Source organism: Dyadobacter sediminis (genome assembly GCF_005860765.1).
GTDB lineage: Bacteria > Bacteroidota > Bacteroidia > Cytophagales > Spirosomataceae > Dyadobacter > Dyadobacter sediminis.
Genome location: NZ_VCEI01000025.1, coordinates 865,070 through 1,095,755, shown reverse-complemented (window position 1 = coordinate 1,095,755; position 230,686 = coordinate 865,070). Strand labels below are relative to the sequence as shown.

At 46.4% G+C, this 230,686-nt stretch carries 179 protein-coding genes and 1 riboswitch (1 of these 180 only partly in view); of the genes, 91 read left to right on the top strand and 88 right to left on the bottom strand.

Annotation, left to right across the window (positions count from 1 at the left end; genetic code table 11):
- The first annotated feature begins 201 nt into the window (after positions 1-201).
- Together FEM55_RS16725 and FEM55_RS16720 are read left to right on the top strand one after the other, a co-directional pair.
- Positions 202-1,839, top strand: coding sequence for a carboxylesterase/lipase family protein (locus FEM55_RS16725; protein WP_138282473.1), 1,638 nt, complete (start codon positions 202-204; stop codon positions 1,837-1,839).
- A 368-nt stretch (positions 1,840-2,207) separates the two neighbouring features.
- Complete coding sequence (locus FEM55_RS16720) at positions 2,208-2,837, top strand: HAD family hydrolase (protein ID WP_138282472.1); 630 nt, start codon at positions 2,208-2,210, stop codon at positions 2,835-2,837.
- A 284-nt stretch (positions 2,838-3,121) separates the two neighbouring features.
- Here FEM55_RS16720 and FEM55_RS16715 read toward each other — a convergent pair whose 3' ends face one another.
- Positions 3,122-3,595: a hypothetical protein gene (locus tag FEM55_RS16715; protein ID WP_138282471.1), complete on the bottom strand. Its 474-nt coding sequence runs from the start codon at positions 3,593-3,595 to the stop codon at positions 3,122-3,124.
- 634 nt (positions 3,596-4,229) lie between these two features.
- On the opposite strand from FEM55_RS16715, the gene FEM55_RS16710 reads away from it, so the two are divergent.
- On the top strand, positions 4,230-5,522 hold the full coding sequence (locus tag FEM55_RS16710; protein ID WP_138282470.1) for an amidohydrolase/deacetylase family metallohydrolase: 1,293 nt from the start codon (positions 4,230-4,232) through the stop codon (positions 5,520-5,522).
- A gap of 279 nt (positions 5,523-5,801) precedes the next feature.
- On the opposite strand, the gene FEM55_RS16705 is transcribed toward FEM55_RS16710, so the two are convergent.
- From FEM55_RS16705 to FEM55_RS16695, 3 genes are read right to left on the bottom strand one after another with little or no spacing between them, the layout of a single operon-like run.
- Positions 5,802-8,057 carry a xanthine dehydrogenase family protein molybdopterin-binding subunit gene (locus FEM55_RS16705; RefSeq protein ID WP_138282469.1) on the bottom strand — a complete coding sequence of 752 codons (2,256 nt, stop codon included), beginning with the start codon at positions 8,055-8,057 and terminating at the stop codon, positions 5,802-5,804.
- A gap of 31 nt (positions 8,058-8,088) precedes the next feature.
- Positions 8,089-9,072 (bottom strand): FAD binding domain-containing protein, encoded by a 984-nt coding sequence (locus FEM55_RS16700; RefSeq protein WP_138282468.1) that lies wholly within the window; start codon positions 9,070-9,072, stop codon positions 8,089-8,091.
- A complete protein-coding gene (locus FEM55_RS16695) occupies positions 9,069-9,707 on the bottom strand; it encodes a (2Fe-2S)-binding protein (protein WP_138282467.1) in 639 nt (212 codons plus the stop codon). Before FEM55_RS16695 ends, FEM55_RS16700 begins: the two co-directional genes overlap by 4 nt.
- Before the next feature lie 271 nt (positions 9,708-9,978).
- Between FEM55_RS16695 and FEM55_RS16690 the strand changes: the two genes are divergently transcribed.
- The 4 genes from FEM55_RS16690 (at position 9,979) to FEM55_RS16675 (ending at position 13,041) form a co-directional block, all read left to right on the top strand.
- A complete protein-coding gene (locus FEM55_RS16690; protein WP_212748318.1) occupies positions 9,979-10,401 on the top strand; it encodes a hypothetical protein in 423 nt (140 codons plus the stop codon).
- 299 nt (positions 10,402-10,700) lie between these two features.
- Entirely contained in the window at positions 10,701-11,951 is a 1,251-nt protein-coding gene (locus FEM55_RS16685) for a GAF domain-containing sensor histidine kinase (protein ID WP_138282466.1), read from the top strand.
- Between the two features lie 251 nt (positions 11,952-12,202).
- Positions 12,203-12,646 carry a hypothetical protein gene (locus FEM55_RS16680; protein WP_138282465.1) on the top strand — a complete coding sequence of 148 codons (444 nt, stop codon included), beginning with the start codon at positions 12,203-12,205 and terminating at the stop codon, positions 12,644-12,646.
- 164 nt (positions 12,647-12,810) lie between these two features.
- Positions 12,811-13,041: a hypothetical protein gene (locus FEM55_RS16675; RefSeq protein ID WP_138282464.1), complete on the top strand. Its 231-nt coding sequence runs from the start codon at positions 12,811-12,813 to the stop codon at positions 13,039-13,041.
- Between the two features lie 38 nt (positions 13,042-13,079).
- On the opposite strand, the gene mscL is transcribed toward FEM55_RS16675, so the two are convergent.
- The 6 genes from mscL to FEM55_RS25010 all read right to left on the bottom strand — a co-directional run bounded on the left by mscL (position 13,080) and on the right by FEM55_RS25010 (position 19,381).
- On the bottom strand, positions 13,080-13,514 hold the full coding sequence (gene mscL, locus FEM55_RS16670) for a large conductance mechanosensitive channel protein MscL (protein WP_138282463.1): 435 nt from the start codon (positions 13,512-13,514) through the stop codon (positions 13,080-13,082).
- 262 nt (positions 13,515-13,776) lie between these two features.
- A complete protein-coding gene (locus FEM55_RS16665; RefSeq protein ID WP_229209306.1) occupies positions 13,777-14,598 on the bottom strand; it encodes a transglutaminase domain-containing protein in 822 nt (273 codons plus the stop codon).
- A gap of 421 nt (positions 14,599-15,019) precedes the next feature.
- Positions 15,020-16,582 carry an ADP-ribosylglycohydrolase family protein gene (locus FEM55_RS16660; RefSeq protein ID WP_138282461.1) on the bottom strand — a complete coding sequence of 521 codons (1,563 nt, stop codon included), beginning with the start codon at positions 16,580-16,582 and terminating at the stop codon, positions 15,020-15,022.
- Between the two features lie 62 nt (positions 16,583-16,644).
- Positions 16,645-17,559, bottom strand: a complete 915-nt coding sequence (gene rbsK / locus FEM55_RS16655; RefSeq protein ID WP_308420206.1) for a ribokinase — start codon at positions 17,557-17,559, stop codon at positions 16,645-16,647.
- 42 nt (positions 17,560-17,601) lie between these two features.
- Complete coding sequence (locus tag FEM55_RS16650) at positions 17,602-18,597, bottom strand: YhdH/YhfP family quinone oxidoreductase (RefSeq protein ID WP_138282460.1); 996 nt, start codon at positions 18,595-18,597, stop codon at positions 17,602-17,604.
- Positions 18,598-19,225: 628 nt separating this feature from the next.
- On the bottom strand, positions 19,226-19,381 hold the full coding sequence (locus FEM55_RS25010) for a hypothetical protein (protein ID WP_171036585.1): 156 nt from the start codon (positions 19,379-19,381) through the stop codon (positions 19,226-19,228).
- Between the two features lie 24 nt (positions 19,382-19,405).
- Between FEM55_RS25010 and FEM55_RS16645 the strand changes: the two genes are divergently transcribed.
- From FEM55_RS16645 to FEM55_RS16630, 4 genes are all read left to right on the top strand, one after another.
- A complete protein-coding gene (locus tag FEM55_RS16645; protein ID WP_138282459.1) occupies positions 19,406-19,972 on the top strand; it encodes a hypothetical protein in 567 nt (188 codons plus the stop codon).
- Positions 19,973-19,997: 25 nt separating this feature from the next.
- Positions 19,998-20,792: a carboxypeptidase-like regulatory domain-containing protein gene (locus FEM55_RS16640; protein ID WP_229209305.1), complete on the top strand. Its 795-nt coding sequence runs from the start codon at positions 19,998-20,000 to the stop codon at positions 20,790-20,792.
- A gap of 188 nt (positions 20,793-20,980) precedes the next feature.
- Positions 20,981-21,775 carry a LytR/AlgR family response regulator transcription factor gene (locus FEM55_RS16635; protein ID WP_138282458.1) on the top strand — a complete coding sequence of 265 codons (795 nt, stop codon included), beginning with the start codon at positions 20,981-20,983 and terminating at the stop codon, positions 21,773-21,775.
- Between the two features lie 34 nt (positions 21,776-21,809).
- Complete coding sequence (locus FEM55_RS16630; RefSeq protein WP_138282457.1) at positions 21,810-22,868, top strand: sensor histidine kinase; 1,059 nt, start codon at positions 21,810-21,812, stop codon at positions 22,866-22,868.
- Positions 22,869-22,934: 66 nt separating this feature from the next.
- Here the strand turns inward: FEM55_RS16630 and FEM55_RS16625 are convergent, their stop codons facing one another.
- Both FEM55_RS16625 and FEM55_RS16620 read right to left on the bottom strand, forming a co-directional pair.
- Positions 22,935-23,300 carry a response regulator gene (locus tag FEM55_RS16625; protein WP_138282456.1) on the bottom strand — a complete coding sequence of 122 codons (366 nt, stop codon included), beginning with the start codon at positions 23,298-23,300 and terminating at the stop codon, positions 22,935-22,937.
- Positions 23,297-24,781: a sensor histidine kinase gene (locus FEM55_RS16620; protein ID WP_262710594.1), complete on the bottom strand. Its 1,485-nt coding sequence runs from the start codon at positions 24,779-24,781 to the stop codon at positions 23,297-23,299. The genes FEM55_RS16625 and FEM55_RS16620 overlap by 4 nt, the downstream gene beginning before the upstream one ends.
- Positions 24,782-25,256: 475 nt before the next feature.
- Between FEM55_RS16620 and FEM55_RS16615 the strand changes: the two genes are divergently transcribed.
- On the top strand, positions 25,257-25,625 hold the full coding sequence (locus tag FEM55_RS16615; RefSeq protein ID WP_138282454.1) for a VOC family protein: 369 nt from the start codon (positions 25,257-25,259) through the stop codon (positions 25,623-25,625).
- A 94-nt stretch (positions 25,626-25,719) separates the two neighbouring features.
- Here FEM55_RS16615 and FEM55_RS16610 read toward each other — a convergent pair whose 3' ends face one another.
- Both FEM55_RS16610 and FEM55_RS16605 read right to left on the bottom strand, forming a co-directional pair.
- Positions 25,720-26,943: an FISUMP domain-containing protein gene (locus tag FEM55_RS16610; protein ID WP_138282453.1), complete on the bottom strand. Its 1,224-nt coding sequence runs from the start codon at positions 26,941-26,943 to the stop codon at positions 25,720-25,722.
- Between the two features lie 694 nt (positions 26,944-27,637).
- On the bottom strand, positions 27,638-29,167 hold the full coding sequence (locus FEM55_RS16605; protein ID WP_138282452.1) for a SulP family inorganic anion transporter: 1,530 nt from the start codon (positions 29,165-29,167) through the stop codon (positions 27,638-27,640).
- A gap of 327 nt (positions 29,168-29,494) precedes the next feature.
- On the opposite strand from FEM55_RS16605, the gene FEM55_RS16600 reads away from it, so the two are divergent.
- Positions 29,495-30,325 (top strand): DUF72 domain-containing protein, encoded by an 831-nt coding sequence (locus FEM55_RS16600; RefSeq protein WP_212748317.1) that lies wholly within the window; start codon positions 29,495-29,497, stop codon positions 30,323-30,325.
- A 39-nt stretch (positions 30,326-30,364) separates the two neighbouring features.
- Here the strand turns inward: FEM55_RS16600 and FEM55_RS16595 are convergent, their stop codons facing one another.
- Positions 30,365-30,793: an EamA family transporter gene (locus tag FEM55_RS16595; protein ID WP_138282451.1), complete on the bottom strand. Its 429-nt coding sequence runs from the start codon at positions 30,791-30,793 to the stop codon at positions 30,365-30,367.
- 214 nt (positions 30,794-31,007) lie between these two features.
- Here FEM55_RS16595 and FEM55_RS16590 point away from each other — a divergent pair, with 214 nt between their 5' ends.
- Positions 31,008-31,646 (top strand): SOS response-associated peptidase, encoded by a 639-nt coding sequence (locus FEM55_RS16590; protein WP_138282450.1) that lies wholly within the window; start codon positions 31,008-31,010, stop codon positions 31,644-31,646.
- A 60-nt stretch (positions 31,647-31,706) separates the two neighbouring features.
- On the opposite strand, the gene FEM55_RS16585 is transcribed toward FEM55_RS16590, so the two are convergent.
- Positions 31,707-32,231, bottom strand: coding sequence for a DinB family protein (locus tag FEM55_RS16585; RefSeq protein WP_308420207.1), 525 nt, complete (start codon positions 32,229-32,231; stop codon positions 31,707-31,709).
- A 90-nt stretch (positions 32,232-32,321) separates the two neighbouring features.
- Positions 32,322-34,313 (bottom strand): T9SS type A sorting domain-containing protein, encoded by a 1,992-nt coding sequence (locus tag FEM55_RS16580; RefSeq protein WP_171036583.1) that lies wholly within the window; start codon positions 34,311-34,313, stop codon positions 32,322-32,324.
- 552 nt (positions 34,314-34,865) lie between these two features.
- On the opposite strand from FEM55_RS16580, the gene FEM55_RS16575 reads away from it, so the two are divergent.
- Entirely contained in the window at positions 34,866-38,090 is a 3,225-nt protein-coding gene (locus tag FEM55_RS16575; RefSeq protein ID WP_138282448.1) for a PAS domain S-box protein, read from the top strand.
- Positions 38,091-38,183: 93 nt separating this feature from the next.
- Here FEM55_RS16575 and FEM55_RS16570 read toward each other — a convergent pair whose 3' ends face one another.
- Positions 38,184-38,774 (bottom strand): T9SS type A sorting domain-containing protein, encoded by a 591-nt coding sequence (locus tag FEM55_RS16570; protein WP_138280318.1) that lies wholly within the window; start codon positions 38,772-38,774, stop codon positions 38,184-38,186.
- Positions 38,775-39,167: 393 nt separating this feature from the next.
- Positions 39,168-39,359, bottom strand: coding sequence for a hypothetical protein (locus tag FEM55_RS16565; RefSeq protein WP_138282447.1), 192 nt, complete (start codon positions 39,357-39,359; stop codon positions 39,168-39,170).
- Between the two features lie 324 nt (positions 39,360-39,683).
- Here FEM55_RS16565 and FEM55_RS16560 point away from each other — a divergent pair, with 324 nt between their 5' ends.
- On the top strand, positions 39,684-40,538 hold the full coding sequence (locus FEM55_RS16560; protein WP_138282446.1) for a DUF5694 domain-containing protein: 855 nt from the start codon (positions 39,684-39,686) through the stop codon (positions 40,536-40,538).
- A gap of 271 nt (positions 40,539-40,809) precedes the next feature.
- On the opposite strand, the gene FEM55_RS16555 is transcribed toward FEM55_RS16560, so the two are convergent.
- Complete coding sequence (locus FEM55_RS16555) at positions 40,810-42,531, bottom strand: FAD/NAD(P)-binding protein (protein ID WP_138282445.1); 1,722 nt, start codon at positions 42,529-42,531, stop codon at positions 40,810-40,812.
- 121 nt (positions 42,532-42,652) lie between these two features.
- Here FEM55_RS16555 and FEM55_RS16550 point away from each other — a divergent pair, with 121 nt between their 5' ends.
- Positions 42,653-43,477 carry an MOSC domain-containing protein gene (locus FEM55_RS16550; RefSeq protein ID WP_138282444.1) on the top strand — a complete coding sequence of 275 codons (825 nt, stop codon included), beginning with the start codon at positions 42,653-42,655 and terminating at the stop codon, positions 43,475-43,477.
- 598 nt (positions 43,478-44,075) lie between these two features.
- Here the strand turns inward: FEM55_RS16550 and FEM55_RS16545 are convergent.
- The 6 genes from FEM55_RS16545 to FEM55_RS16520 form a co-directional block, all read right to left on the bottom strand.
- Positions 44,076-47,621, bottom strand: coding sequence for a VCBS repeat-containing protein (locus FEM55_RS16545; RefSeq protein ID WP_138282443.1), 3,546 nt, complete (start codon positions 47,619-47,621; stop codon positions 44,076-44,078).
- Positions 47,621-48,043: a hypothetical protein gene (locus FEM55_RS16540; protein ID WP_138282442.1), complete on the bottom strand. Its 423-nt coding sequence runs from the start codon at positions 48,041-48,043 to the stop codon at positions 47,621-47,623. Before FEM55_RS16540 ends, FEM55_RS16545 begins: the two co-directional genes overlap by 1 nt.
- Positions 48,044-48,185: 142 nt before the next feature.
- Positions 48,186-49,628, bottom strand: coding sequence for a RagB/SusD family nutrient uptake outer membrane protein (locus tag FEM55_RS16535; protein ID WP_138282441.1), 1,443 nt, complete (start codon positions 49,626-49,628; stop codon positions 48,186-48,188).
- Between the two features lie 37 nt (positions 49,629-49,665).
- The gene (locus tag FEM55_RS16530; protein ID WP_138282440.1) at positions 49,666-53,088 is read right to left on the bottom strand and encodes a TonB-dependent receptor; all 3,423 of its coding nucleotides are present in this window, start codon (positions 53,086-53,088) and stop codon (positions 49,666-49,668) included.
- Positions 53,089-53,181: 93 nt separating this feature from the next.
- The gene (locus FEM55_RS16525) at positions 53,182-54,171 is read right to left on the bottom strand and encodes a FecR family protein (protein ID WP_138282439.1); all 990 of its coding nucleotides are present in this window, start codon (positions 54,169-54,171) and stop codon (positions 53,182-53,184) included.
- A gap of 24 nt (positions 54,172-54,195) precedes the next feature.
- Positions 54,196-54,750, bottom strand: coding sequence for an RNA polymerase sigma factor (locus FEM55_RS16520; RefSeq protein WP_138282438.1), 555 nt, complete (start codon positions 54,748-54,750; stop codon positions 54,196-54,198).
- A gap of 235 nt (positions 54,751-54,985) precedes the next feature.
- On the opposite strand from FEM55_RS16520, the gene FEM55_RS16515 reads away from it, so the two are divergent.
- Complete coding sequence (locus FEM55_RS16515; RefSeq protein WP_138282437.1) at positions 54,986-55,525, top strand: pyridoxamine 5'-phosphate oxidase family protein; 540 nt, start codon at positions 54,986-54,988, stop codon at positions 55,523-55,525.
- Positions 55,526-55,641: 116 nt separating this feature from the next.
- Here FEM55_RS16515 and FEM55_RS25210 read toward each other — a convergent pair whose 3' ends face one another.
- A complete protein-coding gene (locus tag FEM55_RS25210) occupies positions 55,642-55,803 on the bottom strand; it encodes a hypothetical protein (RefSeq protein WP_229209304.1) in 162 nt (53 codons plus the stop codon).
- Between the two features lie 20 nt (positions 55,804-55,823).
- Between FEM55_RS25210 and FEM55_RS16510 the strand changes: the two genes are divergently transcribed.
- Positions 55,824-56,951, top strand: a complete 1,128-nt coding sequence (locus tag FEM55_RS16510; protein WP_229209303.1) for a serine hydrolase domain-containing protein — start codon at positions 55,824-55,826, stop codon at positions 56,949-56,951.
- Between the two features lie 141 nt (positions 56,952-57,092).
- Here the strand turns inward: FEM55_RS16510 and FEM55_RS16505 are convergent, their stop codons facing one another.
- The gene (locus tag FEM55_RS16505; RefSeq protein WP_171036582.1) at positions 57,093-58,106 is read right to left on the bottom strand and encodes a ScyD/ScyE family protein; all 1,014 of its coding nucleotides are present in this window, start codon (positions 58,104-58,106) and stop codon (positions 57,093-57,095) included.
- Positions 58,107-58,560: 454 nt separating this feature from the next.
- On the opposite strand from FEM55_RS16505, the gene FEM55_RS16500 reads away from it, so the two are divergent.
- From FEM55_RS16500 to FEM55_RS16490, 3 genes are all read left to right on the top strand, one after another.
- Entirely contained in the window at positions 58,561-59,409 is an 849-nt protein-coding gene (locus tag FEM55_RS16500; protein WP_138282435.1) for a hypothetical protein, read from the top strand.
- Between the two features lie 280 nt (positions 59,410-59,689).
- Positions 59,690-59,905, top strand: a complete 216-nt coding sequence (locus FEM55_RS16495; protein WP_138282434.1) for a hypothetical protein — start codon at positions 59,690-59,692, stop codon at positions 59,903-59,905.
- Positions 59,906-59,958: 53 nt separating this feature from the next.
- The gene (locus FEM55_RS16490; RefSeq protein WP_138282433.1) at positions 59,959-60,549 is read left to right on the top strand and encodes a hypothetical protein; all 591 of its coding nucleotides are present in this window, start codon (positions 59,959-59,961) and stop codon (positions 60,547-60,549) included.
- A gap of 559 nt (positions 60,550-61,108) precedes the next feature.
- On the opposite strand, the gene FEM55_RS16485 is transcribed toward FEM55_RS16490, so the two are convergent.
- From FEM55_RS16485 to FEM55_RS16445, 9 genes are all read right to left on the bottom strand, one after another.
- Positions 61,109-61,450 carry a hypothetical protein gene (locus tag FEM55_RS16485; RefSeq protein WP_138282432.1) on the bottom strand — a complete coding sequence of 114 codons (342 nt, stop codon included), beginning with the start codon at positions 61,448-61,450 and terminating at the stop codon, positions 61,109-61,111.
- A gap of 407 nt (positions 61,451-61,857) precedes the next feature.
- Positions 61,858-62,283: a response regulator gene (locus FEM55_RS16480; RefSeq protein WP_138282431.1), complete on the bottom strand. Its 426-nt coding sequence runs from the start codon at positions 62,281-62,283 to the stop codon at positions 61,858-61,860.
- A 134-nt stretch (positions 62,284-62,417) separates the two neighbouring features.
- Positions 62,418-62,627 carry a hypothetical protein gene (locus FEM55_RS16475; protein WP_138282430.1) on the bottom strand — a complete coding sequence of 70 codons (210 nt, stop codon included), beginning with the start codon at positions 62,625-62,627 and terminating at the stop codon, positions 62,418-62,420.
- A 185-nt stretch (positions 62,628-62,812) separates the two neighbouring features.
- On the bottom strand, positions 62,813-63,940 hold the full coding sequence (locus FEM55_RS16470) for an AI-2E family transporter (protein WP_138282429.1): 1,128 nt from the start codon (positions 63,938-63,940) through the stop codon (positions 62,813-62,815).
- Positions 63,941-64,066: 126 nt separating this feature from the next.
- A complete protein-coding gene (locus FEM55_RS16465; RefSeq protein WP_229209302.1) occupies positions 64,067-65,188 on the bottom strand; it encodes an alpha/beta hydrolase family protein in 1,122 nt (373 codons plus the stop codon).
- 235 nt (positions 65,189-65,423) lie between these two features.
- On the bottom strand, positions 65,424-65,690 hold the full coding sequence (locus FEM55_RS16460; protein ID WP_138282428.1) for an Atu4866 domain-containing protein: 267 nt from the start codon (positions 65,688-65,690) through the stop codon (positions 65,424-65,426).
- Positions 65,687-66,439 carry an SDR family oxidoreductase gene (locus FEM55_RS16455; RefSeq protein ID WP_212748316.1) on the bottom strand — a complete coding sequence of 251 codons (753 nt, stop codon included), beginning with the start codon at positions 66,437-66,439 and terminating at the stop codon, positions 65,687-65,689. Before FEM55_RS16455 ends, FEM55_RS16460 begins: the two co-directional genes overlap by 4 nt.
- 115 nt (positions 66,440-66,554) lie before the next feature.
- Positions 66,555-67,463 carry a helix-turn-helix domain-containing protein gene (locus FEM55_RS16450; protein ID WP_138282427.1) on the bottom strand — a complete coding sequence of 303 codons (909 nt, stop codon included), beginning with the start codon at positions 67,461-67,463 and terminating at the stop codon, positions 66,555-66,557.
- A 130-nt stretch (positions 67,464-67,593) separates the two neighbouring features.
- Positions 67,594-67,830 (bottom strand): acyl carrier protein, encoded by a 237-nt coding sequence (locus FEM55_RS16445; RefSeq protein WP_138282426.1) that lies wholly within the window; start codon positions 67,828-67,830, stop codon positions 67,594-67,596.
- Positions 67,831-68,224: 394 nt separating this feature from the next.
- On the opposite strand from FEM55_RS16445, the gene FEM55_RS16440 reads away from it, so the two are divergent.
- The 4 genes from FEM55_RS16440 to FEM55_RS16425 all read left to right on the top strand — a co-directional run bounded on the left by FEM55_RS16440 (position 68,225) and on the right by FEM55_RS16425 (position 73,781).
- On the top strand, positions 68,225-70,621 hold the full coding sequence (locus FEM55_RS16440) for a TonB-dependent receptor (protein ID WP_138282425.1): 2,397 nt from the start codon (positions 68,225-68,227) through the stop codon (positions 70,619-70,621).
- A gap of 16 nt (positions 70,622-70,637) precedes the next feature.
- Positions 70,638-71,606 carry a DUF4249 domain-containing protein gene (locus FEM55_RS16435; RefSeq protein WP_138282424.1) on the top strand — a complete coding sequence of 323 codons (969 nt, stop codon included), beginning with the start codon at positions 70,638-70,640 and terminating at the stop codon, positions 71,604-71,606.
- A gap of 572 nt (positions 71,607-72,178) precedes the next feature.
- Positions 72,179-73,300, top strand: a complete 1,122-nt coding sequence (locus FEM55_RS16430) for a DUF418 domain-containing protein (protein ID WP_138282423.1) — start codon at positions 72,179-72,181, stop codon at positions 73,298-73,300.
- Between the two features lie 103 nt (positions 73,301-73,403).
- Positions 73,404-73,781, top strand: coding sequence for a DMT family protein (locus FEM55_RS16425; RefSeq protein ID WP_229209301.1), 378 nt, complete (start codon positions 73,404-73,406; stop codon positions 73,779-73,781).
- A 117-nt stretch (positions 73,782-73,898) separates the two neighbouring features.
- Here the strand turns inward: FEM55_RS16425 and FEM55_RS16420 are convergent, their stop codons facing one another.
- On the bottom strand, positions 73,899-74,477 hold the full coding sequence (locus FEM55_RS16420; protein WP_138282422.1) for a porin family protein: 579 nt from the start codon (positions 74,475-74,477) through the stop codon (positions 73,899-73,901).
- Between the two features lie 249 nt (positions 74,478-74,726).
- Positions 74,727-75,302, bottom strand: a complete 576-nt coding sequence (locus FEM55_RS16415; RefSeq protein ID WP_138282421.1) for a dihydrofolate reductase family protein — start codon at positions 75,300-75,302, stop codon at positions 74,727-74,729.
- Positions 75,303-75,705: 403 nt separating this feature from the next.
- Here FEM55_RS16415 and FEM55_RS16410 point away from each other — a divergent pair, with 403 nt between their 5' ends.
- The 3 genes from FEM55_RS16410 to FEM55_RS16400 are packed head-to-tail and all read left to right on the top strand — an operon-like array spanning position 75,706 to position 79,888.
- Positions 75,706-77,178, top strand: a complete 1,473-nt coding sequence (locus tag FEM55_RS16410) for an ankyrin repeat domain-containing protein (protein ID WP_138282420.1) — start codon at positions 75,706-75,708, stop codon at positions 77,176-77,178.
- Between the two features lie 5 nt (positions 77,179-77,183).
- Positions 77,184-77,678: a DUF2271 domain-containing protein gene (locus tag FEM55_RS16405; RefSeq protein WP_138282419.1), complete on the top strand. Its 495-nt coding sequence runs from the start codon at positions 77,184-77,186 to the stop codon at positions 77,676-77,678.
- Positions 77,679-77,692: 14 nt separating this feature from the next.
- Positions 77,693-79,888: a PepSY domain-containing protein gene (locus tag FEM55_RS16400; protein WP_138282418.1), complete on the top strand. Its 2,196-nt coding sequence runs from the start codon at positions 77,693-77,695 to the stop codon at positions 79,886-79,888.
- 8 nt (positions 79,889-79,896) lie between these two features.
- On the opposite strand, the gene FEM55_RS16395 is transcribed toward FEM55_RS16400, so the two are convergent.
- Both FEM55_RS16395 and FEM55_RS16390 read right to left on the bottom strand, forming a co-directional pair.
- The gene (locus FEM55_RS16395; RefSeq protein ID WP_229209300.1) at positions 79,897-80,907 is read right to left on the bottom strand and encodes an FAD:protein FMN transferase; all 1,011 of its coding nucleotides are present in this window, start codon (positions 80,905-80,907) and stop codon (positions 79,897-79,899) included.
- A 75-nt stretch (positions 80,908-80,982) separates the two neighbouring features.
- On the bottom strand, positions 80,983-83,403 hold the full coding sequence (locus FEM55_RS16390; RefSeq protein ID WP_229209299.1) for a TonB-dependent receptor: 2,421 nt from the start codon (positions 83,401-83,403) through the stop codon (positions 80,983-80,985).
- 363 nt (positions 83,404-83,766) lie between these two features.
- Here FEM55_RS16390 and FEM55_RS16385 point away from each other — a divergent pair, with 363 nt between their 5' ends.
- Complete coding sequence (locus FEM55_RS16385) at positions 83,767-84,648, top strand: helix-turn-helix domain-containing protein (RefSeq protein ID WP_138282416.1); 882 nt, start codon at positions 83,767-83,769, stop codon at positions 84,646-84,648.
- A gap of 152 nt (positions 84,649-84,800) precedes the next feature.
- A complete protein-coding gene (locus tag FEM55_RS16380) occupies positions 84,801-85,178 on the top strand; it encodes a DUF983 domain-containing protein (RefSeq protein WP_138282415.1) in 378 nt (125 codons plus the stop codon).
- A 131-nt stretch (positions 85,179-85,309) separates the two neighbouring features.
- On the opposite strand, the gene FEM55_RS16375 is transcribed toward FEM55_RS16380, so the two are convergent.
- The 7 genes from FEM55_RS16375 to thiS form a co-directional block, all read right to left on the bottom strand.
- Positions 85,310-86,317, bottom strand: a complete 1,008-nt coding sequence (locus FEM55_RS16375; protein WP_138282414.1) for an SDR family oxidoreductase — start codon at positions 86,315-86,317, stop codon at positions 85,310-85,312.
- Positions 86,318-86,744: 427 nt separating this feature from the next.
- Positions 86,745-87,086, bottom strand: coding sequence for a hypothetical protein (locus tag FEM55_RS16370; protein ID WP_138282413.1), 342 nt, complete (start codon positions 87,084-87,086; stop codon positions 86,745-86,747).
- A gap of 192 nt (positions 87,087-87,278) precedes the next feature.
- Entirely contained in the window at positions 87,279-88,391 is a 1,113-nt protein-coding gene (gene thiH, locus FEM55_RS16365) for a 2-iminoacetate synthase ThiH (RefSeq protein WP_138282412.1), read from the bottom strand.
- Positions 88,378-89,148: a thiazole synthase gene (locus FEM55_RS16360; protein ID WP_138282411.1), complete on the bottom strand. Its 771-nt coding sequence runs from the start codon at positions 89,146-89,148 to the stop codon at positions 88,378-88,380. The genes thiH and FEM55_RS16360 overlap by 14 nt, the downstream gene beginning before the upstream one ends.
- The gene (locus FEM55_RS16355) at positions 89,142-89,765 is read right to left on the bottom strand and encodes a thiamine phosphate synthase (protein WP_138282410.1); all 624 of its coding nucleotides are present in this window, start codon (positions 89,763-89,765) and stop codon (positions 89,142-89,144) included. Before FEM55_RS16355 ends, FEM55_RS16360 begins: the two co-directional genes overlap by 7 nt.
- 11 nt (positions 89,766-89,776) lie before the next feature.
- Complete coding sequence (locus FEM55_RS16350) at positions 89,777-90,394, bottom strand: thiamine phosphate synthase (RefSeq protein ID WP_138282409.1); 618 nt, start codon at positions 90,392-90,394, stop codon at positions 89,777-89,779.
- A gap of 56 nt (positions 90,395-90,450) precedes the next feature.
- Positions 90,451-90,654 (bottom strand): sulfur carrier protein ThiS, encoded by a 204-nt coding sequence (gene thiS, locus FEM55_RS16345; RefSeq protein ID WP_138282408.1) that lies wholly within the window; start codon positions 90,652-90,654, stop codon positions 90,451-90,453.
- A gap of 66 nt (positions 90,655-90,720) precedes the next feature.
- Positions 90,721-90,816, bottom strand: a riboswitch (TPP riboswitch).
- 210 nt (positions 90,817-91,026) lie between these two features.
- On the opposite strand from thiS, the gene FEM55_RS16340 reads away from it, so the two are divergent.
- From FEM55_RS16340 to FEM55_RS16315, 6 genes are all read left to right on the top strand, one after another.
- Positions 91,027-91,329 (top strand): hypothetical protein, encoded by a 303-nt coding sequence (locus FEM55_RS16340; RefSeq protein WP_138282407.1) that lies wholly within the window; start codon positions 91,027-91,029, stop codon positions 91,327-91,329.
- A 448-nt stretch (positions 91,330-91,777) separates the two neighbouring features.
- Positions 91,778-93,796: a polyphosphate kinase 1 gene (ppk1, locus tag FEM55_RS16335; RefSeq protein WP_138282406.1), complete on the top strand. Its 2,019-nt coding sequence runs from the start codon at positions 91,778-91,780 to the stop codon at positions 93,794-93,796.
- A 64-nt stretch (positions 93,797-93,860) separates the two neighbouring features.
- A complete protein-coding gene (locus tag FEM55_RS16330; protein WP_138282405.1) occupies positions 93,861-94,709 on the top strand; it encodes a UDP-2,3-diacylglucosamine diphosphatase in 849 nt (282 codons plus the stop codon).
- A gap of 153 nt (positions 94,710-94,862) precedes the next feature.
- Entirely contained in the window at positions 94,863-97,697 is a 2,835-nt protein-coding gene (locus tag FEM55_RS16325) for a TonB-dependent receptor (RefSeq protein WP_138282404.1), read from the top strand.
- Positions 97,698-97,781: 84 nt separating this feature from the next.
- Positions 97,782-98,855: a phytase gene (locus FEM55_RS16320; RefSeq protein ID WP_138282403.1), complete on the top strand. Its 1,074-nt coding sequence runs from the start codon at positions 97,782-97,784 to the stop codon at positions 98,853-98,855.
- Between the two features lie 168 nt (positions 98,856-99,023).
- Positions 99,024-99,224, top strand: a complete 201-nt coding sequence (locus FEM55_RS16315) for a hypothetical protein (protein WP_138282402.1) — start codon at positions 99,024-99,026, stop codon at positions 99,222-99,224.
- A gap of 366 nt (positions 99,225-99,590) precedes the next feature.
- Here the strand turns inward: FEM55_RS16315 and FEM55_RS16310 are convergent, their stop codons facing one another.
- The 3 genes from FEM55_RS16310 to FEM55_RS16300 all read right to left on the bottom strand — a co-directional run bounded on the left by FEM55_RS16310 (position 99,591) and on the right by FEM55_RS16300 (position 101,566).
- A complete protein-coding gene (locus tag FEM55_RS16310; protein WP_138282401.1) occupies positions 99,591-99,836 on the bottom strand; it encodes a hypothetical protein in 246 nt (81 codons plus the stop codon).
- A 218-nt stretch (positions 99,837-100,054) separates the two neighbouring features.
- Positions 100,055-100,942: a sulfite exporter TauE/SafE family protein gene (locus tag FEM55_RS16305; RefSeq protein WP_138282400.1), complete on the bottom strand. Its 888-nt coding sequence runs from the start codon at positions 100,940-100,942 to the stop codon at positions 100,055-100,057.
- A gap of 168 nt (positions 100,943-101,110) precedes the next feature.
- On the bottom strand, positions 101,111-101,566 hold the full coding sequence (locus FEM55_RS16300; protein WP_138282399.1) for an RrF2 family transcriptional regulator: 456 nt from the start codon (positions 101,564-101,566) through the stop codon (positions 101,111-101,113).
- A 252-nt stretch (positions 101,567-101,818) separates the two neighbouring features.
- On the opposite strand from FEM55_RS16300, the gene FEM55_RS16295 reads away from it, so the two are divergent.
- The 3 genes from FEM55_RS16295 (at position 101,819) to FEM55_RS16285 (ending at position 106,426) form a co-directional block, all read left to right on the top strand.
- A complete protein-coding gene (locus tag FEM55_RS16295; protein WP_138282398.1) occupies positions 101,819-102,241 on the top strand; it encodes a transposase in 423 nt (140 codons plus the stop codon).
- Between the two features lie 63 nt (positions 102,242-102,304).
- Positions 102,305-104,809, top strand: coding sequence for a PIG-L family deacetylase (locus FEM55_RS16290; protein ID WP_229209298.1), 2,505 nt, complete (start codon positions 102,305-102,307; stop codon positions 104,807-104,809).
- Positions 104,810-104,881: 72 nt separating this feature from the next.
- Complete coding sequence (locus FEM55_RS16285) at positions 104,882-106,426, top strand: sulfatase family protein (protein ID WP_138282397.1); 1,545 nt, start codon at positions 104,882-104,884, stop codon at positions 106,424-106,426.
- 68 nt (positions 106,427-106,494) lie between these two features.
- On the opposite strand, the gene FEM55_RS16280 is transcribed toward FEM55_RS16285, so the two are convergent.
- The 3 genes from FEM55_RS16280 to FEM55_RS16270 all read right to left on the bottom strand — a co-directional run bounded on the left by FEM55_RS16280 (position 106,495) and on the right by FEM55_RS16270 (position 110,141).
- Positions 106,495-107,217, bottom strand: a complete 723-nt coding sequence (locus tag FEM55_RS16280; RefSeq protein WP_229209297.1) for a thioredoxin domain-containing protein — start codon at positions 107,215-107,217, stop codon at positions 106,495-106,497.
- Between the two features lie 76 nt (positions 107,218-107,293).
- Positions 107,294-108,940, bottom strand: a complete 1,647-nt coding sequence (locus FEM55_RS16275; protein WP_138282396.1) for an arylsulfatase — start codon at positions 108,938-108,940, stop codon at positions 107,294-107,296.
- An 811-nt stretch (positions 108,941-109,751) separates the two neighbouring features.
- Positions 109,752-110,141, bottom strand: a complete 390-nt coding sequence (locus FEM55_RS16270; RefSeq protein WP_138282395.1) for a hypothetical protein — start codon at positions 110,139-110,141, stop codon at positions 109,752-109,754.
- A gap of 399 nt (positions 110,142-110,540) precedes the next feature.
- Here FEM55_RS16270 and FEM55_RS16265 point away from each other — a divergent pair, with 399 nt between their 5' ends.
- The 15 genes from FEM55_RS16265 (at position 110,541) to FEM55_RS16195 (ending at position 135,343) form a co-directional block, all read left to right on the top strand.
- Complete coding sequence (locus FEM55_RS16265) at positions 110,541-113,618, top strand: SusC/RagA family TonB-linked outer membrane protein (protein ID WP_138282394.1); 3,078 nt, start codon at positions 110,541-110,543, stop codon at positions 113,616-113,618.
- A gap of 32 nt (positions 113,619-113,650) precedes the next feature.
- On the top strand, positions 113,651-115,111 hold the full coding sequence (locus FEM55_RS16260; protein WP_138282393.1) for a RagB/SusD family nutrient uptake outer membrane protein: 1,461 nt from the start codon (positions 113,651-113,653) through the stop codon (positions 115,109-115,111).
- A gap of 73 nt (positions 115,112-115,184) precedes the next feature.
- Positions 115,185-116,720, top strand: a complete 1,536-nt coding sequence (locus FEM55_RS16255) for a sulfatase family protein (protein ID WP_138282392.1) — start codon at positions 115,185-115,187, stop codon at positions 116,718-116,720.
- Between the two features lie 282 nt (positions 116,721-117,002).
- The gene (locus FEM55_RS16250) at positions 117,003-117,581 is read left to right on the top strand and encodes an RNA polymerase sigma-70 factor (protein WP_138282391.1); all 579 of its coding nucleotides are present in this window, start codon (positions 117,003-117,005) and stop codon (positions 117,579-117,581) included.
- A 104-nt stretch (positions 117,582-117,685) separates the two neighbouring features.
- Positions 117,686-118,669 carry a FecR family protein gene (locus FEM55_RS16245; RefSeq protein ID WP_138282390.1) on the top strand — a complete coding sequence of 328 codons (984 nt, stop codon included), beginning with the start codon at positions 117,686-117,688 and terminating at the stop codon, positions 118,667-118,669.
- A 237-nt stretch (positions 118,670-118,906) separates the two neighbouring features.
- Positions 118,907-122,386: a TonB-dependent receptor gene (locus FEM55_RS16240; protein WP_229209296.1), complete on the top strand. Its 3,480-nt coding sequence runs from the start codon at positions 118,907-118,909 to the stop codon at positions 122,384-122,386.
- A gap of 24 nt (positions 122,387-122,410) precedes the next feature.
- Complete coding sequence (locus tag FEM55_RS16235; protein ID WP_138282389.1) at positions 122,411-124,195, top strand: RagB/SusD family nutrient uptake outer membrane protein; 1,785 nt, start codon at positions 122,411-122,413, stop codon at positions 124,193-124,195.
- A gap of 165 nt (positions 124,196-124,360) precedes the next feature.
- On the top strand, positions 124,361-125,248 hold the full coding sequence (locus tag FEM55_RS16230) for an NmrA family NAD(P)-binding protein (protein ID WP_138282388.1): 888 nt from the start codon (positions 124,361-124,363) through the stop codon (positions 125,246-125,248).
- Between the two features lie 12 nt (positions 125,249-125,260).
- Positions 125,261-126,175, top strand: a complete 915-nt coding sequence (locus FEM55_RS16225; protein WP_138282387.1) for a helix-turn-helix domain-containing protein — start codon at positions 125,261-125,263, stop codon at positions 126,173-126,175.
- 126 nt (positions 126,176-126,301) lie between these two features.
- Positions 126,302-127,003 carry a type 1 glutamine amidotransferase domain-containing protein gene (locus tag FEM55_RS16220; protein ID WP_229209295.1) on the top strand — a complete coding sequence of 234 codons (702 nt, stop codon included), beginning with the start codon at positions 126,302-126,304 and terminating at the stop codon, positions 127,001-127,003.
- 270 nt (positions 127,004-127,273) lie between these two features.
- Positions 127,274-128,179 carry an NAD(P)/FAD-dependent oxidoreductase gene (locus tag FEM55_RS16215; RefSeq protein ID WP_138282386.1) on the top strand — a complete coding sequence of 302 codons (906 nt, stop codon included), beginning with the start codon at positions 127,274-127,276 and terminating at the stop codon, positions 128,177-128,179.
- 207 nt (positions 128,180-128,386) lie between these two features.
- Positions 128,387-129,208 carry an alpha/beta fold hydrolase gene (locus FEM55_RS16210; protein WP_138282385.1) on the top strand — a complete coding sequence of 274 codons (822 nt, stop codon included), beginning with the start codon at positions 128,387-128,389 and terminating at the stop codon, positions 129,206-129,208.
- Positions 129,209-129,354: 146 nt separating this feature from the next.
- A complete protein-coding gene (locus FEM55_RS16205; protein ID WP_138282384.1) occupies positions 129,355-129,903 on the top strand; it encodes a hypothetical protein in 549 nt (182 codons plus the stop codon).
- Between the two features lie 420 nt (positions 129,904-130,323).
- Positions 130,324-131,559, top strand: coding sequence for an SGNH/GDSL hydrolase family protein (locus tag FEM55_RS16200; protein WP_138282383.1), 1,236 nt, complete (start codon positions 130,324-130,326; stop codon positions 131,557-131,559).
- A 325-nt stretch (positions 131,560-131,884) separates the two neighbouring features.
- Positions 131,885-135,343 carry a PVC-type heme-binding CxxCH protein gene (locus tag FEM55_RS16195; RefSeq protein WP_138282382.1) on the top strand — a complete coding sequence of 1,153 codons (3,459 nt, stop codon included), beginning with the start codon at positions 131,885-131,887 and terminating at the stop codon, positions 135,341-135,343.
- 163 nt (positions 135,344-135,506) lie between these two features.
- Here the strand turns inward: FEM55_RS16195 and FEM55_RS16190 are convergent, their stop codons facing one another.
- Together FEM55_RS16190 and FEM55_RS16185 are read right to left on the bottom strand one after the other, a co-directional pair.
- Entirely contained in the window at positions 135,507-136,337 is an 831-nt protein-coding gene (locus FEM55_RS16190) for a hypothetical protein (RefSeq protein WP_229209294.1), read from the bottom strand.
- A gap of 254 nt (positions 136,338-136,591) precedes the next feature.
- Complete coding sequence (locus FEM55_RS16185; RefSeq protein WP_138282381.1) at positions 136,592-136,945, bottom strand: winged helix-turn-helix transcriptional regulator; 354 nt, start codon at positions 136,943-136,945, stop codon at positions 136,592-136,594.
- A gap of 100 nt (positions 136,946-137,045) precedes the next feature.
- On the opposite strand from FEM55_RS16185, the gene FEM55_RS16180 reads away from it, so the two are divergent.
- The 3 genes from FEM55_RS16180 (at position 137,046) to FEM55_RS16170 (ending at position 139,896) form a co-directional block, all read left to right on the top strand.
- Entirely contained in the window at positions 137,046-137,477 is a 432-nt protein-coding gene (locus FEM55_RS16180; RefSeq protein WP_229209293.1) for a DoxX family protein, read from the top strand.
- Positions 137,478-137,599: 122 nt separating this feature from the next.
- On the top strand, positions 137,600-139,468 hold the full coding sequence (locus FEM55_RS16175) for a PAS domain S-box protein (RefSeq protein ID WP_229209292.1): 1,869 nt from the start codon (positions 137,600-137,602) through the stop codon (positions 139,466-139,468).
- A 17-nt stretch (positions 139,469-139,485) separates the two neighbouring features.
- Entirely contained in the window at positions 139,486-139,896 is a 411-nt protein-coding gene (locus FEM55_RS16170) for a response regulator (protein ID WP_138282379.1), read from the top strand.
- Between the two features lie 60 nt (positions 139,897-139,956).
- On the opposite strand, the gene FEM55_RS16165 is transcribed toward FEM55_RS16170, so the two are convergent.
- Positions 139,957-140,640, bottom strand: coding sequence for an MCP four helix bundle domain-containing protein (locus tag FEM55_RS16165; RefSeq protein WP_171036581.1), 684 nt, complete (start codon positions 140,638-140,640; stop codon positions 139,957-139,959).
- 287 nt (positions 140,641-140,927) lie between these two features.
- Here FEM55_RS16165 and FEM55_RS16160 point away from each other — a divergent pair, with 287 nt between their 5' ends.
- The 3 genes from FEM55_RS16160 to FEM55_RS25305 are packed head-to-tail and all read left to right on the top strand — an operon-like array spanning position 140,928 to position 142,483.
- The gene (locus FEM55_RS16160; protein ID WP_138282377.1) at positions 140,928-141,902 is read left to right on the top strand and encodes a hypothetical protein; all 975 of its coding nucleotides are present in this window, start codon (positions 140,928-140,930) and stop codon (positions 141,900-141,902) included.
- A gap of 59 nt (positions 141,903-141,961) precedes the next feature.
- A complete protein-coding gene (locus tag FEM55_RS16155) occupies positions 141,962-142,309 on the top strand; it encodes a hypothetical protein (RefSeq protein ID WP_138282376.1) in 348 nt (115 codons plus the stop codon).
- Positions 142,310-142,357: 48 nt separating this feature from the next.
- Positions 142,358-142,483, top strand: a complete 126-nt coding sequence (locus FEM55_RS25305) for a hypothetical protein (RefSeq protein ID WP_262710593.1) — start codon at positions 142,358-142,360, stop codon at positions 142,481-142,483.
- A 332-nt stretch (positions 142,484-142,815) separates the two neighbouring features.
- Here the strand turns inward: FEM55_RS25305 and FEM55_RS16150 are convergent, their stop codons facing one another.
- On the bottom strand, positions 142,816-145,557 hold the full coding sequence (locus FEM55_RS16150; protein WP_229209291.1) for a PQQ-dependent sugar dehydrogenase: 2,742 nt from the start codon (positions 145,555-145,557) through the stop codon (positions 142,816-142,818).
- A gap of 592 nt (positions 145,558-146,149) precedes the next feature.
- On the opposite strand from FEM55_RS16150, the gene FEM55_RS16145 reads away from it, so the two are divergent.
- Both FEM55_RS16145 and FEM55_RS16140 read left to right on the top strand, forming a co-directional pair.
- Positions 146,150-147,406, top strand: a complete 1,257-nt coding sequence (locus FEM55_RS16145) for a M14 family zinc carboxypeptidase (RefSeq protein ID WP_138282375.1) — start codon at positions 146,150-146,152, stop codon at positions 147,404-147,406.
- Between the two features lie 393 nt (positions 147,407-147,799).
- Positions 147,800-148,750 carry an aldo/keto reductase gene (locus FEM55_RS16140; RefSeq protein WP_138282374.1) on the top strand — a complete coding sequence of 317 codons (951 nt, stop codon included), beginning with the start codon at positions 147,800-147,802 and terminating at the stop codon, positions 148,748-148,750.
- Positions 148,751-148,962: 212 nt separating this feature from the next.
- Here the strand turns inward: FEM55_RS16140 and FEM55_RS16135 are convergent, their stop codons facing one another.
- Positions 148,963-150,099 (bottom strand): metallophosphoesterase family protein, encoded by a 1,137-nt coding sequence (locus FEM55_RS16135; RefSeq protein WP_138282373.1) that lies wholly within the window; start codon positions 150,097-150,099, stop codon positions 148,963-148,965.
- A gap of 292 nt (positions 150,100-150,391) precedes the next feature.
- Positions 150,392-150,766 (bottom strand): hypothetical protein, encoded by a 375-nt coding sequence (locus tag FEM55_RS16130; protein ID WP_229209290.1) that lies wholly within the window; start codon positions 150,764-150,766, stop codon positions 150,392-150,394.
- Positions 150,767-151,002: 236 nt separating this feature from the next.
- Here FEM55_RS16130 and FEM55_RS16125 point away from each other — a divergent pair, with 236 nt between their 5' ends.
- Positions 151,003-152,397 (top strand): purple acid phosphatase family protein, encoded by a 1,395-nt coding sequence (locus tag FEM55_RS16125; protein WP_138282372.1) that lies wholly within the window; start codon positions 151,003-151,005, stop codon positions 152,395-152,397.
- A gap of 34 nt (positions 152,398-152,431) precedes the next feature.
- Here the strand turns inward: FEM55_RS16125 and dgoD are convergent, their stop codons facing one another.
- Positions 152,432-153,580, bottom strand: a complete 1,149-nt coding sequence (dgoD, locus tag FEM55_RS16120) for a galactonate dehydratase (RefSeq protein ID WP_138282371.1) — start codon at positions 153,578-153,580, stop codon at positions 152,432-152,434.
- A gap of 774 nt (positions 153,581-154,354) precedes the next feature.
- On the opposite strand from dgoD, the gene FEM55_RS16115 reads away from it, so the two are divergent.
- A complete protein-coding gene (locus FEM55_RS16115) occupies positions 154,355-154,582 on the top strand; it encodes a hypothetical protein (protein ID WP_138282370.1) in 228 nt (75 codons plus the stop codon).
- Positions 154,583-154,631: 49 nt separating this feature from the next.
- Positions 154,632-155,567: an NADP-dependent oxidoreductase gene (locus FEM55_RS16110; protein ID WP_138282369.1), complete on the top strand. Its 936-nt coding sequence runs from the start codon at positions 154,632-154,634 to the stop codon at positions 155,565-155,567.
- 265 nt (positions 155,568-155,832) lie between these two features.
- Here the strand turns inward: FEM55_RS16110 and FEM55_RS16105 are convergent, their stop codons facing one another.
- Positions 155,833-157,704, bottom strand: coding sequence for a T9SS type A sorting domain-containing protein (locus tag FEM55_RS16105; protein WP_138282368.1), 1,872 nt, complete (start codon positions 157,702-157,704; stop codon positions 155,833-155,835).
- Between the two features lie 180 nt (positions 157,705-157,884).
- Entirely contained in the window at positions 157,885-158,862 is a 978-nt protein-coding gene (locus FEM55_RS16100; RefSeq protein ID WP_138282367.1) for a sugar phosphate isomerase/epimerase family protein, read from the bottom strand.
- Positions 158,863-159,132: 270 nt separating this feature from the next.
- On the opposite strand from FEM55_RS16100, the gene FEM55_RS16095 reads away from it, so the two are divergent.
- The gene (locus FEM55_RS16095; protein ID WP_138282602.1) at positions 159,133-160,392 is read left to right on the top strand and encodes an Hsp70 family protein; all 1,260 of its coding nucleotides are present in this window, start codon (positions 159,133-159,135) and stop codon (positions 160,390-160,392) included.
- A 192-nt stretch (positions 160,393-160,584) separates the two neighbouring features.
- Here FEM55_RS16095 and FEM55_RS16090 read toward each other — a convergent pair whose 3' ends face one another.
- The 3 genes from FEM55_RS16090 to FEM55_RS16080 form a co-directional block, all read right to left on the bottom strand.
- Positions 160,585-162,639: a beta-L-arabinofuranosidase domain-containing protein gene (locus FEM55_RS16090; protein WP_229209289.1), complete on the bottom strand. Its 2,055-nt coding sequence runs from the start codon at positions 162,637-162,639 to the stop codon at positions 160,585-160,587.
- A 50-nt stretch (positions 162,640-162,689) separates the two neighbouring features.
- The gene (locus FEM55_RS16085; RefSeq protein ID WP_138282366.1) at positions 162,690-165,206 is read right to left on the bottom strand and encodes a PAS domain-containing sensor histidine kinase; all 2,517 of its coding nucleotides are present in this window, start codon (positions 165,204-165,206) and stop codon (positions 162,690-162,692) included.
- A gap of 172 nt (positions 165,207-165,378) precedes the next feature.
- Entirely contained in the window at positions 165,379-166,026 is a 648-nt protein-coding gene (locus tag FEM55_RS16080; protein WP_138282365.1) for an START domain-containing protein, read from the bottom strand.
- A gap of 301 nt (positions 166,027-166,327) precedes the next feature.
- Between FEM55_RS16080 and FEM55_RS16075 the strand changes: the two genes are divergently transcribed.
- The 7 genes from FEM55_RS16075 (at position 166,328) to FEM55_RS16045 (ending at position 176,158) form a co-directional block, all read left to right on the top strand.
- Positions 166,328-166,906, top strand: coding sequence for a hypothetical protein (locus FEM55_RS16075; protein WP_138282364.1), 579 nt, complete (start codon positions 166,328-166,330; stop codon positions 166,904-166,906).
- Positions 166,907-167,134: 228 nt separating this feature from the next.
- Positions 167,135-170,953: an ELWxxDGT repeat protein gene (locus FEM55_RS16070; protein WP_171036580.1), complete on the top strand. Its 3,819-nt coding sequence runs from the start codon at positions 167,135-167,137 to the stop codon at positions 170,951-170,953.
- Positions 170,954-171,183: 230 nt separating this feature from the next.
- On the top strand, positions 171,184-171,693 hold the full coding sequence (locus tag FEM55_RS16065; RefSeq protein WP_138282362.1) for an RNA polymerase sigma factor: 510 nt from the start codon (positions 171,184-171,186) through the stop codon (positions 171,691-171,693).
- A gap of 9 nt (positions 171,694-171,702) precedes the next feature.
- Positions 171,703-172,275 carry a hypothetical protein gene (locus FEM55_RS16060; RefSeq protein WP_138282361.1) on the top strand — a complete coding sequence of 191 codons (573 nt, stop codon included), beginning with the start codon at positions 171,703-171,705 and terminating at the stop codon, positions 172,273-172,275.
- A gap of 10 nt (positions 172,276-172,285) precedes the next feature.
- Positions 172,286-173,179 (top strand): DUF4097 family beta strand repeat-containing protein, encoded by an 894-nt coding sequence (locus FEM55_RS16055; protein ID WP_138282360.1) that lies wholly within the window; start codon positions 172,286-172,288, stop codon positions 173,177-173,179.
- Positions 173,180-173,197: 18 nt separating this feature from the next.
- Positions 173,198-174,451 carry a hypothetical protein gene (locus FEM55_RS16050; protein ID WP_138282359.1) on the top strand — a complete coding sequence of 418 codons (1,254 nt, stop codon included), beginning with the start codon at positions 173,198-173,200 and terminating at the stop codon, positions 174,449-174,451.
- Between the two features lie 261 nt (positions 174,452-174,712).
- The gene (locus tag FEM55_RS16045) at positions 174,713-176,158 is read left to right on the top strand and encodes an energy transducer TonB (protein ID WP_171036579.1); all 1,446 of its coding nucleotides are present in this window, start codon (positions 174,713-174,715) and stop codon (positions 176,156-176,158) included.
- Positions 176,159-176,396: 238 nt separating this feature from the next.
- Here FEM55_RS16045 and FEM55_RS16040 read toward each other — a convergent pair whose 3' ends face one another.
- Positions 176,397-178,814, bottom strand: coding sequence for a TonB-dependent receptor (locus tag FEM55_RS16040; protein ID WP_138282357.1), 2,418 nt, complete (start codon positions 178,812-178,814; stop codon positions 176,397-176,399).
- A gap of 362 nt (positions 178,815-179,176) precedes the next feature.
- Here FEM55_RS16040 and FEM55_RS16035 point away from each other — a divergent pair, with 362 nt between their 5' ends.
- Positions 179,177-179,374: a hypothetical protein gene (locus tag FEM55_RS16035; protein ID WP_138282356.1), complete on the top strand. Its 198-nt coding sequence runs from the start codon at positions 179,177-179,179 to the stop codon at positions 179,372-179,374.
- A gap of 270 nt (positions 179,375-179,644) precedes the next feature.
- Positions 179,645-180,127 carry a DUF4385 domain-containing protein gene (locus FEM55_RS16030; RefSeq protein WP_138282355.1) on the top strand — a complete coding sequence of 161 codons (483 nt, stop codon included), beginning with the start codon at positions 179,645-179,647 and terminating at the stop codon, positions 180,125-180,127.
- A gap of 79 nt (positions 180,128-180,206) precedes the next feature.
- Here the strand turns inward: FEM55_RS16030 and FEM55_RS16025 are convergent, their stop codons facing one another.
- Positions 180,207-180,683, bottom strand: coding sequence for a putative quinol monooxygenase (locus tag FEM55_RS16025; protein WP_212748315.1), 477 nt, complete (start codon positions 180,681-180,683; stop codon positions 180,207-180,209).
- Between the two features lie 288 nt (positions 180,684-180,971).
- On the bottom strand, positions 180,972-181,781 hold the full coding sequence (locus tag FEM55_RS16020; RefSeq protein WP_171036578.1) for a glycerophosphodiester phosphodiesterase family protein: 810 nt from the start codon (positions 181,779-181,781) through the stop codon (positions 180,972-180,974).
- A 628-nt stretch (positions 181,782-182,409) separates the two neighbouring features.
- Between FEM55_RS16020 and FEM55_RS16015 the strand changes: the two genes are divergently transcribed.
- The 3 genes from FEM55_RS16015 (at position 182,410) to FEM55_RS16005 (ending at position 185,573) form a co-directional block, all read left to right on the top strand.
- Complete coding sequence (locus FEM55_RS16015; RefSeq protein ID WP_138282353.1) at positions 182,410-183,570, top strand: alpha/beta hydrolase; 1,161 nt, start codon at positions 182,410-182,412, stop codon at positions 183,568-183,570.
- 341 nt (positions 183,571-183,911) lie between these two features.
- Positions 183,912-184,481 (top strand): RNA polymerase sigma factor, encoded by a 570-nt coding sequence (locus FEM55_RS16010; protein WP_138282352.1) that lies wholly within the window; start codon positions 183,912-183,914, stop codon positions 184,479-184,481.
- A gap of 177 nt (positions 184,482-184,658) precedes the next feature.
- Positions 184,659-185,573 (top strand): pirin family protein, encoded by a 915-nt coding sequence (locus FEM55_RS16005; RefSeq protein ID WP_138282351.1) that lies wholly within the window; start codon positions 184,659-184,661, stop codon positions 185,571-185,573.
- 63 nt (positions 185,574-185,636) lie between these two features.
- Here FEM55_RS16005 and FEM55_RS16000 read toward each other — a convergent pair whose 3' ends face one another.
- Positions 185,637-186,503 (bottom strand): AraC family transcriptional regulator, encoded by an 867-nt coding sequence (locus FEM55_RS16000; RefSeq protein ID WP_138282350.1) that lies wholly within the window; start codon positions 186,501-186,503, stop codon positions 185,637-185,639.
- Between the two features lie 342 nt (positions 186,504-186,845).
- Between FEM55_RS16000 and FEM55_RS15995 the strand changes: the two genes are divergently transcribed.
- The 5 genes from FEM55_RS15995 (at position 186,846) to FEM55_RS15975 (ending at position 195,996) form a co-directional block, all read left to right on the top strand.
- Positions 186,846-189,911, top strand: a complete 3,066-nt coding sequence (locus FEM55_RS15995) for a SusC/RagA family TonB-linked outer membrane protein (protein WP_138282349.1) — start codon at positions 186,846-186,848, stop codon at positions 189,909-189,911.
- Positions 189,912-189,932: 21 nt separating this feature from the next.
- Complete coding sequence (locus FEM55_RS15990) at positions 189,933-191,480, top strand: RagB/SusD family nutrient uptake outer membrane protein (protein ID WP_138282348.1); 1,548 nt, start codon at positions 189,933-189,935, stop codon at positions 191,478-191,480.
- Between the two features lie 106 nt (positions 191,481-191,586).
- The gene (locus FEM55_RS15985) at positions 191,587-192,372 is read left to right on the top strand and encodes an L-fucose dehydrogenase (RefSeq protein WP_138282347.1); all 786 of its coding nucleotides are present in this window, start codon (positions 191,587-191,589) and stop codon (positions 192,370-192,372) included.
- Positions 192,373-192,429: 57 nt separating this feature from the next.
- Positions 192,430-193,443, top strand: a complete 1,014-nt coding sequence (locus tag FEM55_RS15980; RefSeq protein WP_138282346.1) for a zinc-binding alcohol dehydrogenase family protein — start codon at positions 192,430-192,432, stop codon at positions 193,441-193,443.
- Between the two features lie 48 nt (positions 193,444-193,491).
- The gene (locus tag FEM55_RS15975; protein WP_138282345.1) at positions 193,492-195,996 is read left to right on the top strand and encodes a glycoside hydrolase family 95 protein; all 2,505 of its coding nucleotides are present in this window, start codon (positions 193,492-193,494) and stop codon (positions 195,994-195,996) included.
- 183 nt (positions 195,997-196,179) lie between these two features.
- Here FEM55_RS15975 and FEM55_RS15970 read toward each other — a convergent pair whose 3' ends face one another.
- Both FEM55_RS15970 and FEM55_RS15965 read right to left on the bottom strand, forming a co-directional pair.
- Positions 196,180-198,507, bottom strand: a complete 2,328-nt coding sequence (locus FEM55_RS15970) for a DUF7133 domain-containing protein (RefSeq protein ID WP_138282344.1) — start codon at positions 198,505-198,507, stop codon at positions 196,180-196,182.
- Between the two features lie 165 nt (positions 198,508-198,672).
- Positions 198,673-199,110: an RrF2 family transcriptional regulator gene (locus FEM55_RS15965; protein WP_138282343.1), complete on the bottom strand. Its 438-nt coding sequence runs from the start codon at positions 199,108-199,110 to the stop codon at positions 198,673-198,675.
- 116 nt (positions 199,111-199,226) lie between these two features.
- Here FEM55_RS15965 and hmpA point away from each other — a divergent pair, with 116 nt between their 5' ends.
- Positions 199,227-200,429 carry an NO-inducible flavohemoprotein gene (gene hmpA, locus FEM55_RS15960; protein WP_138282342.1) on the top strand — a complete coding sequence of 401 codons (1,203 nt, stop codon included), beginning with the start codon at positions 199,227-199,229 and terminating at the stop codon, positions 200,427-200,429.
- Positions 200,430-200,502: 73 nt separating this feature from the next.
- Here hmpA and FEM55_RS15955 read toward each other — a convergent pair whose 3' ends face one another.
- The gene (locus FEM55_RS15955) at positions 200,503-201,795 is read right to left on the bottom strand and encodes a chloride channel protein (RefSeq protein WP_138282341.1); all 1,293 of its coding nucleotides are present in this window, start codon (positions 201,793-201,795) and stop codon (positions 200,503-200,505) included.
- 304 nt (positions 201,796-202,099) lie between these two features.
- On the opposite strand from FEM55_RS15955, the gene FEM55_RS15950 reads away from it, so the two are divergent.
- Positions 202,100-202,984 (top strand): YitT family protein, encoded by an 885-nt coding sequence (locus tag FEM55_RS15950; RefSeq protein WP_138282340.1) that lies wholly within the window; start codon positions 202,100-202,102, stop codon positions 202,982-202,984.
- A gap of 93 nt (positions 202,985-203,077) precedes the next feature.
- Here FEM55_RS15950 and FEM55_RS15945 read toward each other — a convergent pair whose 3' ends face one another.
- Together FEM55_RS15945 and FEM55_RS15940 are read right to left on the bottom strand one after the other, a co-directional pair.
- Positions 203,078-203,488: a response regulator gene (locus FEM55_RS15945; RefSeq protein ID WP_138282339.1), complete on the bottom strand. Its 411-nt coding sequence runs from the start codon at positions 203,486-203,488 to the stop codon at positions 203,078-203,080.
- Between the two features lie 198 nt (positions 203,489-203,686).
- Positions 203,687-207,658: a hybrid sensor histidine kinase/response regulator transcription factor gene (locus FEM55_RS15940; RefSeq protein WP_229209288.1), complete on the bottom strand. Its 3,972-nt coding sequence runs from the start codon at positions 207,656-207,658 to the stop codon at positions 203,687-203,689.
- 248 nt (positions 207,659-207,906) lie between these two features.
- Here FEM55_RS15940 and FEM55_RS15935 point away from each other — a divergent pair, with 248 nt between their 5' ends.
- Genes FEM55_RS15935 through FEM55_RS15925 form a run of 3 tightly spaced genes read left to right on the top strand, consistent with a single transcriptional unit; the run spans position 207,907 to position 215,701 of the window.
- A complete protein-coding gene (locus FEM55_RS15935; protein WP_229209287.1) occupies positions 207,907-210,921 on the top strand; it encodes a SusC/RagA family TonB-linked outer membrane protein in 3,015 nt (1,004 codons plus the stop codon).
- 20 nt (positions 210,922-210,941) lie between these two features.
- Positions 210,942-212,669 carry a RagB/SusD family nutrient uptake outer membrane protein gene (locus FEM55_RS15930; RefSeq protein WP_138282338.1) on the top strand — a complete coding sequence of 576 codons (1,728 nt, stop codon included), beginning with the start codon at positions 210,942-210,944 and terminating at the stop codon, positions 212,667-212,669.
- A gap of 11 nt (positions 212,670-212,680) precedes the next feature.
- Positions 212,681-215,701, top strand: coding sequence for a PA14 domain-containing protein (locus FEM55_RS15925; RefSeq protein ID WP_138282337.1), 3,021 nt, complete (start codon positions 212,681-212,683; stop codon positions 215,699-215,701).
- 204 nt (positions 215,702-215,905) lie between these two features.
- On the opposite strand, the gene FEM55_RS15920 is transcribed toward FEM55_RS15925, so the two are convergent.
- The 13 genes from FEM55_RS15920 to FEM55_RS15860 form a co-directional block, all read right to left on the bottom strand.
- Positions 215,906-217,159, bottom strand: a complete 1,254-nt coding sequence (locus tag FEM55_RS15920) for an alkaline phosphatase family protein (RefSeq protein WP_138282336.1) — start codon at positions 217,157-217,159, stop codon at positions 215,906-215,908.
- 343 nt (positions 217,160-217,502) lie between these two features.
- Complete coding sequence (locus FEM55_RS15915) at positions 217,503-217,718, bottom strand: hypothetical protein (RefSeq protein WP_138282335.1); 216 nt, start codon at positions 217,716-217,718, stop codon at positions 217,503-217,505.
- 217 nt (positions 217,719-217,935) lie between these two features.
- Positions 217,936-218,190, bottom strand: coding sequence for a hypothetical protein (locus FEM55_RS15910; RefSeq protein ID WP_138282334.1), 255 nt, complete (start codon positions 218,188-218,190; stop codon positions 217,936-217,938).
- A gap of 314 nt (positions 218,191-218,504) precedes the next feature.
- Positions 218,505-218,732, bottom strand: coding sequence for a hypothetical protein (locus tag FEM55_RS15905; RefSeq protein WP_138282333.1), 228 nt, complete (start codon positions 218,730-218,732; stop codon positions 218,505-218,507).
- 464 nt (positions 218,733-219,196) lie between these two features.
- The gene (locus tag FEM55_RS15900; protein WP_138282332.1) at positions 219,197-219,562 is read right to left on the bottom strand and encodes a hypothetical protein; all 366 of its coding nucleotides are present in this window, start codon (positions 219,560-219,562) and stop codon (positions 219,197-219,199) included.
- 29 nt (positions 219,563-219,591) lie between these two features.
- Complete coding sequence (locus FEM55_RS15895; RefSeq protein WP_138282331.1) at positions 219,592-220,989, bottom strand: TULIP family P47-like protein; 1,398 nt, start codon at positions 220,987-220,989, stop codon at positions 219,592-219,594.
- Between the two features lie 197 nt (positions 220,990-221,186).
- Positions 221,187-223,283, bottom strand: coding sequence for a TULIP family P47-like protein (locus tag FEM55_RS15890; RefSeq protein ID WP_138282330.1), 2,097 nt, complete (start codon positions 223,281-223,283; stop codon positions 221,187-221,189).
- Between the two features lie 130 nt (positions 223,284-223,413).
- Positions 223,414-224,763 (bottom strand): TULIP family P47-like protein, encoded by a 1,350-nt coding sequence (locus tag FEM55_RS15885; protein ID WP_138282329.1) that lies wholly within the window; start codon positions 224,761-224,763, stop codon positions 223,414-223,416.
- A gap of 41 nt (positions 224,764-224,804) precedes the next feature.
- On the bottom strand, positions 224,805-225,575 hold the full coding sequence (locus FEM55_RS15880) for a hypothetical protein (protein ID WP_138282328.1): 771 nt from the start codon (positions 225,573-225,575) through the stop codon (positions 224,805-224,807).
- Positions 225,572-226,189 (bottom strand): glycoside hydrolase family 19 protein, encoded by a 618-nt coding sequence (locus tag FEM55_RS15875; RefSeq protein WP_138282327.1) that lies wholly within the window; start codon positions 226,187-226,189, stop codon positions 225,572-225,574. The genes FEM55_RS15880 and FEM55_RS15875 overlap by 4 nt, the downstream gene beginning before the upstream one ends.
- A 13-nt stretch (positions 226,190-226,202) precedes the next feature.
- Positions 226,203-227,012 carry a bestrophin-like domain gene (locus FEM55_RS15870; RefSeq protein WP_138282326.1) on the bottom strand — a complete coding sequence of 270 codons (810 nt, stop codon included), beginning with the start codon at positions 227,010-227,012 and terminating at the stop codon, positions 226,203-226,205.
- Positions 227,013-227,017: 5 nt separating this feature from the next.
- Positions 227,018-227,353, bottom strand: a complete 336-nt coding sequence (locus tag FEM55_RS15865) for a hypothetical protein (RefSeq protein WP_138282325.1) — start codon at positions 227,351-227,353, stop codon at positions 227,018-227,020.
- 33 nt (positions 227,354-227,386) lie between these two features.
- On the bottom strand, positions 227,387-227,827 hold the full coding sequence (locus tag FEM55_RS15860; RefSeq protein WP_138282324.1) for a hypothetical protein: 441 nt from the start codon (positions 227,825-227,827) through the stop codon (positions 227,387-227,389).
- Positions 227,828-228,316: 489 nt separating this feature from the next.
- Here FEM55_RS15860 and FEM55_RS15855 point away from each other — a divergent pair, with 489 nt between their 5' ends.
- Positions 228,317-229,021 (top strand): porin family protein, encoded by a 705-nt coding sequence (locus FEM55_RS15855; RefSeq protein WP_171036577.1) that lies wholly within the window; start codon positions 228,317-228,319, stop codon positions 229,019-229,021.
- Between the two features lie 976 nt (positions 229,022-229,997).
- Positions 229,998-230,686, top strand: partial view of a gluconate:H+ symporter gene (locus tag FEM55_RS15850; protein WP_138282322.1) — the 5' portion only. It continues 634 nt past the right edge of the window; only the first 689 of its 1,323 coding nucleotides appear in the window; its start codon is at positions 229,998-230,000; the stop codon falls past the right edge of the window.

The following is a 230,686-nucleotide window of genomic DNA, read 5'->3' as shown; positions in this document are numbered from 1 at the left end:
GGATTTTGGCAATTTTGATTATACCGGACTGACAAGCAAGCAGAAATGCGAAATTTAATTTTTTGCTCTTGTGAACTGGGGCTGCATGAATGGGCTGCAACAATAAACAAGGTGTCAAACGGTATAAATTAAGTTTTATCAACTCTTTATTTCAGAACAAAAACTTATTTGTTTTGTAATAAAACCGAAAACGGAAATCCTATGAATAAAATCATTTTACTGACCCTGTTATCTGTCCAACTTGCCGGTTTCGCGCTGGCACAATCCGGCAAAAGCAATGCTGCGCCTCAGGTAAAAACAAACAACGGCGTTGTTGAAGGCGTTGTGGAGCAAAGTGGTATCCGCTCCTTTAAAGGAATTCCGTTTGCACAGCCGCCGGTTGGTGAACTGCGCTGGAAAGAACCGCAACCTGTCAAAAACTGGCAGGATGTTCGCAAAACGAACAAATTTGGGCCGAGAGCCATGCAAAATCCTGTTTTTGGCGATATGGGCTTTCGTTCCGACGGCATGAGCGAGGATTGCCTTTACCTGAACGTTTGGACGCCTGCGAAATCTGCCAATGAGAAACTGCCGGTTCTGGTTTATTATTACGGCGGCGGCAACATTGCCGGCGACGGTTCGGAAGGCCGGTACGACGGCGAAAGCATGGCAACAAAAGGCATTGTAACCCTGACCGTTAATTACAGACTGGGCGTTTTCGGCTTTTTATCGCATCCTGAACTCACCAAGGAATCGCCGAATCACACGACGGGCAACTACGGCTATCTGGACCAGAGTGCTGCCTTGCATTGGGTAAAGGAGAACATTGCCGCTTTCGGCGGAGATCCGAACCGCATCACCATTGCCGGGGAATCAGCGGGTTCCATCGCTGTAAGCGCTTTGATGGTATCACCGCTTTCCAAAGGACTGATTGCAGGCGCTATCGGAGAAAGCGGCTCGTTGCTGGGCACGCTTCCGCCTGTATCGCTGAATGAAGCCGAGCAGTTCGGATTGAAATTTGCTGAAAAAGTGGGTGCGAAATCGCTTTCAGAACTGCGTGCGGTTCCAGCTGAAAAATTGCTTGAGTCTACAGACAAGCCCGGTTCCGGCCGTTTTATGGCAACCATTGACGGGTATTTTTTCCCGAAACAGCCACTGGAAATGTATGCGGCGGGAGAACAGGCGCATGTACCGCTGCTTGTCGGCTGGAACTCGGAAGAAATGTCTTCACGCGCTTTGCTCGGCAACGAAGAACCGACTGCGGAGAATTTCACGAAAGCCGTTCAAAAAATGTATGGACAAAATGCGGATAAAGTCCTGAAAAGCTATACTGTTGCTTCCGGGGCCAATGTGGAACAGGTTGCAACGGATCTGGCAGGCGACCGTTTCATCGGTTACAGCACCTGGAAATGGGCGGATATGCAGAGCAAAACGGGCGGCAAGCCGGTTTATCGTTACTATTATTCACGTCCGCGTCCGGCAATGGCAGCCAAAATGGGCAATGCAGTAGCGAATCTGGCCGGCGGCGTTACAAAATCCGCTGATCCGAAACCAGCTCAGACGGCCATTCCGAAGGGTGCCGTTCACTCTGCGGAAATCGAGTATGCCATGGGAAATCTTTTCAAAAATGAAGTTTATTCCTGGACGGAAGAAGATCATAAAGTGTCCAGAGACATGCAGAATTATTTTGCAAATTTCATAAAAACAGGTAACCCGAACGGTTCCGGATTGCCAAACTGGGCACCGCTCAGCAATGGCAAAACAGCTCAGTATATGCAGATTGATGTGAACAGCCGTCTTCAGACAGAAAAGAACAGCGACCGTTATCTGCTGCTGGATGCATTAAATACGAAAAAGTAATAGTTACCAACTCATTTCCATTTCAAAAGCCTTTCTGCCGGTGTAAAAAACGGAAAGAAAGGCTTTTGCATTTACATCGTTTCAGGAAGCCCGTGCATTGTTAACTGAAATTCAGATCCTGCTGAAATGTCCGTTGCAGCAGCGCATCTTGCCTTCTGATTTCCGGTTTACTTTTTCTGGTAACGATTAATTTCATGCCGGAATAATCCGGGTACGGATAAGAATTGTATATTTAAATTTCCGGGAAACGATTTTGAAAACCGTTTACAACGTTCGGTTAACACCCTAAATGCAAGATCCGTATTTAATTCTTTTTTGGTTTAGAACCATTCATTTAATAATTACTGTAAAGATTAAACTTACATCCGATGGAAAGCAGCGATCTTAAGATTCTATTTTTTGATGTTGGCGGCGTGTTGCTGAGTAATGGCTGGGGACATGAATCCAGGATGATGGCAGCAGAAAAATTCGGACTGGATTACGATGAACTGAATAACCTGCATAATTTCATTTTTAATGTTTATGAAATAGGAAGTATCACGCTGGATCAATATCTGGATGTGGTTATTTTTAATCACCCCCGTGATTTTGTGCGGGAAGATTTCAAGGAGTTCATGTATGCGCAATCCGTGGAATTGCCGGGAATGCTGGCGTGGCTGAAAGAATGGAAAAAAGATTGCGGTTTCCGTATTATTTCCATCAATAATGAAGGCAAGGAACTGAACGATTACCGTGTTCAGAAGTTCAAGCTGCACCTTTGTTTCGATGCATTTATTTCTTCCTGTGAAGTAAAAATGCGCAAGCCCGACCCGGGAATATTTAACCTGGCCATGGGAATTGCGCAGGCAACACCAAGTCAGTGCGTGTATTTTGATGACCGGATCATGTTTGTAAACACGGCTAAAAAACACGGTATCCGCGCTTATCATCACACAAGTTTCGAGTCGACAAAGAATATTCTGGAAGGATTGAAACAGGAAAAGTTTGCCCGCGTTTAAAACATTTCAGTTGTTTTAATTGAAACTTTTTTCAAGTAAAAAATTTGTTTGTCAGGAACTGTCCATGAAATTACCCGGACATTTAAATTTATATTAAAACAGGAAATAACCATCAAAAGGAAAGTTGTATCCTATCGTGGTTTTGTAAAAGCTGGAATCCCGGAACGTTTGAAAGCATACGTGATATAAAAGATTACATTTTGCTCCCTTATTAAAATAATAGCCCGATAAATACTTTATCGGGCTAACAATACCTTTCAAACCAGTGGGTTAAAAATCAGCAATTAGGCTTGTTCCATTTGATCTGCTGCGATTTTCGGTTTACGGCCTCGGCGTTTTCCTGTGGTCGGTGCAGCGGGTTCTTCACTCGACAAAATCAATTCGTAACCAACGACTCCTTCGTCATAATGGAATGGATTAATTGCAAACGTGTACTTGTTATTTTCAAAATCAATCCCGCCCTGTTTCAGAATTTTGCCAAGCGGAATAACATACCCGCGTCCGCTTTTAACCAGTGGAAAAGTTTCGTTTTCGTCTTCGGAAGGAATAAGGTACACCGATTTGAACTTTCTTTTTCCCTGATCCGTACCAATTTTAAACCGTGCTTTTTCCGCTTCAATATCCAGCTCCTGAAGTGCAATAACGGGTAAAATAATCTTTCCGGATCCGGAAATGTAGCCTGTGAGTTTGGGTTTACTTACTTCTGTTTTTGAACTGTTCTCCTGTGGTGAGAAGAACTTTATTGCTTTGGCTTTCATAAAAGGAAATTATTATATTGTTATAATTTACACAAACATAATGATAATCGTAAAAGATCTGCAACCGCTTATTCATTCAAATTGACTAAACAGAAATTAAAATGCGATTAACAGATAATTTAAAGTTAATTAAACCCTTGAAAGATCCTTGAAAATGAATTTTGTTTAATAAAATCCTTTTCTTTATAAACACTTTAAACCTGCACAATGGTTACGGCTTTCCAGGCTTTTTTAATTACAACTATAACTTAAAAATCAATTAAATCATTGCTGCTCTGCTGTTATTTTGACAAACCATATCGTTGCAAACTTTTCTGCATGATCTGCAATTCTCCAAATTAAAGTCTGTATCCGGGAGTTTACTAAAACATACCTGAAACAGTCGCCACCAAAAAAGGAAATAAAAAGAAAGAACCGGACAGTTTGTATTATAAAAGCCGAGGCCAGAAAAATTCGCAGCTATAAGTAATTAAAAAAAATAATAGCCGGAAATGCGGGTATTCCTGCAAGCGGTTTGTCTTGTTATAACAGCATGAAAGCGGCTTCCTTGGTTTTAAAAAAACGCAAGGCAAAACCGGATAATTTACCCGTTTCCGAATTGATTTATCATTCCATAACCAAACCCAAACCTTTTATGAAAGTAGTTTCCCTCATTATTTTCCTGTTAATTTACGTTTTTTCACCTGTTTGGTCACAGGAAAAAAAGTATAGCATTGTCATCAAAGGCGGCCATGTCATTGATCCGAAAAACAATATTGACGGCATCATGGATGTTGCAGTTGCCGGTACGCCGGGCGGCACTGACGGCAAAATAGCGCTGGTTGCAAAAAATATCAGTCCGGAACTGGCTGTTCAGGTTGTGGATGCCAGAGGAATGTACGTGACACCGGGGCTGATTGATATCCATGTTCATTTTTTCTGGGGAACGGATTTGCAGGGAACTTACCGCAATGGCCCAAATGGCCTGCAAGCTGACGGTTTCACTTTCCGATCGGGCGTTACAACGGTCGTAGATGCCGGTAGTTCGGGATGGAAAACTTTTGAAACCTTCAAGAAGCAAACCATCGATTTATCCCGAACACGCGTGCTGGCCATGCTGAACATTGTCGGGGAAGGAATGGCCGGAGGAAAATATGAAAACAGTCTGGAAGAAATGGATGCGGCCAAAACGGCTGAAATGGCAAAAAAATATCCTGATCACGTTGTAGGTGTCAAGCTTGCGCATTTCAGCGGACATAACTGGACGCCAACGGACCGTGCCATTGAGGCCAGCAGACTGGCGGACATCCCCATTATGGTGGATTTCGGAAGCGCTGACCCGCTTTTGCCGCTGGAAGAACTGTTTCTTAAAAAATTCCGTGCAGGCGACATTTATACACATTGCTTTGGCGGAAACAGCAATAACAGCGGAAAAGGAAGAGAATCAATTGTTGATGTTACGACCAACAAAGTGAAACCGTATGTGCTGGAAGCACAGAAAAAAGGAGTGATTTTTGACGTCGGCTTTGGCGGCGCCAGTTTTTTGCTGGCACAGGGACAACCCGCCATTAAACAGGGATTTTATCCGAATTCGATCAGCACGGACCTGCATACAGGCAGTATGAACAACGCTATGAAAGACATGAACAACATTATGTCGCTGTTTATGGCAATGGGTATGGACTTCAAAAGTGTGATTGCGGCGAGCACCTGGAACCCGGCCAGGGAAATCAAACGCCCTGAACTCGGAAGTCTTTCCGTGGGTTCGGATGCGGATATCGCCATACTGAATGTGCGCGACGGAAAATTCGGTTTTTATGCAAGAGATGGTAAAATACAGGGTAAAAAGCGTATCGAAACAGAAATGACGATCCGGGCGGGAAATATTGTTTATACGCTCAATGCCATGGTTGATCCGGTCAATGTGCCCCGGCCTGCGCAGCGTTAGGATTGGTATTTTGTGAAAATTATTATGTGAAATGCATAAATAACAATCCGTTTTACCAATCCTTGATTGGAAAAAACCTGATGAAGTAACTGAAACAAAAATAAAACCAAAAGCCGTCTGAAAATTCGTTTTTGAATCAACGTTTTTCAGACGGCTTCTAATTTTGAATAAGTGAATGGCTTAAAGTCATTCAAGATAACAAGTTTCCAAAGTATCTATTTGAAAGTTATAATCTAAAAGCCAATAGCCAGAAGCTAACAGCTAATAACCAGAAGCTTCCTAAATCAATTTATCCGGCGTAATCGGCAATTCACGAATGCGTTTTCCGGTTGCGTTGAAAATGGCATTTGCAATAGCCGGGGCAACGCCGATAATTGCAATTTCGCCTAGACCTTTACTTCCGACCGGATCGGCCAAGGTGTCTGGTTTGTTGACAAAAAACACTTCGATATGCGGAACATCGGCATGGACGGGAACGTGGTACTCTGCAAAATCTTTGGTGACATAGCGCCCGAAACGATGATCAATGACGGCACTTTCCGTCAATGCCATTCCTATGCCGCCTGTTGCTCCTCCGATCATCTGGTTGGCAGCTGTTTTGGGGCTGATGATGGTGCCTGCATCTCCGCAGCATACTACCTTTTTGACACAGACCTGACCGGTAAGGGGATGAACATGCACTTCGGCAAAATGCATGGAAAACGCGTACATGGAGTATTTATTCCGGTTTTCATCCGGTCTGGATTCCTGAGTGGTTTCCATCTTCTGGATGTTGTTTTGTTTGAACAACGTGCGAATGTCCACTTTGGCAGAATCATTGCCAGCAATCTGGACTTGTCCGTTTACAAATACGATATCTTCCTTTTTCGCTGATGCAAATGCTGCATTGCTGCCTCCTTTTGAAGCAATCATGGTTTTAAGCTGTTCCTTTAATGCATTGCATGCTGCCTGAACGGCCGGACCAACGCTGTTCACCGTAGAAGATCCGCCCTGATTACCCGCCTTTGGAAACTGCGAATTACCGAGCTGAAAAATGATCTTGTCCGTTGATATGCCCGTAGTATTGGAAGCAATCTGCACCATGGCGGTTCCCGTTCCGGGTCCGATATCTGTAATGGCACACTGCATCAGCAAATTGCCGTCCGCATCGAGCTGCGCTCTTACGGCAGCGGCACCGCGGTTCGCACCGAAAGTGCCGGTTCCCATTCCGTATCCGACCAGCCACTCGCCGGAACGTACCGATCCGGGCTGCATCTTTCTTTTATCCCAGCCGATTTTTTCTTTACCCGCATCGTAGCATTCTTTAAGATATTTCGTGGACCACGGCAGTTGTTTATCCGGATCAGAGTCTGTATAATTCATCAGCCGGAATTCAATCGGGTCCATTCCGAGGGAAAAAGCCATTTCATCCATGGCAGATTCCAGTGCAAAAGCACCCGTAGCTTCGCCCGGGCCGCGCATCCAGATGGGCGTGGAAACGTCGAGTTTCAGAATCCGGTACCGTGTATTGACGTTCGGCGAAGCGTACATCATTCTGGTTTGCTGCAAAGTAGATTCCGTAAATTCTTCGTAGCTGGAAGTCTGCCCTACAGATTCGTGATTAATGGCCACCAGCTTGCCGTCTTTTGTAGCTCCCATCTGGATTTTTTGCCAGGTATACGGGCGATATCCGACCATTGTAAACATCTGTTCACGCGTAAGAACCAGCTTCACAGGTTTTTTCACCTGCTTTGCAGCAATGATGGCAGCCGTTTCATGCGGCCAGTTGTGCAGCCCGTTTCCGAAAGCCCCGCCTACAAAGGTTGCAATGACTTTCACGTTTTCCGGCGGCAAATTCCATTCCTTGGCAAAATGCTGTTGTGTAGGCTGCGTTCCCTGTACTTTATCGTAAAGCGTTAGTCTGTCATCTGCTTCCCAGTAGGCTGTGATGGCCTGCAGTTCCATAGGATTGTGTACTTCGGTCGGCAAAACGTACTCTGCATCGATTTTTACAGGGGCATTTACAAAAGCGTTTTTATCGCCTCGATTGTAATCGGCAACAGGCGATTTCGGATTTTTTTTGGCTTGTGCCGGCAATACGGCATTGTCCATATTGGCATCGAAATCCGTTTTATGCTGCTCCTTTTCATACTGGATTTTAACCAACGAAGCACCAAACTGCGCTTTTTCAAGTGTTGAAGCCACAACGGCAACAATTGGCTGGCCATTATAATACACGTTATTGTCGTAGAACGCACGGAGTGGCTGACCATTTACAGGCGGCTCGGAAGGATGCTGGTTGCTCGTCTGATAACCGGGAACTTTGATGGCATTCACGTGTGAAATCACAGCGAGTACGCCCGGTGCACGTTCCGCTGCTCTGGAATCAATGCTTTTTATAGTCCCTTTGGCAATCTTACTTTCAACCAGCACGGCATAAACCAGTCCCGGCAACTGGTATTCAGCGGAATACCGGGCAGCACCCGTAACTTTCAGCCGGCCGTCTACCCTGTCCAGAGATTTGTAATCTTTTTTATCAAAAAATGCTTCGTTCATGATTTGCTGATTCAGTGATTTCTCTTTTGACTCACACGGGTTCCGCAGCATTTTTCAATGCCTGAACAATGGTGTTGGGCCCTAATTTCAGTTTAAAAGCATTGTGTTTGTATGCTTTTGCGCCCTGCATGGCAATTTCGGCCGCATTCCGGAAAGTTTTCTCACTGGCCGGTTTCCCGATCAATGCCTTTTCTGCTTCGCTCAGTCGCCAGGGCTTGTGCGAAACGCCGCCCATCGCCAGCCGGGCATCCTTGATCGTGTTGTTTTCAATGTGCAAAGCTGCCGCGACGGAAATCACCGCAAATGCATAAGAAGCACGGTCACGAATTTTCAGGTAATGAACATTTCTGGTAAAAGCATTATCCGGAATTTCAATGGCCGTAATCAGCTCGTTTTCCATCAGGTTATTGTCCTTTTCCGGAGTATCGCCGGGCAGGCGGTGAAATTCCGCGAACGGAATGCGCCTTTCGCCTTTCGGGCCCGCAGCCACAACCGTTGCATCCAGTGCCACCAATGCAATGCACATATCGCTTGGGTGTACGGCAATGCACTTTTCACTCGTTCCGAAAATCGCATGCATCCGGTTAAAACCTTCCAATGCACCGCAGCCTAAACCCGGTTCGCGTTTGTTGCACGGCATGGCGGTATCATAAAAATAATTGCATCGCGTACGCTGCATCATATTCCCTCCTACAGTTGCCATGTTACGGATCTGCGCCGAGGCGCCGGCATTCAGCGATTGCGAAAGCAGCGGAAGTTTTTCCTGAACAAGTTTGCTGTCGGCCACCTGGCTATTCAGCGCAAGTGCGCCGATTACAATTTTATTTCCTTGCTGCTCAATGCCCTTCAATGGAATATTGTTGATATCCACCAGCTTTTCCGGTGTCATGATGTTCCTTTTCATCAGGTCCACCAGATTGGTGCCGCCGGCTATAAAACGGGCATTCTGTGTTTTGGAAACCGCGTCTACTGCTGCTTTTGGCGTTGAAGTCCGTACGTATTGGAACTGGATCATAATTTCTGTCCGTTATTTTTAACTTCTGTGATGGCATCCACAATGTTCGGGTATGCGCCGCAGCGACATATGTTACCGCTCATAAATTCCCGTATATCCGCTTCGTTTTCAGCATGGCCTTCCCGGATACAGGCAATGGCTGACATAATCTGCCCGGGCGTGCAGTAGCCGCACTGGAAGCCGTCGTGCTTGATAAATGCTTCCTGCATCGGATGCAGCTGATCGCCTTTTGTCAATCCTTCAATGGTGGTTATTTTCTGGCCTTCATGCATCACTGCAAGGCTGAGGCAGGACAGTACGCGCTGGCCATTCACATGCACGGTACAGGCGCCGCACTGACCATAATCACAGCCTTTTTTTGTTCCCGTCAGGTTGAGCTGTTCACGCAGCAGATCCAGCAACGTAACACGCGGTTCAACGGATAGTTGCTGTTTTACGCCATTGATTTCCATTTTCAAAGGAACCTTGTCAAACGCCGAAGCAATCTTTTCACCCAGATCATTTTCCGCTGCTTTGGCTACAACTCCGGGAGTAACTGCAATGGCAGTCAGCAAGGACGTATTTTTAAGAAAATTACGGCGTGATTCAGCAAAACTTTCGTTTTCAGGCTGATCAGAATAATGGTTGTCTCCCATAAAAAGTTGGTTTGTGTTTTACAGGTTGGGGATTGTAAAATGAAGAAGTAATTACGGATTAAAAATATCATACCCGTAACCAGCCCGGTTTAAATGAAGCAGGAAAGAATGAATACAGGTACTTCTGTAATTACATGGCCCTAAACCACGTACCGGAATAATTCAGGAAATGAACCCGATGGCATCTTTTTTGCATGGAGAAATCAGGGAATCAATTATCAAAGATTATGAAACCCGTCCTATGTATTATGTTCAACCAAAATATCGTAAAATGAAATTGAATAACGTTCCCTTGCTCGTCATGCTTTTAAGTGCACTGTTATTTACATCCTGTGCAAAAAAAATGAGGTTTGAAGTTTCCCGGGAAGTACCGGCTGCGGAAGGCGTTGTGAAAGTTAAAAAAGATGATAACAACAACTACAAGGTAAATTTGAAAGTAATCCGGCTGTCCCCTTCCGAAAGGCTGAGCCCGCCGAAAAACACCTATGTGGTCTGGATGGATACCGATCTGAACGGAACAATCAACATCGGAAATCTGGGAACATCAAAAGGGATATTTTCCAAAAAACTAAAAAGCTCCCTGGAAACGGTTACCCCTTATCAGCCGGTGCGGTTCTTTATCACCGCAGAGAACGATAAAAGAGTGGAATACCCGGGAAACCAGATTGTTTTAAGAACCAGGTATTATAATTAGATCCCGAAAAGTTTCTTTCGGGTTATCGCATGGCAGATTGACCCGAATGCTGATTTTCCGTGGATCGGTATATCTATGAAATGCCTGTAAATTGATTATTCATCTGAACAACCATTCAGTACGCGTATAATATGCTTCGTTCGGGTCTCTTGAACTTAGCTGTATTTTAACCAACTCTGTTTTTGGCTTGTAAAAAAAGCTTGTAACTTTATGGAATGAAGCAACTTCATCTCTTCCTGGTTGAATAGGCTCCTGATTAATCCGTTTTAAAAACACAGCATAACAACCTTGCAACAATAATGGTAGCTGCAAATGTAGATTTCATTAATGATATTGAACGAATCAGACAGATTACGATTGTACCTAAAATGCTGGAAGTAATTTGTAGTTCTACCGGAATGGGTTTTGCTGCCATTGCAAGGGTAACAGAAAAAAAATGGGTTGCGTGCAGCGTACGGGACGAAATCAGTTTTGGACTGGAAGCTGGCGGCGAACTGATTCTGAGCACGACCATATGCAATGAAATACGGGACAGTCAGGAACTGGTAGTCATTGAGGATGTCAGCAACGATGAAATTTTCTGCAATCACCCGACTCCTAAATTGTACGGTTTCCAAAGTTACATCTCCGTTCCGATCATGCTGAAAAACGGCGCATTTTTTGGCACCCTCTGCGCCATTGACCCGAAGCCGGCTCGCATTAATAATACCAAGACCATTGAAATGTTCAACATGTTTGCAGAACTGATTTCCTTTCACCTGCAAAGCCTTCAGTTGCTGGAAGACAGCGCCTCGGCTGTACAAAACCTGAACAGACAACTTACGGATTCCATTGACGAAAACCGGCAGTACAAATACATTTCCAATCACAATCTGCAGGAACCATTAAGAAAAATAAGGCTGTTCAGCAGCATGCTTGTCAGTGAATCCAGCAAACAGAACGACAAGATTGTAGACCTTGCCTTAAGACTTGATTCCAGTGCACAGCGGTTTTCCATGATGATAAAAGATTTATCGGATTACTCTGCTCTCAGTAATCCCGGCGACTTTGAGTCCGTCGATCTGGATAAAATTATAGCAGATGTCTGTGCCCAGCTTTCCCCGGAAATCACGTGCAGAAATGCGGTTATCCATTCTAATGGATTGCCTGTAATCAACGCCATTCCGTTACAAATGGAGCAACTTTTTTATCATCTGATTTCCAACGCCCTGAAATTTTCAAAAGAGCATGTTGCACCGGTGATTGAGATCACGAGCAAGGAACTGAAAAAATATCAGGAACATGAATTCAACCTTCTGGAAAATACCATATTGCAACATGAAATCTGCATAAAGGATAACGGAGTCGGTATTGAAAATTCACAGTTGAAAAAGATTTTTGACATTTTTTCGCAAATGCAAAATCACAAACTGAGTTCCGGGGAGGGAATCGGCCTGGCTTACTGCAAAAAAATCGTCAGGAATCATGCCGGAATGATTCAGGCGCATTCGGAAATTAATAAGGGTACTACGTTTCTGATTACTTTACCGGTAATCGGGAGAACTTTGTAACCGTGGCTCTGAATTCTGCTTACTAAGGCGATAACGGTTTTTCCTGTGGAGACACAGGAAAATCATAGCGTCTTTTCCGGTGTCTCCACCGGAATGCACCTCGCCACAAACCATTCGTACCGGAATAAATACCTTTTGAAAACGGAAGCTTAAAAATATAATACTAGACGAATTTAAACGGTAACTTCAATCTTTATTTCTGTTTCAGCACAAACAGCTTCGTTCCGTAAATCCTGAGAATTTACCGCATTGTGCTGCAGTCGGAAGTACTGGATCAAAGCAATTCTGAACCCCGGTTATTATCCATTGAAATGCTGCGTAATCTCTTTTGGCAAAAAATCGTAACGGGTTCTGTCCTTTTTTTGGCCATTTTCCTGCTGGCGGATTATTCCGGCGGAAGCTCATTCAAACAGTCCGGCATCCTTATTGAAAGGCATTTCAGGCCCAAGAAGACCTATTTGAAAAAACAAAGAAAGAAGGATTCGCAGGGACATACTTACACCAGGAATGTCAGAAAAAAACGTCCCGAAATCTGGTATTTTATTGTAAAATCCGACGCGGGTGAAAAAATGAAGATAGAGTGTGAAAAAGAAGTTTACCTTACTTTCAAACCGGGCCAGCATATCAGGTATGAAACGAAAAAAGGCCTTTTCACCGGATTTATTTACCGGGAAAAAATCACAGCCGCCAATTAATGCACCCCGCTTTCCATTCCCTTCCAGATCCTGGCTTTTGCAGACAGTTATTGCCGGGATTCCGGATTACCTTCCCGGCTATTTGCCCTGTTTTTTCATACGGCCACATCAAACATTTTGATTCCGATCTGGATGCGATGAAAAACGATCATCAAGCCAGCCTTATGCAAATTCGTAATACAAGGTCGTATTTAAATACGGGAAACCCTTTTTTTCTATTTTCCCAGCCTGAAACCGAAATTCCCTATCCGGATCCCGCCCGCTTGAAATCGCTGCTGGACGATAAAATCATCGTTTCCATTTTGCCGCTGCTGCATGAGCAGAGCAGGTTTCAAAATACAGAGAAATCACCATTACGTACCAATAAAAAGAGGAAATCAACACCAATGCATTGATTTCCTCCCGTGAATTCACCATTAAATATTAGCTCCGGTTATCGCACATTCAATGGTTTCTGACTCAGAAGATCGCGTATTTCCGTAAGCAGTACTTCTTCTTTGGTTGGCGCAGGCGGAACGCTGGGTGCTTCTGCTTTATTTCGCAACATGCGGTTCATGCCTCTTACCAGCATAAAAATAATAAATGCAAGAATTAGAAAATCGATAATGATCGTGATAAAATTGCCGTATGCAAAAACAGGCCCCAGTTTTCTGGCATCTTCCAGTGCAAGTCCGGGAGCAATTTTTTCATTAAGCGGAATATACAGATTGCTGAAATCCACATTGCCGATTGCCTTTCCAACAAGCGGCATAATCAGATCATTCACTACTGAGTCGACGATCCTGCCAAATGCAGCACCAATAATTATCCCGACCGCAAGATCCATTACGTTTCCACGCAAAGCAAATTCCTTGAATTCCTTTAACATACTGAGTTGAGTTTAATTGTTAGTATAAAACACCTGATAATGCGCAAAAAGGGATTTGGTCCGGAACGTTTTGTCCGGAACGATTACAGCCAAAATGTTCACGATTTCAGAATCTGCATCGAATCAGTTTACTTGGTAAATGGTGACTCAAATAAGTTAAAAATGATGACAAAACAGTAATTTTCACAACCGGAAAATGACTGAATATCCAACAAGAAGCCCCGGAAAGGACTTCCGTATTATTTTCTGTTCCATGACTTGTTCAATTGGTGTTCTGATCAGGAACCGCCGCAGGATCCGGATCCAGCAATTCCACTTCTACATGCAGGGATTGCAAAGTTGCATTTCCGAATTGTGTGATCATGGCAACATCCGCTGCATCACGTCCGTGTGCGATCTCAATCCGGTAACCTTCTGTTTGTTCCTGAACGGCATCAAATGCATACCAGCCGTCACCGATGTAAACTTCAAACCATGCATGAAGGTCCATTTCCTGCAATTTGTCCAGATAACCCACCGTCATACGCGTTGGAATGCTGAGGTTTCTGCAAAGTGCAATGGCAAGATGTGTAAAGTCACGGCATACGCCTATACGGTTTCTGGCCGTGTCCAGCGCAGTTGTATTTGCGTTGCTCGTACCATATTGATAAGTAATGTTATTGTGGATCCACTTTCTGATTTCTTCAACCTGATCGTAACCCGGCTTGAAATTTCCGGCAATCTGCATGGCAAGCGCATTGATCTCCGGCAAATCCGACTGACAGTAACGGCTTGGAAGAATGTAATGCATTACGTCATCCGGCAAATCACCTACCATCACATACGCAGGAACAGGCGTCGGAATGGGTTTGGTCACATTGACCTGCGCCTCTACCTCGGTTGTAATGGTCACCTGCCCGACCGGCATAACAAGCCTCTGGCACGGATTACCGTAAATATCTGTATATTCAGAAAATTCGACCGAAGGATTTACTTTAAATCCTTCCTGAATAATGGATTGTCCGTCTTGCCGGCGGGGTCGCAGCATACAGATTACATTTGTCGGAGCGTACACGTTGTAATTAATGACGCTTTTGCCTTTCATTCTCATAAATTCCTGTAATGTTAATTGGTTCAGAAATCATTATTACAAATGCATGCCAGCCTGAAAATCAGACGATAATGCACGATTTCAAAATTTCAGATGAAGCTGTAATATGAAGGAAATGTATTGAATATTTCCCGGAAGTCACCGTTAAAATGACTGCTCTTATCCATTGTAGCCAATTTTTTCAGGCTTTAATATCATTAACCAATTACAAATAAATGATTGATAATGACAGATATCGCATGAAAAATTCTTCAGATAGTTCATGTAAATGAATGTGTGTCACTGCAAATGCCACAGATTTGTATCCGACTGAGCTATTTACAGAACCAATGGAACGCCCGACGGTACGGCATAAAAAAGCAGCAACTACAACGGGACATTGACAAACAGCAGCATTCGGTTCCTAAATTCCAGCCTATCTGGAACCGGTCCCGGCATCGAAAGGCTTACCGGCGTAAATCAGATAATCCCACGTACGCAGTTCATAATCCGGATGCGGATTTTTCAGTTGAACCCTGACGCTGTGCTTTTTATCGGGCAGTTCGTATCTCCAGAACAATTCGTTCCGCCGCGTTAAGGAAGTTGTCGGGAATTTTACCGTTTCCGCTTTTTTACCGTCGATGTATAAATCTGCTTCCAGAATGTACTCCGCTGATCCGCTCTTTTTTGCTGCGACATTGCCAAGGAGGACAAACCCAGTTCCGGTAAAATCAAAACTGAACTCGCTTTGGCCGGCGGCCTTTGAAAACGGCGTTTTGGATACCGGGAACATGCCTTCAAAACTCTGCTCCAGACGTACAGCTTTGGGCAGCTGCGGTTTTATTTCAACGGTTCTTTCCGTAACTGTACCGCCGTTGCGCCGGATCATTTCCAGTGCATGCCGGTAACTGATTTCATATACTTTGTTCAGCGACATATTCGTGTATTTGAAAGGCATGTCTTCCACATCTTTCAGTCCCATTTTCCAGTAAGCAGGAATTTTGTTATAGCCATGCATCGTACCCAGTATGCCGCCCGCCGAAGAAGGGTTGCAGTCCGAATCCTGGCCTGCGCGCGTGGAAATCTGGAAAGTTTTGTCGAAATCGCCTTTGCCGTACAGCAGTCCGAGTACAATGTAGGCCGCATTGATTTTTGCATCAATGTTGAAAGCGGAAAATACACCTTCCGGACAGCCCGTATCTTCCGACCATTTTTTCTGGATTTCCATCCAGGTCTGCTTCCAGTCGTCTGGATATTGCTTATGCCACCTGATTACATCCGCTATACACCGGTAAAATGTACTTTGTGCCGGAATGACTTTCAGAGCTTCGCTGACGATATAATTGACATCCTTTGATACAAAAGCCAGACTGTACATGGCGCCGACGTAAGCACCGCCATACCAGCCGTCGCCATAGTTCATGATATGACCGATCTTGTCGCCGGTTTGCACCGCCGTATTCGGCATGCCCGGATTCATCAATCCGGAAAAATCGGCTTCAATCTGGAAATCAATGTCATCGGCATGCGGATTGTTTCGCCAGTGCCCGGATTCCGGCGCCTTTATGCCATTCAGAATATTGTACCGAGCCGATTGGTTTGCATGCCACAACTCGTATTTTGCATAGGCAAATGCCTGTGCAAAAGAATCTACCGGCGCATCCATGCCGGCACGTTCCAGCACTTCCACAAACGTCAGATCCATGTAAATGTCGTCATAAAGGCCCGGATGTTCTTCCATCGTTTTCTTCAGATATCCGTCGTACCAAACAATCGGCTGATAATCCTGGATAAATGTACCGTTGAACCGGAACTCCGTAGGCCCTCCGAATGTAACGCCGATTGTCTGCCCGGCCCATCCGCCTTTAATCTTGTCTTTCAGATCTTCCTGTGAAAGCGAAATGCTTTTACCGGAACCTTCTTCTGCTTTCTGCTGTGCAAAGGCTTCATCGCCGCCAGCCAGCAAAGCCGCGATTGCAATAATGGATAATACCTTCATACTCCGTCTGTTTATAGTAAATCAGTTTAACAGCAATTTGGTTAAAAACAGGAATCCTGAACTTACGCCGGCATTTCACTGCGGTAAGGCATGGAAGATTGTGCGCCGAGCTTCGTAACACAGAGTGCGGCGGCTTTACCGGCAAATGCCACCGCTTTTTCCAGCGGCATCTGTTCTGCCAGCGCCACGGCAACTGCTCCGTTGAAACAGTCACCGGCAGCTGTTGTATCAACGGCAGTCACCTGCGGTGCAGCAATCAATCCTGAATAGGAATCAGTTAGTAAAAATGCACCTTTGGAACCGAGCGTGATAATGACATTCGCCACCCCTTTTGCCCTTAGTTGTTGAGCCGCCTCCGCAGCAGATTGAATGTCCGTAACCGGGATGCCGGTCAGCAGCGCGGCTTCGGTTTCGTTTGGCGTAATGAGATACAAACAGGGAAACAGGTTTTCCGGCAGCGGGCTGGCCGGTGCCGGATTCAGGATAACACGACATTTTTTTTCAAAACATTTCCGGATTGCAAACACCGCAGTTTCAACCGGGATTTCCAGCTGAAGAAGCGCAAGGTCTTGTCCGCTTACAGTTTCGAGAAGCTGTTCGAGATGTTCGGGTGAAAGTTTGCTGTTGGAACCGGGTGCAACCGAAATGCAGTTTTCACCGTTGGCATCCACATTGATCAGCGCCACGCCCGAAGGAAGTTCTTCGTCAACTGTTATGTATGCGGTATCCATATTCTCATTTTCAAACTGACTGACAGCCTGTTTTCCAAAAACATCATTTCCGATCCGGGCAGCCATGATCACCTTCCCGCCCAGCCTTGCTGCCGCCACAGCCTGATTTGCGCCTTTTCCACCGGGGTTCATCAGAAATGTTTCTCCGATCACCGTTTCGCCCGGCGCAGGCAGTTTTCTGGATTTCACAACCATATCGGTATTGGAACTACCGATCACGACAATTTTTCCGGAGCTTGGCATCATGCGAATTGTTTTATTTATGAAGCAAAAAAAAGGCCGTATTTACTAAATCCTGACAATTGTCCGGCCCTGCATTTTTCCGTTCAGTATGGTAGTGATTGCTTCGGGAAGTTGTTCAAGGCCGATTTCGTGCGTAAGCAATTCAAGCTGAGGCGGCATCCATTCGGCCGCCAGTTTTTGCCAGATTGCAGCGCGCAGCGTATGCGGCGTAGCAACCGAATCAATGCCAATCAGTTGCACGCCTTTAAGAATGAACGGGAAAACGGTCGTATGCAACTCGCCGCCATTAACCATGCCGCAGGTTGTGACAACACCGCCGTAATGCAGACTTTTGATCACCGTAGCAAGAACCTGTCCGCCTACGGTGTCAATGGCGGCAGCAAAACGGGGTTTCAGCAGCGCCTTGCCACTTTGATCTTCCACTTCCTGACGCGGAATAACTTCACGGGCTCCCATGGAAAGCAGAAAATCGTGTGAAGCAGCTTTGGAGCTGACCGCCATGACGTGATAACCCAGCTTTGCCAGCATGGCAACGGCAGCAGAACCAACGCCTCCGGTGGCGCCTGTAACGGCAACAGCGCCGTTTTCAGGTTTCATTCCATGCCGGATCAATGCCATGATGGACAAACCCGCTGTAAATCCTGCCGTTCCGTAAGCCATACTTTGCCTTAAAGACAATCCTTCGGGCAGCCTGACCAGCCATTTTGAAGGAACGGTAATGTACTCCGCAAAACCTCCGTTTGTATTCATGCCAAGGTCAAATCCGGTAACGATGACTTCATCTCCTTTTTCCCAGTCCGGACTTCTGGAAACCGCTATGACGCCCGCCGCATCAACACCGGGCGTATGCGGATATTGTCGGGTCACACCCCGGTTTCCGGAAGCGGACAAGGCGTCTTTGTAATTGAGTGAACTGTAACGGACCCGCACCAGCACTTCGCCATCCAGCGGTTCCGTTACAGATTTGTACACGATGTTCAGCGCGAATTTTCCCGCTGCCTCTTCGGTAACTTCCAGTGCCTTGTATTTTTCTGCGTTCATAAATTTATGCTTGATATGCCTGTTTATTTTCATTTTCAACGTGCTGATTAAATGCATTTACTTCGGTACATTCATCCATTTTCACACAAAAACCATTGTAACCCGGCAGTTATTCACATGATACATTTTCGTTCCATGATGCATTCCTTTCCGGATCGCACACGATTGATACCGAAGGAAAATCCAATCAAAATGATTTTAAAAAACATGCATTTTCCCCGTTCTCAGGCCATTTGCTGCACGATGATCAGGTAATTAAAATGAAAAGTCATGAACATTTGCAGCTTACCTGTTTTGCTTGTCAGCTTTACCGATTTCAGTTGAAATTTCCCGGAACTGCTGCATGATGAAGGCCTGCCAATCCCGGAAACGACTTTTCCGGATCGGGATCAAATTGAAGAAAAATCCGGCCTGCGGACACTGTTATTTCTGACCGGTTCCAGGAAAAAGTATTTATAGTGTAAGCAAATCAAATGAGGCATTTAGGAGTAATTTCAGTAAGTGAAAAAGCTGAAAGCCCTTTCAGCAAAAGCAGCGGAAATGCTGTTTTTTATGCTGTGTAACAAATGGATGGTGAGACGGGCAGGATATGGTGTTTGTTAAAAATTTCTTGCAGCTTAAAATTCAATCATTTCAGTTTATAGTCCTGCTTTGTCAGTTTACAAACCGGATTTGCCAGTTCAGGCGATTGTTTATTTCGGGTTGAACTTGCTGCCTGTACTTTTGATTTATGATTGGTTTCGGCCAGGGCAATCATGGCCAGTTGCCAGCTGAAACAATTCATTGTAATTCAAATCCATTTAGCAACATGAAAAATAAACAACTTGGCATTCTGGCACTGATTGGTGCCCCTTTCCTGTTCATTGACATGCTCACCGGCAAGTATTATCCTGACTTTTCCAATGCTGGTTTTTCCGGCTTGGCCTGCCTGCTCTACATTACCGGCTGGCTTGCAGCTATTGAAGGGTTACGTCGCATTCTTGACAACGGAACAAACGATTTCAGCCGGATTATGATCCGGATCGTCATGGTTACGCTGGTTATAGCCGACATCTCAAACGTCTGGCAATTATTTTCCAAAAGCCGTCCCATGCTGTTTTTTATACTGGATTCCTGCTGGCCGGTCAGCAATGTGCTGATGCTCGGCGTGGCATGGGTGGTAATCAAAAGCGGGAAAATCAATGGCTGGAAAAAATGGGTACCGCTGGTGCTCGGATGCTGGTTTCCGGTATGCATGCTGCTGGGCAGAACGGACTTTGCTTTTTTTGCCGGCGGTACTTATTCCGCAGTTGCATGGACTCTCTTTGCCCTTTCCATCATGACTACTGAAGAAGAAGCAACTCCTATATTGTCCGGTTCAAATGCTGAAGCATAATATTTCAATCTGTAAAATCCTTGCCATGTCAATTAAAATATTCGTCCGCTCCCTTGCCGGTTCGGCACTACTTACAGCAGGTTTATTGCTTGCATTAATTTCCTGCACCGGAAACGGAGAAATAGATCCCGAACAAAACAATCCGGATGGCCAGTCGGGATATCTGATAGGCAAAGTGACAGATCCGGCGGGCAACGCGCTTCCGGATGCCACGATATTTACGGAAAATACGGTGTACAAAAACCGCGGCGCCGAAGTCAGTTCTTCTTCAGAAGGAACCTATAAACTTTCACTGGTGGCGGGGCTTGGGCAGTGGACAGCAAAAGGTTACATACTGAAAGCGTACAACGGCCATGTGTACAAGATCAGCCTGCATCCTGACAATTCAGAATCCTTTGCCGAAGATGAAAAACCGGTCCGGAACTTTCAATGGAAACTTCAGGGACATATTGCCGATAAAAGCCTGGATCTTTATTACGGCGGTACTGCCGAGCTTTACCGCGACCTGAACTCGGAAATGCGCGATTCGGAAAACATAGAATTCACCTTCCGCCCGGACGGCCCGCTGATCGACGGTTCCGGCGGTATAATCCTGAAATTAAGATGCGGTAAAAGCGGCACGCCGGGCTATAATCTGATCAAAGACATTCCGATTGGCCGCTACAAGGTTTCCGCAGTTTACGTTCCGACCGGACAATCATTGCGTGTTACCGATGCCTGGAACGGTGGCACCTACTATCCGGAAGTAACCATGGAATTCTACGGAACGGATCAATCGTACAGGTCCAATCAGATGGGCATTGGTTACACGGATCTGTAACAGACATGAAATTTCAGATTTCCGGTATCCGGTAAGTAACCGGTACCGGATACCGGTTTAAAAATACAGCATTCTTTTTCCTGACCGGTTTGAAGGCCAGTTTCAGATTAAGTATACTTGCAGCGGTTTAGTAGCAAACGTTTTGAAATGACTTTACACAGTAAATAGCTGTGGAACAATATACAAACATGAATGTACTGATTGTCGAAGATGAGGAACTGGCAGTACGTAAACTCCGGAAACTGGTTACGGAAGTAGATCCAGATTTGAAAATTCAAGGTGTCGCAGGCAGCATTGAAGACGCTGTGTCCTGGCTGAAAGATCATGCAGCCCCGGATCTTATTTTCATGGACATCGAGCTGGCAGACGGCCAGAGTTTCGAGATTTTCAATCAGGTGGAAGTAAAAAGCCATGTTATATTCACGACTTCCTATGATGAATACGTGATGCCCGCCTTCCGGATCAACAGCATTGATTACCTGCTGAAACCGATCCTTAAAGACGATCTTAAGCGCAGCCTTGAAAAAGTGTACCATTGGAAGCCTGAAAACTTATCGCAGCAAACAGCAAACACGCCGCAGCCCATTGATATCAAAAAGCTGCTCGGCGAATTAAAGGATGTTTGCAAACCTGCGGATAACGGCTACATTCACCGTTTTCTGGCGGTACAAGGTCAGAAAATGCTATCCATCGAAACAGACGTTATCCGGTATTTCTATCACGACGGCCAGTCGAGTTGCTTCAGAACCGGAAACGGGCAGCATTACCAGCTGCATTACAACATGGATGAGCTGGCCTGCCTGCTTGATCCGGAACAATTTTACCGGATCAGCGAAACCCTGATCGTGGCGCAGCATGGCGTGGAAAAAGTACTGGCGCAACCCGGCAACCGGCTGAGCATTACACTACGCCCTTCTTTTGAAAACGAAGTGATTGTAAATGCCGGCCAGGCAGCCAATTTCAGGAACTGGCTGGGCAGATAAGCGGACTGGAACTTCAAACCGAAGCCATTTTTCAATGCAGAAATTAAACGACAAGTGGATGCGCATTATCGGCATTCCGCTGCTGGCTTTACTGGGACAATGGATGATGTACGGCTACACGAATGTACCTTATCCCGAAGACTGGCGCATTCCGTTCTTTTTTGTGCTGGGTACGGTCATTGTCTGGCATGTGAACCGGATCGGGATTATTTTTTCACGGAAGCGTTATCCCGAACTCATACAAACCAGGCAGCGTGTCCTTTATCAGCTTGCGTGGTTTGTATTTTTTTCGAGCATCGTTCGGATCACACAGACTTTTTTTTACCAGTATTTCAACCTCTGGCATGATGAAGATTATCTTCAGTTCAGGCCGTATTTTTTCAATACGCTTGTTTCCGTTGCCGGCACGGTACAGATTGCGGCCTATTATGAAGGCGTATACCTGTACCAGCGCTGGCGGGTTTCCTATACGGAAACAGTCGAACTTAAAAAGATCAATCTGCAGAGCCAGCTCAATTCGCTGAAGACACAGATCAATCCCCATTTTCTGTTCAATAACCTGAATTCACTTTCTTCCCTGATTTCCCTTGATTCCCTACTGGCAGAAAAATTCCTCGATCAGTTATCGTCGGTTTACCGCTATCTGCTTCATCAGAATACGCGTGACCTGTGTCCGTTAAAAGATGAAATCGAGTTTATAGAAGCTTATTTTCATCTGCTGAAAACACGTTTCGGAAACGGGATTTTTATGGAAATGCATGTGGAACCTGAATTTCTCTTCTACCGCATTCCACCTTTGACGCTGCAGCTGCTGTTCGAAAATGCGATCAAGCACAATGCAACTTCAGCAAGCAAACCGCTTACCATCCAGCTTTATACACGTGACGGGCACTTGCATGTGCAGAACAATGTACGTAAAAAGAAAACCGCCGTGCATTCCAATCAGATCGGACTGCAGAATATCATCATGAAATACAAGTTGCTCGATCAGTCGAAAGTAGAAGTACATGCCGACGAAGAAAAATTCCTCGTCAGCATCCCGCTGATCGCCCCGGAGCCCGAAAACACCAGCAAAGCACCCGCAAATCCGTAAAGCCACAAATCCTCCCTCCTTTCCTTACTCCTTTCGCCCTTCTTTCCCTCCCTCCTGTCACACCCTCTATTTATCCGTAAATTTATTAACAAGCTCCATCAGTTCGTTCAGGTCAAAAGGCTTTCGGATGTAAGCGTCGGCTCCAAGCTGCATGGCATGTTTTACTTCTTTTTTTTCAACGCTGGCGCTTGCATAGATAAACGGGATGTTTACCGTTGTTTCGTTTTCCTTCAATTGTTTAAGTACTTCATACCCGTTTAGCTTGGGCATCATGATATCACAAAGTATCACAGCGGGAAGGTACTTTATGGCAAGCTCGAGCCCTTCCAGCCCGTTTTCTGCAGTAATTACGTCAAAACCTTCCAATTCAAGCATTTCAGCAGTATTTTCTCGAATATCCAGGTTATCTTCTATAACCAGTACGGTTTTCATAATGCTTCCTGATAGGGTAGTTGAACGTTAAAACATGTGCCTTCGCCCAGTTTGCTGGTAAAGTGGATGGATCCGCCGATCAGATCCACATACCTTTTTACAATGGTTAACCCAAGGCCGGTTCCCTGGAAATTGCTTGCATTCTTGGCGCGGAAAAATTCCGTGAACATGAAGATATGATCATCTTCGGGAATCCCGACACCCTGATCCTGCACTTTGAAATGACAAAGTCCGTTGCGCACTTCGGATTGTAAAAGTATCTGGGTATTTTCTTCTGAATATTTTATAGCGTTAGAGATCAGGTTTGCAATGATGTAGCGGAGCTTCTTGTTGTCCAGAACAATGGACTCTACACCGTCGTAATTAAAAACAATCTGTTGTCCTTTTTTTCGGAGGGGTTGTGCGTCTTCGATAATCTGATTCATCAATTCTTTTAAATTAAATTTAGCGGGTTCCAATTCTACTTTATTCTGTCCCAGTTTGTCCAACGAAAGAAAATCGCTGAGCACATCGGTCAGGTTGCTGACGGATGATTTGATTTTGGAAATGTGCCGGGCCACTTTTTCATCGCCCCATTTTCCGGCATACTGTTCAATCAGGAGCGTACTTGAAAGCACAATGCTCAAAGGCGTCCTGAACTCGTGCGAAGCCATTGAAACAAACCTGGTTTTCAAATCATTCATTTCTTTTTCATTCTGCAAGGCAACGGAAAGCTCGTTCGTCCGGATCGTAACCAGTTTTTCGAGCACATCCGTCATGGACCGGTGCTGATGCACATCGGTACAGGAACCGATGTAACCGGTAAATACATTGTCTGAAGAATAAGTCGGCCTTCCGGTTCCGTTTATCCAGCGGTACTCACCATCATGATGTCTCAGCCGGTATTCCATTGAAAAGCTTGACATTTTGCTGTAAGCTGTATTGAAAACAGAAAGGCAATAATCCAGATCGTCGGGAAAAATCCCATCGATCCAGCCATCTCCCAGTTCCTGCTCCAGCTTGTTTCCGGTAAATGAAAGCCATGTATTGTTCAGATAGGTACAACGCCGTTCCGGGTCGGTAACCCAGACCATAACCGGAAGATTGTCAACCATGTTTCTCAGCCAAACCTCTCTTTCTGTAACAAATTTCCTCGTTTTTACCTGATCCGTTATATCGTTTACAAATACAAATGCCAGCCATTCCCCATCCAGTTCATAATGGCTCAGACTGATGTCGACCGGAAAAAATTCACCGTTTTTTTTACGTGCGTAAATTTCAGCTCCGGGATCAGTCGGATTATCGATGTGCCTGCTGACATAATTTTTGCTACTCTGAAAATAGTTCGAGCGGAGGTTTTCAGGAATCAGCAATTCAATAGGCCGCCCGCTTAGCTCCGCATTATTATAACCAAAAAGACTTTCTGCACAAGGGTTCAGAAGATTGATGCTTCCAACTGCGTCTATCACGAGTATACCTACTGTTGCACAATTGAACAGCATTTGAAAGCCAGTGTCCCCTTTAATTATAATTGTTTTTTCTCCCATAGATTAAAGAGTACTTCATTCCGCAATCATCATAAAACAGGTTACATATCAAACAAATTCTATCATGAGTAGTAAATATAAAACTAATAAACTACTACACCTAATGCAAATAAATTAAGTTATTAAGAAAAGAACATTTAGGGTAACGAAAAATTTTTACCAACGTTCGGAACGAGGCTGCTGAATGTGAAATACGGTACATTACAGGGGCATTGTGTCTTCACAATGCGCATGCAGGATGCCTGAATTTCGGGAACGTCATGTACTTTGAAGTGGTACTTTGGTATATTGGAGCTGGAAATCGCATGCAGGCACATCATCCTGCACGAAACATTGTGAAGACACAATGTTCAGCCAGCCGGTAAATCATTTCTTGTATTTTCCGGATTTTTATTGCGCATCTTTAAAAAACAACTCAAACCGTATTTTCATGAAATCGCTCGGACTAAGAACTACGATTTACAAGGTCACAGACTTGCATGCAGCAAAGCAATGGTATGCAGAAGCGTTTGAAACCGAACCTTACTTTGATGAACCGTATTATGCCGGATTCAACATTGCAGGCTATGAACTGGGATTGCAGCCCGAAGAAGGCGAGAACAGCGCCAAAGGAGAAAATGTAATTACGTACTGGGGAGTGGAAAACATAGGCGCGGCCTATCAAAACCTTGTAGAAATGGGTGCGACCGAACATGAGGCACCCGCTAATGTCGGCGGAGAAATTGTAGTAGCTTCTGTATCGGATCCCTGGGGGAATATGATCGGACTGATTTACAATCCTGAATTTACATTGTCGTAAACAGCAAGAATCCGGAACAGAATCCGGATTCTTGACAACCATACAAAAGTATCAATACAGCTGAATTTTCCTTTTCAGCAGAACTGCTCCGTGCTTATTTGTCCCGGACAAAACGAAGCGGAATATGAGGCGGATTATATCCGATACTCTGCCCGGACAAGGCAGCATACGTGTCGCTTGGCAGCTGGATCAGTTTAAATACAATCGGCAGGTCATTTTCATCCTTGTCCGAAGTCCAAAGCAGACAGTTCGTTCCTTCACCGTTCGGGCTTCCGTTGGTAACTCTCAGATTGGCGGGTACCGCATTGAAGCCGGATGAATTATTCGCATAGCCATCTTCTTTAAGCCACCCGGTAACGGACATCAGATTTCCAAGCAGCTTTTTCGACTGCAGATCCTCGCCGTTTGTCGTATTCCATTGCTCATCGTACGCAATGCCCTGTGATTTTATCAGGTTTATATAATCCTGTCTTGTCGGAATTCTCCAACCTGCCGGCAATGTAATATTTTTGGTATCCGCATATTTGTAAAATGTCCCGAATTGTGGTTTGGATGCTTCTTTTATGCCGCCCGATCCGGAATAATTGACCGAAGTCCATTCCTGCGTACCGATGGTCACAGTCGGGTAATACTGGTTGATGATCTTGACATACGTGCCGCTGACAGGAGGATTGGCATACGGATCTCCCGAATTGCCGCCGTTTCCAGGATTATTGGAAGCATCGACCTTCTTGTACTTGACCGTATACAACACGCCGCCACTCACCCGCTTGGCATTCAGGTAATTGACGGAGGAAGTATAGGTTGTGGCCTGCGGATTGCTCAGTATGCTTTCATATTTCTTCAGATCCTCGGCGCGGATTGCCGATTCCTTGAAACCGGCGTATTTATTGCTGAAAACCTTCATTCTCCCTGTCTGCGCATGGAAAGTCAGCGTGGAAGGATTTGCTTTGTACTCAAGTGTTCCGGTCAGTTTGTATAGATATTGCAGCACTTCGTCTCCGCTGTTGAAAACCTCGGAAGTATACTCAATCGCATTCTTGCCGTTTTTTGTAAAAACCATAGTCCGGAATTCCCTGAATCCCTGTTCGCCCTGGAACGTACCCTGCTCCCAGTTCGTGCTCAGGGGGCCTTCGTTATGATCCGGATACCAGGTTCCTGCCAGTTCATCGGGAATGGATGTATAAGGCGTTTCCCCTACTTCGCCGCCATCCACAGGATCGACGGGCGTAACGGGATTGTCTTCATTTTTACATGACATCATCAGCAGCATTGCAGCCGCAAAGATCATTACAAACTGATTTCTTAAATTTTTCATGGTTTTATTTTATTTTTCATATTCGTGTTGTCATCTTTTTACCGCATGGAAATTTTAAAAAGATGATGATTTTCTATTGGCTAACTGGCTTTTACACTGCTAGATGTTCTAAAAAGCGCATTCATCCTGCGCATAGCGATCATCCTGCTGATCTTACATGGAATAGGGGTTTGATCGTTGAAAATAGTACCTGGCTGACAGCATCACAAAGTTGGACACGAAGGCTGTTTCAGGAAAATACTTAGAAGCTGACTTGTATATTTTTATTGCTGGAACTGCAATTTTCCGCTGTTAACCACATACAGACGCACTGGAAACCGATTGTAATTTTTCAGTAAAACCGAAGGCAGGGCACAAAAAAAGGAGCCCTGAAACAGAGCTCCTTTTAACCGTAACAATTAACCCTACAATTTAGCAATCAAATGGAAAGTAATAACCTGTACTGGGATACCAGGCATCAACCATCCACAACTAAACCCCAATCAGCATCCTAAAAAATTCATGCCAATTAGTTACTATTTAAATAGGAATATATTCTACAAGTAAATAGAATGATTAAACAGTAATTGAAAAACGGAATATTTGACTGCCTTAAATCTTTTCAGCCTGTTTTTCAACATTCATCTAAATCTTCCTAGAACGGAATGTTACGCCTCGGAACCGAAAGAAGCCAGCAATGCTCCTGCATTGCAGACTATTTCACAACCGGGTAAGTCGGATCTTCCATAATATTGACATCGATTACAGCATTTGCATTGTTCAGCAATTTTCTGCATTCAGGGCTTAAATGCTTTAAGAGCACCTTTTTTCCTGCCTTGTGATAACGTTCAGTTATTTTGTTCAGAGCGTCTATGCCGGACATATCCGCCACCCTGCTTTCCGTAAAATCAATGATTATTTCTTCCGGGTCCGTCCTTATTTCAAACTTCTCGTTAAACGCGGTGACTGAACCAAAGAAAAGCGGCCCGTATATTTTGTAATGTTTGATGCCATTTTCATCAACCGATTTATGTGCACGTATTCTTTTGGCACTTTCCCACGCAAAAACCAGTGCCGAAATGATCACACCGATCAGTACGGCCAATGCAAGATTGTGCATGAAGATTGTAATCGCTGCGACAAGTATCCCGACGAATATGTCCTGTTTCGGCATTTTGTTAATGATCCTGAAACTTGCCCATTCAAAAGTACCAATAGCAACCATAATCATAACGCCGGTCAGTGCCGCCATTGGAACCCGTCCGATAACAGGTGCTCCGAAAAGGATGATCAGCAGAATCGTGAGTGCGGCAATAACTCCGGACAACCTGGCCCGCGCTCCGGCTGACAGATTCACAAGTGTCTGGGCAATCATCGGGCAACCGCCCATACCGAAGAAAAATCCGTTCAGGATATTGGCCCCGCCCTGTGCCATGCATTCCCTGTTCCCGTTCCCTGTTGTTGCGGTAATTTCATCCACCAGATTAAGCGTCAGCAGTCCTTCTGTAAGGCCAACGCCGGCCATAATGCAGGCATAAGGCAACACAACCTGTAGAGTCGCTAAATTCAGAGGAACCTGCGGAATATGAAAAGGCGGAAAACCGCCGCTCACCGATGCAATATCCTGGACTGTTTTGGTATCGATATCAAATCCAAGCACCACACAGAATACCACCATGATGGCAGCGAGCGAAGGCGGAAACGATTTGGTGATTTTAGGAAGCCAGATAGTGATGGCAATGGTCAGCAAAACCAGGCCGGACATGATCAGCAGCGGCGTTCCGGAAAGCCAGACTTTTTGACCATGTACCGTTGTTTGGAACTGTTCCAACTGGGAAGTAAAGATGATGACGGCCAGCCCGTTAACAAATCCGTACATGACAGGCTGCGGAACAAGCCGGATGAATTTGCCAAACCTGAAAAGCCCGATGAGCATCTGAACCACGCCTGCCAGAGCCACTGCTGCAAAAACGTATTCGATGCCATGCGATTGCATCAGCGCAATCAGAACGATTACCGTTGCGCCTGCACCTCCTGAAATCAATCCGGGTCTGCCGCCAAAAATGGCCGTGACCAATCCCATGATAAATGCCGCATACAGGCCGGTCAATGGCGGCAATCCGGCCAGGATAGCAAAGGAAAGCGATTCCGGCATCATCGTCATGGCCACGGTAAGTCCGGCCAGGATTTCAGTTCTGTAATTTACTTTCTGTGAAAAATCAAAGAGATTAAGGTAACCTTTCATTTATTGGTAGCTGTGAATAACTGGAACGTATGCCTTCAAAATTACGTGATCGCCGGATGGATCGGAAAGAAACTTGCAATAAGACAAAAAGAGCAGGTTTTAATGAAATTGCAACACAAAGAAAATCTAACCCGGACAACCCTGCAATTGACTCCGTTCCTGATATTTCCAGTCTGTTTGTTTGCATGAATAATTCACTGCAGGCACAATTTCTTTACAACGGTACCCGGTGCTTTCAGCAAAATACGGCCTTGAACGGTCCATGTCCGATCCGTTGTTTCCGACATCAGATTACGCATGTTACCGGCTGACAGAAAACGCTGCTCAATGAATCATGGAGAATTAATCTTTCAAATGTCCGAACCGATGGAGCGTCCGAAATATCATAAGCAGCCGGGATTTTACTCGGGAACAAGCGGACTGGTTTTGCCGGTAAGCAACAAGAGTTTTTACCCGGATGCATACAAGAACAAAAGCAGGCTGACCTATTATGCATCCATGCTCAACAGCATAGAAATAAACAGCTCTTTCTATAAAATTCCGATGCCGTCCACTGTAAGAAACTGGTCGGAACAGGTACCCGAAAGTTTTATGCTGACATTTAAACTGTGGCGCGGCATTACGCATAACAAAGGGCTATCCTTTGCCCCTGAAGACGTAAGCCGTTTTATGCAGACGATTGATCAGGCCGGCAGAAACAAAGGAAGTCTGCTGGTGCAATTCCCACCAAGCCTGAAAATAAGCATGTTCTCCCAGCTGGAAAAACTCATGGATTGCATTACCGCATCCGACCCGGAAAGACACTGGAAGACGGCACTGGAATTCCGGCATTCTTCGTGGTACCACGAGGAAGTTTATGAACTCTGCGACAGCAAGGGATTCGGGATTGTCATCCATGACAAACCGGGATCGGCAACGCCGGCCATTGATCAGGAAGCCGGTTTCAGATACCTGCGTTTTCATGGTCCTGACGGCGATTACAAAGGCAGTTATGATGTCGGATTTCTGAATGAATATGCAGAATACGTTACGGAATGGATTCAGGAAGGCAAAACGGTTTTTACTTACTTTAACAACACAGTCGGTGAAGCGCTTAAAAACCTGACTACGCTTAATACATTGGTAAATCAGGAACAAGAAACGGACAAAGATGCGTAGAAAGGAAACGGACCGATCAGCTAAAAGTATTTCTTCGTGTTACTTGCCGGAATCGGACACGGCGATCAGGATGGCCCCGCTAATGATCAAAACCCCTCCTACTACGAGTTGCCAGGTCATTTTTTCCTTCAAAAAAAGAATGGATAATACGATAGCGATAACGAGCGACGATCGCTCAATAGTAGTCACATACGAAGCTGGTCCCATGGAAAGGGCCTTGAACGAAAATAACGTTGAAAGTGTGGTGGCTATTCCGGCACATGACAGCAATACCCATGCTTTCGTATCGATTTCTCTGATTCCCGAAAATGTACCCTGCCACGTTACTACAGACCAGGTTATAAACAGAATAAACAGGGACTGAAGTGCAAAAGCCAGACTGGAATCTACATTTTTTAATCCCGCTTTGGTTAAAACTGTAACCAGCGCCGCCGTTACGGCAGCTCCGATTGCCCAAATAATCCACATATTAATTCATCCGGTTTAGAAAAATGACATGCTGATCTTAATGAACAAAAAAATCCAGTAAGCAACATGTAGAATTCCATCTCGCATAAAAACTTCGTTCCAGTGGCAGTACGTTGTACTTCAAGACGGATCCAAGGGCATTTTGGTTTAAACCTTAACAGAGGCATTGGAATGAAAATTTTACCGTAGCTGGTAATTATCAACGTTCCTGTTCATGTGTTACCATACCAGACTTACAGCAAAAGCGGATGCCATTGAAAAGAGCGCCGGGGCCAGCTTTGAAGAACCCGACACTTACAAGCCTACCGCCGAATACAACGGATTTGCCACGCCGGCCACGCCGATTATACGCTTTGACGACCGTAAAAAAATCCTGATGTATGAATGGGGGCTGATCGCAGACTGGGTAAAAACAGCTGCTGATGCGAAAAAAGCCAGAATTAACTGTCTGAACGCCCGAATAGAAGAACTGGATGAAAAAGCCTCCTACAAGCGCAAAACCGGGAACCGCTGCCTTGTGGCCATGGACGGCATGTATGAGTGGCAATGGGAATCGCCGGGTGATAAAAAAAGTAAAAAAACAAGGTATCTGGTAACCAGACCGGACAATGCTGTTTTCCTTTGCGCCGGCCTCTTCAACGAATGGCACAACCGGGAAACGGGCATCATAACGTATTGTTATACAATCGTTACCACGCAAGGCAACGAGCTGATGAAAAAAATTCATAACAATGGCGAACGCATGCTCGTAGTACTTTCTCCGGAAGAATACGACGCGTGGCTTGACCCGAAAAACGAACATCTTGCATTTGCAGACCGCTCCCGTATTGAGCTGAAAGCAGTTCAGATGTAGTATTTCCAGTAAAAAGCTTTGCCGGTACCGGTTACAGTTTATTGAAATAGAACCACTAAGCTAGCTTCTGTCCCAGAATGCAGGCGGCTCTATTCCGAGTGCGCGCAGATATACATAACCCTGCGCACGGTGATGAATTTCATTATCAATAAGATACAGTATGGTTCCGTATATGGGCGCTTCGAACTGGCCGTATGCCTTTTCTGTTTCCTGAAACCTTTCCGGCGCAATTTGCGGCCAGTATGCATTGATTTTACCGGTAATTAAATCCCAGAGTTCAAGCACTTCCTGTTTCATTTTCGGTGCGGCAGAATGTGTGTTGTTTCCCGATTCGCCGTAACCGCTCCAGTCTCCGGTAGCAATGCCTTTGATGCCCGGCAAAGCCAGATCCGTCATTTCCATGGTCAGTTGTGCGTAAGTACGCATGCCGCCGATCGAAAAATGGTAAAATTCATTTTCGGGAAAAACTTCAATCATTTTTCTTGTCAGCCGGCGGTGTCCCTGCCAGTGTTCGAGCAAAGCTTCGGGGGTAATTACAACCGTTTTCGTTTTTGGCAATGCCGTGTTCATGCTGCTTTCCATCATTTTCAGATTTAAGTTGTCAACTGTTTAGGTTGCAAATAAAACACCGTCCAATGACAACAGCCTGTCAGCAGCATTCGGAAAAACCTGATTTTATTTTGTGATTACAACCCGATTGGACTGAAAAGAACCGTCCGTGTGTGTAACTTTCAGAATGTAAATACCTGCATCGAGCTTGCTTACATCCATTTTGCCTGAAAAGTTTTTACCAGAACTGTAAACCGGTACAGAGCTACTGTTCAGCAGTTGTATATGCTGCACTTTTCCTGTATTCCCGGTTTGCACATGCAAAGTTTCTGAAACCGGATTCGGATACATGGCGAATGCGGCATCCAGTACAATGCTGCAAATTTTACTGTAAGTATGGCTTTCGTCTGCATCAGTCATTTTCAGGCGGTAAAAGTTTTCCTCACCGGTTGCCGGGCTGGAATGGACAAACTGATACTGGCTTAGTCCTTTCCTTTCACCTTGTGCTGCAACAGTGCCGAGCGTTTTCCAGGATTTCCCGTTGATGCTGTGTTCGACATCAAAACGGTCACTTTGCGTTTCGGACGTTGTTGACCAGTACAGTACAGCGCCCAGACCTTCTTTTTTTGCGGAAAAAGCCGAAAGTGTCACCGGAAGCGGATCTTCCGAAATCTGTACCACCCAGTAATCGGTATACCCTTTCAGCGCGGCACTTTTGTCGTTGCCCGGCTCGGAATCCGAATAGCCGCCGAGCATGTAACTGCCGCCCGAAACCGGCAAGATGCCCGACAGGTGGTCGATTGTGCTTCCGCCCAAGGTTTTGTCCCATAATTTTGTACCGAGACTGTTTACTTTTATAACCCAGAAATCCGCCTTTTCAAATCCCGGGTCCCTGCTTACTTCACTTTTTTCCCCGGTTGCGGCAGAACGTGAAGTTCCGCCCAGCAAATAGCCGCCGTCCGCCGTTGCCACCATGGAGGAAAGCTCGTCTTTGGAGTCACCGCCAAGCGTTTTGTCCCAAACGATTCCCCCGTCAGGATCGGTCTTGACGATCCAGTAATCTCCTTTATAAGAATTGTTGTCCCGGGCATTTTCACTTTTATCCCGGCTTTTCTGTGATGTGGAAGTTCCGCCGAGTACATAACCTCCGTCTTCGGAAGCAAGCATGGTACTTAATGCATCGGCACCTGTTCCGCCAATGGTTTTGTCCCAGCGGATTTCGCCGGTACTGTCTATTTTCACCAGCCAGAAATCATTGGCGTATGATCTGGTGCTTTTTTCTCCCGATGCCGGTGAATTGGAGGTACCTCCCAGCAGAAAACCGCCGTCACTTCCCGGAATCATGGAAGAAAGGTAATCCTGGCCGGTGCCGCCTATGGTTTTATCCCAGAGCTTATTGCCGTTTTTATCAATTTTCAATATCCAGTAATCAAATGATCCCCTGCTTGGCTCGCTTTTGCTGCGGCCTGAATCTTCATTGCTGTAACCGCCCAGTAAAAACCCGCCGTCGGCAGTGACGGCAGCCGATGTAAACTGCGATGAATTGTTGTTTCCTTCTCCGAAGAAACTTTTTTGCCACTCTACGTTTCCCTGTCCGTCGGTTTTCACGGCCCATCCTTTATAATAGGAATGGCCTGTGAGCAGGTAGCCGCCATCCGGTGTGTTGATCATGGCTCCCACTTTTTCTTCCGAGCTATCGGTCAGTAAAGTCTTTTCCCATACTTTTTCACCTTGTGTATTCATTTTTACAATCCAGAAATCCTGATTCCCTAACCAGTATCCCTGATTATCCGGCCAATAATAATCCCCCGGGCCAGCTTCCGATTTATCTCCGCCAACATTGGAATCGGAGTTGCCGGCTATGATATAACCTCCGTCTGCAGAAGCGAGCATCACGGTGCCATAAGAATAACCGTTTCGACCGTCAATGTAATCTCCATCTTCACTGGGGTGCTCATATTTTACTCCTCCGAAGGACTTGTCCCAAACTTTGGTCTGGGCGAAAGCAGTATTTCCCCCAAGGAACGGGCAAAGCAGTATACTTCCTGCCAACCATAATAACCTGCTTTCATGCTGTATTTGCCGGATTCCGGCAGGTCTTTGTAAAAGTAAGTTCATGTCCGTCTGAGTTTTGGCCGAGTAGAAAAGAAGAAGCATGTATTCCTATACAATATAATTAAACAAATTTGTTATTTACCTATTTCAAGATCAAGAATATTAAATTATGTCATTTGCAACTACTGAAAACGGTTAATACTATTTAAAATAGAGATCAGAAAGCACCGGCCGGATTCCGGATAAAGGGTCTGTAAAGTTCCGGCCGGGCAGGATTCATACCGATCAACGCTTCTGACAGCCAGAGCAACAGCTATACGAAAGGACTGAAACAGGCACATTCCGGTCATTTTAAATTCAGCAAGCAGTTCCATTTAATAACCGGAATGAAGTTTATTTGCAATCCGGAAGAGAATGGAATAATATTTTACCAGTGATACCCAGGCAACAGCAGCCTTTGAATTGTGTCAGTATTTTTACACTTTCGGGAACTTTGCCGCTTTAATTACTTCGTTTCGATTTACCCGAATGTCAGCAAGTGCACGATTGCAGGAATGCAGCAAACCCTATAATAAATCCTGTAATTGCCCTTGCAGACGATAGACTTACTTTTACATGACAGGCCAACCCAAGCCATTCAGCATTCATAATAATCTTGAAATCCAGCGTCTGGAACTTGCCCTTCAATCTGCCGGAATCGGAACCTGGCAGCTGAACCCTGAAAACGATACGCTGCGCTGGTGTCACCGTACCAAAAAGCTGTTCGGATTTTCAGGCCATGATATCATTACGTTTCATGAAATGCTGGAAATGGTGCATCCTGACGACCGGAAGCCCTTTCAGCAGGCTTTCCATCAGGTACAGACGGAGCCTGCCCAAAAATCGTTTTCGGTAGAGTTCCGTTGCCTCAACAAAAAAGACGGCAGAACCATATGGGTTTTGTGCAAAGGCCAGGTTCATCATGATGAGGAAACAAATTCACCAAAATTGCTGGGCAGTTTTGTCAATGTAACGGGTGACGTGGAAAACCGGATGCAGCAGAGAGACCTTATGCAGCAGCTGCGTATTTTTCAGATCATGGTGGAACAGGCGCCGATGGCCATCGGATTTCTGAGCGGCCCGGAAATGATTATCACGGTCGGGAATGCGAAGATATTTGAAATGTGGGGCAAGGATGCTTCCATTACGGGAATGAAGCTCCTCGACGCACTTCCGGAGATCAATGATCAGGTTTTTATAAGTCTGCTTCGGGATGTTTATACAACCGGCAAGCCCTACAACGGCAACGGCGTACATGCCAGGCTGCTCCGGAACGGCGTCATGGAAGATGTTTATTTCGACTTTGTATACACGCCCCTGCGCGATCATTCCGAAACGATTACGGGCGTCATGGTGCTGGCAACGGATGTTACCGAACAGATTAAATCCCGTAAAAACCTGGAAGCCAGTGAAGCTAAATTCCGCGCGCTGATTGAGCAGGCACCGGTTGGCACCTGCCTGTTTGTCGGAAAGGACATGATTGTGGAACTGGCCAATGAACCGATGATCGGATACTGGGGAAAAGACAAGTCAGTAATCGGAAAGCCGTTACGGGAAGCGATTCCGGAACTTGAAGGCCAGCCATTTCTGGATATTCTGGACAGTATTTATAAAACAGGAATTGCGTACAGTTCAAAAAACGCGGCTGTTGATCTGGAAGTAAACGGCGTGCTGAGTACTTATTATTACAATTTTACGTACAAGCCGATCTTCAACAGCTCAGGCGAAATTTTCGGGATCATAAACATGTCCATCGATGTAACGCAGCAGGTGAAGGCACAGAAATCACTGGAAGAAAGTGAATCCAAGCTGCGTTCGGTTATTGAATCGGCGCCTGCTGCAATGGGGTTGTTTATTGGCCGCGACCTGGTTGTTGAAATGCCTAATCAGGCGTTTATTGAAATTGTCGGAAAAGGGCCGGATATAGCAGGGAAACCGCTTTCCAAAGTAATGCCGGAACTGGAAAATCAGCCTTTCCTGCAGATTCTGGATGATGTTTATACCACCGGCACTATGTATCAAAGCTTTGGCACACAGGTTCATATCGAACGAAATGGCATTTTGAACGAAAATTATTACGACATCATCTATTCGCCCATTTTTGATAATGAAGGGAAGGTATACGCCATTCTGGATATTGCCACGGACGTTACCGAACGTGTCGTAATCCAGAAACAGATCGAAGAAAGCCAGATGCAGCTACTGGCGCTGTTTGAACAATCGCCGGTGGCCATTGCCATCATCAGCAGAGACGAACTCCGTTATGTGATGGCCAATCCGTATTATAATGAACTCGTCGGAAGAGGCAATGGCGAACTCGTAGGAAAGCCGCTGCTGGAAGCCATTCCGGAAATAGCCGGACAAGGTTTTGATCTTTTGCTGCGGAATGTGATCGAAACCGGAATCCCGTTTATCTCAAAAGAACAGCCTGTTCAGATATTCAAAGATGACCGGTTGCAAACCATTTATGTAGACCTTAACTATCAGCCGCAAAGGGATATGAATGGCAGGATTACCGGTGTGCTTGTTGTGGCCATGGACATTACCCAACAGGTGCTGGCAAGGCAGAAGATTGAAGAAGCAGAAAGTTCGCTGCGCAGCGCGGTGGAACTTGCCGATCTCGGAACCTGGCAAATCGAGCTTGCAAGCGGCAGGATTGACTTTTCAGGACGTTTGCTGCAATGGTTCGGAATAGACCGGAATGAAAACCTGACACGTGAAAAAATAAACAGCCTGATTCCCGCAGCCGACTTGCTGCAGATACAAAATGCCATGCACGAGGCATTGAAGCCCGGCACTCCCGACAAGTTCAATGTGGAGTTTATGGTTCAGGATCAGCAGGCAATTTCCAAACGCATACTGCATACGCAGGGGAAAATTTTCTTCAATGAAAAGCGGGAAGCCACGAAGATCATCGGCGCGGTACAGGACATTACAATTCAGAAAAAAATAAAACTGGCACTTGAACTTCAGGTGCAGCAGCGGACAGAAGAACTGGAAGCACTGAACGAAGAACTGGCTTCTATCAATGAAGAATACCTTGCCACAAACGAAGAACTGTCAGAATCAAACCAGCTTTTGATCCAGTCCAACCAGAACCTGCAGCAATTTGCCTATGTAGCGTCGCACGACCTTCAGGAACCACTGCGTAAAATCCAGTCGTTCGGGAACCTGCTTGGGGACCGGTATGCTGCGGAACTGGGCGAAGGCAGAAATTACCTGCTGCGAATGCAGTCTGCTGCCAAGCGTATGTCGGACCTGATTGAAGATTTGCTGGCTTTCTCAAGGATTTCAACCAAAAAGGAAAACAATGAATATGTTCCGCTTAACAAACTGATGAGTTCCATTCTTACAGATCTCGAACTTAGTATTCAGGAATCCGGCGCTGAGCTGGTTGTCGGTGACTTGCCGGTCATAACGGGTGATGCCATGCAGCTAGGGCAACTTTTCCAGAATCTGATCAGCAATGCGCTTAAATTCCGCAAGAAAGACATCATACCGGTGATCCGGATTCAAAGTCAGGTTGTTTCGGAAAAAGAGATTCCGCTTTCAGGAAGTTCTTTACGCTCAGCTTCATACTACTATAAAATTGACGTAAAGGATAATGGTATCGGATTTGACCAGAAGTATGCAGACCGTATTTTTCAGCTTTTTCAGCGGCTTCACGGCAGAAGCGAGTATTCAGGAACAGGAATCGGACTTGCGATTTGTGAAAAGGTAGCTGCTAACCACGGAGGTATGATTTCGGTTATCAGCCAGCCGGACAATGGTTCTGTTTTCAGCGTTTTCCTTCCGGCTTAACAGTTGCAATAGTTCGGGGTAATTTTTATGAATGTATTCTGGAGCAATGTACAGCCTGGAATGATGAATCCGGTAGTTGGTAAAATCGGCTTCCTAGTTGGTGTGCAACACTTTTAATGTCTGAGAAAAGTCCTCGCAGCTTACTTTTACAAGCAGGATGCCGGTCGATAGCTGCGGCACATCCAGCGTATACGATTCGGTTGCCTGGTTTTTGGCAACTTGTTTTTTCACCAGCGAACGTCCCTGCAAATCGTAGATTTCGATCGTCGGGTTGCTGTTCATCGGGCCTGTGATCTGCGTCATGACTTTTCCTGCACGTACCGGATTGCCCAGGATCACGGCTTCCCACTTGGCCTCCACTTCGCTTTCACTGGCCTGAACGGCCGGCAGAAGAAACGATCTGGATGTTTGCTGCTCGATGAAAACCGTCAGGTTTGTAACGCCGTCCTCAGCTGTGTAGCGGATCACACAAGGTTCCGCAGGGATCTGCAGTTTGCCGGTTTCGTTGCTGATTTCAACAATCTGTTTTTTGCCGTCTACAACGAAGGCGTACTTGCCGTCAGCCACGGGCATCTGGATGGTCAGAGGCTTTGTTTTGGTAAATAAAGGTGCACTGAAAGAGGAGGATAGAGAAGTAACGATCAGTAAAACAATGAAGAGGAGGTTTTTACGTGCAGTGTTCATGTCAGTATTATTAGCAGGTGTTATTTGATTTGATGATTCAAAATTAGGCACAAGCCCGACCTGAAAACATGACCTACATCATACTGAAAACTAATTTTGATTTACTTTACATTTTATACGATATTCCATAAAATTCATACTACAATGCATCTTTATTTTTTTCAAACATGCCTTAAAACAAAAACAATACTGATTTTAACCTTCTGCGAACATGATGTTCTGCTTATATACAATTTAATATACACGCAGAAATCTGTAAAAACGAAAGGGAAAATCTTATTTTGATTAAACAAAAAGGCAGGACCATGCATAGTACGCACGTCCTGCCTTCCAACTGGAATATCAGTAAATGTTCAGATGTCAGTATAACCTGAACACCAAAGCTGCTACTGCTTATTGCTGCATGCCTGTGCTGTCGGTTCCGGTTGTATCGGAATTCATCGTTCCATTGCCGTTTGTTGTCATGGTATCACCCTGCATTTCTCCGGTGGTATTATTTTCATTGCTGGTGTCTTTTCCACAGCTTGCCATTGTCAGCATGGCACACAAACCGAGCATTGAAACTGCTTTCAGGATCGTTTTCATAATTTCACATTTTTATGGTTTATAATCTGCAATAATATTCCGTACTCCTGTAAATAATTGTACCTTCTGTTAGTAAGTAAATAATTACCCAGTTGGATGTCCAGCTTTTAACTGCTAGCTGTTTAGCTTTTATAAAAATGAATTGCTCGTTGAGAAAATTTATAAAAATCAATCGCTTTAATTCATATCAGGCAATTCATGGAACCCATCTCTTTTCTGCACGTGTGGCTAAAACGTTATGGACAGGTTTGGACAACGGGTATGCTGTAAAAGGAATGTTTGTGTAACTTTCACCGATTTATTACTCAAAAACGCATTGCCCGCATGAAAGCATTTTTTACTTCTGTTACTTTATTGCTGCTAGTTTCTATTTCCGTTTTTGCACAGTCTGCACAGACCGAAATAATGCTTCTTGGCTGTGATCATTTTCAACAGCTTTACAAAAAGGACAACAGGAATACGGATGTGCTTTCGCCTCAGCGGCAAAAGGAAATCGCTTTGATTGCCGAGCGTATTCAGAAGTTCCAGCCGGATATGATCGCTGTGGAACGGCTGCCCGAGGAACAGCCGGAGCTCGACAGCATTTATAATCTGTTCACCAGTAACCAGTTGCAGCTGAGTACGCTTCCGGACGGAAGATCAGAGTCCTATCAACTGGCCTTTAACATTGCAAAAAACCTGAAACTGAAAAAAGTATACGGCGTCAATGCACCCGGCGGGACTTCACAAAGTATACTGAGCAATGGTGAGAATATTGATATGTACAAGGAAGAAGGAATGCAGGTCAGAAATATGGCCAGGGCGCAACTTGCAAAAATTCAGGACGGCAGCCTTTCTATCGGAGATTATATTCTTTTTCTGAATCAGCCTGAAATTATCCAGAAAACGCACCATCTGCGTTACATCATGCCTTCGCGCGTAACCAATGGAAAATTTACCAATCCGGATGCCTTGGTGGATACTGCTTTTGTAAACCCGAAATACATCGGTGCCGAACTGACGTCGATTTTTAAAAACCGGGACTATAAAATTTATTCAAACATTGTGACGACACAATTGAAGCAGCAGTCCAGACGTATTCTTGTTGTGATCGGACAGGCCCACATCGGTTCACTTCAAAGTATTTTCCGCGACGACCCTGCATTCAAAATCATGGAAGCCACACCGTACCTGAAATAAACGGGAACAGGAAAAACCGTAAAATTCAATCCTACTCATCATCCTCTAACAACTGTCAATAACCCTTCCCAAAAATAATCGGTAATCAATAACCCTAAACAAACAATCCCTGACAACCCATTACAATAAATGACAATCCATGACCAAAAACAACTAACTCTGATCAAAAATCCCCGTCCCAAAACGCAGTCAAAAACTCCACAGCCACTATTTGCCAGAAACAAATACAACCTGCAAAATTTTCAACTACGCTCAGTACGGCCGCTTTTTACTAACTTTTAAAAATACATTCCGCTATATTCGCGGATGCCTGTTCGCAGAAATCCAGTCCCGAATAATCAGGATTGTAGCCTCCGATATAAGGCACCGCCATCATAAAAACCCGGTCGTTTGCTTTTCCATCCTGACTCACAACCTGGAAATAGTCGTTGATTGTGATGCCGGGAACATTGAGATAAAATGCGCCGTCCGCAGCTTTTACTACCTTTTCATTTCCCTGGTTCCATTCCGTACTGCCGGCTTCATTTGATTTAAACCTGATTTGCGCCGGACTTACCGTTTGGTTTGCAACGAGACTTTTAAACGGAAAATCATCAAAAGACAAATGCGGCTGACCAACGCAATTAACGAACGTATTGTAATATACCGACTGCTCCGGATCGGGTTCACCAGCATAATGGTATGTAACGCCGCCTTTTTTTTCAGGCTTTGCGCTGCTGTCTTTTTCAACCGAAATAATGTCCAGCTTTCCGGCGTCATACAGTGCAAGCAGCTCTTCGCATGAACTTTGCGGAACAAAAGCGATGACAATGGAAATCAACGGCATAAGGACTTTCTGATGCCGCTGCATGTCTTCGGCTGAAAAGTACTTGGCCGGATAATTGATCGCAAAACTGAGCACAGCAAGCATTTCCTTCCAGTAAATGGATTCCTCTTTTTTGATGGATTGCTCCGCTTCCAGGTATTCGGCTTTGAAAAGCGCGAAAGGCTTGGCATTCTCTCGTTGCGCCATCATGGATTCTACAAATTCTTCCAGGTTTTTATCCTTGATGAAATTGTAAAATTTGGCATCCTTTTTCCTGAAACGGTCTTTAAAGTCTTTTTCAAATAAATAATCCAGCGACAGAAACCCGCCGTTTTCCGCCATGTTCTTTTCAATTTCTTCATGACTCAGCAAGGAATCCCCGGATAACAGCGGCTCTTCCAGATGAAAACGGACCGCAGGAAGCATCCCGTGTACGGAATGCATCACCAGTTTGAAATCAGGACTGTCTGCGGAAGGTTCATAGGAAACTTTGCCGTTATCCTGTCTGTGAAAATTTCCGTTGCTGCGCGCAAGCGTCCGGATGGCATCAATGGCTGTCAGGGAAGCACCTTTCAGCGCAACCGCATGATTTAGCTTCATTTTCAGCTTGGAAGGCGGGTAAGGCGAATCAAAATACCCTGAAATTTTACCTTCATGCTCCATCGGCCAATTGTGCCCTGTACAAACGATTACACAGTCGAACTCCTGCTGCTCTTTTCCGCTTACCTCGATTTTCACTTTTCCACAGGCGGGATCATCGGCAATATCCACAACTTTGCTTTCGAAATGGATCTCTGTTTCCATGCCGGCATTTCTTCCATTTTTTACCAGCATATCGAACTGAGCAGCAAGATATTGTCCGAACAGCAGCCGGGGCAGCACTTTCATCTCGTTGAAATCTTTCTTTCTTACGTTGAACTTCGCCAGCTCTTCATCCGAAACGGTCTGGATCCACTTTTTCACCGAAGTGACGATTTCCGGGATTTCACTATCGGAAACATTCGTAACATGTTCGTCGTTAGCGCCTTCCGGGCTGTAAGGCATTCCGGATCCAAGTGTTCTCTTGGATTCAAAAATGTGGATTTCCAGATCATTCCTGTTTGCTTCAACGATTCTTTTGTACATAAACAGCGCACTGGGACCGCCGCCCAGAATAGCAATACGCTTCTTCCCTTTTTCTGTGATCATGAGGTTTTTTAGTAACTGCAATGCCGAATTGAAAGCATTTTACAGATCAAACCTTTTGCTGTTCTCACTTTCCCTATCGACATTGCTGCTTTATTTGTATACTGTTATCTTCATTACTCTCATGGATGCTAATTCTGTGCCAATACTGCTGACCGAAATATGGATTTATCCGGTAAAATCGCTGGGCGGAATTCGTCTTACAGAATCCTATGCCGAAGAAAGAGGATTGAAATATGACCGTCGCTGGATGATCGTGGATGAAAACGGGCTTTTTCTTACGCAGCGTACCAATCCGAAAATGGCAACCATAACTGTATTTTTTCATGATCTCGGCTTGCTGCTTTCATCCCGGTCTGATCCGTCAAATGAAATTCTGGTTCCTTTTACACGTGTTTCGGATGAAGCTTTGCTGGTAAAAGTCTGGAAGGATTCCGTTAAGGCCTATACGATTTGTGATGAAGCCGACGCCTGGCTTTCCGAAAAGCTTGAAAAGAAAGTCCGGATTGTAGAAATGACCGCTTCTTCAAACCGCCGGATGAACGCACAGAATGCGGAACCGGATGCCACGCTCAGCTTTGCAGACGATTTTCCTTATCTGCTCATTTCAGAAGCATCGCTTCAGGAGCTGAACAGCAGAATGGAACAGCCCGTCGAGATGAACCGTTTCCGGCCCAACTTCGTGGTTTCGGGCACCGCACCATTTGCAGAAGATGCATGGAAGTATATTCAGATCGGAAACGTGGCATTTCATGTGGCGAAGCCATGTGAACGTTGTGTCCTCACAACTGTTGACCAGCAAACCGGCATCAAAGGCCGCGAACCTTTAAAAACCTTGGCAACTTTCAGAAAGCACGAACGCAGCGTCCTTTTCGGCCAGAACCTCATCGGACTGCAGACCGGAAGCGTACGTGAAGGCAATCAGATCAATGTATCGGATTATAAATGAATAAAAGGCGATTAGCTTCTAGCTTTTAGCCTTTAGCTTTTAGTTTAAACCGAGATATAACCAACTGCCAATAACTCTATCAAAGCTACAAATGACCGCAGAGCAGTCACCTGTTTAGAATAACCACAGAGCTGTCCCCTGTTTGTAGAAATTACAATATTCATGAAAACCAATCTCAACCCCGGGGTTCCTTTTCCAATCAACAGATTGCTCCTCCAAAGCTACAAATGACCGCAGAGCGGTCCCCTGTTTGTAGAAATTACAATGTCCATGAAAACCAATCTCAACCCCGGACGGGGTTCCCTTTCCAATCAATAGATTGCTCCTCCAAAGCTACAAATGACTGCAGAGCGGTTCCTTGTTTGTAGAAATTACAATGTCCATGAAAACCAATCTCAACCCCGGGGTTCCCTTTCCAATCAACAGACTGCTCCTCCAAAGCTACAAATGACCGCAGAGCGGTCCCCTGTTTGTAGAAATTACAATATCCATGAAAACCAATCTCAACCCCGGACGGGGTTCCCTTTCCGATTATTAGGTTGCTCCTTAAAACAAAAATTTCACATTTAACCTTTTACTACAAACAAAAAGCCAGCAGCTAAAAGCCCAACCGCCTCGACTTTCCATTAAAACCAATTACCCTCACCTTTCGGAGACCTTTTCTGGGAATAAAGATTTTTCGCGTCGGTTGCGACAAATAGCCCGTTCCGTAAGGAAGCTCATATTTTCTTGTTTTTCCGTCGGCATAACTTGCTTCCAGCCATGCATCATGGGTTTCGGGTTCAATCAAAAGCACGGAAGCCGGAACCGGAGCTGCAAAGGCCCGCAGCGCTGCATTGTTCTGGGCAGCGAGAATCATTCTGCCATGATCGCCCGTTGTCATTTCAGCAAGCCCCTTACCGTCGCCTTCCACCAGAAACCCGCTTTCAGCAGCCTTGACAGGAAAGAAATCTCCTTTTCCGTTTCCGGTAAGCAACAATCCGCTGAACGCATCCAGCCTTCCGCTGATCGATTCCGTTGCGTAGGAATTTCCTGAAAGCATAAGATCGAGGTGGCCGTCATGATTATAATCCGCGGTACAGATCCCGTATACTGATCCCAACTGGGCGGCAGCCGGAAGCGGTTTCATTTCAAACTTGCCGTTGCCTTGGTTGATAACCAAAACAGACTGCATGGCTTCACAAACCATTTTTTTTGCATCCCTTAATTCTTCCTTTGAAAACACTTTGCCAATATCCGCTTTGGAATAATCGGCATAATAAATAAAACGCTTTTTCAGAAAATTCATCTGGCTCGTCATTTCATCGCGTGGGTGCACCGGATAAAGTTCATTTCCGAAATACCGGCATAGGACCGGATCAATTGTTCCGCTTTTGTCAAAATCCTTTGCAAATAATGTAAGGGGCTTATCCTGCGACGGATGTCCTTCCGTATTCAGTCCGACGTTGCCGATTATGTAGTCAAAATCACCGTCTTCGTCGAAATCGCCCGAAGCCATGCTGTTCCACCAGCCGTGCATGCCCGTCAATCCCGTATTTGCCGTTACATTTTCCAGCTTTCCTTTGTTGTTTTTATAAAAAATAACCGGCATCCACTCGCCTGTCACGATCAGATCCGTCCAGCCGTCCAGGTCAAAATCGCTCCATATGGCCGTAGTGACCATTCCTGCGTTCCTGATTTCCGGACAAACCATAGCAGTTGCATCGGTAAATTTCCCGTTGTCATTCCGCAAAATATAGCTTTCGCCGGCAAACGGGTACTGGCCGGGTGAAAGCCTGCCGCCGACAAAAAGATCAAGGTCGCCGTCTTTGTCAAAATCCGCTGCATTCACCGCGGAACCGCTGCCCGTAACAGCCGGAAGTGCGTTAAGGTCTTTTTTAAAATTTCCTTTTCCGTCATTCCTGTAAAGTCTGTCCTGATAATACTGCGAGCCGGCTTCGAATTCGTTACTGCCGCTGACAACATACAAATCCAGGTCACCGTCATTGTCCGCATCAAAAAGCAGCGAACCCATATCTTCTTCATACTTACGGCCCGTTTCCAGCAGTTTCGGAATAAACTTCTTGTTACGGTCCTGAATGAAAAAACGGCCTGACTGATTGAAAGCGCCGCCAACGTAAAAATCCTCCAGTCCGTCGCCATTGATGTCGCCCACTGCAATGCCCGGCCCGTCCTGCGAAAGCAAATGCGGAAGCAACGGCTGTATTTTGAAATCAATGTAAAGTTCGTCTTTGTGTAGAAACGGGATATCATTTGCCGGCAATTCTGAAAAAAGCGGTTTTACTATTTTGCCAAAAACAGCATTCTGAATTTGTTTGCCGGCATCTTTATAATCCAGTTGGCAAAGTTGATCCGCCTTTACATGCACGAGCAATTGTGTTTTTTCATCCGGCCAGATAATCCGCACCGAATCCACAACTGTGGTTTTGCCAAGCCCGAAATGCAGTGTGTTCTCCATCGTGGACTGATATCCGCGGTAAGGCGAATGCTCCGAATACTGCGTGTTATTTTTACTGTAAACCCATACTTTTGCCCCGTAAGCAAACGGGTTCTCTTTTGTACCGGTCAGTTTCAGACTGACGTAATGATGATCCGGAAGGCGGTCCGAATGGTTCTGGTAAATAAATGCTTCCTGATCTATATTGTTCATGACCAGATCAAGATCCCCGTCGTTATCCAGGTCGGCATAAGCGGCGCCATTGGAAAAAGACGGAATATCAAACCCCCATTCAGCCGACTTGTGCGAAAAGGTAAGGTCCTGATTATTGACAAATAAATAGTTCGGGATATGGGCTCCTTCCACGTGTTTCAGCGCTTTGGACAAACGGCTGTTATCCCTGCTTCCCGACTGCATTTGCTGCTGGTGCTCGGCCATTCTGTAAATCACAAAATCGCGGTTTGTAATGTCTTTCGGATAACCGTTCGTAATCATGAGATCGCGGAATCCGTCGTTGTCGTAATCGGCAAAGAGCGGCGCCCAGCTCCAGTCCGTAGCCTGAATGCCTGCATACCGGCCGATTTCACTGAAAAACGGATGTTGGGTGCCCGGACGGTTTCCGTTGTTATGCTGCAACGTATTCCGCATGAACTGCGGCTCGTAACCCATTTTGAGCTCCGACAAATGCCGGTCGTAATTCATCAGCCCGAACATGTTTTTGCGGCGTATGTTGCCTTCCGGCAGCATATCCACGGTTACGAAATCCACAAGCCCGTCATTGTCGATATCCGCCGCATCGTTGCCCATGGCCGAATAACTCTGATGACGGAAATAGTCTTTTATTTCATTTCTGAAACTCCCGTTTTTCTGATTGATATACAGCAAGTCATTGGATACATAGTCGTTGGAAACATATACATCCGGCCAGCCGTCCTGATTGACATCCACAATGGAAATGCCCAGCCCGTAGCCTTCCATTAAAATATTGGCTTCTCTGGAAACGTCCGTAAAAGTTTGGTCACCGTTGTTTCGGAACAGTTTGTCGGCGTTCGCAGAGGAGCCGTCCGCCACTTTTTTGCGGATGTTGTTCGGGCCGTTGTAATCCATCACATTGGTAACGAGATACACATCCAGATCGCCGTCGCGGTCATAATCAAAAAAGGCGGCCTGCGTTGTATTTCCGCTGTAATCCAGCCCGTACGATTTCGCTTCCTCTTTAAACGTGTTGTCTTTTTGATTGACAAACAAAAGGTTGGAAAGCGGCCCGGCCTGTTTGGGTCCCGCACGGCAGACGTAAATATCCAGATATCCGTCTGCATTGATGTCCGTAAGCGCAATGCCGCGTGCCCAGCCGCCGGGAATTTTCACACCTGATTTTTCTGTAAAATCCTCAAACCGGATCGGCGCGTTTTTCCCTTTTGTCTGATTCAGATACAGCCGGCTGTCGGTCATGTTTCCGGCAAAGAAAAGATCCGTAAGCCCGTCATTATTGAAGTCGCCGGCTCCTACTCCGCCGCCGTTGTAGAAATATTCGTAAGTAAGAATGTTAAGCTGATCGTTCTCCTTAAGGCTGTTTGTAAAATGCACGCCGGTCTGTTCAGCGGGAAGCAGCTCGAACAAGGTTTGTTTCTTACTGCCGTTGCAGGCCGCCATGAGGACGATGAGGATGAATAAAGTCAGCTTCCGGATCATTCTTTTGCTCACCATTACTTGCCGTCAGCCATTTTGGTAAAAAAGCGCACTTCAAACAATTCCTGGTTTTTTCCCGGCAAGTAAGGTTTTTGTGCTTTTTTGAGCACAAGCTGTTTGTCCGTCAGTTTAAGAATCAGAAAACTGCTCAGCTGTTGTCCTGAAGAATCGGCGTATACAAGCGAATCGGAAGCGGGAAGCCGGTAACGGTACTTTCTGAATTTTTCCTTTCTTCGTTCCAGCAGAATGCCGTCCGGCTGGTACTCGAATGTAGACCAGTGTTCGTCAAAAGTGTTGTTGGTAAAGCTGAAACCATTGACAAAGTTGTTGATCGAATCCGTCCGCCAGATTCCTTCCAGCTCTTTTTCCTGCATGTACACCGGCACATTGCACCGCGTAAGTCCGGCCAGCATAGTCAAGATGATCACTAATTGTTTCAAGTAACAGAAATGGGTTTAAGGCGAAGTTTTAATCCATGCAATTAAAAACAATTCTCCGGCTGCAACACAGCCGAAGAATGAAAATATATTCATAACACCTCACAAATTGCATTTACCTTTCACAGAGCGCATCTTATCCGGTTCAATAATTCGGATTCTGCACCAGCACGCCGTTGCTCAGATCCACTTCGCGCTGCGGAAGCGGAAAATAGTAATGTTTCGGTTTGATAAAGTTGCGGCTTGGCTTGTACGGGCCTCTTGGAATTTTGTAATGCGCAGCAATATCGATCAGACCCGCTTTGTCCCAGCGTAAAAGATCCTGATGACGTTCATTTTCACCGGAAAGCTCCACGCGGCGTTCGTGCATGATATCGGCCATTTTCGCACCCGTTTTGGCAGAGAGCCCTGCCCTTTTCCTGACCGCATTCAGCTCTGCGTCTCCGTTTTGTCCCGAACGGATCTTAGCTTCTGCCGCCAGCAGATAAACATCCGAAGAACGCAGGAAAGGCGCATTCAGGCTTTGGCTCATGTCACCGGATTCGGTAAAATCCGTGTATTTTTTAAACGAATATCCGGTTACACGCGTCATGTCGGCTTTGAAAGTCGTTGTACCCTGCGTACCGCGTTTTACGGTATCGCCCGGACTGTAAATGGAATAAGAGCGGCGCGGATCGCCGGTTTCGAATTCTTTTACCAGATCTTCAATCGGTTCGTGAAAACCCCAGCCGCCGAAAGCCTGCGGCGTGTGGTAAAAAGTGGGTGAATTGTCTGTTGTCCAGCCGGTCTCGTATTGCAGTGAAAACAGTACTTCCGGGTTATTTTCTGTCGGGAGACTAAAATTCTCGTTGTAGCTGCCGGCCAGTTTGTAAGCGGCGTTGCCCGTTACTTTCGCGCTCATTTCAATCGCTTTTGCCCAGTTTTCCTCATAAACGTACAATTTGGTCAGAAAACCGTATGCCGAACCCTGCGTTGCCCTTCCCGTTTCCGAAGCATCGTATGACACCGGCAGCAGTGAAGCGGCTTTCAGGAAATCGGATTCAGCCTGCGCACGAACCTGCTCGACTGTCGATTTCGGTTTATTATAGTTTTGTTCAAGAGCATCTTCTTCCAGCAGAATCGGTACTTCACCGTAGATCAGCGAAAGCCGCCAGTAAATAAAACCTCTTAAAAAGTAAGCTTCGCCCATGCTTCGGTTGCGGAGCGTTTCATCCATATTCACTTTCGGCGCATTGATCAGAACGGCATTTGCTCTCGAAATCACTTCATATTTCGTCGCCCAAGTCGCCAGAATATGCGAGTTGGAAGGGTCAAACGTGAACATTTCCAGAGCGGTTTCATCCGAATGGTCACCGGCCCGGATCATGTCATCGGAGCAGTTGTCAAACGTGTACTCGGTATGCGCAAAACCGTCTTCATTCAGCAGTGGTGCGTAAACGGCATTGGTTGCCGCCACCACATCGTCGCCGTTGCGCCAGTATTGCTGCGAAGTAACCTGTCCGTAAGGCGTACTTTCCAGTAAATCGTCTTTACAACCCGTTATGGTTACCAGAAATAAATATCCGGCGAGTATGATTATCTTTTTCATAGGAATGTTTTCAACTGATAAAAACCTGAACTTTCGTTTAGAATGACAAGGTTGCGCCTAGGGTCCACGTACGGGCCAACGGATACTGCGCATAATCAACGTTCAGCTGTCTGCCCGTATCACCCACGTAGCCGAGTTCCGGATTAAGTCCTTTGTATTTGGTAAATGTTACGATGTTTTGTCCGGTGATGTAAAAGCGGGCATTGGAAAGCTTCACTTTGTCCGTCACTGACTTCGGAACCGCATAACCCAGTGTAAAGTTTTTCAGGCGCAGAAAGTCGCCTTTTTCCACAAAAAGATCGGACGGACGGAAATTGCGGTTGGAATTGTCGATGCTTACGCGCGGCACCGTGTTGCTCGTTCCTTCGCCGTTCCAGCGGTTATTCTCCTCGGCATACAAGTTGAAAGAATAGCTGGCATCCAGTCCCTGCATGCGGTCGGCATTGTAAATTTTGCTTCCGCCTACGCCTACGAAGAAGACCGTCAGGTCAAAGCCTTTGTAAGCAGCGCCTGCACTGAAACCGTAGTTGATCTTAGGCTGCGGGCTTCCGATAATGGTTCTGTCCTGATCATCCACGATTCCGTCGTTGTTAAGGTCCAGAAAACGCACGTCGCCCGGCTTGATCTGTCCGTCTGTTTTGCGGGAGTCGTTGGCAATGTTCGGGTCTGAATCGATTTCACCCTGATTCTGGTAAAGTCCGTTTGTTTTGTAGCCATAGAAAGTTCCGTAAGGCTGGCCTTCATACGTACGGACGATTTCCTGCTGTCCCCGGCCGTAAAGCTGCGTGGCCAGAAACCCGCCTGGCGTAGCCAGCTTTGTAATCCGGTTTTTGATCATCGTGGTATTTCCGCTTACGTTGAAAGTAACCGCACCAACAGTATGCCGGTAAGAAGCTTCGATTTCAAGACCTTTGTTCAGCAGCTGACCAATATTCTGGTCCGGAATGGTGGAAGTTCCGATAGTCCCCACCGAAGGCGGTGCCAGCAGCATGTCCTTGGTTTTCTTGACAAAGTAATTCAAAGAGAAATAAAGGCTGTTTTTCCATAATCCTGCTTCCAGTCCGAAGTTGCTCATTTCAGCCGTTTCCCAGCCGATTCGCGTGTTGGCAAGCCTGCTTTGTGCCGCACCCGTAACATAGTTCTGCGTTCCGCCGCTGCCCAGTGCATAGCGGTAAGACGGATTGATCAAAGCCAGGTACTGCAGTGAATTTACATTCTGGTTACCCAGCTGTCCCCAGCCGCCCGTCAGCTTGAAGTTGCTGAAAACCGGCAATGCGTTCTTGAAAAAATCTTCCTCGGAAATCCGCCATCCCAGCGAGAATGCAGGAAAATAACCCCAGCGGTTTCCGGGAGCGAACTTGGACGATCCGTCCGCACGGAAAGTAGCGGTCAGCAAATAGCGGTCTTTTAAGGAGTAATTGGCACGCCCGAACCACGATGCAAGCGCATCATAACTGCGGTTCCCGTTTTCTCCGGCTACGGACACAATCGTTCCGGCATACTGAAGATAACGCAGCGTCGGGTCTTCGCTCGGAAAATCCCTGCCGCGCTGCCTTGCGGTAATGCTGTTGAAAGTCTGTGAAGTGTAGCCGCCGACCAGGCTCAGACTGCTTGCTCCAAACTTTTTGTCATAGGAAAGAAAATATTCCTGCAGAAAGGACCAGTATTTGCCGTGTGTCAGGTTCAGTTCATTGTAGGAATTGGTACGGAACTGATCGGTAACCTTGATGTCAAAGCTGTAATTTTCCGAGAAAGTAGCGTCGGTTGCAAGATTCGCACGTAATTTAAGTCCCTTTGCGATTTCGTATTCTCCGGTCAGGCTTCCCAGAAAACGGTTGCGTATGTTGTTCTGATCCTGATTATCGACGGTAAACACCGGATTGTTGATATCCCCGAAAGCACCGATTCCCTGCGTCGAACTATAAGATCCGTCTGCATTCCGAACAGGCAGTCCGGGATGAAAACGGATGGCACTCCACAAAAGTCCGGTTTGTGAAGAAGTTGTATTGGGTGCCGTGTTATGTGTATTGGTGAATTGCAGGTTCTGCCCTATTTTCAGCCTGGAACCAATCTTGTGATCCGAATTGACGCGGAATGTATACCTTTTGTAAAAAGATTTCCCGATAATCCCTTTTTCATTGTAATAGCCGCCGGAAATCGAAAAAGAGGAATATTTGCCTCCGCCCCGAATGGCCGCATCGTAGTTCTGCGTAACGCCTTGCTGCAGCAGCTCCTCCTGCCAGTTGGTTTTCTGCGTCTGATACTGCGGATCCTGCCAGATGGCCGGAACGGGAAGTCCGTCATTCTTGTAAGCTTCTCTCTTTAAAGCCGACAGCGAAGGCGCATCCAGCACATCCAGTATTTTGATCCGGTTAGTAACGCCGGCATAACCATTTACCGTCAGTCCGATCGGATTGTCGAAAGAGCCGCGTTTTGTGGTGATGATGATGACACCGTTCGCCGCACGCGTTCCGTAAATAGCGGAAGCGGAAGCGTCTTTCAGGATTTCGATGGATTCAATATCATTGGGGTTCACGTCGTTCATGGAACCGGCAGGAACGCCGTCAATAACGACAAGCGGGTCGGCATTGTTCACCGTTCCAAACCCGCGGATCTGGATGGAGCCTGCATCGCCGGGCGCACCGCCGTTGCGGATGATATTCACGCCGGCTGCTCTGCCCTGAAGAGCCTGCTGCGCACCGCCTGTAGGCAAATTCTGAAAATCAGCTCCTTTTACCGAAGAAACCGCACCGGTAACGTCCTTTTTTTCCTGTGTTCCGTAACCGACAACCACTACTTCGCTCAGAGAATTGACATCGGGCACCAGCGTAACATCAATAACCGAACTGTTTCCAACCGTTGCATCCTGACTTACAAAACCGATAAAAGAAAACCTCAGAACCACATTTCCTTCCGGCACCGACAAAGTATACTGTCCGTTCTGGTCTGTGGAAGTTCCGGTCTGGCTGCCGGTAACCAGTACATTGACGCCGGGCAAGCCTTCACCTTTGTCGTCAACAACTTTGCCTTTGATCACCCGATCCGGATTGTTCTGCATGGCTGAGGTGCCGGCAGGAACGATTTTCTGCTGCTCACTTTTTTTCCGGAGCAGGATGCGCGTAGTGCCCACGACCTCGTACGTAACGTTCATCGGTGCAAGAAGCTGGTCGAGCACTTTGCTGAGTGAACCCTGAACGTGCTTTACATTTACCGTGCTTTTTCCCTGAATGCTGTTGGTACTGTACACGAATTTCACATCCGCCTGCTTTTCTATCTGCCTCAGCACCTGGCGCAGGTCTGCAGATTCCACTTTCAAAGAAATTTCCTTGTTCAGTAACTCCTGACTATACACGCCGTGGGCCGTAGCCATGCCGCAACAGAGCACAATCATTAAAAGTTGTTTTACCATCGTGTTCAAAACTTTGGAAACAACCCATTTCAAGGGTATTTTTTGATGCATAATCACCGGGTTATTTGTTTGAGACTAATTCAGAAACCTATTGTATTTTACAATTGAATAGATCATAACTTATTTATATTCAGATAAGTGGTTTTACAAACATCCTTCTCCGAAGACAAATACGGAAGTTCCCCGCTGCTCATATTCCACGTTCACCGATTTGCAGATGAGCTGCAATTGCTGGAACATGGGCAAATCGTTGAGGTCCCCGGTAAAAAGGCAGTTTTTGAGCATGTCGCCTTCCACCACAATATTGATTCCGTACGTACTTTCCAGCGTTTCCATGATTGCCGCAACAGGCACTTCAGTAAAGTTGAACGCAGGCGTGTCGGCCGCTGTTTTCAGCATCAATGGGTTTTTCACGATCCCAAGCTCCATTTTTCGGGAAGCCTTGTCAAAAATGATTTTCTGATTCGGGGTAAGGATTACACCGTTCTTGCTTGCGGCATGGCTTTCGCCGACTTCATAGACCGAAACTTTCCCGGTTGCCACCTGAACTTCCACCGAGCGGGCATGTGACTTTACATTAAAACTGGTGCCCAAGACCTGCGTCGCCAGATTGTCCGTAGAAACAACGAACGGTTTGGCCGGATTTCTTTTAACCTTGAAAAACGCTTCTCCTTTGAGATAAACGATTCTTTTACGGTCGCCGAAATGTTCAGGGTAACTCAGCTTGCTGTTTGGCTGAAGAATGATCTCACTGCCGTCTTCCAGCGTGACGCGCTGCGGTTTTCTGGACGTATTTCTGACTTCGAAAGCTTCTTTTCTGTCATTTAACGCAGTTGTTACCGCCGTCATGGAACTGTTTTTATCCCGAACAAAATACAGAACCAATCCTGAGATGATCACAAAGGCTGCTGCCGCAAGCATCTGGAAATACATGGGTCTGAGCGGTTTCCGGATCGTATTGGCAAATAGTCTTTTCCTGATTCTGTTGCCGATTTCCGCTTTTTCATACGGCAGCAACTCCGGCGAATGAACAGGGTTTTCTTCCAGATACTTTTCCAGCATGGCCTCTTCTTCCAGCGTCACAGTTCCGGACAAGTACTTTTCAATCAGTAAATTATAATCAGAACCGTTCATAGTTCGCAAGTGTGTTCCTTGTTTTCAGTTACTGGATTGATACATCCAAAGTCCGTCTTTCAGCGCTTTGAGTGATTTTGTAATATGGTATTCCACGGCTTTTTCCGAAATGTTGAGTTCTTCGGCAATGGCCTTCACCGACTGGTGTTCAAACCGGCTGAGCTGGAAAACCCTGCTTGTTTTTTCAGGCAGCCGACTCATGACCTGATCAATCGCTTTGGACAAATCTGAAAAATCCACGATTTCGTCTGTTGCATAATTTTCCTGAATCTTGTTCAGAATGAGATACTCCCGGTATTTTCTCCATGTAATCCGCGATTTGATAAAATTGGCAATCCGGTATTTCATGGAAATCATCAGATACGTGTTCAGGTTCCGAATGCCGGATTCCTGCCGGCGGTTCCACAGGCTTTCAAAAATGTCATGAACAAGTTCTTCCGCTTCTTCCCGCGAGCCAACCTGATGATAGGAAATACAGAACAACTTGTACCAGTAACGCTCGTATATCTCCTCAAAAGCACGTTTGTTGCTTTCATGAAGCTGCGTAACCAGTTGTTCATCGGTTAAAGACTTACTCATCGGATGCCTCGGTATCAGGGGAATTAATGTATAGTCAATTATCCAGGGGCAAACCCTAAACAATTTATAAAATTTCTTAAAAATAATTTACGGGAAAATCCGGATTGCAGATTTAATCAAAAGTTAATTTTCAAATGCGTTCCTTCAGCAGGATTGGCCCGCATGCGGCATGCTGCTGGAACGATCTTTGTTTTCATACTTAATTGTAATTCAACAAATCTCAAAACCGCCAGACATGGACAGCATCAATCAACAACAGCCAGAGAAAAACCACGAAGATCTTTCCGGCCAGGAAGCAGGAAAAAAAATCAAAGAACTGACGGAAAATGCAGATACATGCTATTTCTGTACAAAAATAACAACCGGTCAGCCGCTGAAAGTAAGGCCGATGTCGGTAAGAAAAGTGGATGAAGACGGAAACTTCTGGTTTCTGAGTTCAGATGACAGTACCAAAAATGCCGATATTTCGCAGGACCCGGGCGTACATTTACTATTTCAGGGTTCCGCACATTCCGATTTCCTGAGCGTGTACGGCCAGGCATCGATTTCGAAAGACAAAGCCATGATCAAAGAACTTTGGGAGCCGATCCTGAAAGCCTGGTTTACAGAAGGTGAAGACGATCCGCGGATTACCGTTGTCAAAGTAGAAGCAAAAGAAGGATATTACTGGGACAACAAACACGGCAACGCCATTGCATTTGCCAAAACTGTGGTCGGTGCCGTAGTGGGCAAAACGCTCGATGATTCCATTGAAGGCAAACTGATCAACCCGTAAAAATTCAGACTGCACGGGTACATTCAGTCGATGCCGAAAGTATCCGTGCAGTTTAAAATCAAATCCTTCTTCCTTTCTGAAACCGTAAATAATTTATAGTATTTTGCCGGCCATTTTCACCTTATGACCTGGTTAATAATGTTCCGGACTTTTACTGTTTCCCGCTGGATTGCTCCTCTTTTTATCTTTTTGTTTTCTTCACAATTCGTATTTTCCCAGTTCCTGACCGAAGCTTCTGCCGAAAGTGCCGGCATGAGCAGCGAAAGACTCAGACGCATTGACGCGGTTTTACAGCAATATGTTGACAAAAGAAATTGCGGGCGCCGTGGGGATTATAGTCAAAAACGGGAAAATCGTTTACTATAAAGGCTTTGGCAATGATGACACGGACGCTAGAACGCCTTTGAAAAAAGACGCCATTTTCCGCATTGCTTCGCAGACAAAAGCCATTACCAGCACGGCCGTCATGATGTTGTACGAAGAAGGCAAGTTCCTGCTGGACGATCCGATTTCCAAATACATTCCATCATTTAAGAATCCGCAGATCATCGATAAATTCAATGAAGCCGATTCCAGCTATACCGTAAAACCTGCAAAACGGGAAGTCACAATCCGTCAGTTACTTACGCATACTTCGGGCATCAGTTATGCCATGATCGGTTCGCCGGAGGCCAATGCAATTTATGCCAAAAACAACATTCCAAGCGGAATAGGAACGCCCGGTTACAAACTTTCGGATGTGATTACAAGACTGGGAAAATTGCCGCTGGTGCATGAGCCGGGCGAAAGATTCACTTACGGGCTGAATTCCGATGTGCTGGGTTATCTTGTGGAAATATTGTCCGGCAAGTCACTGGATACTTTTCTAAGGGAACGTATTTTTGAACCGCTCGGCATGAAGGATACTTACTTTTACTTGCCGGAAAACAAAAAAAACCGTCTTGTCAGGCTCTATACACAGGATAAGGAAGGGAAAATGATCAAGGCTGAAAACAGGCCGGATTTCAACACCGATTATCCAAAGGAAAACGGAAGTTTTTACGCAGGCGGAGCGGGACTTTCTTCAACAGCTTACGACTATGCCATCTTTCTGCAGACTTTCATCAATGGCGGACAGTATAACGGAAAGCGGATTTTAAGTCCTGCCGTTGTAAATCTGATGATTCAGAACCAGATCGGAGATGTGAATATGGGAAACAAGAAATTCGGACTGGGTTTTGCCATCACTACTGAAAAAGAAGCCGCACGCATTCCGGTTCCAGCCGGTTCATTCGATTGGGGCGGCATATTCGGAACTACGTACTGGGCAGATCCGAAAGACAAAATCGTAGCTTTACTGATGACCCAGAAATATCCGAACAACGTCTGGGGTGAAATGCAGGACAAGTTCAAGGTACTTGTTTATCAGTCCGTTATGGAACCATGATCGAATTTGTTGAGTAACCATTAAAATCCGATGCATGGCCGGTGCCGATTTCTGTTCTGAAATCATTGTGTCATGCATTGGCTTTTAAATGATGGAAAATCTCGTTTTTGGTTACAGCATAACAAGTATATTCCATGCAAATCAGAAGACAACTTTCTTTATAACGCCGTCGAAAGTCTGGGCGACAAAATACGTTCCGGAACCGCTTCTCTTGATGGAATTGGGAAAGTTCAGGCCGCTTAACAAAGGCGTTACAGCCTGATTTGTCGCGCTCATGATAGTACCCGAGTTTTCAGCAAATGTTTCGCCCGTCCAGCTTCCATATTCAATTACAACCGGTTTCTGATCTTCACCGAGTTCTATATCCGTTGCACTTGAAAGTCCGGTTTGGTAAACAGAAGTATTTCCGTTCAGATCAACCTGGTATATCGGAGATTTTTTGGCAGGAAACGGATAGCCGCTGAAATTGCAGATCAGGAATTTTTGTCCATCAAAAACAATTCCGGTCGGTACGGGTTCCAGCTGGTCTGGCTCTCCGCCGGGATTGGCTATCGGCGGAATCGTTGAAAATACACTCAGTTCCTTTGTGGAAGCTTTGCGGCGGATAACAGCATTTGCACCGGCATCTACAATAAACAGGTCCCCATCTGGCCCGACGGTAAGATTAAACAGATCGGAAGTATCTGTATCATTCTCAAAATCATGGTTTTTAACAAAAGTACTGACATCTTCATATTTCAGTTCAGAAGCCTGCATAGGCGCATCGCCGGGCTGAAAAGTGGAAATATCAAATTGATAAAGCCTTCCTTCCACGCCGTGAAGCATCCATAAAATGCCATTCTGAAGAACAAGGTGATTAAGCCCGAAAACGCCGCCTTCCGGGCTTACCCGCGAAGTAAAACCGGTTACTACCGTAAAAACTTCACCTGTAGCACTGATCATGGAAAGTTGTCCGTCATCGCTCTGGCCGTCACCGGCTTCTGTTACCCATAATCTGCCTTCCGCATCAGCTTCCACGCCCAAAGGCGCTGTAAGCCCGGTGGCAAAAATACTGACGGCCGGTGCCGGATTGATTACATGATCCGTTGCCAGATCGCATCCCGAAATGTAGACAGAAACTACAAATGACAGAATAGCAGTACTTTTTCTAAACATAGACGATTCTGATTTTAAACAGTTAAAATGGAGAAATACAATGAACTGTCGGAATGCATGGCATTTAAAATCACATAAAGAGGCTGAATATGCTTGCATTCACATCAATGAACGAGGCAGCCTGCTTTTTATCAGGCATTTAAAGGTCAGATAAGATGCTGCTGGTAAATGTAAATAACTTACAATAATTACTTTCAGCCGAAAAATAAGAAATCACTACCGGCTGGAAGGTTATATTTCAATCAAAATCTGGCAGCTTCCTGAAAATCACAAGCTGGATTCAGGCTGTTCGTTTATCCTGTTTTCTTTTCAGAAAATCACAAATTGCCCATTTGCTACCGTAAGATAACCAGAACCTGCCGCTGGCTGATTGCCTGATTGCCTTGCTTGCAGAAGCAAAATGGGTAAGTGTTTTTTGTAAAAACTTATAAACGCTAATCAAATCATTTGAGCTATGTTAAGACATTCCGTAAAAGTATTTTGCATTCTTCTGGCACTTCTGGGCAGCAGCTGTTCATTGCAGGACCATTCGATACCCGAGCCGGATAACCCCGACCCTGGAACTCCGGTTAACAATGAATTCAAGGTATCGACTACGGGTGTGAAACAGGAAGGAGATAAATTGTACCTGCAGGGAAATGTTGATCAGGTTGATGCGAGTTATAAGGATAATGGGACTGTTGGTTTTCTTGTAAGTTCTAGAGTTACAAGTGATGGGCCAATTAATCCCGATCCTCAGTTCAACAATGATCCTAATATTAGGTTTTACAAAGTTAAATATTTTGGTAAAGATTTGGATGAAAATAATTCTTTTACACCTTTGGAAACGGGATTAACTAGCATTTTAGAACCATTTGCTTTTACTGAACAATACTTTCGAACTGTCATAATATTAAAAAATAATAAAATAATTTATGGAAATGTAATTCACCGATCGGGATTGCCTCTCCCTGCTAAACCAAGTCCATGGGAAATATCTACTCAGGAATATGGTGTGGATGGATTAAATCTTTCAATTACAAAACAAGGGCAAATTCCTGCTATAGAATTTGGGTTTGTGGTAAGCTATAAACAAAAGGAATCTGATAAAATCAATAACTTACCTACTGTTTCTGATGAGAAGTTAGATATCAACGATTGGAAAGATCAAGAAAATTTTGGAGAATACATAAAAGCAGGCCCCCTTGGATCACGCGCTTTTCATAACGTTAATTTTAACTTTCAAGAAATGTATTATCGTGCTTACTTGATTTTACAGGATGAAAGTATTGTTTATGGAAATGTTATGCATGTGAAAAAGTAATTCCATTTTATTTAGATTAAATTTCCAATATTTAAAATATTAAAACGACCTTCTCAGAAATGCATGAGAAGGTCGTTTTTGTTTGTAAAAATCATTATAAAATTTAATTTTCAACTTGTTTAAATGTACTCTTTGCAAGGAATTACAAATTGGCTATTTATTGCCGAAAGATAACCAGAACCTGCCGCTTGCTGATTGCCCGAATGCCTTGCTTGCAGAAGTACAATGGGTAAGTGTTTTTTGTAAAAAACTTATAAACGCTAATCAAATCATTTGGGCTATGTTAAGACATTCCGTAAAAGTATTTTGCATTCTTCTGGTACTTCTGGGCAGCAGCTGTTCATTGCAGGACCATACTTTACCCGAGCCGCAAAATCCGGATCCCGGAACACCGGTTACCAATGAGTTCAAGGTTTCGACGACCGGTATCAAACAGGAAGGAGATAAATTATACCTGCAAGGAAATGTTGATCAAGTTGATTTACGCATCAAATAGATCCCAACGATGATGAAGAAAAGGCCATTGTTGGTTTTCTGGTAAGTTCCCGAGTGGATAATGACAGTCCTATAAATTCAGATCCTCATTATGATAGTGATCCCTCAGTCAGGTTTTATTCTGTAAAAGACTTTGTTGATTATCCGTCAGGATATTTGGAAACAGGACCTGTTAGTGTACCAGAGCCATTTGCATTTACTGAAATTTACTTCAGGACTGTTATATTATTGAAGAATAAGGTTATTTACGGAAATGTATTTCATCAATCCGGCTTATCTCTTCCTGTCAATCCAAAGCCTTGGGAATTGACTACAAATTCAGACGTTGGATTTGTAGCTCAGGGATTACTAAAACTCACACTTACCAAGCAGGGCCAAATTCCAGCACAAGAAGTTGGTTTCGTTGTAAGTTATAAAGAGAAAGACTCTGATAAAATAAAAGAAGTACCAACAATCTTGGACAAAAGATTATTAATTAATTGGAGAAAGGGTATCAAAGGCTATTTCCTTCACTCAGCGGGCGATACCGGTTACGGACACACATATAATATAGATTTCAACTTCAAAGAACTTTACTTCCGCTCTTATTTGATATTACAGGATGGCAATATTGTTTATGGCAATGTAGTTCATGTAAAAAAATAACATGATCCATTTTGTTCAAATTCAATAATGCAAAACGACCTTCTTATTCATTCAAGAAGGTCGTTTTAATAGGTAATTGCTTTTGATTTGCTTGTTGGTTATATCGCCTAATTCAAGTTTCAGTATTCCTTATATTTATCTTTTTTCCTAAGCGACTTACATCAATTTTTTTCCTGCAGTTTTGCTTACAAACTTGCGTATCACAACGCTCATACAGAATCTGAAATCTTTAAATCAAATGGCTTTGGTGAACTCTGCACAATCGGCCTGTGCGGCGGGGTATTTCATTATAAAATAAGCCGCTTATAAATAAGATAAAGTATTTGGCGGATTTAAAAGCAAGGCCGGATGTTTCTCTGTGCAAGTCTGTAACTTCCATCTGCAAATGCTTTGCATTAAAAATGTTACAAATGAAACACGTAAAATCTGAGCAATAGCCGATGAAATTTAGGAAATAACGATTCTCGCTGGATTGCTGTCATTGATTTTTACTGCTCAAAGTCAATGATCAAATTAAGTTATACCTGATCCTGTGAAGACACAGGACCAAAGTAAACCACTATGCTGCCTTGCCTCTTGCGAAATGGAGCTGTCCGGGCAAATTCATCTGACACTGCCTGATTTTGTTACTGTCCGGTTCACTGAGCATGATTTCCTTCACGCACCCGTTCATATTGTCTCCTACTTCCAGCCTGATCCTGAGTTGATCAAGATCGTCGAATACAGCATCTTTCGTTAACTCAACAGGCATCATTATAATGGGATGCGGTTTTGGAAACTGAAATATCAGAATGGGAACATTGCAGATAATTTCCAGACACAAGGTCAATTTCTGCAAAGCACTCTCATCAATCCCGTCTTCATTGATCCTGATCACAAACCCACTTGAATTCAATATCATTCTTTTTTCTTCACTGGTTTTCATATTGCAAAGTGTCAATATAACTGACATAAAAGTTATGTGAATGTTATTTTAAGTTCCAATTTGAACTTGATATTTTAAATATCATTTCCATGTTGAAAATAATATCAATATTAGGGATAATTATAGTAAAAGTCAAGTAGTTAACAAAAATTTACAATATGTGTACGCTAAGGCTTGTAAAACCATTGCCAAATACCGCATGCAACTGCATCGGCAAAACCGTTTGGGCCGGAAAGTATTCAGAGACAGTTTGAAAGGATGCTGTTAAACCAAGTTGAAAAAGTATTTGGAAACTGTAACTCGTGCAGCAACAGTATAAAAAAAGAGACGAGCCTGACATAAAGGCCCGTCTCTTTGCAGCAAACGAAAATTAATTTTTATTTCTAGCGCATAAAACCGGGAAGCAGGCATAGCTGCCAGTATTTCAAGATGACCGTCAGATCTTCTTTCAGTTTCGGATAGTTGCTGGATTTCACAAAATACCCCTGAACGGTTGTTTTGAATGCTTCCTGAACTGTCTTGCTGTGATCCGAAGTTGTAAAAAAGAGAAAAGGTACAGCTCTTTCCTTCAGAAGTGGTGAATTTTCAATATAATTCCTGATTTCTATTCCGTTCATCAAGGGCAGGTTAATGTCGCAAATGATCAGAAACGGTTGTTCATGACTCGATCCGAGGTATTCAATCACCTGAATTCCATCCTGAAAAAAAAGCACACGGTTCGTAATTCCAATTTCTCTTAATGCCTGTGTAATCAGCAGTTGATCGTCTTCATCGTCTTCAACTAAAAAAATGGGTCCTGAATGTGACATATAATCCTGATAAGCGGTATTCGCTATTCTTTTATGTTAGAACGGGCGATTAGACATTTGATTGATCCCGTTTTGAAAGATTCCAAAATTTCAGGATAAACAGACCATTTATATAACCAAAATCATCATATAAATCAGCCCAGCCTGACCGCTTTAAAGGTTGTCTCGGCAAATTCTGTTCCATCCGTCTGGATTTGCCGATCCACCGGTTCCGAAGTTATCAGATAATCGTAGCCTTCATGCCGAAAAAACGCACCGGGTTTTACTTCATCGCAAGCATTAGCAACAAATTCGTAGCCATTGGTTAAATCTTTGATTTTGCTGTATACTTTTATTTCAATCATTTTCCTGTTCAAGCATGTTTTCAAAGCTAATTTACATGTATTTACACAAACACACAATGATGATATAGAATTATTATGTAGAAATAAATCTATTTGTGATGAATAAATCTACAAGATTCATTAGAACACAATGCTTTGAAGGAAGCTGAACAGACTGTAAAAATGATCATCCATTATTTAGAAATTCAGGAAATATCCATTTCGGTCTTTTGACCCAGATTTTTCTCATCCTGCATTACTTCCTTGACTGCCGATTTGGAATGAGGCTGACTTTCATCTTCTCCCAACAAAATTCCCCAGGGATTCAGCCCTTCCACCCTGTCAAAAATGACTTTGAAAATGGCGATAATGGGTATGGACAAAAACATGCCTGTGATTCCCCAGATCATTTCGCCCAGTACAAGCCCGATCAGCGCGATCAATGTATTGATCTTTACTTTGGAACCGACAATTTTAGGCATTATGTAATTGCTGTCCACAAGGTGAATTCCGACAAGGGCGAGCAGCACAAAAAGAACCTGGCCGGTACCCGCCGTTGCAAAAGTAATCAGGCTGGCCAGCAGCAAGGCAGTCAGGATTCCGATATATGGAATCAGGTTCAATATGCCGGTGATCAGTCCGAGGAGAAAAGCATATTTGACACCGATAGCCCAGAAAGCAATGCACGTAAGTCCTGTAACCAGCAGCATCTGCAGAAAAAGCCCGACAATATATTTTTTTACGATATACTGGATCTGACTTACAATATCATAAACGATCACACTGTGCTGTTCAAACAATGCAACAATGAAACGCAGCAGCAGTCTCCGGTGAAGCAGGATGAAAAATGTATACAGAAAGATAAAAAGCATCGACAGCAGTATCGACGAAACGGAAAGCAGCGTATTTCCGATCAGCGTCGTACCGGTATTGACAGCCTTGGTTGCGGAGCCGTTGATATAGTTCATCTGTTCCTTGCTGTCTACATGAAAAGTGACTTCTATCCAGTTCTGCAGAGTTTTCGTAGTATCCAGAACTTGCTCTTTAAATGCCGGCCAATCCTGCGCCAGTGCGGTTAACTGGGCACCCAGAATCGTAAAAACGGCAGCAATACCAACAATCAGGCTCAACAGAGCAGTCATGGAGGATAAGGCCCGGGGAAAATGCAGACGGTATTCCAGAAACGTTGCGAAAGGAAGCAGCAGCAGGGAAAACAATAGGGCAAAAATCAGTGGCGCCAAAAGGGACTGGCCGATCACAGCGATATAAACGAGGCAAATAATACTGATAAGGACTTGCGCAAGTCGCGTGTAAAATGGTACAGAACGGATCATCGGATTGTTAACGGGATTAATATACGGTATACTGCATGTATAACATAATCATGCCGGATTGTACCTGTAAACGTTCTGTTCAAAAAATAAAAATATTGTCTATTTATTTGGAGGTCAAACCGGTAATTAATTAACCTGTTCCAAGATCCAGTCCGACATTTCAGATAATGCCTCAGGTGAAAAAGTCTGTTCAATCAGCCTGTATTCCGCTGGCGATCCGGTTTCACATTCCTGAAAAAGATGGTTCAGCCGGGGAAATTCCTTTACGGCAACTTTTTTGTTCCCACCCTTTATCAGTGCATTCTGTATGGCGGGTAAATTGTCTTTTGATGTCACCTGCAGATCCTTTGCTCCGTTCAGTGCAAGCACGGGACATTTCACTTTTTCCAGTGCAACGGCGGGATCATATTTAAGAAGATATTGTGCCCATCTTGACGATAAAGTAGCAATCTGGGCATCAATATACTGTTTTCTGCTCATACCCGGCGGCAGCAATTGCACCGGGACATTCTTTACCCTTTCGTCATCCGTATAGCGGGTCAGATCAGCTTTAAGCTTAGCCGTATTATCTGAAAGTGTTACCATTTCATAAATATCCGAATTGATGGTGTTCAGCGTCACAATTTCATTTTCAGGTACACCAAAAGCTCTTGCAATCAGTTCATTCTGAATCATCATCATTTTCCGCAGCTGAATCGCAGGTGCGGCCAGTAAAACCATAAAACGGACATCTTCTGAAACTGAAGCAATCATTGGTGCGATGATACCGCCTTCGCTGTGCCCGGCCAAGCCTATTTTTTCTTTATTGATTTCCTTTCTGGTTTTCAGATAATCAATTGCACTGCTTACATCCGCAGCAAAATCCTCCGAAGTTGCCGTCATGAAATCCCCGGTCGATTTGCCGCAACCTCTGTCATCAAATCTCAGAACCGCAATTCCTTTTCTGGTCAGATAATCCGAAATGACGAGGAAAGGTTTGTGACCAAGCATTTCTTCATCCCTGTTTTGAGGGCCGCTGCCGCTTATCAGGATGACAACCGGAAAATTTCCCTTCCTGGAAGGTAAAGTCAATGTCCCTGCAAGTTTGATTTTTGCCGTTGTATTTTCAAATGTTACGATATCGCTGTAATACGGATACGGTTCCAGCGGCTCCTGCGCCCGTTTCTGCGGTTTGTCCAGCCAGAAAGTCAGCAGGATCAATGCGGCAACTAAAAAGGAAACGGGCAGAAGTATAGCTGTTTTTTTCACATCAGAGGTTTGAGCGGTTGCAGAAATCCTGAAATGAAAATAGCTGAATTAAATTGATTCTTTACCAGAAAATATCCTAAAAACTGTTAAACAGAAGCAGTTTGATTTTCTCCAAGAAAGCCGGGCAATCCAGATAAACAGAATCACTCCGGCCGCAAATCCGGTAAATTTCAGTTTAACCTAAAAACATTTGGAATTTCAGCTGACAACTTCTTCTGTTTCGGAACAACCGGGCTTAATTGACCTTTGTTCCTTCCCGATAAAATAAATAGCCGCCATGATGCAGGATGTTTTCTCCTTCAAAGTCGCCGTCGGCCGTAAATCCCGTATCATCCCAATATTCGATATGCGTGCCGCTGACTTCGTAACGGCCGGTATAGGCGCTTTTTCTGGTTCCGCGCTGCTCGTCATACCGGCCGTCCGGCAGCAGTTCCTGACGGATGTAGCCGTCGGCAGTTACCCACATGCCAATGAAGCTGTTTTCACGATTGCTTGCCATCATATATTTTTTTGTGCCGTCGGGCGAACGACCAGTTCATTCACATCTACATCGTCCGGCTGCGACACGGCAAATGCCACTGCACGCGCAATTGCTTCTGCGGGCAGCAAGTCCAGCCGAAACTGTTCCACAGCCTGTTTTTTCAGTGAAGGGTCCGAAATGGTTTCCGCCAGCTCGGATTCTGTTGCGCCGGGCGCCACAAGCGTAACACGGATGTTTCGGCCTACTTCCTGTCGCAGTCCGTCCGAAATGGCACGAACAGCAAACTTGGTGGCGCTGTAAACAACGGAAGTCGGTCCTACCCAGCGGTCGCCAACAGATGTGATATTCACAAACTGACCGCTGTTTTTAGCCTCAAATACCGGCAGCGCAGCCGCAATCCCGTGCAGAACACCTTTGATGTTCACATCAATCATGCGGTGCCATTCAGCTATTTTGTAAGCATTAATGTAAGAAAGCGGCATCAGGCCGGCGTTATTTACCATCACATCCAGATCACCGAACGTATGCTGCGCAAGCTGTACAAATTTCTTTACATCTTCGGGCTGCGTTACGTCCAGTGAAGTATATGCCGCTTCACCGCCTGAACTTTTGATGCTGTTAACAATCTGCTCCAGTTTTTCTGTTCGCCTGGCTCCTAAAACAACCTTTGCTCCTTCTTTGGCCAGATAACGTGCAATGGCTTCACCGATGCCGCTGCTTGCGCCTGTAATGGCGACTACCTTTCCTTTTATTCCTGAATTGTTCATCATTAAGATTTGATAATCCGTTGAAAATTTTGGTTCTGTTATTTGCATTTTCTGTGCTGCAAATGTCAGGAAAGCCTTTTTTTCCGGATTGCCGAGATCAAACCAAAAATATGAAAAATCAAGCAACAGCCGTTTTCCGGAAGATTCCGGGCGTTTGGTTAACGGTTTTCTTGAAGAAAGAGATAAAATGCGATGGCTCTTCAAAGCCCAGACAATAACCTATTTCCGAAACATTCCAGTCCGTATATTTCAGCAGGATCATGGCTTCCTGCATAATCCGTTCGGCAATGAACTCGGATGTGGTTTTTCCCGTGACCGACTTCAATGCCCGGTTCAGGTGATTTGTATGGATGGAAAGATGCGTTGCAAAATCGGCCGGGTTTCTCAGCTGCATCCTGTTTTCACTGGACTCAATGGGAAACTGGCGTTCGAGCAGGTCCGAAAACAAGGAAGAAATCCGCGCATTGGCATTGCTGTCCTGCGCGGAAGTTGCCTCGGCCGGTTTCATTTTAATCGCCTTGTGCACCAGCTGCAACACCAGGCTTCTGATCAGATCATACTTGTACGCGTATGTCGAATTCAGTTCGGCGAATATGTTTTCAAAAACGGCCCGGAGCTCTTCCACTTCCGCATGGTTCAGCGGGTAAACCGGATCGGCGCCAAGCTGAAAAACAGGGTAATCTTTAATATTGCCGAAATTGGAAAAGAATGCGTCTGTAAACACACAGAAACAGCCGTCCTGCTGCATTTCCAAAGGCTCCCATTTGTAAGGAACCATCGGATTGGCAAACAATAAAGCGGCGTCATTTACTTCAATGATTTTATCGGCATAGGAAAACCGGTTACGGCCGATGACCAGCGCGATTTTATAATATTCTTTTCGGTTGTAAGGAACTTCCCTGGCTTCCGGCCCGACAAAATCATGGTTCCGGAAAATATTGAAATGCCCGATTTCCTTTTTCAGATTTTCCGGTACTGCGTTCAGCTTTTTCAGATAAAAATCCTCGATTCTTTCCGTTTTTTCCATTTTACAACCAGTTGCTTTTTAGGGTCAGAACAAAAATAACAAAATTCAGCAACGGCCGTTCCCTTTTACGGCTGCTATGAACCCGGCAAATGTGCCATCTTTCAGATGACTTGGAAAAACACAGGCGCTTTCAGGCTTCGGCTGCAACCTTAAACTGCAGATAATCACAGAACTGCTTCACGGTCTGAAGCTGCAGATAATCTTCATCCGGAATGGTGATGTGAAAACGGTCTTCCATATCAATAACCAAATTTACGGTATCCAGACTGTCCAGTCCCAGATCGCGTTCCAGATGTGCATCAGCAATTATTGCGTGAAAAGGTAAACCGGAGTTGGCGGCCAACAAGGCCAGAAGCTGCTCTTTCATACGAATTCCGTTTGATAAAATGGAGTTGTTTCCAGTAGAGTTTCATTGCATAACCCGGACCCGAATTGATTACTGATGATGTACAAAAAACAGCCTCGAAGCGAAGCCGGCTGATTCTTGTACATAAGTACTGCGGAAATGCGGCAAACGTGTCAGTTGAATGCAGATTTTACGATTTTTTAACTTTGCCCGAATTAGCTTGACCCCCTTGAATGCATTGCAATTTCTGCCTGGAATCAACTCTTGAAAAACAGTCCTGACCGTATTTCATATGCATTGCCAACGCCTTATAATAAGTTGCAGAAAGTATATTCTGCCGGTTGCTATATATTACTTCAGGATTATACCACGAAATGTAACCAAACGTTAACAGGTTTTAACTTACGCTCCGAATATGCAGAAATTGCTTTATCAGCTATTATTTTGCCTTTGTGCTTGTTTTCAGGCTTTTGCACAGCAACAACTAACCATAAGCGGGTTTGTGCGGGAAAAAGGCAGCCTCGAACTCTTGCCGGGCGTAAATGTTTATGTCCGGAATTCCGCAGTCGGGACGGTGACGAACACTTATGGATTTTATTCTGTAACCATTCCGAAATCCGATTCCATTACCGTGACTTATTCGTTTGTAGGTTACGAAAAGCAGGATATACGCATTGCATCCGCGGAAAATCAGCAAATAGATATAATGCTTTCTTCTGTAAATCAGCTGGATGAAGTAATTGTTTCCGGTACAAGGCAAAATGAAAAAGTGAGCGAATCCGTGCAGATGAGCCAAATTGAAGTTCCTGTTTCCCAGATCAAGAAAATACCCGCATTCTTTGGCGAAAAAGACGTAATCCGTGTATTGCAGCTGATGCCCGGCGTCCAGAAAGGCACCGAAGGACAAACAGGTCTGTACGTACGCGGCGGCGGTCCGGACCAGAACCTGATCATTCTGGATGATGCCGTGGTTTACAATGCAAGCCATCTTTTCGGCTTCTTCTCCGTATTCAACAGCGACGCGCTGAAAAGCGTGGAACTGACAAAAGGCGGATTTCCTGCGCGGTACGGCGGAAGGCTGTCGTCGGTCGTGGAAATGAACATGAAAGAAGGCAGCAAGGAAAAACTGCATGGCGAAGGCGGTATCGGACTGATTTCCTCAAGACTGACGATGGAAGGGCCGTTGGCCGGTAAAAAATCGTCCTTTCTGGTTTCTGCACGACGTACATACATTGACGTTCTTGCCACTCCGCTGATTGCGCAGCAGCAAATCGGCAACAGCAGCAAAGTAAAGCCGGGCTATTTCTTTTACGACCTGAATGCCAAAGTAAACTACGATTTCGGTTCCAGGAACAAACTGTATGCCAGCGGTTATTTTGGTCAGGATAAATTCAGTATCCGGGAAAAAAGCGAAAACAGCGAGAACAGGTCGGGCCTGAACTGGGGCAATGCCACGGCAACGGTTCGCTGGAACCATCTGATCAACCAAAAGCTGTTTGTGAATACTTCATTCATTTACAGCCACTTCAATTTCCGTATTTTTTCCAATGACAAGGAATTTGACAAAGGTGAAGTTGTAGATGAATTCAGTTTGAAATACAACAGCCTCATCCGCGATTTCAGCCTGAAAACGGATTTTGATTATTATCCCCATTCAAAACACAGCATCAAGTTCGGTGCACAGGCTATAGCGCACCGTTTTATTCCGTCCGCGCTTGGACTTGACGGCGATTTTTCAGAAAGTGAAATCGAACTGCGGGCCAAACCCATCAATACAATGGAAGCCGGCGCGTATGCAGAAGATACCTGGCAGCCTTTTACGGCTTTGAAAGTAAATGCCGGTTTCAGGCTGAGTTTGTTTGAAACCAGATCCAAAGTGTATGTAAGGCCGGAGCCAAGGATTTCTGCCGCGCTCAAACTTGCCAAAGATTTTTCCGTGAAAGCTTCTTATGCCAAGATGAATCAGTATGTGCATCTTCTGAGCAATACCGGTCTTGGCCTGCCTACAGATCTCTGGGTTCCGACCACAGACCGGATAGCTCCGCAACAATCCAGTCAGGCGGCGTTCGGCTTTGCCAAAGATCTTGAAAAACCCGGACTGGCGCTGACGCTGGAAGGTTATTACAAAAGAATGGACAATATCATCAGTTACCGCGAAGGGTCTTCCTTTATTAGTCTGAACGGAGAAAACGCCAATGAGCTGAACTGGGAAGACAATGTGACAATCGGAAAAGGCTGGTCGTACGGTGCCGAATTCATGGTGCAGAAAAAAACGGGCAAATTGTCGGGATGGATCGGCTATACCTTATCGTGGACAAAATGGAAATTTCCGGAGCTGAACTTTGGCGAAACATTCTATCCGCGCTATGACCGGCGTCACGACCTTTCCATGGTCGGAATTTACGAACTGAGCCCGCGCATTACGTTGTCGGCAACCTGGGTTTACGGAACCGGAAATGCACTTACAATCCCGGTTTCCAAGTTCTCAACCTTTGGCAACAGCTTTATTCCGAACCCTTACGGTTATCCAAGCAGCTACGGAAATGTTACAAATGAATACGGCAGGAAAAATGCCTTCCGTGCCGAAGCATATCACCGGATGGACCTTGCGATCCAGTTTCACAAAAAGAAAAAAAGGCATGAAAGAACATGGGAATTCGGGCTTTTCAATGCGTATAACCGCAGAAACCCGTTTTTTTACAACATTGACAGCAAAGAAGACAAGAACAATCCCAATCAAAAGATTAACGTACTGACAAGATATTCGCTTTTTCCTGTGCTTCCTTCATTCAGTTACAACTTCAAATTCTGATCCGACTCCGAACCCGATGAATGCTTCCAAAAGAGTAACTTACGAAATTCCGGTTCTGCTGGCATTATGCCTTGTTTTCCTGTTCGGGTGTGAAAGTCTGATCAACGATCTGGATCAGGACAAACTTCCCAAAATCGAATCAAAGCTTGCGGTAGAATGCTATATTTCACCCCAATCGCCCCGCTTGGAAGCGGTTGTCACACAGTCGCAGCCCTTGTTCGGGCCCGCAGACTACGATCCGGAATATGTAAAAAATGCACAGGTATTTTTGTCGGACGGACAAAACCGCGTTCAGCTGATGTTCCAGGATTCGACATTCAATTATATAGCCGACACGAGCGCATTCCGGATTGTGGCCGGAAAAACCTATACACTGACTGTCGATGACGGAAAAAGATTTGTGAAGGCAACCTGCACCGTTCCGGTGAAATTGCCGGTGATCAAAAGCTTTACCGTTGAAAAAATCTATTCCGGTTTCGGAACCGATTCACTTGCTTCCATCAAACTTTCATGGGAAGATCTAAAAGGCGAAAGCAACTTTTACGACATCCGCGGCTATACCGTTTTTGAGCAGACTTCACTCCGTTTCGACAATGAAACGAATGATGCTTTTCCCTTTCGCTACGTCAATACATCGCCAATGTACTTTGGAAAAAGAAGTGTTTATAATGATATTAATCTGGACGGGATTACTTTCAACATTCCGGAAAGTAAAATATATCTGCCGCGGAACATGGAATTCACTTATAAGGATAAAAACGGGGTAGAAAAATCATTTTACACCAATCCGAAAATCAGCGAAGTGCGTATGGAAGTACTTCACATTGATGAAAACTATTACAAGTTTTACCGCTCTCTTTCGAACACGGATTTTCAGGATAATCCCTTTGTAGAACCTACTTTGATCTACAGTAATGTGGAAGGCGGACTGGGCTGTTTTGGCGCATTCAATGCCAATGGAAAAACAATAAATCCCGATTTTTGACTATAACTTTCCAACAGATGAAAGATTAATACCCGAAAATTGGCCTGGAAAGGTAGCTGAAACAAATGGTTTGTAATATTGCAATTTCAGGAAACATTTGCCTGTTCCACTTGACATTATGGCCACTTGGCCGGGTTTTCACCTGTTTTTTGAGTTTAAAAAGCCATATTTAACTATGGTTGATTCAAATTGCTGTTATTCCGAGGAATGATTTTCCGTTATAACCGGAATAATTTGACGAAATCCAGCAATCCGAAGGCATTCAAGTCACTGATAAAAAGCTTTTAATGCAGTCAAAAAGTATACTTTATTGATTATAAACAGCCATTTGCAGGTATTTAAATCAATTTTTGCGCCGGATTCTGGGAATGTTAATCTGTACAGGTTAACTTTTTTAATTTTATCACATGCACAACATGCTATAACCATAAAATACATTATTGATTTTAATTGGAAACCAGCCACTGAAGTACTGCATCAGTGCAGAATTAATTTAACAAAGAAGAACGGATTTAATTCTCCGGCCATTCCTGTATCCAGTTTACAGGCCGCATCTTCTGAAACGAGTAGATATGTCAAAAGAATTACAAAAAGAACAAAACTTACTGACTGAAAATCAATACCAGCGTATACAGGTTGTCGATGTACTTCGCGGATTTGCTTTGTTCGGAATTTTACTGATCCATTCACTGCAAAAATTTCTGAACCATACCACCATGGGACTTCTTGAACTGGGGCCCAAAAACAAGTTTGTAAAGAGTTCTGTGGAATTTCTGGTTGAGGACAAGTTTTTTATTATATTTTCTCTGCTGTTTGGATGGAGCTTTTATGTCATGTATCAAAGTGCGGTCCGGAAACAAATTCCGTTTATCAGACTGTACATCTGGCGACTGATCATTCTGCTGGCTATCGGGACTTTTCATACGCTGTTTTTTGATTCGGATATACTTCAGGTTTATGCAGTCATTGGTTTGATACTGATATTCTGCCGTGATTTTACAAGCCGGAATATGCTGGCATTAAGCATTCTGCTTTTTTTGGGAAGCATACCCTGTATTATTTTCAGGGAAGAAATCTGGGGTGCCATCATCAGCATGAAAAACCTCGGCATTCCGCTTCCGAACAAACTGGGTTATTACATATTCACCGGCAGGCTTTTTACTACCAGTTCCATGTTTGTACTGGGACTTTATGCGGGAAAAATCAATTTGTTCAGCAACATTTCCGCCAAACAGAACCTGTTGAAAAAAGTAGTTATTTTTAGCTGCTGCATTTTTCTGATTACGCTTACCGTACTTACAATCGGTAAATTTACGATTGACTTGCCGGGGCATTCCGCCGATAAAATACTGCAGGTTATTTGTTTTGCCTTGCAGAATATTTCACTTTCCTGTTTGTATGTTTCTGCTTTGACATTATTATATTATCAGACCAAACTGGTGAAATCTTTAAGCTGGTTAATACCGTTGGGCAGGATCGGACTGACGGCTTATCTTATGCAATCCATTTTTTTTCAGCTCTATTATAATTTGTATGATGGCATGGAAATGGGTTTACCCGGCGCCATGGCCATTACTTTGCTTTTCTTTTTCGGACAGATCTTTTTTGCTAACATATGGTTATCACGTTTTCGCTTCGGACCTGTGGAATGGGTCTGGCGTTCACTTACTTCGCTTGTTGCACCGCCCAAATAGCATTGTTATTTTCCAAATGTCCAGTAAACCAAGTCATTTTCAAAAATGAATGGCATGAAATTATTTGCTTCTGAATGCAAGGTTAATTGTAAAATAAAATGGTATGATGAACAAATACTTGATGACAATCGGTTTGCTGATTCTTTCCAATGCTTTCATGACTTTTGCATGGTACGGGCACCTCAAATTTTTCGGTAAGGAAAACGGACACAGCGCCACACCATTATGGACTATTATTCTGATCAGCTGGGGACTGGCGTTTTTCGAATATTGCTTTCAGGTCCCTGCCAACCGGATCGGCTCTTCGGAAACCGGAGGTCCGTTTTCACTGGTACAGCTGAAAATAATTCAGGAAGTAATCACGCTGATAGTATTCGTCATATTCTCTCTGACTTTCTTTAAAGGCACGTCTTTAAATACCAATCATCTGATCGGATTTGCCTTGTTGGTCGGAGCTGTTTATTTTATTTTCAAAGCCTGAAAAAACGAATTAAAACTGTTGATAAAGCAAAGTACCAAACCGTCTTCAATAGAAATGCCGTCCGAAACCGGGCGGCATTTGTGTTAATATCAAATAATTCAATTCGGTTAATTCAAATCAATTTCCAACGAATGGAATAGCCCAGAATACACTGGCCTGAATCACACTGTTTTTAAAATCCGGATTCAGGTTCTGACCGGAAAAATCCCCTACTTTGGAAATACCTGCAATATAACGTACACCCACTCCTAGTCCTATTTTGGTTTGGTACCCGATTCCTACTGCTCCGGAAAGGTCAAGGTTTTTAGCAAAATTGTTAATCGTTTGATCCGGAACATCCGAAGAAGTCCTGAAACCGACCTGTGGTCCGAACTCCGCGTAAAATCCGCCGTTCGTTTTAAATTTAAACATAACCGGAATAGTCAGATAACTGATTTTAAAATCCGCTTTATTGCCGTTATTCTGCACTTTTGCACCCTGCGTTGAAAATAAAACTTCGGGCTGAATGGAAAAAACATTGCCGAATCCATAATTCAGCAAGCCGCCAAGATGGTATCCGACCAATGCATCCGATTCAATATTTCCACCGGAATAATTACTGATGTTCAAACCTGCTTTCGGCCCCAGGCTAAACTTTTGGGCAAAGGAAAATTGTGCAGCTGCTACTAAAAAAAGGGTAACCAGAATTTTTTTCATGATTTGGACGGTAAATGGATTAATGATGAGTTCATGATCGACATGAAACCAGAATGACTGATCTGATAACTTGTCTTATATATACGTTCAAATACCATACCATTTAAATCATTCCCACCGATCCGATTCATATTCTAAATTTTTTCTAATCGAGTGAATTGTGAATTCCGTTCATTTACAGATTTAAAAATCAGGTTAAAAGCTGCTTCATGCGTTATTAGGAATCTTTGCAACCCAACTTTTTATTCCTTATTTATCGCGGTTCAGCTCGTAACGCAAAACCACAATTCCGCAGCCAAACGAGGTGGATTTTATGAAAGTCAGCGTTTTCCGGGAATCAAGTTCATTAAAAATGGCCAGTCCTTTTCCAAGCGCAGCCGGATTGATAAACAAATGGAATTCATCAATCAATTCCTGCCTGATTAAAGCGGAAACGAAAGTAGCTCCGCCGTAAGCAATGATATCCTTTCCATCCTGGTTTTTCAGCCGGTTAATTTCTTCGGAAAGTTCATTTTCTGCCAGAACCGTATGGTCCCATTCCGATTTTTTCAGCGTTTTCGAAAAAACAACTTTGTGCGTTTCTGTAAACTTTTGTCCGGCTTCAAACTGCGGGTCTTCCGGATTGGCAGCCACACTGCTCCAGTAAGGAATAAAACCCTCAGCCAATTTTCGTCCGAGCACAATGCAATCCACATGATCTGTAATTTCCTGCACGTAATTTTGAAGTTCTTCATCCCAATTCTGCACCAGCCAATCCATCTCGCCATTTGGGCCAGCAATGTATCCGTCAACGGACATCTGAACCTGAAGTTTTAACTTTCTCATATTTTTTCCGTGATTTTTCCACAAAGTTAAATCGTCCGTTTTGGACATAAGGGCTGCGAGTCAAACTGAAATCAGGGGCTTTCAGGACAATTTGCCAAGTTTTCTGAATGCAAATTCCGGTAACTGAAACGGGTGTGTTTGCAAGAACCCGTTTCGGGCATACAAGCAGCATATTCATGAAATTTACTTTCTCGGCCAGCGACTTGGAAAGATCGCAAATGCATACAGCCATCCTGAACGCACATGCCAGTATGATTTCCGGCTTTCCTTTTTTTTTAAGCACATTCGTTCAGACAATTTTAAAAAACTATCATTATTTAGACTAGTTATTATTAAGTTTGTGATGTTACTTGAAGTTTCATGAAAGAGCCGCAGTGACGCGCATCTCCATAACTATGTTTCTATGAAAAAACTCTTAATCGCCGTTTCTACATTACTCTCCTTTGCTGTTCATGCCCAGCAAAATACCCTTTTGGATCAGTCATTCTGGAAATCATCACCGGATGTAAATGCAGTCAAAGCGGAAATTCAGAAAGGCAGCAATCCTGCGCAGCTCAACCCGATGAGCTTTGATCCCGTTGTGATGGCGATCAATGCGCAGGCGCCTAAAGAAACGATTGAATTTCTTCTCACACAGCCCGGTAATACGGTGGATAAACTGACGCACGACGGCCGCACTTATCTGCACTGGGCAGCCAATCGCGGCAATGCCGAAATCATGGAATACCTGGTTTCAAAAGGAGCCAAAGCCGATGTAATTGACAGTCATGGCGCTACGCCGCTCAATTTTGCTGCCGGCGGCGGTCAGCTCAATACAAAAATTTACGACATCTGCCTTGCGCATGGCGCTGATCTGAAAAAGGACCTTAACCAGGACGGGGCAAATGCGCTACTGCTGGCGGTTGCCAATGACAAAGACCTTGCGTTAACCAACTACTTCATATCCAAAGGCCTCGACCTGAAAAGTACAGACGCTGCCGGCAACAATGCATTCAGCTATGCGGCACGAGGCGGTAATATAGAAGTGCTCAAAACGCTTTTGCAGAAAGGGGTTCCGGCCAACGGAAACGCCATGCTGATGGCGGCGCAGGGAACGCGTCGCGGCGCCAACCCGATTGAAGTGTACCAATACCTTGAAAGCCTGAACATCAAGCCAAATTTTACGGGCAAAAACGGTGAAAATGCCTTGCACTCCATTGTTCGCAAACCGAAGCAGGCTGAAATCATCCGGTATTTTCTGAGCAAGGGCGTGGATGTAAATCAGGCGGATGAAGATGGAAATACGGTGTTCATGAACGCAGCAGCTTCCAACGCCGACACCGCAGTGCTCGGAATGCTTGCTTCCAAAATAAAAGATATCAATATGAAAAATCAGAAAGGTGTTTCGGCGCTGGCCATGTCCGTTCGCAGCAACTCGCCGGAAGTCGTTGGTTATCTGATTAATAAGGGTGCCGATATCCAAACCAGCGATAAAAATGGCGACAATCTGGCTTATTACCTGGTACAATCGTACAGTCCGCAGAAAGCCGCTGATTTTGATGCCAGGCTGAAAGTGCTTCAGGATAAAGGTTTCAAACTGACGGAGCCGCAAAGCAACGGAAATACGCTATATCACTTGGCCGTTGCAAAAAATGACCTTTCGCTTGTAAAAAGGCTGGAAGGCTACTCCATCGATATCAACAGCAAAAACAAGGAAGGACTGACTGCGCTACACAAAGCCGCCATGATTTCCAAAGATGATACCATGCTGAAATACCTGATTTCCATCGGCGCAAAAAAAGACATTGTGACCAACTTTGAAGAAACTGCTTTTGACCTTGCCGGTGAAAACGAATCACTGTCGAAAAATAACGTTACTGTTCATTTCCTGAAATAACTTTCATGTCCGATCTAATTAAAACGGCGCTCATTTTCATAACGCTGGCCTTTGCCCGGCCTGCTTCTTCGATCGCGCAGACGGCCGGTACCAGCAAGTACAAATGCATGATCCAGATGACCAACTACATGGGCGAAGGCGCTTACATCGTGGTGTCGCTGATTAATCCCAAAAATGCTTACGACAAGACCTTGTACGTCATGGGCCCGGATAAAAAATGGTACAACAGCCTGAAAGAATGGCACAAGTTCCAATCCAAGAAGCCGGCCAGCATCAGTGCCATTACGGGTGCTTCGGTAACCGGCGGCGACCGCAGCGTAAACGTGCTGGAAATTGAAAGTGCCAAGATCAATGCAGGCTACAAACTGCGTTTTGAAAGCGCGGTGGAAGACAAAAACTATTATGTAAAAGACCTGGAAATTCCGCTTACAACCGAGGCGCTTTCGGCAAAAAGTGAGGGTACCGGATTCATCCGCTACGTCCGGTTCAGCCCCAACTAAGTTCTGCGTTCCTTATGACTATTTCGATATGGAGATACAGCCATCTGGCATTGGCTGTATCTTCTTTTCTTTTGATGACACTCGCATCCGTAACCGGCATTTTATTGTCCTTTCAGCCGATTTCCGAGAAAATCCAGCCTTTCCGGTCTGATCGATTCAATGAAATAAACCTTGCGCAATCGCTTCCTTTGCTACGGAAACAATATCCGGGAATCAGTGAGCTTACCGTGGATGCCAACCAGTTTGTACAAATAAAAGGAAGCGATGCAAACGGTGAAAAACTGCTGGCTTTTGTAAATCCCGAAACAGGCAAAATTCTTGGGACTCCGCAGCCAAAATCCGAATTCTTTGAATGGGTAACCGCATTGCACCGCTCGCTTTTCCTGCATGAAACCGGCCGGTTTTTTATCGGTATCACGGCATTTCTGTTATTGCTGATTGCTGTTTCGGGAACCATCCTGATCATTCAGCGGCAACGCGGGCTGAAACGCTTTTTCACGCGCATTGTACGCGACAATTTTGCGCAGTATTACCATGTGGTGCTCGGCCGGCTTTCCCTCCTCCCGATCATCATCATTGCCCTTACGGGCACTTACCTTTCTCTCGCCCGTTTCGGACTGATCAGCACACCGGAATTTTCCAATGAAATCGACTTGGATGCAATCCGGTCCGAACCGGTAACAAATCCGGATCAGTTTGATGTTTTCAGGCGTACCAGCCTTTCTGAAGTTCAATCCGTAGAGTTTCCATTTTCTGAAGATCCGGAAGATTATTATACCTTGAAACTCAGCGACCGCGAGATTACAGTTAATCAGATCACCGGTGAAATCCTGGGCGAAGTGAACTATCCGGCTGCGGTGCTGCTCACCAATCTGAGCCTCGACCTGCACACCGGCCGGACGAATGCTGCCTGGGCAGTCGTACTGGCCGTTGCTTCGGCAAATATTCTTTTCTTTATCTATTCCGGTTTTACAATCACGTGGAAGCGGCGGGCAAACCGTGTGAAAAACAAATACACAGCGGATGAAAGTGAATTTATCATACTCGTGGGTTCTGAAAACGGCAGCACGTTCCGCTTTGCCAATGCCATTCACGAGCAGCTGGTCAACTCGGGAAAAGCTGCCTATGTAACCGAAATGGACCATTATACTGCTTTCCCGAAAGCATCGCATATGATTGTGATGACGGCGACTTACGGCTTGGGCAATGCGCCAACAAATGCTTCCAAGTTTGGAACGCTGCTTGAAAGAAATCCGCAGCCGCAGCCTATCCGCTTTTCAGTGGTAGGATTCGGATCGCACAGTTACCCGGATTTTTGCAAATATGCCTACGAGGTGGACAATTTGTTTGCCAAACAGCCTTGGGCGGTTCCTATGCTGGAAATTCACACGGTAAATGATAAATCGCCCGATGAATTCAGCCAGTGGGCAACGAACTGGTCGCAGCATGCAGATGTTCCGCTGACCGTTTCAGCGGGATTGGTTACGCCCCGGCTGCATCGCCCGCATGCGTTGACGGTTATCAGTAAAACGGCCGTTTCCAATGCAGAAGAAGCTTTTTTAATCCGGATGCGGCCTGAAAAGCAACTTGATTTCACTTCCGGAGACTTGCTCGCCGTTTATCCTGCGGACGATCATCGTGAACGCCTTTATTCAATCGGCAAAGTTGAAAATGATGTACAGCTCAGCGTAAAACTGCACGTGAACGGACTGGGTTCGGAGTATCTCTACGGTTTAAAGCTCGGCGAAACGATTGATGCGCGTATTGACAGCAATGCACATTTCCATTTTCCCGAAAAAGCAGGCATTGTTGTCATGATTTCGAACGGAACGGGCATTGCGCCGTTCCTGGGCATGATTGATCAGCAGCCTGTACAAACGGATTGTCACCTTTACTGCGGCTTCCGGAATGAGGCTTCTTTTGCTTTATATAAAAATGCAATGGACCGGAATCTGGCGGACAAGAAATTGTGCAGCCTGCATGTGGCTTATTCACGCGAGGGTGAAAAGCAGTATGTAAGGGATTTGCTGGCCAGAGACGAAGCTTTTCTTATGGATGTTTTATCCAAAGATGGTGTCATGATGCTCTGCGGATCGCTTTCCATGCAGAATAATGTAGTCGAATTGCTGGAAGAAATGTGTCAGAAACATCTGGACAAAAGCGTCAGCTATTTTCAGTCCCGGAGTCAGGTTTTAATGGATTGTTATTAAATTGAAAGTTACTCTTTTGTTTCCGGCTCTGCTTGGTATCTATATTTGGAAATATCGAAGTTTGCCGAAGTAAATACCTGTACGTCGTCGGTGATCAGGACGCAACTGTAATCCGGAAAACGGTTGATCAGCGCCAAACCGGCTTTTTTGCCCAAAACCATTAAAGACGTGCTGAACCCGTTCGCTTTTTCTGCACTGGGGCCAAAAACAGTCACACTCATCAGTCCGGTGGCCGGGTAGCCGGTGGCCGGATTAATAATGTGCGAATAACGCCTGCCGTTGAGAATGACGTATTTCTCATAACTGCCCGAAGTCACGACGGCGCTCTGCCGGAGCGGCACTACCGCAAATAGTTCACCCGAATGCTGCGGATCATTGATACCGATCATCCAGTCACTGCCGTCCGGCTGCTTTCCCCACGCGCTCATATCGCCGGAAGCATTCACAATACCCGCTTCAATGCCCTTTTTCAGCATCATATCGCGGCACCGATCGGTTGCATAACCTTCGCCCAAAGCTCCGAAACCGATCTTCATGCCTTTCAGTTTCAGGAAAACAGTGGAACGGGCTCTGTCCAGAATGACATTTCTATAACCTACTTTCTCAACGGACTTTTTCACCGCTTCCGGCGACGGCAAAGCAGTCATGGAGCCATCAAATTTCCAGATGCGCTCCATTGCGGCAAAGCTGATATCAAAGGCTCCGTTTGTCAATTTTGAAAGTTTCAGCGCTCTTTCCGTCAGCTCAAAAACTTCTTTATCCACTTTTACAGGCCGGATGCCTGCATTTGCATTCACTTGTGAAACCTGTGACGAAGGCTTCCAGTCGGAAATGAGATTTTCGATGCGTGTAATTTCGGCGATGACGGTATCAATGTTCGTTTCAGCGGAAGCGGAATCATGGGCCACAATCGTGATATCAAACCGCCCGCCCATGAGCATGGTCGTTCTTTTCCGCAGCACCTGCGCCGGTGCAATGCATGTAGTCAAGGCTAGAATCAGGGTCAGAATGGTTTTCATGGAACAAACGGGATGCTGTAAAACGAAAAAACCGGAAAGGATCATTTCCTTTCCGGCTGTAAAGAACAGAAAATATCAGAACCGGTAGGAAACTGTCGCCGCAATCATGCGCGGCGGAATCGGGTTGATGCTGTAACGGTCGTGAACAATATAGTTCATGGTGTTGAAAATATTGGAAACTTTCACGAGCAGCGATACACCCCGCAGGCTATAACCGGCCGACAGGTCCACAGTTGAAAATCCGGTTAAGGGGAATTGTGCATTGTAGGAAGTCAGGTTCGGCGTTGTATTGTTCAGGCCGCCTTCCAGTCCGACCACGTTGTTGTTGCCGCCCATTCTTTTTCCCGTATAGAATGCCGAAGCGCCGAGTTTAAGTCCTTTTATGCTGCCTTTATCAAATGTATAGAACAGCGATCCGTTGGCCGTATGCGCAGGATTATTGATCAGACGTTCGCCTTCCACCTGTGAACCGACGATGCCGGTTGTGTTGGTATAACGCATATAGTTATATCCGTAACCGGCCAGAAAGTAGAAATTTCTCGAAAGTGTCCCGTTGAAATCCACTTCAAACCCATCGCTTGTGGTCTCGCCGTTCAGCTCTTTGATGTTGCTGTTTGTATTCGGATTGCCGTTCTGATCGACCAGCGCCATTTGTGCAAAGTTGCTGTTCTGTATGCGGTAAACACTTACATTGGCCGTAACGCGTCCATTCAAAAACTCGTTTTTCATACCCAGTTCGTACTGATTAATGATCGAAGGTTTCAGATTGTCCCCGTAAATGTCCGTTCCTGAATTGATCGTGAAGTTGTTCGTATAACTTGCATAAATCGAGCTGGTTTGTACCGGCTGATAAATCAGGGCAACTTTGGGTGAAAATGCGTGATCCGATTTGTCCGGCGCCGTTCCTCTTCTTTCCTGCTGTTTTTCCTGATTGAAAATGGTTGTCTGGATAGCTTTCTGATGCGACCAGCGAACACCGGCCAGTACTTTGAACTTGCTTGTTACGCTGATCAGGTCCTGTACATAAATGCCCAGCCGGTTTTGCGGCGTAGTTGTTCTGGCTGTATCGGCAACCGCAGGAATGTCTGTGCGGAGGTAATAGCTGGCCGGCTCATAAATGTTGATCTTGTCGTAAGCCGTTCCCACAACACCGTTTGCAGAAGTATAGCGGAAGGAATTGTTCTCGCTCACGATCCGGGTAAAATCCGAACCGAAAAGCAGCTGATGCTGAATGCCGGCCGTTTTGAAATTGCCGTTCAGATTGATTTGTCCGGTATAATCTTTTTCACCGGATCTTACCGCGCTCAGATTACGGTTCCAGTCGCCGTTTGCGGCAATGGTCGTCGGAACACCCACGCCAAAGCCGTTTACCCGCGTATGCTGGGCCGAACCGATGGCTGTCAGTTTCCAGCTGTCGTTGAAACGGTGATTAATCGTAACAAAAGCGGATTTCTGATTGGTGTTGTTGAATGCCCACGCGGGATAAATAAAACGGTTGCGCGGTGCATCCGGCACTTCGGTAACGGTAATTCGATTGTTGGGAATGCCTACGCCGGCGTCCGGTACAAGGTTGGATTTAAGATAATCAACCTGTACAAGAACGTCCGTTTTGTCGCTGATTTTGTAAAGCAATGAAGGATTGATGTACGTGCGGTTGGTATTGACGACATCGCGGTAACTTTTGGCATCCTCGTGCGTACCGATCATTCTGAAAGCCAGCTTTTTGGATATCGGGCCGTAAACGTCCACAGTCGGTTTGTACTGACCATAGCTTCCAAACAGCATGGAAACCTGACCGCCCCAGTCGAAAACCGGTTTTTTGGTCACCATGTTGATGATTACACCGCCGGAAACATTGCCGTATAGTAAAGCAGAGCTTCCTTTCAGCACTTCAATGGATTCCAGCGTGCTGGCATCCGGGAATCCCTGCGTATTGGAAATTACGCCGTTCTTGAAAATACTTCCGCCCGAACCTGCAATTCCGATGCTGTAACCGCGTGCAGAGAACGTTTCTGCCACACCGCCGCGGCTTTGTGTCAGAGAAACGCCGCTCACATTTTTTACCACATCGCCAAGACGGACGGCCTGCTGATCGGCAATGACCCTGCTCTGGATCACGCCGACACTTTGCGGCAAGTCCAGCGGCCGGATGTCGGCCTTTCCAAGCGAAACGGGCTTGTTGCTGCTTGCGCCGCCCGTAATAATCACTTCATTAAGCTGCGATGAACTTTCCGTCAATGTAAAATCCTGCTGAATACGCTCGCGGGCCGATACATTCACCTGTTGTTCCTGCGTTTGCAGCCCCACAAATGAGACCTTCAACGTGTAGCTTCCCGGCTTGATATCCGTTAACAAAAAATTGCCATCTTCGTCTGTCGTAGTGCCTTTGCCGGAGTGTGTAATGCCGACGCTGACGTACGCAGCCGGTTTGCCGTCACTGGTTTTCACACGGCCTTTGATGGTTCCATTACTGGTTTGTGCAAAAGCTGCCTGCATGAAAAGGCAGCAGAGGATGAGAAGAGCAGTATAAAAACGATGCATATAATTTATTTAGATTAATTCTAATTGCGGCAAAGATAGCAAGGAATGCAAAAAATAAAACTTCTATTAAGAATTAATTTAAATAGCAGGCACCTGCAATTAAATATCCCGAAAGACGATTTCCAGGAAATTTCGATTACAATCCGGACATATTTCATTCCGTTGCGCAGCAGGTTGCATGATCTTGCGACTGCTTTGTGCAGGAATTTGCAGAGAACGTGAAAAAACCGCAGTTTTACCGATCTGAAAAGTATGTTTATTATTACTGCCCGAATCAGAAAGCCACGACGTTCGGCCATTCCTATATCATTTCCGATCATGCATAACGAAATACCGAAATTTGACATCTGCTCGCTTTCGGAGTACGGCCAGGATGATATTCTGATCAGCCGGTTTTCTCCGTACCTGAAACAGCATCTGAATCTGGCGGCACCGCACCGGCACAGTTTCTATCATATGGTATTTTTTACCGAAGGAGCCGGCAGGCATACGATTGATTTCAACCAATTTTTTGTAAAGCCGTTTCAGAGTTACTTTATGATTCCCGGACAAGTGCATTCGTGGAATTTTGAAGGAAAAGTAGAGGGCTATGTCGTGAACTTTTCAGCGGAATTCTTCAAGTCATTCCTGCTGAGGTCGGATTACATTGATTCGTTTTCTTTTTTTAACGGTCGTCCTCAAAGCAGTGTCATGGACTGCTCCGATAAAAAGGAAACCATTATTTCTCTTTTTGAAAACCTGCTGATGCTCGCACAATCCGGTTCCGTTCTGGAAAAAGACATGATCCGGCTTTTGCTGCTTCAGATTTTTATTCATACCGAACAAGGCAATTACGACAGACAGGAAGCCGGCACTTCATTTCATAAAAACCCGGTTATTAAAAATTTTCAGGCACTTATTGAACGTCATTTCCTGAAACTGCGGTTGCCCGGTGAATATGCGGAACTGCTGAACATCACCCCAAACCATCTGAACGCGCTTTGTAATGAACATCTCGGCATGCAGGCCGGAAAGCTGATTCGGGAAAGAGTGCTCCTGGAAGCAAAAAGACTTCTGGTGAACATGGACCTCAGCGTATCGGAAATCGCGTACAAGCTGAACTTCAGTGATAATTCCTATTTTACAAAATTCTTCAAAAAGGAAGTCGGCATGACGCCGGAAGTTTTCAGGCAAAGCCTGCGCAGCGAAAGCCCGTCATAGGCAGTTTTTGTTGAAATTATTGCATACATGGAAATCAGGATCGTTGATTAGTACCATAAAAGACATTATTGGTATCTTGATCCGTTCTGTGGTTTAATGCAATTTTGTACATCATTAACAGTCCTTAAACGAGTGAGAAATCACTTTTTGTCATGTCTGCTCCCAATCGGTTATATACAGTCCTTTTCAACAAATGTCCGCGCTGCGGCGTCGGAGATTTCTTTATTACCAAAAGCGCCTACAATTTAAAAAACTTTGACAAGATGAACAGACAATGTACGCATTGCGGCGAAAACCTTGTTCCGGAACCCGGTTTTTATCAGGGTGCGCTATATATGAGCTATGCTTTTTATGTGATCTTTATGCTGGTTTACTTTTTGGTGTTCGTCCATTTCTTCGAAGCTTATCTGGATTACTTTCTGATCAGCATTATTCCGGTTCTGATTATTCTGACGCCTTACTTTTACAGACTGGCAAGACGTTCCTGGCTGGCTTTGTTCATTGCACCTGAGGCGCGTGCGGAGCAGTAAGCGTTGTGATGAAGTAAAATGTGAGATATTACGGGTTAACTAGCCGGCATATACGTAACATCAATGAAATCATAAAAAAGAGCTGCCATGTCACCTTTTATGGACATGGCAGCTCTTTTTTATAAATAGAATCAAGGCTGGCCGCTTCCGCCGGCAGCGCCGTAAATCTGGCCGGTGGAAAAGCTGGCGTCACTCGCTGCAAGCTGGACGAAAATAGAACCCAGTTCTGCAGGCTGCCCTGCCCTGCCGATCGGCGTATCGCCTCCGAAATTTTTAAGTTTTTCCATGGTCTGTCCGCCGCTGACCTGCAAAGGTGTCCAGATCGGGCCGGGAGAAACGCCGTTTACCCGGATGCCTTTTGGCCCCAGCTGCTTGGCAAGTGACTTGACATAACTTACCGTTGCAGCTTTTGTTTGTGCGTAATCATACAGGTTTTCAGAAGGATCATAAGCCTGTACGGATGTGGTCCCGATAATGGATGAACCCGGCTGCAAATGTGGCAATGCTGCTTTGATAATCCAGAAAGGAGCATAAATATTGGTCTTCATGGTCCAGTCAAACTGCTCGGTGGAAATATCCAGAATGGACGGATGCGTTTGTTGTCTCGCTGCGTTGCTCACCAGAATATCCAGTCCGCCCAAACCTTTTACAGCTTCTGCAACCAGTTTCTGACAAAATGCTTCGTCACGCAAGTCACCGGGAATGGCAATGGCTTTTCGGCCCTCCGCCTTGATCAGCGCAATGACTTCGCGTGCATCCGGTTCTTCATCCGGCAGGTAATTGATGGCTACATCCGCACCTTCGCGGGCGTAAGCAATGGCGGCGGCACGGCCAATACCCGAGTCGCCTCCGGTAATGAGTGCTTTGCGGCCCGTCAGACGGCCGGAACCTTTATAACTTTTTTCACCATGGTCGGGAACCGGATCCATTTTACTGCCCAATCCGGGCCATGGCTGAGTTTGTTCCTTGTAAGGAGGCTTGGGGTATTTGCTCACCGGATCAACCAGTTTTGCAGGATCGGAATCCGTATTACTTGTTGCTGCCTGTACGGATATAACCGGCGCAACGGCCGCTACGGCGAAACCTGCTCCGATCTGATCCAGTACTTTACGTCTGCTGATGATATTCTTGTCATTCATGATAAATGCATTTATTTTTTGCAATGTCCGGCTAATCCTTTCCAGTGGCAATCAAACTGATTTGCCCGTCTGTTCGTAATTTGGACATTACATGGTTTGTTATACTGAAATTACGTATTCAGATATTGTGCCATTTGCTATTTGACCCAAATTCAGGGATTAAATTGTAGAATCTTTTTCTATACCCTGCTTATAATTCCCGCATCTGATGAATTCATTGCCATACCAACTTTATGCTTAATTGCTGAATATTAGTATATTATAATTTAATTGCTAAATAATTGCAGATTTTACAGAACGCAATCCAGGCGGGTTTCCTTTGAAATCGAAGGTCAGAATGAGCTGCTTACCGGAAGCCGAAAAGAAATGACCAGCCGGATAGACTCAGGGTATTTTGGCAGATGCTGAATAGTAAGGCTGCCGGGAATCAGTATTTGGGAAGCATGATTTTCATCGCGGTATTCTGGTCGGTATTAAAAACAAGATGAATAACAATGCAGTTACCGGAAAATTCAATATAATCAACTTTCCAGTCCTTTCGGAGAACGGCCAGCGTTGCATGGTATTCTTTGCTGTCTTTCTGATACCAGTAATTCGGCGCATCGTGTATTTCTGCATTTTCCAGATTGACAATGTCACCGGCCTGCGGTACCAGTTCGTGATCGAACACCATATAAGACCCGGCGAAGTCATTCAAAATCTCATCATCCAACAACAGGGTCTGATCATCGTCGTAAATCAGGTCGAGGTACATTCTGATGGAGTCCATAATTTTAGATAGTATTATTTTTGTGTAAGACTATCAAATTATTATACCAAAATCAATGCTTCAGGATCTACGGATTTTGAGAAAAACGAAAAAATGCGTGTACGTCCGCCTCATGTTCATTTCAGGGCCATTTACGTTCAATAAATAGTTTGAATATGGCCAATAAACTTTTGATCCGCAATCATTTACCTTTCATTGCAGTACTCTGTCCCAGTCTTTCCAGACCGGCTCATAACCTTTCGCCCGGATCATTTCTGCAATCTCCTGCGGGCTGCGTTCGTCTGAAATTTCAAACTGTTCCAGCGAGCCGGGCTCAACAGCGTATCCGCCCGGATTTGTTCTGGAACCGGCACTGATGGAAGTGATTCCCAACGGAACGCAATGGTTCCGGAACTGTTCGGTTTCCCTTGTCGATAACGAAATTTCCAGTTCTTCATTCAACAAGCGGTAAGCACAGATCAGTTGCACCAGTTCCCTGTCGCTCATTTCCACTTTCGGCTGTAATCCGCCTGAGAACGGCCGCAGACGCGGAAACGACAAACTGTAACGTGTCTGCCAGTAAGTTCGTTCAAGGTATTGGAGGTGTAAAGCAGTAAAGAAACTGTCCGTACGCCAGTCTTCCAGACCGATCAGTACACCAAGTCCCATTTTATTGATCCCGGCGCGCCCGAGCCTGTCCGGCGTTTCCAGCCGGTAATCGAAACTGGATTTCTTTCCTTTCGGGTGATGTTTGCGGTAATCCGCTTTATGATAGGTTTCCTGATAAACCAGAACGGACGTAAGGCCCAGCGGAATCAGTTCCGTATATTCATCGGTGTCCAGCGGCTGCACTTCCATGGAAACCTGAGCAAAAAACGGACGGATCAGTTTCAGTACTTTTTTGAAATATTCCACATGCACGGTCTGGTTGGCCTCGCCCGTAACCAGCAGTACATGCTCGTAACCCATGCTTTTAATTACAGCCACTTCCTGTACTATTTCATTTTCCGTCAAAGTCCGCCTTTTTACCTTGTTATTCAGACTGAACCCGCAATAGGTGCAGATATTCGTGCATTCATTGGAAAGGTAAAGCGGAATAAACAACTGGACCGTTTTGCCAAAACGCTTCTGCGTAATCCTGTGACTGAGCTGCGCCATCGGTTCCAGGTACGGAGCCGCGGCAGGCGAAACAAGCGCCTTGAAATCTTCCAGCGTTCGTTTAGGCGAATTCAGCGCTTGCTCTACGTCGTTTTTTGTTTTGAAATAAATACTTTCCTTTGCTTCGTCCCAACGGTATGTTTCAAATAGATCGTTAAAATTCTTCATCCAGAAAGGCGGTTAGGGGACTGCTGGCAACAGCATAAGTTTCTTGTCTGGCAAGTCGGGCGGTAAAGGCCATTCTGCCTGCTTCCACGGCCATTTTAAAAGCAACTGCCATTTGCACCGGGTTTTCGGAAACAGCAATGGCCGTATTCACCAGCACGGCATCCGCACCGATTTCCATGGCTCGGGCAGCATCCGAAGGCGAACCGATTCCGGCATCGACAATGACCGGAATGTTGCTTTGTTCGATAATGATTTCCAGGAAATCAATGGTTTTCAGCCCTTTGTTGCTGCCGATCGGAGAACCCAGCGGCATTACCGCAGCAGCTCCTGCATTTTCAAGTCGCTTGCATAAAACGGGGTCCGCATGGATGTAAGGCAAAATGATAAAACCTGCCTTGGCCAGTTCTTCGGTGGCCAGCAAGGTTTCAACCGCATCGGGCATGAGGTATTTAGGGTCCGGATGGATTTCCAGCTTCAGCCAGTTCGTTTCCAGTGCTTCCCTTGCAAGCTGTGCCGCGAAAACAGCTTCTTTCGCCGTTCGTACGCCGGAAGTATTGGGCAGTAAATTCATTTTCGGATGTTTGAGGTATGCCAGTAAATCCTCCTTCTGATTGCTTAAATCCACCCGCCGCAATGCAACCGTAACCAGTTCGGATTCCGAAGCAAACAATGCTTCCTGCATCAACGGCAATGAACTGAACTTTCCGGTTCCGGTAAAAAGACGGGACGAAAATTCCTTGTCCGCTATTTTCAACATAGTAAGTTATTTATTGTACTGATCAGATCTTTCTTGTTTTCGGCAAACTGGATGGCGCCCGACATGGCCACGCCGTAAATGCCCGTTTCCAGTATTTCCGGAATATCTTCCGCAGTAATACCGCCGATCGCAATAACAGGCACGGAACAGCCAAGCTGCCTGAGCATTTCCATCCGGCTTTTATACCCTTCCAGACCCAGAACCGGACTGAGATTCTGTTTGGTCGAAGTAAAACGGAACGGGCCCAGGCCCACATAATCCGCCCCTTCTTTTATCCGGTTCAAGATGTCGTCGGACGTATTGGCCGTGCCGCCGATGAGCATGTTGTTTCCTGTGATTTTTCTTGCAGCTGCGATCGGCATGTCGTTCAGGCCCAGGTGCAAGCCGTAAGCATTTACGGCTTTGGCAACGGACGCATAGTCATTGATGATCAGTTTGGCCTGATAGCGTCTACAAAGGTTTTCAGCTTCACAAGCGATTTGTAAAATCACTTCCGGAGACTGGTTTTTAATACGCAGCTGTATCCATTTGCAGCCGGCGTCCAGCGCATTCTGAATGCTTTCAATATGCGTTATGCCGTTGCTTTCACTGGAAATGAATTGCAGTTTGTCGATCATTTTTCAGGCTGTTAATTAATTTTGCTTAGCTGTTTTATTCCGTTTTGCAGGCCTGTGAAATTTTCTGCTGCATGCGCAGGATTCTGCCATAAAGCGCCTGAAACCGCTACGCCGTCCAGATTCATTTCTTTTGCTTTTTCAAGGTTTGCTGCTGCAATTCCGCCCAGCCCGATCACGGGAATTTTCTTTAACTCTTTATCAATATAAAAGGCTTCAGGCAATGAAGTATGATAGCCCTTTTTTGAAATACTGTCAAATACCGGCCCGAAAAAGGTGTAGCTGAAATGCAGGGAAAGCTTACCGATGTCGTTCACCTGATGAACCGAAGTACTCAGTACATATTTTTTTTCAACAAACAATTCAAGCTGTTCCGGCGAAGTCCGTATCCGGTTTTGTTCTGTAAAATGCAGCCTATTGATTCCGAACTTTCCGGCCAGATGATGGTGTTGGTGAATGGCTGTTTTATCAAGAAAACCGGGATCAATCTGTTCCAGCAATGCACTGAATTCCGCTTCGCTGCTTTCCGGTTTGCGGAGATGCAAACAGGCCATTCCTTTATAAAAAAGATGATTGATAATCCTGGCTTCATCCGGAATAAATTCCGGACCGGTTATGATGATCAGCTTCATTTCACATGCTGTTTCGTTTCGATAATTTTTCTGATTTCCGGCAATTCCTTTTTGGTTTACCCGCCTTGTGTAGCCTTGATCAGAATGATTTTATCGTCCGGACGGAGCATGTGAACGGGCCATTGCTTTCTGGGTATAATGGCTTGATTGATGGCAACGGCCATGCCGGAAGCAGAACCTGCGGACAGCCTGTTCAAAAGTTCTTCGACTGAAAAATGCTCGGGAATTTCCGTACGCTGCTGATTGATGCTGATTTCCATTCTGAATAAATTTTTATAAAAAAACTTCAGGAATGGACCTTGTGAAAGATTGATAAAGATACCGTGAACGTACCTTTTACTTTTCCCTACCGGCAGTACTGGCTGCATCAGGTTCAAAGGGTATTATCTCAGTCCGCATTCGGGACACCCCTAAAGTTGCTGTAAAGCTATTCCTAAAACCGGATTTTAAAAAATATTAATTCCGAAAATCCAGCCCGCAACAAAAAACAGGACAGCAAACAATCCTTTTATCATACTGGCTTTTAAGGAGTTCATACATGGAAAAAGAATGCCCAAAATTATCATATTGTTAAGCCCCTGGCCGCGTTCATTTCATTGTATAAATTTGTGTTTTGAAGTAAAAGATCCGAAATGAAACTGGAAAAAGTATATAGCCTGGCAGCGGGACGTGAAGCCAAAGTCATTGTAAGTGAGGAGGATAAACCGGATTTTACAAAAAGCGGAATCCGAATCGAAGTATTGATCAAAGATCCCCGGGAAAATGAATTTCACCTTCCCATTACCGAAACACATCCCCAGTTCTGGAAGCTGAAAAGGCTCGATGCCGATCAGTGCAGCATACTGCAATATCAGTACAGCGGCATAACCGAAAAACAAGTCAGAAAAGCCATTAAGGAATACAAACAACTCTGCGGCCTGGCGCTCGTATCCTGAATCTTTACTGTAAACAATGCAGTAAAATAGCATACACTTTCCTACCAAAAACCTGGCCATTCATGAAAAGAAATGCAAAGCGGCTTTCACTGCTGATTCTAGCCGGCATCATAGTTCACTGGCTTCTGGAATGGATAAAGATACAATCCGGAAGCAGGCTGTTTTTTCCCTGATCATCCTGACTCTCATCCGCAAGCATTTCTCTGGCGCGATTTTTACCGGGAAATGCTTACTCATTATCATCTGATCCATATCGGGTTAGGAATATACATTTTGTAAGGCAATGTTACTTCCCTGATTTTTTAATTGAACTGACATCGGATGAACAGATAATTAAAAAGTAAACCGGCAAGCAGAAAAAATTGCCGTATACCTGAAATAAAATCCCTTCCATTCCGCATCTATCCTTTTTATGAATCCGAATTGCTGATCAAACCAATTATCTCTGATGAAAAAATATACTTATTTCAACCGTGACCTGAGCTGGCTTTCCTTTAATGAGCGCGTTTTGATGGAAGCATCAAACGAAATGGTACCGCTGATGGAAAGGATCAAGTTTCTGTCTATTTTTTCATCAAATCTGGATGAATTTTACCGGGTACGCATGCCTGTGATGCTGCGGAACAAGCAGCAGGATTCGGAAAACAAAATTTACGACCAGGCAACGGAGATTATCCACAGTCAGCAAAACCGGTTTGGAAAAACGTTAAACGAATCTGTTATTCCTGAACTGCGCCAGGCCGGCATCCATTTCTGTTACCAGGAAAAAATCCCTGAAACTCTTTTTGCTCAAACAACAGCGTATTTCTTTTGTCAGGCTGCCGGACTCTTACAGCCCGTTTTGCTGAAAGAAAAAACGTCCTTTTTTCTGGAAAATGATATGCTTTATATTCTTGTCATTTACAAAAACGAGGAAGAGCAGGAACATCTGGCCGTAGTCAATATTCCGACTGACCATCTGGACCGCTTTGTAAAATTCCGGTGTGACGGTAAAGATTATGTCATTTTTCTGGATGAAATTATCAAACAAAATCTAAAAAGCCTTTTTCCAAAAGCCACGCACATTGAATCGTATAATATAAAGGTAAACCGGGATGCCGAACTGGATTTGCTGGACGATGAAGGTCCGGATATGACGGAAATCCTGGAAAGGCAGTTGCGCAAGCGAAAATACGGACTGCCCACCCGCTTCTTGTATGAACCCGGTTTGCCGCCGCATCATCTGGAAACCATCATTGACATATTTGAACTGAAACATGCATCCGTACTGCAGGGCGGAAAATACCATAACTCGAAAGACCTTGCTTCATTGCCCGTTAAAAATCAGCTGCATGCGTACCCGGAATGGCCAATGATCCGCAAAATGGGCGGAATGGATCAGTATACAACTTTATTTGACACCATGGCGAGGCAGGATCTGATGGTGCATGCGCCTTATCAGACTTACGATACCATATTAAGGTTTTTCAACGAAGCCGCCATTGATCCGGAAGTGGAGGAAGTGTATACGACCATGTACCGCGTGGCGCATGATTCCAAAATAGCGCTTGCGCTGATCAGTGCGGCCAAAAACGGCAAAAAGGTCGTAGTCCTTGTGGAGCTGAAAGCCCGGTTTGACGAAGCCAACAACATTCGCTGGTCAAAGAAAATGAAAGCGGCGGGCGTCAGGATCGTTCACAGCGTCAACTCCATAAAGGTACATGCAAAGCTTGCACTGGTGAAAAGAAGACATGACCGGTTTCCGCTGCTCGGCCTGCTTGCGACGGGCAACCTGAACGAAGGCACTGCCCGGTTTTATACGGATCACATTTTACTGACGGCCCACCAGCCGATGCTGAAAGAAGTGAAAAAGCTATTTCGGTTTTTAAGTAAAAAGAAGAGGCCGGAAATTACGGACAAACTTTCGTTTCAACATCTGCTTGTCGCACAGTTTAACCTTCAGAACAGATTCCTTCAGTTGCTGGACCGCGAAATTGTCAATTCCAAAAACGGACTGGAAAGCGGGGTAACCATCAAACTCAACAATCTGGAAGAAGAAGTATTGATCAACAGACTTTATGAAGCGTCCAACGCCGGCGTAAAAATCAACCTGATTGTCCGAAGCATATGCCGGCTGGTACCGGGCATTGCCGGCCAGAGTGAAAACATTACGGTAAAGCGGATTGTGGACCGTTTTCTGGAACACGGACGTATTTTCATCTTCACCAACGGCGGCGATCATGAAGTGTACATGGGTTCGGCGGACTGGATGAACCGCAATATCTACAAACGCATTGAAGTCAGCTTCCCGGTTTATGATGAAACACTCAAAAAAGAGATCATGCAGATCATTTCCATCCAGTGGGAAGATACGCTGCAGGCCGTTCGCATCGACAAAGACCTGAAAAATGTTCCGCTGAAAGTTTCCCCGGACGGAATCCGGTCGCAGGAAGCCATTTACAAGCTTTTATCGGAAATGCATAGCTGAAAAGTTAACTATCTGATAATGTGTGCGTCATATCCTGGTAATATAAAATGAGAATATTTGTAGCATGACACATGCAACAAGTTTTCAAACAATCATCATTTCCGATTTACACCTCGGCGCCAGTGCTGCAAAGGCGGATGAAGTGACCAGTTTCCTTAAAAGGTATTCGTGCAAAAAACTCATCCTGAACGGTGACATTATTGATGCATGGCAGCTGAAAAAATACGGTAGCTGGAAAAGAAAACACACGCTCTTTTTCAAAAGGGTGCTGAAAATGATCGAAAAAGATAAAACCAAAGTCATTTGTATACGCGGAAACCACGACGATTTTCTGGATCAGGTTGTGCCGCTGCGACTTGGAAAGCACTTTCAGATCAGAAAAGACTACATTCTTCATTCCGGCGACAAACGCTTTTACATCACGCACGGCGATGTCTTTGATTCCGTTACAACGCACCTGAAATGGCTGGCCTATCTGGGCGACATCGGGTATACGTTTCTGCTGATGCTGAATAAATTTTACAACCGGTACCGGGAATACCGCGGCCTACCCTATTATTCGTTGTCGCAGCGCATCAAGCACTCGGTAAAAATGGCGGTCAATTACATGACCGATTTTGAAGAAAAACTCACCGAGCTGGCCAGGGCAAAAAATTGTGACGGCGTGATCTGCGGGCATATCCATCATCCTGCAATCCGTGAAATAAACGGGATCAAATACATGAACTCGGGCGATTGGGTGGAGACCATGAGCGCGCTGGTCGAAGATTTCGACGGAAACTGGAGCCTGCTTCATTACGGTCAGCAACAACTTGAGCCAAATGATAAAAACGCCGGACCTGAGACGAAAACCGGACACGAGCATTTTCCGGAAGCCGGACGAATGGTTGCATTCACAGGCATATTCAGGTAAATAGCCGTTGGCTTCATTTCTTTAAATCCTTTCCTACTGCCCGGAAAAACGCTTCTTATCCGTTGCGAGCTTTCCTTAACGATTTCATAACATTTGGTTAGCACAATGGTAATACCTCGCGGAGACCTTTGTGGCCGAATCAAAAAAGAAGTTATGAAAAAAGTTTTACTGCCAGAATCTCAGTTGACGCTGCTGCTTGCATTGCTGTTGAGCATTTCAGCATTCGGCCAGAAAGGATTGATTACCGGAAGCATTATGGATGCGCAGAAATTGTCCCTTCCCGGCGCAACGCTGAAAATCACGCCCGGCAACCAGTATACCATCTCGGATGTGCACGGCAAGTTCGAGTTTCTCAACGTAGCGCCCGGCACTTACAAACTGGAAGCTACTTACATCGGCTATCAGAACTATTTTCAGGATGTAACAGTACAGGCAGGCCAGAATGCTTCTGCGATTCTTGTGATGCAGGAAGGCGGTCTGGATATGAAAGAAGTGGTCGTACTGGGCGACCGGCTCAAAGGACAGGCCAGAGCGCTTAATCAGCAGCGCAACAATGAAAATATCAGCAACATCATTTCTTCAGATCAGGTCGGACGTTTTCCGGATGCCAACATTGGCGACGCATTAAAGCGCGTTTCAGGCGTTACGATGCAGAATGATCAGGGCGAGGCAAGAAACATCATTATCCGCGGACTTGCGCCGGAACTTAACTCCGTCACCATGAACGGAGACCGCATTCCTTCTGCGGAAGGCGATAACCGCCGTGTGCAAATGGACCTGATCCCGTCGGATATGATCTCGACGATTGAAGTCAACAAAACGCTTACGTCGGATATGGATGCGGATGCCATCGGCGGTTCGGTGAATCTGATCACGCGATCGGCACCGAATGGCCAGCGTTTTTCAGGAACGCTTTCCGGCGGCCTCAACCCGATCCGCGGCAAAGCGCTGTATACCGGCGGATTTGTATATGCCAACCGTTTTGCACAAAGTAAAATCGGAATGGTTCTGAGCGGATCGTACAACAACAACAATTACGGTTCCGACGATGTAGAAGCTTCCTGGGCACAGGATGATTTCGGAAATGTTTATATCAATGAAAGCGATATCAGGAAATATGATGTCCAGAGGATCCGGAGAAGTTTGTCGGCAGCGTTTGATTTCAAGCTGGGCAAGAACAGCACCATAACGGCCAATGCCATGTACAACTGGCGCGACGACCGCGAAAACCGCTACCGGTTGCGCATGGACAATATTGAACCGGTATACAATGACGACAATCAGATTACAGGTTTTGAGGGCCGCATCGGAAGACAAACCAAAGGCGGGATCGCCAACAGCCGCAACAACGGCGCCAGGCTGGAAGACCAGCGCGTACAGAACTATTCACTGAAAGGCGATCATCTGCTGGGCCCGAAAGTGGATCTGGACTGGAGTGTAAGTTATTCTACTGCCAGTGAAGACCGTCCGAACGAGCGTTATATCAATTTCCGTGAAGGTGGAAATGCATTGATTTACAACGGCAACAGCCGCGCGCCGCTTTTTACAGCAACAGACTTTGACCCGCTTGCATCGGGACTTCAGGAGATTTCCGAAAATCATGATTTTACCAAAGAAACCGAACTTGGAGCCAAAGTAAATGTGCGCTTCCCGTTTTCTGTAATTGAAGGCCGGAAAGGACGATTGAGACTCGGAGGCCGGCTGAGGCTGAAAACCAAGGATCGCGACAACATTTTTTATGAATATTCGCCTGTGAATGAGGATCAGATCAGTAACCTGGGAAGCACCGGAACCGTAAACTGGGCCGGCAACAATTTCCAGGCCGGATCGCACCTCGTTCCGGGCGTATTTGCCAGCAAAAGTTTTCTGGGCGGACTGAATCTTACGAATACCGCCCTATTTGAATCGGAAGCCGTGCCGAGTGAATACCTTGGCGTCAATTACCATGCAAATGAAAACATTGTAGCAGGTTACGTGCGTTGGGACCAGGATTTTACAGACAAACTGACGATGATCCTCGGTACCAGGCTGGAAAATACGGGCATTGATTATACCGGAAACGTCATTCTGGACGAAGAAGAACTGACCGGACAGCGTACCGTCAAAAACAGTTACCTGAACGTAATGCCCAATCTTTCCTTCAAGTACAACGCTACTGAAAACTTTATCCTGAGAGCTGCGGCGACTACGGCACTGGCACGCCCCAATTACTATGCCCTCGCCCCTACCCTGAGCACCATCCCGGGCGACAAGGAAATCAGGGCAGGGAATCCGGACCTGAAAGCTACTTATTCGTGGAACTATGATTTCATGGCTGAAAACTATTTTGAATCGGTCGGTCTGATTTCAGGCGGGGTGTTTTATAAAAACCTGAAAAACTTTATCTACACGTACCGGAACCAGCAGTACACCACAGTTGATTTTGCCAACAATTTTCCGGGCAGCACAAATCCGGTAGCAGCCGGCGAACAATGGGATTTTTTCCAGTCGCGCAACGGTGAAAACGTGCATGTATTCGGCTTTGAACTGGCATTTCAGCGTCAGCTGGACTTCCTTCCCGGCTTTTTGAAAAACTTCGGGATTTATGCCAATTATACCTTTACCAAATCATTTGCCGACGGCGTTTACAATGAAGACGGCGAAGCCCGCACCAACGTAACGCTGCCGGGAACCGCACCGCACATGTTCAATGCGTCCCTTTCCTGGGAAGACAAGCGTTTTACGGCTCGCGTTTCAGCCAACTATACTGCTGCTTATCTGGATGCACTGGGCGGAAGCGATTTTGATGATATTTATTATGACAAACAGTTTTTTCTGGATGCAAACGCCGCTTTCAAAATCACCAAAAACCTCCGGCTTTTTGCAGAAGCGAACAACCTGACAAACCAGCCGCTGCGCTATTACCAGAGCATTTCTTCCAGAACCGTTCAGGCGGAATATTATCGTCCGAGATTCAACATGGGCCTTAAATTTGACCTGACCAAATAGGTTTTCAATAGCCAGTACCAAAAAAACAGACGCGTTTGCCCGAAATTCCGGGCAAACGATTTTTAGTATTTATCCCCAAAAAGCATGCAGTCATTTTCAGTAAGTACAATCCTTTTTATAATAGCATTAACCGCCTGTAACCGACAGAATTCGGAAAAAAAGGCTGATTCAAAACCGGCTGGCGCAGACAGCACGGTCATTCAGCCGGTCGTTGTTACCGATTCCGTTGTTCACGATACGGATGATCCTGCCATCTGGCTTAACCATGCGAATCCTTCCGAAAGCCTCATCATCGGGACGGACAAAGATCAGGACGGCGCATTGTACGTTTATAATATGAAAGGCAAAGTTCTGAATGACAAAGTGGTAAGAAACCTCAAACGGCCAAACAACGTTGACATCGCCTACGGACTCACGCTCGGCGGAAAGACCGTGGACATTGCCGTTGTTACGGAACGGGAAGCCAATCAGATCCGCATTTTTTCATTGCCTGACATGAAAGCTGTTGACCATGGCGGCATTGAAGTTTTCAAAGGTGATTCCATGCAGGCACCGATGGGAATTTCACTTTATACACGTCCGTCCGACAAAGCCATTTTCGCAATCGTAGGCCGCAAGAACGGCCCGGCTGACGGATACCTCTGGCAATACCGCCTTCAGGACGACGGAACCGGAAATGTAAAAGGCACGCTTGTCCGCAAATTCGGAAAATACAGCGGCAAGAAGGAAATAGAGTCCATAGCTGTAGACAATGAACTGGGTTTTGTTTATTATTCCGACGAACAAGTGGGCGTACGCAAGTATCATGCCGATCCGGACAGTACGGACAGACAACTTGCACTGATTCCGAACAAAGGTTTTACAGAAGACAACGAAGGAATTTCCATTTACAAAACAGGACCGAAAACCGGATTTATCCTGATTTCAGATCAGGGCGCCGACCAGTTCCATATTTTCAGGCGGGAAGGGGAAACCAATAACCCGAACACGCATCCGCTGGTGAAAATTGTAAAAGTAGCCGCCCATCAGAGTGACGGTTCCGAGGTCACCAGCACGCCCATTCTGCCGCAGTTTCCGAAAGGCCTGTTCGTAGTGATGTCGGAAGGAAAGGTTTTTCATTATTACCGCTGGGAAGATATGATCGGCGATCACAAATAACATTTACTTTTTCGGAAGTATTTACGTGCTGACAACTTTCCGGAAATAAAATATTGTTATTTACTACTGACGATGAACGCCTTGCAAATGATAATATAAGTAATGCAGAATCATACCCTATCTTTACAGGTACGATAAACTAAAATTATTAACATCATAAAGAAGGTTATGAAAAAAAGTGAAAAGCAGCTGGCAGCCAATATCTCCAGCGCAGTACATATCAAGCTGGACCTGACGGGCGAACAGTCGGAGAAAGTAGAAAAGGCAATCCGGAAATCGGCTAAAAAACTGGCCAAGAAGCTTCTGAAGATTGCTTCGGATGAAAATAACGGTCAGGAAAAGGATAAAGAGGATTCAGACGACCATTGATGATCTGCTTCATTCCAGAAAAACATCTTCAACGCAGACTTATACCGCATTCGGCCAAAGTATAATTTTCCCTGAATACCAAAAGTGATATCCCGGCTTTTTTTCTGAAATATCTGTCCGATACAGGCTCTTCAGAAAAGGAAAGCCGGGATGTTTTTTACAGCGATTGGTTCCGTGGCATTCCTTCTGAAACTTTGGCTTGTCATCTCATAAACGCTTACAGAAATCCGGGAAGTGCTGTCCTAATTTGCTTCAATTACATGGTTCCTGCATTCGGCAAAGTTTTTCTTGAAAGATAACCGGATATAACTTTCTGTTAACTGAAACGGACTGTAAGAAGCTGTTTCGCGGCAGGATGCTTTTTCGTTAACACTTGACACTGGAACCCTCTTCAACGAGTACTCCCTTTTTGTTTTTAATCAGTCGTACAACGGAGTTGAATTTGAGAAGGTCAGACGCTTCGAATATCAGGATGCCGGCTACGTTCTTCCCTTTACTGATAAAATTAAGGTGCTGAATGCGAACGCCGTTTACGGATTCAACAAGCGATGTGATGTTGTACAGGTTAAACGTTTTAGGGTAAGTCAGTTTCAATTGGTAAGTATTGTTCATGGCCATTTTATGTAAGCAGTTACACTTTGTTAAACTCTATCAACTTTATAGAGTATGCAAATGTAAGCATCGACAGAATGATATGAAAGCGCATGAAGTAATTGGCCGCTATATAAACCGAAAAGTTGCAGAACGTACCACCAAAACCCGAACACCGATCGGACAAGCCGAAAACCGCCTTTCTTTATCTGAGCTTTCAGACAAGCAATCCCGACTTCTTAAATGATGCCGGTGCTTTGAAGAATAGTACGCAAACTCAGACCAATAACCAGAATCCCGATGGAGAGCATCAATGCCTTGCGGTTGATTTTTCCAACCAGAAGTGCTCCGAACGGAGCAGCAATCACGCCGCCGATAATGAGGCCCAGCACAACCTGCCAGCTGTTTATTCCATTGAAAATCAAAAATGTAACTCCGCTTGAAAAGGTAATGATGAATTCGGCAGCATTGACGGAGCCAATGGTATAGCGCGGATCACGCCCCTGGCCCAGCAGTGTGGAAGTGACGATTGGTCCCCAGCCCCCGCCACCTACTGAATCAAGAAATCCGCCTGCCGCGGCCAGAACGCCAATGCGTCTGGTTTTATGCTTGACGAGTTTTTTCTGAACGGCCTTTCTGATGATTACAATGCCGAGAACAAGCATATAAAAGGCAATGTATGGTTTGATCACATTTCCGTCAATAACATCGGAAAGCAAATAGGCACCCGTAACCGAACCCGCCACGCCGGCAATCAGTAAACTTTTGAACAACTTCTTGTTAATGTTCTTGAATTTGAGATGGGAAATCGCAGAAGCGCCTGTCGTAAACATTTCGGCCACATGAACGCTTGTGCTGCTGACCGCCGGGGATATGCCCATTCCCAGCAGAAAAGAAGTGGAAGTAATGCCGTATGCCATTCCCAAAGCCCCGTCAACAAGCTGTGCCGCCAGCCCGACCAGCAGGTATAAAGCAAAGTCACTGTCCAGAAAAGACCTGACGGATTCATTATCAGTCAAAAAGGCACTATTGAAGAACAGGATACCGAAAGTAATTAAAAACAGCCCGACCGGTGCTATATACCACCATTTTGAAACGGGCCTCAGCGAAAGGACTTTTGAAAACATAAGTTCTGTATGGCAGATTGTACGTGCAAAAGTAACAAAACTATTTAATCTACAAATTTTATAGACTTGCTAGTTGACACAATTTGCTCATAAACAGGTTTTTTATGCAGGCTTGCGGAAAGTAAAATACTGCTTTCAGAAAGAAATCAGGATCAGATACAGCAGAACTTAATTTACGCTACTGCTGTCCAAGTTCATTCTGGATTCACTTTCCGCTTTCAGAACGTCTGCCAGCGTCGTATTGTCAAGAACGGCCAGGTTTGCATCCCGCCATTTTGCCAGTACACTTCTCAGGCTGCAAGTTTCCTCTTCTTTGCAATCGTCGCATTTGCCGTAAAAAAACATGGACACGCACAACGCCGGCGCAATGGGTCCGTCGATGATCCGCAGCACTTTTGAAAAACTGACTTCTTCGGGCGGAATGCGCAGCATGTATCCGCCGCCTTTTCCTTTCTGGCTTTGCAGTACTCCGTTGTTCCTCAAATCCAGCAAGATCGCTTCCAGAAACTTTTTGGGAATCCTTTCCTGCATGGCAATTTCAGAAATGAGGACCGGCCCTTTTGCGTATTTTTCTGCCAATACTTTCAGGGCTTTCAATGCATATTTTGCTTTTTTCGATATCATATATCAAATATATAGGAATTTTAATTTGCTTTATGTACATAGCCCGATGCATTTCCGCCTTTCGCACGCTGCCTGAACTACGTCCGGTTTATACGGATACCACCGCCATGAATTTATCGGCTGCCTACCCGCATGATACAGATGGCTGCCAAAATCATACCGGCCTATAATTATACTAATTTGATAGACTTTATATTCTTTATTTCAAATTGTTTGTAATTTTAGGCCTGCGTAATTATAGATATCAGGTGTATGCTTTCAGATGATGTTTTAGAAATTTACAGGAACGAAGAACTGGCGGTTGAAGCATTTAAAGAATACCGGTTGAAAAAAGGAGTAATCTGTAAAAAATGCGGAAGCAGCCATCATTACTGGTTATCTCCAAAACGGCAGTTTCAATGCAAAAGCTGTAAGTTCCGGACCACCCTGCAAAGCGGAACATTACTGGAAGGAAGCAAATTACCGGTGTCGTATTTTTTCATCACGTTGCACCTGCTGAAAAGCAGCGCCAATACCCTGACCGTGGCCGATCTGCAGCAGCAAACCGGCCATAAGTACAGCGAGCCTTTGTACGATTTTCTCAGGAAGATCAAAGGCCAGCTGAAAACCGGCGAACAGAACGATGTACTTGCGGCTTTTTCGGAAGCAGCCGGAAAAATACGCTTTGCGTCTTAACCATTCTGCATGCAATTGCGCGGACAACAGCTTTGCATCATGGCACCAACCGGTTCGAAATCTATGAAAACACTTTTTTACCGTTATTTTTTACTTGTAACTGTATTGACCGGAATGGCAACTTCTAAAAATATCTGGGCGCAGGTTCCGTCAGGCGCTTCCTCTTCGGAAATACTTCTGGGCATTCAAAAGCTGAAAGTACTCGGAAATATCTTGTACTTCGGAGCGCATCCCGATGATGAAAACCCGACTTTCATCGCTTATATGGCCAATGAAAGACACTATAAAACCGCCTACTTTTCACTGACACGCGGCGACGGCGGACAAAATGCAATCGGTACCGAAATTCGGGAAAATCTGGGCATACTTCGAACACAGGAGCTTTTGCAGGCAAGAAGGATCGACGGCGGGCATCAGTTTTTTTCCAGAGCCATTGACTTTGGATTTTCCAAAAGTGCAGAAGAGGTTTTCACGATCTGGGACAAGGAAAAGCTGCTTTCCGACGCGGTCTGGGTAATCCGCAAATTCAGGCCGGATGTGATTGTGACCCGGTTTCCGCCGGATGAAAGAGCGGGTCACGGGCAGCATATTGCTTCGGCGATTCTCGCCGAGGAAGCTTTTGAAGCAGCCGGAGACCCGGAACGTTTTCCCGAACAGCTGAAATATGTAAAGCCTTGGAAAACAACGCGGCTTGTATGGAATGCAGGCATGTGGTGGAACCAGCGGCGCGATGAAGTGGATGAAAAAGACGCGAGGGAATGCGTTCGCATTGACCTCGGCACTTTCAATCCGCTGCTCGGAAAATCATACGGAGAAATTGCAGCAGAAAGCAGAAGTGTTCACAAGACACAAGGCTTCGGAACGGTTGGCTTTCGCGGCAGTCTTACCGAATATTTCAAGCATGTAAAAGGGGAAAAAGCAACGGACGATTTGTTCAGCCACATCAACACCAGCTGGGGCAGAGTCAGGAATTCGGAAAAAGTAGATGCGCTGGTTACCAAAGCAATCCGTTCTTATACCTGCGTGAACCCTTCGGCATCCGTTCCTGCATTGCTGGAAATAAAGTCCGAACTTGAAAAACTGCCGGACGACTCCTGGAAAGCGGAAAAGCTGAAAGACCTGAATAAAGTGATTCAGGAAGCACTGGGATTGTTTTTGTCCGTAAAATCGGACGATTGTACGTACACGCCGGGTGAGAAAATCCGCTTCACCATAGAAGCAACAAACCGCTCTCCGGTTCCTGTGATTATAAAAAAAGTGCTTTTTCCATTTGAAAAGAAGGATTCTATAACCAATATAAAACTGGTCAATAACGAAAAAACCGAACTTTCGGGAACCGCTGTAATTCCGCTGGACACAAAATATTCGCAACCATACTGGCTGGAAAAAGAAAGCAGTCCCGGCCTTTTTGACGTTACCGACCAGCAGGAAATCGGGATGGCGGAAAACAAACCGGTAGCAGAAGTCGGCTTTGAACTCGAAATCAATGCGCATAAAATCACGTATGCAGTTCCGGTTGTATTTCAAAAGACAGACCCGATCCTTGGAGAAATTTACCAGCCGATTTCGGTAACTCCGCCGGTTTATGTTGCCTTGGACAACAAAGTTTACTTATTCAATGAAAATAAAAGTAAAAAGATAAAAGTGAACGTAAAGTCCGGCATGGAGAATCTGTCTGGCACATTGCAGCTGAAACTGCCGGACGGATGGCATACGGAACCGTTTTCCGTTCCGGTAAACCTGAAAGCGAAAGGAGACGAACAAAATGCCGGTTTTGAGCTGTTTCCGCCTGCTTATGCGGATGAAACTGAAATCAGTGCCGTTGTAAATGTAGCGGGAAATGAATTCAGTCAAAGCCTGAATGTAATCAGTTACGCACATATCCCGACGCAGGTCAGTTTTCCGAAGGCAAAGGCAAAGGCGGTCAAGGTAGAAATCCATAAAAACGGCCAGCTGATCGGCTACATCAAAGGCGCCGGCGATATGGTTCCGGCCAGTCTGCAGCAGATCGGCTATGAAGTGATCCTTTTGGAAGACCAGGATATGACAGCCGAAAAACTGAAAAGGTACGATGCCGTCATTGTAGGCGTAAAAGCGTACAACATGGTGGAAAGGCTCAAAATCATTAATCCGATCTTGCTGAAATACGTAGAAAACGGCGGAAACCTGATCGTGCAGTACAATTCGGATCAGGGTTTGCTGATGAAGAATTTCGGCCCCTACCCTTTTACCGTTTCCAGCAAGCGCGTTACCGTGGAAGGTTCCGAAGTGCGGTTCCTGAATAAAGAATCCAAGGCGCTGAATTACCCGAACAAGATCACGCAGAAAGATTTTGAAGGCTGGGTTCAGGAACGCAGCCTGTACCAGCCCGAAAACTGGTCCGACCAGTACGAAACAGTCATTTCGTGCAACGATCCGGGCTGTGAAAAGCTGGACGGCGGCATACTCATCGCCAAATACGGCAAAGGCAACTACGTTTACACGACCATGAGCTGGTTTCGCCAGTTGCCCGCCGGAGTGACAGGCGCATACCGCGTATTTTCAAACCTGATTTCATTGGGAAGATAGCTTGTTTTTAGCGGTTAGCTGCTAGCTGCTAGCGTCAGATCAAATAATCCTTTAACCAAACCCGTTTTATCCATGCATTTAAACAACGTTTTTGCCAGACATGCCATTCTTTTGGCTTGCCTGTTTCCTTCGTTACTGCAAGCCCAGGTAGTAAAAAAAGACCGCCCGAATGTTATTGTTGTTTATGCCGATGATCTGGGTTACGGAGATTTAAGTGCATACGGCGCAACCAAAATCAGCACGCCCAACGTAGACCGGCTGGCACGCGAAGGAATGCTTTTTACCAATGCACATACGACATCAGGAACCTGCACGCCGTCCAGATATGCGCTGATGACAGGCGAATATCCGTGGCGGAAATCCGGTACAAACATCCTTCCCGGCGACGCGGCATTGATCATTTCTGCAGAAAACGCGACTTTGCCTTCAGTTTTCCAAAAAGCAGGCTACAAAACCGGCGCAGTCGGCAAATGGCATCTGGGATTGGGTGAAAACGGCAAGAAGATCAACTGGAACCAGCCCATAGCAAAAGGCCCGGATGCGGTCGGGTTTGATTATTCATTTATATTTCCGGCCACCGGCGACAGGGTTCCGACTGTATTTATTGAAAATCAGGAAGTGGTTGGCCTCGAAGCTTCCGACCCGATTGAAGTAAGTTATCAGCAAAAAATAGGCAGCGAACCAACCGGAAAGGAAAACCCGGAACTGCTGAAACTGCACGCTTCTCCGGATCACGGCCATAACAACACCATCGTAAACGGCATCGGAAGGATCGGATATATGACAGGCGGAAAAAAAGCGCGCTGGACCGATGAAGAAATCGCGCATGTTTTTGTGGATCGTGCAGAGAATTTCATTGAACAACACAGCAAGCAGCCGTTCTTTTTATATTTCTCGCTCAATGACATTCACGTGCCGCGCATGCCGAGTACGCAGTTTAAAGGTAAAAGCGGCCTCGGTCTACGCGGCGACGCCATTTTGCAGCTAGACTGGACCGTCGGCAGAATCCTGAAAAAGCTGGAAACGCTGGGTCTTGCCAAAAACACGCTGATCCTTTTTTCAAGTGACAACGGGCCTGTTCTGGACGACGGTTATGACGACGGAGCCGTGACACAACTGAACGGACATAATCCGCGCGGGCCGTTACGGGGCGGAAAAAGCAGTGCTTTTGAAGCGGGCACAAGGGTTCCTTTTCTTGTAAGATGGCCGGGCATTGTCAAGCCGGGTTCGAGATCGGACGCGCTGGTTTGCCAGATTGACCTCATTGCCTCTTTCGCATCCTTTTTCAATCAGAAACTGTCGCAACAAGATGCGCCGGACAGCCAGGATTTATTTGCTGTTTTTACCGGAAAATCTGCCAAAGGCCGAGAAATACTTGTGGAACAAGGCGGAGGATTTTCGCTGGTCAAAGGTTCCTGGAAATACATTGAACCATCCGAAGGGCCGAAAGTCCAGAAACTCACCGGAACCGAAACCGGCAGGGATTCGCTGCCGCAATTGTATGATCTGAAAAACGATATCGGTGAAAAAAACAATCTGGCGGGAATGCATCCCGAAATCGTAAAGGAGCTGGCCGCTGCATTGAAAAAAATCAGGGAAGACGGCAGGAGCCGATAATCAGATCATGAAAAATTCCCCGATCCGATTGACAGACCGGGGAATTAAAAAAAACGGGTTCTGCCTTGTTACAATGCCTGTTCTTTCAGGATTTTCTCAATTTCAGCTTTACTGGCTCCGCCTTTTTTCTCCCAGATTGCCCGGTTGTTGCGGTAAAGGATCAGCGTCGGAAGGCCGACTACACCCAGTTCTTTCACCAGCGATTTGTTCTCGTATGCTTCGATTTTAATGACTTTAACGTTGGATGCCTGTTCCGTTTTGATTGAATCGATCGTTGGGTCCAGACGCTTGCAGCCCGGGCAGTAACGCGAGCCGAAATCGACCAGAACGAGTTTGTCGCTTTTTAAAGAAGCCGTGTATTCATCCAGCGAAAGCCCTTTTCCTACGGTGGAAATAACCGGCCTGCCCAGACCGATCCATTTGCTAAGGCCGCCGGGAATTTCGGTAACGTCTTTAAAACCTGCTTTTCTCAGATCCTCGGCAAGAATACCGCTGCGCCCGTTACCAATGGAATAGATAAAAACAGGCTTGTCTTTATTCAGTCCGGCACTTTTCTTTTCAAAATCCGCCTGATCGGCAATGTTGAAACTGACGGCACCTTCAAGATGATTCTGTACATACTCTTCCGGCAAGCGGGCATCCAGAATCTGTGCATCTTTGCCGGCTGCTTTCAGCTTGGCCTCAAATGCTTCAAAGGACAGCAATTCTCTTTTCAATGCTTTCTGCGCAAATCCGGTCGTACTCAGAAACAGGGCAAAAAACAGCATGGATAACAAGGTCCGTTTTTTCATTAGCTAAGGATTAAAAAGGTTAAAAAATGATTTTTGGAACATAGATAAACAACTAAACGCACTGATATATACGTAATCAGAGACCCAGGGCCGCCTGCCGGTTCGGACGCTGGACAGGCGCTCCGACCGGGGTGGCAGGTTTGATCTTTTCGTAGTCCACAACGCCTGTCTTTTCGGCCCATCGGAAATAATCGGCTGACAATTCATTTACAATATCCGTCCTGCTTGCAGCCAGGTTGCTTGTTTCGCCTCTGTCTTTTTCCAGGTCGTACAATTCCCACGCATAAGAGGGATAACTGGACACGATTTTCCATTTTCCTTTTCTTACCGCCCTGTTGCCCGCACGTTCCCAGCATATCGGCTCAGCCCGTTCCACCTGCTCCGTTTTGCCTGTCAGTGCCGGCACAAGGCTTTTTCCCGGAAGCGGATTCGTGTTCACGCCGGCATTGGTTGCAGGATAGGCAGCTTTCGCCAGCTCATAAAACGTGGGCGCAAGATCGATCAGATGCCCCGTGCCTTTTACAATGCGGTTTGCTTTGATCTGTTTCGGAAACCAGGCAATAAACGGCGCGCTGATACCGCCTTCATGCATGTTGTTTTTATAACTGGCATGCGGCGTATTGGAAACATATGCCCACGGCTGATCCTGATACACATACGAACCGGCTGTCCCGGCAGGGCCGGAATTGCGCTGCGGCCTGCGCGGCGAAGCACCCGAGTAACCGCCCTGAGCGCCATTGTCTGAAATAAAAATGATCAGTGTATTCTGGTCTTTCCGCAGAGCTTTCAGTTTTTCACGCAGCTTTCCGATGTTCTGATCCACGCGGTCGACCATAGCGGCATAGATTTCCATTTTGGTTTGCCAAAGCTGTTTTTCGTCATAAGGCACATTTTCCCACGGCGCAACTTCGGAATCCCTGCCGGCTACCGACTGTTTCGGATCCGTAATGCCGAATTCAATTTGACGCTTGATCCGTTCTTTTCGCAGTGAATCCCAGCCGATGTTGTAGCGGCCTTTGTATTTGGAAATATCGGCTTCATGCGCCTGCAACGGCCAGTGCGGTGCGTTGAATGCAAGGTACAGAAAGAAGGGCTTTGAGGTTTTGCTTTGCTCGTCCAGGAAAGTAATGGCGTGATCGGCAATTTCGTCCGTCAGGTATTTGTCAGGCGGCAAATGGATGCGTTTGTTGTTCTCGACAAGTTCAACCGGGGGCGCCTGGCCGTATTTTCCAATATCAAAATAATTGCTGGCTCCGTTGATAAAACCGTAAAAACGGTCGAATCCACGCTGGTTCGGCCAGGCCAGACTGTCATTTCCAACGTGCCATTTTCCGCTTAAAAGCGTGCTGTAACCCGCATTCCGAAGCACTTCCCCGAACGTAAGCGACTCTTTGTTCAAATAACCCTGATAGGCAGGCAGGCCAAGGTTTACATTGAAATAACCCACACCGGCTTTGTGCGGATACTGACCGGTAATCAGCGAGGCACGCGTGGGCGCACAAATGGAATTGTTGTAAAATTCACGAAACCGGATGCCCTCCGCCGCCAGCTGATCCAGATTGGGCGTTTGGATCTCGGAACCGTATGCACCGATATCCGAGTAACCCAGATCGTCCACCATAATCAGGATGATGTTCGGCCGGGAATCATTTGCCTGATGTTTCTGCGCGTGAACCCCGGAAGAACCCATTAAAGCAAGCAAAGCAGATACATATATTTTCATAGGAAAGTAAAGAAAGTTAAAGCCGTAAACAGACTGGAAGACTGCATTTACAAGGCAGCCGGAAACAGGAACATGTGAAACGCAGCGCGACAAAAAATGCCTTACCGGATCAACAACAGCCCTTTTGAGAGATCGGAAGAATTGCAGAAGAAGCCACCATAGGATCAGCTGAAGTGATCTTTTCAGAATCAAGATTCATAACCAGGAAAATTTAAAACAATTGAGAACAATCCGCCGGTGGCTGACGAATTACTCTATTAACTTTATAGACAAAGTAAAGACATTGCCCTCATATAAAAAAGTGAATAGCGATAATTTTTAAGGTTTTGTTTTTAATAATTTTTTCTTTCCGTTCATTCTGAAGGTTTTTACCCCCCATTCCGGAAAGTAACTGTCGGTATAACTTTCCGGCCGTCCTTGTAAATCGGCTTCAATTTTAAATAACTGCTGCCGGCTTTCCGTTTCAAGGATTCCGGCTTTTCCGGCCTGATTACTGGTTTTGCCGGGTATCTGTATGCGATAATGCCCGTACTCTTGAAAATGTTTATTTTTATGCAATAGTCCATTGGGAACCGAATTGGAAACCCCTATTTTGGCTCTTGTTTCCTGGCATATACATTGTCAATGGCTTCACCTTCATCACCTTGCTGCCCGGATCATCGGCCATGATGATCACCCTGTCTGGCCTGGCAGGATTTTGCTGTACTGCAGCTTCCGGTTTCTGAGAAACACACGGAACGCAAACAGGGCAAAAGCTGACAAAAGAACCGGTAACGACTTTCTGGCAATCTGAAGAAAATGCATATCGCATTCAAGCTACTTGCGATACCCGCCGGCTCGATGCGGTCGTACGCATTCCTTTCAGGTATTTTATCTTTTCCTCAATCGGAATTTTATACGCCAGACTGTTACCCGGTCCAACCTGTACTTTAAATGCTGAAATGGCTTCTCTGAGTTGCTTGCGGGAAATTCCGCTGTATTCAAGTTGCAGTAACTGGGACCTGCCGGAACTGGCCTTTTTAAGTTTCCAGTACTGCGGATGGTTTTCGCCGATCGGCTGCCGGAAGTCGGTGTCGTATTTTTCCTTGATCAAAAACTCGAAATCAAGCGTTATTTCATCGCAGCTTGCTGTAAACTTTCCCCGGACTGTTATTTTGGCGATCCTGTCCCCGCCCACATAAAATGCTTTTTCTAAAATCATAGGACTCCTGCGGATGGAATATCATGTTCAAAACGGCATTCCGGCAAATGGGTGGCTCACTGCGGAATAATCTATTAAAATTATAGACAAAGTAAATTTAAAGAGTTCAGAATTGCAAAAAGAAACGGAGAATACATTGTAATAATCTTGTTCCCGATAATCCGGGTTGTCATATGTATTCATTTGGTGCCAAGAACAATGAATATGAGCTTTTCCTGCTGAATGAAACAACATGCTTTAAACTAACTAGTTACATCTAAATTTACTAAAATCCGGACAAACAGTTATTCACAAATTTGGATTGTTTAAGGTAATTATCCTTACTTTGTCTACATAATTAATAGAGTTAATAGTTTACTACACCTCAATCATCCATGTATTCAATCCTATTACAACCCTATGTTAAAAATAACTTTACGACGATTTGACGGAACTGGTTTTCAGTGGTCCTTACTGCTATCTGTATTCGTTTCCCTTTATGGTTATGGACAATCCGTAACAGTTACAGGTCTGGTAAAATCCCAGAACGAACAGGCAGCGATTCCCGGAATTAACATTCTGGTAAAAAACACATTAACCGGAACTGCAACGGATGCGCAGGGTAAATTCTCAATCCAAGTAGCACCGGACGCTGTGCTTGTTTTTTCAGGAATCGGTTTTCTTTCTCAGGAAGTTCAGGTAAATAACCGGAGCGCTATTGATGTGACTTTGCAGGAAGACACCAAACAGCTTAACGAACTGGTGGTCATTGGTTACGGTGTGCAGAAAAAGAGTGATCTGACCGGCTCCGTATCTTCCATTTCGGAAGCACAGTTCAAGAAAACGCCGGTTGCTTCGTTGGATAACGGCTTGCGCGGACGGGCTGCCGGCGTGCAGGTTACAAGTACATCCAATCAGCCGGGCGGCGCTACGAGCATCCGCATACGCGGCAGCAATTCGGTCAATACGGGCAGCGAACCGTTGTATGTGATCGACGGATTCCCGGTTTTTAATGACAACAGTGCCACGGCAGGCGGCGCAACAGTCGGCCCGAAACTGAATGCGCTTTCGCTCATCAACCCCAATGATATTGTATCGATTGAAGTTCTGAAAGATGCTTCTGCCGCCGCCATTTACGGTGCACGCGGCGCGAACGGCGTTGTGCTGGTCACAACAAAAAAAGGTCAGGAAGGCAAAATGAAAATCGACCTGAATGCGTATTACGGCGTCCAGAAGGTTTCGAAAACGCTGCCGCTCCTCCATGCAGCAGAGTACGCTCAACTCGTCAATGATGCCAATGGAAAAGTCATTTATACACCGGAACAAATTGCTTCTTTCGGCGAAGGAACCAACTGGCAGGATGAAATTTTCAGGTCTGCGCCGATGCAGAATTATCAGGTTGCGGCTTCGGGCGGGGATGCCAAAACCAAGTACTCGCTCTCGCTCAGCTATTTTGACCAGGCCGGTATCATTATCAATTCCAATTTCAAACGCTATTCGGCCCGCTTCAATTTTGAAAAACAGGCCAATTCCAAGCTGACGCTCGGCTCCAATCTGAGTATTGCCAATACCAGTGCCAATCAGGCACTGAGCAGTACTGGCGGCGGCGAAGGAACGCAGGGCGTGATTGTGTCTGCGCTGGATTTTAACCCGATCCTGAAAATACGGAACCCGGACGGCACTTACGTGCTGGAAAGTGACCGCGGCATCCCGATCGGAAATCCGGTTGCTACGGCGCTGGAACTCACCAACAAATCGGTCAGCACGCGTTTTCTTGGAAATGTCTTTGCCAATTACAAAATCCTGGACGGCCTGGAATTCAGGACCAGCGTCGGTGCGGATATTACCCATACCGGAGAAAAATACTATGCGCCGCGCACCATTCTTGCGGGCGCAAGTGCGCAGGGCATCGGCCGTGTCTCCACGGCAGGCGGCACTTCCTGGCTGAACGAAAACACGTTTACGTACAACAAGTCTTTTGATAAACATGCCGTTACGGTTCTTGCCGGTTTTTCAGCACAAAAGTACACGCGCAATCTGCTGACTTCCGCTGCGTCGGGCTTTGTCAACGATTTGCTGGGCGCCGACAATCTCGGTTCGGGCGCGATCATCAGCTCGCCCGTAACCAACGTGCTGGACTGGAGCCTGATTTCCTACATCGGCCGCATCAATTACGGTTTTAACGACAAGTATTTGCTGACCTTGACGGGCCGTGCGGACGGTTCTTCCAAATTCGGAAACAACAACAAATACGGATTTTTCCCTTCCGGCTCCATTGCCTGGAAGTTGTCCGAGGAGGAATTTATCAAAAACATCACCGCCATTGACGAACTGAAACTCCGGCTGAGCTATGGCAAAATCGGTAACCAGGAAATCAACAGTTATCAGTCACTCGCCGGACTGGCCGGTGCGAGTTACATCATTGGCGACAAGGTTATGAAAGGGTTTTTTCCCGGCAACATTTCCAATCCGAACCTGAAATGGGAAACGACGGCGCAAACGGACCTGGGTCTGGATCTTGGCCTTTTCCGGAACCGTCTGAACCTGACTTTTGATGCTTATTACAAAAAAACAACCGACATGCTTCTGAACATCAATGTTCCGTGGTCAACAGGATTTTCGACGGCGCTTCAGAATATCGGAAGCATTGAAAACAAAGGAATTGAATTAGGCATTCAGGCCAATGTGCTGACAAAAGACCTGAAATGGAACATCAACTTCAACATGGCAGCCAATAAAAACAAAGTGCTGGACCTTGGCCCGGTTTCACAGATCCTGACGGGCGAAATCAACGGTTATCTTAAAATCAACGATCCCGTGGTGATTGTACCCGGAAGGCCGCTCAACTCGTTTTACGGTTATGTAAGCGACGGCATTTTCCAGACCGGTGAAAACATGGCGGCCAGTGCTCAGAAAACAGCCGTTCCAGGCGACAGAAAATACAAAGACCTGAATGGCGACGGCGTTCTTGATGCAAAAGACCGCACGTTCATCGGCAATGCACAGCCTAAATTCTTTGGCGGCTTTACCAATGATTTCAGTTACAAAGGTTTCGATCTGAGCGCATCCTTCAACTATGTTTACGGAAACAAAATCCTGAACAGCACGCGTGCAGACCTTGATTTGCCAACGGGACAAAAGAACAGTTCGGCGCGCGTAAAAGACCGCTGGACTCCTGCAAACCCGAGCAATACAATACCAAGAGCAACGCTGAACCGTGCATTCCTGTTCTCCGATGCACAGATTGAAGACGGTTCGTTCCTGAGATTAGGCTCGCTTTCGCTCGGATATAATTTTCCCTCTTCATGGCTGTCAAAAACCGGCATAAGCAACGCGAAACTGTATGTTTCAGGACAAAATCTGTTTGTGATCACCCATTATACCGGCTTTGATCCCGAGACAAACCAGTCGGGGCAAAACAACATTTTACGCGGAATTGACTCTGATTCGTATCCCAATTCAAGATCTTTTCTGGTGGGTGTAAATCTCAGCTTCTAAACAGGTCGTATCACTATTTACTAAATCATCCGATGAAAAAAATCATATATCTTCTCATTTCACTGCTTGCTACAACATCCTGCAAAGACTTCCTGCAGGAAGATCCGGCTTCGCTGATGGTTGACAACAGCTTTTACAAAACAGAAGCAGACGCCGAGGCCGCAATTGTAGCCGTTTACGACGGTCTGAACGATCAGTCAAGCATATTTTACCGGGGCATTTACCTCCTGGCCGAGCTGCCGACCGACAATGCAGAATGCGGGCAGGGCGTTGCAAATGCCAATATTTTTGCACTCAAAAACTATACATACGGACCTGTAAACGACCGTATTTACGTGCTGTATACCGCGGTTTACAAAACCATAGCCAGCGCCAATGTCGCCATTGACAAAATTCCGGCCATACCGCTTTCCGACGCCAAGAAAAACAGGCTGGTCGCAGAAGCGCGCTTTGTACGGGCGCTGTTGTATTTCAATATGGTGCGGCTATTCGGCGACGTTCCGCTGGTCCTGAATCAGGTTACATCGCTGGATGAAGTAAATACGCCGAGAACGCCTGCTGCAAAAGTATACGAACAGATTATCGCCGATCTTGAATTTGCTGAACAGAACCTGGATGCCACCAATACCTCGGGAAATCAGGGAAGGGCTACGAAAGCAGCTGCATCGGGTTTGCTTGCCAAAGTTTATCTGACTCTGAAAGATTATCCGAAAGCCCGGGACAAAGCCAGACTGGTGCTGGATGACGCACAGTTCGGACTGCTGGAAAGCTATTTTGACATTTTCACACCGCAGAACCGGTTTAACAAAGAGCTGATTTTCGCCATTCAGAACAAAGGCAATACGGGAACTTCCAATGGTTTTGCAATGGCGTTGTTCCTGCCGAGATCGACTATTCCGCTTTCCGGCGGCGGAACCGTTGCAGGCAACAGCGCGGACGTTCCTACGGAAGAATTTCACAACAGTTTCAAAGCGGGCGATTTAAGAAAAGACCGTACCTTTTTTACGGAATACGATGCCGGCGGCGGCAAAGTGACTTTCAGGCCGCACTGGTACAAATTCTTTGATCCGTCGTCTATCGCCAACCTTTCCGAAGGAACGCTGAACTTCCCGATTCTCCGCTATTCCGACATGCTGCTGACTTACGCCGAAGCATTGAACGAAATAGACGGACCTTCCGCGGAATCGCTGGAAGCAGTCAACAAGGTGCGCCGCAGAGCTTACGGCAAACCGCTGGCTACTGCCAATGAGGCTGTTGATTTGAAAGGTTTGACCAAAACGGCATTGCAGAACGCCATTCTCGAAGAGCGCAGATGGGAATTCGGCTTTGAAAACCATCGTTGGTTTGATCTGGTACGGACCGGAAAATTACTGAATACATTGAAGGAAAAAGGATACACGGCCATCAAGGATTACAATATTCTGTACCCGCTTCCGCAGCGTGAACTGGATGTGAACAAAAACCTTGTGCAAAATCAGGGTTACACCAATTAGTATTTTTTGCAGCAATGCGTTCCTGAGTTTATCCGGAACGCATTGCTTGTTATCTGAAAACCATTTTGTATCAATGAAAAAATTAACCTTCATCGCGTACTGTTTACTCAGCCTGTCTTCCGGCATTTTCGCCCAGACAAAGGAACGTCCCAATATTATTTTCATTTTCTCCGATGATCATGCTTATCAGGCGATCGGCGCTTATGGAAATAAATTTGCAAAGACGCCGAACATTGACCGCATCGCCAGAGAAGGCGCTTTGCTGACGAATAACCTGGTGACGAATTCCATATGCGGACCCAGCCGCGCCACACTGCTGACGGGAAAATACAGCCATATCAACGGGTATAAAAATAACGACAGGACCAAGTTTGACATTACGCAGCAATTGTTTCCCGACATTCTGCAAAAAGGCGGTTATCAGACCGCATGGATCGGAAAACTACACCTGAACAGCCTTCCGACGGGTTTTGATTACTGGAATATCCTGCCCGGACAGGGCATTTATTACAATCCCGAATTCATCACCGCTCCGAACGACACGGTCAGAAAACAAGGTTATGTGGCGGATATCATAACCGAAACTTCGCTGGACTGGATCAACAAACGCAATCAGAAAAAACCGTTTTTCCTGGTTGTAGGCCAGAAATCGGTTCACCGGGAATGGCATCCGGATTTGCAGGATCTGGGCGCCTACGACGACATCGACTTTCCGCTTCCTGAAACGTTTTACGACGATTATGCCGGCCGGTCGGCTGCAAAAGATCAGGATATGAGCATAGAGAAAACAATGCGTCTGAAAGAAGACCTCAAAGTGCATCTGGATTATGAAAAAGTGCCGGGTTACAAGTTTTTCTCCGATGAAAAAAAGAAAATTTTCAAAGATTATTATGACAAGATCACCAAAGAATTTGACGATAAAAAACGGAGCGGCAAAGCGTTGACCGAATGGAAATACCAGCGTTACATCAAGGATTACCTGGCGACTGCAAACGGACTGGACCGGAACATCGGCAAAATCCTGGATTATCTGGACAAAACAGGTCTGGCCAAAAACACCGTGGTCATTTACGCTTCCGATCAGGGCTTTTACATGGGCGAACACGGCTGGTTTGACAAACGGTTTATTTACGAGGAATCGCTTAAAACGCCTTTTGTAATCCGTTATCCCGGTGTTATCAAACCGGGAACAAAAGTGGAGCAACTCGTTTCAAACATCGACTGGGCACCGACAGTTCTGGATCTGGCCGGCGCCAAAATCCCGGCTGAGATTCAGGGGAAATCGTTCCTGCCTTTGCTTGATCAGCATGCAAAACGGAATACGCCGTGGCGGGAAGCAGCTTATTACCATTATTACGAATTTCCTTTTCCGCATCATGTTTACCCGCATTTCGGCGTCAGGACGAAGCGCTACAAACTGGTGCGGTTCTATGGCGGAAATGATTCATGGGAATTGTTTGATCTGGAAAAAGATCCGCACGAACTCAGAAATGTCTATGCCGACAAGTCCAATGAAGCCCTTGTAAAAACGCTGAAACAGCAATTGAAATCACTCATCGTTCAGTACAAGGATGACGAAGCGTTGAAACTTCTCGATAGCCCGATCTGATTTTTGTGAATAAGTGTCGTTTGGGGTCAATACAAAAAATAAGTGCCGCTCCCGAATAGCGCATGGAACAGAAAGCTTTTTATACAAACCGAAGTCCGCTTTGATTGTATGGAAAGCTTTTCTTTTTTCACACATCTAAAATCTCACTACTTACAAACCGCATTTTACATGTCTATTCACCGGCATGAATTATTTCTAATTTGATCATTATATAGTTCTGCACGCTGTCTTTTGCTGATGTAAGGATAATTATTTCAATCAATAATCCTAAAAACCGTCCCAATGCACTTGTACAGCACTTATTCCGAAGAAGCTTTGATGAAGCTGATTTGTCAATGCGACGAAGAACTTGCTTTTCGTGAGCTGTACCGGCGTAACGTGCGGTTACTTGTACATACCGCCATCCGCAAAACGGGCCTGAAATCAACGGCGGAAGACCTTGTGCAGGAAACATTTGTGAAGTTCTGGCTCGGCCGGCATAAGTTCGACATTCAGAAAAACATTCAGGCGTATCTGAACGGCATGCTGAAGAACAATATCATCAACTATTTTCATCAGGAGCAAAAAAAGAAGACCATTGCATTTCACGACGATGAGGAAGTGCTCGACAATGAAACCAGTGAATACCTGGAATTCAATAACCTGCATGAATTTTATGAACAGTCACTGCTCAAACTTCCCCAGAAATGCCGCGAGGTTTTCATCCTGAGCCGCAAAGGTTACTCACTAAAGGAAATCTCCGCTTCCATGCAGATCTCCGAAAAAACGGTGGAAGCGCATATCAGCAAAGCATTGAAAATCCTTCGCGTGGAAATGAAGGATTACATCGCATTTGCCGTGCTTTTTCTTCCTGCAATATGAGTTATACAATTTTTTAATAAAATATTCACATTAGACTAAGGGTTCGGAAGCGATTTTACAGACTGTATTGTTGAAACTGGTTATAAGTGTAAAACATACACCTAATGAAGCATCCGATCCCGTCACCCGAAACGCTGCGGAAATACCTGTCCGGTACTTGCACCGAAACCGAGCGCCAGCTTGTCAATGAATGGTATGGGCAACTGGAATATGAACATGCAGCAGACACGGATACGGACGAGAATGAATTATACGGACGCATCCAGACGCGTATCGCCGAACACGAAAGCGGAAAAAGCAGAGTCGAGCTGTTTACCGTATTCCGTAACTATGCACTCCGGGTCGCGGCGGCACTTTTCATCGGATTGGGAATCCTTTATTTTTTCTATTACAAGCCTTCTGAAAACCTGGTCGGGATGCATAACAAAGTTTCGGACCGCGTTACTTTTCAGAATCTGGACAAAAAAATCATACGCTATATTTTGCCGGACAGCACATTGGTCTGGCTCAATCCAGGTGCAAGAATTTCTTACCAGAAATCCTTTTCACAACGCAACGTAAGGTTTTCAGGAGAAGCTTTTTTTGACGTCAAACCGGACAAATCCCGGCCGTTTACGATTTATTCCGGTGAGCTGAAAACGCGTGTGCTGGGCACCAGCTTCCATGTCCGTGCCAATGCCGGTGAAAAAACCTGCATGGTTACCGTAGCGACGGGAATGGTCGAAGTGGGCACTGTAAAAAAAGGCAAACCGGTTATTTTGCGTCCCCGGCAGCAAGTGGTTTTTGCTAAAAATAATTACGAAATGATTGTTCAGACGCTTCCTGAAAAGCCGTTTTACAATGAAAGCTGGGAAGCGGTATCGCTTGTTTTTGACGAAATACCCATGTCGGAAGTGGCGGAAAAGCTCAACCGCATTTTCCATGTAAGCATTGAATTTGAAGATCCCGCAATAAGAAAGTGCCGCCTGAAAGTAGATTTTGATAACCAGCGACTGCCAGAAATCCTGGAAATGATCGATGCCTTGCTGGGAACAACTTATCAGATGGAAGGCGAAACCATTACGCTTCGTGGTGAAGGCTGCCACTAGATCCAGCCCGACTGTAACAATACAAAATCTGTTATTTACACCTAACTCATAGCTCCGATGGTTACCTGAAACACCGCTTGAAAGACATTTTTAGTCAAAAATAAAATCAGGAGCGGGCAAACACTCCTGACGTAAACGGATTAAAAATTATCCCGGAACATGCAGTTCATTAACTCGCTGACAGGCAGTTAAGCAGGATTGTTATTGCTAACATTTCAACCAATTCACTGTAAACTTATGAAAAAACATTATCATCTACGGCAGGGATTGCTACCCAAAATCATGCGTCTGACATTTTACCAGCTAATGTGCATTGGTCTGTTCTCGGCAATGGCTTTTGCACGCAATTCGCCGGCACAGGAGCTTCTGAACAAAGATGTTACGATGGAGCTGAAAAATGTAACCCTGAACAAGGCATTACAGAGAATCGAACAGGAAGCAAAGGTGAAATTTGCTTACAGCAGCAATTTGCTGAGCCTTAAACAAACCGTCAGCATTGAGGCACATCAGGAAAAACTTGAAAAAGTGCTCAACAGACTGCTTACGCCGCTTGAAATCGGTTACAGCGTCCGGAATAACCAGATTCTTTTATCCAAAACTTCCAAAAAAACAAGTGCTCAGGAAACACCGTCGGAACCCGCCGCAACGCAGGCTCATGCAGAACTGACCATCAAAGGAACCGTGACGACGCCGGAAACCAACGAACCGCTGCCGGGCGTAAGCATTATTCTGAAAGGAACACAGCGCGGAACCACAACGGACGTTTCGGGTAATTTTCAGATCGAAGTACCGGATGCCAATGCCGTGCTGATCTTTTCATTTGTGGGTTATTTGTCTCAGGAAATTGCAGTCGGCAACCGTACTTCGCTGAATGTGGCTTTGCAGCTGGACACAAAAGCTTTGGACGAAGTCGTGGTGGTTGGTTACGGCACACAGAAAAAATCCACGCTGACCGGCTCGATTGCTTCGGTAAAAGGAAGTGAAATCGCGGAAAATCCGGTTCCCAATATTTCCAATTCCATTGCAGGCCGCGTGGCTGGCGTGAGCATGCGTCCGAACGGAGGACAGCCCGGAAGCGACTCGCCGCAGATCTACATCCGCGGCATCGGTACCACGGGAAACAACAAGCCGCTTGTCGTCGTGGACGGCATTATCCGCGACAATATCGGCCAGATTGATCCGGGTTCCATAGAGACCGTAACGGTACTGAAAGATGCGGCTGCGGTAGCGCCTTACGGGCTGGGCGGCGCAAACGGCGTGCTTTTAATTACAACCAAAAAAGGCGCAGCGGGCGCTCCTACCCTGTCATTCAGCAGCTATTACGGTACGCAGACGCCCACTTATTATCCCAAGCTACTGAGTGCGCAGGATTACATGCGGCTGAAAAACGAAGCCTATCTGAACGAAAACCCGGCGGGCACGCAACTGCCTTTTGCACCGGATATGGTTGAAAATTACATCAACCTCAACCGCGAAGATCCCGACCGCTACCCGATCAGCAATACTAAAGAACTGGTGAACATGAAAGCGCCCATGCAGAATTACACCCTGCAATTAAGCGGCGGTTCGGAACGCATCAAGTATCAGGCCGGGCTGGGTTTTCTGAAACAGAACGGCATGTTTGATCCGGTGAAATATGCGCGTTACAGCTACAACATGAACATCACGGCGGAAGCAACCAAAACCACCTCCGTGTCATTATCACTGATCGGATCGGTGGAGCGCGTTTCTTCGGTAGATACCGCTGTTTCCGCCGGCAACCTTTTCAGGAACGGTTTCAAGTATATTCCAACCAGAAGCCTGTATTACAGTAACGGGTTATGGGGAGAATTTGCAGGAAATTCGCCGGTCGGGATCCTGAATGCAGGTTACACGCGCAATACCAGCACCACGCTGCTCACGACCATTGCCATCGAACAGAAACTGCCTTTTATCAAAGGGCTTAGTTTAAAAGGAACGTTCAGCTACGACCCCAACCAGCGTACGAAGAAAGGTTATCACAAACCTTTCTACTACTACACGCAGGACCTGAACACCACGCCTTACACGTACAAGCGGGAAATTTCCACTTCCGAAGGCGGCGCAGCGGCATTTTCCTGGCTGGCGCAGCAGTTTATCAAAACACAGACGTTTACATACCAGGGTTACCTGAATTACCATAATACATTCGGCAAGCATGATGTTACCGGATTGCTTGTTGCGGAAGCCCGGAACAATACGTACGAGCTGTTTACGGCACGCCGCAACAACTTTGCCGTGGATGTGGACGAGCTGAACATGGGCAGTTCCAATAAAAACGATTTTGACAACGGCGGAACCTCTTCCACAGGCAGCCAGATCGGATATGTGTATCGCATCGGTTATGCATATGCAGGCAAATATCTGCTGGAAGCCTCCGGCCGTTACGATGGCCACTACTACTTTGCGCCGGGCAAAAGATGGGGTTACTTTCCGGCATTCTCGGCAGGCTGGGTTTTATCGGAAGAAGGTTTTATCAAACAGATCAACTGGATCGACAACCTGAAAATGCGCGGCTCCTGGGGAAAATCCGGAAACCTTGCCGGAACCGCTTTTCAGTATCTGACGGGTTACAACCTCAACGGAAATGCCTATGCTTTCGGTACGGGTTCCATGGTGCAGGGCGCCGTAGTGCCGAACGAACCCAATACCAATATCACCTGGGAAATTGCCACAAAAACAGATATCGGTATGGAAGCCTCTTTCTGGCGTGGATTGCTGACGCTGGAAGCCGATTACTTTCATGAAAAACGGACGGGCATGCTGTTGCCTCCGGCTGTCAGCGTACCGGTGGAATACGGATTGGCACTGGCTGATGAAAATGGCGGAATTATGGAAAACAACGGGTTTGAGGTCAGTGCCGGTACCAACTATAATTTCCAGAACAACCTGCGGCTCGGGATCACAGCAAATGTAAGTTTTGCCAAAAACAAAATGATCAAGGTATATGAAACGGCCGCGACCCGCAACAATCCGAACAGAAGCCGCACGGGACGCCCGCTCGGAACGCAGTTTGGTTATAAAACGCTCGGGATTTTCAGTACTGAGGATGATACCAATGACGACGGCATCATCAATTCCGCCGACGGTTACAACATTGCACAATTCGGAACGCTGCACCCGGGCGATATCCGCTATGCCGACATCAACGGACCGGCCGGTGTTCCTGACGGCAAAATTGATTCCAATGATGAAACCGTGATCGGAAATCCGGTTTATCCGTTTCTCAGCTACGGGCTGAATGCCAATGCAGGCTGGAAAGGATTTGACCTGAACCTGTTTTTCCAGGGATCGTCCATGGCGGACCTGGATATCCGCCAGTTCCAGACCATTCCGTTCAATAACAACAACAGCAATTCCAGCTACGAATATTACGATAACCACTGGACGCCTGCAACCCAGGATGCACGTTACCCGCGTGCTACGCAGGCACCTTATGCGAACAACACGCAGCTTTCCGATTTCTGGATGCAGAATATGAACCACATCCGGCTGAAAACGGCCATCATCGGTTACACGCTTCCGTCCCGTCTGACTAAATCGATCAAAATCCAGAACGTACGGATTTATGCTTCGGGACAAAACCTGTTTACACTCAGCAAAATGAAGTTTATGGACCCGGAAGTAGGTTATACAGACCGCGAAACAGCTTATCCAAACCAGAAAATCTATGTTTTCGGGCTTAATGTGACATTCTGATTTATACAAAGCATTGAAAGAACTATGAAAAATATCAAACAGCTCATTTTTGCCACGGCACTGGGAATCTGCTTTTTTACCACTTCCTGCAAAGAGGATTTTCTGGACAATCAGATCAAAAGCCGGCTGACGGATGACATTCAGTGGGCATCGGAAGGAAATGCAGATCTTTTCCTGAACGACATTTACAGCACGCTTTCCAACAAATGGAATTCACCCGATAACCTCGACAACTTTACCGACGACAACGACGCGGGATTTTACTGGAAATCGTATAGCTGGCGGCAGGGAATCGTGGACCCGGCCGTGAACCTCGGCACACCGATGGATCATGCAAACGGCAATGCAACGGATTATGCAACGTGGAGCGCAGGCTTTCTGAAGATCAGGAAATGCAATTTGTTTATCCAGAAAGTAACCGAAAACAAAGCCAACTTTTCCGAAGCTTACATGAAGAAACGCTTCGATGAAGTCCGGTTTTTACGCGCTTACTATTACTCCGAAATGTTCATGCATCTGGGCGGTCTGCCGATTATAACGGAAGTGCTGGACAGAAATACGATGACAGAAGCTGAACTGTACCGCGAGCGCAGCACGTTTGAGGAAACGTTCAATTTCATCATCAAAGAACTGGACGAAATTGTAAACAACAATGCACTGGCTGTCAAGTACAACGGAGGCGATGCCGATGCCGGCAGGGCTACGCTCGGTGCCGCACTGGCTTTGAAAGGCTGGCTGGAACTGTACACGGCGAGCCCGGCATTCAACACGGCGACTCCGCCGGTAGGAAGCGATCCCAATAAACTCGTTGCATTCGGCAATTACGATCCGAAAAGATGGGAAAATGCAGCGGCAACGAACAAAAAATTCATGGATACGTTTGGCGGGCAATACAGTCTTTTCCCGGACATCAATGCATTATGGTGGGAAAAAAATGAATACAATCCGGAAATCATCTGGGACCGGCAGATCGTTTCAGTGATTATGGGTTCCAACTACGAACAATACGGCGGCCCGGTCTGGATCGACGGGGTTTATTATACGTGGGGAAATTACTGTCCGACGCAGGAATTGGTGGATCAGTTTGCAATGGCCAACGGAAAACCGATCACGGACCCGACTTCCGGATATGATCCGCAGAACCCGTACAAAAACCGGGAAAAGCGCTTTTATGATTTCATTGTATACGACGGCGCACCCTACAAGCAGGACTGGATGGCAAAAGTGGACACGATTTACACGCGGATCGATAAGGTACGGCCTTCCAAAAACCAGATTGATTTCGGAACAGATGATGTAGGAAACACAGGTTATTATTTCAAAAAGAAGATCAATCCACTGAAACCAAGGGGCGGTGCGGCGAGCGGCCAGAATTACGTTTATTACCGCTATGCCGAAGTTTTACTGAATTATGCGGAAGCACAAAATGAAGCAAAAGGCCCGGACGCAAGTGTTTATGCAGCAATCAACGCCATCCGCAAACGTTCGAATTTGCCCGATCTGCCGGCCGGTCTGACCAAAGACACCATGCGTACCGCCATCCGTCGCGAAAGGCGCGTGGAACTTTGCTTTGAAACCAAACGGTTTTACGACATTATCCGCTGGGCAATTGCCGAGGACGTCATGAACAAGGATTTTCACGGCATGAAAATCACCAACAGCTCACCGAATGACAACAAAGGCAAATGGATTTACGAAGTCGTCGGGCTGAATCATCCGCACGTTTTTACCAAAAAGATGTACATGAACCCGATTCCGCAGCCAGTTATTGACCAGAACAAAAAAATCCTTCAGAATCCGGGTTACTGATTTAGGAAGTAATGCATTTTGAAACAGCAGGCTTGTCGCGCTTTCGGGTGCGACAAGCTTTTTTTATTTGATGAAAAGGCAAATTCCTTTTTTGGCTACAACAACCATAGATCAGACTACAGACATTCGTCCGGCACAGCGCAACTTTGCATAAAAAAAAGCAACATGAAAATCATATTAACAGGATCATTAGGACATATTGGCAAGCCGCTCACAGAAATGCTCGTGCAAAAAGGACATGCCGTTACGGTCATCAGCAGCAAGCCCGAAAAGCAGCAGGACATTGAAGTACTCGGAGCAACGGCGGCAATCGGCTCGCTGGACGAAGTGGGTTTTCTGGCTGATACCTTTGCCGGTGCAGATGCAGTATTTGGCATGATTCCGCCTAATTACGCCGCTCCGGATCAACTGCAATATTATACTTCAGTCGGCAATTCTTATGCGCAGGCTATTGTGCAAAGCGGCGTAAAACGCTTCATCCATTTAAGCAGTTACGGCGCTGATCTGGACAAAGGAACAGGAATTATTCTGGGTTCAAACCGGGTAGAAAGCATTCTGAACGCCATTCCGGGCCTGAATATCACGCACATGCGGCCCAGTTATTTCCACTATAATCTGTATAGTTTTCTGGACATGATCAAACACACCGGAGTGATGGCGGCAAATTACGGCGGAAATGATATAATAATTCTGGTTTCACCGATGGATATTGCCGCGGCCATTGCGGACGAACTGGAAACGCCTGTGAACGGCATGAAAGTACGCTATGTAGTGAGTGAAGAGCTTACGGGAACTGAAATCGCCGGAGTTTTGGGAGAAGCCATTGGAAAGCCGGATTTAAAATGGGAAATTATATCCGACGAACAGATGCTCAACAACCTGCTTTCAAACGGCATGCCGGAAACGCTTGCCGGAAAAATGGTGGAAATGTTCGCAAGCATTCACAGCGGTGCATTGTCGGAAGATTATTTCCGGAACAAACCGGCAGAAATGGGGAAAGTGAAACTGAAAGATTTTGCCCGTGAATTTGCCATTGAATTTGAAAAAAATTAACAAAATGCCGTCATGACCAACATGCAGCCGTATACGATCCGGACGATCCGTGAATTTCATCAGTTCAGGAAGTTGCCCAAGCCCAAACATCCGCTGATCAGCCTGATCAATTTTGCGGACATGAAGATGCTGAAAAAGGACGAGCCGAAAAGTTTGGTGAACAACTTTTACTCCATTGCGCTGAAACGGAATTTCAATGCAAAGATGAAATACGGACAGCAGGAATATGATTTTGACGAAGGCATCATGATCTTTATTTCGCCGGGACAGGTTATTTCGATCGAGGCGGATGAAGAAATCCGGCATTCGGGTTGGTTGCTGCTCGTTCATCCCGATTTTCTCTGGAACACGCCGCTTGCCAATGCCATGCGGAAATACGAATATTTCAGCTACTCGGTCAGCGAAGGCCTGCATTTGTCGGAAAAAGAAGAAAACACGGTTATCGGCATCATGCAGAACATCGAGCAGGAATATCATGCCAGTATCGACCAGTTCAGCCAGACCGTAATGATTGCCCAGCTTGAATTGCTGCTGACGTATGCGGAGCGGTTTTATCACCGGCAGTTTATTACCAGAAGAGTCGCCAATCATCAGATCCTGAATCGGCTGGAAACCAATCTTGCGGATTATTTCAATAACGGATCGCTGGTAAATAAAGGATTGCCTACGGTTCAGTTCATTGCTGATGCGCTGAACGTTTCGCCCAATTACCTGAGCAGTCTGCTGAAAGTACTGACGGGCCGGAGCACGCAGCAGCATATTCACGACAAACTGATTGAAAACGCCAAGCAAAAATTATCAACCACAAATCTGTCGGTCAGTGAAATCGCCTACGAACTGGGTTTCGGGCATCCGCAGTCGTTCAGCAAGTTGTTCAAGACAAAAACGAACGTATCGCCGCTGGAATTCCGACAGTCGTTTAACTGAGAAAAGGGATAAAGGAAACTGGAAAAAGGGATCAGGGAAGATTTGGAATGATGATGAGCATTTGGGCTGGAATGATATTTTTCCGCCAGCATCAGACTTTAACATGTTCATTAAAATTTCAAGATTATGAAAAATATACTGATGATTCTGACTTCGCACGCGGATATGGAAAATACAGACAGCAAAACGGGTGTCTGGCTTGGGGAATTTACCGATCCCTATTACGAGTTCATCGATCAGGGTTACAAAATAGAGCTGGCCAGTCCGCAGGGCGGCAAGCCGCCGGTTGATCCGATGAGTCTGCTTACTGAAAACATCACCGCTTCCAACCGAAGGTTCCAGAATGACGAAGCGGCACAGCATGCATTTAACAACACAAAGCGTCTGGAAGAAGTGGATGCTGCGGCGTTTGATGCCATTTTCTATCCCGGTGGCCACGGCCCGATCTGGGATCTGGCGACCAATCATGCAAGTGGTCGTATGATACTGAATACTTTGGATGCAGGCAAACCCGTTGCCGCAGTTTGCCACGGTCCGGCCGCGCTGCTTGCTGCCGAATTGCTGAGGCCCGGTTTTCTTGCCGGCAAAAAGATTACCGGTTTTACTAATACAGAAGAAACGTTATCGCTTCGCGCCAGTAATGTGCCTTATGAACTGGAAACGCGTTTGAAAGATAACAATGCCGATTTTCACTCCGCAATCATTCCGTTTACAGTACACGTTGAAGTGGACGCGCTTCTGGTAACCGGCCAGAATCCGTTATCAGCAGGCCCGACAGCAAAAGCTTTAATTCAAATCCTGGAAAACCAGCCGGTCGGGGTAAGCTGATCAAAAGAAAGCATATGAAGCATTTCAGCAGAAAAGCAGCCCGATGGCTGCTTTTCTGTTTTATGTTACTCCGTAGTTAAACAAAATTACGGATTCCGGAATAGTAAACCAACGCTGCGAGCATGCCGGGATGAACGGGAAAATGGGTCCAAAGCAACTGCTTTTCTTTAAATGCAACAATGTTGCATTTAAAGAAACTTTCATTAATTTTACGGCATTACATAAAAGCAGGCGGGCTTCTGCTGCCTGCCGGATTAACGCAGTAAGAAAATGAACAGAACAGACTTTGAAGTTATCATTATTGGCGGAAGTTACGCCGGCCTTTCCGCTGCCATGAGCCTTGGCAGGTCACTCAGACAAACATTGGTAATCGACAGCGGGAAACCGTGCAATGCGCAGACACCGCATTCACATAACTTCCTGACGCATGACGGTGAAACACCGAAACAGATTGCAGCTTCCGGCAAATTGCAGGTGGAAAAATATCCTACCGTTCATTTTTATGACGGAAAGGCTGTGACCGGAACCAAAACAGAAAACGGATTTGAAATTACAACTTCGGCAAACAAACGGTTTACTTCCAGAAAGCTGATTTTCACAACCGGGCTGAAAGATCGGATGCCGGAGCTGGAAGGCTTTGCGGATTGCTGGGGAATTTCCATTCTGCATTGCCCCTATTGCCATGGCTACGAAGTTAGAAATGAAAAAACAGGCATAATCGGAAATGGTGATGCAGGATTTGAAACAGCAAAAATGATCCTGAACTGGACCAAAGACCTGACTATTTTCACCAACGGGAAATCAACATTCACGCAGCAACAGGCGGAAAAACTTACAGAACACGGAATCGGCATGGTTGAAAAGGAAATAGCCGCTTTATCACACGACAAAGGCAAGATCAGGCGCATTGTATTCAAGGATAACAGCGAAGCAGCCGTTTCAGCCATTTATGCACGGCCGCCGTTTGCACAGCATTGTGACATTCCGGAACAGCTTGGTTGTAAACTTTCTGAAAATGGCTTGCTTCAAGTAGACATGTTCCAGCAAACCACCGTTCCCGGCATTTATGCAGCAGGTGACAATTCCAGCTTCGGAAGAGCTGTTTCCGTATCGGTTTCATCAGGTGCCATGGCGGGCGCATTTGTCAATAAGGCTTTGATAGATGAAGCATTCTGAGTAACACCGCCGGAAAACATGGCAAAAAACAGCCCATTTCAGCCATGAAGCGAAGTCTGAAAGCTGATTTTGAAGTTACGGTTTTCGGGTCAGGTGTGGAAATGACAAAGAATGAAATGCATTATACGCAGACGGTATTTTTTGGTTTGGGACAAAAGCATATCTTTAAAAAGTTTAGTAACAAACCACAATCAAAACCCAAGCAACATGAGCAAAATCACTGTAAAAGACGGCACCGAGATTTATTACAAAGACTGGGGAACAGGACAGCCCATCGTTTTTCATCACGGCTGGCCGTTGTCAGGAGATGACTGGGATGCACAAATGATGTTTTTCCTGAAAGAAGGATTCCGGGTTATTGCGCATGACCGCCGGGGACACGGACGGTCCGGCCAGAGCGCGGAAGGACATGAAATGGAAACTTACGCAGCTGACGTTGCCGAGCTTGCAGAAGCACTTGATCTGAAAGATGCCATTCATGTTGGACATTCCACCGGCGGCGGCGAAGTCATCCGGTATGTTGCAAAATACGGACAGGGCCGCGTTGCCAAAGCCGTGCTGGTCAGTGCGGTAACGCCTGTGATGGCACAATCCGAAAGTAATCCGGACGGCATTCCGATGTCCGTTTTTGATGAAATCCGCGAAGGTACCGCCACGCAGCGGCCACAATATTTTCAGGATTTTACAATGGCTTTTTACGGCTATAACCGCGAAGGTGCAAAAATTTCAGAAGGCATCCGGCACAACTGGTGGCGTCAGGGAATGATGGGCTCCATCAAAGCACATTACGACTGTGTCAAAGCCTTTTCAGAAACGGATTTCACCGAAGACCTTAAAAGCGTGGATGTGCCGGTGCTGATTCTGCACGGCGAAGACGATCAGATCGTACCGTTTGAACTTACGGCGGTAAAAGCGGCAAAACTGGTTAAAAACGGCAAGCTCATCTCCTACCCCGGTTTCCCGCACGGCATGCCGACCACGGAAGCGACAACCATCAATGCGGATATTCTGGCATTTATCAAGTCGTAACAAGAAAAACATAAATTAAACTTAATAATCAGAAAGCTGTCAACTATATTGACAGCTTTTTTTATAAATAAATAGCTAATTCGGTTTTTAACATGACGTTTGATCATAAAAGGTATTCAGGAAATGCAACGGTTCTGCAGTCCTATATGGATGAATACATTGTGGAATGTCCGAAATGTAAACAGGCAGCATTTGTAAGGACCGACAAACCTTATCAATTTAAAAGTGGAAAATTAACCTGCTACAATTGCCATCTTGTAGAAAAAGCTATTGATAGAATCAGGTATAATGCTGTGATTAAACGCACTTGTCCTTATTGTGAAAATACTCTTGAGCAATGTGTACCTGATAATAAGCAAAAATCAAGCAGCATTATTGTTCACTGTCCCCATTGCAAACTTATTAGAGCATTTGAGCCTGATAATGAGGAATATATTTTAAAATATAACGACTCCGGCTTGAACGACCCGATTTTTGGATTGCCGCTATGGCTGCAATGTGAAGTCAAGGGAAATGTTTTCTGGGCATTGAACAAAAGACATTTGAATGAAATCAGTGATTACGTGTCATCGACTTTGAGGGAACGGCTTACAACGGATTATACGACCATGGTTGAAAAGCTGCCCAACTTCCTCAAAGACCGGAAAAACAGAACAGCCATCCTGAAAGCGGTCGGCAAACTTTTGGCAAAATAGAACACTGGCACAAATAACATTTTCCGGTTTAACAATCCCGTTTTCTGAAATACATGCGCATTCAAATCCGGCCTGAATCCGGAATATGATCAGGATCCGATTTCCGGATGAAAATTTCCTTTGCTAAAATATCTACTCTCCTTTGCGCATCACGCCCTTCCCGGTTTCTGCATACTGTTCACAAACTAAACTTCCTGAACGCAGCCGGAGCTTCAAACCGGAAATATTCAACTATATAATGAACAGTAAAAATAATCGAATAATCCTTTTTTAATATAAGCCTTGTTTTGCAGCCTGCTTACGCCTGCTTATGCGCACAAAGGAAATCGGACGGATAAAAAATCAGTTTGCGCATGCAAGCGATAAACAAGTAAATGGACTGCCAACGATTAGAGAATAAATTACCTAAACCCAAAATGCATGAGAAAGATAACGGCTATGCTTAGCCCTGTTTTATTGTTGTTCATTACACTCCTTTGCAATCCGGCCTACGCACAGAACCAGCCGGCACGTACCGCCGTCAGTACTACCGGATTTGACCTGAAAAATGGCGACCGCGTTGTATTTCTTGGCAATTCACTGTTTGAAAACGACTTTCAGTTTGGTTATCTGGAACTGGCGCTCACAACCCGTTTTCCTGAACGGAACGTAACTTTTCGTAACCTTGGCTGGTCCGGAGATAATGTATGGGGTGATGCCCGCAGCACTTTTACCAATCCGCCTACTGCTTATCAGCACCTGATGCGGAACATTGCGGATGCCAAACCCACCGTTGTTTTCCTCGGTTACGGCGGCATTGAAGCGCAGGAAGGAGAAGCGGGTCTGGCTAATTTCAGGAACGGCCTGAACAGCCTGCTCAATACAATGGATTCACTTGGTGCAAAAACCATTTTGCTGTCAACAATTCCGGTGTTCTCGGAAGACACATCCATAAACCTGTCCAAACGAAATGCGGATCTGGAACTGTACAGCAATGCCATTTCCAAAATTGCCTCCGAGCGCGGCAAGCAGTTTATTGACATTTACAAACCCATTCAGGAAATCAGCAAAAAGGAAAACATCATCGAAAACGGTGTTCACCTGAATGAAACCGGATATTATTATCTGGCCAATGTGCTGGAAAAAGGGCTGGGCCTGAAAGCAGAGAAAGAAACAGCTGCCATTACGGTTTCCAAAAAGGAAACCGTTGCTTCCGGCAATGCCAAAATGCTTGGTTCGGGCAATGATCTGAAATTCACGATCCATGAAAAGTTTCTTCCGCTTCCGGCTCCGGCATCCGCTGCCAAAATGCCTGATGATGCACCGGTACTTAAAATATCCGGTTTGAAAAAAGGTTTTTACACACTTACGGCCAACGGCATCCAGATTGCCGCAGCTTCTGCCGGTGACTGGGAAAAAGGAGTTGAAATAAAGCAGGGACCGTCTTATACGCAAGCGATTGAAATCCGTGAAATGATCAATCGGAAAAATGAACTGCATTTTTTCCAGTACAGGCCCATCAACGAAACATACATCATCGGATTCCGTTCTTACGAACAAGGCAATCATGTTAAAGACCTTAAAGATCAGGATATTCTGATCAAGTACCTGGAAGGACAAATTGCACTGAACCGCATGCCGAAGGAAACAATTTATCAGCTTAGTGCCTTGAAGTAAAAAAAGGAACATGATATAGTCATGGGTTGCCATGGTCAGGTGAAAAGTGACATGAAGTGGTCATGGGTTGTGATTTTAGGTTGAAGAAGAAAAGGGAAATGAGATGGTTATGGGTTGTGAGGGCCAGTATGACTATAAGCTTGAGTGAAGTTGGATTATTGGGCAGTGTAACGTTTGATTTTGCTTGATTTGACAGTCATTAACACACATCGGGCAAGGTTAAATTAAATTTCAAGAACAAAACGGAAAGAAAAACATCATTTAATAACAAAGCAAACCGCTAGAAGCTAACAGCCAATAGCTACAAGCCAACCGCAAAACAAACATGAAAGCAATAAAACTATTTTACGGAACCCTGCTCCTGCCGCTGATCGTGCTGATGACCTCAACGGTAAACCAGCGAAATACATATGAAGACCCGGATCCTGCCAAGGAACTTGCTTCCTTCAAGGTGGCCGAAGGTTTTGAAGTGTCGCTTTGGGCCGCAGAACCTTTGGTAGCAAAACCGATTCAGATGAACTGGGACGCCGATGGCCGCCTTTGGGTTGTAAGCAGTACCGCCTATCCGCACCTTAAAACGGGCGAAGTGGCCAATGACAAGATTTTTGTGATTGAAGATACGGATAATGACGGCAAAGCGGACAAAACGACCATTTTTGCAGAGGGCCTTACTACGCCGACCGGCATACTTCCGGGTGACGGCGGCGTGTATGTTGCCAACTCGACCGAAATACTGCATTTTGCCGATACCGACGGCGATGGAAAAGCGGATAAAAGACGCCGCATCCTCAGCGGATTTGGTACTGGAGATGCGCATCACCTCATCCATACCTTCAGATGGGGACCGGAAGGAAAGCTGTATTTCAATCAGTCCATTTATATTTTCAGCCATGTGGAAACACCTTTCGGCATTAAAAGACTGGAAGCCGGCGGCGCCTGGCAGCTGAACCCGAAAACACTGGAACTGGACGTGTATTCCAGAGGGCTTGTGAACCCGTGGGGACTGCAGTTTGATCAGTGGGGACAATCCTTTATGACGGATGGCGCCGGCGGTGAAGGAATTAATTATGCATTTCCGGGCGCTACTTTTGTGACTGCACAGGGTGCCGAAAGGATTATCCGCGGCCTCAATCCCGGACAGCCGAAGCACAGCGGGCTCGATGTGGTTTCAGGCAGGCATTTGCCGGATGCGTGGCAGGGAAGAATGATCACAAACGACTTCCGGGCAAACCGGGTGAACAGTTTCAAACTGAGCGAACAGGGAAGCGGCTTTTCATCCAAACAAATGGAAGATCTGATCTGGACCAATGACGTCGCATTTCGACCGGTGGATATTAACGTAGGCCCGGACGGGGCTATTTATATTGCCGACTGGTACAATCCGATTATCCAGCACGGAGAAGTAGATTTCTTTGATCCGCGCCGCGATCAGGAACACGGGCGTATCTGGAAAATTGTGGCTAAAAACCGTCCTCTGGTAAAAACGCCTAAACTGAACAAAGCTTCTGTCAGTGAATTGCTTGAATCTTTGAAAGTACCGGAAGACCTTACACGCGCCAATGCAAGACAAGTACTGAAAGAACGCGGTTCCAAAGAAGTAATCCCGGCTCTGCAGGCCTGGGTTGGCAATCTGGATCAAAAAGATAAGAATTATGAACACAATCTGCTGGAAGCACTTTGGGTATATCAGGCACTGGATGTTGTGAACGAACCGCTGTTGCTGAGCGTGATCAATGCTGAAAGTCACAATGCACGTGCGGCCGGCTTGCGTGCGCTTGAATTCTGGCATGCCCGAATCGCCAATGTACCGGCTATTCTTGCCAAAGCTGTGAAAGACCCACACGCGCAGGTCCGGCTGGAAGCGGTCATTGCACTTCGTAAAACCAAAACGCCCGAAGCGGCACGCGAGGCACTTTCGGTTCTGGATTCACAAATGGACGAGTTTCTGGACTTTGCACTTTGGCAGACTGTCCGTGAACTGGAACCGGTATGGGTTTCACGTATAAAAACACAGCCTGACTTTCTGGGCAATGCAAAAAAAACGGTTTATGCCTTGAAATCAGTGAGTTCGCCGGATGCCGTTTCTCAACTGATCGGCTTATACGGTAAAAACCAGGTACCGGAAGAATACCAGAAAGATGTGCTCAGTTCCATTGCCAAATACGGCCAGACCGCAGATTTGAACATGCTGCTTGATCTGACGGTGCAAAACAAAGATAAAAATGTAAATGCACAACTGGCAACGTTGGTCGATGCCGCCAGCCAGCGGAAAGTAAATCCGGACAAAAGTCCCGAACGCATTGCAGAATTCATCGGAAACGAAGATGAAACAACAAGTTTCAGCGCCATTCGCCTGGCCGGTTTATGGAAACTGCAACAATTGAACGGCCGTCTGACCAACCTCGTCCAGACCGGAACGCCCGGCACCAAAAAAGCAGCATTGGGCGCACTGGGCATGATCGACAGGGAAAAAGCAATAAAGCTCATGACTGAAATGACCGGCCCGAAAAACACACCGGAAGTACGCATCATTGCCGCTTCACAGCTAGCCGCTTACAATCCCGCCGAAGGCGCACGCATTGCCACGGAACTGATGCGGACTTTGCCGGCGGATACCGATATACGTGATCTTTTTATGGCATTCATCCCAAGCAACCCGGCAGCGGCAGCATTGGCCGAAGCCATTGCAGCCAATAAAATTCCGGAAGCAACGGCAAAAATCGGAAGACAGCTTGTACAGGCGCGTGCAGGCTGGACTCGTCAGCGGATTACGGAAATTACGGACCTTAACAAAGCGCTGGAAGCTTCCGGCGGAACGCTGCCGGTCCAGAATATGCCTCAGGAACTCAACGACAGGGATATTGCAAGCCTGGCTGCAGTAGTGGCGGATAAAGCGGACCCTGCCAAAGGCGAACTTGTTTTCCGCAGGGCCAGCACAAGCTGCACAACCTGCCATGCCATCGGAGGTGCCGGCGGCCATATCGGACCGGACCTGAGCAGCCTTGGCACCAGTTCGCCGGCAGAAACCATCATCCGTTCCATTCTTTATCCCAATCTTTCCATCAAAGAAGGCTACGACCTGAAACGCGTGGTTAAAAAAGACGGCTCCGAATTGATGGGTTATCTGATCAGCGACGGTTCTTCGGACATCATTATACGCGACGTTGCGGGCAAAGAAGTTTCGGTTGCCAAAAGCCAGGTTCAGGTAATGGAAAAAGTGCCGGGCTCGCTGATGCCTCCGGGACTGACTGCCAGCCTGAGCAAGCAGGAGTTTGTGGACCTTGTCGGGTTCCTTTCCAAAATGGGAGAATCGGGCGACTTCCGCGTTTCGAATACGCGCTTTGTCAGAAACTGGGAATCTGTCAGTGCGGACAAGCAAACTGCCTCCAGAATGCTGAGCACCGGATCGTTCATCACCGGAAAAGGAGCAAAAGTAACTACACAGCCGATTTACAGCAAAGTAGCCGGCACATTGCCGATGGACGAAATTCCTGAAATGGAAAATGAAAACGGCAAACGTTTCAGCATGGTCCGGTTTGAAATTGAAATCCTGACCAAAGGAAACGTAAATCTCGGCTTTAATTCAACAAATGGCATTACGGTCTGGGTTGACAAAAAACCTGTCAAGCTAAGTGAATCCGGCATTGCCGTTGATCTTCCGCAAGGAATTCATGTATTTACACTGGCTATCGACCGTCAGTTGTTCAAACAGAATGCACTGAGCGTACAATTGCAGGATGCAGAGAACGGAGGTGCGCAAACGCGTCTGGTAATGGGAAGATAAACAGAAAAGAAACGTATTTTTAAATACAAACAGCCCTGACAAAGCAGCCTGCAACCCGTTTGCTGCTAAGTCAGGGCTGTTTTTTTATATTTCTATTTCAAAAGAACTAAGTAGCTTTTGGCAAATAGCTGCTAGCTAACAGCCAAGAGCTAACAGCCGACAGCTACTTTTTACCTTTGAATTTAGGCGGCTGAACATACAGATCAAATGTCATGGCAAACCCGGAAGTCCGGAGCGGAACAGCGCCTTCAATCAGTCGGGTACTTAAATTTTTTCTGTACCCGGCCGAAACTTCCATTCCGATCATACTGCCCAGTTTTCTGTTGTAGGTTACGGCCATATCCACATCCACCCGCCTGCATACATCGGGAACTTCGCTTGCCCAGTGATTGGTATAATACGTTCTCGTTACGGATTCAGCTTTCAGATAAAGAATGTCATTGGCCGAAAGATTTCTCCGCCAGGCTATTTTCTTTGGAAGCATGATTTCAAAACCGGCGTTTTCAGCATAGTTATGATTATAGATCAGAACAGGCAGAATAGTCAGCTTATAACTCTGATTAAACAAGATACCGAAACCCAGTTCCTTGTTCAGCGACTTTTTCCGGAGATATGAAGCAGACAACGTATAATTCACAGGAATTTGTCTGAATGACAACTCAGCCGTATTTCCGCTTTTATTGAAATGCGAAGTTGCAATCAGCCATGAGCTGCTGTCCAGCCTGACCACAGCATTGACATCCAGCGCATAGGAACGCAGGTTCCAGTTACTCATCCGGCTGATCGGGTTTTCACCCGTTGTTTTCAGTTCAAACTGCTCGGTACGGTAACTCGGGCCCATTAACACGGTCACTCTTTCGCTGTGTACGACCGGTAGCCATACTCTTGCAAAATATTCTTCATGCGTGTACCGCCGGGAACCTGCATTCGGAAAGCTGTACACTTTCCCCGGAGCATGCGTATTTCTGAAAGTCAGCCATTTGGACGGCGCCATGCCGGATAGCCCTGGTTTCAGGGATTGGCAGAAAGAATCAGCATGCATCAAACAGCAGAAAACGGCAGCCGCTTTCCAGTAGCGAAATAGCATAAGGTGATGAATTAGATGCTGCATGAACATTGTTGGATTGCCATTAAGTTCCTGACAGCAAGCGCTTCAACCGAAAACTAAATCATCAATCCGGCTTTATGGTCAGAAGAAAGCCGGCATGCAGAAGAATCGGCATAAATCTTATACGGCAGCTGTTTCCGTTATTCTGCATTTACAGGCGTCCCGATGATGAGACTACGGTGTGCCAATCCCCAGAAATGCAGTTCTTCCATTACTTTTTCCAATGACATGCCATGTTCTGTAATGGCATATTCCACCGTGGGCGGAAAAGTATCCAGAACACGCCTCGTTATCAGCTTGTTTGCTTCCAGATTCTTCAACTCTTTCGACAGCGTTTTATCGGTTATTCCCGGAACTTCCCTTGCCAGTTGCCCGAACCGCTTTTTACCCGACGACAGCGCAAACAGGATCAGCAGCTTCCATCTTCCTTCCAGCACTTCCAGTGCATCTTTGATGGAAAGCGCACTTTTCGGACATCCGCCTTTGGTTAACATTTTTGCTTCGAATAAAAGGTTTTCACGATACTATCCAACCGGGAAGTACTATCCGGAATGGAAGTACTATCAGGCGTAAAGCAAAGATAGATACGTTTGCATGAACAAAATCGATAAAGAGATGACCAACCAGCAAAAATTTTCAGGTACCCTGCATTTTGCCCTCTGGACAGCACAGGTGTTACTGGCCGCCAGCATGGCGTGGGGAGGTGTAATGAAACTGTTTTATCCCGCTGCACAATTATCCGGAATGTGGCCGTGGACAAGTGCGGTATCTCCCGCCCTGCTGAATTTCACCGGAATCGTTGATCTGTTGGGAGCAGCCGGGCTGATATTGCCTGCACTGACCCGTATCCAGCCAAAACTGACGCCGTTTACAGCCTGTGCAGTCATTATGCTGATGGGATGCGCAAGTATTTTTCACATCATGCGGAACGAAGCCTCAGTAATCGGGGCCAATGTCTTTTTTGCCCTTACGGCCGTTTTTATAGCATGGGGAAGATTTGTAAAAGTTCCTGTTTTACCGAAATGACCCATGCAAAGACATGGATGAGAAAAACGGTAAAAATGTCTTTTGGGTAGAAAGCAGGCCTTTATTATTTTTGAAAAAACAATTACAGTCGATAATAGCGGATGTTTACAAAATGGAATTTGTTGCTTGACAGTATCGCGGATGGCATTCTGATGCTCGACAAAGATGGCCATATGATCTATTGTAACCCGATGGTCACACAGATTACTGGCTATGAGGAACATGAACTGCTGAATCAATCTTTTTCAAAGCTTAACGATGAAGTCGCCGATGCAATCAAGACGGAATATGCGCTGAACATGGCGTTCAGAACGGGCCGGTTTGCAGCTGAAGGCTGGAAGTCCCATAAAGCACAGGGCCGCTTCTGGGGCCAGGCCATTCTTGCACCGGTTTTCGACGATGCACAGCAGTTTCAGGGTTACAGTTGTGTCCTGCGCGATAATAACGAAAAGAAAAAAGAAGAAATAAGCCTGCGGCATAGTGAAGAGCGCTATCGCCTTATGGTCGAAGGTGTAAAGGATTACTCCATCTTCCTGCTCGATACGGAAGGCCATATCGTGACGTGGAACGATGGAGGCAAGTACATTCAGGGTTATTCTGCCAGTGAAATCACAGGCAAGCACTTTTCCATTTTTTATACTTCGGATGACCTTGCCAGTAAAAAGCCGGAAATGGAACTGCGTATTGCCAGGCAAACCGGTATGTATCAGGAAGAAGGCTGGCGTGTCAAAAAGAACGGTTCTGTATTCTGGGCAAGTATCGTACTTACGGCACTGTACAACGAGCATAATGTTCTGATTGGCTTTTCCAAAGTAACCCGCGACTTGTCTGAAAGACAGAAAAACGCTGAATCGCTCCGGGAAAGTGAAGAGCGCTATCGTTCCATTGTGGAGCAGGTAAGCGATTATGGCATTTTTATGATGGATGAAAAAGGCAGGATCGTAAGCTGGAATGAAGGTGCAAAAAGAATAAAAGGCTATGATGCCAAGGAAATCATAGGCAAGTACTTTTCCATTTTTTACCAGGAGGAAGACATTCTGAACGGCAAGCCGGCTTATGAACTTACCGTAGCAAGGGCCGTTGGCAAATATGAAGAAGAAGGATGGCGACTGAGAAAAGACGGAGAACGTTTCTGGGCAAATATTGTCATTACCGCCATCTATAATACGAGCAGGAACCTGATCGGTTTTTCAAAAGTGACCAGAGATCTGACGGAAAGAAAGAAGACGGAACAGGCGCTTAAAGAAAGCTACCAGAGTTCACGTCAGCTGGCCGAAGAGCTGACTGCCACCAATGCCGAACTGTCTGCTGCAAACCAGGAACTGGAGCAGTTTACTTCCATTGTTTCGCATGATCTTCAGGAGCCGGTCCGGACGCTGAAAAGTTTTCTGCAGCTTATGAATATGAAGCTGGATCAAGGGCAGTTTCAGGACCTGAAAACCTATCTTGAAAAGTCGATCCATGCGGCAAACAGGATGAAGGGCCTGATAACCAATCTGCTGGACTATTCGCAGATCAGCAAAAATGAACTGGTAAAAGAAAATATCAAGATAACAGAACTGATCGATTACACACTTCAAAATCTGAAAGCGTCCATTGATGCTTCAAAAGCTGAAATCACCGTGGCGATTGATCCCGCCACGCAATGCATCGACGCCGACCGCATCCAGCTTGTTCAGCTTCTGCAAAACCTGCTGAGCAATGCGTTGAAGTACACCGACGACAAGGTGCCGCAGATAACCATCCGGTGCAAAGCGGAAAACGGATATGTGAAATTTCAGGTGACTGATAACGGAATCGGGATCGATCACAATGACCTGAACAAAGTATTCGATGTTTTCAGAAGGCTGCATACGGTCAAGGATTATCCGGGCACAGGAATGGGGCTTGCCATCGCCAAAAAAGTAGTGGAACGCCATCAGGGCCGGATCTGGCTCGAATCCGAACCGGGCAAAGGCACGACATTCTATTTTACAATCAGGGAAAGCTAGGACAAACGATACAGATTATGCGAAAATACAAGATATTGATTGTGGAAAACGATGAGGACGAGCTGTTCTTTATGAAAGAGTCTTTTAACGCTTCCGGTCTGTTTGATATCATCGGCGATGTAAAAAACGGCAATACCTTATTTGAATGGCTTTCGGACAAGTCAGCCCAGGTCATGCCCGACATCATTTTATCGGACCTGAACATGCCGGGCAAAAACGGCTACGATATCCTTTCTGAAATCAGGGAAAAAGAGGATTATGCCCGTATTCCTGTTGTTATCACGTCAACTTCCTCCATAAAATCGGTGATGGAAAAATGCATTCGGATGGGTGCGTCTGATTATCTGGTGAAGCCGGAAAGCTTTATTGACTACTCTTCCTATGCAGAGGATCTGTACAACCGGTGCAATTTGAAAATTCTGGGCTAGCCTTTCATCATTCGCAATTTCCAGGATACGGTTAAAAAAACCTGTCAGTGGAAACCCTTTTTAATTTAAATGAAACAACTCTGATTTGCGGTCGATGAGCTTTTCATTTTTAAGCAATGCCAGAATAACCAGTCCGACAATTACACATACCGCAATGAGCAGCATGAAAATAATGAATCCGCCGGCAGCCTGGCGATGTGCGCTCTTGACGGCTTTTCTTCCGATATCCGACTGAATATCGGCAATGGCATGCAGTGTGGAAACGCCATCCTGAAAAATTTTTCCGCCCTGATTTTCAAACAGCACAATGGCCTCTTTACGCCTGCTGGTTTGTTCCAGCCGCAGAACCGAATTTTCCAGCTTTATATACGCTGTCATATCCGCCTTGAATACATTCAGCTTTTCCTCCTCTGCACTGATCAGTCTGGTTTTTTCAAAACGGCTGATCAGACTGTCGCTCTGCGCGTTGTCTTTTACAAGCTCCATTTTCAGCTCCTGGATCATCAATGGAGACTGCCCGGTCAGAAAACTTTGCATCAGCAGCCTTTTGCGGTGAAAAAGTTCGCTCAGATGTACAAGGTCCACTGCCGGTTTCAGCCTGTCTGCATACACGGACTCTATGCTTTGTTCCATGTACTGAATGGCTTGAATCATGCTCAGAGAGGCCAGCGCAACAACGGCCAGAATACCGGTCAGCAGTGCAGCTGCTTTCACTTTCTGACGGATGAAGTAAGACCATTTCATAGCTTCGGTTGATTTAAATAAAGTAATGGTTTGATTTTGATCCAGACTGATAAACTTGATAACTATTTTATAATCAGATGCACATTTCATTAAAAGCTTCAGGCCGACTGTTGGCAGCTATCCGATGTTAATGCAAACGGGCAAAAAGATCCGGAAGGTGAAAGCTGGAAATAAAGACCGTTTCGGGTACGGATACTTTCGGCAAACTTTTACTCTTTATCCAATAAAATTTGTATTGTGTTTTTATAATTGTAAATTTACAACTGTAAAAATTAGAAACAAGAATTATGACATATATTAGTGCGCAGCCGCATTTAAGTAATTCCTGGGATGATATCTGTTATCCCGTCCATCCGGTGTGGCTTGCCGACATCCTTCCTGATTATGACATTATGGCAACAGACAGGCAGCAGCTGATTGTCGGAGAACCTCATCACGGCAGAAAAACGGTCTTTGGTATCCAGAGTGCCGACTATGCCATTATTCCCAATATACTGATCCGCGAAGTAGTTGACAAGCTGTTTTCAGATTATTCCTTACAGATCAAACACACGACAACAGGCGAATTCAGCATCAGCATTATATTTCCTCAGGAGCTTTCAATTGGCGGTGAACGCCTGCAGCGAAGCATGATCCTGACCAACAGCTACAATGGAAAAACACCGTTCAGCATACAGGGACAAACCATGACGACCATGCTGGATAACGATTTTGTACCCGGCAGCAGCATGTACAGAGCTATTTGTAAAAACGGCTTGATGGGCTGGGCGGACTCATTTGTTAAACTGCCGGCTTACCGCCAATGGTTACTGCAGGGGAAACAGGGAAAAGCAAAAAAGCCTGCGCCAAAAAGCCGTCCGCTGATCCGGCAGGTTCAGAAAGACCCGAAGATCCGCAAAATCCATCACAGCCGCCTGACGCCGGAATTGTTTAAAGAGCAGTTATACAGCCTACTTGTTGCGCAGCAGGAAACAAAACCCACGCTGACAGCCACCGTTTATGAACATTTTCAACAGAAAGCTGTAACAAGGTCTGATGAAGATCTGCTGAAAACACTGCCCATTCCCGTTCAGCTTGCCAAACAGGCACAGGAGCGGCTGCGGCTTGAAGAACGGTTGCTGGGGTCCAACCCGTCTTACTGGCTTATGTACAATGCCGTGAACCATGCGCTTTTCAATGCGCGCAGCAGTCTCACGCTTAATGACCGCTACAAGCTTGACGAGCAGGTTTTTCACCAGCTTGCGGCCAGTTCATTTGCGTGAAAAAGGAAAAGACGTGCCTAACAGCACCGGAATTATTTTAAATCATCAACACAAATTCAATGTATTCGCCTCAGATTGACCGTAAATCAGCAGCAATTGCAAGCGCATTGTCACAAATGGAAGGTATTTTTCACCATGAAAAAGTACATTCCGCCAGGCCGCATTTTGGAGTTGAAAGTAATGCTGACTTATCAGTTTACGCCTATTTTATTCAGGAAAATTCAGCGGTTGTTGCTGAACAGAACTTGGCTGCCGAATCGCTGGCATTCAATGAAATTTCCAGAAAACGATTTTTCAGCATTCTGAGGCGCGCGGCAAAGGCGCAGGAAGGCGTATCGAGGCAGGAAAGGCTGTTTGTTCAGCAATTCTGGTCCGGAATGGCCGAAATGCAAGAGCAAAAGATCTGATGTAAGATGAGAATAGCGAAAGTGATGTGATTAAAAACAAAAAAGATCATGAAAAGGATATTAACCGAATATAATGAGAAGAGGCCGGGGGAAGAATTACTTTCTGCAATGCTCTGCGCCTTTGCCCTGATTACCGTGTACATTGTTTTTGGTCTGATCACATCAGCGATCTGAAATTTCAAATAAATCCTTAACCAACCTGTTTATAACCTGTTCGTAAACCCTTCCTTTATTCAACCCTTAAACACGCACTTTTAAGTATTTACTTTTTACTTTTTCATACTTTACAAACCAGGAAACCTGTCCTGCGCGAGAAGACGAGCGCCCCGAAGCCCGGTATTTTCGCCCAGCCCGGCCAATACGCAGGCTGGTTTCAGTATGGACAAGGCTTGGCAAATAATGTATTTTTCAGGCTGCATCCAATTCATGCTTAAAGTTTCAGGATAATCTGGACTTGGTCCGATACAATCAGGTCAAAAGGGATCTGGTGTTTTTTGTTTGTTTCATTACTGATTTTCAAAATACATCCAGTCGATGTGGAACAACGGGACTGTTTTAGTTTCATTCCGGAATACTAAGAACAGGTCGTGCATACCTGATGATGTACGGATTGGCAGCAAATGCTCTTTCCATTCCGTTTTGGGATCGGTTACTTTTCCTGCCGGAACAGACAGGCTGCCGAGTAAAATGCCATCTTTTGCATCCTGCCTTACTTCAATGATACCGCCGGCACCTTGCTCCTGAACACGCAGGCGAATGGCCTTGATCCGGTTTAGATCAATGGCATGAAAACGGGTGAATTTTCCGTCCGTAATGTTGGCGACATACGAAATATAGCCCGTATTCCGGGTTGCAGGCACTACGTTCACATTTCCTTCATGATAATCTTCCAGTTGTATCAAAGGATTTCTGAGCACAATACGACCGCCGGTTTTCAATGGCTCAATGCCGTTTGCGCCTTTATCGACATAAGAAGCCTGCAAAATGTAAGCACCTTCATTTCCCTTTCCGATATGTTCCGTAAGCGCAATACTGCCCGAAAGGGACATTTTTTCCTGCTCCGTCCCCAGAGATAAAATATAGCCGGCAATTTCTCTGGCATCTTTTTCAGGCAAATCCGCGTGCGGCGGCATCGGGTAAGTTCCCCAGTTGCCGCTGCCGCCTGTAACGATCTTCCGGCCAAGCATAGCCTCGGCACCTTCTTTGCCAGCATACCTTTTGGCAACTTCCTTTAATGCAGGGCCAACGGACTTGGTTTCCAGTGTATGACAGGCTTTGCAATCCAGCGAAGCGTACAATTTAGCCGTACCGGCAAAGCGAAGGTTCGTTTCACCGTCGGAAGCAAGTGCGCCCGCAAGGTCTTTGCCAAAAGGCAGGTAATTGAAATGTACCCTGATTTTTTCCGGATCAATTTTTCCATCTTCCTTATCTGTAACGCTGATATTGTAATCCAGTGCTGCATGGTCCCAGTAAAAGCTGCGGTTCGCCTTTGTTTCTATTTTTACATCCGGCGGTGTATTCCCTACTTTCACCTGAGTCGTTGCCGTTCCTCTTCCGCCATGCTGATCTGCAACGGTAAGTACGACATTGTAAACACCCGGTTTGGAAAAAGTATGCTTAATGTCTTTTCCGGCCACAGATTTAGCCCCGATCTTCCATGCATAGGAAAGTTTGTCGCCGGCATCATAATCCCTGGAATCTCCGGCTGAAAGTGCAACAGTCAACGGCGCTGCGCCAATCGTTTTTTCAATTTTCAGCGAAGCAACCGGGTTGCGGTTTCCTTCCGAATACTCGACCCGGATAATACCGGAATCCGTGTTTCTGGCAAACCAGTTGGTTCCGTAGGCCAGAAGGTAAACAGCGCCATCGGGAGCAATCTGCATGTCCATCGGTGCCACTACTTTAAGCTGAGGCAAAAAAGGCTCCATACTCACGTAATTCCCGTCTTTGTCCAATGTAACAGCCATAATCCATTTGCGTATCCAGTCGAAAATAAACAGCTTTCCATTGTAATATTCAGGCAGTTTATACGGGGCGTCCGGGTAAAGGTCGCTGTAATAAACCGGTCCTGCCATGGCGCTGGCACCGCCTTTTCCTACTTCCGGCCACTTTTTGGAAGGGCCTTTTCCATACCAGATAAAGGCAGGCTGCGCAGGCGGCAGTTCTTTTACACCGGTGTTGTTCGGGGAGTCGTTGACCGGGTGTTTCGGATCTTTTCCCGGGCCTTCCTTTTTGGTTTCAAAATCATAATCCGGAAATATTTCATTATCGCCCAGAAAATAGGGGTAGCCAAAAAAGCCCGGCTTCCGCGCCTGATTGATCTCGTCGTAACTCAGTTTTCCCTCGCTGGCCGCCACTTCCGTATCCGGGCCTACATCTCCCCAGTATACATATTTCGTTTTGGCATCTACTGATATCCTGAACGGGTTCCGCAAACCCATTGCATAGATTTCCGGCCTTCCTATTGATCCGTCTTTCGGAAAAAGATTGCCATCCGGGATACGGTAAGTTCCGTCTGCTTCAGGTTTGATGCGCAGGATTTTGCCGCGCAGGTCCTTGCTGTTTGCCGTAGCAGCCTGATCATCTGCCAGTTCCCTTCCTGGTCTTTCATCGATCGGGTTATGGCCTTCAATTTCCTCCGCATTCGTGTTGTCACCAATGGATAAATACAGTAGTCCTTCCGAATCAAATGTAATGTAACCGGCTGAATGACAACAATACTGGCGCTGCGTCGGAACTTCCAGCAATACTTTTCTGGATGATTGATCTATTTTTCGGTCTTTCAGCTCAAAACGTGCCAGCTGACTTACATTTTTGTCGCCCGCAACGCCATAATAAAAGTATATCCAGTTGTTGGTTTTAAAATCCGGGTCGGCAGCTACGCCCAGCAGACCGTCCTCAATCCCGCTGAAAACATTGAACTGCGAAATGGTGGAAAGTTCTTTCGTGCTGTTGTCAAAGTAACGGACGGCTCCTTTTCTTTCCGCTATAACGATATCGTAATTGGGTAAAATGGCCATTTCCATCGGCTCGTCCAGACCTGAAACCAGTGTGCTGTATGTAAACCGGCTTGAATCCGGCCCTTTGCCCAAAGCGGCAGTATAACCTGAACCTGAATGATTCCGCTGCATTTTCACCTTTGCTTTTTGATCCACCGCTCTGAACAATGGTTTTTCATATCCTGAAACAGCAGCAATGCAGCACATGCCCAACAGCAGAAGCCCGATAAAAGACCTTATTTTTTTCACCTGATAAACTTAAAAAAAATGAATTTTACTTTATTAAAGCAATTATCTGATCTATTTTACTAAGTGATCAAAAACAGCTTTGCGAAATTCCGGAACATGGCAAAGCTGCCCTTGTTCGTCATTTGAATTTTGGGTAAGTGCGTCGCTTGAACGATTCATCTCTGTTTGCAGGATGGGAAAAACTTCATTTTCTCTTGTAAAGCAGCTTCCATTTTTTCCCCGGCACGATCCGAATATCGTCTTTTAGAATCCGGTTTCAAAGAAGATTGCCGGAAACGACGGTGAGCACAAAGCAGTAGAATACAAAATCCGGATTCTTTGATATAATTTCCAAAACGGCCGGATTCACGTACAAAACCGTTTTTAAACGCTTTCGGCAATGTTTTACCATACTGTCACACATTTTGAAAAGTGAAACTTGGCAGCCTGTTTTCCGGGAAATAAAAAAGCATCTGCAGCACTTTACGATCACTCTCATCAACGCATTTGACTAAATCTGCTTTCACTTCAGCGTTCAGGCATGAACGGCAGGTTAGCAGGCAAAATCCGGATTGTCCTTTCTGATTTTTATATTTTTTAACATTATCAAACCATGAACAGTAATGCATTTTTGCGCACGCTTCTTGCTCTTTTTATTTCAATCCATTGTGGCTATTCCAAAGCAATAAAATGCTCCGCAGCTGAACAAAATTTAAAAACCGACAGCCTTGTTGCGCCGAAGGTTTTTATTAATACGGGCTTTGAGAACGCTTCGCCCATGAACTGGGAAATCGATTCAGCCGGAAGGATCATTGCCAGTCTGGTTTACGATCATGAGCGGTTTTCACAAAACCGCGCCAACGGCCACTGGCATTTCAAGGTAGAAGCGCCGGCAGGAACAGACATTACGGTTATCCTTCAGAATTTTGACAACATCTGGAACAACACGCATGCAAGCCAGGTTTCCAGCCGTTCGCCTTTTGTATTTTCCTTCGACAATAAAACATGGGAAAGCCGTCCGGGCGAGCTGCTGCCGGGTAATCGTCTGCAGGTCAAACTGAAAATGGCTGGTCCAAGCGTTTACATTGCCGGTGTGGAGCCTTACCGGATCAGTGATCTTGACAAATTTCTGGCCAAAATAAAAACCAGTAAACTCGTTGCTGTCACGCAGATCGGGAAAACTTCCGAAGGACGCTCCCTGGAAATCATCCGGATCGGAAATGAGAAAGCGCCTAAACGGATTTTTCTCAGAGCACGGGCGCATGCGTTTGAGTCCGGCGGAAACTGGACCGTTGAAGGACTGGTGCAGCGTTTGCTGCAGAATGACGGGCAGTCGAAAACCTGGCTGAAAAGATATTGTGTGTACATTTTGCCCATGGCCAACAAAGATGGCGTCGCCCGCGGAAAAACGCGTTTCAACAGCAACGGCTACGACCTCAACCGCAAATGGGACAAAGAAGCAGATTCGCTGATTGCTCCTGAAAATTTTTATCTGGAAAAATGGATGCGCAAAATGATCGCTGAAAACAGGAAACCGGACCTGGGGCTGGATCTGCATAATGACGCTGGCGGGAATCTGCATATCAGCCGCCCGGACGGAGACATACGCGCCTATCTGGCTCATATGGAAAAGCTGGAAATGCTTTTGAGAAAACACACTTGGTTTACGGAAGGCTCCACAAAGCCGGGATTCCGGAACCCGGGTACGCTCGGTGAAGGTTTCATGGAACGGTTCGGTATTGAAGCTGCCGTATACGAGCTGAATTACGAATGGGCGGAAGGATTGAAAAAAGCACCGCTTGCAGCTGACTGGATTTCTTTGGGAGGCATGCTGCCAAAAGTATTTTACGATTATTTTGAAAATCCTTAAACCGGAATCACCGGCAATACGGTTGTTTTCAGTTTGAAAAACGACAAGCTGCGCGATGCCTGCATTTTACTTTTTTTAGTACCATGCCTAAATCTGTGTCTTCTTTTTTGATAAGAAAAAATTCACTGGTTTACCCTTGCTTAACATGTCCCGTTTCTTTCTTAGAATCTATATCATCAGGCATGGTTATTTTTCAAGCCAACAGCATTGAAAATGACATTGTACTTTACAGGATGCATTTTATGGACATTTATTTTCTGATTTTGTGTGAAGCATTGTTCATTTACCAGATTGTAAAAGTTAATTGTCATTGAACAACGTGTTTGAAAAAATAACGGACCGACATGCGGACATCCGGAACAAACAGAAATAAATCAGCAAAAGCATAAGGATATGGAAAAAAGAAAGTTAGGAAGCTCGGATATTGAAATTGCGCCACTGGTTTTCGGTGGAAACGTGTTTGGCTGGACGATTGATGATAACAAGACATTTGAATTGCTGGACGCTTTTGTGGATGCCGGTTTTAATGCCATCGATACTGCGGATGTGTATTCAGTGTGGGTTCCGGGCAACAAGGGCGGGGAATCGGAAACCGCAATCGGAAAATGGTTCAAAAAAAGCGGCAAGAGGGATAAGGTCGTGCTCGCTACTAAAGTAGGCGGCGAAATGGGTCCGGGACAGAAAGGATTAGGCAGGAAATACATTATTTCACAAGTGGAAACTTCGCTGCAAAGGCTGCAGACGGATTACATTGACCTTTACCAATCGCATTATGACGACCTCGAAACACCGGTCGAAGAAACGATGGAAGCTTATGACCAGCTTATTAAAGAAGGTAAAGTCAGGATTATAGGGGCTTCAAATTTTGAAATTCCGCGGCTGGAAGAAGCAATCAAATTCAGTCTCAAACATGAAATGCCAAGTTACCAGACTTTCCAGCCGGAATTCAACCTGTTCGACAGAAAGGTTTTCGAGGAAGAAATTGCTCCGTTTACCATGGGAATTAATCTCAGTGTAATCAGTTATTTTTCATTGGCAAGCGGGTTCCTGACCGGAAAATACCGCTCAAAAGAAGATCTTCAGGGCAGCAAGAGAAGCGGCATGGTTGAAAAATACCTTAATGACAGAGGTTTCAGAATCCTGGCGGCACTCGACGAGCTTGCCGCTGAATACCACGTTACTCCGGCAACGCTATCGCTGGCCTGGCTCATGGCACATCCGGCCGTTGCCGCGCCTATTGCCAGCGCCACCAGCCTTGAACAGCTTCACGAACTTACACAGGCCGCAACGATTACGCTGGAAGATGCCGCCATTGAAAAGCTGGACGAAGCGAGTGCGTATTGAGTCAGCTATTGGCTGTTGGCTATTAGCTTTTAGCTGTTGGCTTTATATTATAATCTATTGATAAAAGCCACTATATAGAAAGCGATAGTTTCTAATCCTTTTAATTTTTCTAATCAAAAAATTTACATTTAACAAAAATCAGCTGGTATACGTAAAGAATATCAGCTGATTTTTTGTTGAGTGAAGAAACTGGAATATCCGCCGGTTTTGGTTCAATTTATTTCCATTTCGAAACGGTCCCATAAAGACGAAATCCGCTCCTCTTCGTTGCCTCTATCTATTTGATGTGAAATGGCATAATACGAGCCGGTAAGTGTAAGTCTGTTATCTTTTTTCTCCAATACAATTTTCAGAAAACCGTGCTGGTTATCGCAATAGCATTCCAGCTTTACGTCTTTCAGCAAAGGATTTTCGGTGTAAAAATGGTCGTCGTTGGTATGGACTATTTCGTGCAGGCCATCATACCCTCCTGCTCCGGCTACAACAAAAGGAACTTCTTTTCCGTCTGCATATTTTTTGATAAACCTCTGATAATTATGCACATGGCCGCTGAATACAATATCCGGACGGATTCCGGTTTCTTCAAAAACACCATCCAGCATTTCGATCATCGGCAAGCTGGAACCATGGTTGATATCGGCGGAATAAGGCGCATGGTGCAGACAGAGGATCAGCGCTTTCCGGGGCATTTCCTGTCGGGCAGCCTTCAATTCTTCCACCAGCCAGCTTCGCTGCTCAGCCGTAATGATGCCGTATTTAGGCACATTGCTGTGAAGTCCGATTATAGTGGCCAAAGGCGTTTCAAGTGTCCAGAATACATTGGGCTGGATCATACTTTTCCTGCGGGAATTTCCGCTGAACGGAACGACCCTTGGCTCGGTATCACAAAAAACGGTTTTGAATGCGCTCAGACTGTCGTATGGCTCGGAACTGTCCGGATTGACGTCACTGTCGTGGTTGCCGGCAATGGCAAATATGGAAGAAGGATACTTTTCAAACGGTTCAAAAAATTGTCTTGCATATTGTGTCGCCTCACCATGATTGTAAACGATATCGCCCAGATGATACAGAAAACCCGGCTTCTCCTCCTCACTTTCCGAATTTTCAAACTGCCTGACCATTTCAGCCGCAACTTCACGCAAAAAATCAGCATGATGCATGCTTCCGGTATCGCCCAGCATATGAAATACCATCTTTTTTTCCAGGTTTCCGGTTGACTGAACATCCTGAAGGTTCAAGTGAAACGGATAGGTGCCGCTTGGCTCCGGTGCCATTCTGAACTTGTAATTTTCATCCGGCTGGTTCTTTTTCAGTACCGGGATATTATATTTCTCAACCTTGTCTGACATACCTGATTATCAATTTCTGTACTATTTCGGTCAGCAGCAATTCCTGCACCAATCCTGCGAAATATAGAAGAATAGGCTGCGTTTAACAAAATTCAGGAAAATGAAGATGTGCGTTGTGAACGGTGAGAAGTAAAAAATACCCTGTAAGATACATTTTGGTCCATGTTCGTTTTTTCAAGTCCGGAAAAACCTTAATCAACTTGTTCCTAATGCAATATGGCTGCTCGTAGGGCAGCCATATTGCATTAGAAGATGTATTTTTGAGCGTATTCCTGAATAAGTTCAGAACGGATTATTTTTTCGCTTCCTTCACAGCTACAATCGGAAAATCTCCATATTGCGTTGAAACGGAACCGCTGAGCGAGTCCCCTTTTTGGGTCAGGGTGTATTTGATCAGTCCGCCCTCAAAATCGGTTGCAAAAGACACTTTTCCCTGATCAACAGTGAGTTCCTTCATTTCCTTCTTGTCGGTTTGCCCCATGTACCCAACCATTTTGTTATCTTTTTGCTCAAAGGTCATGTATCCGGATTCGTATTCCGGCGGCACATCGGAAATCGTGTACTTCCAAGTACCCAACAGCTCATCGGCTAGCATCACGCTTTGTGCAGCAATGGAAATCATGGCCATCGCAACGATCATTGTCAACAAGTACTTTGCTTTCATCATTTGGTCAAAAAGGATTAAAATGTTACATAAATAAGGAATGGCATTCGCTTCCAAATTTATACAAATACATGAACTATGCAATCGGTCGGACACAAATGTGTTCCTTTATCCAAGAATTAATATTAAATTACTGTTATCAGAAATCCCGGTACTCTTTACATTTTCTTAATACACATTTTGTCAAAACCGCCTCCTATTCCTGTAACATTGCCTTTCAAACCGTTTATTCCGATATCATGCACCCCGGCATAAAACCCTTTGCTCTTGTTCTGTTACTGATTAGTTCAGTTCCCGCACTTGTGTCTGCACAAGTGAACAAATCCTACCCGGCCTCGCGTTTTCCCGACCGCATTATTTTGGGATTCAAAGGGGACGCTTCCCGCTCGCAGGCCGTAAACTGGCGGACAGACTCTACAGTGACCCGTGCGGTTGTAGCCATTCATGAAGCCGATCCTTCGCCTGATTTTCAGAAGAACGCCCGGATTGTAAAAGCTACTACCCAGCAAATCACAATGGATGGCCGGAAAGTCAGTTACCATGAAGCTGCCTTAACCGACCTTAAACCCGCAACGCAGTATGTTTACAGAGTTGGCGACGGCACGTACTGGAGCGAATGGTTTCACTTCAAAACCGCTTCGGATCAAAACGAACCCGTTTCTTTCCTGTATTTCGGTGATGCGCAGAATGACATCCGTTCGCTGTGGTCGAGGACGATACGCGGAGCGTTTACCACATTGCCTGATGCCGATTTCATGATCCATGCCGGCGATCTCATCAACCGCGCCAATGCAGATTACGAATGGGGTGAATGGTTTGAAGCCGGCGGCTGGGTGAACGGAATGATCCCCAGCCTTGCGGCGCCCGGCAACCACGAATATTTCAAAGGCGAAAACCGGACAGGAATTTTATCCCGACACTGGCGGCCCCAGTTTGCACTGCCCGAAAACGGACCCGAAGGCTTGACGGAAACGGCTTATTACATAGATTATCAAGGTATAAGGTTTATTTCACTAAACTCGCAAGAAGCCATATCCGACCCCGAAGTGATGGAAAAACAAGCGGCCTGGTTTGAAAAAACCGCGAAGGAAAATCCAAACCGCTGGACCATTGTTTTTCATCATCACCCGATCTATTCCACTGCCAACGGCCGTGACAACGATCACTGGCGGACAAAAATGGAACCGCTTTACAAACAGTATCACGTTGATCTTGTTCTTCAGGGACATGACCATACGTATGCCCGGGGTATCAACATGCCGCTGGGACAAAGCAGGAAAAAGCCCGATGGCCCGATCTATGTGGTTTCGGTAAGCGGGCCGAAAATGTACGCGCTCGGCCTTGAAAACTGGATGGACCGTGCCGCTTCCAACACGCAGCTTTACCAGACCGTGCATATTGACCGGAACAAGTTATCTTTCAAGGCATTTACCGTTAACGGCGACACATACGATGCCTTTGACCTGCTGAAAGACAAAAACGGACGCAACACGCTTGTAGAACTTTCCGGTTCACTCCAGATGCAGGAACGTCTCAACCTTTCCGATGAAATGGAGAAACGCTTCAAAGAGGCAGAACTGAAAGAATACAACGAACGCTTCCGGAAATACAAACAAAGAAAGAACCTTAAGTAACCCGGATTACCATTTTATACCTGAAAAACACATCTTACCATTCTGCTGCGCTGCCGTCGTCATGTTTCCAGAGCGGGTTTTTCCAGTTGTGGCCTATTTCCGCCATTCTGCGTACCTGCTCCTCATCGATTTCAATGCCGAGTCCGGGTCCGGAAGGAATTTTTACAAATCCATCTTCATAGCTGAACACCGTCTTATCCGTAAGGTAATCCATCAGGTCGCTTCCCTGATTGTAGTGAATGCCCAGGCTTTGTTCCTGAATAAAGGCGTTGTGGCAAGTAGCGTCAACCTGTAAGCAGGCAGCCAGCGCAATGGGCCCAAGCGGACAGTGCGGCGCAGCGGCCACGTCAAAAGCTTCGGCCATGGACAATATTTTTTTGCATTCCGTAATGCCGCCGGCATGCGAGAGATCGGGCTGGATAATATCGGCGTAACCTTTTGTCAGCAAATCCTTGAAGTGCCAGCGGCTGAACATGCGCTCGCCCGTCGCAATCGGAATACAGGTATGCTGCGCAATTTCCCTCAGCGCCTCGTTGTTTTCAGGCAAAACAGGTTCTTCGATAAACATCGGACGGAACTGTTCCAGTTCTTTGGCCAGCACCTTGGCCATCGGCTTGTGCAGACGTCCGTGAAAATCAACGCCGATGTCCAGCGCATACCCTACAACTTCCCGGATGGAAGCCACGCGAAGCAGCACATGATCAATCTTTTCATAAGAATCAACATACTGCATTTCATCGGTCGCATTCATTTTAATGGCTTTGAAACCAATGTCCAGCGAAAGTTTGGCAGCATTCGCCACATCCGACGGACGGTCACCGCCTATCCATGAATAAACCTTGATCTTGTCACGGCACTTTCCGCCAAGCAGTTGGTAAACGGGCGCATTGTAAAACTTGCCCTTGATATCCCAGAGCGCCTGATCGATACCGGCAATGGCACTCATCAAAATAGGTCCGCCCCGATAAAAACCGCCTCTGTACATCGTATTCCAATGCCCTTCAATGTCCATCGGATCTTTCCCGATCAGCGTATCCATCAGTTCAATGACCGCCGCCTTCACCGTTGCCGCTTTTCCTTCTATAACCGGCTCCCCCCAGCCAATCAGTCCTTCATCCGTTTCTATTTTCAAAAACAGCCATCTCGGCGGAACCTGGAACAATTCGTAACTTCTGATTTTCATTTTACTTTGAGTTAATTCCTAAAATTACTTTCTGTGCGCACAAATCCAAGTGCCTGCTTTTATACAACGATGCTAATTCTGTCATAAAGCTGCACTCTGCGTTTCTTTGTGCTGTTTCCCGATACGGAATATGCGGGTAAAAACGGGCTTGTTTCAAAACACGCAGTCCTTACAAAACCATGAATTCACACAGACTGCAGATAAAAACAGCAGCCGCAAGGCAGAGTCGTATGGCAGCGGGCACCCTTTCATCAAACAGCAATACCGGCTTTCTGCATACGATTTTTTAGCGGCAAAAAGCTTTAAACCCATACAATCTTCTCCTATTGGTATGATATTATATACAATTATCCTAAAACTTCATCGCAGCTGACAACACACGGAAAAATAGTTACCTTAAAGCTGATAAAATTGCAAAATACATTGAAATAACCCGCTGAAATATAAAAATTGCTTTCCGGCTCTGTCCTGCAAGCAGAATATAATAAAGTAATTTTCCTTTGATTTTACAGATCATACCGGAAAATGGGATCGGATACAATTGCTTTTGAATAACAGCATAAGCCTTGTTGCGCATCCGGAATGTTTTTTGGGATTCTTTGCAATGTAGATTTACCAGTAACGAACCGTACCCGGAAAAACGGGTTTATATCCGTACAACGGATCACTTCATGTGTGTTGCACTTTGGTACTGCTTATTCCCGATCAGTGGAATAAAAAGGTGCCTCTCAAAGTACTTGCAATGAATTGCTTTATAAAAGATTATCAACAGTTATGGAAGAGGAATTTGAAGCAATGAAGGTATTCCGGAATCATGACCAGATTCTGTTCACGATCGAAGAAGGCCTGAACCGCCGGATTATTTCCGATATGAAGATTCTGGAAGACCAGAGTATGGTTGTTTTGTCATGGTCAACAAACCTGGAATCGCTGATTTACGGACGGCTAACGAAAAAAGGTCTGGACCTGCGCAATTACCTGAAAGAGTACGAATGGGAATAAACCGGCAATTCGCATAATGTCATTGAACCAATAAAATGATCAGAAATAAATGAAAGCCATTGTTACAGAACAGCCCGGAGGTGTTGAAAACCTTCATCTTAAAAATATTGAAAATCCTGTCATCCAGGCAGAAGAAGTCCTTGTACAGGTAAAAGCCATCAGCATTAACCCCGTGGATGTGAAAAGCCGTGCAGGAAGAGGCATGTACGGACGCATTAAAGATCAAAGCCCGCTGATTCTCGGCTGGGACATTTCCGGCGTCGTAACAGAAACGAAAAGCGATGCGTTCAAAATGGGTGACGAAGTTTTTGGTATGGTCAATTTTCCCGGTCACGGAAAGGCGTATGCCGAGTTTCTGGCGGCGCCTGCATCACAGCTGGCCGTAAAGCCCGGCAATATTTCACATGAAGAGGCAGCTTCCGCAACACTGGCGGCACTGACCGCATGGCAGGCGCTGGTAAAAAAAGCAAAAGTGGAAGCTGGCCAGAAAGTGCTGATTCATGCAGCTGCCGGCGGCGTAGGGCATTTTGCAGTGCAGCTGGCCAAACACCTGGGTGTTCACGTAACAGGAACCTCATCAGCCGGGAACAAAGACTTTGTACTTGCGCTCGGCGCAGACGAACACATTGATTACCACGGTTACGACTGGCAGAAAAGTCCGCTTGAGTTCGACTTCGTATTCGATACGGTTGGTGGCGATAACATTGACAATTCCCTTGAAGTGACCAAACCCGGCGGAACTCTGATCAGCATTCCTACCGGCCTGAACGAATCGGTTACCGAAAAGGCCAAGGCAAAAGGCGTGAACGGATTTTTCTTTCTGGTACAGTCAGACGGCGATGATATGCAGCAAATTGCGGCATTACTGGAAAAAGGCATTCTGAAAGCGCATGTTTCAAAAACTTTCCCGTTTGCGGACATGGCGGCGGCACACCTGCAGGTCGAAAGCGGCAGAACGGTCGGCAAAGTGGTTGTTACTTTATAGCGGTTTTTTGAATTTCAGGGAGGAAGGGGGAAGGAAAAAAAGGAGGAAGAAAAATGATATTTTAAAGCAATTACTTACTCGTAAAACGGATGATTACAAATAAGTAATTGCTTTATGTTTGCTGCGGCAAATAGATAGTTTTCAGTAGGCTTGTTTCTGACTATTCCGTTTTCTCAAAGTTTAAACCGAATTGCCGATAGGTACGTAACCGGCTTTTATAAAAGATTGTCAATAATTACTCAGCAGCATGTTTCTGAAACCATGTTTATTGCTTGACTACTTTTCCGGTGTGAATGGTTGGTCCGTGCCTGAGCTGATAAATATAAAGTCCGGCGGGAAGTTTTCCTGCGTTGAATTCTATCCTGTATTTCCCGGCTGCCTGCAAGCCATTCACCAGTATGGCCTGCTGCTTTCCTTCGGGGGTAAAAACGGCTAGATTTACCTCTTCTGATTGTGCTAATTCGTAAGAAATGACAGTTTGATCTTGGAATGGATTCGGATATGCATGCAGGTAATCTTCCCCGGATTGTGACACGCCATGTTCCTGTGCATTCAATCTTGCCAAAGAATTGACCGTCACCAAATCGGCATTATCGGATAGGAAGTTCAGGCTCAGGAAATCGATATTCGGGCCGCTGGTGCCTGTTGCAGTCAGCCGGATTTTATGCGTTCCGGATTTCAGGAATACCCTTTGCCCGGAGTAAAAAGCCCAGCTATCCCAACTCGTCAGAGGTAAAAAAACAGAAGTACCTGCCGGAATGCCGTCCACAGTCAATGCAAGTGAACGCTCGTTTTTGAAATTTGCAAATTTATAGCCTACACTGTATGTTCCGGGCAGCGTAACCTGCGCAGTCCATTCAATATAATCGCTTTTGTTGTTGATAAAATCAGCAAATCCTTTTCCACTGAAACCCGGATGGCCACTGGACACAACAGCTCCCGAAAGTTTTGCATTTTCTGCTTCCAGTTTCATACTTGCGGGCAGTTCTACGGCAGCCACCAGGTAATTCATTTTGGAACCTTCTGCTGGAGCGGCCAGATTAGCCCCTAAAATAAACGGTCTTGGATAAACCTGCCAGAAATCAGCCTGCCTGCTGTAAATTTCCAGGTAATTCGAACCCGGATCATTGGTGCCGATTATGTCACCCGTTTTATGCCATTCCTGCAGCCAGGCCGGCAACTTGCCCGCCCTTGGATCGTAAGCGACATAAACCACCACCTGCTTTTTCATAAAAGTTGTAAGCCAGCTTGCCTCTGTCTGGCTTTTGTCTTCCATGGCTGTCTGGACAAATGACGCACCTTTCAGATAGCCGGGCAGCGAAGTAACCTGATAATCCCGGTCTGTATAAATCCGGGAACCCGCATTTAACTTTGAAACCGTGTACGAGCGGCCGCTTGGAACTGAAACCTGTGTGATGAGATTGTCTTCCACCGGCTTTTCCGGTGATGCAGGCTTTTCAGTTTCAGGCTTGCATGCTCCGATCCAGTCAACAAAAAAGTCTTTACCTGCAGTCTGCGTTGAAACCATCCAGCCGAAATGACCTAACTGTTTATACGTCAAATCAACGGTTTCCAGCACAGGTTCTTTCGAGTATCCCTGACCTTTGTCCATGTAAACCTGAATCAGGCCGCTTTTATAACGCGCAATTTTAAATTTGTACCATCTTGCATCTTCCAGTGCCGGATAAATGCTGAACTCGTCGAGCACACGCGGATGATAGATATTGTCGGTCGCGATACCAAGCGTAAGGTTTCCGCCGGAATCAGGGTAATAAGTGAGCACATACGCTTTTGATTCAGCAGCGTTCGCCTGTCCGAATATAATCCTGAACTCACGCCAGTAGCTGCCGGTAAGCCCTTTGGCAGACGTCTCGATTACATAGGACTCAGCAGCAAACTTGTTTGCAGTTACAAGCGAACCTATATCCGATGTATTGAAAGCGGCGCCGTTCCGGATGGTCCAGGCAGCGTCTGCTTTCCAGTTTGCACCCAGTGCGCTACGGCTGAAATCATCTCGAAAAGGCCATTCAGTCTGTGCAAAAGCGGTTGTCAAACCGGCAAAAAAAAGCAGGAACATGGCAATCATGTCATGCAGTAAAACTAATTTTAACGAGGTTAATTGTACATGTTTTTTCATATTAAATATTTATATATACATAATGTAAATATAAGAAGCATTAAAGAAATTCATGCTATCCTGCGGGTGGTATAATCGTAAAGAATCCTGACCGGTGAATTCCTGATTACACATAAAAAAGAGAAGCACTTTACGAATGCAGCGCGCTTCTCTTTTTTGATTCAGGGATTCAAAGGCTTTTCAGGCCATAAAAGTGAATGCCTTTCTGAGCAGTTCCAGACTTTTGGGTACGGATACGTCCGGATTTTCCTTTCCTTCCATTTCAAGAGAAACAAATCCCTTGTAATTCGCCTTCTGGAAAATTTTTCCAATCCGCGTATAATCCATTTCCTTGTCATAGAAAGTTCCGCCGCCATAGTATGTTTTGGCCTGCACGATAGTGGCATAAGGAGCCAGTTTTTCAAGGCCGGCGTACGGTTCACCTACAAAATTGCCCGTATCCACATTCAGTCCCATGGAAGGCGAGCTTTTAAGTGCGTTGTACATTCTCAGCAGATATTCTATGTTGGAAGAAAGGCCCCAGTGATTTTCCAGTGCGAGCACGACTCCTGCTTTTTCAGCATATTGCAGGCATTCGCCCATGCCATCGATCGTCCATTTGATGCCATCTTCGTCGGTATAACCTTCAATCGGCGGCTCGATGCCGTGTGTGTAATAATCAGTCTGTCTTTTGTTCTTGATCGTTCCCCATGATCCGGTATTCATCCGCACGCACGGAATGCCCATTTGCGAAGCCATGTTGATGCATTTGTACGTATGCTCAATGTCGGCCTTTCTTTTGGCCACATCGGGCTGCAGAAAGTTCTGGTGAATGGAAAGTAGCGGCAGCGCCAGTCCATTGTCAAAAGCCAGCCGTTTCAGTTTGTTCTGGTAACTGACTGATTCTTCGGCCATCTGGCGGTGCAGGATTTCAACTCCATCAAAACCGATTCGGGCTGCATTTTCAATTACTTTTTCAATCGGGTACTTTTCTCCGGTCAGCGGCCAGTATGAATAGGACGACACACTGATCGGCAGCCTTCTGATTACCTGGGACTTTGCTGTTTCGGGCTCTGCATTTGCCAGCGATCCTGTCAGTAAAGCTGATCCCAGCAAAGATGTTTTTTTAAGCCAGTTTCTTCTTGATTCCGAAGTTTCCGGAGCTGTAGAATTTTTCATGATAAAAGGTGAATGGTTAGCAATAGGGCTTTAATTTAGGTTTATAATCGGGGAAGTAAAACTTTTTGCCCGTATAAAGTGGGATTTTGGCTGTTTTTTGGCATTTGGCCTTTGGCTGTCAATCATAAGCTAAACGCAAAGATCCGATACATTAGCAGCCGAAAACGGTCAGCTAATGGCTAAAAGCTAACCGCTAACTGCCAACAATCATCACTTCCATTTTTAAATCCCGGCAAATAATCAGAAATTGCATGCCCAATTTTCCAAATGATGACAAATTCTGTTTTTTGCGGTATTGATTTCGGCACTTCCAATTCCAGTCTGGCCGTTGCAAACCATGACCATGTTTTCCTGATTCCGGTTGAAAACGATCATATTACAATTCCCAGCGCCATGTTTTTTGCAAGGAAAGACAATGAGGCGTTTTTTGGCCGCGAGGCAACCGAACGCTTTTTAACCCGGCAACCGGGCAGACTGATGCGAAGCCTGAAACGCGTGCTGGGAACGCCTGCCATGCGCCAGGGAACAATGGTGAACGGCGAACTGATGAAATTTGATCAGATTATTGCTGCATTTCTGGATCAGATGAAGCGCAAGGCGGAAGCGCACTGCGAAACAGAACTCAGGCATGTTGTGATGGGGCGGCCGGTTCATTTTGTCGATAACGATCCGGCAGCTGATCAGCGGGCAGAAGCCGAACTGAAAGCTGTGGCCATGAAGCTGGGTTTTGAGCATGTAGGATTTCAGTTTGAGCCGATTGCAGCGGCATTTGCACATGAGGCAAGGGTCATAGGCGAAAAACTGGCCATTGTTGTAGACCTCGGCGGCGGAACTTCGGACTTTACCATCATCCGCTTGTCCAGAGAAAATGCCCGCAAGCACGACAGAAGCAGCGATATACTGGCAAATACCGGCGTACGGCTTGGCGGAAATGATTTTGACAAAGACCTCAGCCTTGCCGAAATGATGCCGCAGCTTGGCTTCCGGTCTACTTACGGTGCCAAAAACCTTGAAGTGCCTTCTTACCACTATTTTGACCTTTCCGAATGGAGCAAAGTGAATTTTCTTTATACCAACCGGACGATTTTTCAGGCCAAGCAACTGCTCCGCGAAACGCATGATCCGGTACGTTACGGCAGGCTGATCAGCGTTCTTGAACAGGAAACGGGCCATGCCGTGCTGGCACAAACAGAAAAGATCAAGATCGGGCTGGCAAACAGCGAATATTACGGTGCCGCACTGGATTTCATTGATCAGGATCTGCGGGTTGAAGTTGCAAGGGAAGATTTCAATGCGGCAATCACTTTGAAAACGCAGCGCATTGTACAGGCGGCGGGAGAATGTCTGCAGGCTGCAGGTATAGCGCCGGAAGCAATCGGTCTGGTTATCATGACGGGCGGTTCCACCGAAATTCCGCTTATCCAGGAGCAGTTCCGGTTACTGTTCCCGTCGGCTGAATGGTCTGAGGAAAACAAACTTTCCAGCGTCGGACTTGGTCTTGCCTATGACGCCCGCAATCGTTATTCATAAGCTGTTGGCTGTTAGCTACTAGCTTTTAGCTTTTAGCTTTTAGTCAGAAATGGACAAGCAGCATAAAGTATTTATAAATGAAAATCAGTAACTTACATTTCACAACTACAAACTAACCGCTAACCGCTAACCGCTAACCGCTAACCGCCAACAGCCAACAGCTCATAGCCAACAGCTTCCAAACGACTTGTTCTACTTTCTGCCAGCAACCGGGAACTGCGAAATCCTGAGCTCGGTACAGCCATATGGAACGAGGATTATTTCCTCTTCCGGTCCCGGTGCAATGTGATCAATCATACTGAACGGAACCGGGCCGGTCATTTCATTATATATCTGCCAGGAAGGAATGCGTCTGGCCTTTGTTTTCATCCGAATGGGTGCATTTTCAAGATTCCATGGAAAGTCACTTACTTTTCCTGAATCTTCCACCTTGTAGCTTTCAGACAGTCTGCTTTCCTGCATTTCAAACACACCGTAATTCCATGGCGTAGTCGGCCGTACTTCGTAATAGGATGCCCCGTAACGCACGGAGTCCAATTCATTTGTGACTTTCTTCGTTTCTTCTCCGATTTTCAGGGCAAATGTAAGCGGTCCCCGTTCTACAGACATGGAATTTTCATACCACCTTTCGGTTGAAACATGCATCGGCAACAGCAATTCAAGGACGTCACCGGACGTCCAGCCACGTGCAATTTTGACGATCCGGTTTCCTTCAGCTTCCTGAAAATTCCTGCCGTTGATTCTGATCGTTGCTTTTTTGCACCATCCGGGGATACGCAAGTGAAAAGGAAAACTTGCAGACTTTCCATTTTCCATCTGCAGAGTGAATTTGATTGTTTCGCTGAACGGATAATTTGTTTCTTCTTTCACCTTTACCGGAGTTCCGTTCGCCACTACTGCCTGAACTTCGCTCGGAGAATAAACCAGTGCAGCAATTCCTTTATCCGCAGTTGCATACCACAGATTTTGTGTAAACTTGGGCCAACCCTGATGCATATTGGATGTGCAGCACGGATAACCGGTAAGCAAGCCGAAAGCCAAATCCGTACCGCCATGATTCTGATCAAAATTCCGGATGTGCCGCGTAGCCATAATCTGATTGGCCTGCTGAAAATACTGCCGCTCCATGTAATCGTCGGATGTTTGCGCCGGCAATGCATTGAAAGCTATTTTTTCCAGCTTGTCGGCATAGGCTACGTCCCCTGTAATTTCCAGCGTACTTTCCAGGCTGAACATCATTTCCACTGCACTGCACAGCTCCGAACCCTGCGTAGGATTATTTCCGTGCAATGCTTCGTCACCGCCATAAAGACCATGAGCCATGCCGTTGTACTTGCGAAGGTCGGCGTAGCCTTTCTGCAAGGCAGACAAATACTTTTGCTCCGGATGATGCTGATAATAAATGGCCGGCGTTTTCATGCCCTGCGCAAGATTCACACAGTGAATGCTTCCGGTCGTTGACAGCAGATCCGTGTTCAGGAAGGCATTATCGTAGTTAAAAGTCTGTTTGTAAAGCAAATCTGCCAGTTCCAGCAGGAATTTATCTCCGGTAATGTTATAAAGCCAGTACACGACCATCAGGTTATCTCCGCCACGGTATTTAGCCCAGAATGTCCAGTGGTCCAGTGGTTTGGAAGGCAGCTCCTGAAGCTGGTACCTGAAATAACCGGTCATCAGTTTGATAACTCTCGGATCATTGGTTGCAGAATAGTATTGCTTAAGGACCTTCAGCATGACCATTTTCGGCCACCAGTCGCGGCTGTTGTCCCTCTGGATTCCCGGCTCACCCGGATAATCCTGCGATGGCCCGAAATAACCGTCCGGAGTTTGAGATTTTATGGCCCATTCGACCCAGGGCTGCGCCTTTGCAATCAGTTCTTTGTCGTTCAGGATGTAGGCAAGCGGCAGCAGTCCGTCAATCCAGTAAGGGCCCCGCTCCCACTGATCACCGTCTCCTCCCAGCCAGCCGTTTCTTTCGTTCATCACAAGCGGATAAAGCTTGTCGAGGTGGCCGGTTGCACCGTTTTTCTGACGGACCAGCATTTCCTTCAGCCAGCCCTGAGGCTTGATGGCTCCCAATGGCAGCTCTATATACGGATTGGGTCTTAAAGGTGCGCGGTTTGCGCGGTAGCGTTCCGCAGGATCCGTTTGCCCGAAAGCCGTAAGAGCAGGAACAAGCAATGAAACAAGAAGAAAGCAATGAAAGTGCATCATTGCTCCGCCAATCCGGTATCTGTTTGACAGCATGGTTATGTCGATTTTTACAACCTGAAAAACCTCTTGCATTTTACTAAAAACTAAACCGGCAAGTAAATGACAAATGTTGCTCCCTGTCCTACCCGACCGGATGCACTGATCGCACCGCCATGATTGGAAACCACTTTCTCGCAAATAGCCAGTCCGATACCCGTACCGGCATACTCATTTTTTCCATGCAATCTCTGGAACACCTGAAAAATTCGGTTAGCATGCTTATCGTCAAAGCCAATCCCGTTGTCTGTAATTTCAATCCGGTGGTATTTGCCGGCCTGCCGCGCAGGTTTTAACGAAGTTGGCAACTCACTGAACATCACAATTTCGGAATAAACCTGAATGACAGGAAGTTGGTCAGGACGCCGGAATTTAAGGGCGTTGCTCAAAAGGTTCTGGAACAGTTGGCCAAATTGCAGGGCATTGCCCTGTACAACGGGCAATTTGCCTACTTGCAGCCGGGCTCCGGTTTCAGTAACGATCAATTCCAAATCCATGAGCACCGCAGCAACAATATCATTAAGATTAATTACTTTGGGGTCTTCACGGTAGGTGGAAATACTGGAAAAATCAAGCAGGTCACGGATCAGTGCAGACATGCGGCTGGCCGCTGCCTGCATACGCTGCAGATAGGCTGCCCCTTCTCCAATTTCGGCCATATACCGGCTTATGAGAATATCCCCGAACTGCTGGATTTTCCGGAGCGGTTCCTGCAGGTCATGGCTGGCCACATAAGCAAATTGCTGCAGGTTCTCATTGGATCGCAGCAGCCGCCGGTTGGCTTCTTCAAGTTCTTCATTTACGGCGAGGTACTCTTCATTATGGGCTGCCAGCTCTTCATTGAGTGATGCCAGTTCTTCATTCAGTGCTGCCAGCTCCCTTGTCCTTAGCTGTACCAGATGCTCGAGTTCCTCTTCACGCCGACGTTCGGCAGTAACATCCTGCGCCGTACCTGCAAGTTTATATGCCTGGCCCTGACTATCGTACAAAACTTTGCCCCGGGCATGAACAACGCGTTCCACTTCGGTAAGGTATGTGACGAGCCGGTACTCTGCATCGTATATTCCCGCGGAACCTGCTTCCAGAGCCTTGCCAATGGCTTGCTCCACGATTTCCCTGTCCTGCGGGTGGATAGGATTATAAACCTGTGAAAGAGCTACGGACGTCTGATCAAAACCGAACCAGGACTGGATCACTTCGGAGTAGTTCACAAGTCCCGTACGGAGGTCCAGTTCCCAGGAGCCCAGCTGCGCCAGTTCAATCGCGCCCCTTAAACCGGCTTCCGCTTCCTGAAGCTGCTGCTGGGAAACGACCAGATCTGTTACATCCGCGGCGGTGTTCATTACCCCGTACACTTTTCCGTCATGATCAAAAAGTGGTGTAAAGGTGTATTTAAAATAAAAAGGCTTTAGTTCACCTTCGATCATCAGTTCCACGCGCTGGTTATGTGCATAGTAAGCCTGTCCGGTACGGTAAACGGCGTCAAGCTGTTCATAGATGCCTTTGCCTGCCAGTTCGGGCAAAACCTCTGCATACCGTTTGCCGACAATGTCCGGCCCTTTGCCCCAAATATCAATAATAGACTGGTTTACAAGCCGGATCGTCATCTCCGGCCCTACATATACGCCAATCGGGAAAGGGGCGCTTTCCACCAGACTGCGCAGGCGGGCCTCACTTCTCTGCAGTTTCCGGCTGTCCAGCACCTGCCGGGTTACATCATGACAGGTTATGGTCACTCCGGTAATTTGTCCCACTTGTCCTGTAAAAGGCTGGAACACCAGATCCAGAAACTTTTCCAGACCCGCCTCTGCGTTAAAAACGGAACAAGGCTGAGCATAAAGATACTGTGTCTGACCTGTTGAAAACACTCGGTCGGCCAGCTCCGGCAAACTACTGTGAACCGCAGGAAAAACAGCAGACAGGTTTTGACCCCGAAGCTCATCGGCTTGCAAGCCGACAAGCCGCGCAAAAGTTTCATTCACGATCATGACCTTCTTTTCAGGCATACTCAATACCAAAATACCTGAAAGCGCATCGCCGATCAGGTTCTGAAAGCATTTCTGCAAAGGATCAACCTGATCCGTACTGCTTTCAGCGTTTTCAGATTTGGAGCAAGTCACCAGAACGCCTTTTATGATATCCGCATCGTCAGCGAGCGGACTGAAGGTGTAAGTACGGTTTACAGTCGGGTTTTGGTCAGATATCTGCTGAGTTTCCTGAAAGCTGGCTGCTTCGCCTCCGGCCATAACGGATTGTATGAGCGGTTTGAATTCCGGCCTGTATTCGGCCCAGCTTTCCTGCCCATGCTTTCCCAAAAAGGAAGGGTGCTGCTCAGCGCTGACCAGAACCGGCCTGAATGCGTCGTTGTAAAAGGTGATCAGTTCGTCACCCCACAAAACAGCCATCGGAAGCGGGCTTGACAACATCATCCGGATCAGTGTGCGTAGGCTCCGGGGCCATTCACCGGGGGTGCCGACAGATAAAGCTGACCAGTTATAATTTCGGGTAAGTTCTCCCATCTGGCCTCCGCCAGCTAAAAACGGGTACAATCTGGTATGAGACAAATCTGATAAAAGATTACTTGGTTAATAAGTGGCAAGTTAAGCAATCTAATGCAAGTCTGCAGAAATTGGCTACAAGGCTTTTACACGAATTGCGGTAAAAAAGGAAATACCATTTTTACCGCACCTTGCATACCGTTACTGAGGCATTCGGGCATCAAACGTAAAGATGAATTTAGCCATTGAGGATGAAAGGCAGTGAAGCATTCCTGTATTTACTTGCTTTCAGTTGTTCTTTCATATTTTTAAACGTTTCCAGAGGTCCCTGTGCAGCAAACAAATTAACAGCCCAGGCCGGAATAGCTCCGCCCGGATCTACATGCAGGGTATACACCAGTTTTATTTGTCCGCCGTTCACCGGCGTGATCACCCACATGCCTTTGGAACTCATCACCCGCACAACACCCTCTTTGTTCTGGACCATACCGGCAACAACCGGTCCGTCAACCGTGACTACCCTGGATACTTTGTCCTGCGATACCATGAGGTGTGCTACAAAATCCCGGTTTTCCAGCGGCCACGGCAAACTGACCTCGGAGTAATAATATAATTCAGACGGCGAAACCGTCCGCAGCAATTTGCACGATCTGGTTTTGTAAACCCATTCCGTGGCCGCTTCCACGTCCAGCAACAGTGCCACGAGCTCTGATGCCTTTGCCTTGAGTACGCATTCCACTTTAAGGGCTTTGATTTTCGATCCGGGCATGTACCGTGAGAAAACCTTTATCTCATCTTCTTCGGTAACCTTTTTCCAGTTGTCCTCAGCAAGCAGCGGAACAAAGAAAAAACAGCAAAACAAGGTATGAACAATGGTCTTTAACATACCCGCAGCCATCCAGAATATCCATTGAAACTACCAATCATCCTTCCTTCTGTTTATGATTGAAAATATTGTCATCGCTCCACTTCACGAATTTAATCGATTTTATCCATGCAACCGGTTTATTTCCGCTTCCGCAGCGCTTTTTTACCATGCACAAAAGAACGGCCGGCCCAGTACGAACGCTGTTTGCATGAAACTCGAAAATCTTTTCATAGCTGTGAATCAGCAAAATACTGTGGCATTCATTTCATTTTCCCAAGTTTGGTTTGTAACTTTATTTAGTAAATTTTATCCATTTCTTATGCTTGCAAAAAGAACCCCTGCGCTGATTTTTGTATGCGTAATCACGCTGTCGTACTACGGCTTTATACGGTGGAAGCACAAGTATGACCGGCCGTGGGCCTATGCTACGGATCATGCTGCTCCGTTGCTGGTGGGCAAGTGGCAGGGTCGGTTTAATGACCCGGATGGTATCAGCAAGCAGATTGATCTGGATATCACAGAACCGGAAGTTGATGACGACATCCTCAATCAAAGCAAAAGCAGAGGAAGGCGCGGAAACAGATCATTGAACTTTACCGGATCAGCCGTAATCACCAGCAGGCTCGGGACAGAAAAGAACCGGCTGGAAGGAAAGCTGGCTACTCCGGAAGGACATGAAATTGCCGGATTAAACTTTATTCCGGTGAATGAGAAAGAGCAGATCCGGGAGTCATTTAATGTAGCCGACACGGAGCCGGACGGATTATGGCAGGGCGACAGCATTCAGCTGAAACTGGTATTCAACTATATAACAAAAACCGGCTCCGCTTTCTCGAGTTCGGGAGACGCCCGGTTTCATAAGCACGCGCCCGTTACCTTGTACAGAAAAAATCCCTGACCGTATCCGATTACCGTATTTTACAAATAAACAATTACCTCGGCTTACGGTTTTCCACACACTGGTTTTTACAGGATAACGGACGTTTCCTGCCCTCCGGAACATCGCTCCCTCCTATTCTTGCCGCTTGCTAAAAACCGGTTTCACCATGCCGGCAAAAAGAATGAACTTATTCATTCGAAGCGCTTTACAATGAAGTAACTTTTAACCATCCAGACTCACATGCTTATGAAAAAACTACTATCGTTTTGGGTCATTTGTCTGATCAGTATACAATCTCTGCTGGCGCAGCAGGGTTCTCTGGTAAAAGACATCAACGTAACGGGATCTGCAAGCGGGTTCCGGATTTACGAATCAATCGTGGTTGGTGATCTGATCTACATGATTGCCGATGACAGCTTTCAGAACAAAGGATTGTGGAAAAGTGACGGTACGGCCGAGGGTACAGTACTTGTAAAGGGAATAGAAGGAATGAACCCTGCCAATCTGATCAGTGCCGGCAACATGATCTATTTTGTTGTTTCTAATTCCGTCGGGGCCGCCTATTTATGGAAAAGCGATGGTACTCCGGAAGGCACCGCCTCTTTGCAGCAAGTAGACAGTGATGTTGTGAATGTACAAACGGGCACCAGGCTTCTTGTCAGTGTAAATGGTACGCTTTACTTTTTTGGTCAGGGCGGATTGATGAAAACGGACGGAACGGCTGCCGGGACTGTACTGCTGAAACCGCTCGACCGATGGGAACAAGCCAGGATTACAGACATGGCCAATGTGAATGGCAAATTATTCCTGATCATATACGAGAATGAGGTCCGCCGTCTTTATAAATCGGATGGCACTGCAGCCGGAACAGTTCCCGTGCAAACCAATACCGATTTACAGATTTTTGAACCCTTGGCAGCCGTAGGCAGTACTGTCTATTTCAGAGGGTCGGCTGGTGAGAGCAGAGGATTATACAAGGCCAGCAATACGGGTCCGGTGACTGAGGTTAAAGGATTTCAATTCTTTCTGTCCAACTTCACGGATGCAGGGAACATCCTTTATTTTACGCATGACCAAAGGGAACTCTGGAAATCGGACGGAACAGCTGCCGGAACGGTACTCGTCAAAAACATCAATACCGGTGCACCTTCTGATCCTTCCATGTTTACTGCCGTGAACGGGCAGCTTTATTTTGTAATCAATGACAGTACTTACGGCCGCGAACTCTGGAAAAGCGAAGGTACGGCTTCCACGACCGCAATAGTCAAAGACATCCGGCCGGGCGTGACAGGCGCCGGGATCAGGGAACTTACCGCAGTAGGCAGCAAGGTTGCCTTTGTAGCCAATGACGGTTCCGGTGAAAAGCTGTGGCAGAGCGACGGAACGGCAAGTGGTACCAAGGTACTGGCCGACATGCCTGCTTCCAGGCTTCTTGCTGTTCAGGGCACTTTGTACTTCAACGGCAATGCAGGCAGTGGCCTGGAACTTTTCAAAAGCACGATGGTCACAGGCGGCACCAGCCAGGTCACCGACATTGCCAAACCGGAATCCATACCGCTCGGTTTTACTGAGATCAACGGAATATCCTACTTCGCTGCGGATGACGGCATTCATGGCCGCGAGCTATGGAAAACGGATGGCACTGCGGCCGGTACGGTACTGGTCAGCGATGTAACCAGTGGAAAAAGCAGCTCCAATCCCGAACTGATCACCAACGTTAACGGAACGGCTTTCTTTACAGCCGGAAGCGGCTCACAGGTGCATAGTTTGTGGAAAAGCAATGGAACGGCTGCCACAACCGTCAGGGTCAAGGATTTTACCAAGGCGGACATCCTGAAAGGGCTGATCAATGTGAACGGTACGCTGTACTTTGGCGTGCTCAACAGCAGCGGCCTGCAGCTATGGAAAAGCAACGGCACCACAGCCGGAACACAGCTGATCAAAACAATTCCGCAGACAACCGATTTTATGCCGGTTATGATGAACGGCCAGATTTTCTTCGGCGCATACGACGGCATCAACAGTGTAGAACTCTGGAAAAGCAATGGTACAACGGCAGGTACCACGCTGGTCAAGGATGTAGCGCCCAACAGCGGACAAAGTATCTACACTTCCATTGCCGTGGCCGGTAATTATGTTTACTACATTTCACTAGCTTATACCAACGGACCAAAAATCATCCTGGTAAAAAGTGACGGTACCGCCGCAGGAACGACAGTGGTCAGGAACATTAAAGAGCATCTCACTTCCCGACTTACTGTGGTGAACAATCTGGTTTATTTTATTGAATTCAACGGCAGTGCCTTTGATGATTACCCGGGTGAGGAATTATGGCGGACAGACGGCACCGAACAAGGCACCTTCCTGTTGACAACGATGCGAACGTACGACTATGAAAATCTTCTGACACACAACATGACGGCTGTGAACGGCATCTTCTACTTTGTACCTCATGAAGAAGAACAACTCTGGAAAAGTGACGGCACTGTGGAAGGTACCCAGCCGGTCAGAACCATCGGCTCCATGGAAAACGGCGCATCCATCCGCTACACGGCAGGCGTAGGAAACACCTTGTACTTCACGACCTCGGACGGGGTCAACGGCCTTGAACTCTGGAAAACGCAGGGCACAGCCGAATCCACCAGCCTGGCCTACGACATGACCCCGAACGGCTCCACGATATTCTACGAGCTGGCAGCCCTGAATAACCAGCTTCTGATTTCGGCCGACAACGGCATGTACGGTGCGGAGCTGTTCAAATACCAGGATGCGACGGTTCAGGCCGCAGTCCGCATCAATGCAGGCGGACAGGCCTATGCTGCTTCCGGCTCGCGGCAGTTTGCTGCCGATGCGTATTCCGTCGGAACAACCCGCGTCTCCCTTGCAGCCAGCGGCGATATTCTCAATACCACGGATGACCAGCTCTACAAAGAGCAGCGGCTCGGGCAGGCGTTCAGCTATCAAATCCCCGGGGTAAACGGAACGGTGAACGTGGTGCTGCATTTTGCCGAAATTTACTGGGGCGTACCGGCACGCACCAGCTCGCCCGGCGCAGGAAAGCGCCGCTTCAACGTAGATATCGAAGGAAGCAGAAAGCTGACCAATTATGACATTTTCACGGCAGCCGGCGGTGCCATGCGCGCTAAGACAGAAACATTCACCGTCCAAGTAACGGACGGCACACTCAGCATCAATTTCCTGAGCGGCGCAGCCGACCAGCCCATCATTGCTGCCATTGAAGTAGTGCCGGCCCGGCAGGTGACACTTGGCCCGGTTGCCGATGCTTACGTGCGCAATACGCCTTATGAAGCAGCCAACTTCGGCAAAGAAACGGTCCTGGACGTAAAAACAGGCAGTCTGCCCAGCTACCAGCGCCATGCATTCCTGAAATTCTCGCTGGCCAGTGTCAGCCAGGTCCATTCGGCAAAGCTCAGGATTTATGGTTCCAATGTGCAAAACAGCACTGCGGGCAGCATCTCGGCTTATGGTGTCAGCAACGATGACTGGACGGAAACGGGCGTCAACTGGTCGAATGCGCCGGCAGGCTCGGGTGCTGCATTGGGAACCGTGAATGTAAACGCTACGGCCAAGTACTACGAAATAGACGTTACTTCCTTTGTACAATCCCAGCTGGCAACAGACAAAACAGTAAGTCTGATGCTGACCAACCCGGCAAACCAGAACCTGCAGTTCTCTTTCAACAGCCGGGAAAATACGGCCAACAAACCCCAGCTTCTGATCCGGCTGACAAGCCCGACTGCAAGAACAGGCAGTGAGGACGCGCTTGTAACTGCCGCATCACCACAAGCAGCATCGGGCATTTACCCGAACCCGGCAGCAAAACGGTTCACAGTCAGCATATCGGAAAACCACAAAGGAAATGTAAGTCTTCAGCTGATCAGTCTGGCCGGAAACAGCTTCCCGGTCATTACACCGGAACCGGTCCGGCCGGCTTCAAAAATCGAAGTTGATATTTCTGCCATGTCCGTAGCAAACGGCATGTACATCATGCAGATCCAGTCGGAAGCAATGACCGAAACCGTCAAGGTGTTTGTAAAAGAGTAAAAAGCCGGTAATCAATGCGGTATATGGCAGCGGAGCACGAATGCTCCGCTGCCATATTTTTCACAAACACCTTTTTTTGCTGACTTACAAATACCGTGAAATGCATTTCACAAGTAAAACTTCTCACTTTTCACAAAAGACTTCTTACAAAAACCAATTTTTCCGAACAACCATACAACCTTTTCCGCTTCTTGCTGCCTCTTTCATACAGATTAACCAAAAGATTGAATATGACATCTGAGGCAGAACTCATTTCCGGATGCCTTTTACATGACCGGACTGCCCAGCGGCAGTTGTACGACCGGTACAAAAATGCGATGTATACGCTAGCATATCGCATTACAGGCGATTTTGATGATGCCAACGATGTACTTCAGGATTCTTTTATGGACGTTTTCCGGCATCTGGACCAGTTTCGCGGAGAAGCTACGCTGGGCGCTTGGATCAAACAGATCGTGATCAGAAAATCGACTAAAAAGAAAAAAGTGGTGCTTTGGCAGAACCTGGACGAATACACCGGCGAAAGCATTGACTGGAATGAAATCGAAATCAATACGGCGCACCTGGAATCGGCAGTACTTTCCCTTCCAGATGGTTTCAGGACTATTTTCGTGCTGGCGGAAGTGGAAGGTTACACGCACCGGGAAATTGCAGTGATGCTGAATATTTCGGAAGGAACATCCAAATCCCAATTGTTCCATGCCAAAAGAAAGCTGCGCAGAATGCTTTCACCAAAATGAATAACCACTATGGAAAAGAATAACCACTTGTTAAAAAATGCACTGGCAAAGCTTCCGGATTATACTCCCGATGAAAGTTGCTGGGATTCGCTGAGCCGTAATCTGGATGAACTCCCTTTGAAAGCGGCACTGAAAAAGCTTCCGGAATATGAACCCGACGAAATGCTGTGGGGAATGATCGCCAGCAAACCGGCGGTAAAAAAGAATTCGAAAATCCGGCAATACGCCGCAGCAGTCATTTTGATTGCCGGAATAACAGGGATCTGGCTGCTGGGAAAAAACAACGAAAAACAGATTGCATTTTCACAGGAAAAGCAGGACAAACGCCTGCAAACCACTGCCGAGCAAATCACCGATCAGCAATATCAGAAGCTCAAAGCCTATTGTGAAACGGAAACGCTGATCTGTACCAGCAGGGATTACCGGCAACTGCAGCATGAATATGAAAAGCTGGCCGGAGCCGCGGCGGAACTGCAGGAAGCCATTGGTGCATACAATACCGAACCGGAACTGATCCGCCAGTTTGCAACCATCGAACAGCAAAAGGCCGAAGTGTTAAACGAAATGGCCAAAATGATCTAAATCGTAAAACATGAAACCACTTTTTTATGCAAAATTCCTGACCGGCTGTTTTCTGCTGGCCTGTCTGACAGCCGGGAACGTCAGTGCACAGGTTGTCCTTCAGGTTGCGACCAAAACCATTGCAAAAACGGTCAGTGCATCTTCGGTACGCACCTTGTACATCAGCGCCGAAAAAGCGGATGTGGAAATAATTACGTGGGAAAAAGCGGAAATTTCGATCCTTATGGAACTATCCGCCCGGCATCCGGACAAAAATACCGCTGCTACGGACCTTTTCAAGGCAAAGTATATAGCGGACCGTAACGGCAAGGATTATTTCCTGCGCAATTACATTCTGTTGAAAAACGGAGAAAGCAAACCGGTTTCCAACCTCAGAACGCGTTACACGATCCATCTTCCGGCGGCATGCGCTGTGGACCTGAAGAATTCATTTGGCACAGTTACGCTGAAAGGCCTAACGAACAATCTGCAGCTTAAAGCCGATTTCTGCACAACCTATCTTTCGGGCATGCAGGGGAAAGGACAAGTGAACACGTCATTCGGTGAACTGAAAGGTGATGAACTGTCGGGTGATTTCTCCTTTTCAAGCGATCATACCCGACTGTTTCTGGAACGCATGGCGGGCAATATCAAAGTAAATGCGGAGTACGGAAATGTTGAACTGCATCCGGGCAACGCACTTTCAAGCCTTTCAATCCGGTCCAAAAAAGCAGAAATCACACTGATGACCAGGAACTGGCAGCAATTCGACTATGCCATTAACAGCGCCTACGCCACGATGAAACTTCCGAACGGCTTCAGATGGAAGCGCAATACGGCCGACTTTAAAGAAGCATTTTTTTCCAGAAACCAGTTGGCCAATGTTGACATCAACGCCGAATTCGGGCAGGTGACCATCAAGTAAACACCGTCTCAAACTTTTATGAAAAACATCCTGAACCCTCTTCTGTTTTTGTTTTTTTACCAGTTATCCTACGCGCAGGACAGCATTCCGGTCACATTCCGGCAGGAAACCGACACGCTGGCGAAGCAGCATTTCATAGACCGTTATGAAAATGTTTTTATGACAAAAGTACCCACAAGGCAAATGTTCAAGGCCACAGCAGCCGGATCGGAAATACAGGGCAGCGGGATCAACTTTGGTTATGAGTACAAACTGCTCCCTTCCTTGTCGGTAGAAGCGTCCGTTTATTCCCAGCTCAGTCCGTTTAACACCGGTGTTGCAAGTGAATTGCTGCATTTCAACTGGAAACAGGTCAATTTGTGGGGAAATGCCAAAGCGCGCTGGTATTACAATATGAACAAAAGGATTGAAAAAGGACTGAATGCAAACAATTTCAGCGGTGCTTACATCGGCTTTACTTATGAACAATCGCTGTATCTCCGGAATTCGTACTCCAATAAAAACACAGGCAGAATAGGATTGCTTTACGGATTTCAGAGCCGGTTTTTCAATCATGGGCTTATTGACTTTGCTGTGGGGCTTTACAATAAAGAAGCCGGCCAGTTTACTGTGTTTGATCAGCATCAGGGCTTTTTCCGGTTCAACAATTTTGTACTCGGCACACAGACCAACATCGGCATTGCACTGGGCGACTGGAAAAAGTCAGTAACATCGCCGTTGTGTGACGTGATCATTTGTGACGAACTGATCCACGATCAGTTTAAAATTGAAATGCCGAATATCGCAATCGGTCTCCAACACCAGATTGCAAGAGGAAGCTTTGCCTATGAGCGGAAACTCGGAGACAGCCCGCTTTCACTTCAGGCCAATTTGGTATATTCATTCTACAACCACAATCAAACCGGCTTCTATCACGATCGGTTTACGTATGCCAGTGCAGGCCTGGAATTCCGGTATTATTTCCTGCAGAATTACAGGATACGACATGGCAAGGCAGGAGGCAACTTTTCCGGACCCTATGCCGGACTGAAAAGCAATTACGGCATGAACATGTACAAGTCAGGATCTGTTTTCCAGCCGGAATTTCACCGGGATGAGACCTTCCGCAGCCTTACCCATGCATTGACACTGGGATATCAGCAAAGGCTTTTCAAAAGAATATATATTGACGGCTCCATCTCTTACCAGAAAACACGTAATTACGGTTTCCACTACTCCGGCGATTCAAGACCGGTATTAATGTCGAAAATAGCGGTCGGTTTTACATTCTGAGGTTTTCACTTATTGCAGTTTACTGAAAAGTACAAACTGTTTCCATGCGAACTTAAAGGCAATTTACGGATTTATCGTCGTGCATTTTAGTCAACCGCAATATACTTACTCCGGTTAAATTGCACTTTTTCAAAGATAATTATTATATTGCTAACACAAAGAATGGCTCGTAACCGGATCATTTTATGATCTTTTACCTGGATGAACCTTGTTACAACACTGTTTTACCGGGGCTGCCCTATTTCATTCTCTATCATTTATATGGCCTTGAGAAAATTCGTTGTACTGTTTTGCCTGCTCGCTTTTCCTGCCCTTTCGCAAACCATTTATCAGGTCAACGAAGTTGAAAAAGCGGCGGAACCTGCGGGCGGACTGGCGATGTTCAACCGGTTTGTTCTGGCCAACCTGCGAATTCCCATTCAGTCTGCGGCAAAAGGAATGAACGCGCGGGTACTGATCAGAGGCGTGGTGGAAACCGACGGCACCATGTCCGGCCTGGCCGTTGCACGTTCCCTCGACAGCCTGTGCGATGCGGAAGCACTTCGCATAATGAATTTGTACAAAGCATGGAAACCGGCATCATTACAAAATCAGTCCGTTCGGCAGGCAGTAGTCTATCCGGTCCAGTTCCGCACGGCTCCCATTCCCGCTTACGACAGTGTCCAGCATGCAATGATCGAATATTTTGACAAAAATTACCAGATGGTTTCCGATGAAAAGAAGTTCAGGTACCGGAACGTCATACCCGTGGATCGCTACGGCGATGTGCGTGCAGATATTTTGTTTCAGGAAAAAAGAAGCGGTGACTGGAAAACGGTAAAGGCTTTTCCTTTTATTAAAAACGAGATCTGGGTAAAACTGGCCGGACCGGTAAAAATGGATTCTGTAAAGGCGTACCGCATTTCAGCCAACATGGGCAACTGGGAAAGCCCTTCCGAAGAAATCACCAGGCAGCCGGACGGAAGGCTGCTGTCTTTTGTGGCCTATCCCGGCAGCGGCAAACTGCCTGCGGTGCGGAAATCCTATTATCAGAGCGGCATGCTGAAAGAAGAGCGGATTGCAGCCGACAGCCTCGTTCAGGTAACCAGCTGGTATGATAACGGCCAGCTTGGCAGCGTAATCCTGATCGACAACAAAAACCGGATTTCGGTAAAGGAAAACTGGGACACACAGGGTACTATGCTGGTAAAAGAAGGGAACGGCATGGCCCGAATTCATGCGGGCACTTACCGGAGCAAAACGGTTTATGATGAAGGAATGGTCGAAAACGGGTTCAAAACCGGACGCTGGACCGGAAAGTTGGCGATCAATGACCTTGTTTATGAAGAATTTTATGAGAGCGGAAAGCTTACCAAAGGCGTGCGGCATACCGGCGGGCAACCGCTGGAATACACTGTGGATATTGTTCAGCCGAAATTCAGGGCAGGGCCAAAAGAGTTTTTCAAACTGCTGCGCGACCATGTCAATTACATGCCGCCGATGAATCCTTCCATCGGACGGCCCGAAGGAAAACTGCTGATTTCATTTATGGTCAGTGAAGACGGTAAACTAAGCGACTACTCCATAGACCGCGGCGTGGCAAAACACATTGACCAGCAGGTACTGGAAGTCATTAAAATGACGGATGGATTATGGGACCCGTGTATTCAGAAAGGAATGAAAATAAGCTCCCGGCATACGTTCCCGATCAATTTCGAGACAAACTGACAAACTGCTTTTGCTTACCAACCAACTCCTTTTAAAAAACAAGTTCCGCAAGCCACTGCAATCCAAATCAGATAAAGCTCTTTCGGTAAGGCCGCAAAATGGATACGCCGGATTGAATTTTTGCAAGGTAACAAACAATTTCAGGATGACTTTTTAATGTCTTGCTGCCAGACAAAAAAGGCCGGAAAAAGATTTTCCGGCCTTTAAATGCAACCACTCGTACTTAAAAATCAGCTGTTTAGAAAGTATACGTTATGTTTGCCAGCAAAGCCCGGGGCATTTGAGGCGCAATCGTAGACCAGCCTTTGTAATATTCTTTGTTGAACGCATTGTTGAGCTTGACACCGATGCGGTAGTTTTCAGCCTGGTAAAACAGCGATGCATTAGCCACGGTATAAGCCGGCAGCATAAAATCTCCGGTGGAAGCATAATTGATCGCATACCTTTCGCTCGCGCCGTTAATGCCCGCACCCATGCCAAAGCCCTTCAGTTTTCCGCCGGGCACTTCGTAGTTTGCCCATGCATTGTAAATGTGCTTCGAACCGGCGTCCAGCGGTCTTCTGTTCAGGATTTCCGAATTGTCCGACTTGGTTGTCTTGCTGTCGTTATTACTGTATCCGCCCCTGATATTCAATCCGTTTACCGGGTTTGCATTCAGTTCTATCTCAAACCCCTTGCTGAAAATCTCACCGCCCTGAATTTTGTTGAAAGGCGATGCCGGATCGGCAATAACCTGATCCGTAACCCGGATATCATAGTAGCTGACCGTAGCATTCAGCTTGTTTTTAATGATGTTGGTTTTGATTCCGAATTCAATCTGGTTGGCCTGCTCCGGCCTGAACGTCTTGATCGTTTGCGGACCGTCCTCCGGATTTCCGACAAGCGATGGCGCTACGTTTGTAAACCCATTCTGGTAATTGGCAAAAACGGAGACCTTGTCTGCCACCGGCTGGTATAGAATTCCGAACTTCGGCGACAAAGTCGTCTGGTTGTAATCGTCGTCTGAAGTTGTGATGCTTCCCACATTGTCGAAATGATCCAGACGAAGGCCGACCATCACCGATAATGTGTTTGTCAGATTCAGTACGTCCGAGGCATAAGCACTGTAAATATTGTATCTGGATTTCGAGTTGGAGACCGGCTGTGTGGCCAGAACTGCATCCACTGCCGGGGCAGAAAGCGGGTAAGCCGTTGTTTCCACCTCATCAGCCGTAAACGGGTTATCGCCGCTGGAACCGCCTTCAGGCGTTACATTTCCGTAAAATGCATATCCCGTTCCGTTGCTGGTGGAAGTTGCCGAAAAATAATCCAGACCGATAACAACCCGGTTCCGCAGCGAACCCGCTCTGAAATCACCGATGAAGTTCTGCTGAATGTCCGACGTGCCGGTGTATTCATTCTGTCTGTTCAGATAGCGGGTAAACGTATCGTTTCCTAAAATTCCGTAATCAAATAAATAGGAATAATACCCTTTCGTGGAAGTGGCGCTTTTCGAGATCAGTGTTTGGGATTCCCATGCGTCGGATAGCTTGTAATCCATTTCGACGCGGTAATTCTGTGTAGGATTCTGCAGCGTCAGATCATTGCTTGTGAAGGAAAGTTTATTGTTATATCCAAGCTCTTTCAAGTTTCTAGATGCTGTCGGCGCACTTCGGTTCAGGAACAGGAACATCGGGTTGGTCTGCTCGGCCTGCGTGATTTCCCCGTAAAATGAAAAGGACAGGTTGTTGTTCACCTTGTAGGAAAGCGAAGGCGCCACAAAAAAGGACTTTCTGAACCCTGCATCCTGAAAGCTCCTTTCCGTTGCATACGACGTATTCAGTCTGAAATACAGGTTTTTTTCCTTGTTTAAAGCGGTATTGAAATCGCCTGTGATCTGGTTCAGACCGAACGAACCGGTTGTGAATGAAAGCTCGCCGCCCGTTCCGGCATACGGTTTTTTGGTCACCACATTAATGAGCCCGCCATAGGAACTTACCGCATTACCGAATAAGGTTGCGGACGGCCCTTTCAGTACTTCAATGCGCTCGATATTCGCCGGGTTGATCGTGCCGTTCGTAAGACCGGGCAAGCCATTCACAAGCTTTGGCTGTACAGAAAATCCTCTCAGCGAGAAATATCCTGCGCCGTCGCCGCCGCGCCCGGTGGAAGTCCACAGGTTTTCCACGCCGGTCGCATTTTTCAGCGCATCATCAAAGTTGGTAATGATCTGGGATTTCAGGAGATAATTCGTAATCGTGCTGTAAACCTGCGTATTTTCAAAATCTTTGAGCGGCAGTTTGGAAACATAGGCTGTTTTGCTCCTCGAAAACTTGTTTTCCCGTTCTCCTTCCACAACCACTTCCCGCAATATTTCATCACCTGCATACAAGGTTATTGTTTTCAGATCCACTTCGTTCTGTGAAATGGTAAACGGCAGTTCTCTGGTTTTAAAGCCCAGGGAAGAAATGGACAGCACATAATTGCCGTCATTGATCCCCGAAAGCTCGAAAAGTCCCGAATAGTCTGTATGCGTGCCGAGGCCGGTACCTTTGATCAGGATATTTACGCCGGGCAGACTACTTTTGGTGTTGTCCATGACAGTTCCTTTTATCTTGCCGGTCTGGGCAAAACACGAAACGGACAAAAGCAGGGAAATGGATAGAAGCAGTTTCATTAAGTTAATTTAGACAAATTACAAATTGTTGCGCAAATGTATTTTGCCAACGGAACACTTCCAAGCTATTTTTAACATTTTACAAACAACCGGATTGCATTCTGTAAAGAGCAGCCGGAAAAGCGGCGGAAGCTTTCCGTCCTTCCAAAACGAATCCGTACAAGCTGCTGCAAGCTGCCGGACATGGAACCATGGCTATTTGCGGATATGCTGATTACCGTTATTTTAGCATTGCAAACCTCATTTTTACTCCCTTTTCAACTTTCTTTCCGCATATGTTCCGTGTCCTCAAAATGGATGATGAAAATCAGTTTTTGGGAATCAGAAAGTTGCACTATTTTTGTAATCTAGACTTTTATAAAATGATAGCCAAAATTTTTACATTCATTTCCCTCGCTTCTTCCAACATCCTGCTTTACTACTTTCTGATTTTACTAGGACCCGAACCGGATTACAAATTGCTTTTTGTGCTGGTACGCGCTGTTCTGGTCACCAGTGTGTTGATGCAGGTTTTAACCGCTTGTGGTTTTTTCAAAAATCAGAAGCTCTGGTCATGGTAAAAGATTGATCCGGGTTTAGCAAAAAAACTTCGGCACTTTTCGTCCGGTATGCAACACACCGGATTGTTACTGTATTGTCCCGTATGCAAATCAGGCATTCTGTCTTTGCATAGCGAACCTATCGGAATGGTTTCATGGGCCTGGGGCAATTGCAGGAAAACATACAAAATAAAATTGTCTGAAGATGACTTTGTATGTTTACAAATAACCAGACAACACTGCAAATGACTATAAACGTCTGTAACCAACTTAAACCCTGCCATACAGCCATTGAGCCGGAAACCGTCCTACCTTCATTTTGATAAGCCGGCATATGCCTGGAAACCGGACATTGATTACCGGGCCCAGCCGGAACTTTACCGTGTCGGCAAAGGCGAGCAGGGCGTTTTAATCTGTGAGCCGTACAAGTCGGAAATCGGGCAGTTCTGGCGGTTTAAAACAAAAGCCATAGCGGAAGAAAGCAGCCGCAAGATCCATGCGCTTTTTACGGCATATCTAGATGAGAATGATTTTGTAGGAGCTGATATGGCGCGCAAATATCTGCAAATGGGCTATACCCGCGCGCGCCGGTATGCCAATTACAAAGGCGGTAAAAAATACGACAAGGACCACGACTATCAGCAGCTGGAAAGAGGAACAGGCGAGCAGGAAAAAGCGGAAGCGGCAGCTGTCTTTTTTGAAAAATGGAAAGAAGCGGAAAGCAATGTCCTATACAAAAATCTCAAAAATAACTGGAAACGCACGTTAGGCTAAACTGCCCGCAATTGCTCCAAGCGGTAATGTTTTATACTTCTGACTGCTGAAAGTTCACAGCCGGCATCCGCCCGGATTTCTATTTCAGTTTTCTGAAAATATGCAGCATTGCTTCGCGGTCAAGTGCATTCATATCCACCAGTTTCAACGACCTTACCATTTTCTGGGTTGAAGTTTTGTAATGCCGGAAATGCGGTGTTTTCAAATGCGACCGATAAGCGGCACTATCTGCATAAATTTCTACGATCCTGATCTGGTTCGGCTGCTCTTTCATACTCATTGGAAAAATGGCAATTACGCCGGGCTCTTTTTGGACGGATGCAGCCGCTTCTTCTTTCAGGATCGCGTTATATTCGTTCAGAAATTCCGGCAGGATGTCAATTTCTGAAATACGCACCATCATACCGGGTTCAATAACCGGAGTTTCAGATTTTGAAGTAGCCTTTTTCAGTGAACTTGCCGGCGTTCTGCTGTTTTCAGTCTGACTGTATGCTGAAACGGATAACTGCGTCAGCATAAACAACATTACAGGAATCGCTTCAAGGATATACTTCATTGCGGGGAATTGCTTTATATGCATAAATTATATTGATTTTTCCGGCTTGGGTTTTCTACTATGTTATCTACTTGTCAGCTTAGATCGAACGGCTAAAAGCCATTTCCTGAATTTAAGAATTATTCCGGGTAACAAAGGTCCGATTTACAGCCTGTACCCGCTTTATACCGGTTACAGAGTTATTTATGAGTTTTACGGATCAGGCTCAGGAAATGGTTCATGGAATTACACTGCATGGATACCGGTGTTTGCGCTATTCAGAATCCGTCGTAGTTGATTACCAGGAATTCAGTTTTCATTCTGCTGCCGTTTTTCCGAACCGAGTGCATGGTGTGCTTCTACAGGATAATCTGAAATCAGGATATCCAGTTGCTGCTCTTTTACTTTCACACGGTATCCGTCTGCCGGCATCGGTTTCCCGCCGTTCGTTGAATCTTCGCTTACATCTGCCATGATGCGCACCTTTTCCTGCCGGAGTCTGGATATCAGTTCTGCCGGTGTTCTGGCAGTAATGTAGGCAATCCGCTTACCGGCTCTTACCGGGATTTGTTCAAAAGCGTTCCATGCTTCGCCGGTTTCGATCAATGCAGAAAGCAGTACATTCTGATCAGTTTCGGCGACAAGCCGGGTAAATTCATCTTTGAACGTCAGTACCAGCATCCGGTTTTCCATCCGGTGTTTTTTCACTTGTTCCAGCGCTTGCTTATGAACCGGCGCTTTGATATCCAGCATCAGGTTAATGTTTCGGTTTTTTATGAATGTCAGCATCTCATCAAAAGTCGGGATATGCTCTCCGGTAATTTTTCCGCCTTTTGTTTTAAGCCGCAAGGAGTTCAGGTAATCATCGCTCAGTTCTTCCAGTTGGCCTTTGCCCGTTGTAGTACGGTCCACGGTCGGGTCGTGCATCAGATACAGGCTGCCGTCTTTGCTTTTCCGTAAATCGATCTCAATAAAAACGGTGTCATTCTTGAATGATTCAGCAGTAGCATTAAAAAGAGTTATGGAACTTTCAGGGTACTGCGCATACAAGCCGCCTCTGTGGCCCACAATGACTACCTGCGCATGCAGCGCACAGGTTGTACATAATAAGAAAAACAAAAAAGCATAGCTGATTTTTTTACCTGAAAACGGGACTGACCGGCTGTTTGTTAACATAAATCTCAATTTCTTTCGGATCCGTATCGAACGTAAAGGATATGCACCACAAATTTACGCTTGCGACCAGTTAAAACCTCAAAGCTCTTACCAAAAACTGAATACCCGCCTGTTCACTCCGAAGACTTTTCACCGGATTCATTCATGCAGCCCTGATGCTTTGGAAAGGCCGGCATGCTGTTCAATTTCCTGACTGACCCTCACTCCGTATCCTGTCCGTTCAGAATGGCAATCATGAGCAAACCTGTTCTTCCAATTCCCCAGGTACGTTCGGCGCATATAGGTTCGGATGATCAGTTTCTATAATCTAGTACAAATACGTGCCATGGTTTTCCGACAGCTGAAACAGCGTTTAAAGGCATTTTCACTGCATGGTTCTGTTCAGAAAAGAACGAAGGTATCCGGTAATGAGCACTGCTGTTACTGGTTTCCGGCCGGTTCAAACCCGGGTAATTACAGAAAGCGTATTGCCATTCAGCCGAGGAAGTTTTCAGTCTGTTCATTCCTTTTTGATCTGCCAGCAAGATTCTGACGTAGGTATGCAAACTTCAAACCTCAAATAAAAACCAGTATGCATAACAAACCGATTGAAACGATAACCAACACAGCCGGAAGGCTTGGGAAATTAGCAGGTGCCATTCTCTTGTGCAGCCTGCTTGCTTCCTGCGGCGGCGGTACAGACCAGTCTTCCGGAGCCGATTCCTTGGCAGTTGAAAAAGATACCGCGGAAGCGCTGCAGGCAATTAAACCCGACAGTGCCGCCCCTGCCTGGGCTCCGGATATCAAGCCCGAAATGCTTGCAGTGATTGAAAAACTCGCCAGTTACAAAGATGCGCCCATTCCGGAACTTACTGCGCAGCAGGCGCGTAAAAACCATACGCCAACGGACGCGGTTATGGACCTGGTTAAAGAAAACAATATACCCATGCCTGCGGCTCAGGTGGACACGGCAGGAAAGGATATACCCGTCAAAGGTGGAAATATGCATATGCGCATCTATACGCCGAAAACGGGAACCGCACCTTTTCCGGTCATTGTCTATTATCATGGCGGCGGTTTCGTAATTGCCGACCTTGATGTTTACGATGCCTCTGCAAAAGGGCTAGCCGAACAGACAGGCGCTGTGGTTGTTTCAGTAGCGTATCGTCTTGCACCGGAGCACAAGTTTCCGACAGCACATGAAGATGCTTTTGCTGCATACCAGTGGACGGTCCAAAATGCCGCTTCTATAAAAGGCAATCCGAAAATGATTGCCGTTGCCGGTGAAAGTGCAGGCGGTAACCTGGCAGCCAATGTAAGTATCATGGCCAGAGACAAAGGAGTTCAGTTGCCGGTGCACCAATTGCTTGTTTATCCGGTTGCAGGGTCGGACATGAACACGAAATCTTACCAGAAAAATGCAGCAGCCAAACCACTGGATAAACCGATGATGGCCTGGTTTGTAAAGAATTATCTGAACAACACGGCACAGGCCAAAGATCCAAGGATCAACCTCGTGGGCGCGAACCTGAAAGGACTGCCTGCTACCACCATTATTACAGCGGAAATTGATCCGTTGCTGAGCGATGGCGAACAGCTTGCCGAAAAGCTGAAAGCGGCGGATGTTAAAGTAGACTCAAAGAACTACAAGGGTGTCACCCACGAATTTTTTGGAATGGCCATCATCGTACCTGAGGCCAAGGATGCACAGGCATATGCTTCCGATGCATTGAAGTCAGCATTTAACAAATAAGGTTCCACCGGCATTTTTCCTGAACGACCGGTATCACAGTGCCCCGTAAGATTCGTTTTTGCGGGGCACTGTGATTTATAAATACATTGTTTCAATCAGAATCTGCATAACCAGCAATGACTTTCCGCCACCTTACTTCTTTCACCATTTTCTCAGATATTCCGCATTGTGAATCAGGCATTTCTACACATTTGTAGAATTTACATGACTATTTATTGCAAAATCCCAAGTTGTTTCAGGAATTTCACATTATTTATTGACGTATATACAGGTATGATTTTATACTACTTCCATAAGCATGTAAAATACTTAACCAGTTTACCTCCATAAATACCGGCCAAATGAACAAGTCCATCCTCTTTCCTGAAAATGAACTGGTTACACTCTTAAAAAACAATAACAAAGCAGCATACGAATATCTTTATGACCATTATGCGCCTTCGCTGTACGGCATAGCCCGGAAAATTGTAAAAGATGACAGCAGAGCCGATGATGTCATGCAGGATTCCTTCATCAAAATCTGGAAGCACATGGCCAGCTACGATGCAGGAAAAGGAAGTCTGTTTACATGGATGCTTAACATAACGCGCCGGACTGCAATTGATAAGTTAAGAGCAGACAACAAGTTTGAAAAGGACCTGCAATGGGATGCTGTCCGGGAAAATGACCTGAGTATGAGTTCCGTTTTCATCCCGCTACCTGCCACCGTTGACCTGAAATCCATTGTAGAAAAACTGCTGCCGGAAAAAAAGCAATTAATCGAACTGGTCTATTTTGAAGGCTACACGCATGAAGAAGCTTCGGAACATTTATGCTTGCCGCTGGGAACGGTCAAATCCAGAATCCGCAACGCCATGAAAGAACTCAGAAAAGTATTTGATGCGTCGCCGCTGTCCGCACAGTTTGCCTGAAACTTCCATCCGGAATTAAACCGGACCTGCTTTTTGCTGATAACCGCTGAAAACCCCTGATCCCGAAAACCGGATTTTCCGCTAAATTTCATAAATTGATCTATTGAACCAAGTACATTGGTTCAACAAAGAACTACATCCCATCAGATCACAAACGGTGTATAATGAATCTACACAATGCTTGATATAGTCATACAATCCAGAAAAGCTGCCATCGTTCCCGGTTTTGAAGTAAAACGCATTCTTCCTTATCAGCTCCGCAGAATGGTGGGACCGTTTATATTCATGGATCATGGCGGACCGGTCAGTATGCCTGTACCTGCTGCAACCAACTTGGATGTGCTGCCCCATCCGCATATCGGCCTTTCTACGGTAAGTTACCTTTTCAGCGGCAATGTCACGCACAGAGACAGCCTTGGCGTGGAGCAGGTAATCAAGCCGGGCGAGGTTAACTGGATGACAGCCGGAAAAGGCATCGCGCACAGTGAACGGTTTGAAGACCCTGCCATGCTGGCCGGCGGTGAGCTGGAAATGATACAAACGTGGGTGGCACTTCCTGAAAAGGACGAAGAAGGCGAGCCTTCATTTATGAATTATACAGCGGAACAATTGCCGGTATTTACAGACAAAGGTATCTGGATGCGGCTGATTGCAGGTGATGCATACGGACTGAAGAGTCATGTGCATACTACATCTCCGCTGTTTTATCTCCATGTTGTTCTGGATAGCGGCGCCCGGTTTGGCTTGCCACGGGAACACAGCGAAAGAGGGGTATACATTGTCAGGGGCAGTGTGGAAGTAAACGGAACTACTTACACGGCGGGAAAACTGCTGGTTTTCACAAAAGGTTCAGACCCTTTGATTACCGCTGTGGAAAAGACTACGCTGATGATGCTGGGCGGCGAGCATCTGGGAGAACGTTACATCTGGTGGAACTTTGTGTCGAGCCGCAAGGAACGGATCGAACAGGCCAAGGAAGACTGGAAACAGGGACGAATTCATCTGCCTCCGACAGACAACGAAGAATTCGTGCCGCTTCCAAAGGATAATTCCCGTCCTGCCGGCGGTCCGCCTCCGAAAGCACTGTCATAAAGTTACCTTTAGCTAACAGCCAAAGCTAACAGCTATCCGCTAACAGCCAGCAGCCAAAAAAAATCAGCCGGCAACATTCATCCGGTAATTCTGCGGGCTCTGACCGGTTATTTCCCTGAACCTCCGGTGAAAACAACTGAAATTCAGGAATCCGCTTTCGTAACATACTTCTTTGATGTTGATGTTATCGTTCATCAGCAGCTTGCATGCATGTCCGACGCGGATCTCGGTCAGGAACTGAAGATAAGTCTTGCCTGTCCGGGATTTGAAATAACGGCAGAAAGAATTGGGAACCAGCCCGGAAATACTTGCTACCTGATCGAGATAAATTTTTTTATGAAAATTACGGAATGTAAATTCATAAATATCGTTGATCCTGTCATTTTCGGAATCCAGCAGAGTATTCTGGTAACCGACGGACGACAAAATTGTAAATTCTTCAGAATGGTGAATGGCGTTGAAAATTCTCATCAGCACCATAATACGTTCCGGACCTTCTGCATGATTCAGGCTTTCGATTTCCACAGCCACTTTTTCCTTTAAAGTACCCGTTAAGAGCAGTCCGCGCCCCGCCTTTTCGAGCACCGATTTGATGGGCTTGTTCTCGGTAAGGTCCAGAAACTTCTGTCCCCAGAAGTCCGGCATAAAGTGTACAACCGTAGAAACCAGCGAACTGCATATTTCGTCGTGATCTTCATCCGTATCAAATCTCCAGTAATGAGGCAGATTGCTGCCGACAAGCACAATTTCACCCGGAAAGAACCTCTTGATATGATCTCCGACAAATTGGGTTCCCGAACCTTTATGAAAATGCACAAGCTCGATCTCCGGATGATAGTGCCAGCGGTTATTGATGTTGGTCATTTTATCCTGCCGCGTACTGAACGAGTAAGCCTGTACATTCGGGACTTTAAGCAACTGCGGTTTCATGTCTGAAATCTATACAATGAAAATGGAACGAGGCAGAACAAAGATGTTAAAATCTCTTATATATCCGTTAATTTCTGGATCATTCTTTAATTAAAAATATAATTCCTTTGCATTGTTAAATTCACACAAAGGAATTTTAATCCAACCTCACACCCGTCTTCCCAATAAACAGGTTCTAAAAACAGTCAAAAGTATGAACAATCCCAAATTGAACAATACTTGCATTTTATATAAACATTCATAAAATACGGATTTCATAAGTTAGGTCTTGCTCCGTATAAAAGCCTTTTATAATAAACTCCAGCTGTTCCACTAAACCAAACATGTAAAACCAGAAACACAATGACAAGAACAAGCTTTACTTTTAAACCACTTGTGAGATTCACATGCATGCAATTGCTTTTTGCATGTTTATGGATCGCTCACACCCATGCCGGCGTTGCATATGCCGTTGCCGATCGCCTGATTACAGGTAAAATTGTGGATGAAAAAGGCGAAGGATTACCCAGCGTAAGCGTGATACTGAAAGGTACGCAGCGCGGTACAACGTCTGATCTGGAAGGGAAATACAGCATTTCAGTTCCGGAAGAAGCGGCCACGCTGATTTTTTCATTTGTCGGATTTGCTTCACAGGAAGTCGTTCTCGGCAATCAGACCACCATTGACATTACCCTGAAAACGGATCAGAAAGCATTGGACGAAGTGATTGTTGTAGGTTACAACTCCCAGAGCAAGCGTAACATCATCAGCGCCGTTACAACCATTTCCGGAGAAACCATCAACAAACGGATTGCAACGGACCCGGTTACGTTACTTCAGGGACAACTTCCCGGATTGCAGGTGATCCAGAACTCGGGCGAGCCCGGAAATGAGGGTACTCAACTACGTATAAGGGGTACGGGTACGTTCAGCGGAGCCGGAAATGACCCGCTGGTGATCGTGGACGGACTTCCGGGAAACCTGAACATCATCAATCCGAACAACATTGAATCCGTCACGGTTCTGAAAGATGCGGCATCGGCTGCTATTTACGGCGCAAGAGGGGCCAATGGCGTGATTCTGGTCAAGACGAAAAAAGGAAGCGGCGGTGGATTTGCATTCGGCTATAACTTCAATCTCGGTATTTCCAACCCGACTGCCATCCCCGAAACCATCACGAATTCAGCGGAATACATGGAGCTTTCCAACGAGGCAAGGACCAATTCCAACCTGGCGCCTTTGTATACCCAATCCCAAATCGACCTGTACAGAAACGCTACGGACCGGGTAAAATATCCGAACCACAACTGGCTGGACGATCTTTTCAGGCCCGCTTATGTAAAAAACCATTATCTGAGTATGTCTGGCGGAAGCAAGGAAGGCACTACGTTCAATGTGGGTGTCGGGATTACCGATCAGCCGGGTGTCATGATCGGATTTGATTACAAAAAATACACGATGAATCTGGGTTTGTCCGCCAAAGTACATAAAAGGGTTACACTTGGCACTGACCTGCAGTTCCGTGTAGGTGACCAGAAAGCGCCAAGCAACGGAAGCACCGATATGTTCCTTTCCACCATGGCGCAATCGCCGCTTTACCCGCCGCAGACTGCCGATGGAAAATGGATCAAAAGAGCTTACCCTAACGAACTTGGAAATAAAAACACCATTGCAACGGTTTATGAAAACTCCACGACCAAAACAAAGGACTATTATGCACAGGGAAATATGTCGGTTGATATCGACATTGTGGACGGACTCAGGCTGGAAAACAGAGCGGGATTTAACTTTCAGAATACCCGGATCAGTACTTTCCGGCCTGTTGTTCCCACTTACTATTACAATGATCTGAGTGCGGCAGGCGGGCTGGATGTGGGAACACCGGGGCTTACGGCACAGCGGAACGATCTGGTTTACACGGTCTTTTACAGCCAGTTAAATTATAATAAAACGTTTGGAAGCCATACCTTGTCTGTACTTGGAGGATTTCAGCAGGAGCAGAACCAGTCGAGCACACTTTCCGCTGCCAGAAGACAATTTCCGACAAACTCCCTGACTGAACTGGATGCCGGCCCGCTGGACGGACAAACCAATTCCGGAACTTCTGCGCAATGGGCAATCCAGTCGTTCTATGGAAATGCCAATTACAGCCTGCTGGATAAATATCTGCTGGGCGCAAGCGTACGTTATGACGGGACTTCGCGGCTGCCGAACGATACGCGCTGGGGCTTGTTTTACTCTTTTTCAGGAGGGTGGCGTGTTTCCAAAGAGCAGTTTATGCAAAATATCAAATGGATCAACGACCTGAAACTCCGGGCATCGTGGGGCCAGCTTGGTAACCAGAACATCGGAAATTATCCTTACCAATCCACGCTGACCAACAGAAATTATGCTTTCGGAGGCATTTCAACAGGTTTTGCAGCATCCGCTTTGGTGGACCCGAATCTGACATGGGAAACGACCAGATCCGTAAATGCCGGCCTTGACCTGACTGCGTTCAACAACAAAATCACGTTTTCAGCCGATGTGTTCAACAAATATACTTTTGATATCCTGAGAAGTTCACAGGTTCCGCTCTGGCTGGGGCTCGACGCGCCGGTTATCAACAACGGAGCGGTACGCAACAAAGGAATTGAACTTGCCTTGCAGTACAATGGCCGGGCAGGAAGTGACTTTACGTATTCGATCGGAGGAAATATCCAGGCTTACAAGAACATTCTGGAAGAATTCGGAAAGACCGAAATCAGCAGCAATACCATTCGCGAAGAAGGCCATGCGCTGGATGAATTCTACGTGTACATCTGGGACGGCATTTTCCAGAACCAGTCTGAAATCGATGCGGCGCCCAAGCAGCCTGTTACGCCTACACCGGGCGATCTGAAGATCAGAGATATAAATGGTGACGGCATCATCAACGATCAGGACAGAACGTATCAGAAAGGCCGGTATCCGGCCATGCAGATGGGCCTCAACCTGTCGGCCAACTGGAAAGGATTTGACTTGTCGGCGCAGGTTTTTGGTTCGGTCGGACAGAAAATCTATGTAAATGGCTGGGGGATCGAGCCTTTCAGACAAGGTTCCGTACCGACAACAGAATGGAGAAATCGCTGGACACCTTCCAATCCGACCAACACGATGCCTAAAATATACGTGGCCGACGGCTATGCACCGGTTCAGAATTACAATTCGACCTACTTTCTCAAAGACGCTTCCTTTGTACGTCTGAAAAATGTTCAGATCGGATACAGTGTTCCCAAAAGTCTTCTTGACAAAATAAAAATCAACACGGTAAGATTGTACGTATCTGCAGACAATGTACTGACTGCAAGCAAATTCCCGGGCCTTGATCCGGAACGTGTAAACAGCGGCAATTATCTGGCTTATCCTCAAAACAGGACATTCACATTTGGTATCAACGCTCAATTTTAATCCTGACAACCATTTCGAGAGATGAAAAAATATATCAAAACCTTTGCTTCCGCATTACTTGTATCCACGCTTACGCTCACATCCTGCAACGATGTGCTGGATGTAAGCCCGCCGGATAAATTGTCGACAGGCATATTCTGGAAAACGGAATCGGATGCAGACCTTGCCCTGACAGGACTGTATAACTACTTATATGCTTCCGGCGGCGGTTACGCAACTTCCCAGTATCAGGTTTTTGCCTGGGATACTTTCAGTGACGATGCATACGGACAATATAATTACGGCGGCGGCAATTCGGCCCTTTCATCCGGGATTACCCCGCAGTCCGGCGACTTTGTACTGAATTATTACACCAATAATTACAAAGCCATTGCAGCAATCAACTCCTTTCTTGCGAACGTCGGCAAGGTCCTGACGGGTGAAAAACTGGCACGGTATCAGGGCGAGGCGTATTTCCTGCGCGCATTCAATTACTTCTGGCTGGCGCAGCTTTACGGCAATGTGGTGATCACGACCGAAGATCCGTTTACAATTGATTTCAAATCGACACGGGCAAAATCGGAAAAAGCGGATGTATTGAAACTGATTGAGGAAGACCTTGCCAAAGCCATTTCCAGCCTGCCGGATAATGCCTACAAAGACGGTCATGCCGTAAAAACCACCGCACAGGGTTATCTGGTGCGCGTGCTGCTTTATGAAAAGAAATACGCCGAAGCAGCCGCACTGGCCAAAACCATTATCGCAGCTAACAAATATTCTTTGTGGCCGAATTATGCAGGCAACTTTTACAAGCCCGACCAGAACAGCAGCACCGAAATTATGTTTTCCGTCAAATATCTCCAGCCCAACTTGCTGCATCAGGATGTTGCCGTGGCCGTTTCTCTGCAGCGCTGGAAAGGGGAACAGGGAACGCAGGACCTGATCAACGAATATGAAGCCATCGACGGTAAACCCATTGCAACCTCGGCGGTGTACAACCCGGCCAAACCGTTTGAAAACAGGGATCCGAGAATGCGGCAGACGTTCTTTTTTCCGGGAGATACCAAGGCACAGGGCTGGCCGTTCACCGGAGACCTTTCGGTAGCTACGCCGGGAAAAGACAGCTGGACCGTAGGGTTTTATCCGGTAAAAAAATGGCTTGATCCTGCTCAGGTAAATCCCGATTACGGCGCTATCGACGACAATGATTTCGTATTGCTGCGCTATGCCGATATACTTCTCATGTTTGCCGAAGCAGAAAACGAAGCAAACGGACCGGCCGCAGCCATAGCACCGGTAAACCTCGTGCGAAAAAGAGCGGGTATGCCGGCACTGGCAGCCGGTATTTCACAAAGTCAGCTGCGCGAGATGATCCGTCATGAAAGACGTGTGGAGTTTGCCATGGAAGGCCAGCGGTATTTTGACCTGAGAAGATGGGGAATTGCCGAGCAAAAACTGAACGGCTTTGTCCAGAATCCGCTTGCTCCGACGATCAAATCCAAATATGAAGCAAAGTATGATCTCTGGCCGATTCCGCAAACTGAAATCGACCGCAATGCACCGGTGCTGACGCAGAACCCCGGTTACTGACGGAAAAATAAAATTATATGTAAAATACCCCGGAAATGGAGAGCGGCATTGAGAACGCTTTCCATTCCTTGGAAAACGAGTTTTATTTGCAACAAAAAATTTCAGCATGGATTTACATTTCGAGAATAAAGTCATCATGGTTACCGGTGGAGCCAAGGGAATCGGTGAAGGAATTACAAGGGTCCTGGCTGGAGAAGGCGCCATTCCCATTATAGTAGGAAGAAATAGGGATGACAACCGGAAACTGGCGGACGAACTGACTGCCCAAGGCCTGCAGGCATTTCCGGTGCAGGCGGAACTGACACAGCCGGAAGCTTGCGAACAGGCGGTGAAAGAAGTGATGGCGGCTTACGGCCGTATCGATGGGCTGGTCAATAATGCCGGTGTCAATGACGGGGTCGGGCTGGAATCGGGAAATTATGAAAGCTTCATTGCGTCGCTTCACAAAAATCTGGTGCATTATTATCTGATGGCGCATCATGCATTGCCTGCCTTGAAAGCATCCAAAGGTTCCATTGTCAATATTACTTCCAAAACGGCTGATACCGGTCAGGGCGGCACATCCGCCTATGCGGCATCGAACGGCGGCCGCAACGCGCTGACGCGTGAATGGGCCGTTGAACTTTTGCCTTACGGCATCCGCGTTAACGCCGTGGTTGTGGCCGAATGCTGGACGCCGCTCTATGAACGCTGGATCGAAACACTTCCGAACCCGCAACAGAAACTGGCTTCTATTACCGCAAACATTCCGCTGGAAAAGCGCATGACAACAGCCGAGGAAATAGCCAACATGACGGTTTTTCTACTCTCCGACAAATCCAGCCACACCACCGGTCAGCTTGTGTATGTTGACGGCGGCTATGTGCATCTGGACCGTGCGCTTGAATATTGACCCTTACTTATAGGATTACAGAAACTGATTTTTACAAGCTGAAATTACTACACAATTATGAAAACACTGGTTTGCGAAGCACCGGGAAATTTTGTTTATCAGGATTCAGACATGCCTTCCCTGACGGAAAACCATACCATTTTAAAAATAAGAAATATCGGCATTTGCGGAACAGACCTGCATGCATTTGAAGGAAAACAGCCTTTTTTCAATTACCCGAGAATTCTTGGACACGAACTTGCCGGCGAAATTGCTGCGACCGATGCCGCGGGCTTTTCCGTTGGCGATGCGGTCACTTTTCTGCCCTATTTCAACTGCGGACATTGCATTGCATGCCGGAAAGGCAAAACGAACTGCTGTACCCGGATGCAAGTATTCGGTGTGCATATAGACGGCGGCATGTCGGAATATGTCTCCATTCCTTCGGACAAACTGGTTCATTCGGAAGGGCTTACCTATGAGCAACTGGCGCTTGTGGAGCCGCTGGCGATCGGCGCGCATGCCATTCAGCGTGCCGGGGTTTCTGCTGAAGATACCGTTCTGGTTATGGGTGCCGGCCCGATCGGACTGGGCGTAATGGAATTTGCAAGGATTGCAGGCGCGAGGGTTATTGCACTGGACATCAATGAAAACCGGCTGAAATTTTGTGAAGAAAAAATCAGGGTGCCGCATTGTATCCATGGCTTGACCCAAAATGTTTCCGAAGAGCTGGCAACCATAACGGACGGCGATATGCCGACGGTTGTGATCGACGCAACAGGAAATCTGAAAGCCATCAATACAGGGTTTCAGTACATTTCACATGGTGGAAAATACGTTCTGGTTGGCCTGCAAGGCGGGGAAATCAGTTTTATCCATCCCGAATTCCACAAGCGCGAAGCTACTTTGATGAGCAGCCGGAACGCCGTAAGATCCGATTTTGAATATGTCATTGAATGCATTAAAAACGGATGGATTGATCCCGGAAATTACATTACGCACCGGGTCGGCTTCGATGAGGTCAAAACTGATTTTGAAAGCTGGCTTGATCCGGCAACGGGCGTAATCAAAGCAATGGTTTCATTACAATGACCTTTTCATGCTATGTTTAAAAAATATCAAATCCTAATTCCCGTTTGAATGAAAATAATCAAAAAAACCGTTTTCCCGGCGTTGATCACAATGCTGTCTTTCAGCTCGTTCGCACAACAGCCCGCTGATCTGAAGTTATGGTACAACCAGCCTGCAAGCCAGTGGGTAGAAGCTTTGCCGGTCGGGAACGGACACATCGGCGCTATGGTTTTCGGCGGCGTGGAACAGGAGCTTTTACAACTGAATGAAAGTACGTTATGGTCTGGCGGCCCGGTAAAAACGAATGTAAATCCCGCCTCAGCATCGTATCTGCCACAAGTCAGAACGGCACTTTTGCAGGAAGGCGACTTTCAGAAAGCCAATGAACTGCTCAAAAAGATGCAGGGACTTTACACCGAATCCTACATGCCGATGGGCGACCTGAAAATTGTCCAGGACCTGAAAGCGCAGAAACCAACCGACTATTACCGCGATCTCGACATCGCCAATTCGGTTGCAACGACCCGTTTTACAGTTGGCGGTGTCGTTTATAAAAGAGAAATTTTCACTTCTGCGCCAGATAACATTCTTGTGATCCGGATTTCGGCATCCAGGCCAAAACAGCTGAATTTTACCGTATCCGCAAACAGTCAGCTGCGTTACAAACCCGAAGCAACTGCCTCCAAAGAGCTGGTGATCAATGGAAAAGCACCTTCGCACGTTAACCCGAACTACTACAATCCGCCTGGTCAGGAGCCGATTGTTTATGAAGACCCCAATGGCTGCAACGGAACACGTTTCCAGTTCAGGATAAAAGCAGTGAGTAAAGACGGCGTCATCGCAACAGACACTTCAGGAATTCATGTAAGCAATGCGAGCGAGGTATTCGTGTACTTGTCGGCGGCAACGAGCTTCAACGGTTTCGATAAATGTCCTGACAAAGAAGGCAAAGATGAAAAGTCACTGGCAAAAAGTTATCTGGACAAAGCAGTGACCAAATCCTATGCAGTTTTAAAAAAGCGTCATCAGGATGATTTCCGTACTTATTTCAACCGCGTTACTTTCGATGTAACCGACAGCACGGCAAATAACCCGAATGCAAAACTGCCTTCCGACGAACGCCTGATGGCTTATTCAAAAGGAACGTACGATCCGAAGCTTGAAACGCTTTATTATCAGTATGGCCGCTATCTGCTGGTTTCATCGTCGCGCGCGGCTTTGCCCGGCATTCCAGCCGGTCCGCCAGCAAATCTTCAGGGAATCTGGAACAAGGAAATGCGGGCGCCGTGGAGTTCCAATTATACCATTAATATCAATACGCAGATGAACTACTGGCCTTCGGAAGTCACGAACCTGTCGGAAATGCATATGCCTTTGCTTTCATGGATCAAAGATCTTTCACAGACCGGTAAAGTGACTGCCAAAGAATTTTATGGCACAAAGGGCTGGGTTGCACACCATAATGCCGATATCTGGGGACAATCGAACCCAGTAGGAAATGTCGGGGACGGCGATCCACTCTGGGCTAACTGGTATATGGGCGGAAACTGGCTTTCGCAGCATTTATGGGAACATTACCGTTTTACTGGAGATAAAATGTTTCTGAAGGAAAAAGCGTATCCGGTCATGAAAGAAGCCGCTTTGTTTACGCTGGACTGGCTTGTGGAAGACAAGGACGGCTATCTGGTTACAGCTCCGTCCACATCGCCGGAAAACAAATTCAAAGATCCGAAAGGCGGTGAAGCAGCCGTTTCCATCGCCACGACCATGGATATGTCCATCATTTACGACCTGTTTTCCAACCTCATGGAAGCGGCGGATGTACTGGGCAATGACCCGGAATTCAAAAAGCTGCTTACTGAAAAACGCGCCAGACTTTATCCGCTGAAAATCGATAAAAGAGGCAGAATTCAGGAATGGTACAAGGATTTCGAAGAAACCGATACGCTGCACCGCCATGTATCGCATCTGTTCGGGCTTCATCCCGGACGGCAGATTTCGCAGGATACGCCGGAATTTTTTCAGGCTGCCAAAAAAACGCTGGAAGTTCGGGGAGATCATGGAACGGGATGGAGTAAAGGCTGGAAAATCAATTTCTGGGCCAGATTGCTTGACGGCGACCATGCCTACACGCTCATTCGCCAGCTGATGAAATATACCAATGAAAATAAAGGAGATTACAAAGGCGGCGGCACGTATCCGAATTTCTTCGATGCACATCCTCCTTTTCAGATTGACGGGAACTTCGCCGGAACAGCCGGAATGTCCGAAATGCTGATCCAGAGCCATTTGAAAGAAATTTACCTTTTGCCTGCATTGCCTTCCGCCTGGAAAAACGGCCGGATCAAAGGACTTCGCGCACGAGGCGGATTCGAGGTGGACATGGACTGGAAAAACGGAAAACTGACCGGCTCGGTTATAAAATCACTGAACGGTGAACCGTGCATCATCAAAACAAATGCTCCTGTAAAAGTAACCGGCGCGGCTTCCACAACGGAGAAAACGGATTCCGGCTATATCCATAAATTCCAGACCGAGAAAGGAAAAAGTTACAGGATTGTGGCTGAAATGTGAGAAGTCTTACGTAAGAGGTTTTTAGTAAAATACCTTGAATCGTATTAAATAGAAACCCTGAATCAGCTTTTATAGAAAAAACAGGCTTACTTGTTTTCTCAAAGTTGATTCAGGGATTTTTATTTAAAAATATAAATTCCTTGATACTTTAAAATATTAATAGCAGCCAAAAGACCGGCAGCCTTACTCCTGCTGTTCGGGTTTTAGTTCCTGAATAGTCCACGCTGTTTTGCGGGTGGCGCTCTCTTCTCTTATTTTCCGGACTTCTTCGGCAGTTACAACGGGTGAAGAAATTTTTCTTACCGGAAAGCCGGATTCATTGTTAGTTGCCGCCGGTGCCATGCCGGGGACTTCTCCTTTCTTTCTTGGAGGTCTGCCGCCGAAATCATGCCGAATGTAGCTGACGACCGAAGCAATCCATTCATCGCTGTTTGCTTCCATGGCAGGCATAATGCTTGTATATTCCTTGCCTTCAACCGGCCCGGTAAGCCCTTTGAGCACGATGCGGATCAGGTTATTCTTTTCTGTAAATTCCAGTCGGGGCGAGCCGGCGAGCGGAGGTGCAGCCATACCTGCTCCGCCGATGGCCAGTCCTTTGGCATCTGCTCCGTGGCAGCTTGCACACAACGATTTAAAAATGCCGGCCCCATTGATAATCAGCTTTCTTGACGCTTCGTCCATTTGTCCCAGCCTGCTTCCGAACGTCCGTACGTTTTCATTTTTGTCAAGAGCCGTTTTTGTTGCCAGCAGCATTTCATGCGTTTGTCCCTTTTCCAGGATTTGATTCATAATCGTCTTCCCCTGATCAGACTTGCTGTTATACAATGACAACAGCAACTGCACCCGGACATCGTCGTCGGTATCCTGCACCAGCTTTCCGGCCTGTTCAAGCAAGGTACGGTCACCCGATTTCAGAAAAGGTTCACTGATCCAGACAGCCGTTTTCCTCACCCGCGCATCCGGATCGTTCATTGCAGTAATCAGTAGTTCCGTATCCATGGCCTGCAACCCTTCCAGTGTCCATAATGCGTGTATCCTTTCAAGATGTCCGGTTTCTTTTCGTACAAAAGTCCGCTTGCCTGCCGCGATTTCCTTCAATGCCGGAACAACGGACTGATCAGCGCGGGCAACAAGTTCTTTCTGTGCATTGTCGCGCCACCAGCCATTGGCATGTCCCAGATAAGCAAGCAGCTCGGCTGGTTTCCGGTTGAGCATATCCGGCTTTTCAGTTCTTTTGGAACCTTCGTGAACAATGCGGTAAATGCGTCCGTGCCCTACGTTTGCGGCAAGGCCGAGACTGTCAATTTTTTGTCTCAGATAAGATCCCGGCTGCGTCCAGTTGCCCTGCTGAATGATTCCGCGGTGCATATCCACAATGTACAGATGACCGTCCGGGCCCGTAGCAGAGTTGACCGGCCGGAAATTCATATCCGAAGACGACAGGAATTCCTTGTTCTGATATACATTCTGAAGGGTTGTCTTTCCGTTCTGATGCACTACTTCTGCACGCCTTACGGCTCTTGCTACCGGCTCGCAAACAAGGTAATCGCCGGAGAAATCGGCCGGAAACTGATCGCCTCTGTAAATAGATTGCCCGGTCGGGGCTGTAAAATGGTTCAGTGTCTGGTCAGGACGCAGCCTTGGAAGTCCGCCCTGTACGTCTGGTGTGGCAATGATCGGCCACACTTCTGCAAATGCTGCATTGTACTGGTCCGGAAAATCCAGCGCTCCGTATTTCGGGTTAATCTGGAAACCCAGTGCCGGAATTTCACCCCCCGCCCGTGAATAGAACAGCCGGCCATAATCATCGTGCGTCATGCCCCATTGTCCGCTCGATCCGCTAACAATCGTATCTGCAAGCATTTTTCCATTTGTATACCGGAAACGCACGGCATCATAAGTCAGGTACATCCAGTTGTCGAGGTTCCAGTCCAGACCGCTCCGCTGATGTTCCATGTTCATGTCATTGACCACGTATTTGTCATTCTGATATACAGGGATTTTCACATCCGCTTTTCCGTCGCCGTTTGTGTCGCTGTAACTGTAAATGTCAATGGTATTGCTTTCATTCACAAGTAGCTCGTTTCCGACGGGCTGCATCATTCTGGGAAGCAGCAGGCTGTCAATAAAAACAGTGCTTTTGTCCATAACGCCGTCCCCATCGGTATCTTCCAGCAGTGAAATCCGGCTGCTTTTCTCCTGTTCGCCATTTGCATCGGCATCCTGCATATACGTGCGCATTTCCATCACATACATTCTTCCGTTGCCGTCCCAGGCAATCGCTACCGGTTCCTTGATCATCGGCTCACTGGCAACGAGCTGCAGGCGATAACCCGGCGGAAGATGCATGGTCTGCATGCTTTCCCGGGGAGATAAAAATGTACTGGCCGGGTCCGGTTTGAATTCCGGGACTTTGAAGTCCCGGGTTACAGTACTTTTTTTTACTCCCGAACAATTGTAAATCAGTAAAGAAATGAATATCAGTCCCAAAAACGCTATTGTGCTTTTCATACGCATAGGAATCATTGCAGGCTTGTTGCAGATTAAAGAGCCAGAACTTCTTGTCAGCTTACCAAAGTACCCAACCAGCAAAAACTAATGATATTGCTAAAAGAAACCAGAAAAATCCAAGCCTTTTCCTCCTTCCTCCCTTTTTCCCTTCCTCCACCCGAAAAACTACTTCTTCAAAGAAAGCAACCCGCCAAGCAGTTCTTCATTAAAACCGCCGATCGTAGTGCGGTGCAGTAAATCGGATATCTGGTCGCGAATGGATTTGAACTGCTCGTGCAACGGACAAGGATTGATTTCCGAGCATTGTTTCAATCCCAGCGCACAGCCGTGAAAAAGTCCGAAACCATCTACCGCTTCTACAATATCGCTCAATGGCCTGGCGAGTAAATCCGCATCCACGTAAAATCCGCCATGTGGCCCTTTTACGGAACGCATCAGCCCCTTTCTGCTGAGATCCTGAAGAATCTTGGCCAGATACAGTTCCGGCGAATCAATGCCGGCCGCAATATCTTTAAGTCCTGCCCGGTCGCCAGAAGCCGATTTATGCGAGATGTAAAACACAGCCCGGATTGCATACTCGCATGTTTTGGAAAATATGGCCATTGTAGTTTATAGTAGAAACAAAGTTAAAAATAATTAAGGATATTCTTGTCCTTTATTCAAGTATTACCCACCTTTACATAAAAGATAAAAAGGTATTTATATATTAAATTATAGCAATGACAAACGAGCAAAAAGAACTGGTGAAAGGAACCGTTCCCATTTTGAAAGAACACGGTGTGGCTTTAACCACTTATTTCTACAACCGGATGCTTACACAAAACCCGGAATTGAAAAATGTATTCAACAGTGCCAATCAGCATACCGGCGCACAGCCTACTGCTCTGGCCATGTCCGTACTGGCTTATGCAGAGCACATTGACAATCCTTCCGTACTCGCACATGCTGTGAACCGGATCGCCAACAAACACGTGAGCCTGGATATTAGACCGGAACATTATGCCATTGTAGGCAAACATCTGCTGGCTTCCATCCGTGAAGTGCTGGGTGAAGCCGCAAGTCCTGCGCTGATTGATGCATGGGCCGAAGCATACGGACAACTGGCCGAAATCATGATTGGCGCCGAAGCCGGACTGTACAGCAGCTCGGTAGCAAAAGAAGGCGGATGGAGCAGCTGGCGCCCGTTTGTGGTGAAGCAAAAAGTAAAAGAATCGCAGGAAATCACTTCTTTTTACCTGTACCCTTCCGATGAAGGCGCTGTCGCCGGCTTCCTGCCCGGACAGTATATTACGGTTCGGTTATATGTACCGGAACTCAACGTGTTTCAGCCGCGGCAGTACAGTATTTCGTGTGCGCCCAATGGCAGATATTACCGGATTTCGGTAAAAAGGGAACACGGCCATCCGGATCGTCCGGAAGGTTATGTAAGCAATCTGCTGCATGAACAGATTGAGGAAGGAAATGTTATCGAGGTTTCGCCTCCGTCCGGTGACTTTGTTCTGGATCTTGACGATAAAAATCCGGTCGTATTTATCAGCGGCGGTGTCGGGCTTACTCCGTTTATGAGCATGCTGGAATACATGACCGAATCCGGTAAAAACAGACCGGTAACCTGGATTCATGGCTGCAGAGGATACGAAGTACACGCATTCAGGGACACGGTAAAGGAACTGGGCAGCAAACATGGCGCCATGTCCATGCACACTTTTTACGACAAAATGGAGAATAACACGGAAGACAGCTACTATGAAGGCTATGTCGATCTGTGCAGGATTGATGATGCCATTGTGCCGGATGCAGCGTATTACATCTGCGGTCCGGGCGTATTTATCAAGAAGCACTTTGCCTATCTGTGTGCTCAGGGCGTTGATCCGCAGGCCATTCACTTTGAAGAGTTCGGACCTGCCGTTCTGGTGATGTGATAAACAGCAAAAGCCCGAAACGGGCTTTTGCTGTTTTATTTATAAAGCTGTTGCAGCGCCGGAAAATAAACTTTCAAAAAACTGCTTTCTGGCTTACCGGATTATGGGCAACGGGTTTGTAGGTGTATACCGAATAAGGAAAAACAGTGTGCGCAACGGCCCATGAAATCAGGCTGGCAACGGCAATCGGAATAAAAAGCACATAATTGTCAGCGATTGCGCAAACCAGAAAAATAGAAGTAAGCGGCGCATGGATGCTGGCACTTAAAACCGCGGCCATTCCGATCACGATAAAATTAAGCGGAATCAGTCCCAGTCCGAAAAAATGGTTTAATGTTACACAAACGATCATGCCCAGAAATGCGCCGATAAACAGACTGGGTGCAAATACACCGCCATCACCTCCGACGCCCAACGTTACAGAAGTGACCAAAGGTTTCAGCAAAAGCACCAGAAGCATGGGCAGCATCACGGCAAGGGCGGGCAACGGCTGCGAAGCAGCAATGGTTTTTATACCGGCATAACCTTCGCCATACAAACTCGGGAAAGCATACAGGATGACAGAAATGGCCAGCGAGCCGCCTATGATTTTCAGGTAATCATTGGAAATGGACTGAAAGAATTTCTTAAAGAAGAGCACGCATTTTGTAAGATAAACCGCATTGAAACCCGCTATAACTCCCAGTAAAACCATGTACGGCAAAGCCGAAGCATTCCAGCCTGAAATAGCAAAGTGAAAAATCTGTTTGTAAAAAAAATAGTTTGTCAGCAGGGAGGAAGCCAGCACGGCTGTAATGACCGAAACGGTATGCAGCTTGCTTTTTCTTTTTGTAAATACCTCGAAAGCAAACAGAAAGCCGGCAACCGGCGCATTGAAAAGAGCCGTTACGCCTGCCGCCAGCCCGGCACAGACCAGGTCCGTTTTATACTTATGCAGAAAACCCGCCTTTCTGCTGGAAAGCGCACCGATGGCAGCCGTAGAAACCACGGTAGAAACCTCGATGCCTGTTGACCCGCCGAAAATAACGGTCAGGAAACCATTCAGATAATGCGATGGAATCTTGTAGGCAGGCAGTGAATTTGATTTTTTATTGACCACATCTAGCACTTCCTTAATGCCTTTGTTTGCTTTATTTTTAAACAAAAAACGTCTCAGCAAATGGATCAGGGAAAGACCGGCCAGCGGCAGCAGAAAAATAAGATACCGCTCTTCATGCAGCTTTTCAAGGAACTGCTCTTCATAATGTTCGGTTATAACTTTGAGAGAATCTGCCAGCAGCGCGGACAGCACGCCTGTAAATGCAGCAGCAGCCAGAACACCACTGACTCTTCTGATTTTCAATACCTGATAATAAGTAAGTTTCATTGAATAATTGTAATAACAACAGGTTTTTACAAAGGAAGCGTATAAGCCTGGCAGTTGCACAGAGAAAACCATAAAACCGGCTTTCTCCCTTTTAAAGATTGTACCATTTGGAAAACGAATGGCCGCCCTGAATAGTTTCGGACAAGGATTGCGGATACCGGCTTCAATCCAAAAACCTTTACAAGTTGCAGGCTGCGCATAACGCATTGCCCGGGCATACAGACGGGACTGTTCCGATACTTTTACACACTAACCCTGCCGGATTCAGTCCGTATTTTTTTCTTTAATTTAATGATTTCTATAAATGTATTCAAAATCTAAAACTCCGTTTAACCTCTCCAATGAAATTAGAAATGCCGTACTGATCCTTTTGGGAATTCTCTCGGCCAGTATGGGCCTGAAAGGGTTTTTGTTGTCCAGTCATTTCATTGATGGCGGCGTGACGGGCATTTCCATGCTGCTCACGCATATTTTCGGTATTCCGCTGCCCTACCTGCTGATCGTGATCAATCTGCCCTTTATCATTATGGGTTATAGATTCATGGGGCAGGCATTTGCCATTAAAAGCGCGCTGGCCATTATCGGATTGTCTGTCTGCCTTGCTACCATTACATTCCCCGACATTACGCCTGACAAATTGCTGACGGCCATTTTTGGCGGTGTTTTTATCGGTGTAGGGATCGGTCTGGCCATGCGCGGCGGAGCTGTTCTGGACGGTACCGAAATTGCGGCGATGCTCGTTAGTAAAAGCACCCAGATCCTGAAAGTAAGCGATGTGATCCTGATCCTGAATATCATCATTTTTGCCGCCGCAGCCTTTTTCCTGGGTATTGAGGTAGCTCTGTATTCGATTCTGACGTACTTTGCCGCCGCCAAAATGATTGATTTTCTGCTGCACGGTATTGAACAGTACACCGGCGTAACCATTATTTCAGAAAAAAGCGAAAACATCCGTCAGGTTATTACCGAAAAGCTGGGCCGCGGTGCAACCATTTATCAGGGAAAAAGAGGTTACGGCAAACGCGGCGACCGCAACATCAACATGGACATTATTTTTACGGTTGTTACCCGCCTGGAAATTCCGCAGCTCCGGAAGGAAATCAAATTGCTTGACGCGCAAGCCTTTATTATTCAGCACAGTATTGATGACACGGAAGGCGGCATGATCAAGAAAAGACCATTGCATTAATATACCGCAGGTGCTTTCCAAAAAGCAGGCTGCTCGTTTGCTGTTCATAAAAAAGGACGCCTTTGCGAAGACGTCCTTTTTTATGAATAAGTTTTAAGTCGGCATAGTGCCACTCAGGCCGAAGATGAGCTGTTTGGCCAATTGCAGCAGCTCGTTTATTTTGGTCGGTTTTAAAAAATAATTTGCCGCACCGAGCTTTTTTGCCGATTCCATTAATTCCGACTTGCTGGAAGTGGATACCATAACAGCCGGTATGGCAGCCAGATCAGGAATGTCGCGTAATCGGGCCAGTGTTTCCAGACCATTCATTTTTGGCATGTTAACGTCCAGAATAATCAGGCTTTCCTCCGTCGGTACTTCGGATTGCAAAATTTCCAGAAGTTCCTTACCATCCTCTGCCTCAATGATTTCAATACTTGGATCAATACTTTTAATTGCATCTATTAACAACATGCGATCGTCGTAATCATCGTCTGCCAAATATAATGTCTTGCTTTTTACCATTTGCGAAGGTAACCATTTTCGTAATCTACCAAACCGATAGATAAATTTAGAATAATATTTAATTGACAAATTACATCCACTTTCCGTTCATTCTGTCTGTAACCGCCTGTAATTTAATCAGCTGGATATAAATACCATAAAACGATACCATTCAGAACTTTAAACGACTTTACGGTTTGTTTTGAATCCGAAAAATGGTCAGGAAATGCCTTTTTGTAATTTGCTCACATAACTGGAAGGACTCACCCCGAATTGTTTCTGAAAATCTCTGGAAAAATTGGTAGGCACACTGTAACCGATCATATCCGCCACCTCGTTGATCTTGTATCTGTTTTCGGCAAGCAGTTCAGCAGCCCGTTTCAGCCGTGATAAATTGATCAGTTCATTTGGCGTCAGGTCCGATATGCCTTTGATCTTGCGGTACAAGGTCGGGCGGCTCATGTTCATAAGCGACGAGAGCAGATCCACATCCAGGTTGCTGTCTGCAATATGTCTGGAAATAATCGTGTTCAGTTTTTCCAGAAACTTCTTGTCAGCCGTCGAAAAAGCAATCCCTTTGATGTGCGTCAGCGGCGAACGGGCGAAATATTCCTTGATGATATTCCGGTTGTTCATCAGATTGGCGATCTGGGCAGCGAGATGATCCAGCGAAAACGGCTTTTCAATGTAAGCGTCCGCTCCTACTTCCAGCCCTTCAATTCGGGAATTGATCGAATTTTTGGCAGTCAGAAGAATGATCGGAATGTGGCTGAACTGTACATCGCTTTTCATTTTCCTGCATAGCTCGATCCCGTCCATAACGGGCATCATGATATCGCTGATTACGAGCTGGATATTTTCACGCTGCATCACCTCCACTGCCTGCTGACCATCCAGTGCCCGCATGACGTTATAGGAAGCACCCAGTTCCTTGCCAAGGTAATTCAGGATTTCCACATTATCCTCCACGATCAGGATCACCGGCCTGGCAGGATCAGCTGTTTCATTGGCTTCCATATCCTGCAAATAATCCGCCGCGGCGTCCTCTTCCACTCCTTTCAGATCCATTTCATAATCCTGATGGATCGGCAGCGAAAGCAGGAATATATTCTCCTGCATGGCATGGTCTTTAAGTTCCAGCTTGCCTTTGTGCAGCTCGGCCAGCGAACGCGCCAGCGGCAGGCCAATGCCCGTTCCTTCCTGTTTCTGGTTGGATTCCAGGCGGTAAAACGGTTCGAAAATCTTTTCCCTGTTTTCACTCCCGATTGCAAAACCGTCGTTGCGGAACTCGATATGAAAGAGCAGGTCGTCACTGTTGAACGGCAAAAGCTTTACCTTAACGCTGCTATCCGCATATTTCACCGCATTGTTGATCAGGTTGCTGATGATCTTTTTGCATGCTTCAATGTCAACATACGCGTGCAGGGTTATTCTGGGAAGTTCAATTTTATAGTTTAAACTTTTCTGTTCCGCTGCCGGCCGGAACGTGGCAAATACATCGCCCAGCAGCTCGTTGATGTCCGTTTTTGTAAAGTTCAGACTGAAATTATTAGCCTCGGCCTTGCGGAAATCGAGCAGCTGATTGGTGAGATCAATCAGGCGGTTGGCATTTTTATTTATCATAGTCAGGTTATCCCGTGTTTCCGCATCGGCATTTCTATTGGCCAGCATCTTGTCGAGCGGCATTTTGATAAGCGTCAGCGGCGTTCTTATTTCGTGTGCAACGTTGGTAAAAAAATCGATCTTGGCATTGTAAATTTCGCGCTCTTTCCCGATCTCGATGGCTTCAATTTCCCTTTTGTTCTTTTCGCCCATCGCCAGATGGTAGTAACGGAACAGGATAACCGCCACCGCGGTCACAGCCGAGGCATAAAGCAGATAAGCCCATACCGTAGCCCACCAGGGCGGCAGCACATCAATATTCAGCCTGGTTTCCCGCGCATTCCAGACCTGATCGTTATTGGAACCTTTAATTCTTAACACATAACGGCCCGGCGGAAGTTTTGAAAAGGTGATTTTTCTGTTGCTCGCCAGATCAGACCATTGATTGTCAAGACCTTTCATCTGATATCTATAACGGTTCATTTCCGGAATAACGTAGCTGAGCGCGGCCACGTCGAAGCTCAGGCTGGAACGGTCATACGGAAGCCTGATCCATCCGGTATGGACCGGCGATCCGGTCAAAGGCGAGTCTTTACCGCCGATGGAAAGTTCCTGGTTGTTGGCCTGGATTCCGGTAATGTACACCGGCGGAACATACGTATTCTTGATAAACGAACCCGGTCTGAAACTGATCATTCCGGCAACAGTACCGAAAAACAGCGTTCCGTCTTCATTTTTGTAGGACGAGTTGTAGTTGAATTGTTCGCTGGGCAGACCGTTTGCTTCATTGTAATTCGTAAATTTTCCCGTTCTGGAATTCAGCATTGACAAGCCCCGAGAAGTTGAAATCCAGAAATTGCCCGTATCGTCTTCCAGCACCCGGAAAACCTGGTTATCCGGCAAACCGTTTTCGACACGGTAATTCCGGAACTGACCCGTAACGGCATTATATCTGGAAAGTCCGTGTTCGGTACAGAACCAGAAATCGCCGTTTTTACTTTGGTACAGACTGTTGATGTAATTGTCCAGCAGCCCGCCGGTTTTCCCGGCCACGTACTGGATCCTGCCTTTTTTGCCGGTTGTCGGGTTATAATAAAATACTCCTCCGCCGTAGCTTGCCGCCCATATTGTTCCTTGTGCGTCTTCATGAATGCTCTGCACCTGCGCATTGAAAAACGGCATCGGCGTGAAGTCGTCTGTCCTGCGGTTGTATCTGAACAATCCGGACCACGTTCCGACCAGAATATCCGATTTGCGGGTTTTGTATAAAGTCACGACGAAATTGCTGCCGAAAGTATGCGGCATACTGGTGCTGTAATGCCGTATCACTTTATTGGTTTTCAGGTCCATTACATCCAGTCCGTGCTCATAGGTCCCGATCCACAGTTCATTGCCATCCGCTACAAGCCCGTGGAGGTTGCGGTACGAAATGCTCCCTTTTTTGCCGTCGGGTAAAAAGGACCTGAATTTCCCCGTCTGCGGATCGAACTGGTTAAGCCCTGCATCCTCGGTGCCGATCCATAGTTTGCCGTATTTGTCCTTTGTAATTTCATGGATCAGATTTCCGCTGATGCTGTTGCCGGGCTGCGGAAAATACTTCTGGAAACGGTTGAATTGCGAGGAGTAGTAATTCACCCCGCCAAACTGCGTACTGATCCAGATCCCGCCTTCACGGTCCTTGAATATGGCATTGATGATGTTGTCGGTAATGGAATACGGGTTGTATTTTTCCTTGACGATCTGGTTCATTTTCCTGCTTTTCAGGTTCAGAATAAACAAACCGGATTCGGAACCCAGCCAGTACTCGTCTTTGCCGTTTTCGAAAAAAGTGTGGATATAAATATCTTCCTTCTGCCCCGTTTGCCCGGAAATGTCTGTAATCCTGCCGCTTTTGAAGTTGAACAGCATCAAACGCTTCATGTTACCGATCAGCAGAGCGGAATCTGAAACCGATTGCATCCGCATGTTGGAAAAAATCTCCTGTATCCGGCCCGAAAGGTTGTACTCGAACACTTGGCCTGTTTCGGCATTGTAGCGGCGGATGATGCCGTTGTTACTGGCCACCCAGACTTTTCCGTTTGCCGAAATGTGGATGGAAACCGTGTTTGCAGCATCGGGAAACGATTTTACAGTGCCTTTTTCTGAGTCGAACCGGTACAGCTGATTATCGGAAATAATCCAGATGCCGCCTGCGTTGTCGCCACGTATTGTCCGTACTTCTCCGGGCGGGATCCGTTTGAAAGGAACAAACTGGTCGGTAACCGGATTATAAAGATAAATTCCCTTATGTGTACCGACCCAGAGTTTCTCGTTCTGGTCTTCGTATAGTGTAAATACCGAATTGCTTCCCAGACTGGTGGAATCGCCCTCCCTGCTTCTGAAAATCCTGAACGAATTACCGTCAAACCGGTTAAGGCCGTTTCGGCTTGCGATCCAGATGAATCCTTTTTTATCCTGAATAATATCGCCTGTCGCATTGCCCGACAAACCGTCGGAAACCTTGTAACTCTTGAAATAGTAAGATGCATGCTGACCCAGACAGGCCAGATGTAAAAACAGGCAGCAAAGCATTACAAGCAGATTTTTCACGCAATCAGTGGAACAAAATACCGCGACGTGGCTGTCCGGTTTTCTTTTAACATTTATAAATATATCCCTGTAAAATCATTGCTAATTAACAAATATAAATGTTGAGACAGTTTGATCTAAAATTGAGACACACAGATCATTCCATTAATCAGCAAAGCAGGAACTTCGCAACGCTTTAAATAAATCCAATAATTTAATCAGAAAGTAACAAGGACGGACCTGACTGATCCGCTTAAACAACAATGTTAATGAAAAATAATTTGTACAAACCGGCACAAACTGCTAAAAAGCCCATGCCAATGCTGTGGTCTGCAAAGACTATAATGGCGATGCTTTTAGGTATTTTCGTAGCCATGTCCGGAGTGGCCCAGGCTCAGACCGGAACACAGATTTCGGGAAAAGTTTCTGACAAACAAGGCGCACTGCCCGGCGTTTCGGTTGTCGAGAAAGGCACAAGCAATGGAACCACGACCGATACAGAAGGAAATTTCACCTTACAGCTTTCGGCAGGTGCCAAAATCATTATCGTTTCCAGTGTAGGCTATACTTCTCAGGATGTGGACGTAAGCAACAAATCCACCGTAAATATCACCTTGCTGGAAGATCAGAAAACCCTTAATGAAGTGGTTGTGATCGGGTACGGATCCTTGAACAAAAAAGAAGTTTCCAGCGCCATCACGCACTTGTCAGGCAAGGATCTGCTGCGCGTGGGCGGCAATAACCCGATGATGGCGATTCAGGGCAAGGTTGCCGGACTTACGGTAACCAACACGTCAACGGCCGATCCGAACTCTTCGCCAAACATTCAGCTGCGCGGGGCATCTTCCCGCAGCGCAGGACTGGGGCCATTGTTTGTCGTAAACGGAATTCCCGGCGGTAACATCGACAACATCAACCAGAACGAAATCGAATCCATCGACGTACTGAAAGGCGGTGCAGCTTCGGCAATCTATGGTACGCGCGGAAGCAACGGGGTCATTGTGATTACAACCAAGAAGGGATCCGCCGAACCGCGCCTGTTCTATGATGGCTATACTACTTTTGACTTCCTGGCCAACCAGCTTTCGGTGCTTTCCAAAGATGAATTCCTGGCTAACAAACGGGGTTTCGATTTCGGAGGAAATACCAACTGGCTGAAAGAAGTGAGCCGCCAGCCATCGTTCTCCCACAAGCATACATTGCAGTTTTCGGGAGGAACCGGTCAGACCAACTATTTTACCTCTGTGGATTACCGCGATGCGAACGGAATCGACCTGCGTTCGGGAAAAAGAGAATACGGCGGCCGGGTAAACATCAATCATACGACTGCCAACAACCTTCTGGCACTTACATTCAGCGTAGCGCCGCGGTATGCAAAAGTAACCGAGGCTGATTACAGCGCGTTCAACTATGCGTTGACGCTGAACCCGACGATTTCGGTACGGGATTCTACCGGCAAGTACAGTTACATCAATTCAGGATTCTTTGCCAACAACCCGGTTGAGAATGCCAAAATGGTCGTTCGCGACCGCGAGCGCAAGTCACTGGACCTGAATGGCTCGGTGAAGCTGAACATTCTTGAAAACCTGAACACCGTCCTGACTTTCGGAGAAGTAAGCACATCGTATCGTCTGATGGACTTCACCCCTTCCAACATCACGCCGGTTATCAACGGTACCAAACGTAATTCGGCATCACAGCGACTGGAAGAAAACGACCAGAAAAGCCTTGAATGGCTGGGAAATTATTTCCTTGACCGCGGCAAACATTCGGTGAAGCTGCTGGCAGGTTATTCTTTCCAGTATTTCACTGCCTCCGGATTCAATGCGGGCAATGAAAATTTCCCTTCCAATGTGCTTACGTATAACGGACTCGGAACCGGGTTATGGAACCTGGAAAAAGGAATCAACGGCGTGGGTTCTTACAAAAACAGCTCGAAACTGATCGCCTTTTTCGGGCGTCTGAATTATGATTTTGACCAGAAATACTATTTCTCTGCCAGTCTTCGCCGGGAAGGTTCGTCCAAGTTCGGTTACGACAACAAATGGGGCTATTTTCCGGCAGCATCGTTTGCATGGCGCGTAACGCAGGAAGGTTTCCTGAAAGATAATTCCTGGCTTAACGAGCTGAAACTGCGTGCGGATTACGGTGAAACGGGTAACCAGGATTTCGGCAACTACCTTTCGCTGGATACGTACGGCGGCTACGGTTACTATCCGTACAACGGAAGTTCGTACCAGGTCTGGGGTCCCAACCAGAACACCAACTACAACCTGCGGTGGGAAAAAGCCGCCAACTTCAATGCCGGTGTTGACTTTGAACTGTTCAGCAGCAAGATCAGCGGTAGCGTGAATTACTATGTACGTACCAATAAAGACCTTCTGGGCAACTACAATGTATCCAACCCGCCGAATATTCAGGGACAAACTTTTGCCAATGTGGGAACCATGCGCAATACGGGTGTGGAACTGCAGTTGAGTGCGGCGGTGGTCAATAAAGGGGCATTCAGCTATAACCTGTCCGTTACCGGCGCGTTCAATGACAATAAATTCGTTTCGTTTTCCAACAACCTTTTCAAAGGCCAGAGCTACATCGATGTCGTAGGCATGCCGGCACCCGGAAGCCCTGGAACGCTTCAGCGCTTGCAGGAAGACAGGCGTATCGGAGGTTTTTATGCGCTGAAATCTGCCGGAGTAAATGATGCCGGCGCATTGCTGGTGTATAACAAAAATGGTGAAATCGTGCCTGCCAATGAAGCCAACAATGATGACAAGCAATTCATCGGCAACGGGCTTCCCAAGTTCACAACCGGGATCACCAACAATTTTACTTATAAAAACTGGGATCTGAGCGTGTTCCTGCGCGGTGCATTTGGCTACAAGCTGTTCAACACCTACGCATTTTACCTCGGCACACCGGCTGCCCAGGAAAATGCCAACCTGCTGACTTCGGCTTTCGACGGCGGAAAATATTCCAAGCTGACAAGTACTTCCACGTATTCATCCCTGTCGGATTACTTCCTGGAACCGGGTGGTTTTATGAAAATAGACAACATTACGCTGAGCTACACACAGCCGGTAAAATCGAAATTCATGAAATCGGCACGTATTTATGCTACCACGCGGAACCTGGCCACATTTACCAAGTTCACAGGCGGCGATCCCGACCTGATCCAGATCAACGGGTTGTACCCGGGCGTAAATACCAATTCGGACAACAACGGTACGCTCAACTACTATCCGTCAACAACGCAGCTGTTGCTGGGATTACAACTTACTTTTTAATATCCTGATTTGATTCCAAAATGAAAAGAAATCATATTTCAAAATACCTATTCAGGTTCGCTGCCTGCGCGCTGCTTTCGGTAATGGCGGGCTGCACCAATCTGGACGAAGAACTATACGATAGAATTACTTCCGAGAACTTTCTGCAGACACGCGAAGACGTAACGCGGGACTTTCTGAGAGCATTTGAACACAGTTACTGGAGCATTCAGGGCGGCAGTACATTCATGCTGCAGGAAAACAGCTCCGATGAAATGATGACCATCAACCGTCAGGGCGACTGGTTTGACGGCGGGCAGTTTCAGCGTGTACATTATCATACCTGGACTCCTCAGGACGGTTTTACCAGCGATCCCTGGAACGCACTTTACGGCGGCGTCACGCTGGCAACCAACTCGCTGGAAGATCTGGAAGGCATTACCGATCCTTCCAAGTTCGAGATGACGCGTGAAGAGCTGGACGGCATGATTGCCGAGCTAAAAGTGCTCCGTGCATGGCTGAACATCCGTTTGCTGGATTTTTACAGAAATATTGTAATTGTTACCAAAGTGAAAGGCCAGACAGAAGGCGGGCCCCAGGTTTCACCGCAGGAAGCATTTGCTTTTATCGAGCAGGAACTGAAAGATGCGCTGCCAAAACTTTCGACCAATACCACGCTGGGTAACAATGCAGTGGGACGCTGGACCAAAGGCGGCGCGGCTTCCCTACTTGTACGTCTGTACCTGAATTCCAAGGTTTATACCGGCACGGACCGTTTTGCAGATTGCGCAAAAATGGCCCAAGGCATCATTGATGGAGAATACGGCGATTATGCATTGGAAACACGCTGGGATGCTCCGTTTGACTACACCAATCCCGCTTCCAAAGAAACGATTTTCGGTTTTCCGGGAAGTTTCGCGCAGACGCACTGGCAGTATGACGGCGGCATGTATTTCTGGATGCTTCCTAACCTCGCACCAAGCTATTTCGGGTTCACCGATTTTGGTAATGCCAACCCCAAGTATGCCATGCAGCCGGGGCGCGACGTGGACAGCGTAGAGTACAACTTTACACTTGGAAAACCATTTATCAAATTCCAGAAATACAAGGATGACGTCCGTTTGAAAAAGTATAAAAATCTGGGCAACAGCAAACGCGAGGGAATGTTCCTGTACGGCTATCTTCCTTATACGAATTCGGCTGGAAAAGCAGATACCGTAAGAGGTTTCAAAGGCCCCTACCCGCTTTTCCTGCGTGATCAGGTAGGTAAATTCCTGGATGCCAAACCCGGGACCAAAATTGCGGACAAAGTTTCCAACATGAACAACGGCGACAATAACTCAGGTCTTTACCCTGTCAAATACCCTTACTATCCGAGTGACGACCAGAACAAGATTTCTTCGGCTTATGCAGAAGTACGTTTTGCCGAGATCTATTATTCCCTGGCTGAATGCAAATACCGCGCCGGTGATAAAGCAGGTGCTGCAGTGTTGCTGAATACAGTCCGCAAACGCAACTATCCGGCCGGCTCGCCCAGCCTTTACAAGGCAGACGGAAGCCAGCTGAACGATCAGGAAATGCTGGACGAGTGGATGCGCGAGTTTCTGGCAGAAGGCAGAAGAAGAACGGACCTGATCCGCTGGGGCATGTTCAATACCGGTACCTGGTGGGATAAAAAACCCGATGCAGACAACCATACGGAAATTTTCCCGATCGGACAGAATGTGCTGAACTCTTCGCCTCAACTGAAGCAAAATCCCGGATACTAAAATATATTTAAATGAAATTTCACAAGCCATTGGCCGTGCTGGGTGCCGCAACGTTGTTTGCGGTACTTGGCTCGGTTGGGCCGCATTCGGCCGTGCCGGGGGCGGCCAATTCTTTAATAGATAATACAAGGGATCTTTCCGATGTAAAGCGTCCGCGTGAAGCGTGGGTATTACGCTCGGTGCTCGATGCCCGGCCAAGAATTCTCAGCATTGCTTTGCATGACAATCTGTGGCTCGCCTACAATACCAAAACAGCCGCATTATACAAAGCCTGGACGGGAAAAATCAACTTCGGCGGTCCGGTATATACTTCTTCACACGGCCCGCAGCCGGTTTCTGCCGGAACGACCTATATGGAAGAACCGGACGAAAATCCCTGGCGGATTGAGGCCGATGGCAAGCAGGTTACGCCGGAGATCAGCTACAAAGGCCATACGATCCTGAATAATCAGGTTACCCTGAAATACGAGCTGGATTACCAGGGCAAAAAAATCGCAGTGGAGGAAAAACCGGAATTTTTTGATGCTGAAAACGGGAAAGCCGGCTTTGAACGTGTCTTTACGGTTTCTAATGTGCCTGCCGGCGCTTCCTTGTCACTGAACATGCATTTGAATTCTTTGTCAAATGCAACCGATTACAAAACGGACGGAAAATTTTCTGTAACCGAACAACGTGACGAAAATGCAGGAAGCCAGTCTTTCAAGGCAATAGACGGAAAACTGGTGCTGAACAACAATGGAAAAACAACCTTTGCTGTCAACCTGACCAAAAAACCCGAACAGCCCCAAACAGAACAAAAGGCAAGCAGATCAGAAATGGTGGCCGGTCTTTTTGCCAGAAGCGACTGCAATACCTGTCATAACCAGGATGTAAAAACGGTCGGTCCGGCTTACAAGGCCATTGCAGAACGTTACGAGAATAACGATCAGAACAAAAATGCGCTGGTTACAAAAGTGATCACCGGCGGTGCCGGCAACTGGGGGCAAATCGCCATGTCGCCTCATCCCGATCTGAAAAAAGAAGATGCCGAAACCATGGTTTCCTACATTCTGAACCTGGATGCGGAAAAGGAAAGAGCGCAGGCAGCCAGCAAACTGATGCCCAAGCCGGCCTACCCGATTACCATAAAACCGGTGGTTCCTGCCAAAGTGGCCACCGCTACGGAAAAACCCGGCATTGCGGTGAATATTTACCAGTTTGCAGGCGGCATCGGCAACGTACCGGAAGTCAACGACGAAATGCTTCCAGTAAAATCAGGATCGATCAATGCGCTGCATCTGGACGACAAGGATTTCGGTGATCTGAAAGACAACTTTGCTATTTACGCCAGCGGCTACATCAACATGAAAAAGACGACAAACATCGTTTTCCGGCTGGTTTGTGACGATGGCGGCAAGCTGTTTATTGATAACAAACTCGTTGCGGACAATGGCGTTAACCACGGACTTCAGCCTACGGACGGTGAAGTGATCCTGAAAGCGGGCAAACATCCTTTTAAAGTAGAATATTATCAGGGCTCGTTCGGCAAAGGTCTTTCGCTGCAATGGCGGCCTTATGGCAGCAAGGAATTTACCGTAGTACCGCCTTCAGTATTTACTTACAAAGGCGCGGACATAAAGAGAACGGGACAGACTGCGATTGAAGTAAAGAAAAACGACATTCCCGGTGACCAGTCGCCGCTTGTTGCCGTGCATCCGAGCTTTACACTGTCACAGGCGCGGCCGGATCATTTCCAGCCGAGAGTAGGCGGAATGGATTTTCTTGCCGATGGAAGAATGGTTGTAAGCACCTGGGATTCACTTGGCTCTGTATACATTGTGGACGGACGAAAAGCCGCTTCTCCGAATGACATCAAAGTAAAGCGCATTGCTTACGGACTGGCCGAGCCGCTGGGACTGAAAGTCGTGGACGATGAAATTTACGTGATGCAAAAACAGGAACTGACCAAACTCGTTGACCTGAACAAAGATGAACTCATTGATGAATACCAGACCATCTGCAACGGATGGAAGGTTTCTGCCAATTTTCATGAATTTGCTTTCGGGCTGGTTTATAAAGACGGTTATTTCTACGGAACGCTTGCAACGGCCATTAATCCGGGCGGTGCCAGCACCAAGCCGCAAATCCCGGATCGCGGGAAAGTAGTGAAGATTTCCAAAAAAGACGGCTCATTTACTTTTGTGGCTTCCGGGCTTCGTACACCAAACGGAATTGGCCTCGGCGTGGATAACGAAATCTTCATAGCAGACAATCAGGGCGACTGGCTGCCGGCTAATAAAATCATTCACCTGCAGGAAGGCGCATGGTACGGCTCGCGCTCGGTGGATTTTGAAGGAACGGCAAACAAAAAGGAAACACAGCCGGTAGTGTGGCTTACTCAGGACGAGATCGGCAATTCGCCCAGCCAGCCTGCCAGGCTGAACATTGGACCTTATCAGAACCAGATGATCCACGGAGATGTAACACACGGCGGTATCAAGCGCGTGTTTGCAGAAAAAGTAAATGGCGCTTATCAGGGAGCTGCATTCCGGTTTACGCAAGGACTGGAAGCAGGCGTCAACCGCCTGGTATGGAGTCCTGATGGTTCGCTTTATATTGGCGGCGTTGGTTCTACGGGCAACTGGGGACATACCGGCAAGCTGGGTTACGGCTTGCAAAAGCTGACCTTCAATGACAAAGTGGCTTTTGAAATGCTGGCAGTAAGGGCCAAACCGGATGGCGTGGAAATTGAATTTACCGAACCTTTGAAGGAAGGCGCTGGTGAAAAAGCCTCCGACTATGAAATCCGTCAATGGTGGTTTAAACCAACCGGCGATTACGGCGGACCCAAGCTGGATAATGAAAGTCTGACTGTGAAATCGGTCAAGGTATCTGCAGACCGGAAGAAAGTATCCTTGCAGCTGGCCGGCATGAAAAGCAGACACGTCGTCTACATTCATCTGAACCGCAAAACCATCACCAGCCAGAACGGCAACAGTCTCTGGAGCACAGAAGCATGGTATAATATGAACGAGATACCGGAGCATATCTGAACAGTTCGTTGACAAATAGAGAGGCTATAAGCGGAGTGTTGTTCATCTCCGTTTATAGCCTCTTTTTCTTTTGATATGCTGTTCCTGGCGGTTGGCTTTTAGCGATTGGCTTTTAGCTTTTAGGAAAATAGCGTTTCGGAATTGACAGATTTGGAAAAACTGTTAACCTTAATCTGTTCCAGTCAGTTACCCGACTTGAAAATTTCAGTTTACAATCCATCTGTTAACGGTATTGTACTTTCCTTCGATAACTATCTTGAAGTAACCTTTGGGTAAATTTGAAATGTCAAGGGCCGCCTTTTCGGCGGTAACCGGAAGCTGCTGCATCAGCATGTAATTGTCGCTGCCGCCTTCTTCAAAATGATTCGTAACAGCCAGCCATATCTTGACATTCCCCTCTTTTTCCAATGATCTCCAGCTCACATTGATTTTTTCCTTTTCCAATTTTACAACTGGATTTACAACGGACAATTTTCCCGTCAATGGAATTCCGTCCAGTTCAAAAGCCTGTTCTTTCGGGAAAGGAATCTGCAGATGCCTTCCGATGGTTGGCATAATGTCCACAATACCGGGAAACTGTTTTGCTTCCGAAGATTTCAGAAAGTAATCGTTTAATCCGGCTGTGTTGGTAACGATCCAGGTACTGCGTTCCGCATCAGACTGGCCGCCATGATTTTTTCCCGTAGGCTCACTCCTGCCGTGATCCGTAGTGATGAAAATCTGCCAATTTTCACCTGCTTTCTTCTGCCTGTTTTTTACAGCTTCCCACAGCCGCCCCATTTGTGCATCCATTTTCCGGATGGCATCGTTGAACTGCTCGCTGTTTCCGTATTTGTGCCCCATATCGTCCGTATATTCCAGATAAACCCAGGAAAGGTCCGGTGCCTGTTCCTGAATGTAGTCACTGGCTTCGTTTACAACCAGTTCATCAATGCGGTTGATATAAACTGCGTTTTTATCATGCGGAAAGTTGACCGTATCCAGTTCAAAACCGTCAAAGTAGTAGTCCATTTGCATATGGCCGGTTTGCGGCAGCCCCGTTCCGATCAGTTTGGTGCGGTTATCCAGCCATGTTGAAAAAACCGCTGTCTTTTTGGACGGATAAGCCTGCTTGAAAAACCGGAAAATGGTCCAGTAATTGTAATTGGGCGCCTGGATTTTATTATCCCATACATTGTGCTTGTTGACCCAGGTTCCTGTCAGCAGGCTGTTGTAGCCCACTGCAGAAATAGTTGGCGTTTGTGAATACGTGTTTTTCTCACCGCCGACAAATGCCTGCGAGAACCCGCCGGCTTTGGCAATGGCATCCAGATTGGGCGTCGGGACTTTCTTTAACTGCTCGTAAGATATTCCGTCAACAATGACGAACAATGCCTTGTTTTTGTCGTTTTGTGCAACACAAACGCTGCTGACGAACAAACAGGAAAATAAAAAATTGCGGTAATAATGAATAAACATGATTTCTGATTTACAGTAATAAAAAGACTGAGAGCCGTTTCTACCCGTTTCCAGCCTATTTACAAAGGAATATATCAGCCAGACAATGTACTTTGAAAATGTCCCTCAAATTTGCGACATCGAAATTCAGGTTTGCAGCATAAAGCAATATCATTTTTTCAAATACAGGAAACATTTACAAAATTGCCTAATGCCTGCTACTTACATTTTAATTTAGTGTTAAGAAATGGATCGTTTTTGACTGAACATTCATTAAATCAACTAGCGTGATCAGGGATTTGTATGTTAATGCCCGGCTGTTTGTATAATCCGGTTAAATCACATCCTGAAATTCGGCATTGATTCAGGTGGCCCCGCCGGGGCCAGACATTGCAAATGAAATAATCTTTTCTACAAACAGGAAGCCGCTCTGCGGCTGCGCAGGATTCCTAAAAGCACAATCCTGCAAAAAATGAATGCTGTTATTCAAAGCCGCTCCGGAGGAGCTTCCTGTTTGTAGAAAATAATCAAGCATAAAGAAACGCGGCTCCGGCGGAGCCTCCTGCAATTCGGCATTCATTCAGGATGCCCCGCCGGGGCCAAACACTGCAAACGAAATAATCGTTTCTACAAACAGGAAGCCGCTCTGCGGCTGCGCCGGATTTTAAAAGCACAATCCTGCGAAAAATGAATGCTGTTATTCAAAGCCGCTCCGGAGGAGCCCCCTGTTTGTAGAAACCCATCCGGATAAAGAAACGCGGCTCCGGCGGAGCCCCCTGTTTGTAGCTAATCGGGGGCTAATCTTTATAAGTTAGTTCAGCCAGCTGATCTATGAGTTCGTCGGATTGGATGAGGTACTGCGCCTCGTCGAGCAGGCCTTGCTGATAGGAACGGTGGAGCACATCGAGATCTGCCTTGATCTCACGCCGACGTCTTGGCCGGGGCGGTTTCTGTTTGGCAGGATAATGTATTTCAATCCATTCAGCAATTTTACTGACGATAAAAACAAACGTCCCGATAAATATAAAAAGAAGCAGTTCTAGTAGCAGCACGGTAAAAGCCTTTTTTCTGATTATTATAACCCTTGACCGGGTACCCGTTGTAAACTTAACAAAAACAGTTGGGGTCGGCAATACCTGAATTTATGTCCGGATGCAATATCCTGCTTCTTCTGGCCTGTCTGTTTGAAAATAAAAATTGCGATTATAATTAACCGTTGCTGAATCTGCAACCAAATAGAAACATGTGCCGGATCATTTGGGCTTGAAAAATACCGGAATCTGGAATACGTATGCTGGCAGCATGCAGAAAAGCCTGTTTGTGCGGTTAAAGGATCGGCTTTTTACAACATTGGAAACAGACTGGTTTACGATACCTCTTTATCGGTAGCCTGTATTTTAGTCATGGCTTGTGTGTATTCCTTTGGAGTAAGTGCAGAAATTTGATTGACAACCACACCGCCTAAGGGTATCCAGCCTTCTTTGATGTATGCATTTACGATCTGAGCCAATTTGTCCAGACCATTTGATTCCACTATCAGGTATCTGGTGTCATCATCAATATTTGAACTTTTTATACTGTAGTTTAGCATCATATGTATAAGAAATTTTATGTCAGACTGATACTTAAACTCGTTTTGCTGAACGGATTGATGCGGCTTTTAAAACAGTTAGATTAAAAAAACATTACAAGCTTTTCTTTAACTATCTCCTGCAAAGACATCATGTTTATATAAACCAAAGATGGCCGCTCCTTACAATAGTAACCATTTGTATATCTTATGCCAATCCTGATTTATTTAACGGTAAACCTTTCTGACACTTCAAACACCGCCCCAACCCGTTACGATCAGGATCAGTGATTTCATATTAAAATACTCCCTCACACATACTTTATTTTCATAGCATGACAGCTCGGTGAATTTGCTGCTGATTTGCTTTGGCTTTTACCCTCAGCGTAACGGAGGTATGGATAACGCAGGCTTTGCGAATAGCAGAATACAAGCAAAGGCTGCCCTGATTGATGACAAGACAGCCTTTTACATCTTATGAAAGGTAATTACATTACTTGATTTTCTACTGCCGCGGCATGCTGCGACAAATGGCTCCATTGCTCGTAAAGGTTTGCAGGCAAGTCCGGAAGTGCCTGCCGGATTGCTGAAACGGGGTCATTGACAAACAAGATGCTGTTTTCAGGACTGCTTTCCAGCCAGCGGGTAAAATCCTCGTCTCTTGCGATCAACTGTTCCAGCACATACTTTGCCTGATCGGCTGCCCCGGTGCTTTGTTCTGCCAGCTTGGCTACTGCCGGATGCGAGTCCGCTTGCAGGGAACCGGCCATTGCAGGCAGGATATGCATGGTAAAATCAGCGCCATGTGGTGTCGCAAGTTTTACGGATATCTTGCGTTGAATTGTTTCGGACATGTTTCTTCGTAAATTAGATAAAACGTTTTTTAGACAAACAACGGATCACCTCCCAGCTGCAAAGAGGCGTTCATACTGCCGTAATCAAGTTTGTATTCCTTGCTTCCGGTCCAGGAAATTGCATCCACTGCATTCACCAGCAGCAGATCAATAGAGGGCGAATCATCTTTGTTAAGCTTCTCGATCAGCGCGGGTACGGCTTGATCGGCTCCCATAATCAGTCCGATGACAAGCCCTCCTACAATGAGCGCAGCGCCATCCGTAAGCACGATAAGGATCAGCATTACAATGGATGCGACAATCATAATAATGGCCTGCGTCAGCTGCGAACCGGATGACTGGTTGATGGCATGCGTGATCGAAGGGTCCTGATACTGGACAAATGTCAATGTTTGCCCATTGCTTGAACTTCCCAGTGAAATGGTATACCAGTGTACGGCCGTACAGGTTGCCGTAATGCCCGCTGCTATTTCTGTTTCGGTATAGCTTGTCAGCGTGAGCAACTGTCCGTTCGATTCAACGCTGAGTCCTTTCAGTTTCGGATAGTACGCTGTCCCGTTTTGCTCAACTGAAGAAAGGTCTACCGTGGTGCCTTCCGTCAGGTAAAGCTTTGTACCGGCATCGTTCATCAGAAAATTGCTGTCAGTCAGTCCGGTATAAGTCTTGCAAATGGCTGGACGTACAAGGTCATACAGCGCTCTTGCCTGCGAAACCAGAAAACCGGACCGGCTCAGTGCGGGAATGGAGGAAACGCTTACTTGTTCCGAAAGGGTTTCTCCAGTACGATTTCCTGTCATGCACAGTACTCCGAAAAGGCTGTTATCTACCGTATCCAGATCCAGATAGGCATAGCTTGTATAATTCGGATTGACAAATCCCCACTGGCCTGTGTCAATGATGCGGTTCAAGTTTACCACAGCAAAAATATGATTGAATTCCTGCAGGTTACTGGTACCCCACTGTACGATTGCTTCGGTGATAACACCTTCGGCTACCATGCCGGCTGCAGGTGAAAGCGACAGACTGACCATTGCAATGACAGGATCGTCGTCCGAATCGGCTGCAGCCTTGGCAACCAGCTTTGTCAGGCTGCCGCTTGCAGGCGGGTCTGCGTCGGTATGCGGGATAAAGTGCAGTGAAATTTCAATCACGGCCTGGCCGCTGTCGTATTTTAAAACCTTGCTGGTTGTCTTATACGTAAGCACCACATTGGTCAGCGGCAGCTGCATCCGTATTTTCTTGCCGTCACCGCCCTTCGTAATTTGCCAATCCCCAAAATTTCCCGTTACCGAATACGTATCTTCGTCGTGGGAGAAATTCAACGGAGATGATTTATGGTCGATGATCGCCTTATTTACATCGGCAGCGCGAACAACAAAGGCCGTATCCCATCCATAGGTATAAACGGCTGTTCCGGTATCTGACATGAACAGAAGGTTTAAAATAAATTAATTTGAATTTTTCACGCAACCTGCATCGGAACACGGGATCAGAACGAACGCCGGCTGTAAGGCGACAAAGGCTTTCAGCCCGGCATCCGTCTGATCGTGTTTTGAATAGAAGCAATCGGTGAAAACAGGATTTATACTTTGGCCAGACCGTATTGCAAACAGCGGCCAGATAATCAGCTGGCTTTTAAACCCACCTGCAGCGAACCGGTAAGCGTGGCACTTTTCAGTGTGAAAGCGGATACACCCGGCCAGGCATACGGCCCGATCACCTCATTGGCAAAAGCATCAAAACCGGGAATGTCCTCATAATCGTCATTGGCCATTTTCTCGATGATTGCATCCACGGCATTATCAACCCCTGCAACCGCGCCAGCCAATGCTGCCAGCGTACCGACAAATTTCCATTTCGGCGTTTTGAAAGCAGCTTTGATGTTGGTGAGCTTGCCTTTGGATTGCGTGGCAGCATCGCCGGATGCCTGCCTTTCACTGGCCGCTTCCGCATCCGGGTTTTCTGCCCTTGCATTGGCCATAGCCTCTTCATCAATGACAGCGGTACCACCGTCTTCAGACAACTCTGTAACTTCGGTGGCTGCGGTCAGTCCTTCAATAATCGGGCCGGCCAGAGCAATCAATGCCAGTGCAGCAGCTACGCAACCTTCCACGATTTCACGGGTAATGGCGGATTTGGTCTTCACCACACTTACAACCATGCTGTTTGTTACCTGGTCGTACCAGAAGACGTTATGATCGTTCAGTTTCAGTGTAAGCCGTTCGTTGTAGTTGACAAAAACATCATAATCCGACGTGTACGAGTATTTCAGTTTTGTAAAATCAATGACAACCTCTGAATTGTCGAGGCTCATGTTGAAATTACCCTTGCCGATCGTAACGGTTGTTGACAGGAAAACATCTATGCTGCTTCCGTTTACGTCAAGAATATACTCGTCTCCGCTGCCTTTGCTCAACAGCCATTGGTTTCCTTTCGACATTACCTCGACCTTGTAGTTGCTATCCACAGAAACGTTGGTCTGATTGAACAAGGCATTGATCAGGTCTGTGGACAAGGTACCGGCATCGAGCGTGGTACCATACTGGCTGCCGATGCTGCCTTTCTTGTTATCGTCCAGCATAAATTTACCCCAGATCATGTCTGCAGTGTTGGTCACGGTGAGCCCGTCATTGGTAATAGCGAAACTGGATGGGTCCGCATTGCTGAACAGAGAACATGCACCGGCCAGCATCATGTTGGCCATGAACATTTCACCGCTGATCAGAAAGCCGGCATCAGAACCATCCGGAATAGCAAACGGAGATACCTGGTGATTGGTGCCTGGCTGGTGATTAAGGATCATCGACAGTACGCCGAATACGCCTGTATCCAGCGATCCGTTATCCGTTACGGCATAGCTTGTGGCTGTCGGCTTGATCCACTGATACTTGTCGGACTGTGAAAGTTGCGGACTCAGGTCAATGGAAGAAAATACATAATTAAAGTTGCCGATATTAACATTAAACCATTCGCTCAGCAGCTGCGGAAAAACAGTAGCGCCCAGACCGGATGTCGGGTTGTTGTTTATGGTATCAATAATGACGGCAGGATCACTGTCGGTACTTGAGCTCAGCACGTTCAGGTTTTGCTTCCATACTTTGTCAAACTGATAAATATTCAAAAACTTGTCATTCTCCTTGTCGGCCGAGAAAAAAAGATAGTAAGAATTAACCCCGTCCTGGATCAGCCATTCATACCCTGCTTTTTGTACGGATACATCCGGGCTCGACAAAGTTTTACCGTTTGCAGTGAATGCAGCGGATAAAGCAGCATCCACTGTCTTGGCATTCAGGTCTGTCACAATGCTGTCCACACCGGTATTAATACCGAAATGAAACTGGCCGGGCTCCGGAACCCAGTTCATGTTGACAATGATTTTGACAGAAGGCGCCGGTGACAAGCCGTCAAAATTTACCGACTTGCTGCCATAGCTGTAAGTCCCGCTTACAATCGGACATTTCATAGCAATGTTTTTTCCGTCTCCGTTTTCTGCCAGCTGCCAGGGACCGAAGGTGGCGTCCAGCTTGAAGGTAAGGCCGGTATCATCATCATTGTAGGCCTGGGAAATGTTTTTGGCTTTGCTGTCCACACTGCCCCAATTGGTCGTAAGGGCTTCATTTGCAGTAATAAAGTTCATTGCAAAGACGTTATCCCATCCATAGGTATCCGCATTGCTGCCGGAGGATGTCAGGACTTGTGGAGCACTTGGTTCTGCTAACATAGATTGGTTTTGATTAAGTGAAAAAAGATTGATTGTTTGATTCGGATTTTGATATAAAAAGGGCCGGTTTTACAGAAATGTGCTTTTCAGTAAGTAATGAAGTCAGCCGGATTTCTGGCCGACATTGTTTTCAGTAATGGTTTCCGCGGGTATACATGGCTCCGTCCAGTCCGGCTTCAGATACCTGAAAGGTTTGTCCGTCCTCTTTCCAGTCAATAAGGTTAGCCAGATTGACGACCGAACCCGTCAGGGAGGATTCGATTGCACTATTCACATTGCCCATCCCAATGCCTTGTATCTGATTGGAAAAACCATCGATGCTGTCCATGATTGCGGATGTCAGTCCTGCAACGTTGGTTATGCCGGTAACTACCAGAAGTGCCCAGTCGTACCAGTGTATGGTAGAATTTTGCTGTTTTACCGGATTCGGGTCTTCCTCAAACCGGATGGTGTTATTGCTGTAAGACAAAGGATTGACAGTCGAAAGACTCCAGTCGTAAGATGCGTCCGGCAGATCTTCAAGGCCAAACAGAAAGGTAAGCGGGCCTCCGCCGGATGTCTGCGACGCCAGTCCGTTGCCATTGTTACTCGTTGACAAATTAAAGGAATGAGCCGTAATCCCGCCCTTTGAGGTGGCCACATTGAAATCGCCGTTATTGGAAATCCTGCATATTTCGTTTGTTTCACTCAGGCTGAAATTACTGGATCCAAACGCAGACTTGATGGCCGGCAAAATGGCATTGGCAAAAAATACATATTGTGAAACCAGAATGCTTGTGCTGCTCTGCGCTGACAAAGCTGCTGCATCGAAGGAAGGAACGGCTGGAAAATCCTTGTCGGATAGCTGACAAAGCAGACAGAATACATTGGCTACACTGGTTTCCTGATAAAAATACTGCCATTTATAGGGTTTCAGCCAGGAAGCAACATGGGCCGGTGCCGGATTGATGCTATTGAACACCGTCCTGAGTCTTGCCTTGTTTTCCACGATAATATCCGACATGAATTTCTTCAGAATTCCAAGTGCTATCGTGTTCAGTTTTTGCTGAGGGTCCAGCAGGCTGTACACGGCAACATATCCCGGATTATCCGGATCCGAGTCATTGACCGGCGTAAAAACCAGATCCGTTATCCCGGAACTGCCCACTGTACTTTGTGCATCTCCCGATCCCATCCAGCCCAGGCTGATCTGCATGACGGGCGTAACGCCGGCCAGGTCGTAACTGCCTTTAAGCACTCCTCCGGTGAACTGCATCAATCCTTTGGCAATCGGCATGCTGACATTCAGCAGGTTGTTGCTGCCCTTGGGTACGATTTGCCACGGGCTGAACTTTCCCTGTATCGTAATGGTAGAGCCGGAATCATCGTCAAGGTGACTGTAGGTAAAGTCCATTTCCGCATCCGAAAGATTGTTCGTCAGGATTTTGTTGACTTCGTCGAGTGTAATTGCATAGCAATAGTCGTAGCCGTAAGTTCTCATGCTGTCATTTTTAGGTATTTAAAAAGAAATTTTGAAGTTCTTCAGGCAGAAGCTGCCGTTTGCGGCTGCGGGATCTGTGGTGCAGGAGCTGCCGTTTGCGGCTGCGGGATCTGCTGAGCCGGCGGATCATTCTCCTTGCTTTTCAGCGTCAGGTAAGTTACACTGCTGATTCCCGTCAGTGCAAGTAAGGTGTCGCTCAGTTCGGGCAGCTCGCAGCCGTTGGTAACGAGTGACACTTTGTACAGATAAACCGTGATGGCAATAATCGTCCAGGCCAGGTTCTGGAAACGGTGCAGGCTGATGCCGTTGTCGTCGGACAAAATATCAATGAAAAAGCCTTGTGATGGTGTATTCTGATGCCGGTCGCGGTTGTCGTTCATTTCATTTTTGTCCATAATGGTCGAAGCGACCGCAGTCCCGGCGAATATACCCATCAGGACCAATGCCGTTTTATTTATGGTCCCGGCGGCACAGTCTCCTTTACAAAGTGACAAATAGATATAGGCAGATGAGATGATTACCGTCCAGAGCCCGAACTGTACTTTGGTAAGGCTGAACGGCGCGGTCTTGTCCAGCGGCATCCATTTATGCGTCTGCTGCAACTGTGCAGCATTCGCATTGAAAGCCTGTAGATCGCTGATTTCGTCCCTTACCAGATTGCTGTATTTTGCCAGCCCGAGAAAAAGCACAATAATGGTGCCTATGATGGTGAACGCCAGCAAATGCCGGACGTCATATTCGGTACTGCCCGTGCAGCCTGTAAGGCATATACCCGCGGCAACCGCGGCAAAAACGCTGATCAGATTTTTCATAAAGTTGTAATTTGAACATTGGAAGATAAAGGCGACAGGACTGCTGCCCCCTGCATGTAGCGATGGAGCCGGTCTGGCAGCCCGTTATAAGCTCCATTAACGCCCTTGGTTATACGTTTGAAATATTCCAGGTTTGCACCGGAGTCAATCGGCTGCTTCGGGTTTATTTTATCGGCAAATCCGTTCAGCTTTGCACGGTCCCAGAACCAGCCTGCACTGAGTGCGGCATACTTAAGCTGATCGGGGCTGCATAGCGTGATGTTCTTTCCGCCGAGCAACTGCGGATTGCTTACAAAGTCCACGTTAAATGCTTCGCTGAGCAGCTGGTAATTGTTCCTGCCGGTAATCTGGATCAGTCCGCGACCTTTGAACTTTACGCCGTCGCCCGGTTGCGTGTTGCCAAGGGCTTGCCGGCCTTCATACGCAGCCCCCGATGCCAGTTCCTCGGTATAGAACAGCCCGCCGCTTTCATGAGCAACCTGCGCCATAAAACAAAGCTGCCGCTGAGGCGTGTGAATTGCGTACCGGTCAAAAGTGGCGTTGATATAGGGCAAAAAGATCATGGCACTGGCAGCGGTCGAGCATGCCACGGCCTGCAGTTGTGTACTGGTCATAAAAGGGTAATGGTTATAAATTAACTGCGTAATACTGTTTCAGGCTCATCAGCACATTGGCATACGGCTGCCGGCTCACCTGGATAACTTTCCCGAACGGTCGGTCGAGGGTATAAATCAGAAACATGCACATGGCCAGATAACCTGAAAAAAAACCAAGACTGATCCTTCTCACCCTGTCTGAGGGCGCTGTCAGAAAATAAGAGAACACAATTAGTAAAAGACTGCCTGTCTGCAGGGTAAACCATACCAGGTCAGGAATGTGAGATCTGGCATAGCTCAGCCGTTTTCTCCTCAACTCGCTGATTTTACTCAAATCCTGATCCACAACAGCATAGATACTTTCTTCCGTTTTGGTGGAAGGCTCTATGCGCAGCAAGGCCAGCCTCAGGCTCGGGATCGCACTGGGACGTTCGGCTACGTTTGGGCCGTTCATCCGCCACTCTTCCTGCAGTACTTGCCTGCAATAGCCGATCATGGCTGTTTTCAAGGACATCTGCAGACTGTCGGGCAAAGTGCCCGTATGCGCCATGATCCCGTTGAGCTTGTCGGTTTCTTCTTCAATGGTTTTGCTCAGCTCGTCGTAATCGTCCCAGACAGCGATGATCACAAAGGCAAGGATCAGCGAATAGATCAGCCCGATGGCCCCGAACATGATACCCGCAAGCTCATTATCTTCCTGGCTGAGATGAAGTTTGACAAACCGCTTGAAAGCAGACAGGCCCAGCTGCGCAACCAGCACACAGAACAGCACAAAGAGCAGGCAAAGCACAGGAGCAGGCAGCCAGCCGGCCACTTCGGCGTCTACAATAAAGCTGACCATGGCTGTTATGCTTTAACCGCACCGGTAACTGTTCCGATGATCATATTGATCAGCCCGTTACGGAACTTGTCGATCTGTACCGATGCCAGACCGGCCTCTTTCAGCGAAGTGAGTTCTTCGAGTGCTGTTTCTTCCTGTAAAAGAAACTGAAGATCTTCGCCGGTCAAGGCGCCGGTTTCTACCTCTGTCGCCCAGCGGACAAGGTTTGACCTGATTTCCTGCAGGGCGTTCTTGCCGTCCCGGGTTGCCTGGCTTACATACCCGTCAATCGATTCTTTGGCCACCGACTCCACGCCGCTTCTGAGGTTTTCATAAAGCTGGTCAAAATTGATTACATTCATATCTTTTATAGCTAATAAATTGAGGAACAGCTATTAATTGGCAACCTGCTTGATCTTGCCGCTTTCCAGCTGCGAAATCTGGTCGAACGATTCGCTGACAAGCTGCTGGGATTCCTTGATGAAGGCAGCGTTGAGGGTCTTTTCCGTCTGCCATCTTTTAAGGAATCCACCAAAGGAATGGCCGCTGGAATCGCGAACAACGAGCCACATTTTTTCGGAAACCAGATTTTTAGGACGGTTCTTTTCGTATTCATACATCTTATCAATCGCCGTCTTCATCCGGGCGACTTCATCCCGATGGCTTTCATAAGGCTGGGTTGCATTGCTCATGAGGTTTACCGCATCTACTTTCAGGGAAGTGGACTGGGTATAAGAATACTGGTCAAATCTGGAAATCGTGGAGCAGCCTGTGGCAGCCATCATCAAAACGGGGATGCAGAGAGATCCCAGCCTTGCAGGAACAAAATTGCGCATGGTATAAAGTATTTACAGTAACGATCAAGAGCAGTGTGCCGGATCGGATAAAACAGCAGGTCGCCGGTTTATCCTGAACTTATGATGGTGGGTTATGCTGATTTGCATTGGACGATACAAAGATATACTGGCTGAAAACCAGACACAATAGCCTAAACAGGCTATTTTTCATCGCCGGAACGGCTCCTGTCATTGTTTATTTTACAGGCTGTCCGAACTTCAGGGACAGTTCAGGTCAGCTGTGACCATGGTCTTGCCGGAAAGGTCAGGATCATTTTCCGGAATTGGCCATATAAACAGACTATAATAGCCCGACCTGCCTTCCAGAATTTATCGGATTGACCTGCTTGTTGTATGGAAACCGGATATTTAAAATATTTCCTGATATAATAATATGCAGGTAGCTTGGAATGTGATATAGTTTTACTTTTTTAGAGTATTGACTTGAAGACATAACTCAAAAATCCGTTTTAAAAAGCCATGATCATCATGAAAAAATCTGTATTTCAGTTATCGGTATTATTGATCTGCTGTTTTTCCGCTTCGGTAACCCGGGCGCAGCTGAGTCTGGGGCTTAGAGCAGGAGTTAACTTTGCCAATCTGGCGGTGACCGATGAGGAGAGTTTTCCTTTCAAGCCAAAGGCAGGGCTGAGTTTTGCTTTATTATTCCATTTGCCCCTTGGTACTTCCACTGCCATTCAGATTGAGCCGGGATTTTCGCAGCGAGGAGGCCGGATTTCAACAAAGACCAGTGAATTCATTAATAATCAGCAGGTTAAAGCCGATATTAAAGGCAAATTACTGGTAAATTACATTGAATTGCCCGTATTGTTTCAGTATAAGCCAAAGCTCGGAAAAATGGAAGGACTTCTTTCCATCGGCCCTGAATTCCGTTTAATGACAGGCAATGTAAGGGCAAAATCCAGTTCCAGGGTTTATGTTGACGGCGTACTTATTTCCAGTACAAGCGGAGATGAATCGTATGCGTCGGGCAATGATACCCGTAAGTTTGATTTTGGCCTGTCTGGCGGTGCCGGACTGGCTTATCCGCTCGGAACAGTAAAAGTTTTTGCGGAAGGACGTTATCATCTGGGACTGGCAAATCTTGCAACGCCCATTGATGGCGACAATTCCAAAGTGCATAACCGCGGCGCATCCGTTCATATTGGCGTTCTTGTTCCAGTCGGAAAGTGATCCTAGAAAAAAGCAGCACGTGTTTGTAGTGCCCCCAAGAAGTATCCAACTTTTTGGGGACAGTGCACAGCTGAAGAGCAGCTTCCTGTTTGCAGAAAGGGTTTATTCCGTTTACAATGTCTGGCCCCGGCGGGGCCGCCTGAACGAATGCCGAATTTCAGGGGGCTCCTCCGGAGCGGCTTTGATTAGCAGAGTTTATTTTTTTGCAAGATTTGTGCTTCTAGGAATCCAGCACAGCCGCAGAGCGGCTCCCTGTTTGTAGATTGGGTTAATTTTGTTCGCGATTTCTGGCCCTGGCGAGGCCGCCTGAACGAATGCCGAATTTCAGTGGGCTCCGCCGGAGCCGCACTTCTTTACGCCGGATTTCGTTTCTACAAACAGGGAGCTCCTCCGGAGCGGCTTTGATTAGCAGAGTTTATTTTTTTGCTGGATTGTACTTTTAAGAATCCAGCACAGCCGCAGAGCGGCTCCCTGTTTGTAGATTGGGTTAATTTTGTTCGCGATTTCTGGCCCCGGCGGGGCCGCCTAAACGAATGTCCTGTTTCAGGGGACTCCTCCGGAGCCGCACTTGTGTATGCTGGATTATTTTCTACAAACAGGGAGCTCCTCCGGAGCGGCTTTAAGTAGCGATATTTTTTGCAAGATTTGTGCTTCTAGGAATCCAGCACAGCCGCAGAGCGGATCCCTGTTTGTAGAATGGGTTAATTTTGTTCGCGATTTCTGGCCCTGGCGGGGCCGCCTGAACGAATGCCGAATTTCAGTGGAGCTCCTCCGGAGCGACTTTGATTAGCGGAGTTTATTTTTTTGCTGGATTGTGATTTTAAGAATCCGGCGAAGTGCACCGTACGTTTTTTACAGGGATCAATGCCCTGTTTCAGTCTGGTGCCTTCTTTCGTTCATGCGGCAAGTAGATTGCTTGCATTCTCCAGTTTGGTATTTACCCAAAAAAAACCTTTGGTATCTAATAAACTGGCGAATGTCTTTAACGATTACCCTCACTGGTATTTTGGCGCTGATTGCGCTTATTTCAATTGTCCGGCTCAATACGTTCCTGGCTTTTCTTGCCGTAACGACTGGCGTGGGTCTGGCACTTGGGCTTCCTGTGCTGACAATTGTTGACTCTGTTCAGAAAGGAATTGGCGGTACACTGGGTTCTATTACGGCCATTATTGCCTTGGGCGCCATGCTGGGCAAACTGGTTGCCCAAAGCGGCGCTGCCGAACGCATTGCCTTCAAACTGATGGAAGTGGTCGGAACTTCCAATGCGCGATGGGCATTTATGCTGACGGGGTTTATCGTCGGACTGCCTTTGTTCTACTCCGTCGGATTTATGCTGCTGACACCGGTTGTCATTACGGTTGCATACCGTTACAGGTTGCCGGCCCTGTACATCGGGCTCCCCATGCTGGCATCCTTGTCTGTTACACAAGGGTACCTGCCGCCACATCCGGCACCGCTGGCCATTCTGAAGCAATTCAATGCATCGTTGGGTACCACCCTATTTTATGGCATCCTGATTTCGGTACCCGCCATACTGATTTCAGGAGCATTGTTCGGGTCCACGCTGAAGAAATACACGCAACTGCCGAACCCGGCATTCATAGCACCGGAGATGAACCTTGATAGAATGCCTTCCACTTTCACCAGCTTTTTCACGCTTCTGTT

Bases quoted from the DNA above. Each gene is read 5' to 3' on its own strand.
- FEM55_RS16725 (WP_138282473.1), top strand. From the start codon at position 202: ATGAATAAAATCATTTTACTGACCCTGTTATCTGTCCAACTTGCCGGT.
- FEM55_RS16720 (WP_138282472.1), top strand. From the start codon at position 2,208: ATGGAAAGCAGCGATCTTAAGATTCTATTTTTTGATGTTGGCGGCGTG.
- FEM55_RS16715 (WP_138282471.1), bottom strand. From the start codon at position 3,595: ATGAAAGCCAAAGCAATAAAGTTCTTCTCACCACAGGAGAACAGTTCA.
- FEM55_RS16710 (WP_138282470.1), top strand. From the start codon at position 4,230: ATGAAAGTAGTTTCCCTCATTATTTTCCTGTTAATTTACGTTTTTTCA.
- FEM55_RS16705 (WP_138282469.1), bottom strand. From the start codon at position 8,057: ATGAACGAAGCATTTTTTGATAAAAAAGATTACAAATCTCTGGACAGG.
- FEM55_RS16700 (WP_138282468.1), bottom strand. From the start codon at position 9,072: ATGATCCAGTTCCAATACGTACGGACTTCAACGCCAAAAGCAGCAGTA.
- FEM55_RS16695 (WP_138282467.1), bottom strand. From the start codon at position 9,707: ATGGGAGACAACCATTATTCTGATCAGCCTGAAAACGAAAGTTTTGCT.
- FEM55_RS16690 (WP_212748318.1), top strand. From the start codon at position 9,979: ATGAAATTGAATAACGTTCCCTTGCTCGTCATGCTTTTAAGTGCACTG.
- FEM55_RS16685 (WP_138282466.1), top strand. From the start codon at position 10,701: ATGGTAGCTGCAAATGTAGATTTCATTAATGATATTGAACGAATCAGA.
- FEM55_RS16675 (WP_138282464.1), top strand. From the start codon at position 12,811: ATGCAAATTCGTAATACAAGGTCGTATTTAAATACGGGAAACCCTTTT.
- mscL (WP_138282463.1), bottom strand. From the start codon at position 13,514: ATGTTAAAGGAATTCAAGGAATTTGCTTTGCGTGGAAACGTAATGGAT.
- FEM55_RS16665 (WP_229209306.1), bottom strand. From the start codon at position 14,598: ATGAAAGGCAAAAGCGTCATTAATTACAACGTGTACGCTCCGACAAAT.
- FEM55_RS16660 (WP_138282461.1), bottom strand. From the start codon at position 16,582: ATGAAGGTATTATCCATTATTGCAATCGCGGCTTTGCTGGCTGGCGGC.
- rbsK (WP_308420206.1), bottom strand. From the start codon at position 17,559: ATGATGCCAAGCTCCGGAAAAATTGTCGTGATCGGTAGTTCCAATACC.
- FEM55_RS16650 (WP_138282460.1), bottom strand. From the start codon at position 18,597: ATGAACGCAGAAAAATACAAGGCACTGGAAGTTACCGAAGAGGCAGCG.
- FEM55_RS25010 (WP_171036585.1), bottom strand. From the start codon at position 19,381: ATGAATTGTTTCAGCTGGCAACTGGCCATGATTGCCCTGGCCGAAACC.
- FEM55_RS16645 (WP_138282459.1), top strand. From the start codon at position 19,406: ATGAAAAATAAACAACTTGGCATTCTGGCACTGATTGGTGCCCCTTTC.
- FEM55_RS16640 (WP_229209305.1), top strand. From the start codon at position 19,998: ATGTCAATTAAAATATTCGTCCGCTCCCTTGCCGGTTCGGCACTACTT.
- FEM55_RS16635 (WP_138282458.1), top strand. From the start codon at position 20,981: ATGAATGTACTGATTGTCGAAGATGAGGAACTGGCAGTACGTAAACTC.
- FEM55_RS16630 (WP_138282457.1), top strand. From the start codon at position 21,810: ATGCAGAAATTAAACGACAAGTGGATGCGCATTATCGGCATTCCGCTG.
- FEM55_RS16625 (WP_138282456.1), bottom strand. From the start codon at position 23,300: ATGAAAACCGTACTGGTTATAGAAGATAACCTGGATATTCGAGAAAAT.
- FEM55_RS16620 (WP_262710594.1), bottom strand. From the start codon at position 24,781: ATGCTGTTCAATTGTGCAACAGTAGGTATACTCGTGATAGACGCAGTT.
- FEM55_RS16615 (WP_138282454.1), top strand. From the start codon at position 25,257: ATGAAATCGCTCGGACTAAGAACTACGATTTACAAGGTCACAGACTTG.
- FEM55_RS16610 (WP_138282453.1), bottom strand. From the start codon at position 26,943: ATGAAAAATTTAAGAAATCAGTTTGTAATGATCTTTGCGGCTGCAATG.
- FEM55_RS16605 (WP_138282452.1), bottom strand. From the start codon at position 29,167: ATGAAAGGTTACCTTAATCTCTTTGATTTTTCACAGAAAGTAAATTAC.
- FEM55_RS16600 (WP_212748317.1), top strand. From the start codon at position 29,495: ATGAATCATGGAGAATTAATCTTTCAAATGTCCGAACCGATGGAGCGT.
- FEM55_RS16595 (WP_138282451.1), bottom strand. From the start codon at position 30,793: ATGTGGATTATTTGGGCAATCGGAGCTGCCGTAACGGCGGCGCTGGTT.
- FEM55_RS16590 (WP_138282450.1), top strand. From the start codon at position 31,008: ATGTGTTACCATACCAGACTTACAGCAAAAGCGGATGCCATTGAAAAG.
- FEM55_RS16585 (WP_308420207.1), bottom strand. From the start codon at position 32,231: ATGATGGAAAGCAGCATGAACACGGCATTGCCAAAAACGAAAACGGTT.
- FEM55_RS16580 (WP_171036583.1), bottom strand. From the start codon at position 34,313: ATGAACTTACTTTTACAAAGACCTGCCGGAATCCGGCAAATACAGCAT.
- FEM55_RS16575 (WP_138282448.1), top strand. From the start codon at position 34,866: ATGACAGGCCAACCCAAGCCATTCAGCATTCATAATAATCTTGAAATC.
- FEM55_RS16570 (WP_138280318.1), bottom strand. From the start codon at position 38,774: ATGAACACTGCACGTAAAAACCTCCTCTTCATTGTTTTACTGATCGTT.
- FEM55_RS16565 (WP_138282447.1), bottom strand. From the start codon at position 39,359: ATGAAAACGATCCTGAAAGCAGTTTCAATGCTCGGTTTGTGTGCCATG.
- FEM55_RS16560 (WP_138282446.1), top strand. From the start codon at position 39,684: ATGAAAGCATTTTTTACTTCTGTTACTTTATTGCTGCTAGTTTCTATT.
- FEM55_RS16555 (WP_138282445.1), bottom strand. From the start codon at position 42,531: ATGATCACAGAAAAAGGGAAGAAGCGTATTGCTATTCTGGGCGGCGGT.
- FEM55_RS16550 (WP_138282444.1), top strand. From the start codon at position 42,653: ATGGATGCTAATTCTGTGCCAATACTGCTGACCGAAATATGGATTTAT.
- FEM55_RS16545 (WP_138282443.1), bottom strand. From the start codon at position 47,621: ATGGTGAGCAAAAGAATGATCCGGAAGCTGACTTTATTCATCCTCATC.
- FEM55_RS16535 (WP_138282441.1), bottom strand. From the start codon at position 49,628: ATGAAAAAGATAATCATACTCGCCGGATATTTATTTCTGGTAACCATA.
- FEM55_RS16530 (WP_138282440.1), bottom strand. From the start codon at position 53,088: ATGCATCAAAAAATACCCTTGAAATGGGTTGTTTCCAAAGTTTTGAAC.
- FEM55_RS16525 (WP_138282439.1), bottom strand. From the start codon at position 54,171: ATGAACGGTTCTGATTATAATTTACTGATTGAAAAGTACTTGTCCGGA.
- FEM55_RS16520 (WP_138282438.1), bottom strand. From the start codon at position 54,750: ATGAGTAAGTCTTTAACCGATGAACAACTGGTTACGCAGCTTCATGAA.
- FEM55_RS16515 (WP_138282437.1), top strand. From the start codon at position 54,986: ATGGACAGCATCAATCAACAACAGCCAGAGAAAAACCACGAAGATCTT.
- FEM55_RS25210 (WP_229209304.1), bottom strand. From the start codon at position 55,803: ATGCGTCTGAGTCTTTCGCTGCTCATGCCGGCACTTTCGGCAGAAGCT.
- FEM55_RS16510 (WP_229209303.1), top strand. From the start codon at position 55,824: ATGTTGACAAAAGAAATTGCGGGCGCCGTGGGGATTATAGTCAAAAAC.
- FEM55_RS16505 (WP_171036582.1), bottom strand. From the start codon at position 58,106: ATGTTTAGAAAAAGTACTGCTATTCTGTCATTTGTAGTTTCTGTCTAC.
- FEM55_RS16500 (WP_138282435.1), top strand. From the start codon at position 58,561: ATGTTAAGACATTCCGTAAAAGTATTTTGCATTCTTCTGGCACTTCTG.
- FEM55_RS16495 (WP_138282434.1), top strand. From the start codon at position 59,690: ATGTTAAGACATTCCGTAAAAGTATTTTGCATTCTTCTGGTACTTCTG.
- FEM55_RS16485 (WP_138282432.1), bottom strand. From the start codon at position 61,450: ATGATATTGAATTCAAGTGGGTTTGTGATCAGGATCAATGAAGACGGG.
- FEM55_RS16480 (WP_138282431.1), bottom strand. From the start codon at position 62,283: ATGTCACATTCAGGACCCATTTTTTTAGTTGAAGACGATGAAGACGAT.
- FEM55_RS16475 (WP_138282430.1), bottom strand. From the start codon at position 62,627: ATGATTGAAATAAAAGTATACAGCAAAATCAAAGATTTAACCAATGGC.
- FEM55_RS16470 (WP_138282429.1), bottom strand. From the start codon at position 63,940: ATGATCCGTTCTGTACCATTTTACACGCGACTTGCGCAAGTCCTTATC.
- FEM55_RS16460 (WP_138282428.1), bottom strand. From the start codon at position 65,690: ATGATGGCAAGCAATCGTGAAAACAGCTTCATTGGCATGTGGGTAACT.
- FEM55_RS16455 (WP_212748316.1), bottom strand. From the start codon at position 66,439: ATGATGAACAATTCAGGAATAAAAGGAAAGGTAGTCGCCATTACAGGC.
- FEM55_RS16450 (WP_138282427.1), bottom strand. From the start codon at position 67,463: ATGGAAAAAACGGAAAGAATCGAGGATTTTTATCTGAAAAAGCTGAAC.
- FEM55_RS16445 (WP_138282426.1), bottom strand. From the start codon at position 67,830: ATGAAAGAGCAGCTTCTGGCCTTGTTGGCCGCCAACTCCGGTTTACCT.
- FEM55_RS16440 (WP_138282425.1), top strand. From the start codon at position 68,225: ATGCAGAAATTGCTTTATCAGCTATTATTTTGCCTTTGTGCTTGTTTT.
- FEM55_RS16435 (WP_138282424.1), top strand. From the start codon at position 70,638: ATGAATGCTTCCAAAAGAGTAACTTACGAAATTCCGGTTCTGCTGGCA.
- FEM55_RS16430 (WP_138282423.1), top strand. From the start codon at position 72,179: ATGTCAAAAGAATTACAAAAAGAACAAAACTTACTGACTGAAAATCAA.
- FEM55_RS16425 (WP_229209301.1), top strand. From the start codon at position 73,404: ATGATGAACAAATACTTGATGACAATCGGTTTGCTGATTCTTTCCAAT.
- FEM55_RS16420 (WP_138282422.1), bottom strand. From the start codon at position 74,477: ATGAAAAAAATTCTGGTTACCCTTTTTTTAGTAGCAGCTGCACAATTT.
- FEM55_RS16415 (WP_138282421.1), bottom strand. From the start codon at position 75,302: ATGAGAAAGTTAAAACTTCAGGTTCAGATGTCCGTTGACGGATACATT.
- FEM55_RS16410 (WP_138282420.1), top strand. From the start codon at position 75,706: ATGAAAAAACTCTTAATCGCCGTTTCTACATTACTCTCCTTTGCTGTT.
- FEM55_RS16405 (WP_138282419.1), top strand. From the start codon at position 77,184: ATGTCCGATCTAATTAAAACGGCGCTCATTTTCATAACGCTGGCCTTT.
- FEM55_RS16400 (WP_138282418.1), top strand. From the start codon at position 77,693: ATGACTATTTCGATATGGAGATACAGCCATCTGGCATTGGCTGTATCT.
- FEM55_RS16395 (WP_229209300.1), bottom strand. From the start codon at position 80,907: ATGAAAACCATTCTGACCCTGATTCTAGCCTTGACTACATGCATTGCA.
- FEM55_RS16390 (WP_229209299.1), bottom strand. From the start codon at position 83,403: ATGCAGGCAGCTTTTGCACAAACCAGTAATGGAACCATCAAAGGCCGT.
- FEM55_RS16385 (WP_138282416.1), top strand. From the start codon at position 83,767: ATGCATAACGAAATACCGAAATTTGACATCTGCTCGCTTTCGGAGTAC.
- FEM55_RS16380 (WP_138282415.1), top strand. From the start codon at position 84,801: ATGTCTGCTCCCAATCGGTTATATACAGTCCTTTTCAACAAATGTCCG.
- FEM55_RS16375 (WP_138282414.1), bottom strand. From the start codon at position 86,317: ATGAATGACAAGAATATCATCAGCAGACGTAAAGTACTGGATCAGATC.
- FEM55_RS16370 (WP_138282413.1), bottom strand. From the start codon at position 87,086: ATGGACTCCATCAGAATGTACCTCGACCTGATTTACGACGATGATCAG.
- thiH (WP_138282412.1), bottom strand. From the start codon at position 88,391: ATGAAGAATTTTAACGATCTATTTGAAACATACCGTTGGGACGAAGCA.
- FEM55_RS16360 (WP_138282411.1), bottom strand. From the start codon at position 89,148: ATGTTGAAAATAGCGGACAAGGAATTTTCGTCCCGTCTTTTTACCGGA.
- FEM55_RS16355 (WP_138282410.1), bottom strand. From the start codon at position 89,765: ATGATCGACAAACTGCAATTCATTTCCAGTGAAAGCAACGGCATAACG.
- FEM55_RS16350 (WP_138282409.1), bottom strand. From the start codon at position 90,394: ATGAAGCTGATCATCATAACCGGTCCGGAATTTATTCCGGATGAAGCC.
- thiS (WP_138282408.1), bottom strand. From the start codon at position 90,654: ATGGAAATCAGCATCAATCAGCAGCGTACGGAAATTCCCGAGCATTTT.
- FEM55_RS16340 (WP_138282407.1), top strand. From the start codon at position 91,027: ATGAAACTGGAAAAAGTATATAGCCTGGCAGCGGGACGTGAAGCCAAA.
- ppk1 (WP_138282406.1), top strand. From the start codon at position 91,778: ATGAAAAAATATACTTATTTCAACCGTGACCTGAGCTGGCTTTCCTTT.
- FEM55_RS16330 (WP_138282405.1), top strand. From the start codon at position 93,861: ATGACACATGCAACAAGTTTTCAAACAATCATCATTTCCGATTTACAC.
- FEM55_RS16325 (WP_138282404.1), top strand. From the start codon at position 94,863: ATGAAAAAAGTTTTACTGCCAGAATCTCAGTTGACGCTGCTGCTTGCA.
- FEM55_RS16320 (WP_138282403.1), top strand. From the start codon at position 97,782: ATGCAGTCATTTTCAGTAAGTACAATCCTTTTTATAATAGCATTAACC.
- FEM55_RS16315 (WP_138282402.1), top strand. From the start codon at position 99,024: ATGAAAAAAAGTGAAAAGCAGCTGGCAGCCAATATCTCCAGCGCAGTA.
- FEM55_RS16310 (WP_138282401.1), bottom strand. From the start codon at position 99,836: ATGAACAATACTTACCAATTGAAACTGACTTACCCTAAAACGTTTAAC.
- FEM55_RS16305 (WP_138282400.1), bottom strand. From the start codon at position 100,942: ATGTTTTCAAAAGTCCTTTCGCTGAGGCCCGTTTCAAAATGGTGGTAT.
- FEM55_RS16300 (WP_138282399.1), bottom strand. From the start codon at position 101,566: ATGATATCGAAAAAAGCAAAATATGCATTGAAAGCCCTGAAAGTATTG.
- FEM55_RS16295 (WP_138282398.1), top strand. From the start codon at position 101,819: ATGCTTTCAGATGATGTTTTAGAAATTTACAGGAACGAAGAACTGGCG.
- FEM55_RS16290 (WP_229209298.1), top strand. From the start codon at position 102,305: ATGAAAACACTTTTTTACCGTTATTTTTTACTTGTAACTGTATTGACC.
- FEM55_RS16285 (WP_138282397.1), top strand. From the start codon at position 104,882: ATGCATTTAAACAACGTTTTTGCCAGACATGCCATTCTTTTGGCTTGC.
- FEM55_RS16280 (WP_229209297.1), bottom strand. From the start codon at position 107,217: ATGAAAAAACGGACCTTGTTATCCATGCTGTTTTTTGCCCTGTTTCTG.
- FEM55_RS16275 (WP_138282396.1), bottom strand. From the start codon at position 108,940: ATGAAAATATATGTATCTGCTTTGCTTGCTTTAATGGGTTCTTCCGGG.
- FEM55_RS16270 (WP_138282395.1), bottom strand. From the start codon at position 110,141: ATGATTTTAGAAAAAGCATTTTATGTGGGCGGGGACAGGATCGCCAAA.
- FEM55_RS16265 (WP_138282394.1), top strand. From the start codon at position 110,541: ATGTTAAAAATAACTTTACGACGATTTGACGGAACTGGTTTTCAGTGG.
- FEM55_RS16260 (WP_138282393.1), top strand. From the start codon at position 113,651: ATGAAAAAAATCATATATCTTCTCATTTCACTGCTTGCTACAACATCC.
- FEM55_RS16255 (WP_138282392.1), top strand. From the start codon at position 115,185: ATGAAAAAATTAACCTTCATCGCGTACTGTTTACTCAGCCTGTCTTCC.
- FEM55_RS16250 (WP_138282391.1), top strand. From the start codon at position 117,003: ATGCACTTGTACAGCACTTATTCCGAAGAAGCTTTGATGAAGCTGATT.
- FEM55_RS16245 (WP_138282390.1), top strand. From the start codon at position 117,686: ATGAAGCATCCGATCCCGTCACCCGAAACGCTGCGGAAATACCTGTCC.
- FEM55_RS16240 (WP_229209296.1), top strand. From the start codon at position 118,907: ATGAAAAAACATTATCATCTACGGCAGGGATTGCTACCCAAAATCATG.
- FEM55_RS16235 (WP_138282389.1), top strand. From the start codon at position 122,411: ATGAAAAATATCAAACAGCTCATTTTTGCCACGGCACTGGGAATCTGC.
- FEM55_RS16230 (WP_138282388.1), top strand. From the start codon at position 124,361: ATGAAAATCATATTAACAGGATCATTAGGACATATTGGCAAGCCGCTC.
- FEM55_RS16225 (WP_138282387.1), top strand. From the start codon at position 125,261: ATGACCAACATGCAGCCGTATACGATCCGGACGATCCGTGAATTTCAT.
- FEM55_RS16220 (WP_229209295.1), top strand. From the start codon at position 126,302: ATGAAAAATATACTGATGATTCTGACTTCGCACGCGGATATGGAAAAT.
- FEM55_RS16215 (WP_138282386.1), top strand. From the start codon at position 127,274: ATGAACAGAACAGACTTTGAAGTTATCATTATTGGCGGAAGTTACGCC.
- FEM55_RS16210 (WP_138282385.1), top strand. From the start codon at position 128,387: ATGAGCAAAATCACTGTAAAAGACGGCACCGAGATTTATTACAAAGAC.
- FEM55_RS16205 (WP_138282384.1), top strand. From the start codon at position 129,355: ATGGATGAATACATTGTGGAATGTCCGAAATGTAAACAGGCAGCATTT.
- FEM55_RS16200 (WP_138282383.1), top strand. From the start codon at position 130,324: ATGAGAAAGATAACGGCTATGCTTAGCCCTGTTTTATTGTTGTTCATT.
- FEM55_RS16195 (WP_138282382.1), top strand. From the start codon at position 131,885: ATGAAAGCAATAAAACTATTTTACGGAACCCTGCTCCTGCCGCTGATC.
- FEM55_RS16190 (WP_229209294.1), bottom strand. From the start codon at position 136,337: ATGGCGCCGTCCAAATGGCTGACTTTCAGAAATACGCATGCTCCGGGG.
- FEM55_RS16185 (WP_138282381.1), bottom strand. From the start codon at position 136,945: ATGTTAACCAAAGGCGGATGTCCGAAAAGTGCGCTTTCCATCAAAGAT.
- FEM55_RS16180 (WP_229209293.1), top strand. From the start codon at position 137,046: ATGAACAAAATCGATAAAGAGATGACCAACCAGCAAAAATTTTCAGGT.
- FEM55_RS16170 (WP_138282379.1), top strand. From the start codon at position 139,486: ATGCGAAAATACAAGATATTGATTGTGGAAAACGATGAGGACGAGCTG.
- FEM55_RS16165 (WP_171036581.1), bottom strand. From the start codon at position 140,640: ATGAAATGGTCTTACTTCATCCGTCAGAAAGTGAAAGCAGCTGCACTG.
- FEM55_RS16160 (WP_138282377.1), top strand. From the start codon at position 140,928: ATGACATATATTAGTGCGCAGCCGCATTTAAGTAATTCCTGGGATGAT.
- FEM55_RS16155 (WP_138282376.1), top strand. From the start codon at position 141,962: ATGTATTCGCCTCAGATTGACCGTAAATCAGCAGCAATTGCAAGCGCA.
- FEM55_RS25305 (WP_262710593.1), top strand. From the start codon at position 142,358: ATGAAAAGGATATTAACCGAATATAATGAGAAGAGGCCGGGGGAAGAA.
- FEM55_RS16145 (WP_138282375.1), top strand. From the start codon at position 146,150: ATGAACAGTAATGCATTTTTGCGCACGCTTCTTGCTCTTTTTATTTCA.
- FEM55_RS16140 (WP_138282374.1), top strand. From the start codon at position 147,800: ATGGAAAAAAGAAAGTTAGGAAGCTCGGATATTGAAATTGCGCCACTG.
- FEM55_RS16135 (WP_138282373.1), bottom strand. From the start codon at position 150,099: ATGTCAGACAAGGTTGAGAAATATAATATCCCGGTACTGAAAAAGAAC.
- FEM55_RS16130 (WP_229209290.1), bottom strand. From the start codon at position 150,766: ATGATGAAAGCAAAGTACTTGTTGACAATGATCGTTGCGATGGCCATG.
- FEM55_RS16125 (WP_138282372.1), top strand. From the start codon at position 151,003: ATGCACCCCGGCATAAAACCCTTTGCTCTTGTTCTGTTACTGATTAGT.
- dgoD (WP_138282371.1), bottom strand. From the start codon at position 153,580: ATGAAAATCAGAAGTTACGAATTGTTCCAGGTTCCGCCGAGATGGCTG.
- FEM55_RS16115 (WP_138282370.1), top strand. From the start codon at position 154,355: ATGGAAGAGGAATTTGAAGCAATGAAGGTATTCCGGAATCATGACCAG.
- FEM55_RS16110 (WP_138282369.1), top strand. From the start codon at position 154,632: ATGAAAGCCATTGTTACAGAACAGCCCGGAGGTGTTGAAAACCTTCAT.
- FEM55_RS16105 (WP_138282368.1), bottom strand. From the start codon at position 157,704: ATGAAAAAACATGTACAATTAACCTCGTTAAAATTAGTTTTACTGCAT.
- FEM55_RS16100 (WP_138282367.1), bottom strand. From the start codon at position 158,862: ATGAAAAATTCTACAGCTCCGGAAACTTCGGAATCAAGAAGAAACTGG.
- FEM55_RS16095 (WP_138282602.1), top strand. From the start codon at position 159,133: ATGACAAATTCTGTTTTTTGCGGTATTGATTTCGGCACTTCCAATTCC.
- FEM55_RS16090 (WP_229209289.1), bottom strand. From the start codon at position 162,639: ATGCTGTCAAACAGATACCGGATTGGCGGAGCAATGATGCACTTTCAT.
- FEM55_RS16080 (WP_138282365.1), bottom strand. From the start codon at position 166,026: ATGTTAAAGACCATTGTTCATACCTTGTTTTGCTGTTTTTTCTTTGTT.
- FEM55_RS16075 (WP_138282364.1), top strand. From the start codon at position 166,328: ATGCTTGCAAAAAGAACCCCTGCGCTGATTTTTGTATGCGTAATCACG.
- FEM55_RS16070 (WP_171036580.1), top strand. From the start codon at position 167,135: ATGAAAAAACTACTATCGTTTTGGGTCATTTGTCTGATCAGTATACAA.
- FEM55_RS16065 (WP_138282362.1), top strand. From the start codon at position 171,184: ATGACATCTGAGGCAGAACTCATTTCCGGATGCCTTTTACATGACCGG.
- FEM55_RS16060 (WP_138282361.1), top strand. From the start codon at position 171,703: ATGGAAAAGAATAACCACTTGTTAAAAAATGCACTGGCAAAGCTTCCG.
- FEM55_RS16055 (WP_138282360.1), top strand. From the start codon at position 172,286: ATGAAACCACTTTTTTATGCAAAATTCCTGACCGGCTGTTTTCTGCTG.
- FEM55_RS16050 (WP_138282359.1), top strand. From the start codon at position 173,198: ATGAAAAACATCCTGAACCCTCTTCTGTTTTTGTTTTTTTACCAGTTA.
- FEM55_RS16045 (WP_171036579.1), top strand. From the start codon at position 174,713: ATGGCCTTGAGAAAATTCGTTGTACTGTTTTGCCTGCTCGCTTTTCCT.
- FEM55_RS16040 (WP_138282357.1), bottom strand. From the start codon at position 178,814: ATGAAACTGCTTCTATCCATTTCCCTGCTTTTGTCCGTTTCGTGTTTT.
- FEM55_RS16035 (WP_138282356.1), top strand. From the start codon at position 179,177: ATGATAGCCAAAATTTTTACATTCATTTCCCTCGCTTCTTCCAACATC.
- FEM55_RS16025 (WP_212748315.1), bottom strand. From the start codon at position 180,683: ATGAAGTATATCCTTGAAGCGATTCCTGTAATGTTGTTTATGCTGACG.
- FEM55_RS16015 (WP_138282353.1), top strand. From the start codon at position 182,410: ATGCATAACAAACCGATTGAAACGATAACCAACACAGCCGGAAGGCTT.
- FEM55_RS16010 (WP_138282352.1), top strand. From the start codon at position 183,912: ATGAACAAGTCCATCCTCTTTCCTGAAAATGAACTGGTTACACTCTTA.
- FEM55_RS16005 (WP_138282351.1), top strand. From the start codon at position 184,659: ATGCTTGATATAGTCATACAATCCAGAAAAGCTGCCATCGTTCCCGGT.
- FEM55_RS16000 (WP_138282350.1), bottom strand. From the start codon at position 186,503: ATGAAACCGCAGTTGCTTAAAGTCCCGAATGTACAGGCTTACTCGTTC.
- FEM55_RS15995 (WP_138282349.1), top strand. From the start codon at position 186,846: ATGACAAGAACAAGCTTTACTTTTAAACCACTTGTGAGATTCACATGC.
- FEM55_RS15990 (WP_138282348.1), top strand. From the start codon at position 189,933: ATGAAAAAATATATCAAAACCTTTGCTTCCGCATTACTTGTATCCACG.
- FEM55_RS15985 (WP_138282347.1), top strand. From the start codon at position 191,587: ATGGATTTACATTTCGAGAATAAAGTCATCATGGTTACCGGTGGAGCC.
- FEM55_RS15980 (WP_138282346.1), top strand. From the start codon at position 192,430: ATGAAAACACTGGTTTGCGAAGCACCGGGAAATTTTGTTTATCAGGAT.
- FEM55_RS15975 (WP_138282345.1), top strand. From the start codon at position 193,492: ATGAAAATAATCAAAAAAACCGTTTTCCCGGCGTTGATCACAATGCTG.
- FEM55_RS15970 (WP_138282344.1), bottom strand. From the start codon at position 198,507: ATGAAAAGCACAATAGCGTTTTTGGGACTGATATTCATTTCTTTACTG.
- FEM55_RS15965 (WP_138282343.1), bottom strand. From the start codon at position 199,110: ATGGCCATATTTTCCAAAACATGCGAGTATGCAATCCGGGCTGTGTTT.
- hmpA (WP_138282342.1), top strand. From the start codon at position 199,227: ATGACAAACGAGCAAAAAGAACTGGTGAAAGGAACCGTTCCCATTTTG.
- FEM55_RS15955 (WP_138282341.1), bottom strand. From the start codon at position 201,795: ATGAAACTTACTTATTATCAGGTATTGAAAATCAGAAGAGTCAGTGGT.
- FEM55_RS15950 (WP_138282340.1), top strand. From the start codon at position 202,100: ATGTATTCAAAATCTAAAACTCCGTTTAACCTCTCCAATGAAATTAGA.
- FEM55_RS15945 (WP_138282339.1), bottom strand. From the start codon at position 203,488: ATGGTAAAAAGCAAGACATTATATTTGGCAGACGATGATTACGACGAT.
- FEM55_RS15935 (WP_229209287.1), top strand. From the start codon at position 207,907: ATGAAAAATAATTTGTACAAACCGGCACAAACTGCTAAAAAGCCCATG.
- FEM55_RS15930 (WP_138282338.1), top strand. From the start codon at position 210,942: ATGAAAAGAAATCATATTTCAAAATACCTATTCAGGTTCGCTGCCTGC.
- FEM55_RS15925 (WP_138282337.1), top strand. From the start codon at position 212,681: ATGAAATTTCACAAGCCATTGGCCGTGCTGGGTGCCGCAACGTTGTTT.
- FEM55_RS15920 (WP_138282336.1), bottom strand. From the start codon at position 217,159: ATGTTTATTCATTATTACCGCAATTTTTTATTTTCCTGTTTGTTCGTC.
- FEM55_RS15915 (WP_138282335.1), bottom strand. From the start codon at position 217,718: ATGAATGCCGAATTGCAGGAGGCTCCGCCGGAGCCGCGTTTCTTTATG.
- FEM55_RS15905 (WP_138282333.1), bottom strand. From the start codon at position 218,732: ATGATGCTAAACTACAGTATAAAAAGTTCAAATATTGATGATGACACC.
- FEM55_RS15900 (WP_138282332.1), bottom strand. From the start codon at position 219,562: ATGTCCGAAACAATTCAACGCAAGATATCCGTAAAACTTGCGACACCA.
- FEM55_RS15895 (WP_138282331.1), bottom strand. From the start codon at position 220,989: ATGTCAGATACCGGAACAGCCGTTTATACCTATGGATGGGATACGGCC.
- FEM55_RS15890 (WP_138282330.1), bottom strand. From the start codon at position 223,283: ATGTTAGCAGAACCAAGTGCTCCACAAGTCCTGACATCCTCCGGCAGC.
- FEM55_RS15885 (WP_138282329.1), bottom strand. From the start codon at position 224,763: ATGAGAACTTACGGCTACGACTATTGCTATGCAATTACACTCGACGAA.
- FEM55_RS15880 (WP_138282328.1), bottom strand. From the start codon at position 225,575: ATGAAAAATCTGATCAGCGTTTTTGCCGCGGTTGCCGCGGGTATATGC.
- FEM55_RS15875 (WP_138282327.1), bottom strand. From the start codon at position 226,189: ATGACCAGTACACAACTGCAGGCCGTGGCATGCTCGACCGCTGCCAGT.
- FEM55_RS15870 (WP_138282326.1), bottom strand. From the start codon at position 227,012: ATGGTCAGCTTTATTGTAGACGCCGAAGTGGCCGGCTGGCTGCCTGCT.
- FEM55_RS15865 (WP_138282325.1), bottom strand. From the start codon at position 227,353: ATGAATGTAATCAATTTTGACCAGCTTTATGAAAACCTCAGAAGCGGC.
- FEM55_RS15860 (WP_138282324.1), bottom strand. From the start codon at position 227,827: ATGCGCAATTTTGTTCCTGCAAGGCTGGGATCTCTCTGCATCCCCGTT.
- FEM55_RS15855 (WP_171036577.1), top strand. From the start codon at position 228,317: ATGAAAAAATCTGTATTTCAGTTATCGGTATTATTGATCTGCTGTTTT.